Annotated in this window: 181 protein-coding genes, 5 tRNA genes and 3 pseudogenes (2 of these 189 cut by a window edge); 115 read left to right on the forward strand and 74 right to left on the reverse strand. The window is 43.5% G+C overall.

The features are described 5' to 3' along the window. The 5 genes from AV939_RS04715 to leuA form a co-directional block, all read right to left on the reverse strand. Positions 1-364 carry the 5' portion of an HD-GYP domain-containing protein gene (locus tag AV939_RS04715; protein ID WP_061997227.1) on the reverse strand. The gene continues 860 nt to the left of window position 1, outside the view, so 364 of the gene's 1224 nt are visible here — the first part of the coding sequence; the start codon lies at positions 362-364; its stop codon lies off the left edge, out of view. Between the two features lie 151 nt (positions 365-515). After that, the gene (gene leuD, locus AV939_RS04720) at positions 516-1127 is read right to left on the reverse strand and encodes a 3-isopropylmalate dehydratase small subunit (protein WP_057793541.1); all 612 of its coding nucleotides are present in this window, start codon (positions 1125-1127) and stop codon (positions 516-518) included. Positions 1128-1130: 3 nt separating this feature from the next. Then, entirely contained in the window at positions 1131-2531 is a 1401-nt protein-coding gene (leuC, locus tag AV939_RS04725) for a 3-isopropylmalate dehydratase large subunit (protein WP_061997228.1), read from the reverse strand. 8 nt (positions 2532-2539) lie between these two features. Next, positions 2540-3637, reverse strand: a complete 1098-nt coding sequence (leuB, locus tag AV939_RS04730; RefSeq protein WP_057793537.1) for a 3-isopropylmalate dehydrogenase — start codon at positions 3635-3637, stop codon at positions 2540-2542. Next, positions 3638-5197, reverse strand: coding sequence for a 2-isopropylmalate synthase (gene leuA, locus AV939_RS04735; RefSeq protein WP_061997229.1), 1560 nt, complete (start codon positions 5195-5197; stop codon positions 3638-3640). A 503-nt stretch (positions 5198-5700) separates the two neighbouring features. Between leuA and AV939_RS04740 the strand changes: the two genes are divergently transcribed. Next, on the forward strand, positions 5701-6690 hold the full coding sequence (locus AV939_RS04740) for an alpha/beta fold hydrolase (protein WP_061997230.1): 990 nt from the start codon (positions 5701-5703) through the stop codon (positions 6688-6690). 84 nt (positions 6691-6774) lie between these two features. On the opposite strand, the gene AV939_RS04745 is transcribed toward AV939_RS04740, so the two are convergent. Then, positions 6775-7545, reverse strand: a complete 771-nt coding sequence (locus tag AV939_RS04745; RefSeq protein ID WP_061997231.1) for a hypothetical protein — start codon at positions 7543-7545, stop codon at positions 6775-6777. 675 nt (positions 7546-8220) lie between these two features. On the opposite strand from AV939_RS04745, the gene AV939_RS04750 reads away from it, so the two are divergent. Beyond that, positions 8221-11178 (forward strand): TonB-dependent receptor, encoded by a 2958-nt coding sequence (locus AV939_RS04750; RefSeq protein ID WP_061997232.1) that lies wholly within the window; start codon positions 8221-8223, stop codon positions 11176-11178. A 334-nt stretch (positions 11179-11512) separates the two neighbouring features. Here the strand turns inward: AV939_RS04750 and eno are convergent, their stop codons facing one another. The 3 genes from eno to mutS all read right to left on the reverse strand — a co-directional run bounded on the left by eno (position 11513) and on the right by mutS (position 17308). Further along, on the reverse strand, positions 11513-12805 hold the full coding sequence (eno, locus tag AV939_RS04755; RefSeq protein ID WP_057793528.1) for a phosphopyruvate hydratase: 1293 nt from the start codon (positions 12803-12805) through the stop codon (positions 11513-11515). Between the two features lie 59 nt (positions 12806-12864). Then, positions 12865-14496 (reverse strand): CTP synthase, encoded by a 1632-nt coding sequence (locus AV939_RS04760; protein ID WP_061997233.1) that lies wholly within the window; start codon positions 14494-14496, stop codon positions 12865-12867. Positions 14497-14674: 178 nt separating this feature from the next. Beyond that, positions 14675-17308: a DNA mismatch repair protein MutS gene (mutS, locus tag AV939_RS04765; protein ID WP_061997234.1), complete on the reverse strand. Its 2634-nt coding sequence runs from the start codon at positions 17306-17308 to the stop codon at positions 14675-14677. A 292-nt stretch (positions 17309-17600) separates the two neighbouring features. Here mutS and AV939_RS04770 point away from each other — a divergent pair, with 292 nt between their 5' ends. The 5 genes from AV939_RS04770 (at position 17601) to AV939_RS04790 (ending at position 22446) form a co-directional block, all read left to right on the forward strand. After that, positions 17601-18089: a CinA family protein gene (locus tag AV939_RS04770; RefSeq protein ID WP_061997235.1), complete on the forward strand. Its 489-nt coding sequence runs from the start codon at positions 17601-17603 to the stop codon at positions 18087-18089. A 254-nt stretch (positions 18090-18343) separates the two neighbouring features. Beyond that, entirely contained in the window at positions 18344-19384 is a 1041-nt protein-coding gene (gene recA, locus AV939_RS04775; RefSeq protein ID WP_057793520.1) for a recombinase RecA, read from the forward strand. A gap of 221 nt (positions 19385-19605) precedes the next feature. After that, a complete protein-coding gene (locus AV939_RS04780; protein WP_057793518.1) occupies positions 19606-20412 on the forward strand; it encodes an ABC transporter ATP-binding protein in 807 nt (268 codons plus the stop codon). After that, positions 20396-21592, forward strand: a complete 1197-nt coding sequence (locus AV939_RS04785; protein ID WP_061997236.1) for an ABC transporter permease — start codon at positions 20396-20398, stop codon at positions 21590-21592. The genes AV939_RS04780 and AV939_RS04785 overlap by 17 nt, the downstream gene beginning before the upstream one ends. Before the next feature lie 101 nt (positions 21593-21693). Continuing rightward, positions 21694-22446, forward strand: a complete 753-nt coding sequence (locus AV939_RS04790; protein ID WP_061997237.1) for a hypothetical protein — start codon at positions 21694-21696, stop codon at positions 22444-22446. A gap of 6 nt (positions 22447-22452) precedes the next feature. On the opposite strand, the gene AV939_RS04795 is transcribed toward AV939_RS04790, so the two are convergent. Together AV939_RS04795 and fliK are read right to left on the reverse strand one after the other, a co-directional pair. Continuing rightward, a complete protein-coding gene (locus AV939_RS04795) occupies positions 22453-22764 on the reverse strand; it encodes an EscU/YscU/HrcU family type III secretion system export apparatus switch protein (protein ID WP_013785237.1) in 312 nt (103 codons plus the stop codon). Continuing rightward, positions 22761-25283: a flagellar hook-length control protein FliK gene (gene fliK / locus AV939_RS04800; RefSeq protein ID WP_061997238.1), complete on the reverse strand. Its 2523-nt coding sequence runs from the start codon at positions 25281-25283 to the stop codon at positions 22761-22763. The genes AV939_RS04795 and fliK overlap by 4 nt, the downstream gene beginning before the upstream one ends. Before the next feature lie 184 nt (positions 25284-25467). Here fliK and ccmA point away from each other — a divergent pair, with 184 nt between their 5' ends. The 10 genes and pseudogenes from ccmA to AV939_RS04850 all read left to right on the forward strand — a co-directional run bounded on the left by ccmA (position 25468) and on the right by AV939_RS04850 (position 33660). Next, positions 25468-26121: a cytochrome c biogenesis heme-transporting ATPase CcmA gene (gene ccmA / locus AV939_RS04805; RefSeq protein WP_061997239.1), complete on the forward strand. Its 654-nt coding sequence runs from the start codon at positions 25468-25470 to the stop codon at positions 26119-26121. After that, a complete protein-coding gene (gene ccmB, locus AV939_RS04810) occupies positions 26118-26786 on the forward strand; it encodes a heme exporter protein CcmB (protein WP_082746031.1) in 669 nt (222 codons plus the stop codon). Before ccmA ends, ccmB begins: the two co-directional genes overlap by 4 nt. Continuing rightward, positions 26786-27535: a heme ABC transporter permease gene (locus AV939_RS04815; protein WP_061997240.1), complete on the forward strand. Its 750-nt coding sequence runs from the start codon at positions 26786-26788 to the stop codon at positions 27533-27535. Before ccmB ends, AV939_RS04815 begins: the two co-directional genes overlap by 1 nt. Next, positions 27535-27750: a heme exporter protein CcmD gene (ccmD, locus tag AV939_RS04820; RefSeq protein ID WP_061997241.1), complete on the forward strand. Its 216-nt coding sequence runs from the start codon at positions 27535-27537 to the stop codon at positions 27748-27750. The genes AV939_RS04815 and ccmD overlap by 1 nt, the downstream gene beginning before the upstream one ends. Before the next feature lie 35 nt (positions 27751-27785). Further along, positions 27786-28232: pseudogene (ccmE, locus tag AV939_RS04825) on the forward strand (cytochrome c maturation protein CcmE); the annotation flags it as partial. 122 nt (positions 28233-28354) lie between these two features. Further along, positions 28355-30400 (forward strand): heme lyase CcmF/NrfE family subunit, encoded by a 2046-nt coding sequence (locus tag AV939_RS04830; protein ID WP_061997243.1) that lies wholly within the window; start codon positions 28355-28357, stop codon positions 30398-30400. After that, the gene (locus AV939_RS04835; RefSeq protein ID WP_061997244.1) at positions 30397-31035 is read left to right on the forward strand and encodes a redoxin family protein; all 639 of its coding nucleotides are present in this window, start codon (positions 30397-30399) and stop codon (positions 31033-31035) included. Before AV939_RS04830 ends, AV939_RS04835 begins: the two co-directional genes overlap by 4 nt. Further along, positions 31032-31475 carry a cytochrome c-type biogenesis protein gene (locus AV939_RS04840; RefSeq protein WP_057793494.1) on the forward strand — a complete coding sequence of 148 codons (444 nt, stop codon included), beginning with the start codon at positions 31032-31034 and terminating at the stop codon, positions 31473-31475. Before AV939_RS04835 ends, AV939_RS04840 begins: the two co-directional genes overlap by 4 nt. Next, on the forward strand, positions 31472-32800 hold the full coding sequence (gene ccmI / locus AV939_RS04845) for a c-type cytochrome biogenesis protein CcmI (protein ID WP_061997245.1): 1329 nt from the start codon (positions 31472-31474) through the stop codon (positions 32798-32800). The genes AV939_RS04840 and ccmI overlap by 4 nt, the downstream gene beginning before the upstream one ends. Further along, positions 32800-33660 carry an MlaA family lipoprotein gene (locus AV939_RS04850; RefSeq protein WP_082605058.1) on the forward strand — a complete coding sequence of 287 codons (861 nt, stop codon included), beginning with the start codon at positions 32800-32802 and terminating at the stop codon, positions 33658-33660. Before ccmI ends, AV939_RS04850 begins: the two co-directional genes overlap by 1 nt. A gap of 162 nt (positions 33661-33822) precedes the next feature. On the opposite strand, the gene galE is transcribed toward AV939_RS04850, so the two are convergent. The 8 genes from galE to AV939_RS04890 form a co-directional block, all read right to left on the reverse strand. Further along, positions 33823-34845, reverse strand: a complete 1023-nt coding sequence (galE, locus tag AV939_RS04855; protein ID WP_057793487.1) for a UDP-glucose 4-epimerase GalE — start codon at positions 34843-34845, stop codon at positions 33823-33825. Next, positions 34842-35144 (reverse strand): DUF6170 family protein, encoded by a 303-nt coding sequence (locus AV939_RS04860; protein WP_057796321.1) that lies wholly within the window; start codon positions 35142-35144, stop codon positions 34842-34844. The genes galE and AV939_RS04860 overlap by 4 nt, the downstream gene beginning before the upstream one ends. Positions 35145-35288: 144 nt before the next feature. Next, entirely contained in the window at positions 35289-36809 is a 1521-nt protein-coding gene (locus AV939_RS04865) for a peptide MFS transporter (protein WP_057796319.1), read from the reverse strand. A gap of 354 nt (positions 36810-37163) precedes the next feature. After that, positions 37164-38288: a hypothetical protein gene (locus AV939_RS04870; RefSeq protein ID WP_057793485.1), complete on the reverse strand. Its 1125-nt coding sequence runs from the start codon at positions 38286-38288 to the stop codon at positions 37164-37166. 11 nt (positions 38289-38299) lie between these two features. Then, positions 38300-38974 (reverse strand): ABC transporter ATP-binding protein, encoded by a 675-nt coding sequence (locus AV939_RS04875; RefSeq protein WP_057793484.1) that lies wholly within the window; start codon positions 38972-38974, stop codon positions 38300-38302. After that, the gene (locus AV939_RS04880) at positions 38971-39750 is read right to left on the reverse strand and encodes an ABC transporter permease (RefSeq protein ID WP_057793482.1); all 780 of its coding nucleotides are present in this window, start codon (positions 39748-39750) and stop codon (positions 38971-38973) included. Before AV939_RS04880 ends, AV939_RS04875 begins: the two co-directional genes overlap by 4 nt. Before the next feature lie 2 nt (positions 39751-39752). Beyond that, a complete protein-coding gene (locus AV939_RS04885; RefSeq protein ID WP_057796317.1) occupies positions 39753-41573 on the reverse strand; it encodes a polysaccharide biosynthesis/export family protein in 1821 nt (606 codons plus the stop codon). 7 nt (positions 41574-41580) lie between these two features. Next, positions 41581-41985, reverse strand: a complete 405-nt coding sequence (locus AV939_RS04890; RefSeq protein ID WP_057793479.1) for a hypothetical protein — start codon at positions 41983-41985, stop codon at positions 41581-41583. Between the two features lie 421 nt (positions 41986-42406). Between AV939_RS04890 and wecA the strand changes: the two genes are divergently transcribed. The 4 genes from wecA (at position 42407) to galU (ending at position 46623) form a co-directional block, all read left to right on the forward strand. Continuing rightward, a complete protein-coding gene (gene wecA, locus AV939_RS04895) occupies positions 42407-43462 on the forward strand; it encodes a UDP-N-acetylglucosamine--undecaprenyl-phosphate N-acetylglucosaminephosphotransferase (RefSeq protein WP_057793477.1) in 1056 nt (351 codons plus the stop codon). Between the two features lie 128 nt (positions 43463-43590). Further along, complete coding sequence (locus AV939_RS04900; RefSeq protein WP_057793475.1) at positions 43591-44478, forward strand: glycosyltransferase; 888 nt, start codon at positions 43591-43593, stop codon at positions 44476-44478. After that, positions 44475-45344 (forward strand): glycosyltransferase family 2 protein, encoded by an 870-nt coding sequence (locus tag AV939_RS04905; protein WP_061997246.1) that lies wholly within the window; start codon positions 44475-44477, stop codon positions 45342-45344. The genes AV939_RS04900 and AV939_RS04905 overlap by 4 nt, the downstream gene beginning before the upstream one ends. A gap of 385 nt (positions 45345-45729) precedes the next feature. Beyond that, entirely contained in the window at positions 45730-46623 is an 894-nt protein-coding gene (gene galU, locus AV939_RS04910; RefSeq protein WP_013785214.1) for a UTP--glucose-1-phosphate uridylyltransferase GalU, read from the forward strand. A gap of 95 nt (positions 46624-46718) precedes the next feature. Here the strand turns inward: galU and AV939_RS04915 are convergent, their stop codons facing one another. From AV939_RS04915 to queF, 7 genes are all read right to left on the reverse strand, one after another. After that, a complete protein-coding gene (locus tag AV939_RS04915) occupies positions 46719-47036 on the reverse strand; it encodes a ComEA family DNA-binding protein (protein ID WP_057793468.1) in 318 nt (105 codons plus the stop codon). Between the two features lie 246 nt (positions 47037-47282). Continuing rightward, positions 47283-48290 carry an isocitrate dehydrogenase gene (locus AV939_RS04920; protein WP_013785212.1) on the reverse strand — a complete coding sequence of 336 codons (1008 nt, stop codon included), beginning with the start codon at positions 48288-48290 and terminating at the stop codon, positions 47283-47285. Between the two features lie 201 nt (positions 48291-48491). Further along, entirely contained in the window at positions 48492-50198 is a 1707-nt protein-coding gene (locus AV939_RS04925) for a histidine kinase (protein ID WP_138118094.1), read from the reverse strand. Then, positions 50155-50529, reverse strand: coding sequence for a DUF3192 domain-containing protein (locus tag AV939_RS04930; RefSeq protein ID WP_013785210.1), 375 nt, complete (start codon positions 50527-50529; stop codon positions 50155-50157). Before AV939_RS04930 ends, AV939_RS04925 begins: the two co-directional genes overlap by 44 nt. A gap of 166 nt (positions 50530-50695) precedes the next feature. Continuing rightward, positions 50696-52054: a nucleotide 5'-monophosphate nucleosidase PpnN gene (ppnN, locus tag AV939_RS04935; protein WP_057793464.1), complete on the reverse strand. Its 1359-nt coding sequence runs from the start codon at positions 52052-52054 to the stop codon at positions 50696-50698. Positions 52055-52056: 2 nt separating this feature from the next. After that, positions 52057-53610, reverse strand: coding sequence for a GGDEF domain-containing protein (locus AV939_RS04940; RefSeq protein ID WP_061997247.1), 1554 nt, complete (start codon positions 53608-53610; stop codon positions 52057-52059). 73 nt (positions 53611-53683) lie between these two features. Then, positions 53684-54535 (reverse strand): NADPH-dependent 7-cyano-7-deazaguanine reductase QueF, encoded by an 852-nt coding sequence (gene queF, locus AV939_RS04945; RefSeq protein WP_061997248.1) that lies wholly within the window; start codon positions 54533-54535, stop codon positions 53684-53686. Between the two features lie 99 nt (positions 54536-54634). Between queF and syd the strand changes: the two genes are divergently transcribed. Beyond that, positions 54635-55192, forward strand: coding sequence for a SecY-interacting protein (gene syd / locus AV939_RS04950; RefSeq protein WP_061997249.1), 558 nt, complete (start codon positions 54635-54637; stop codon positions 55190-55192). Positions 55193-55339: 147 nt separating this feature from the next. Here the strand turns inward: syd and AV939_RS04955 are convergent, their stop codons facing one another. Beyond that, positions 55340-55630: a hypothetical protein gene (locus AV939_RS04955; protein WP_156454626.1), complete on the reverse strand. Its 291-nt coding sequence runs from the start codon at positions 55628-55630 to the stop codon at positions 55340-55342. A 245-nt stretch (positions 55631-55875) separates the two neighbouring features. Here AV939_RS04955 and AV939_RS04960 point away from each other — a divergent pair, with 245 nt between their 5' ends. The 3 genes from AV939_RS04960 (at position 55876) to AV939_RS04970 (ending at position 57572) form a co-directional block, all read left to right on the forward strand. Then, on the forward strand, positions 55876-56241 hold the full coding sequence (locus AV939_RS04960) for a DUF3192 domain-containing protein (RefSeq protein ID WP_013785204.1): 366 nt from the start codon (positions 55876-55878) through the stop codon (positions 56239-56241). Positions 56242-56349: 108 nt separating this feature from the next. Beyond that, positions 56350-57075: a GNAT family N-acetyltransferase gene (locus AV939_RS04965; protein ID WP_231751163.1), complete on the forward strand. Its 726-nt coding sequence runs from the start codon at positions 56350-56352 to the stop codon at positions 57073-57075. Positions 57076-57143: 68 nt separating this feature from the next. Continuing rightward, complete coding sequence (locus AV939_RS04970) at positions 57144-57572, forward strand: GFA family protein (RefSeq protein ID WP_057793452.1); 429 nt, start codon at positions 57144-57146, stop codon at positions 57570-57572. 33 nt (positions 57573-57605) lie between these two features. Here the strand turns inward: AV939_RS04970 and AV939_RS04975 are convergent, their stop codons facing one another. Both AV939_RS04975 and AV939_RS04980 read right to left on the reverse strand, forming a co-directional pair. Further along, entirely contained in the window at positions 57606-58862 is a 1257-nt protein-coding gene (locus tag AV939_RS04975) for a Y-family DNA polymerase (RefSeq protein ID WP_057793450.1), read from the reverse strand. Beyond that, positions 58862-59275 (reverse strand): LexA family protein, encoded by a 414-nt coding sequence (locus tag AV939_RS04980; protein WP_057793447.1) that lies wholly within the window; start codon positions 59273-59275, stop codon positions 58862-58864. The genes AV939_RS04975 and AV939_RS04980 overlap by 1 nt, the downstream gene beginning before the upstream one ends. 289 nt (positions 59276-59564) lie before the next feature. Between AV939_RS04980 and AV939_RS20350 the strand changes: the two genes are divergently transcribed. The 3 genes from AV939_RS20350 to AV939_RS04990 all read left to right on the forward strand — a co-directional run bounded on the left by AV939_RS20350 (position 59565) and on the right by AV939_RS04990 (position 62205). Beyond that, positions 59565-60422, forward strand: coding sequence for a TolB family protein (locus AV939_RS20350; protein WP_231751164.1), 858 nt, complete (start codon positions 59565-59567; stop codon positions 60420-60422). A gap of 2 nt (positions 60423-60424) precedes the next feature. Continuing rightward, positions 60425-61633 (forward strand): alpha/beta hydrolase family protein, encoded by a 1209-nt coding sequence (locus tag AV939_RS20355; protein WP_231751165.1) that lies wholly within the window; start codon positions 60425-60427, stop codon positions 61631-61633. 404 nt (positions 61634-62037) lie between these two features. Beyond that, complete coding sequence (locus AV939_RS04990; protein WP_156454627.1) at positions 62038-62205, forward strand: hypothetical protein; 168 nt, start codon at positions 62038-62040, stop codon at positions 62203-62205. Positions 62206-62795: 590 nt separating this feature from the next. Here AV939_RS04990 and AV939_RS05000 read toward each other — a convergent pair. After that, positions 62796-63101: a DUF3301 domain-containing protein gene (locus AV939_RS05000; protein ID WP_013785197.1), complete on the reverse strand. Its 306-nt coding sequence runs from the start codon at positions 63099-63101 to the stop codon at positions 62796-62798. Between the two features lie 3 nt (positions 63102-63104). Then, the gene (locus AV939_RS05005; protein WP_057793440.1) at positions 63105-64151 is read right to left on the reverse strand and encodes a DUF3549 family protein; all 1047 of its coding nucleotides are present in this window, start codon (positions 64149-64151) and stop codon (positions 63105-63107) included. A 162-nt stretch (positions 64152-64313) separates the two neighbouring features. Between AV939_RS05005 and AV939_RS05010 the strand changes: the two genes are divergently transcribed. From AV939_RS05010 to AV939_RS05020, 3 genes are all read left to right on the forward strand, one after another. Further along, positions 64314-64637 (forward strand): YqcC family protein, encoded by a 324-nt coding sequence (locus tag AV939_RS05010; RefSeq protein WP_057793438.1) that lies wholly within the window; start codon positions 64314-64316, stop codon positions 64635-64637. Between the two features lie 3 nt (positions 64638-64640). Then, the gene (truC, locus tag AV939_RS05015) at positions 64641-65438 is read left to right on the forward strand and encodes a tRNA pseudouridine(65) synthase TruC (protein ID WP_057793436.1); all 798 of its coding nucleotides are present in this window, start codon (positions 64641-64643) and stop codon (positions 65436-65438) included. A gap of 69 nt (positions 65439-65507) precedes the next feature. Continuing rightward, a complete protein-coding gene (locus AV939_RS05020; protein WP_057793434.1) occupies positions 65508-65957 on the forward strand; it encodes a flavodoxin in 450 nt (149 codons plus the stop codon). An 84-nt stretch (positions 65958-66041) separates the two neighbouring features. Here AV939_RS05020 and dapD read toward each other — a convergent pair whose 3' ends face one another. The 3 genes from dapD to map form a co-directional block, all read right to left on the reverse strand. Next, complete coding sequence (gene dapD / locus AV939_RS05025) at positions 66042-66866, reverse strand: 2,3,4,5-tetrahydropyridine-2,6-dicarboxylate N-succinyltransferase (protein ID WP_013785192.1); 825 nt, start codon at positions 66864-66866, stop codon at positions 66042-66044. After that, positions 66863-69514 (reverse strand): [protein-PII] uridylyltransferase, encoded by a 2652-nt coding sequence (gene glnD / locus AV939_RS05030; RefSeq protein WP_057793432.1) that lies wholly within the window; start codon positions 69512-69514, stop codon positions 66863-66865. Before glnD ends, dapD begins: the two co-directional genes overlap by 4 nt. Positions 69515-70013: 499 nt before the next feature. After that, positions 70014-70808, reverse strand: a complete 795-nt coding sequence (map, locus tag AV939_RS05035) for a type I methionyl aminopeptidase (protein WP_057793431.1) — start codon at positions 70806-70808, stop codon at positions 70014-70016. 363 nt (positions 70809-71171) lie between these two features. Here map and rpsB point away from each other — a divergent pair, with 363 nt between their 5' ends. From rpsB to tilS, 17 genes are all read left to right on the forward strand, one after another. Beyond that, a complete protein-coding gene (rpsB, locus tag AV939_RS05040) occupies positions 71172-71903 on the forward strand; it encodes a 30S ribosomal protein S2 (RefSeq protein ID WP_013785189.1) in 732 nt (243 codons plus the stop codon). A gap of 123 nt (positions 71904-72026) precedes the next feature. Continuing rightward, entirely contained in the window at positions 72027-72899 is an 873-nt protein-coding gene (gene tsf, locus AV939_RS05045; RefSeq protein ID WP_013785188.1) for a translation elongation factor Ts, read from the forward strand. A 241-nt stretch (positions 72900-73140) separates the two neighbouring features. Continuing rightward, complete coding sequence (pyrH, locus tag AV939_RS05050) at positions 73141-73878, forward strand: UMP kinase (protein WP_013785187.1); 738 nt, start codon at positions 73141-73143, stop codon at positions 73876-73878. A 22-nt stretch (positions 73879-73900) separates the two neighbouring features. Further along, entirely contained in the window at positions 73901-74458 is a 558-nt protein-coding gene (gene frr, locus AV939_RS05055; RefSeq protein WP_013785186.1) for a ribosome recycling factor, read from the forward strand. A gap of 8 nt (positions 74459-74466) precedes the next feature. Beyond that, a complete protein-coding gene (uppS, locus tag AV939_RS05060; RefSeq protein ID WP_082604957.1) occupies positions 74467-75249 on the forward strand; it encodes a polyprenyl diphosphate synthase in 783 nt (260 codons plus the stop codon). Between the two features lie 54 nt (positions 75250-75303). After that, positions 75304-76167: a phosphatidate cytidylyltransferase gene (locus tag AV939_RS05065; RefSeq protein WP_057793430.1), complete on the forward strand. Its 864-nt coding sequence runs from the start codon at positions 75304-75306 to the stop codon at positions 76165-76167. Further along, entirely contained in the window at positions 76167-77354 is a 1188-nt protein-coding gene (ispC, locus tag AV939_RS05070; RefSeq protein WP_057793429.1) for a 1-deoxy-D-xylulose-5-phosphate reductoisomerase, read from the forward strand. The genes AV939_RS05065 and ispC overlap by 1 nt, the downstream gene beginning before the upstream one ends. Continuing rightward, positions 77348-78700 carry a sigma E protease regulator RseP gene (gene rseP / locus AV939_RS05075; protein WP_057793428.1) on the forward strand — a complete coding sequence of 451 codons (1353 nt, stop codon included), beginning with the start codon at positions 77348-77350 and terminating at the stop codon, positions 78698-78700. The genes ispC and rseP overlap by 7 nt, the downstream gene beginning before the upstream one ends. 58 nt (positions 78701-78758) lie before the next feature. After that, entirely contained in the window at positions 78759-81236 is a 2478-nt protein-coding gene (gene bamA / locus AV939_RS05080; protein WP_057793427.1) for an outer membrane protein assembly factor BamA, read from the forward strand. Between the two features lie 56 nt (positions 81237-81292). Next, a complete protein-coding gene (locus AV939_RS05085) occupies positions 81293-81808 on the forward strand; it encodes an OmpH family outer membrane protein (protein ID WP_013785180.1) in 516 nt (171 codons plus the stop codon). A gap of 174 nt (positions 81809-81982) precedes the next feature. Continuing rightward, positions 81983-82432: a 3-hydroxyacyl-ACP dehydratase FabZ gene (gene fabZ / locus AV939_RS05090; protein ID WP_013785179.1), complete on the forward strand. Its 450-nt coding sequence runs from the start codon at positions 81983-81985 to the stop codon at positions 82430-82432. Position 82433: 1 nt separating this feature from the next. Then, on the forward strand, positions 82434-83204 hold the full coding sequence (gene lpxA, locus AV939_RS05095; RefSeq protein WP_013785178.1) for an acyl-ACP--UDP-N-acetylglucosamine O-acyltransferase: 771 nt from the start codon (positions 82434-82436) through the stop codon (positions 83202-83204). Between the two features lie 15 nt (positions 83205-83219). After that, a complete protein-coding gene (lpxB, locus tag AV939_RS05100; protein ID WP_057793425.1) occupies positions 83220-84368 on the forward strand; it encodes a lipid-A-disaccharide synthase in 1149 nt (382 codons plus the stop codon). After that, the gene (rnhB, locus tag AV939_RS05105; RefSeq protein WP_057793423.1) at positions 84361-84936 is read left to right on the forward strand and encodes a ribonuclease HII; all 576 of its coding nucleotides are present in this window, start codon (positions 84361-84363) and stop codon (positions 84934-84936) included. Before lpxB ends, rnhB begins: the two co-directional genes overlap by 8 nt. 2 nt (positions 84937-84938) lie before the next feature. Continuing rightward, entirely contained in the window at positions 84939-88403 is a 3465-nt protein-coding gene (gene dnaE / locus AV939_RS05110; protein WP_082604956.1) for a DNA polymerase III subunit alpha, read from the forward strand. Positions 88404-88471: 68 nt separating this feature from the next. Then, positions 88472-89428 carry an acetyl-CoA carboxylase carboxyl transferase subunit alpha gene (accA, locus tag AV939_RS05115; protein ID WP_057793421.1) on the forward strand — a complete coding sequence of 319 codons (957 nt, stop codon included), beginning with the start codon at positions 88472-88474 and terminating at the stop codon, positions 89426-89428. Positions 89429-89488: 60 nt separating this feature from the next. Beyond that, positions 89489-90802, forward strand: a complete 1314-nt coding sequence (gene tilS / locus AV939_RS05120; protein WP_057793419.1) for a tRNA lysidine(34) synthetase TilS — start codon at positions 89489-89491, stop codon at positions 90800-90802. 291 nt (positions 90803-91093) lie between these two features. Here tilS and AV939_RS05125 read toward each other — a convergent pair whose 3' ends face one another. Next, complete coding sequence (locus tag AV939_RS05125) at positions 91094-91993, reverse strand: GGDEF domain-containing protein (protein ID WP_057793416.1); 900 nt, start codon at positions 91991-91993, stop codon at positions 91094-91096. 261 nt (positions 91994-92254) lie between these two features. Between AV939_RS05125 and AV939_RS05130 the strand changes: the two genes are divergently transcribed. Then, a complete protein-coding gene (locus tag AV939_RS05130) occupies positions 92255-94222 on the forward strand; it encodes a cation:proton antiporter domain-containing protein (RefSeq protein WP_138118088.1) in 1968 nt (655 codons plus the stop codon). Between the two features lie 94 nt (positions 94223-94316). On the opposite strand, the gene AV939_RS05135 is transcribed toward AV939_RS05130, so the two are convergent. Continuing rightward, a complete protein-coding gene (locus tag AV939_RS05135; protein WP_057793414.1) occupies positions 94317-94550 on the reverse strand; it encodes a hypothetical protein in 234 nt (77 codons plus the stop codon). Between the two features lie 390 nt (positions 94551-94940). Between AV939_RS05135 and tadA the strand changes: the two genes are divergently transcribed. After that, positions 94941-95483: a tRNA adenosine(34) deaminase TadA gene (gene tadA / locus AV939_RS05140; protein ID WP_057793412.1), complete on the forward strand. Its 543-nt coding sequence runs from the start codon at positions 94941-94943 to the stop codon at positions 95481-95483. A gap of 283 nt (positions 95484-95766) precedes the next feature. Here the strand turns inward: tadA and mltF are convergent, their stop codons facing one another. Beyond that, positions 95767-97134 (reverse strand): membrane-bound lytic murein transglycosylase MltF, encoded by a 1368-nt coding sequence (gene mltF, locus AV939_RS05145; RefSeq protein WP_057793410.1) that lies wholly within the window; start codon positions 97132-97134, stop codon positions 95767-95769. Between the two features lie 176 nt (positions 97135-97310). On the opposite strand from mltF, the gene purL reads away from it, so the two are divergent. Together purL and AV939_RS20250 are read left to right on the forward strand one after the other, a co-directional pair. Further along, positions 97311-101210, forward strand: coding sequence for a phosphoribosylformylglycinamidine synthase (purL, locus tag AV939_RS05150; protein ID WP_061093576.1), 3900 nt, complete (start codon positions 97311-97313; stop codon positions 101208-101210). A 235-nt stretch (positions 101211-101445) separates the two neighbouring features. Then, positions 101446-101586: a hypothetical protein gene (locus AV939_RS20250; protein ID WP_013785166.1), complete on the forward strand. Its 141-nt coding sequence runs from the start codon at positions 101446-101448 to the stop codon at positions 101584-101586. A 91-nt stretch (positions 101587-101677) separates the two neighbouring features. Here the strand turns inward: AV939_RS20250 and smrA are convergent, their stop codons facing one another. Further along, complete coding sequence (gene smrA, locus AV939_RS05155) at positions 101678-102268, reverse strand: DNA endonuclease SmrA (RefSeq protein ID WP_057793406.1); 591 nt, start codon at positions 102266-102268, stop codon at positions 101678-101680. 305 nt (positions 102269-102573) lie between these two features. Between smrA and AV939_RS05160 the strand changes: the two genes are divergently transcribed. After that, a complete protein-coding gene (locus tag AV939_RS05160; protein WP_057793404.1) occupies positions 102574-103650 on the forward strand; it encodes a transporter substrate-binding domain-containing protein in 1077 nt (358 codons plus the stop codon). 41 nt (positions 103651-103691) lie between these two features. Here the strand turns inward: AV939_RS05160 and AV939_RS05165 are convergent. Next, a tRNA-Arg gene (locus AV939_RS05165) sits at positions 103692-103766 on the reverse strand. 280 nt (positions 103767-104046) lie between these two features. Here AV939_RS05165 and AV939_RS05170 point away from each other — a divergent pair. Continuing rightward, positions 104047-119801, forward strand: a pseudogene (locus tag AV939_RS05170) (BapA/Bap/LapF family large adhesin); the annotation flags it as partial. A 53-nt stretch (positions 119802-119854) separates the two neighbouring features. Next, positions 119855-119974: pseudogene (locus AV939_RS20165) on the forward strand (IS110 family transposase); the annotation flags it as partial. Positions 119975-120019: 45 nt separating this feature from the next. Here the strand turns inward: AV939_RS20165 and AV939_RS05175 are convergent. Next, a complete protein-coding gene (locus tag AV939_RS05175) occupies positions 120020-120574 on the reverse strand; it encodes a dienelactone hydrolase family protein (protein ID WP_063457305.1) in 555 nt (184 codons plus the stop codon). Between the two features lie 169 nt (positions 120575-120743). Here AV939_RS05175 and AV939_RS05180 point away from each other — a divergent pair, with 169 nt between their 5' ends. Beyond that, positions 120744-121781, forward strand: a complete 1038-nt coding sequence (locus AV939_RS05180; protein ID WP_061997253.1) for an IS110 family transposase — start codon at positions 120744-120746, stop codon at positions 121779-121781. 1018 nt (positions 121782-122799) lie between these two features. Here AV939_RS05180 and AV939_RS05185 read toward each other — a convergent pair. The 3 genes from AV939_RS05185 to AV939_RS05195 all read right to left on the reverse strand — a co-directional run bounded on the left by AV939_RS05185 (position 122800) and on the right by AV939_RS05195 (position 125680). Then, on the reverse strand, positions 122800-124200 hold the full coding sequence (locus tag AV939_RS05185) for a DEAD/DEAH box helicase (RefSeq protein WP_057791739.1): 1401 nt from the start codon (positions 124198-124200) through the stop codon (positions 122800-122802). Positions 124201-124292: 92 nt separating this feature from the next. Continuing rightward, positions 124293-124949 (reverse strand): CoA transferase subunit B, encoded by a 657-nt coding sequence (locus AV939_RS05190; protein ID WP_057791741.1) that lies wholly within the window; start codon positions 124947-124949, stop codon positions 124293-124295. After that, the gene (locus tag AV939_RS05195; RefSeq protein WP_057791743.1) at positions 124949-125680 is read right to left on the reverse strand and encodes a CoA transferase subunit A; all 732 of its coding nucleotides are present in this window, start codon (positions 125678-125680) and stop codon (positions 124949-124951) included. Before AV939_RS05195 ends, AV939_RS05190 begins: the two co-directional genes overlap by 1 nt. A gap of 205 nt (positions 125681-125885) precedes the next feature. On the opposite strand from AV939_RS05195, the gene AV939_RS05200 reads away from it, so the two are divergent. Further along, positions 125886-126773: a LysR family transcriptional regulator gene (locus AV939_RS05200; protein WP_057791746.1), complete on the forward strand. Its 888-nt coding sequence runs from the start codon at positions 125886-125888 to the stop codon at positions 126771-126773. Between the two features lie 27 nt (positions 126774-126800). Here AV939_RS05200 and AV939_RS05205 read toward each other — a convergent pair whose 3' ends face one another. Further along, on the reverse strand, positions 126801-127556 hold the full coding sequence (locus AV939_RS05205) for a hypothetical protein (protein WP_057791748.1): 756 nt from the start codon (positions 127554-127556) through the stop codon (positions 126801-126803). A gap of 72 nt (positions 127557-127628) precedes the next feature. Further along, entirely contained in the window at positions 127629-128330 is a 702-nt protein-coding gene (locus AV939_RS05210) for a sensor histidine kinase (RefSeq protein WP_057791750.1), read from the reverse strand. A gap of 245 nt (positions 128331-128575) precedes the next feature. On the opposite strand from AV939_RS05210, the gene cysB reads away from it, so the two are divergent. Then, positions 128576-129550, forward strand: a complete 975-nt coding sequence (gene cysB, locus AV939_RS05215) for an HTH-type transcriptional regulator CysB (protein ID WP_013784052.1) — start codon at positions 128576-128578, stop codon at positions 129548-129550. Positions 129551-129731: 181 nt separating this feature from the next. Here cysB and AV939_RS05220 read toward each other — a convergent pair whose 3' ends face one another. The 3 genes from AV939_RS05220 to pabB form a co-directional block, all read right to left on the reverse strand. Beyond that, positions 129732-131105, reverse strand: a complete 1374-nt coding sequence (locus tag AV939_RS05220; protein WP_057791752.1) for an L-serine ammonia-lyase — start codon at positions 131103-131105, stop codon at positions 129732-129734. 172 nt (positions 131106-131277) lie between these two features. Continuing rightward, positions 131278-131850, reverse strand: coding sequence for a CoA pyrophosphatase (locus tag AV939_RS05225; RefSeq protein WP_057791754.1), 573 nt, complete (start codon positions 131848-131850; stop codon positions 131278-131280). After that, a complete protein-coding gene (pabB, locus tag AV939_RS05230) occupies positions 131837-133342 on the reverse strand; it encodes an aminodeoxychorismate synthase component I (RefSeq protein WP_057791756.1) in 1506 nt (501 codons plus the stop codon). Before pabB ends, AV939_RS05225 begins: the two co-directional genes overlap by 14 nt. 263 nt (positions 133343-133605) lie before the next feature. On the opposite strand from pabB, the gene AV939_RS05235 reads away from it, so the two are divergent. After that, positions 133606-135135: a fumarate hydratase gene (locus tag AV939_RS05235; RefSeq protein ID WP_057791758.1), complete on the forward strand. Its 1530-nt coding sequence runs from the start codon at positions 133606-133608 to the stop codon at positions 135133-135135. Between the two features lie 83 nt (positions 135136-135218). Further along, positions 135219-136610 (forward strand): DNA recombination protein RmuC, encoded by a 1392-nt coding sequence (gene rmuC / locus AV939_RS05240; RefSeq protein WP_057791760.1) that lies wholly within the window; start codon positions 135219-135221, stop codon positions 136608-136610. A 116-nt stretch (positions 136611-136726) separates the two neighbouring features. On the opposite strand, the gene AV939_RS20465 is transcribed toward rmuC, so the two are convergent. Next, positions 136727-141613, reverse strand: a complete 4887-nt coding sequence (locus tag AV939_RS20465; protein ID WP_057791762.1) for a S8 family serine peptidase — start codon at positions 141611-141613, stop codon at positions 136727-136729. 514 nt (positions 141614-142127) lie between these two features. On the opposite strand from AV939_RS20465, the gene AV939_RS05250 reads away from it, so the two are divergent. From AV939_RS05250 to rmf, 28 genes are all read left to right on the forward strand, one after another. Then, entirely contained in the window at positions 142128-143315 is a 1188-nt protein-coding gene (locus AV939_RS05250; RefSeq protein WP_061093577.1) for a thiamine pyrophosphate-dependent dehydrogenase E1 component subunit alpha, read from the forward strand. Next, positions 143315-144292 carry an alpha-ketoacid dehydrogenase subunit beta gene (locus AV939_RS05255; RefSeq protein ID WP_057791764.1) on the forward strand — a complete coding sequence of 326 codons (978 nt, stop codon included), beginning with the start codon at positions 143315-143317 and terminating at the stop codon, positions 144290-144292. Before AV939_RS05250 ends, AV939_RS05255 begins: the two co-directional genes overlap by 1 nt. 15 nt (positions 144293-144307) lie before the next feature. Continuing rightward, positions 144308-145651 carry a 2-oxo acid dehydrogenase subunit E2 gene (locus tag AV939_RS05260; protein WP_057791766.1) on the forward strand — a complete coding sequence of 448 codons (1344 nt, stop codon included), beginning with the start codon at positions 144308-144310 and terminating at the stop codon, positions 145649-145651. 268 nt (positions 145652-145919) lie between these two features. Further along, complete coding sequence (locus AV939_RS05265) at positions 145920-146795, forward strand: 23S rRNA (adenine(2030)-N(6))-methyltransferase RlmJ (protein WP_231751169.1); 876 nt, start codon at positions 145920-145922, stop codon at positions 146793-146795. A gap of 85 nt (positions 146796-146880) precedes the next feature. Next, positions 146881-148788 carry a protein kinase domain-containing protein gene (locus tag AV939_RS05270; RefSeq protein ID WP_057791768.1) on the forward strand — a complete coding sequence of 636 codons (1908 nt, stop codon included), beginning with the start codon at positions 146881-146883 and terminating at the stop codon, positions 148786-148788. Beyond that, a complete protein-coding gene (gene tesB / locus AV939_RS05275; RefSeq protein WP_057791770.1) occupies positions 148781-149644 on the forward strand; it encodes an acyl-CoA thioesterase II in 864 nt (287 codons plus the stop codon). The genes AV939_RS05270 and tesB overlap by 8 nt, the downstream gene beginning before the upstream one ends. A 53-nt stretch (positions 149645-149697) precedes the next feature. After that, complete coding sequence (locus AV939_RS05280; protein ID WP_057791772.1) at positions 149698-150216, forward strand: gamma carbonic anhydrase family protein; 519 nt, start codon at positions 149698-149700, stop codon at positions 150214-150216. A 628-nt stretch (positions 150217-150844) separates the two neighbouring features. After that, positions 150845-151966, forward strand: coding sequence for a pyridoxal-phosphate-dependent aminotransferase family protein (locus tag AV939_RS05285; protein ID WP_197427694.1), 1122 nt, complete (start codon positions 150845-150847; stop codon positions 151964-151966). Between the two features lie 222 nt (positions 151967-152188). Next, positions 152189-152941 (forward strand): SIMPL domain-containing protein, encoded by a 753-nt coding sequence (locus tag AV939_RS05290; RefSeq protein WP_156454628.1) that lies wholly within the window; start codon positions 152189-152191, stop codon positions 152939-152941. Positions 152942-152953: 12 nt separating this feature from the next. Then, positions 152954-153415, forward strand: coding sequence for a GAF domain-containing protein (locus AV939_RS05295; RefSeq protein WP_057791774.1), 462 nt, complete (start codon positions 152954-152956; stop codon positions 153413-153415). Beyond that, positions 153412-153702, forward strand: a complete 291-nt coding sequence (locus AV939_RS05300) for a hypothetical protein (RefSeq protein ID WP_013784069.1) — start codon at positions 153412-153414, stop codon at positions 153700-153702. The genes AV939_RS05295 and AV939_RS05300 overlap by 4 nt, the downstream gene beginning before the upstream one ends. Before the next feature lie 17 nt (positions 153703-153719). Continuing rightward, entirely contained in the window at positions 153720-154391 is a 672-nt protein-coding gene (gene proQ / locus AV939_RS05305; protein WP_057796152.1) for an RNA chaperone ProQ, read from the forward strand. A 2-nt stretch (positions 154392-154393) separates the two neighbouring features. After that, a complete protein-coding gene (gene prc / locus AV939_RS05310) occupies positions 154394-156433 on the forward strand; it encodes a carboxy terminal-processing peptidase (protein ID WP_057791776.1) in 2040 nt (679 codons plus the stop codon). Between the two features lie 86 nt (positions 156434-156519). After that, a complete protein-coding gene (locus AV939_RS05315; RefSeq protein ID WP_057791778.1) occupies positions 156520-157854 on the forward strand; it encodes a sodium-dependent transporter in 1335 nt (444 codons plus the stop codon). A gap of 23 nt (positions 157855-157877) precedes the next feature. Then, a complete protein-coding gene (gene nhaC / locus AV939_RS05320; protein ID WP_082604918.1) occupies positions 157878-159359 on the forward strand; it encodes a Na+/H+ antiporter NhaC in 1482 nt (493 codons plus the stop codon). Positions 159360-159392: 33 nt separating this feature from the next. Beyond that, the gene (gene pepN / locus AV939_RS05325; protein WP_061997255.1) at positions 159393-162053 is read left to right on the forward strand and encodes an aminopeptidase N; all 2661 of its coding nucleotides are present in this window, start codon (positions 159393-159395) and stop codon (positions 162051-162053) included. Next, entirely contained in the window at positions 162031-162273 is a 243-nt protein-coding gene (locus AV939_RS05330) for a DUF2835 family protein (protein WP_061997258.1), read from the forward strand. The genes pepN and AV939_RS05330 overlap by 23 nt, the downstream gene beginning before the upstream one ends. Before the next feature lie 256 nt (positions 162274-162529). Further along, complete coding sequence (locus tag AV939_RS05335; RefSeq protein ID WP_057791786.1) at positions 162530-164593, forward strand: DUF1302 domain-containing protein; 2064 nt, start codon at positions 162530-162532, stop codon at positions 164591-164593. A 12-nt stretch (positions 164594-164605) separates the two neighbouring features. Next, positions 164606-165973, forward strand: a complete 1368-nt coding sequence (locus AV939_RS05340; protein ID WP_057791789.1) for a DUF1329 domain-containing protein — start codon at positions 164606-164608, stop codon at positions 165971-165973. A gap of 78 nt (positions 165974-166051) precedes the next feature. Beyond that, positions 166052-167098, forward strand: coding sequence for a WD40/YVTN/BNR-like repeat-containing protein (locus AV939_RS05345; protein WP_057791791.1), 1047 nt, complete (start codon positions 166052-166054; stop codon positions 167096-167098). Positions 167099-167113: 15 nt separating this feature from the next. Next, positions 167114-169432 carry an efflux RND transporter permease subunit gene (locus AV939_RS05350; RefSeq protein WP_057791793.1) on the forward strand — a complete coding sequence of 773 codons (2319 nt, stop codon included), beginning with the start codon at positions 167114-167116 and terminating at the stop codon, positions 169430-169432. Positions 169433-169604: 172 nt separating this feature from the next. Then, positions 169605-174443: an NAD-glutamate dehydrogenase gene (locus AV939_RS05355; protein ID WP_057791795.1), complete on the forward strand. Its 4839-nt coding sequence runs from the start codon at positions 169605-169607 to the stop codon at positions 174441-174443. Between the two features lie 78 nt (positions 174444-174521). Next, the gene (gene pyrD / locus AV939_RS05360) at positions 174522-175529 is read left to right on the forward strand and encodes a quinone-dependent dihydroorotate dehydrogenase (protein WP_057796154.1); all 1008 of its coding nucleotides are present in this window, start codon (positions 174522-174524) and stop codon (positions 175527-175529) included. A 75-nt stretch (positions 175530-175604) separates the two neighbouring features. Continuing rightward, positions 175605-177746 carry a bifunctional 23S rRNA (guanine(2069)-N(7))-methyltransferase RlmK/23S rRNA (guanine(2445)-N(2))-methyltransferase RlmL gene (rlmKL, locus tag AV939_RS05365; protein WP_061997260.1) on the forward strand — a complete coding sequence of 714 codons (2142 nt, stop codon included), beginning with the start codon at positions 175605-175607 and terminating at the stop codon, positions 177744-177746. Beyond that, positions 177743-177976: a glutaredoxin family protein gene (locus tag AV939_RS05370; protein WP_013784083.1), complete on the forward strand. Its 234-nt coding sequence runs from the start codon at positions 177743-177745 to the stop codon at positions 177974-177976. The genes rlmKL and AV939_RS05370 overlap by 4 nt, the downstream gene beginning before the upstream one ends. Next, positions 177973-179913, forward strand: a complete 1941-nt coding sequence (uup, locus tag AV939_RS05375; protein ID WP_061997262.1) for an ATP-binding cassette ATPase Uup — start codon at positions 177973-177975, stop codon at positions 179911-179913. The genes AV939_RS05370 and uup overlap by 4 nt, the downstream gene beginning before the upstream one ends. 12 nt (positions 179914-179925) lie before the next feature. Further along, a complete protein-coding gene (locus AV939_RS05380; protein ID WP_061997264.1) occupies positions 179926-181692 on the forward strand; it encodes a DUF3466 family protein in 1767 nt (588 codons plus the stop codon). A gap of 301 nt (positions 181693-181993) precedes the next feature. Continuing rightward, complete coding sequence (gene rmf, locus AV939_RS05385; RefSeq protein WP_013784086.1) at positions 181994-182170, forward strand: ribosome modulation factor; 177 nt, start codon at positions 181994-181996, stop codon at positions 182168-182170. Positions 182171-182253: 83 nt separating this feature from the next. On the opposite strand, the gene fabA is transcribed toward rmf, so the two are convergent. Beyond that, positions 182254-182772, reverse strand: coding sequence for a bifunctional 3-hydroxydecanoyl-ACP dehydratase/trans-2-decenoyl-ACP isomerase (gene fabA / locus AV939_RS05390; RefSeq protein ID WP_057791803.1), 519 nt, complete (start codon positions 182770-182772; stop codon positions 182254-182256). A 131-nt stretch (positions 182773-182903) separates the two neighbouring features. Between fabA and AV939_RS05395 the strand changes: the two genes are divergently transcribed. Beyond that, positions 182904-183179 (forward strand): hypothetical protein, encoded by a 276-nt coding sequence (locus AV939_RS05395; RefSeq protein ID WP_013784088.1) that lies wholly within the window; start codon positions 182904-182906, stop codon positions 183177-183179. A 124-nt stretch (positions 183180-183303) separates the two neighbouring features. Here the strand turns inward: AV939_RS05395 and AV939_RS05400 are convergent, their stop codons facing one another. Beyond that, on the reverse strand, positions 183304-184617 hold the full coding sequence (locus AV939_RS05400) for a DASH family cryptochrome (RefSeq protein ID WP_061997266.1): 1314 nt from the start codon (positions 184615-184617) through the stop codon (positions 183304-183306). A gap of 111 nt (positions 184618-184728) precedes the next feature. Between AV939_RS05400 and AV939_RS05405 the strand changes: the two genes are divergently transcribed. From AV939_RS05405 to AV939_RS05430, 7 genes are all read left to right on the forward strand, one after another. Beyond that, positions 184729-186174: a cryptochrome/photolyase family protein gene (locus AV939_RS05405; RefSeq protein WP_061997268.1), complete on the forward strand. Its 1446-nt coding sequence runs from the start codon at positions 184729-184731 to the stop codon at positions 186172-186174. Positions 186175-186181: 7 nt separating this feature from the next. Then, on the forward strand, positions 186182-187720 hold the full coding sequence (locus AV939_RS05410; protein WP_061997270.1) for a cryptochrome/photolyase family protein: 1539 nt from the start codon (positions 186182-186184) through the stop codon (positions 187718-187720). Then, positions 187707-187844, forward strand: coding sequence for a DUF2256 domain-containing protein (locus AV939_RS19975; RefSeq protein ID WP_082604920.1), 138 nt, complete (start codon positions 187707-187709; stop codon positions 187842-187844). The genes AV939_RS05410 and AV939_RS19975 overlap by 14 nt, the downstream gene beginning before the upstream one ends. A 42-nt stretch (positions 187845-187886) precedes the next feature. Continuing rightward, positions 187887-189275, forward strand: coding sequence for a DUF2254 domain-containing protein (locus AV939_RS05415; protein WP_061997272.1), 1389 nt, complete (start codon positions 187887-187889; stop codon positions 189273-189275). A 96-nt stretch (positions 189276-189371) separates the two neighbouring features. After that, entirely contained in the window at positions 189372-189719 is a 348-nt protein-coding gene (locus tag AV939_RS05420) for a hypothetical protein (RefSeq protein ID WP_057791814.1), read from the forward strand. Positions 189720-191057: 1338 nt separating this feature from the next. Further along, a complete protein-coding gene (locus AV939_RS05425; protein WP_057791816.1) occupies positions 191058-192182 on the forward strand; it encodes a tyrosine-type recombinase/integrase in 1125 nt (374 codons plus the stop codon). 306 nt (positions 192183-192488) lie between these two features. After that, complete coding sequence (locus AV939_RS05430) at positions 192489-192845, forward strand: hypothetical protein (RefSeq protein WP_057791818.1); 357 nt, start codon at positions 192489-192491, stop codon at positions 192843-192845. Positions 192846-192911: 66 nt separating this feature from the next. On the opposite strand, the gene AV939_RS05435 is transcribed toward AV939_RS05430, so the two are convergent. After that, positions 192912-193268 (reverse strand): diacylglycerol kinase, encoded by a 357-nt coding sequence (locus tag AV939_RS05435; RefSeq protein ID WP_057791820.1) that lies wholly within the window; start codon positions 193266-193268, stop codon positions 192912-192914. A gap of 118 nt (positions 193269-193386) precedes the next feature. After that, positions 193387-193809, reverse strand: a complete 423-nt coding sequence (locus AV939_RS05440; RefSeq protein WP_057791822.1) for a universal stress protein — start codon at positions 193807-193809, stop codon at positions 193387-193389. A gap of 136 nt (positions 193810-193945) precedes the next feature. Between AV939_RS05440 and AV939_RS05445 the strand changes: the two genes are divergently transcribed. Then, complete coding sequence (locus AV939_RS05445; protein ID WP_057791824.1) at positions 193946-194434, forward strand: c-type cytochrome; 489 nt, start codon at positions 193946-193948, stop codon at positions 194432-194434. Here AV939_RS05445 and AV939_RS05450 read toward each other — a convergent pair. After that, the gene (locus AV939_RS05450; protein WP_057791826.1) at positions 194431-196062 is read right to left on the reverse strand and encodes an FMN-binding glutamate synthase family protein; all 1632 of its coding nucleotides are present in this window, start codon (positions 196060-196062) and stop codon (positions 194431-194433) included. The two genes, AV939_RS05445 and AV939_RS05450, sit on opposite strands and share 4 nt — an antisense overlap. Positions 196063-196382: 320 nt before the next feature. Between AV939_RS05450 and AV939_RS05455 the strand changes: the two genes are divergently transcribed. From AV939_RS05455 to bfr (AV939_RS05465), 3 genes are all read left to right on the forward strand, one after another. After that, a complete protein-coding gene (locus tag AV939_RS05455; RefSeq protein WP_057791829.1) occupies positions 196383-197957 on the forward strand; it encodes a cation:proton antiporter family protein in 1575 nt (524 codons plus the stop codon). A 136-nt stretch (positions 197958-198093) separates the two neighbouring features. Next, positions 198094-198570 carry a bacterioferritin gene (bfr, locus tag AV939_RS05460; protein WP_057791831.1) on the forward strand — a complete coding sequence of 159 codons (477 nt, stop codon included), beginning with the start codon at positions 198094-198096 and terminating at the stop codon, positions 198568-198570. Next, positions 198570-199037 carry a bacterioferritin gene (gene bfr, locus AV939_RS05465; protein WP_057791833.1) on the forward strand — a complete coding sequence of 156 codons (468 nt, stop codon included), beginning with the start codon at positions 198570-198572 and terminating at the stop codon, positions 199035-199037. The genes bfr (AV939_RS05460) and bfr (AV939_RS05465) overlap by 1 nt, the downstream gene beginning before the upstream one ends. 6 nt (positions 199038-199043) lie before the next feature. On the opposite strand, the gene AV939_RS05470 is transcribed toward bfr (AV939_RS05465), so the two are convergent. After that, the gene (locus tag AV939_RS05470) at positions 199044-199523 is read right to left on the reverse strand and encodes a hypothetical protein (RefSeq protein WP_057791836.1); all 480 of its coding nucleotides are present in this window, start codon (positions 199521-199523) and stop codon (positions 199044-199046) included. Positions 199524-199752: 229 nt separating this feature from the next. Here AV939_RS05470 and ccoN point away from each other — a divergent pair, with 229 nt between their 5' ends. From ccoN to AV939_RS05530, 12 genes are all read left to right on the forward strand, one after another. Next, entirely contained in the window at positions 199753-201186 is a 1434-nt protein-coding gene (gene ccoN / locus AV939_RS05475) for a cytochrome-c oxidase, cbb3-type subunit I (RefSeq protein WP_013784112.1), read from the forward strand. A gap of 15 nt (positions 201187-201201) precedes the next feature. Beyond that, the gene (gene ccoO, locus AV939_RS05480) at positions 201202-201807 is read left to right on the forward strand and encodes a cytochrome-c oxidase, cbb3-type subunit II (protein ID WP_013784113.1); all 606 of its coding nucleotides are present in this window, start codon (positions 201202-201204) and stop codon (positions 201805-201807) included. Between the two features lies 1 nt (position 201808). Next, entirely contained in the window at positions 201809-201970 is a 162-nt protein-coding gene (locus AV939_RS05485) for a cbb3-type cytochrome oxidase subunit 3 (protein ID WP_013784114.1), read from the forward strand. 16 nt (positions 201971-201986) lie between these two features. Continuing rightward, a complete protein-coding gene (ccoP, locus tag AV939_RS05490; protein WP_057791838.1) occupies positions 201987-202940 on the forward strand; it encodes a cytochrome-c oxidase, cbb3-type subunit III in 954 nt (317 codons plus the stop codon). 137 nt (positions 202941-203077) lie between these two features. Next, positions 203078-203557 (forward strand): FixH family protein, encoded by a 480-nt coding sequence (locus AV939_RS05495; protein ID WP_057791840.1) that lies wholly within the window; start codon positions 203078-203080, stop codon positions 203555-203557. Continuing rightward, positions 203557-205959 (forward strand): heavy metal translocating P-type ATPase, encoded by a 2403-nt coding sequence (locus AV939_RS05500; RefSeq protein WP_061997274.1) that lies wholly within the window; start codon positions 203557-203559, stop codon positions 205957-205959. The genes AV939_RS05495 and AV939_RS05500 overlap by 1 nt, the downstream gene beginning before the upstream one ends. A gap of 1 nt (position 205960) precedes the next feature. After that, positions 205961-206176, forward strand: a complete 216-nt coding sequence (gene ccoS, locus AV939_RS05505; RefSeq protein ID WP_013784118.1) for a cbb3-type cytochrome oxidase assembly protein CcoS — start codon at positions 205961-205963, stop codon at positions 206174-206176. Continuing rightward, a complete protein-coding gene (locus tag AV939_RS05510) occupies positions 206163-206822 on the forward strand; it encodes a sulfite exporter TauE/SafE family protein (protein WP_061997277.1) in 660 nt (219 codons plus the stop codon). The genes ccoS and AV939_RS05510 overlap by 14 nt, the downstream gene beginning before the upstream one ends. A gap of 49 nt (positions 206823-206871) precedes the next feature. Beyond that, entirely contained in the window at positions 206872-207612 is a 741-nt protein-coding gene (gene fnr / locus AV939_RS05515) for a fumarate/nitrate reduction transcriptional regulator Fnr (protein WP_057791847.1), read from the forward strand. A 97-nt stretch (positions 207613-207709) separates the two neighbouring features. Beyond that, entirely contained in the window at positions 207710-208633 is a 924-nt protein-coding gene (uspE, locus tag AV939_RS05520) for a universal stress protein UspE (protein WP_061997279.1), read from the forward strand. 190 nt (positions 208634-208823) lie between these two features. After that, entirely contained in the window at positions 208824-209765 is a 942-nt protein-coding gene (gene ttcA / locus AV939_RS05525; protein ID WP_061997281.1) for a tRNA 2-thiocytidine(32) synthetase TtcA, read from the forward strand. Beyond that, positions 209766-210767 (forward strand): patatin-like phospholipase family protein, encoded by a 1002-nt coding sequence (locus tag AV939_RS05530; protein ID WP_061997283.1) that lies wholly within the window; start codon positions 209766-209768, stop codon positions 210765-210767. On the opposite strand, the gene AV939_RS05535 is transcribed toward AV939_RS05530, so the two are convergent. The 8 genes from AV939_RS05535 to AV939_RS05570 all read right to left on the reverse strand — a co-directional run bounded on the left by AV939_RS05535 (position 210759) and on the right by AV939_RS05570 (position 216826). Continuing rightward, positions 210759-211394 (reverse strand): DUF2987 domain-containing protein, encoded by a 636-nt coding sequence (locus AV939_RS05535; protein WP_061997285.1) that lies wholly within the window; start codon positions 211392-211394, stop codon positions 210759-210761. The genes AV939_RS05530 and AV939_RS05535 overlap by 9 nt on opposite strands. Beyond that, the gene (locus AV939_RS05540; protein ID WP_057791857.1) at positions 211391-212182 is read right to left on the reverse strand and encodes a glucosaminidase domain-containing protein; all 792 of its coding nucleotides are present in this window, start codon (positions 212180-212182) and stop codon (positions 211391-211393) included. The genes AV939_RS05535 and AV939_RS05540 overlap by 4 nt, the downstream gene beginning before the upstream one ends. Continuing rightward, positions 212175-212936, reverse strand: a complete 762-nt coding sequence (locus AV939_RS05545; protein WP_231701282.1) for a stress protein — start codon at positions 212934-212936, stop codon at positions 212175-212177. The genes AV939_RS05540 and AV939_RS05545 overlap by 8 nt, the downstream gene beginning before the upstream one ends. A 138-nt stretch (positions 212937-213074) precedes the next feature. Continuing rightward, entirely contained in the window at positions 213075-213779 is a 705-nt protein-coding gene (locus AV939_RS05550) for a LysE family translocator (protein WP_061997287.1), read from the reverse strand. Between the two features lie 102 nt (positions 213780-213881). Further along, positions 213882-214598 (reverse strand): Sir2 family NAD+-dependent deacetylase, encoded by a 717-nt coding sequence (cobB, locus tag AV939_RS05555; protein WP_061997289.1) that lies wholly within the window; start codon positions 214596-214598, stop codon positions 213882-213884. 58 nt (positions 214599-214656) lie between these two features. Then, complete coding sequence (locus AV939_RS05560; RefSeq protein ID WP_061997291.1) at positions 214657-215481, reverse strand: sulfurtransferase; 825 nt, start codon at positions 215479-215481, stop codon at positions 214657-214659. Positions 215482-215558: 77 nt separating this feature from the next. Beyond that, a complete protein-coding gene (tpx, locus tag AV939_RS05565) occupies positions 215559-216053 on the reverse strand; it encodes a thiol peroxidase (protein WP_057791866.1) in 495 nt (164 codons plus the stop codon). 65 nt (positions 216054-216118) lie between these two features. Continuing rightward, the gene (locus AV939_RS05570; RefSeq protein ID WP_061997293.1) at positions 216119-216826 is read right to left on the reverse strand and encodes a tRNA-uridine aminocarboxypropyltransferase; all 708 of its coding nucleotides are present in this window, start codon (positions 216824-216826) and stop codon (positions 216119-216121) included. 310 nt (positions 216827-217136) lie between these two features. On the opposite strand from AV939_RS05570, the gene AV939_RS05575 reads away from it, so the two are divergent. The 3 genes from AV939_RS05575 (at position 217137) to AV939_RS05585 (ending at position 219961) form a co-directional block, all read left to right on the forward strand. Next, complete coding sequence (locus AV939_RS05575; RefSeq protein WP_057791870.1) at positions 217137-218267, forward strand: DUF2589 domain-containing protein; 1131 nt, start codon at positions 217137-217139, stop codon at positions 218265-218267. Between the two features lie 64 nt (positions 218268-218331). After that, complete coding sequence (locus AV939_RS05580) at positions 218332-219009, forward strand: hypothetical protein (RefSeq protein WP_061093578.1); 678 nt, start codon at positions 218332-218334, stop codon at positions 219007-219009. A gap of 1 nt (position 219010) precedes the next feature. Then, positions 219011-219961: a DUF2589 domain-containing protein gene (locus AV939_RS05585; protein WP_061997295.1), complete on the forward strand. Its 951-nt coding sequence runs from the start codon at positions 219011-219013 to the stop codon at positions 219959-219961. Positions 219962-220357: 396 nt separating this feature from the next. Here AV939_RS05585 and AV939_RS05595 read toward each other — a convergent pair. From AV939_RS05595 to AV939_RS05640, 11 genes are all read right to left on the reverse strand, one after another. Next, positions 220358-220444 (reverse strand) — tRNA-Leu (locus tag AV939_RS05595). Between the two features lie 61 nt (positions 220445-220505). Beyond that, a tRNA-Cys gene (locus AV939_RS05600) sits at positions 220506-220579 on the reverse strand. Positions 220580-220593: 14 nt separating this feature from the next. Continuing rightward, a tRNA-Gly gene (locus AV939_RS05605) sits at positions 220594-220669 on the reverse strand. Positions 220670-220820: 151 nt separating this feature from the next. Then, a complete protein-coding gene (pgsA, locus tag AV939_RS05610; RefSeq protein ID WP_057791898.1) occupies positions 220821-221399 on the reverse strand; it encodes a CDP-diacylglycerol--glycerol-3-phosphate 3-phosphatidyltransferase in 579 nt (192 codons plus the stop codon). 114 nt (positions 221400-221513) lie between these two features. Continuing rightward, entirely contained in the window at positions 221514-223331 is a 1818-nt protein-coding gene (gene uvrC, locus AV939_RS05615; RefSeq protein ID WP_061997297.1) for an excinuclease ABC subunit UvrC, read from the reverse strand. A gap of 6 nt (positions 223332-223337) precedes the next feature. Beyond that, the gene (gene uvrY / locus AV939_RS05620; RefSeq protein ID WP_061997299.1) at positions 223338-223982 is read right to left on the reverse strand and encodes a UvrY/SirA/GacA family response regulator transcription factor; all 645 of its coding nucleotides are present in this window, start codon (positions 223980-223982) and stop codon (positions 223338-223340) included. A gap of 205 nt (positions 223983-224187) precedes the next feature. After that, positions 224188-224913, reverse strand: coding sequence for a pirin family protein (locus AV939_RS05625; protein WP_057791902.1), 726 nt, complete (start codon positions 224911-224913; stop codon positions 224188-224190). A gap of 263 nt (positions 224914-225176) precedes the next feature. Then, positions 225177-226622 (reverse strand): aminotransferase class I/II-fold pyridoxal phosphate-dependent enzyme, encoded by a 1446-nt coding sequence (locus AV939_RS05630; RefSeq protein WP_061997302.1) that lies wholly within the window; start codon positions 226620-226622, stop codon positions 225177-225179. A gap of 61 nt (positions 226623-226683) precedes the next feature. Beyond that, positions 226684-228786, reverse strand: a complete 2103-nt coding sequence (gene ovoA / locus AV939_RS05635) for a 5-histidylcysteine sulfoxide synthase (protein WP_061997304.1) — start codon at positions 228784-228786, stop codon at positions 226684-226686. Positions 228787-229422: 636 nt separating this feature from the next. After that, a tRNA-Ser gene (locus AV939_RS20170) sits at positions 229423-229496 on the reverse strand. Between the two features lie 192 nt (positions 229497-229688). After that, positions 229689-230686, reverse strand: partial view of a DUF3360 family protein gene (locus tag AV939_RS05640; protein ID WP_061997306.1) — the 3' portion only. The gene runs 469 nt beyond the window's last position; 998 of the gene's 1467 nt are visible here — the last part of the coding sequence; its start codon lies off the right edge, out of view — the gene reads right to left on this strand; its stop codon occupies positions 229689-229691.

The raw sequence follows: 230686 nt of genomic DNA on the forward strand, positions 1-230686 counted from the left end.
GGTTAAGCGCTGATAAAAAGCCGTTTTGTATATTTACCGCATCAAAGTATAGCCCGTTGGCTTCTTTCATTGCGTTTCGTGTAAGGCTGTTTTGCGCGATCTGTTGGCCTTTTTCTAGTTTAGTAGACGCTTGAGTGCTTGCTTCTGGTGTGGAAAGTGGGACTGAATCGGTCGATGGTTCGTGATTAAGAGATTTCTCGAAGTCTACTTGAACAGTCTGTATCCCGCGAGATTTTAAGGTGTTGATAACCGTTTGGTGTTTTACAAGACCCTTTGAACGCATCCGTAAGCTGCCAGTTTGTTTAAGTACTTGGTTGATGTACATCCCTGGTTTGAGATCATCAATAGGTACTGCTTTCAGCATAAAGACTCCATTCAACTTTTTGAGCGATGTTAACTAGTTATTAAAGTTAGGCGAAGTAGGAGTACTTCGCCATTACTACGGGGCAAAATTGTGCCGAATTACACTAAAATTTAAACCTAGTGCTTAAAGCTTAGTATTTAATAGCCAGTATTTAAGCCCAAGCAGGTTGCTTTGCTTCATAAGCCGAAATTTTGTCGGTAAGCTCTAAGGTTTGACCAATAGCATCTAACCCTTTTAGCAAGTTAGTTTTATGATGATCGGCAATGTCGAAGCTAAAGCTAGTCTCAGCAAATGATACAGTTTGCTCTGGTAAGTTAACCGTAATTTCTAATGCAGGGTTAGCTTCAACTGCTGCAAATAACGCATCCATTTCGCTGCTGGCAAGCGCAACCGGTAATAATTGGTTATTAATGCAGTTACCATAAAAAATATCAGCATAACTGGTGGCAATAATGGTTTTAAAACCAAAATCGTTCAGCGACCATGGCGCATGTTCACGGCTAGAACCACAACCGAAGTTTTCTCGGGTAAGAAGAATACTTGCACCGGCAAACTCAGGTTTGTTCAATGAAAACTCTGGGTTAGGTACTTTTTCTTCTAAATCCAAATAACGCCAATCGTGGAACAAATGCTTTCCGTAGCCAGCGCGAGTTACACCGGTTAGAAACTGCTTAGGAATAATTTGGTCGGTATCGACGTTTGCTTGGTCTAGCGGTACAGCTGAACCTGTATGGGCGGTAAAACCTTGTGTTGAATCAGACATAGGTTACTCCTGAAAATCTCTAACATCGGCGAAACGGCCAGCAATAGCAGCTGCAGCAGCCATTGCAGGGCTTACCAAATGGGTACGTGCACCACGCCCCTGACGGCCTTCAAAATTTCGGTTACTGGTTGACGCACAGCGATCGCCAGCAACAAGTTTGTCGTCGTTCATACCCAAGCACATAGAGCAGCCAGGTAAACGCCATTCAAAGCCTGCATCAGTAAAGATTTTATCTAGCCCTTCTGCTTCAGCTTGTTTTTTCACATGACCTGAGCCTGGAACTACAATGGCGGTAACCGTATCGACTACTTTGCCGTTTTTGGCAATATGGGCAGCAGCACGTAAATCTTCAATACGACCATTGGTACAAGAACCAATAAATACGTGGTTTACGGCAACATCTGCAAGCTTATCGCCTGCTGATAATCCCATATAGCCCAAAGCTTTTTTGGCGCTTTCTTTTTCGATAGGATCAGAAAAGTCATCCGGACCCGGCACTGGAGTATCAACACCAATAACTTGGCCTGGGTTTGTGCCCCACGTTACTTGCGGTGCAATGTCGGCAGCCTCAAGTTCTACTACTGTGTCGAAGCTTGCGCCTTCTTCTGTGTAAAGGGTTTTCCAATAGGCTACTGCATCTTCCCAATTTTGGTCTTTTGGTGCGTATTCACGGCCTTTAAGGTATTCAAAAGTGGTGTCATCAGGGGCAATTAAGCCCGCTTTAGCGCCAGCTTCAATACTCATATTACACACAGTCATGCGTTCTTCCATGGTTAAACCAGAAATAGCTTCACCAGCGTATTCAATTACATGCCCAGTGGCCCCTGCGTGACCAATTCTGCCGATAATAGCTAGAATGATGTCTTTCGCAGTAATGCCCACAGGAAGCGCGCCATTAACCTTAATAAGCATGCTTTTCGCGCGGCTTTGCTTAAGGGTTTGCGTAGCTAATACGTGCTCTACTTGAGAGGTACCAATACCAAACGCTAGGGCACCGAATGCACCATGGGTGGCGGTGTGTGAATCACCACATACCACAGTCATGCCCGGTTGAATAAGACCTAGTTCAGGGCCCATAACATGCACGATACCTTGCTTTTGGTGACCCACAGGGAATAACTGAATACCGTGTTGTTCACAGTTGTTAGCAAGAGTATGAAGTTGAAGCGCATTTTGCGGTCCACATGCATCTATCGCCAACGAGCGAGTAGAGATACTGTGATCCATTGTACCTACAGTGCGCTCAGGGCAACGTACTTTACGGCCTTTTTCATTTAAGCCAGCAAAAGCCTGAGGTGAAGTCACTTCGTGAATAAGGTGGCGATCGATATAAATTAAGCTGTCTTCGCCTAATTGATCGATAATATGTGCTTGCCACACTTTGTCGTATAAGGTCTTGGCCATGGTGTTAATTACTCCTGCGCCATTAATTGTTTTACTATCTCATCACCGACTTGAGAGGTGGTAGATGCGTTTTCTCGCTTATCATCAGGAAGAAGTTCGCCTGTAAGAACTCCCGCTTCTAATGTGGCAATAACCGCTTTTTCGATGGCATCGGCAGCATCAGTTAGGTTCATGCTGAAACGTAGCATCATGGCGGCAGAAAGCACCTGTGCAATAGGGTTAGCAATGCCTAAGCCTGCAATGTCAGGGGCAGAGCCACCCGCTGGCTCGTACAAACCAAAACCGTCTTCGTTCATGCTAGCTGAAGCCAATAAGCCCATTGAGCCCGTCATCATGGCACATTCATCAGAAACGATATCGCCGAACAAGTTAGAACACAGCATTACATCAAACTGCGCTGGGTTCTTCATGATTTGCATGGTCGCGTTATCAATATAGATATGATCAAGCTCTACGTCTGGGTAGTCTTTTGCCACTTCTTCAGTCACTTCACGCCACAAGCGGCTGGTAAGTAATACATTAGCTTTATCTACAGAGGTCACTTTACCGCGGCGTTTTTGCGCAGCTTCAAAAGCGGCAACGGCAATGCGGCGAATTTCACGTTTGCTGTAGCGCATAGTGTCAAAAGCGAACTCTTCTTCGCCTTCACCTTCGCGTCCTTTGGGCTGGCCAAAGTAAATACCGCTGGTAAGTTCACGCACTACCAATACATCTACGCCAGATTTAGCAATATCTTCACGCAGTGGAGACAAGGCTTCTAACCCAGGATAAATACGGGCAGGGCGCAAGTTACTGAATAAATCAAAATGGCTACGCAATGTTAATAACGCGGCACGCTCTGGGCGCTGCTCTAGTGGTAAGGTGTCCCACTTAGGGCCGCCAATACTGCCAAATAAAATGGCATCGGCTTGCTCACAACCTAATAAGGTTTTTGAAGGAAGGGCTTCACCTTCAGTATCTATAGCGTAACCGCCGACAGGGTAAGCCGTGCGGTTAAATGCTACATTGAATTTTTTTTCTACCGCATCTAAGACCTTGTTGGCCTCTTGCATTACTTCTGGGCCTATACCGTCTCCGGCTAATACGGCAATTGAGAACTGGCTCATTTAAACTCCTGCAACGCGTTCTTGTTGATTTTTTTGCTGGTCAATTTGATCAGCTAAATAAGTGTTGTTTAATACAAAGATAAGGGCTTTAACACCTGCTTCAACAATATCGGTGGCAAGACCAATGCCGTGGAAACGACGCCCTTTATAAGTGGCGATTACACTCACTTGTGCTAGGGCATCGGCCCCTTCGCCTTTTGAATCTAATTTGAAGTCTACAACTTCAACATCTTCATGACCCAAGATAGCTCTAATCGCATTGTATGCGGCATCAACCGGACCATTACCAATACTAGATTGAATAATTTCTTCTTCGCCCACTTTTAATTTTACTGTAGCGCTTGGAATAATTTCGCGACCTGAACTGGCTTGCAAGTACATTAATTGATAATGCGCATGGTCATGCTTTTGCTTATCGAAGAACAACAAAGCTTCTAAGTCGTAATCGTAAACTTGGCCTTTTTTGTCGGCCAATTTTAAGAATGCGTCGTAAACCGCTTCCAAATCGTAATCTTCTACTTTGTAACCTAATTCGGTTAAGCGATGCTTAATTACGTGGCGACCTGAGCGAGACGTTAAGTTTAGGTTGTTTTTATTAATACCTACACTTTCAGGTGTCATGATCTCATAAGTATTTTGCGCTTTTAATACACCGTCTTGGTGAATACCCGATGAGTGACTAAATGCGTTCGCACCTACAATGGCTTTATTCGCTTGAACCGGCATATTACATAATTGGCTAACCAATTTAGAGGTGCGCGAAATTTCCTGTGAATTGATGTTTGTATTGATACCCAACATGGCTTGGCGGGTTTGCAAAATCATTGCAATTTCTTCTAGCGAAGCGTTACCGGCTCGTTCACCAATACCGTTAATAGTACATTCAACCTGACGAGCACCTTGCTCAACCGCGGCTAATGAGTTTGCAACGGCTAATCCTAAATCGTTGTGGCAGTGAACAGAAATCACCGCTTTATCAATATTTGGAACACGGTTAAACAATTGTTGAATAATACCGCCGAATTCCGTTGGCGTGGTGTAACCAACCGTATCAGGAATATTTACTGTGGTAGCACCTGCATTAATAGCAGCTTCTACCATGCGGCATAAGTAATCTATGTGGGTACGACCCGCATCTTCACATGAAAACTCTACGTCATCTGTGTATTTACGGGCATGTTTCACTGCCGCAACTGCCATATCTACTACTTCATCATGAGATTTTCGTAACTTGGCACCTACGTGAATTTCTGAAGTGGCGATAAAGGTGTGAATACGAAACTGCTCGGCTACACCAAGGGCTTGGCCGCAAGCATCAATATCTTTTTCCAACGCACGTGATAAACCGCATATAACCGAATTTTTAACTTCTTTTGCAATCATTTGTACCGAGCGAAAGTCGCCTGGTGATGAAACAGGGAAGCCTGCTTCAATGATATCAACACCTAAACGTTCGAGCGCTAGAGCGATCTGCAGCTTTTCTTTGGCACTTAAGCTTGCAGGTAAGGCCTGCTCACCGTCTCGCAATGTGGTATCAAAGATTTTCACTTGATTAGTCATAACGCTCTCTCGTTTATAAAAGTTAAAAAAAAACCCGTGCTAAGCACGGGTTTCTGTGTAATTAATCGCTGGTCGCAATCTACCCGTGCAGTCTTGCTGCCATAAGGAGTAGAGTTAGAAGAAAGCGATTGCGCATCATTTGCGTATTTTTCTTTGCCGACCAGTTGATAGCGACAATGTACCCATCCAGGCCTTTAAGGTCAACCTTTGATTCTAATAATGGGTATAAAATTTGGTTATAAATAATGGTTTTTTTAAAATAGGTTGTTTATCCTATTTTTTGGGATTATTTAATGTATATATTTCACCTGATTTAAATTTAGCGGGTGAGGAGCTGGTCGTTAGGATATATATACTAATTTCATGAAATTGATAAAGCGCCAATATTGTCTATTTAGTTGCCAAATTGCGATGGAATAGCGAATTTCGCTGCTTAACAAAGGCGTATTGTTTCAGCGATTTTGATAGGGTAAATCACCTAATATCTTCTTGAGAGCAAAATGATGAAACGCGCTATTTTTTCTTTAGGTTTTTCGTTTCTTATCTTCACGTTTTCAACCATTGTTTTTGCAAAACCCTTTTCGAAAAATCTAACAGACTTCGAGTATCCTTTTGATGTTCACACCATGGCATTTGAATCTCAAGGGCAAGGGTTAACCATGGCATACATGCATTTACCGGCAAAGGAAGGGCAACCCACAGTACTGTTGTTGCATGGTAAGAACTTTGCCAGTAGTTATTGGGAAACCACAGCCAATTGGCTGCATGAGCAAGGGTATGGAGTTGTCATCCCTGATCAAATTGGCTTTGGTAAATCAGATAAGCCAATTAATTATCAATATAGCTTTGCGACACTAGCGAACAACACCAAACAGTTGCTGACATCACTAAATCTAGAAGATGTGATAGTGACAGGTCATTCGATGGGGGGCATGGTGGCGTCACGATTTGCGCTAAATTATCCTGAAAGTGTGAGCAAGCTCGTACTTATCAACCCCATTGGATTGGAAAATTATTTGCAGTATGTGGACTATAAAGATGTCGAATTTTTTCAGCAAAATGAGTTGAAGAAAACGCCTGAAAACATTGTTAATTACCAAAAGACAAACTATTACGATGGTGATTGGAATGACACCTATGCCTTTCATGCAAGCCATTTAATGGGATGGATTGAAGGTGATGATTGGCCCCAACTAGCCAAAGTGAGTGCGTTAACTTACGACATGATATTTACCCAGCCCGTTATAGAGGAGTTCGATAGATTCCAAGTACCGGTGACCTTAATTTTAGGCACAAGGGATAGAACTGGGCCCGGACGCGGCTGGAAAAAAGAAGGGGTTACGCGGGAGCTAGGTCGTTACGATAGACTTGGCGCTGAAGTTAAAGCCCGCAACAATGCCATAACGGTGAAAGAGCTTGACGGTTTAGGGCACTTACCACACATTGAGGGCTTCTCTCGCTTTATCAAATTGTACGAAGAAGCGCTGGATTAACTGCTCTTACAGGGTATCAATTCAAGGTAACTGTAGTTAATCAATACCGCTATACATTTGCATCGGATGCGCTGTAACTGATTACTAGGCTTGGCCTTTCAGCGTGAAATTCTTCCAGTTTATGTGAGTGGACAGACGCATTTCTCGCAATGAAAGTGCTCGAGGTGCCCCCTTCGATTTATGACGCCACATATGCCCACTGCACGCAGATGCCATAATTGCAGTTGTAGGTTTCAAAAGCTGTCGCTTTAATACCGCATTTGCATCGGTAAAGCTGGACGTGCCGAGCTCTGTCGTGCCGAGCTCTGTCGTATCGAGCCCTGTCGTGCCGAACCCTGCTTTGTGCTGACTTGTTTCAGCTTCCCTATGTGCCATCTCGCCATCAAAAGAAAACCATCCGTGTTTATTGGTATGAAGCGTGTTTGTGGCGTGATTCACGCTATCTATTGAGTCGAGCTCTATATGCATACCTTCTAACGTAGTTATGCAAATAGGTATAACCAAACCGTAATCTGCGTATTGACCATACCACGGACGTTTTTTATCAATAGGTTGGCTGTGCCCTGGGCACTTACCAGGTTGCTTAATAAACCAACTTCCATTGTGGGGATCAATATCTAGCGGTGAGTTATTGTCAATGAGGTATCGTGCCACACTTCGAATATGGTGGGGCAGGCCGGCTAATCTTCGGCGCAATATAGACACATTTGAGGGGCCTTTATGCGCTATGAGCAAAAGCTCTCTTTCATATAACGCAGTACAAATTTCAGTGAACTGCGGTTGTGCACCGCCGAGCTCGCCCGAATTACTAAAAAAACCTGATTGTGTGGAAGACGTATGTCCGTCGGATGCCATAATACTGGTAAGACAATAAAAAGACGCAATAAACCTACGTTAGCAGGATTTATGCTGGGTATCCAGAAACCCAATGCGACCAACCTATAAATTGAAGCATCTACTTTGGCGGTAAGAGAGCTCAAAGAGCATCACCGAGTTAACAGTCTTAAACGTGTTAAAAGGCTTTAATGTAATAAAATTAAGCTAACTCAAAAATATATTTAACTAGCTGACTGAAATAATGGCCATTAACATTTTACATTACCAATCTTGTGGCATCGAATATATTTATATAAGCAATTAGTATTACCACTTTTGAATTAGCCTTCATCTAGCGAAACAATACTAAAGAATAATCATTTAATTTACCTCACATTTTTTACTTAAAAAACAACAAAAAAATGCAGTTAATTATAAGTAACTACTTGATAGTTATGTATTATTGTATGGCTTTTGGGATGGGGGTTTTTATTGGTTAGTTACGCTCTTGTTAATTGGCATTACAATTAGTGTTAATAATTCTGTGTTTTTAAGTGATCAAAGGTTGACCATTGTATGTTTTTCGTCTAGGTTTGTAATCATCTTGTAAATGAAGTGTATCTTTAATAGTGCAGGATGTAACCACACATAACTTAGCAACGCTGTTTTGAAAGCCTGAAGGCTCGGTTCAAAACGCTGCAAGAGGAAACACACATGGGACACAAATTATCTAAAATCACATTAGCGATGTTGTCTGCAACATCGTTGAGTTTTGCCACTTCTACCCTTGCTCAAGAAGCTCAACAAGAAGCCGAAAAAGACGTAGAAGTTATTCAGGTTTCTGGTATTCGCGCCTCGTTAGCCAGTGCTCTAAATGAAAAACGTTTTACAAACAATTTAGTAGAAGTCATTGAAGCTGAGGATATTGGTAAATTGCCTGACCAAAACTTAGCGGAAGTGTTAGAAAACATCACGGGTATTCAAATCACTCGTGAAGCAGGTGTTGGTACGGGTGTTCAAATCCGTGGTACAGATGCCAACCGAACAGAGATTAACGGCGTATCAACGGTAGGCTCAGGCGCAGGCCGAAGTGGTATCGATTTTGAAGATGTGTCAGCAGCAATCATTGCGGGCTTGGAAGTTACCAAGTCACCAGATGCGAAAACAATTGAAGGTTCTGTTGGTGGTACCATCAATCTTAAGACAATTCGTCCTCTACAATTGACTGAGCGATTGACGTCGATTCGTGTTCAAGGTGAAAACAGTAGTTTATCTACAGATAGCGGTTTCCAGCCTCGTCTTTCAGCGACTTATGGTGATAACTGGGAGAACGACCACGGTAAATTTGGTGTTGTAGTGAGTGGTAGTTATTCAGAACAAGATGTATCTGCATTTAGACCACGTGCTGACCGAGATAACCTAATTGCTTCTGACAGCGGCGTAGCAAGTGCCCAGTCATTCGACTTCCTTCCCATTCAGTTTTTCGTACAAGATTACGACAACTACGAATATGAAACGAAAAACTTCGTAGGTACCTTTGAATGGCAGCCTAACGACAACACTAAGTTTTTCTTCGACGCCATCATTAATGACCAAGAACGTTTGCAAGAAAGTTCACGTGTTCAGGCATCAGGCGTAAGTGCACTTAACGATATTTCAGTACCTGATGCATTTGAAACGATCAACTTCGGTTCATTAGGTGGTACTGATTTAGGTTCAATGCAGGCTGCGCTTCGCGGTGTTATTCCAGTGAATCTTGATAACGATGACGACGATCCTAACCTTCGTTTGTCGACCGATACAAACTCTCGTATTACAGAGAGCCAGATCTTTAGATTAGGTGGTGAATGGCAAGGCGAGAAATGGTTTGTAAGTGCTGAAGTTGCATCTTCATCTTCAGATACTACCACACCTAGCTTTAATACTACGCTTAACTTCATCAACCCTAATGCACCATTAGATGCTGGTGGCGGTAACGATAACAGTGTTCCGTTTGAATATGATTTATCTGGCGGCTCATTAGCGTTCGGTATTGCATCTGGTGCGGAATATGCGCCAACAGTAGAGCAGCTTTTAGACCCTTCAAACGTTGTTCTACGTGATGTAAACATTGGTAGAGATACCACTGAAAACTCAGAAGATGCGATTCGTTTTGACTTTTCATACTACGTAGACTCGATGATTACGTCAGTTGACTTTGGTTATCGCTATAACAAATCAACTAGCACCCGTGATGATGTTAGTACTAGCGTTGGTTTGAGAAGCATGGAAGACAGCCCTCGAGGCGATTTGTTCTCTGAATTGCTAGTCGCAGGACCTAACAACTTCAATGATGCGGATGGTCGCGAACTTTTCGTTCGAGACTTCTTAATCATTAATCCTGAATTAGTGGCTTCAGATCCAGATGGTGTTTTAGCTTCATTACAGCAAGCTATGGACGCACATGGCTCTACAGCTACATTAAACGCACCAACATCTAGCTCGTCTGGTTTCTTCGACATCGAAGAAGAAACACATGCTCTTTATGCGCAAGCGAACTTTGAATATGAAATGTTCCGCGGTAATTTCGGCGTACGTTATTTGCAAACAGACGTTACCTCTGTGGGTAACTCAATTACGGTAGACGGTGACGGAAACGAATTGGTATCGCAAGTAACTAATACCGGTGATTACGATTTCATTCTACCTCGCTTAAATATTGTTGCTGATGTGGCTGATGATGTTGTACTTCGCTTTGGTGCCGGTAAAGATATACGCCGTCCTAACTTTGATGACCTATCTACGTCAGTAACATTTAGCACAAGTCCTAACCCAAATGTGGCTATTGGTAACCCAGGGCTAGAGCCTGAAGAAGTAACATCTTTTGACTTAGCGGCTGAATGGTATTTTGCTGAAGCAAGTGTGTTAAGTGTTGGTATATTCCACAAAACACGTAAAGCACTGCACGTTGACCAAATCGTGAGCCCGTTTGAAGATCCGGTAACAGGTTATCGTGACTTAACCGATCCTTGTGAAGGTGGCGGTGTGTTTAACCCCATTGCTGATATCAACGTTTTTGGACCTGACCTAGGTACAGGTATTTGTGTCGGTACAGAGACTAAGATTAACGATGCTGGCGAAACTACGCAAAAAGGTATCGAAATTGCCGTTCAATATGACCTTTCAAGCTTTGAAAAAGAGCTAGGTTGGGCTTCAGGTTTCGGTGTACTTGCTAACTACACTATTCAAGAGTTTGACGGTGGTGATTCTGAAAATACAGCAACAAGTCGTGCGGCAAATGTATTCGCAGCCTCTACAGGTATTGATGATATTGAAGTGTCAGCAGTTCAAGGTCTACTGAACTTATCTGAAAATGCGTATAACTTCACCTTGTACTATGAGAAGTTTGGTTTATCGGCGCGTATGCGTTACACATGGCGTGAAGCGTATCGTTCGGATGACTTCGGTAGCACATCAAGCTTCCCTTGGGGCTTCCCAGTGGTTCAGGAAGATCGTGGTCAGCTTAATGCAAGTATTAACTACGACGTGAACGAAGACTTCAACATAGGTATTGAGGCGGTGAATATTACTGAATCAGAAGTTGAACAGTCTTGTATCAATGAAGGTGCGTTATTGTGCTTCCAAGGTCTTACCGACCGCCGAGTGACTTTAGGTGCTAACTACCGCTTCTAATTAGCGCGTAGCTTCACTAACAACACTAAATTAAAATACCCCAGCACGAGCTGGGGTATTTTTTTGTCTTAAATTAAGCTCGCTAGTCCTTAATCATTGTCATCTTTTTTGAATGGGGCGTTATTAAAAGGGCGTTATTGAGGGGGGCTAGGGAAGGGGGCTATTTAAGGGACGTGAGGGAAGGGCTTCAAACAGGCACAAAAAAGCTGCGTAAAGGTTATCCAAAATTATGGGTCTTTACGCAGCTTTTGATTAGATAAGTAACCAGTACACTTTTATATTAAGTGCACTCTTGTCTCAAGTGCGCTCTTGTCTTAAGTGCACTATGAATAGGCTACTGACCTTTAATTTCAGAGCGACCTTTATAAGTTGCCGCATCACCCAAGGCTTCTTCAATGCGAAGAAGTTGGTTGTACTTAGCAACACGGTCAGAACGACACAGTGAACCAGTTTTGATTTGGCCAGCCGCAGTACCTACTGCTAAATCAGCAATAGTAGCGTCTTCAGTTTCACCTGAACGGTGAGAGATAACAGCAGTGAAGCCTGCATCTTTTGCCATCTTAATTGCGTTCAATGTTTCAGTCAGTGAACCAATTTGGTTGAACTTGATAAGAATTGAGTTACCAATACCGTTATCAATACCACGCTTAAGAATTTTAGTGTTAGTTACAAACAAGTCGTCACCAACAAGTTGTACTTTTTCACCAATCTTATTGGTTAAGCTTGCCCAACCGTCCCAATCACTTTCGTCTAGGCCATCTTCAATAGACACAATAGGGTACTTGTCAGAAAGGTCGGCTAGGTAATCACCAAAGGCTTCAGAATCGAAGCTCTTGTCTTCACCAGACAATACGTATTGGCCATCTTTGTAGAATTCAGATGCCGCACAATCTAGTGCAAGCGTAATATCTTCATTCATTTTGTAGCCAGCGTTTTCGACTGCTTGAACGATAACCGCTAGCGCTTCAGCGTTAGAGCTAAGGTTTGGTGCGAAACCACCTTCGTCACCAACGGCCGTGTTTAGGCCCTTAGCAGAAAGTACTTTCTTCAGTGAATGGAAAATTTCAGCACCCATGCGTAGGGCTTCTTTGAAGCTCTTTGCGCCTACTGGCTGTACCATGAATTCTTGAATATCTACGTTGTTGTCTGCGTGCTCGCCACCGTTGATGATGTTCATCATAGGTACTGGCATTGAGTATTGACCAGGAGTGCCGTTAAGATCTGCAATGTGCTCGTAAAGGGCAACGCCTTTTTCTAAAGCCGCTGCTTTAGCAACCGCTAGCGATACCGCTAGAATAGCATTTGCACCATGAGTTTCTTTATTTTCTGTGCCGTCTAGGTCAATCATGATAGCGTCGATATCAGCTTGCGCTAGTGCATCTTTACCTAAAAGCGCAGGTGCGATGGCATCGTTAATAGCGGCTACGGCTTTCATTACGCCTTTACCTAAATAACGAGACTTGTCACCGTCACGAAGTTCTAGTGCTTCTCGGCTACCGGTTGAAGCGCCAGATGGTGCCGCAGCACGACCCATAACGCCTGATTCTAAATACACGTCGGCTTCTACGGTAGGATTACCGCGTGAGTCCAGAATTTCGCGACCAATAATGCGACTAATTTTCGCCATGTTTTTTCCTTAACAATTGTTTGGGAACACAACGGGAGAAAGTGTTCCCTTATTAGAAATTAATGATTCTCTTTTTGATACTGTCCAGCAGCAGCGACAAACCCTTTAAATAATGGGTGTCCATCACGTGGGGTTGACGTAAATTCAGGGTGGAATTGACCCGCAATAAACCAAGGATGGTCAGGTATTTCTATTACTTCTACAAGTCGTTTATCAGTGGACAAACCACTTACCTTCAACCCTGCTGCTTCAATTTGCTCTCGAAGGTTGTTATTTACTTCGTAACGGTGGCGGTGACGTTCGTAAATTTCAGCACTACCATACATTTCATGTACCTTAGTACCTTCAATTAAGTGGCACAGTTGGCTACCTAAACGCATAGTGCCGCCTAAGTCTGAGCTTTCGTTACGAACTTCTGTGGTACCTGCTTCATCAAGCCATTCGGTAATTAAGCCAACGACAGGGTAAGGCGTTTCAGGATCAAACTCTGAGCTATTGGCATCTTCCATACCTGCTACATTACGAGCGAACTCAATGAGTGCTACTTGCATACCTAAACAAATACCTAAATAAGGCACTTTGTTTTCACGAGCATAACGTGCGGCGGCTATTTTGCCTTCGATACCGCGCTCACCAAAACCACCAGGCACTAATATAGCATCTAGTTTTTCTAGAATTTGTGGGCCCTTGCTTTCAACATCTTGCGAGTCGATATGGTGAATATTTACGGTTAAGCGGTTCTTCAAGCCTGCATGTTTAAGAGCTTCATTAACTGACTTATAAGCATCCGGTAATTCTACGTACTTACCAATCATACCGATATTAACTTCAGCAGTTGGGTTAGATTCTGCGTAAAGTACCTGTTCCCATTCTGATAGGTCGGCTTCTTTACAGTCTAAACCAAAACGGTCTACCACAAGCTGATCCATACCTTGCGCTTTAAGTGCAGCTGGAATGCGGTAGATGCTGTCTACGTCTTTAAGGGAAATAACCGATTTATCATTTACGTTAGTGAACAATGCAATTTTAGAACGCTCAGTAGATGGTAATGCACCTACAGAGCGGCACACTAGAATGTCTGGCTGAATACCAATCGAACGAAGCTCTTTCACTGAGTGCTGAGTTGGCTTAGTTTTTACTTCACCAGAAGCTGGCATGTAAGGCACTAAGGTTAAGTGCATGTACATGGCTTTTTCGCGGCCAAGCTCGGTACCAAGCTGACGGATTGCTTCTAAGAAAGGCTGTGATTCAATATCACCTACCGTTCCACCAATCTCAACAATAGCCACATCGTGACCTTCGGCGCCTTCAACCACACGACGTTTAATTTCGTTGGTAATGTGTGGGATGACCTGAATAGTGGCGCCTAAGTAGTCGCCTCGACGTTCACGTTTTAGTACTTCTTCGTATACCCGTCCGGTAGTGAAGTTGTTACGCTTAGTCATACGGGTGCGGATAAAACGCTCGTAGTGACCAAGATCCAGATCGGTTTCTGCGCCATCATCGGTAACAAATACTTCGCCATGTTGAATAGGGCTCATGGTGCCTGGGTCGACATTAATATACGGGTCGAGTTTTAACATGGTGACGGTGAGCCCGCGAGCTTCAAGAATTGCGGCTAACGACGCAGCGGCAATACCTTTACCTAGCGATGAAACTACACCACCGGTGACGAAAATATAATTTGTCATGCGAAACCTAGAACGTTGAGTTGTATTGGGTAAATATGAGTGTAGTTTAGGAACTAAACTACCCATACTTTGGACGGGATAATAGTATACGCAAGTTAGTGTGAGCAGACAATCTGTTTGCCCACACAATCGCTTCTTTTACCTATTTGAGCGCTGCTTTTGAGGCTAGCGCTTCTTTTTAGAACTGACTTAAACGCTTTAGCGTGTAAATGAGGTCTAGCGCTTGGCGTGGGGAAAGCTCATCCGGTGATAAGTTTTCCAACGCTTCAACAACCGGATGCGGTTTATCTGGGAACAACAGTTGAGACTGAGATTGTGATGGTGAAGTTGAAGATACAGCTGCTTTTTTACTGGTTGCTTTAGCGTGTTGCTTACCAGTTTTATCCGCAGTTTTAGATGACTTATCAGTAGTATTCCCAACACCGGATTCAGTTTCAGAGATGAGATGCGCGTTTTCCAAAATAGCGAGCTTTTGCTGCGCCGCTTTAATGACAGGTTTAGGCACACCCGCAAGTTGGGCAACCTGTAAACCGAAGCTCTTACTGGCCGCGCCATTTTGTACACTGTGCATAAACCGGATGGTATCGTCGTGCTCAACTGCATCTAAGTGCACATTAACCACGCTCTTTTCAGTATCTGGTAACTCGGTGAGCTCAAAATAGTGGGTTGCAAATAGGGTGTAAGCATTCAGCTTTTGAGCAAGATAGCTGGCGCATGCCCATGCCAATGACAAACCATCGTAAGTACTGGTGCCGCGGCCAATCTCATCCATTAAAACTAACGAATGCTCTGTGGCGTTGTGCAGAATGTTGGCAGTTTCTGTCATCTCTACCATAAAGGTTGAGCGACCAGAGGCTAAATCGTCAGATGCACCAATACGGGTAAAGATCCTGTCGATTTTACCAATATGGGCGTTTTGTGCGGGCACATAGCTGCCAATATAGGCTAGCAGCGCAATTAAGGCAGTTTGGCGCATATATGTTGATTTACCGCCCATGTTAGGGCCAGTAATAATAAGCATACGCTGGCTATCGTTGAGCGTTAGTGGGTTGGCAATGAAAGGGTCTTTCATAACCTGTTCCACCACAGGATGGCGGCCTTCTTCGTAGGTCAGTGCATTTTCCATACTTAACGTGGGGCGATACCAATCAAGACTTAACGCGCGTTCGGCAAAACAGCATAGTACATCGAGTTTAGCCAGTGCTGCGGCGGTTTCAATTAGCGCATTCAAGCATGGTGCAACCTCATCGAAAAGCGCTTCATAAAGCTGTTTTTCAAGGGCAAGCGCACGACCTTGACTAGTAAGTACTTTATCTTCGTGCTCTTTTAGTTCAGGTGTAATAAAGCGTTCTGTATTTTTAAGGGTTTGCCTGCGAATATATTCGGCGGGTGCTTTGTCGCTATTAGCGCGGCTTATTTCGATAAAGAAACCATGAACCCGGTTGTAGCCTACTTTTAAGGTTGAAATTCCCGTGCGTTCACGTTCCCGTTGCTCCATGGCGTCGAGATAATCGGTAGCACCTTGAGACAGTTTTCGAAGCTCATCTAATTCACTATTAAAGCCTTCTGCAATAACGCCGCCATCGCGAATAACCACAGGCGGGTTATCGATAATCGCGTTATTTAATAAGGTTTGTAGCTCTGGGTAGGTACTGATGGCCAGTTTTAATTCATTAAGCTGTGCAACGTTATACGCCCCTAGCGCTTCTTGAAGGGCGGGCAGGGTATTCAGCGCGTTTTTGAGCCTTGCGAAATCCCTAGGCCTTGCTGAACGTAATGCCAACCGTGCCATTATGCGTTCAATATCACCAATGGTTTTTAAATGGCTGCGAATAGCTTCTGGCTCATTGTCGATTAGTGCTTCTATAGCATCTTGTCGGTTATGTAATTCGTGCTGGTCGGTGATAGGCGAATGAATATAGCGTTGTAATAACCGGCTACCCATAGCGGTAGTGGTCGTATCCATTACGCTAAACAGGGTATTTTCAATACCGCCGGCTAAATTGTGGGTAAGTTCTAAGTTTCTGCGGGTTGCAGCATCTAGCTGTACACGGCTGTCTTGTTGTTCTTTTTGAATGCGCCGAATATGAGGCAGCGCCGTACGCTGGGTATCTTTCACATATTGGAGTACACAACCCGCGGCGCCAATGCCTTTGGTTAAGTCTGACACGCCAAAGCCTGCAAGCTCTTTAGTTTGAAACTGAGCGGTTAATTGTTCGGTAGCGGTATCGATATCGAATTCCCACTCGGGACGCCGACGCAAACCTTTGCGCTGTTCTATCAGCGGTAAGCTTTCAAACCCTTCAGGGTAGAGCAGCTCAGCAGGGTTAATTCGTTGAAGTTCACCTAGCAATGCATCGTCGGTGTCGCACTCAACCACTACAAAACGGCCACTGGTCACATCTAATGTCGCCACGCCATAATGCATACTGTGGCCGCATACTGCGGCTAATACATTATCGCGGCGTTCTTCTAATAAGGCTTCATCGGTAACCGTACCCGGGGTAACGATGCGCTGAACCTGACGTTCAACGGGGCCTTTACTGGTAGCAGGGTCGCCTACTTGTTCGCAAATGGCTACCGATTCGCCCATTTTTACCAAGCGGGCTAAGTAACTTTCCACTGCATGGTAAGGTACACCAGCCATGGGGATAGGATCGCCGCCGGATTTACCCCGTGCGGTTAACGATATATCAAGCAGTTCTGCGGCTTTCTTGGCATCATCGAAAAACAACTCGTAAAAGTCGCCCATACGGTAAAACATCAAAATGTTAGGGTGCTGCGCCTTTATCGTTAAATACTGGCGCATCATAGGAGTGTGTGATTCCAAAAAATGCCTCGTGCTTTTTTATTGCTGATACTTGCGATAACTCAATTTGTTATATTAACAGAAGAATTATTAACAGAAGAGTGATTAAAAGAGCAGGGGTGCTAAAATAATCGCTTTTCACGTTTGCTGAGTATTATTGATATGGGTACGGAATTTTCAACCATTTCCTGTTTTCATTAATAGATTGATAGCTGACGCATGTTAGCACATCAGCACAGTTTAACGCCTTACGGCCAAAGCTGATAACAGTGCCGATAGCAATAAAAGGACATTCATGGTATCTGACAATACAACAGAGATGGTGACTGCGTTAGGTAATGCCCTTCGCCGCAAAAGCTGGACGGTCTCAAGCGCAGAATCTTGCACAGGGGGCGGAATTGCTTTCGCCTTTACCAGTATTGCTGGCAGTTCGGACTGGTTTAATCAAAGTTGGGTGACGTATTCAAACGACGCCAAAATGCGTGAGTTAGCCGTAAAACCAGAAACCTTAAATGCGTATGGTGCTGTGTCGTTGCAGACCGTTGAAGAGATGGCGGCGGGGGTTAAGCACAAAAGCGGCGCGAATGTCGTGGTAACCGTAAGCGGTATTGCAGGCCCCGGCGGGGGCAGCGAAGAAAAGCCCGTGGGTACGGTTTGGTTTGGATTTATTTGCGGTGAAAAGCAAGAAAACATCAAACAGGTTTTTGCTGGAGACCGCGAGGCTGTTCGCTTGCATGCGATAGAATTTGCTATTACTCACCTATTAGCGATGTTGGCTGACTGATTCGACGATCAGCCAAGTAGCATCCAATGAGAGCCCAATAAGCAAAATAAAATGAAAACTCAGGTTGAAACTGTATGCTTGTACAGTATAGAATGCACGCAACACTTGGTAAGGTGTCGGTAAGCAAATGTTGATGCAATGAATGTTAGCAGTGCTAGTGAAGGTTCTCTTAACAAAGTCTGCATCAATGAAGAAAGCTTCAACGAATACATTATCAATAAAGAATTTAACCGCTAATCCTAGAGGATATTGACGTGGACGATAACAGATCTAAAGCTTTAAGTGCCGCACTTGGGCAAATTGAAAAGCAGTTCGGCAAAGGCGCAATTATGCGTTTAGGCGACAACCAAGCGATGGACATTGAGGCTATCTCTACAGGTTCACTAACCATTGATATCGCTTTGGGCATAGGCGGCTTGCCATGCGGTCGTGTGGTAGAAATTTACGGACCAGAAGCATCGGGTAAAACGACACTTACCTTGCAGGTAATTGCAGAAGCGCAGAAAAATGGCAAAACCTGTGCCTTCGTAGATGCAGAGCACGCGCTAGACCCTATTTATGCATCAAAACTTGGTGTGAATATTGATGAGCTTCTAGTCTCTCAGCCTGATACGGGTGAACAAGCCCTTGAAATCTGTGACATGTTGGTTCGCTCTGGCGGTGTTGATGTAGTAATTGTTGATTCGGTTGCTGCCCTTACGCCAAAAGCAGAAATTGAAGGCGACATGGGTGACTCACACGTAGGTTTACAAGCACGATTAATGTCGCAAGCATTGCGTAAGCTTACAGGTAACATCAAGCGTTCAAATACCTTATGTATTTTCATTAACCAAATTCGTATGAAAATTGGTGTAATGTTCGGAAGCCCAGAAACAACAACAGGTGGTAACGCTCTTAAGTTCTACTCCTCAGTACGTTTAGATATCCGTCGTATTGGTGCGGTTAAAGAAGGCGATGAGGTGGTTGGTAATGAAACTCGCGTTAAAGTAGTGAAAAACAAAGTGGCACCGCCATTTAAGCAAGCTGAATTCATGATTCGCTATGGTGAAGGTATCAGTAAAGAAGCTGAACTTATCGACTTAGGTGTTAAGCAGAAATTGGTTGATAAAGCCGGTGCTTGGTACAGCTATAAAGGCGACCGAATTGGTCAGGGTAAAGCGAACGTAATGAAGTTCCTGAAAGAAAACCCAGCTATTGCCGATGAGATTGAAAAACAAATTCGCGCTGAGCTACTTTTACCTAAAACAGTGAAAGTAGAAGAAGCACCTGCTGCAGAAGATGATGCTCAGCAGTAACTCACAACGTACTATTTGTAATAGATAGTCGCGCTCTAGAGTTATCGAAAAGCCCACCAAATGGTGGGTTTTTTTGTGCTCGAAAAACATACTTCTTAACACTTTAATTCCATACTCTGCATTGAATTAAAATAAAAAAACAGTAAAGCTGTAATAAAAATAGAAAGGCAAAGACTAGTACGGTAAGCATTCGATTTAAATAATAAAAAAGGGAAGGGATAATGATTGAAATATCTAGTCTTGCTAAACGCTTTGAGGTGGATAACCCCAAAAAGCTAAGTGAGCAAGAGAAAAAGGATCCACGATTAAAAGGGCGCTACTTTCAATCAGTGAAAGATGTTTCGTTTTCATGTGGTCACGGAGAAGTTCTTGGTTTACTAGGGCCAAACGGCGCAGGAAAAACCACGACATTACGCATGCTTTCAACAGCACTTAAACCAGATAGCGGTACCGTGGTGATTGATGGCGAAGACGTGTTAGCCAACCCAATTATTGCGCGTAAAAAAATAGGGTTTCTGTCTAGCTCAACCGGCTTGTATGGCAGGCTGACTGGGCGGGAAAATATTGCTTATTTTGGCGAATTGCATGGTATTGATAAATCGACAATATCAGCACGTATTGAAGAAATGGCTGACTTACTTGATATGCAGAGCTTTTTGGACAGACGCGCAGAAAATTTTTCATCTGGCATGAAACAAAAAACAGCCATTGCCCGCGCTGTTATTCACGAACCTTCCTTAGTAGTGCTTGATGAGCCTACCACTGGTTTAGATATTATGGCTACGTCTACAGTCATGGACTTTATCCAACGACTTAAAGATAAAGGGACGCCGGTTATTTTTTCTACCCATCACTTAGATGAAGTTCAAATGCTTTGCGACCGAGTAACAGTGATTAATCAAGGCGAAACAGTATTCAACGATTCCCTTGCCGCCTTTAGTGCGCTATCGGGCGGACAAATGCATAAAAGTTTCTTACAAACATTAAAAATGGATATAGGGGAGGTGGGCAATGTGGTTAATCTTTAAAAAGGAATTCAAAGAGTTACTACGCGACCGCAAAACCATTATTTTTATGATTGTTTTGCCCTTGCTGCTTTTCCCATTGATTTTTGGGGTAGCGATGTTTTTCATGAATTCAGCCACTGAAAAAGCCGAAAACGTAGTATTGAAATATGCCATTGTGGGCGAGCAATATGCACCAGAGATGTCGAAGCAATTCGCTAATGAAACCAATAAATTTACGGTGGTGGATATACAAGATGAAGCCGACTACGCCAAGCTCATTAAAGATGAAACAGTCGATTTTGTTTTAGTCATCCCTGAAAGCTTCAACAGTGATGTGCTTGCTTCTGGACAGCATAAGCTTCAATTGTATTTGAATGATGCTGGGTTAAATAAAGTAATGGGGCGAGTCTCTGAAATTGTTGATATTCACACCAACGAATTTCAAAAGACAGCTTTTGCTAAATTAGGACTGGATGAAGCCCAGCAACAAGCGTTATTAGCGCCCATTGTGATTGAAAAAGAAAATATAGCGGATGATCGTGAAGTATGGGGAGAACGCTTAGGTGGACTATTACCTTATTTCATTTTCATTTTATGCCTACAAGGTGCTATGGCACCGGCATCAGACTTAGGTGCGGGTGAAAAAGAGAGAGGGACGTTAGAGACGTTGTTGATATCGCCTATGGACCGCTACAAGCTTGTACTAGGTAAATTTTTGACCATCGGTATAGCGGGGCTAATTACTGCCCTTATCACCGTTTCCTCCATGGCCATATGGGGCATTGTCTTATCGCAAGGAATGGCGATTGAGTTTGTGGCTGAGGTAATGGCGATGATCGGCATTATTGATTTTGTGCTTATCTTTTTAATGCTAATACCGGTAGTGGCGATATTTGCCGCGGTCTTATTATCACTTTCTATTTATGCTCGCTCATTCAAAGAAGCACAAAGCTACATGGGGGCGCTGATTATGGTGGTAATTTTCCCTGTGCTGATTGCTATGATGCCTGGGGTTAAATTAGAAGGTGGTTGGATTTGGGTGCCGCTTACCAATGTCGCGTTAGCGATGAAAGAGCTATTTAAAGGCACTATGGATTACTTTGCCCTGTTCGGCATATTTACATCTACAGTAGCCATCGCCGCAGCACTCATTGCATTTTGTGTGTATTGGTTTAATAAAGAGAAGGTACTATTTAGGTAACGTTTATAGTGTTTTAGCCTTATCTTGAACTTCATTAAGTTTTAAGTCAGTATGGATTTTAAACAATGATGTAATTGTATTGCTGATAGGATATCAAGCTAATGTCAATTAAAAGTAAAATAGATAAGGCGCTCTTAATTCTTAAACACCCGAGCGTATTGTTAGGAAAGCAAAATTATATTCTAATATTGAGTCATATGCGCAGTCGGTCTTCCTTATTGTCGCATGTACTTGGCAGTCATGATGAAGTGTGTGGGTATGGTGAACTTCACTATGACTATCCTAAAAAAAGTTCGCTTCTTAAAATGCACGTGGAATTGCTAAAAGACACTGGGCAATCAACTACGAAAGGCTTTTTTCTAGACAAATTGCTACATAACAGTTTTGTTGTTTCACATGATATTTTAAAAAGAAAGAATGTGTACATTTTAATTTTAGTTCGGGAACCAGAAGCAACAGTAAAAAGTATTGTTAAAATGGGAGAAGTTACTGGTGACGAAGGTTACCTAGATGTCGATGCTATGCTTAAATACTATACAAATCGACTCAATTACTTATACCAAATAGCTCAAAAATATGAAGGCGTTCTGATGATCGATTCTGATAATATTGTTGATTCTACATCTGAAACTTTAAATCGAATTAAAAATTGGTTGGGCCTGGACGACGAATTAACCAGCTCATATAAAAAATTTAAGAAGACCGGGAGTGCTGGTCATGGTGACCCTTCATTGAACATATCTGCTGGTGAAATAATAAAAACGCAAAATGACTTAGCGTTGGAATTCGAACCCACTTTATTGAACAATGCCAAGGAAATTTACTCGAAAGTGATTGGGTTAAAAGCCTCTTGAAAAGACTTATACCTCATAATTTATATGCTTAACCACACCTTCCCACCCCGGCGGTATTTTTCCTTGTAGAACATAGGAATATGCTAGTAGCTCTGCAATAACAAAATATAACGATTCAGGTATATCTTGCCCCAAATCTAAGGTACTAAGCACTTCGCTAAGATAAGGGTCTTCATGGATAAGAATGCCTGACTCTTCAGCCATGGCGATAATCGCTTCTGCAAGGTCGCCGTAGCCTTTAGCGACAACTTTTGGGGCTGTTTTTTTATCGCCACCATCATATTTGAGCCCAATTGCACGCTTCGCTTTCTCACTCATACTCTTGTCTCAAAAATTTGATGCGGACGTTTATTTAATGTTTCAGGTATATGGCCTCGCTGAAAACTCATTTTCTCAACATTCAGTCCTAAATCCGCTAATCTTCGCTCTAGAAAAGGCAAGGTATCAGCAACCCGAGTCAGTACGGTTTCATTGGAAGTATAAAGGTTAATAGTGATGGTATCGGTGTCTATCTTGGATTTAGCGAGTAGTTGGCCCGCATCACCAATATCTAGTTTCATGGTGACATTCCATAAACGTCGCTCCCCACCCTTGCCTTCTTTTTCGTGTTGTCGGTCAGGCTCTCTTTGCACTAAAAGTTCTGCGGGTGCGTAATGTTGAGTCACAGAAGGTAATGCATAGAAAAAACTATCTTGCCCTTGAACCCGAGTTTCGGCCTGCGCGACTTTGCTGTGTTGGTGGTTTGCCAATAAGGTTTTTAAATTAGCCAGTAAATTTGTGCGACTATCAAGATTGGCAACATCTTGCGCAACACGGCTAGAGAGGACAGTACCAGACGAATTCGTTATCGTTTTACTTATAATGCTATCCGGTGAATCAATTTGTGCTTTAAGAGAGGGTTGCTTTGATAGCGCTCTACCCGCCAATGATAACTGTAACAATGCCACCAAACCTTGCACAAAATTGGAAGCCGCAATTGGAGACGTTAAGGTTAGCGGCGTTACCGCGATAGCGGGGGCGTTGATTAACGCATGAATGCGCGAAGCTATAGATGCGTCGGCGTTATTTTGAGTCGCCTGGGTGTTATGTTGGGTATTTGGCGTTGAGGATTTTGTCTCTAAACCGTTTTTGTCTCCATCCTGTAAACTAGTTGCTTGAGTTGCTGCTTTATCACTTGATGGGGCTGTATTTGAAGGGAAACCAATGTTGTTGCCCTGTGTTGCATTTCCGCGAATGCCATTCCCCGACCCACCGAGCAAAGCGATTAGCTGAGAAATGCCTTTTCGCAAACTGGTATCAGCGTTACCTGTATTTATATCTCCGGCGCCTTTCTTAATGCCAGCAGTATCATCATTTGTAGAGGCGATACTCTCTTGGCTCGAATTAGATGAGGCAGGTGTGGTAGTTACATTAGTTGCATTAAATGGTTGGGGTGTTAATAGTGGTCTAGCACTGGGTAATGCGTTGCTGTTTATTCCCGTAATTTGCTTAGCTATTTGATTTAATACGGCAGTGGTTGTATCACTGCCTTCGACAGTCCCATTAAGTATAGCCGTTAACTGTGTTAGCGCTTGTTGGGTAGAACCTGTCTGGCTAAGCAAAGCGCGAGATAAAGTAATGATGGCTTTGTGAACATCAGTCCCTTGTATCAAAGCACTTTTGCGATCTACTGCGGTTGAGAATTCCGGCGATGATTTAATTGATGGAGAACTCGACGCTTGATTAGCATTATCTGCTTTTGCTCGTTGAACTAAATTGTCACCACCGTTTGCCGAAGTTTTTACCGTGGTATCAGTCACAATGGAATTATTTCCAGCCGTTTTTTCAACCCCTTGTCCAACCCCTTTTCCGACCATAGCTCCCAGAGGAATAGCTAAAGCGCTAAGTTTGGCGGCAAGTTGCTCTGAAGCCCTTGGAATGACAGTACTACCTTCAGGTGAAGGGAACTTCAATACTGCCTGACTGGCAGCGGAATACGATGTTAGTGTATTGCCCTTAAGACTAAGCATAGATACCTGCTGCAAGGTATTTTGTGTTTGAATATTCGGAAGTTGCTTAGCAATTGTATCTGGAACATTAGCGTTGCCTAGGTTGCCATGTCCGAAAGCGATACCTTGGAAGCGCAACGCATTGGTGATGACAGCCGAAACTTTGCTATCTGTTATCGATAAGGGGGCGGCTTGTAAAGTGGAAGCTGCTGATTGAGCACCCTGTGCCGCCAAGTTTGTTTGTTTCGATGACGTTATTGCAACTGCTAATTTGCCCGTATCACCAGGCACCTGATTAAGTGACAGTGAAACCAGCTTGCCATTGTTTTTGATATCGCCACTCAATTGCGCTGCGGCGTCAGGCTTTAGTTGTAAGTTTAACTGCTGACCATCTGCTAGCGATAGACTCAGTTGATTATTCGTTAATTGTGTAACAGTTGCCTGCACATTAACGCGCATGTTCTGTTGTGGGGTCGGCATAGGTGCCAACATTGTCGCTAACGAAAGTGAAAGGGTTTTAAGCTGCATCGCCGTAACTTGACTGGTACTCATTCCTGTTTCAGTGCTAATAAGGGCAGCTTGAGTTCCGCCGTTTTGACTGAAAGAGATCAACTGGGGGCGCTGTGGTGGCAGTAAATCTGCGCTTTTCAAAAGTGAAACTTGTGTTGCCGGTTGCCCTTGCGTTTGAATAGCAAGTATCTGTTCGGGCAACCGCGCCACGGTTACCTTCGCGGCGGTATCAAGCGCAGCAGCTTGGGATAAATTATTCAGCACAGATGCTGCCGACGATTTCGACCCTGAAGTATTCTGAGTAATATTTGAAAGCAGTGCGCTTAACTGTGATGTCATAACGAGCTTATCGGCAAGGTGAGCGATGAGTTTAATCGGTTATATGAAGTATAGGTAATAAGCGAGGCATATCACCGCGTTTGTGATTGAAGTAAATCATATTTAATCATAATTCGCGACTGCGAAAGAATCTTACTGTGGTAAACTACGCCGGTTTTGAACAGTCAATAGTAAAGGAGCTTGCGTGTCCGGTTTATGTGCATCTGGACTAACTTGCATAAAACGCGATCGTGTTTTGTTTGACGATTTTTCGTTAAATCTTAATGCAGGGGAATTAGTATATTTGCGTGGGCCTAACGGTGCAGGCAAAACCAGTCTTTTGCGTATCCTTACTGGCTTGAGTTCGCCCGAACACGGTGACGTGACTTTCGACGGCGTGAATATTAATAGCAATCCTTCATTATACTATCAAAACCTTATTTATTTAGGCCACAAAAGTGCTTTGAACGGCGCTTTGTCTGCCGTTGATAACTTACGCTTTTGGCTAGCTCAACACGGTATTCAAAATAAAGATCTGACCCAAGCATCTAATATCGATAACACTATTTACCGTGTTCTTGAAAACTTAGGGCTAGTTGGCCTTGAAGATGTGCCCGTCAGATTCTTATCTGCGGGACAGCAACGTCGCGTTGCACTGAGTCGGCTTTGGCTCAAGCCAGCAGTGGTGTGGGTATTAGATGAACCTTTCACCGCCCTTGATACCGCTGGTGTGGTATTACTTGAGCGCAAAATGAAACAACATGTGGCTGATGGGGGCATGATTATTACCACTTCCCACCAAGCACTGTCTTCTGAAGCGGGCACGCACCGCTGTGTTGATTTGGAGTACCGGTTTTGAACCCGTTGCTACTAGGTATATTCAAACGTGATATGCAGATTGCGTTTCAGCAAAAAGCTGAGCTGGTTCAACCCCTCATGTTTTTATTGATGGTGGTGACCCTATTTCCCTTGGGCGTAAGCCCTTCTCCTGAAACACTGCAACGTATTGGCCCAGGCGTTATCTGGATAGCGGCTATATTGTCATCGTTGTTAGGGATGGAACGCCTTTTTCGTGATGATTTTATTGATGGTTCATTAGAGCAATACACATTAAGTGGCATGTCACTGCCAGCCATTGCTACGGTTAAAGTACTGGCACATTGGCTAGTGAGTTTCGTGCCCTTGTTAATATTGTCACCGTTGCTCGCGATGTTTTTAAACCTAAGCATGGATATGTTTATAGCATTAATGCTTACGTTGTTAATTGGCACACCTTTACTGTCGTTAATAGGCGCCATTGCTGTAGGACTAACGGTTGGATTAGCGAGGGGCGGGCTACTTTTAGCACTACTTTTAATCCCTGTTTTTATTCCGTTACTGATTTTTGCCACGTCAGCTGTAGATTCTGCCGCACTGCAATTACCTTATCATCCCCAACTTGCTATTATTGGCGCCATGCTGTTATTGGCTGCTGCCGCTGCGCCGTTTGCCATAGCTTATTCTTTGAAAGTGAGTCAAAACTGATGTGGAAGTGGTTACATCCTTACGCTAAAACAGAAAACGCTTACCAATTGTGCGTAACCTTGCAACCTTGGTTGTGGGTTAGTGCATTGTTATGCTTGGCCGTAGGTACAGTGTGGGGGCTAGCATTTGCACCGCAAGATTATCAACAAGGTGATTCGTTTCGCATTATTTACATTCATGTGCCAAGCGCTATGTTGTCTATGGGCACTTATGTAGCGATGGCGATAGCAGCGTTGGTGGGTATGGTGTGGCAGTGGCGAACGGCCTACATGAGCATGATAGCCATGGCGCCAGTGGGTGCAGTCATGACCTTTGTTGCGTTATTTACCGGTGCCGCATGGGGTAAACCTATGTGGGGCGCTTGGTGGGTGTGGGATGCACGCCTTACTTCAGAACTTATTTTGTTATTTTTATATATCGGTGTTATTGCGCTATATGGCGCCTTTGAAGATAAACAACAAGCGGGTAAAGCCGCAGGCGTGATGGCGTTAGTCGGCGTGGTGAATATTCCTATTATTCATTATTCAGTAGAGTGGTGGAATACCTTGCATCAAGGTGCCACCATCAGCAAATTTGATCAGCCTTCCATTGCGCCTGAAATGTTGTGGCCATTATTAGTTAGCCTATTAGGCTTTGCGTTTTTTATTGGGGCTGTGACTACAATAAGGCTACGCAGCGAAATTGTACGCCGTGAAATGCATCGTCCTTGGGTGCAAAAGTTAGCGCAAGCAACAAGTGAGAATAGCTAATGCAGTTTGATTCTTTCTCAGCATTTTTAGAGATGGGAGGTTATGCCTTCTATGTATGGTTATCTTTTGGTGTAACCTTTGGTGTAATGATACTGCTAGTGGTATTAAGTTATCGCCAACATAAAGGGTTACTAAAATCGGTTTTAAAAGAACAACAGCGTCAGGTGCGAATTAAAGAAGCGAGAGAAAAATCACACGCTTCATCAGCACGTTAAGTTGTAGTCAGTAGTTTTTAAAGTGAGATAGTTGCATGAACCCTAGAAGAAAGCAGCGTTTGGCGGTAGTGGGTATTGTTGGGCTGTTAATTGCCAGCGCTATTGGCTTAATGCTTTATGCATTGAACGACAGTATCGATTTATTTTATACGCCAAGTGAAATCATTGAAGGTAAGCAAGGACAAATGCCTCATGTTGGTCAACGTCTACGTATAGGCGGCATGGTTGTGCCCGGCAGTGTGAGCCGCGACAGCAAAAGTTTAGCGGTTTCCTTCGACTTAATAGATACGGGGCCCATCGTTACTGTGACGTACACGGGAATACTGCCTGACTTGTTTCGTGAAGGCCAAGGCATTGTGGCTACTGGTGTGCTTACCTCGGCAACAGAAATTACCGCGCAAGAAGTGCTAGCTAAGCATGATGAAGAATACATGCCACCTGAGTTGGCAGAAAAAATGAAGGGTATTAAGCATGAGAAGCCTGCCAATATGCCTGTTACTGATGCTTCATCGTCCTACCAATATAAAGCGATTCCAACTTCAGGTTCCAAACTAGAGTCAGAAACAGCATCAGAGCCAAAGCTTAAACCAGGAGCCCAGTAGTTATGGTAGCTGAGATTGGAAATATCGCGTTAACTCTCGCCTTAGTGTTATCTATTTTGCTTGCTGTTTACCCGCTTTGGGGAGCTCATCGTGGGCACGACACGCTAATGGCTACCGCTAAGCCCTTGGCTATCGGGTTGTTTGTGTTCACCCTAATTGCTTATCTGTGCTTAACCTACGCCTTTGTTACCGACGATTTTAGTGTTGAGTATGTGGCGCAGCATTCCAATAGCCAACTTCCGCTTATTTATAAAATTACTGCAGTATGGGGCGGCCACGAAGGCTCGTTTTTGCTGTGGGTATTGATGCTGTCAATTTGGACGGTAGCCGTTGCCATATTTAGCCGTGGTATTCCGCTTACTATGGTCGCAAGAGTTTTGTCGGTTTTAGGTATGGTAGGCATTGGTTTTTATTTGTTTATGCTGCTTACTTCAAATCCTTTCAATAGCATGCTGCCGTTTTTCCCTGTCGATGGCCGTGACTTAAATCCGCTGCTGCAAGATTTCGGCATGATCATTCACCCTCCAATGTTATACATGGGGTATGTAGGCTTCTCAGTGGCTTTCGCTTTTGCTATTTCAGCATTAATTTCAGGGCAACTCGATTCTACATGGGCGCGTTGGTCTCGTCCGTGGGTGATAGCTGCGTGGGCGTTTCTTACCGTAGGCATTGCTCTTGGTAGCTGGTGGGCTTATTACGAACTTGGCTGGGGAGGTTGGTGGTTCTGGGATCCCGTAGAAAATGCATCCTTTATGCCTTGGTTAGTGGGCACCGCACTGATGCACTCTTTGGCGGTCACAGAAAAGCGAAAAGCCTTTAAGTCGTGGACAGTGTTGCTGGCCATTGCGGCGTTTTCGCTAAGTTTGTTAGGAACGTTTTTAGTTCGCTCAGGGGTGATAGTTTCCGTCCACTCCTTTGCAAGCGATCCAACCCGTGGGCTATTTATACTCGGTATTCTTATCGTGCTAAGTGGTTTTGGCTTATTACTTTACGCCATGCGTGCGTCTGCATTAAAAAGCCCTGGTCGATATCAAGCCTTTTCCCGTGAAGTGTTATTAATGGGAAATAACGTATTCTTGTGTGCCGCGACGTTAGTAGTGCTACTAGGTACTTTATTGCCACTGGTTCATAAAGAACTAGGCTTAGGCAGTATTTCAGTAGGCGCGCCATTTTTTAACCAGATGTTTACGCTGTTAATTGTTCCGTTTGTATTGTTTTTGGGCTTAGGCCCGCTAACACGCTGGAAACATCAAACCGCTGGAGCACTTAAAAATCAATTGCTGGTTGCCGCTGGTATTGCCATCAGTGCAGCGCTTTTGGTGAACTTCAGTTACGACACGCCTCAATACATGGGAATGCTAGGTATGATCCTCGTATTCTGGATTTTGGTTACCACAGTACAAGAAGTGCTTCAGCGGGTTAGCGCAAACCCAAGCAATGTTGGTACCTTTACAAAACTACGTAAGCTCACCCCAAGTCACTGGGGTATGGTATTAGGTCATATCGGCTTTGCCATCAGTATTATTGGTATCACTTTAGTGTCTAACTATGAGTTAGAAAGGGATGTGCGAATGGAAGTGGGAGAAACAGTCGAGCTTGGCGGTTATGCTTTCACATTTACCGATGTTAAGCCATTCCAAGGTCCAAACTACATCGCTGATGTAGGTGTGTTTGATGTGAACAAAGCGGATGAGTTTGTTGTACATTTAGAGCCAGAGAAGCGCATGTACACCGTTCAGCGTATGCCAATGACAGAAGCGGCTATCCACTCTACGGTGTCTCGAGATTTGTTTATTGCTATGGGCGAGCCCCTTGATGATGGAGCATGGGCAGTTCGTATTTACATTAAGCCGTTTGTAGTGTGGTTGTGGGCGGGCGCTGTTGTCATGGCGATTGGGGGGATCTTCTCCATTAGTGATAAACGCTACCGCATGGCCAAGGTGAAAAAAGTATCGAAGGCTATCAATCTGATAACAGGAAAAGAAAGTTACTCTGAAGCAGATAAGAAAAATGCAAGTGATGCCGGTAGTCAGGAGGTCACACAATGAAAAAGGCACCTTTAGTTGTCATTCCATTGGTTCTGTTCTCGATGCTGGTGATTTTTTTGTTCCAAGGATTGTTTTCAGACCCACGAGAGCTAGATTCACAAGTTAAAGGTAAGCCACTGCCAGAATTTGCCTTACCCGACTTAATGGAGCCAGATACAACCTATACACCAGAGTCACTGAAAGGTGAGGTGACTATTGTGAATGTATGGGGAGTATGGTGCGTAACATGCGCGGTAGAAATGCCGTATCTAACTCAGCTTAAAAATGAGTTGGGCGTAAAGTTTGTGGGCTTATATTTTGATCAAGATCTTGACCCTGACTTCGGTACAAAAACGCTCACTCGAGTTCAACAAGAAGTGACCAGTATGCTAAGGCGTTACGGTAATCCTTATGCATTTAATATTTTTGATGTGTATCGCGATACGTCTTTAGATTTAGGGGTTACCGGTGCCCCAGAGCACTTCGTACTCGATGCCAACGGTGTTATTCGCATGCATCATATTGGTGACATTAATGAGCGTGTTTGGCAAAACAAGGTGGGCCCGCTTTATCAGCAGTTAGTGGCAGAGGCGAACGGTGAAACTAATATTGTTGTTGATAGTGATACTGATGATACAGGGAGAGTGGGGGAATGAAGCGTTTATTGGCCTGTTTGACCCTAATTATCGCTTTTTCTGTTTTTAGCGCTGAAGATAATTTTGCTTTTGATACACCCGCGCAACGTGCTCAATTTTTAAGTTTGACCGCCGAATTACGCTGCCCTATGTGCCAGAATCAGAATATTGCCGACAGCGACGCCATGATTGCCCACGATATGCGCCGTAAGGTTTACGCATTATTAAAAGAAGGTAAGTCAGAGCAGGAAGTCATTGATTTCATGAAAGCCCGTTACGGCGACTTTGTGCACTACCAGCCACCAGTAACGATTGCTACTATGTGGTTATGGGCTGCACCTGTATTGTTTGTGATTTTCGCACTTTTATTTGTAGTGCGCCGGAAATCTTCGACAGCCCCGCAGGATATCAAAGCCAAACTGGCTAAGGCAGATGCATTGCTTGAGCAGGAAAAAGAATGAGTTGGACCGAGTTTTATATTGTTGTTTCAGGGTTAATTACCTTAGTACTAATGCTATTGGCATTCCCCTGGCTTCGTAGAAAAAATCACGCTAAAGCTGATAGCCTAAGCAACACGCAAATTGTAAAGCAGCGGTTGCAAGAGCTTGAAAGAGAAGTGAAAGAAGGCTTAATCACCGAGCACGATATGCGTGTGGCGGTGGATGAATTAAAAGTCGCGCTGGTTGATGAAAGTAGTTTTGAATCTACTCGTACTGGTACTGCAAGTATTCCTTTGTTAGTTGGTGGCCTAGTTGCCGTCGTTGCCGGTGTGGTGGTATATGCTTCGGTAAATCAATTTAGCCAAGTGCAGCGTGCATCTGATGCTATTGTTGCGTTACCGGAATTAAGCGCACAATTAGCCAGTGGCAATGGAAGTGAATTGGGGCCTCAAGATGTGGTTAATTTGGCACTGGCCATTCGCCAACGCCTACGAGAAGCACCTGAAGATGATACTGGCTGGTTAAATTTGGGCCGACTGATGCTAAGCCTAGGTCAAGAAGTACAAGCAATCGAAGCGATAGATAAAGCGGTTGCTTTAAAGCCTGGGAATACTTCCCACCAAATTTCGCTAGCGCAAGCCTTGATGACCACAGGGGATGTGAATAACCTCAACCGCGCACAAGGTGTGTTATCAAGGTTATTACAAAGTACACCTGAAAATGATAATTTAGCGCTAATGATGGCGGTGGTGTCTGCGCAGTTAGGCGATTTAGAAAACCTAACTCGTTATTATGGGCAAGTAAAGGATAAGCTGCCCGCAGGAAACGATATTGGTCAGCGACTCGCCATGCGAGAGCAAGAACTTCAAGCTCTAGAAGGCCAAGTGCTAAATGGGCAAGTGTTAGACGTGCAAAAGGACGGGCTAGTTAACAATTCGCTAGATGATTCATCTGCTACGCAAACGCCTGCGACTGAAAATACATCTAGTGCGAAAACAGGTTTTAATATTACGGTAAATGTATCGGAGCAAGCCCGTTCAGCCTTACCGCAATCCGGCTTTCTTATCGTGTTTGCGCAAGATGCAAACTCAGAAAACAGAATGCCTGCAGCCGTGGTTAAGATCCCGTTACAAGATTTTCCTGTCACTATTGCATTAGATACGGATAATGCAATGATGCCACAATACACGTTAGACTCACTGAGCAAAGTTACGCTTACTGCGCGTGTATCTGCCGATGGTGATGTGTCCGTATCACCCGGTGAGTGGGAAGGTAGTCAGGTTATCGAAGTGGCACCTCAAAATATGAAAAATATCAACGTAACGATAGAGAAGGAATTGTTGTGATTAAATTTTCAAAGTGGGGCTCGGTAACTGCGCTTGTGTTAGCGAGTTTGCTAGGCGGGTGTGCAACTCAGCAAGCTTCTCAACAAGTTGATCAAAATAATAATCAAGTACAAGATGCGGGCGACCCAAGGGATCCCCTAGAGCCAGTAAACCGTGTAATGTGGGACTTCAACTGGGAAGTGTTAGACGCATACATACTGCGCCCGATCACGGTAGGTTATGTCACGGTGATGCCTCATTTTGCACGTGTTGGCTTGTTCAACGCTGCTGAAAATCTGCAAGAGCCTGCAAACTTTATGAACAATATGTTTCAAGGCAAAGTGGACGACGGTATGGATAGCCTAGCCCGCTTTGTGCTTAATTCGACCGTGGGACTATTCGGCACTATTGATGTTGCTAACCATATAGGTATAACCAAAAAAGAAGAAGAATTTGGCGAAACCATGGGTAAATGGGGCGTAGGAACGGGACCATTCTTAATGTTACCTGCACTTGGTCCAAATGATCCTCGAAGCTTTTCCGGTAACGTTGTAGACGGTATGGTATACCCAATGGCAATTATTGATGGACAGTTTGCTATTGCACGGTATTTGGTATCCTTATTAGAGGGGCGTGCCTCACTGATTGACCAAGAGCAACAGCTAGAGCAGTCGGTAGATGATTATGCATTTGTAAAAAATGCTTATTTCGAAAACCTTGCGTTTAAAGTTACAGACGGTAAAAGTGGTGATAAGGCGATAGAAGAAGAACAGTTAGATGACTTCGCCGAGTTCGAAGCTATGCTTGAGTATGAAGAATTGGATGTTGAAGATGACTCTTCAACAGATGGCCCTGAAGAGGACGGCCCTCAAGGTCATTAACTCTTAGCTATTTAGCGCTTAGCTCTAGCTTGCAGCTAACTAAGCTAAATACCTAAGAAGCTCATAAAACAAAAGCCCCTGAACGAAAATTCGTTGAGGGGCTTTTTAGATTCAGCTCAGCGTATTGTTGTAAGCTGCCTCACTACGTACACAATTGGCTAGCTAACCTTTTGGGTAACCCTGAGGATTTTGTGATTGCCAATTCCATGTGTCTGCACACATAGCTTCTAAGCCTTTCTCAGCGTGCCAATTCAATTCGGTGGCTGCCTTAGTTGGGTCTGCGTAACATGCAGCTACATCGCCACCACGGCGCGGTGCTATAGCATAAGGAATCGTTTTACCAGATGCCTTTTCAAAAGCTTTTATCATATCTAGCACTGAGTAACCTTGGCCGGTTCCCAAGTTGTATTTATCAAGACCCATATTTAAAGCAATTCTATCAATCGCTTTTAAGTGTCCATTAGCCAAGTCTTCTACGTGAATGTAATCACGTACGCCTGTACCATCATGGGTGTCGTAATCGTCACCAAATACACTAAGCTTTGCTAATTTCCCGGTAGCGACTTGTGATATATATGGCATAAGGTTGTTTGGAATACCGTTAGGATCTTCACCAATGCTGCCTGATGCGTGGGCGCCTACTGGGTTAAAGTAACGAAGTAGCACAATGTTCCATTCGCTGTCTGATACAAACAAATCAGCCAACACATGCTCTACCATTAACTTAGACATGCCGTAAGGGTTGGTTGGGTGTCCAGTCGCCATATCTTCCCGTAAAGGAAGGGCAGCAGGATCGCCATATACTGTGGCAGAAGAGCTAAACACAATGTTCTTAACATTGTGCTTTTGCATTGATTTACACAGGGTAAGCGTGCCATAAACGTTATTTTCGTAGTAAGACAGGGGCTGCTGAACCGATTCTCCTACAGCTTTTAAACCCGCGAAGTGAATTACTGCGTAAATGCTGTGCTCACTGAAAATACCATCAAGCACGGCAGTGTCGCGAATATCACCTTGAACGAAAGTGACCGATTTTCCCGAGATAGCCTCAACGCGTCTCAGTGACTCTGCACTCGAATTCGCCAAGTTGTCGAGGACAACAACGCTGTAATTTTGTTCGAGTAGTTGAAGTACAGTATGACTTCCAATGTATCCTGCGCCACCGGTAACCAAGATGGTTTTCATGCATGCTCCTTGTCTGAATTAGGTGCCAAATATTTAGCACATATAGAATGTTGTATCGGTTTAACTAATAGCGGGTAGAGAAGAAATACGAGTCCCGCCCACAACAGTGATGTCCAGTTCGATGCGGTTTGTAATATAAGCACAAAAGCGGGTATGAAAACCAGTAGCTTGAGCACGTTCATGAGTGTTTTTTCTGGAACGGTCATCCGCGATGCTGCTCTGTCTAAACGCTTAACGCGTTCGGTAAGAGGGAGACCCTTCAATTGAGGAATATTTCGGGTGGAAAAATAAAATTTCATAGCGTACTCAAATAAAAACCGCCGACACATATTGTGTAACGGCGGTTATTGTAGGTGATTGCAAGAAAGGTTAAAACCGCAATTGGTCTAATGAGTCCTTTTCAGCAGAATTTACTCACCTTTTTAATATTCTCATTAATTAAGCTAGGCCTTCGATTCAACGCCTGCTTTTTCCCAAAAACGCGATTTTAGGCTGAGTAAGGCAATCACAATACCGATAGCAATACTGAATAATGCGATTTGAAGGTAAAGGTTAGGCATTTCAGCTACATTCTCAGGATCAAAATTACCTGATAATAGTCCGGCAATAATGTTACCAATAGAGTAGGTTAAAACGAAAACCCCCATCATTTGACCCGCAAAGCGTTTGGGTGACAATTTACTTACCGCACTTAACGCAACAGGGCTTAAGCACAGTTCACCTACAGTATGCAAAAAGTAGGTAGTTACTAACCACATAGGAGCTACTTTTAAACCTTGTGCAGCGTACTGAGAGGCCATAAACATAACCAAAAAGCCTGTCGCCATAATGACAAGGCCAATCGCACATTTCAGCGTGTATGATGGGTCAATCATGCGCTTGGCAAGATTAATCCAAAGGGCAGCAAAGAAAGGCGAAAGAATAATAATAAATAAGGAGTTTGAAAGCTGAAACCAGACAGTAGGGATGGTAGAAAGTCCAAACCACGATGTGAAGATTGAACCGGCAGATAAAGCTCTATCTGTATAGTTCTGTGCAAATAAGTTCAATGAAGAGCCAGCCTGCTCAAAGCCAGACCAAAAACACGCAGAAGCCAAGCAAACTAAAAATAATGCCCACATGCGTCTTTTTTCATTATCGCTAAGCGCACCTTTAAAGTAGATAAAGCCAAAGTATAAGAAAAATACCGCGGTGAAAAATACCGCTACTTGCTGAGCAAGTAACAGAGGGTCAATAACAATTGTTCCCATGTGAGCAAGAACGATAACTACTACAGCTAAGGCTACGGTCGCGATAACTGCTGTCCACGCGGTTTTCTTAGCACTGCCGGTGTAGGGATTAGTTGGTGCAGTTGAATCTGAAGCTAACGACGAGTTAGTAAAGTAGTATTGAATGAGACCAATCGCCATACCAATAGCTGCCGCACCGAAGGCATAATCCCAGCCCCAGTTTTCTTGCAAGTAACCTGTTACTAAATAAGCGATAAGAGAACCAATGTTTATACCCATATAATAAAGGGCATAACCACTGTCTCTTCGAGCATCTTCATCGCCATATTGTTGTCCAACCATGGCTGAAATATTGGGTTTTAATAGACCAGTACCGGTTGCTACAAGAATTAGACCTACAAAGAATAAGTTCTGTAGGTCGATAGCAAGTACTACATGCCCTAAAAAGATAATAATACCGCCGTACCACACGGCCTTTTTGCCACCAATGAGGCGGTCAGATAACCAACCACCTGGTAAACCTAAAAAGTAAACTGCACCGGTATAGAGGCCATAGATTGCCCCAGCTGTTGCTACCGTAAAACCAAGCCCTTGTGTTTGTAGGCTGGCTGTCATAAATAAAACAAGAAGGGCACGCATACCGTAATAACTCATGCGCTCCCACATTTCTGTGAAAAACAGCGTTCGAAGGCCCCCTGGATGGCCGAAAAAGCTGGTGTCGTTAGATTTTTTTATAGTCACGTTATCATTCCATATTAATTATGGTTGTTATAGTAGAGCGCTTAATACATACGCTCTTTTGATATAGGTCCAATATAGGATAAGCCGTTATACTAAAGCTCGAGTGAAGACACAAGATTTGGACGTTAAACTCCACTTTTAAGACTGTCAAAAGCAAGTTTTGTTTGAAAATTGAGCGTTGTCGTTTAGGTTGTACTTTAGGAGTGTTATAGAGAGGCAGTTCAAATAATGAAAGAGAAAACAGCGTATTTTCTCCTGTTTACTTGAAAATTTGTATCGCACTTATATTACTAATCTTACTATGAACAGTTCTAAGTGCGATACAAATAAGTTTCTAGGTATTGACCCTTACAACTCTCTAATTGTGGCCAGTACAATTCGTATGATGCCATAAAGCAATAGAAGTATTACGCCAAATAAGACTAAGCTGTAAACGACCGTTGGATACTTATTATCATCTGGTAAGGTAGGCGACTCAATAGTCACCAAGTGTTGTAACTTTTGATAAGTTTCTACACGGGCATTTTCAAGAGTAATAAGTGAAGAAGAAAATGCCTGAATAGCCAACTGCAATTGAACCTGTAGGTTGCTGTATTGCGCCATTAGTTCACCGACAGAAAGGTCAGTGTCAGCGTTGTTTGGATCTGAAGTACTAATCTGCTCTTTGCGTTTATTGATTTCACGTTGCAACGCACCGATTTCTCGCTTGATATTAATCACCTCAGGTGCAGCATCAGACATCATGGTTGAAATGGTACTCAACTCTGCTTTCTTTTGTGCCAAGGTGGCTTCTAATGAAAACGCGATTTGCTGAAAAGCTGCGCCTTCCGCGGTGGGGTCCAGCACATTATATTTAGACTGAAAGCCTAAAATTTCTGTCTTAGCTTGTTGAAGTTTCTGCTCTACAATTTCGTGCTCGCCTTTAGCAAACGTCAGCTTCGATTTGGCCAGATTGTTGTTGATATTGTTTATGAACTCTTCCGCTTTTACTACGATAGCTCGGTTTATGACTTGGGCGAATTCGGGGTTAAACGCACGTGTGCGAAGAGAAATAACAGAAGAAGCTGAATCTACACTCACTTCTACGTGGTCTAAATAAAACTGATAGAAGCTTTCTTGTTTATGAGAACTTGATAGACCACTAAAAAAGTCGGCCTCGTCAGACATATAATGTTCTCTTAGGTTAATAGTTTCATCTAAGTACTTAATCATATCTGCAGATTTGATATAGGCTTCTACTAATTGACTTTCGTTGCTAAATCCACTGGAACCCATGCCTGCCGACATAAGTAATGAAGAAGGGTCAAAACTACTGCCGCCATCACTAGATTTTACGATTAACTGACTTTGACTCTCGTATTGAGGGGCTGCCCATACAATGAGATAGAAAGCATATAGAAACCAAGGTAGCACAAGCAAAAGAGTTTTGTGCTGTTTCATCAGGTCATTCAGTTTTGTAAGCGTTTTTTCCACGTTTGATAAACCTATTTTAACGATTTTTTATTGGCTGCATCTTGCGTATACACGTCAATGCCTTCTTCGAGATCAGCGTAATAAGATAATTTTCCGTCATCAATAATAACGGTAGATGTACAGAACTCTCGAATTTGATCAAGTTCATGACTTACCATGATAACCCCCGCCGTTTCACTTTTTTCTTTAAGTGACGCTCTGGCTTTTTTTCTAAACAATGGGTCGCCTACAGATGTGGCTTCATCTATAAGATAGATGTCGAAATCGATATTCATACAACAAGCAAACACAAACTTAGCCCGCATGCCTGAAGAGTAAGTGCGCACGGGTAAGTCAAAGCGCTTATCTAATTCAGCAAATGCTTGAACTTTTTCTTCGTATTCAGGCAACGACTTCACATTATTTATTCGTCCGATGAAGCGCGTATTTTCACGCCCTGTCATTTGTGGATGCACGCCAGTTTGAAGTGCTACCGGCCAAGACATCGCTTTATTAGTAAGTACGCGCCCCTTATCTGGGTATTCGCTTTTCGCTAACATACGAAACAAGGTTGATTTACCCGCGCCGTTTTTACCCAAGATGGCCACATTATTTTCAGTCGGGAAATCAAAATTGAGATTCTTAAAAATATATTGAGGCCCCATTTTGCTTGGATAGCTTTTTGTCACGTTTTCTAGTTTGATCATCGTGACAATACCTTTTTCCACGTAATGTGATAAAGAGAAAGGCTTAAGAATAAGAATACAAGGGTGATTTCTACCACAAAGCTAAAAGATACCCCTTTATGTCCGTAAGACTCAAAACAAGCATATCGGGCAAGCTCATTAAAATGCACAAGAGGATTCCAAGTGAAATATGGCCAGAGATATTCAGGCATATCTTGAAGGCTGAAAAATACACACGAGATAAACATCAAGGGACGTGTAAGCATTGACTTAATTTTGTCTACTTCAGGAACAAAAGCTTGCGCAATACCAAACACTAAGCCAATTGAAACAGAAAACAACCAAAGTAGGATATAAAGGGTGATCAACATCAGTGGATCATGAATCTCAAAGCCATCACCCAAAAGATAGAGTGCCAAAGCGAGTAGAGCGATAACTACGGTTTTTATTGATAATTCAACAAAGCCCGCAGTCACAACAGCTGCAAGCGGTTGAACCTGCCTGAAGGCATATAATGGTTTATTTCGTCGAATGGATGTTGATACCGACTGAAGGTTGGTAGTCAGTGTTTGGAGGCCGACTAACCCAATCATCATGAAAATGAAAAGTGGTATAGAGTGAACATCGTCGCCGCTTATCAAACCTCTTATAAAAGAAAGTGCAGCAATGAAAATAAAAGGTTCTATAAAGGCCCAGCTAAGACCAAATTTATCATTGAACTTGCTTTGAAACTCACGCAGGAAGAGTGCGAAAATCACACTTCTCCAAGCGTAAACTTGTTCTTTGAACGTTACCATAATTAATCTGTGGCTACGTTCGCAGCAATAGCGATTTGATACACGATTTGAGTAATATCTTTCACTGCTTGAAGCACTTTAGTATCAATGGCTGGCAGCACGATAATCTGGTCACCAGGTAATAAATGAGCACCACTGCCGTTAGCAGTTAAAATACCGTTATCGATATTGGCAAAAGCAACGTTCCCATTTTTGCGTACTATCAAAATACGCTCATCTTCAGCGCGTTCGGTGAAACCACCTGCCCATGCAATATAGTCTTCGGTATCTGCATCAGGATTAAAAACGACTGATTGAGGAAGTAAAACCTCACCACCAATATGAATAAGATCCGTAATTTCTGGGATCACAATAGTGTCATTTGGCTCTAAAAGAATGTTCGCAGTGTCGCCATTTTCAGACACAACCACTCGGCCTTGTGGTTCAACTTGGCGGGCTCTCGCAATAAAGTCAGCCACAAGTTGAGCTTCCTGTGCACGTATTGCTCCCTCACCTGTAGAACTGATGGGGGCAGTGTACATACTGCGCTCCAAACGCTCCAAACCTTGCTCAATAATCTCTTTTTGTTTTATCGCAACACTTTCTCGCAGAAGATAGATATTTTGCGTATCAGATAAGGTTGTGTCCGCTTCAATATGATCCAGCACATCAAGTAAACGTGTGCCCTTGTCTACCATCAATTGTGATGCACCTGAGAATGCGCCAGCTACGTTAATTCGATAGATTTGTGCTTCGTTGTCGGCCACGTACTCAACAGTGTCACCAGCCTTAAGCGGCAGAGCTTCAAAGTCGGCTAAGCTTAAGTAGCGTGCAAATTGCTTATTATCCCTAACGCCAGCGACTGATGCGTGAGAAGCAAACTCGCCAGGACGCGCAAAGTAGTTTACTACTTCACCGGTGAGTTCTTCGTCTGAAAACTCAAAGGTAAAACTGTTTCGAGCACCGGTTTCAACCACAATAGTATTGCCAATAGGGCGTACTAAAATGGTATCGCCATCTTTAAAAGAAATTTTTGGCAGTTTACCGTTTCTGAAAAATGCATATAAATCAGCGGTAGCTATAACTTCATTATTGCGAATAACATCAATTTTTCGGAAGCTGCCACGTTGAAAATCGATACCGCCGGCCCGTTTTAAATAATACAACACGCTGTCGGATGCTAGGCCCGCATATTGCCCTGGTCGTAATATTGGGCCAGAAACGTAAACTGCCACAGGCGTTGAAGTGAGTAGGTTGACGTATACATTTACATCGTTGGTATAGACCTGACGAATTTTACTACTTACTGTTTGGTTTACTGTACCCGCTGGCGTGTTAGCAACCCGAATTGGGCCAATATTGGGTATAAATATGTTGCCTTGATTATCAACAGTGGAAACATCTGAATAATTGATTGCACCCCAAAGCCATATAGAAATTTTATCCCCAGGGGCAACCAGATAGTTATCGTTTAATCCTGTGGTTCTCTCAGATTCGAAACCACCAAGAAATAAGTTCGCAGCAAACGGAGGGTTGGCCATTGCTTGTTGTTGCGGGAAAACACTTTCAATAGTCGGCTCGCCTGGAAGAGAAAGGCCACTTCTTGGCTGAGTGCTAAATTGCCCCATTGTATTTTGCGTGCTACCTGCGCCTGGCAATGTACGTTGGCTTTGAACGCTGAGAGGAGACACGCCGGCTGCAGCATTAGAGGTTGATGACGAGCCTGTCTGTTGGGCTCGTTGTCTTAGCTGTTCTATTTGCTCTGCACTCTGAGCATTCACCGTTTGAGAAAATAAACCGATTGAAAGTACAGCTGCGGCGGTAAAAGAAATTAAATTTAACAACTTCAACTTATTCTCCTCGTGATTGAGCCGAGGCTACTAATGGGCTCAAAATAGACCAAGCTCCGTCGCGTTTACAGACGATAAGCTTGTCTTTTGTATATTCGTTTTCGGGCTGGGTGGCAGAAAGCGTAGCTTGAAATCGAATGCAGTCGTTACCGGTTGCCGAGGTATACAATTTAGTCGCTTGGTAATCAATGCCTTCAAGCATAATCTGAATATTCTGCCCCTGACTAAACGATGAATTTAAATTTGGAATGCTTATTGCTACATCTTCTTCGGCAGACAAAGAGTATGCTAGCGATGCGTGTACTAGTGGAATATCGGCGGTTGTCGATTTAGGTACATTACTGCACGCCGCGAGCAAGCTGGTAAGCGCAACAAGTAAGAAAGCCCTTTTTTGCGTATTTAACATTGACTGTCATATCCATATAGCAATTTGGCGCTAGGATACCATAAGAATAAAAAAAAACATGCTTTCGTCACGCGTTCGGCGTGAATTGCAATTTGATGGATGCTTATTTGTTCTAAAGACAGTGCGCTTTAGGTGTGATGTATGAAATTTGTTCAAAGTATTGGTGCTTATAAGCCAGTATTCATTCTGTTACAAAAGTTTTTACTACTAAGGGTGGTTACAACAAAGAATGTTTATTATGATAAGGGAGTTTTTCCTATCCTGTTCAAATAAAAGAATGAAGCCCTCGGTAGGCCGTTAAAGGACGTTGTTTTAATATGGATACCAATTTGGTTCACATGTCACACTTTGGAAGAACACCAATCGGTGAAGCACTGATTTCTGGTGGTATGGGCCGTGGTGGCACGAGGTTTTGTTTAATATGTTAGCGTACCTGCAGTTTGTTCCTCTTTTTACTGCGTTTTTTGTAGCCCTTATTTTGTTGGTGGTGATGACACCGCTAGCACATCAATTCGGCTTGGTTGATCAGCCTAGTGCGAGAAAACGTCACGCGGGTATTATTCCATTGACCGGCGGGGTGGCTATTTTTATGGCGGTATTGGTCGCAAGTGTTGCTACTGATGTCTGGATGAAAAATAATCCTTTATTCTTTACTGCCTCGGCCTTTGTTGTGCTTCTCGGTATGCTTGATGACCGTTTCGATTTAAGCGCTAAAGGGCGTTTGATGTGCCAGTTTGGAGTGGCTTCAATTATGGCGTGGAGTGCGCAAAATTATGTCACGTCTTTAGGTAATATATTTGGTAATGGCGATATTGCACTAAATATTAGTGGGTATTTCTTTACTGTTGTCTGCGTGGTGGGTGTTATCAATGCTTTTAATATGATTGATGGCATCGATGGCCTTGCAGGGGGCATGAGCTTAGTTATTCTACTTACGTTAGCAGGGTTTCTAACTTTTACTGGCAACGGTGCTGCCATTATGGAGCCTTTAATTATAGTGGCTGCCATTGTACCATTTTTGGCCTTTAACTTAAGTTGGAAGGGCTTTAAAGGAAATAAAATATTTATGGGTGATGCGGGCAGTATGTTTGTGGGCCTAACAATTGTATGGTTGCTTGTCGACCATACTCAAGGTGCTAGTGCTGCATTTAGACCAATCACCGCCGTGTGGTTAGTTGGATTGCCGTTAATGGATATGGCGGCAATAATGTATCGCCGTGCACGTAAGGGGCAATCTATGCTTCGCCCAGATCGCCAGCATTTGCACAATATTTTTATGCGAGCAGGCTTATCGAGCCGTCAATCTCTCATTGCGATTTTGTGTATGGGCGCCTGTTATTGCGTAATTGGGATCCTGGGCGAAATATATCTTGTGCCTGAATACATCATGTTTTGGGGTTTTATTTGTCTACTTGTCTTGTATAGTATCGTCATTCAAAATATTTGGAGCGTGCTTCGCTTTATCAAAAAGCTTTAGCGTAATATTCCTAATGCGTTGATAAATTGAATGCTAGAACTAAATTTCGAACGCCGGTGTAATAAGATTAGAAAGCGCTTTTCTTTTACTTTTCCAATGTATCAACGCTTTAAAATTGGTAATTCTGTTTGGACTCAAACCTTTCAATTCTTCACAACAACTATAAAAACAAATGTGTTGAAACCTTGGTGGCCATGGCTGTCTATGGGGGCGACAAGGTTGAGTGGGTAGAACAAGCGATTGACAGTATACTCAATCAGACATATCGAGATTTTGTTTTTGTCATTGTGATTGACGGAGAAATTACCGTTAAGATGATGAATAAACTTAAAGATAAAGCCTTTTCCGATCATAGGGTTGTACTAGCCCAAAATGCGACTAAACCTGGTTTGGCCAGCTGCATGAACAAAGCGGCCGAATGGGGACTATCGTTGAGCCCTGCTTACTTCGTAAGAATGGATGCGGATGATATCTCCATTCCAAACCGACTCGCACGCCAAATAAGTTATTTACGTAAGCATGCCTATATATCAGTATTGGGATCGGCGCTAACTGAAATAAACGAGCACGGTAACAAAGTGGGCGCAAGAGTCATGCCTTCGTCTCACAAGCAAATTGTGAGTATATTGCCACGACGTTGCTCACTGAATCATCCTACCGTAGTAATACGTTACACGGTGTTTGAACAGGGCTATAGATACGATAGTAACCTAATGAACACTCAAGACTATTTTCTTTGGGTAACCTTGGCTTCTAACGGTTTTGTGTTTAGAAACCTCAAAGATCGTTTATTGAATTTCAGACGAGTAAACAACTTTTATAAGCGCAGAGGCTTTAGTAAATCACTCAACGAATTTAGAGCAAGGTTTAATGCCATGTTTAAACTAAAAAAGCTAACGCCTTACAATGCCGCATATGCATGTGGTGTACTAACGCTACGATTAATGCCTGGGAAAGTTGTTAAATTAGCATATAAACTCGATCGTCATTTATTGGATAGGTTTGGTAAACATTGAACTGTGGAATTGTCGTTGTACTTTATCACCCTGATATCCAACATGTGCAATCACTTATCGATGGGTTCATGGCCTGTGAATGGCCCATTGTATTAGTTGACAATTCTTCTGAAAAAACCGTCTTATCGCTTTCTTCTCACTGCAAATATTTCCATTACTCTGATAATGTAGGGATTGCCGAGGCTCAAAATATAGGCCTCGATTACCTATTTAAAAATGGTATGTCCCATGCGGTAGTGCTAGACCAAGATAGCCTATTTACAGCGAATATGGGGTTAGACTTACTAGCACAGTACCATGCGCTTGAGCAGTCTCATAAGATAGCGGCACTTGGCCCTTCAATACACTGTCAATTTACCGATAAACTTACCGTAGGGCGCGTGCAAAAGGGACGTCCAATCTATAGCCGGGTTAGAGAAGTAAAACAAATTATTGCGTCAGGTATGATGCTCTCTTCTTCTGCATTTTCCGTGGTAGGACATAAAGAAACAGGCCTCTTTATAGACGGTGTCGATCATGAATGGTGCTGGCGAGCCAATAAGCTCGGTTTTTCTATATTCCAGTCTTTATCAGTATGTATGCCGCACCGTCAAGGCGATGATCGTGTAAAGGTACTAGGCTTAACCTTCAAGCAAGGCGCACCAATTCGACTTTACTACCAAATGAGGAACGTATTACTCTTAGCTAGAAGGGGGTATGTACCACTTTATTGGAAGTGCCGTCATCTTCCCGCAATACCGCTACGATATATTGTTAATCGGTTCTACTTTCCTGATGGTAAGAAACGTGGGCATTATTTACTGAAAGGGCTAATTGACGGCATCAGTGCGAAGAAAGGAAAGATTCAAGAGCGTAGTGTAAAGTAGGCTTTAAGTTGATTATGCAATGGTTTTAGTTGGGCTTTTAAAAGCATTGCTTAATAAATGTAAAGTTTCACCAAAGATGTGCAAGTGATGAATGTTGGTGCATGTTGATGAGTTAAAAAGGGGCGCTGATTAGGCAAATTCTTTTATTTCAAAAACATTATTTTTCAATGGTATTACGCTGTTCATCACCAGTTGCACCTAGTGTGAATTGAAATATGTGCTTCACGATGAAGCTTTTTATTTTTTATAATAGAAATCATTGTGAAGTGAACTTTACGTTTTATTATAGCGTAACCGTTTCGAGCCAAAATGAAGTTGTTAGTATGGAATGTGGATTGCATACTTCATTTTAGGTTGAGGATTATCAGTACAAGGACATTAAATTATGAGTCAAGTAAAAAAAGCCGTTATTCCAGTAGCGGGTCTAGGCACCCGAATGCTTCCTGCTACAAAAGCAATTCCGAAGGAAATGCTTCCAGTGGTAGACAAGCCACTTATTCAGTATGTTGTGAAAGAATGTGTAGCAGCAGGGATCAAAGAAATCATATTGGTAACTCACGCTAGTAAAAACAGTATTGAAAACCACTTCGATACGTCTTTTGAGCTTGAAGCCACATTGGAAAAGCGTGTTAAGCGTCAGATACTTGAAGAAGTACAGTCAATTTGTCCGAAAGATGTCACCATCATGCATATACGCCAAGGTGTGGCAAATGGTCTAGGTCACGCTGTATTGTGTGCCCGTCCTATCATTGGTGATGCGCCTTTTGCGGTAGTATTGCCAGATGTTATCATTGACGATGCAGCAAGTGATCCGAAAAAAGATAACCTTGCGGACATGGTTGCTAAGTTTAATACCACTCGTGTTAGCCAAGTTATGGTAGAGCAAGTTCCTCAAGAAGATGTGACCAAATTTGGTATTGCTGACCTTGATGGCGCAGCGATTGAGCCTGGTGAGTCTGCTAAAATACACAAAATGGTAGAAAAGCCTGCTCTTGATGAAGCGCCGTCTGATTTAGCGGTTGTAGGTCGCTATGTGCTATCTGAGAAGATTTGGGACTTACTTGAGTTTACGCCTCCTGGTGCCGGCGATGAAATTCAACTTACAGATGCTATCGATGCATTAATGAAGGTTGAACAGGTTGACGCTTACTACATGAAAGGCAAGAGCCATGACTGTGGTAGTAAACTTGGTTACATGAAAGCCAACGTAGAGTACGCACTTAGACACCCAGCGTTAGGCCAAGAATTTAAAGAGTATATTGCTAGCCTTAGCATCTAAAATTACAGTATCTAACATTACAGCTATTTAAAAGCGCGCTTACGGCGCGCTTTTTTGTGCGTGTCTTCCAAACTGAGTAACACCAAGTGAATTATTCAGTCTTTTACTACAACATAACCTTGTAGCTTAGATAGCATCTTCTCACCAATTCCTTTTACTTCGGTTATTTGTGCGACTTCTAAAAACGGCCCAACATCTTGTCGGTACGCGATAATCGCTTTTGCCTTAGAAATACCTACACCAGGTAATGTTTGAAGCTCTTCAATACTAGCAACATTAAGGTCAATTTTTTTAGCGATACCAACACTTACCATTGATGATGAAGCATCATTATCTAATGGGGCAGCCGATATAGCCGGTGTGTAAATATATAGCGCAGATAAAACCATAAGGCTTGTTAATTGTCTTTTCATCGTCATTCCTTGTTTGAGATGTACACCATTTGTACAGCGTTGATGTTACCTACAGAGCCAAATATGAAAAGACCAGTTTTGGGACAGTTTTATCAAAGTGCCAACACTAGGTTGAGGCGTGCCTTCTTTTCTCTTTTCTTTTTTTGGGGGGGGAGGGAGAGGAAGCAGGGGAAGAACGTATGCAGTAAGAGACAGATACAAAAAAGCGGGCTTTAAGCCCGCTTTATCAATAACGTCTATTTAACCTTAAAGGCGGTCAATCAACGCTTGAGTAAATTCATTTGTACCGGCTTCACCACCAAGGTCGCGAGTAGTGCGGTCGCCAGTTTCGATAACGTCTTTTAAGGCGCTACGAATTTTTTCTGCTTTATCACCCATGTTCAAGTATTCAAGCATCTGAGCTGCAGCAAGAATAACTGATGTTGGGTTAGCCAAGTTCTTACCAGCAATATCAGGAGCAGAGCCGTGTACAGCTTCGAAAATAGCACAGTCTTCACCAATGTTAGCGCCAGGAGCCATACCAAGGCCGCCAACAAGTCCAGCACATAAGTCAGAAAGGATATCACCGAATAAATTAGTGGTAACAATCACGTCGAACTGGTGTGGGTTCATTACTAACTGCATGCACGTGTTATCTACAATCATTTCTGTAGATTCAATATCTGGGTAACGTTCGCCCACTTCACGAGCCACTTTCAAAAACAAACCTGAAGTAGACTTCAAGATATTAGCTTTGTGTACTGCTGTAACCTTTTTACGGCCTTCACGACGCGCTAACTCGTAAGCGAAAGTAACGATTTTTTCAGCGCCATCACGAGTAATTTTACTCATCGCTTCAGCTTCGTTACCGTCTTCAGAAACTACTTGTCCAAGTCCTGAATACATACCTTGAGTATTTTCACGCACGGTAATGATATCGATATCTTCGTAACGCGCTTTAGTGCCTTTGAACGAGATCACAGGGCGTAAGTTTGCGTAAAGTTTAAATTGCTTACGTAAGCTAACGTTAATTGATGTGAAACCTTCGCCAACTGGAGTAGTTAGTGGGCCTTTAAGTGCAACTTTATTTTTAGCAATAAGGTCAAGTGTTGCTTGTGGCAGAAGTTCACCATGCTCTTCAAGGGCAACTAAGCCTGCATCTGCGTAGTCATAGGCAAAATCACAGCCAACTTTATCTAAAATTTTAGTGGTTGCATCAATAATGTCTGGGCCAATGCCGTCACCGCGAATGACTGTAATGTGTTGCTGAGTCATGTGGAAGGATCCTCTGATAATTCTATTGTCAAAATCGTTAGGTTTACTACATTTTAGCTTAGCGAGTGAAACGCGCCAAAGAAGACCGCCTCATCTTTTTATTATTATGAAAATTAGGGGTAGTTTTTTGAAGCGGCGCTAAGCGGCGTATTTTATACGATAGCGGGGCTAAGTTATAGCCATTCGTAAAGATTAATTTTACTAGTGCAAATTAAGTGGGCAAAACAGATATTCGCCAAGTCTATCCATCACGTTGCGGATATCTTCACTTTTCAAGTTAACGCTTCTTACTAAGGTGTCGAAGGTATTATCTGTGGCTGCATCTCGTGCATTTGACGGGAACAAATACTCTCTGGCAAGGCCAAAAGCGAGTTGTAAAATAGCGTGTTCCTTCTTCAAAGATGCGGCGACCTCTGCGTGTCGTCTGCCTGACTGGTGAATTACCGCTCGCCATGTGGCACTTTGGTGCCAATTTCCAGCAAGTTCACCTGAAATAGCGTGCCATGAAGAAACGCTTTTAACCTTGAAGGCTTTGTCTATCTGAAAGTAGTCTTTTTGACTAACCGGTAGTTTCGTCGCTACTTTTAATCCTGGCAGTGTGAATAAGGGGGCACACAAAAATGTAGTCACTAGCGCGGCAGATTGAGGAGTAAATTTGGTTTTTGTTATTGATGCTAACTGCGCCGCAATACCACACGCCAAAGTGGTAAATTGTTTGCTGATGGCAAGCAATGGATATTGATGTTGGGTTAAGCGCTCTATTAACGCATGTTGTACCAGCATATCGCCCACTCGTTCCAAACCATAGGTTAGTATTGCTTGTTTGAGGCTCGTTACGGTGAGCTTAAGGCGATTGTCTAAGCTAGCAGTGGAAAGCAAGAATTGCTGGAAGCTGGGTACCTTCTCAACCTTCTGACATAAACTAGGTACATCCACATCAGTTTTTTGTAATTCATCAATAATCGCTATTAGGGCTGAGGGAGGGCGCTGAATAGGAAAGGTGGCGGGGTAAAAAGGCTGCTCTCCTTTCACGCTTCGGGCATTCTCACATGCTTGATATTGACCTGTGAATTCTTCAAAACTCAGATACAGGTCTTTGGGCGCCAAAAGTGCAGTGCGTTTAACCCATAGTATTTTCTCGTCTTCATTCCTACTAGGTGAATGCACAAGCGCATGCTGTTTTTGTATATCAATCACAATAGCGGGGTGCGCTTTTACGTACACTTTAGCCCCAGGCGAAGGTATTGAAATGAGTGATGCAATAGGATGCAGGAAAGTTCGTTGCATTGTAGGTACACGCTGAGCGATAAACGCCAGAAGACTCGACCTTGAGTGGGCTCCAGTACAATAAGAGAAAACACTGGTTATCAAACTTATGCGCTGCAAAGATGTTAATTTTGCTTCGCCAACATGCTTTATTGATTGTGAACTGAAAAGCACTTTTTGCAACGCAATAATTTGTCGCCACATGGTGAGATGATGGTCGTTGATGAACGCAAGCAGTGCTTTTTTCTGACTGATTGCCTCATCTTTTGATTTCTTGACTAATTTAGAAGAAGCTAGATTAGAAGCGACTAAATAATACGTAGCCAAGTGGGCCGCAATAATATGCTGTAAAAAGTGGTCGTTATAGTTATTGAGTTTGCCAAACAGTGCTAGGTTCAACATATGCCGGGTGAGAGTATCAATGTCACTCGTACACTTTTGAAGTGCTAAAGGAATAGCGGGGTGGGTTTGAGCAAATGAAAGTGTAAGCTTAGCTCGCTGAAGACAGGTATTAACAGTGTCTTGAGGCGATGAAGTCAGTGCAGGTAGCGAAAGCAGAGCGTCCGAAAGCTCAGAAGCATCATTGAGCTCCATTTGGCTAGCTTTGCTGGTAACTTGAATACGCCCCGTCGCCCCACGCAATTAATTTCTCATTTTCAAACAATAATGGCGTGCATTCGTCTTGCGTGGTTAAACCATCTGCACGAACGTGCTGTGTACGGTAAAACATCACTTGAATAGCATTTTCATTTTGTCGTTTGGCTTCGGTAATATCAGGCGAACCAAGCAAGGCCAGCACTTCCTCTCGGGTGCTACCCAGCTTTAATTTGGTAATTTGCACGCGGTTATATTCTTCGCGATCTTTCCAGTCCATATTTTCAGGTTTATCGGGATAAACTGAAATCACTAGAAATACAAAAGCTGCATACAATGCTATGCCAGCAAAAATGAGTCGAATTACCTTGGAGTTCATAACCCTAACTTTTCGTTTTTCTGCGCTAATATAAACAATTTACAACGTGTATATAGGTTACAAACTGTAATTTCGCAGTTCCTTTGTTTGAATAACTACTTAAGTCTACAGTGTACCGTAAAAAGTTCGTCGACGGTAAGTGTTAAACGTAAGGAAATGCGTCTAGTTATTTCTCAATTGTGTAGCAAGGTGTGTATGCAGAGCCGGGAAGCTTCATTCTTTGTTGAGAAACAAAAGATTCTAATAGTGTATCAACCCGTTCCATTAACTTGGCATCCCCTGTTAGCTTAAATGGTCCATGCTGTTTAATGTGCTGAATACCTTCCGCTTTGACGTTGCCCGCCACAATACCTGAGAATGCTTGCCTTAACGCTATTGCTAGGGAGGCATTGTCCTGATTATGATGTAAAGCTAAACCTGACATGGTTTGATGGGTAGGAATGAAGGGGCGCTGAAAATCTTCTTCTATTTTGAGTGACCAATTGAAACTATAGGCGTCGCCCATTGCTTCTCGGTACTTTTTAACTCGCCCAAGCCCAGTGCGCATAACCCGAGCTACTTCTTCAGGATCGTCAACAATGATCTGGTATTTGCTCTGTGCTTCTTTCCCTATCGTCGCACCGATGAATTCATCAATGGCTTCAAAGTAAGTCTCAGAACCCGCTGGACCGGTAAGGATGACAGGGAAGGGTTGCTGGGCATTTCGTTCATTCATTAAAATGCCAAGCAAATAAAGCAACTCTTCGGCAGTACCCACACCGCCAGGAAAAATCACAATGCCGTGGGCTAGGCGAACAAAGGCCTCAAGGCGCTTTTCAATATCTGGCATGATGACGAGTTCATTAACAATCGCATTGGGTGGCTCTGCTGCAATAATGCTAGGCTCAGAAATACCAATGTAACGGCCTGCCTTATATCGTTGTTTAGCATGCCCAATGGTGGCTCCTTTCATAGGGCCCTTCATTGCACCTGGTCCACAGCCTGTGCAAATGTTCATTTCTCTAAGCCCTAACTGGTACCCCACTTCTTTTGTATATTTATACTCAGTTAGATTAATAGAATGCCCGCCCCAGCACACCACAGTATTAAGGCTATCGTTTCCTTCAAGTGCCTTAGCATGACGTAACATGTCAAACACCATGTCGGTAATGCTCACACTATCGACAGGCGCACTTTTGTGGGTAAAAGCATACTTATTACCCATAAAAAGCAGGTCGCGAAGCACTGCAAAAATATGCTCATGCACACCTGTAACCAAGGTGCCATCAACAAAAGCCACTTCGGGTGGATTTACCAATTCAATTTTGACGCCACGCTCTCTTCGAACCAACTTGATATCAAAATTTTCGTAAGGCGCAAATAGCACCTCATAATCATCTTCATCGACACCACTATTGAGTACTGCTAAACAACAGTTTCGAAACATGCCGTAAAGTGCGCTATTTGTTGTATCTTGCAATTGAGCCACTTCAATTTGCGACAACTGACTCATCCAACCAACAGGATTTAACTGCACTTTCTTCATACTTATTCGTCTCTGTCAGTGATAACGCGATTTCGACCGCTATTTTTGGCTTGGTATAGCAAGTTATCAGCCCGTTCAAAAACGGCGTCTGGTGTGTCCCCTTTTTTGAAAAATGAAGCGCCAAATGATGCCGTTATGGTGACTTTTTCTTGCTTAAACTTAAACGGTAAAGAGGCGAGTTTAGTTCTCATGGTTTCAAGCAAACTGGTGACTTTTTGCTTATCCATACCTGGCAGAAGCAAAACAAATTCTTCACCGCCCCAACGCGCCATAAAGGTGTTCTTTGTTAGCTGCTGCTTAAGATTCTTTCCTACCACTTGTAGTGTTTTATCACCGGCAGCATGACCGAACCGGTCGTTGATTGACTTAAAGTGATCTATGTCGATGACGGCCACCGCTAAGTCATCACCGTTATCTTGCCAAAACTGAACCGCCTTTGTTAACTTTTCATTGTAAGCTTGGCGATTGGGTAAGCGGGTAAGCGGGTCGGTTTGGCTGAGCATCATTTGTTCAGCTAGCTTCTTTTTATAGGTTAGCGTCTGTTTTTGAAGCTGCTCAATTCTGCTTTGCATTGAGCCAAGTAACCCCATTAAAGACTCTTGACCTTGAGAGTCTAGCTGCGCTTGTTCATTCAATGTGCTGGCAATATTTTGAACACAGAATTGCGTGTGCTCTTTAAGTGACTCCAAAGAGTCGCTATGTGATACCGCCTCTTCAATACTTTCGATATGTGATTGCAATTGAGCATTACCAACTTGTCGCTGCTCAAACTGAGTGCGGCTATTGTCCATGCTAAGCTGAACGTCGCCGCCCATTTTGCCTAAGGAGTTATGCAAGCTTTGAATAACTTTGCCGGTTAAGCTGGCTTCAGCCATGGCGTCTTGTACTATCATTCGAAGAATAACAACACAGCTTTTAAGCAGTTGGTCTTCTGACATGCCTTCCGTTAGTTTTTTCTGTATATCAACCAATTGACTATCATCAGGTTGGCGTTGGGCGTAGCTGGCAATAAGTTGGTTTAGTTCCTCTAAAATAGACTTATAAAGCGGGTTTACCGTATTGTCTTTATTGCTTTCTTTACTATTTTCCAGTGCAGGTGCTTCACCTTTACTATTTCCAACCGCAGGCTCACTTGCTGCGCTACTCGCCAATGCTGCATGATGCAACTCAATAGCTTGCTGGAACAGCTTGTAAATACTAAAAATATCCCCAACCGGCTGGTTCAGGGTTATCAATTGCTGTGTAGCTCGCTTTTTAAGAGCTTCGTCTTCAAACACTGCTTTTTGAAGGCGCTTAGTTGCACTCTCTAGCAATGCGACGGTTTCAATACTGTATTTTTTTAATGTCAGTTCTTGGTGTTGAAGCGCGCTATTAAGCTTATTGATGCTCACCGTGGCAAGAGTAAAGTTTGGCGTACCAGACAAATGCCCTCTCAATATTTGTAGTTCACTATCAATTTTGTCGGAAAAACCTTCATAAAAGGCGGACAAGCGAACGATAAATTGTGAAAGTAGCGTATTGTGTTGCTTGTAAGTTTGAAGCTGTTTGGCGTCCATAATCGTTGTTTACTCAACCTTAGGTGAAGTCATCCTGCACATTTAGTGATTTGTATTAAATCTGTGCGCTAAATTACTGGCGAGCTTGCCTTTTATTTGCATAGGGCGTTTCAAAATTTGAACGGAAAGGATTAATGTCCAGTCCTCCTCGCCTAGTGTAACGTGCGCATACTGTCAACTTCTCAGGTTGGCAGTGTTGCATGATGTCACAATAAATACGCTCTACACACTGTTCATGAAACTCATTGTGTTGTCTGAAGCTAATCAAATATTTTAATAAGCCTTCATGATCTAAGCCGTTCCCTTCATAACGAATTTGCACGCTTGCCCAGTCAGGCTGACTGGTAATAAGGCAATTCGATTTAAGCAAATGGGAAACCAAGGTTTCAGCTTTATTATCGCCCGTTACTTTTAATAGCGAAGTGTCAGGCTCGTAAGTTTCAACAGCGATATCAAGTTCATCAAGCAGTACACCTTCAAATTCTTTGAATGTGAGTGTATTGAATTGATTGGGAAGTGTTAAGTTAACCACCACGGGTTCACCCGCGCACTTTGATAGGTCTGATGCCAATGTGGCGCGCACATCTTCAGGGCTTTCAAAAGCGGTTTGATTGAAGCTGTTTAAATACAACTTGAATGATTTCGACTCTATGAGATTTGCAGAGGTGATAGGTACATAACATTCAAGCAAGGCTACGTTAGGCTTTCCCTTTTTGTTAAGCCAAGACAGCTCATACCCAGTCCATGTATCAATACCGGTAAAGGGCAGGGCATCAGCATTCAACGATAACGTATCTCGGCTTAAGCTACGGGGCACGCCCTGAAGTAGGTCGGGGTTGTAATGAAATTCATATTCAACCTGCTTCCCCAGTGAAAGATCTTTGGGGGCAGAAATAGAAATTCTATCGTTTACCTTCGAAGTCATATTTACCTATATATTTTAACCATTTTAGATGTGCCGTCTTACTTGAACTTGGCACCTTATACCTATAGTGTACCTCAAAAATATTGGTGTAACCCCATAATGGCCTTAACAATTAGTAACGAATTAACCCAACTTATCGGTGCATTCACTTCTCGCTACTCGGGCAGTGGTAGTCTGCTGACCATACCTTATGATAGTCAATGGCCCTCACCTTGCTACTTAAAGCAGGGAGATGAAGGCGAATTGGTAACGTGGGAGCCTAAGCGCCAAAGTGATAGTCAGCATTCAGCGCTAAGTTTTAAAAATGTCGAAGAGGCATTGGACATTACGCTGGACGCAGATTTTTGTCAGTTCTTTACTCAATTTTTCAGTAATAATTTACCGGTAGTAGCTGAGCATGGGTCTTGCGAGCTATTGCAAGTTTGGAATGAAGAAGACTTTGAGCGGCTTCAACAAAATTTAATTGGTCACCTGTTAATGAAAAAGAGGCTAAAACAAGAGCCCACACTCTTTTTTGCATTAACCGATGAAGATGATTTTGTTTTAAGTGTGTTAAATAGCACTGGAGAAGTGGTACTAGAACAAGTTGGAAGACCACCTAAAAAAGTTATTTCGCCAAGCCTACCGGAATTTATCGCCACGCTACGACCTGAATAAGTTCCTGTGTCATGCCGTTTAGAATAAACACGGCGTGTCGTTGCCAATATAGGTGGTGCTGAAGTAGGTGGCACTGAAGGCGAGCAGCGTCATATATCCATTAAGTGGTTTTGCTGTAATAAGAGATTATGCTCTATTAACAAGGGCTTACTTGATAGATGCCTCTAGCCGCTGCTGTAGCATCGTCATTTGCTGTTCAAGCACCGCAACCCGCTTTGAAAGCGAGACAATTGTTTCTACGTCCTTCCCGTTAATAGATGCGGGATCAGATGCACCATTGGCAGCATTGAAATGTTTAATAGCTTCAATAGCCTCTGTTACCGATGCTTTAAAAGGCGCTTTTGCTCTAAGTAGTGCAACAGAAGGCGACGTCCCTTTTTGCACCATTTGCTGACATACAATCATTAATTTCTGCAGATTATTATTTTGCAGTGACATTTCGTTGGCCAATAAATTACAAGACGTTCAGCTTATCCATTTCAGCTTGATTTCGCTAGGGTTTTTAACCAATAATTTGTGTCAAACTGACCATTAATTAATGTAATAAACCATGCTTTATGATTTTAATCATCACTGATTTAAAATAAATTCATTAAAAACAATGCCTTAAATAGTTGGTCTCATTCTTGATTACCCTATTGCATATAACAAGACTATAAACGATAAAAATTAGAGGAAATCACATGAAATCGATTATCTTACCACTCGCATTAGCATCATCATTTTTACTTACCGGTTGCGTGGTATCGGTAGGTGGGGGAAGTGATAGCCATTACGGTACTGATGTAGAAGACCGAGAATACAATAACCGCAAACATATCTCGAACCTTGAAACAGGAATGAGCTATGAAAGCGTATTAAGAAAAATGGGTGTGGCTGATTTCAACGAGCTTTATGAAAAGCAAGACGGTACCTATCGCGTTTTGTTTTATCGTACACAAAGAACCATGGGTGATGGTATAACAACGAAAGATGAATGTACCCCAATAGTATTTAAAGATAGTGGCCTAGTAGGTTGGGGTGATAGCGCTTACCACCTAATGAATTGATGGTAACATTAATTTAACATCTGGGTGTTTTTACCGTAAAGTGACCATTAATTGGTCACTTTTTGCTTTCTGTGACTATAAATTCGTAGATTAATGAGGGCAGCACCCATGACAAACGACACGCTAACCGACAGCAAAGTGATGAATACACAAGGGGGTGATAATCCCATAGCCAACGAACCCAATGCTAATGAAGCATTGCAGCCACTTGTGTCTTCCCTTGAGGCTATTAAAGCAATTTACCTTGGCGTGGATGATTTGAAGGTTGCTGCCTCTATATTATTTAATGCGTACGTAGATGACCCACTTTTTACCGACATATTTCAAGCTGAAAAAGAAGGTTATGAGAGCCGGTTGCGTTCTGCTATCAGAGAAGAGTTAAACGCTTTTTGGGTAGCAGAACAGCCTATTGTTGGGTTGTTCGATGGCGAGCGACTACTCGCGGTTGCTTGCCTTACCGCGCCAGACGCTGCATTTGGTTCTGGGCGTTACTGGCATTGGCGTTTGCGTATGCTACTTACCGCTGGCCTTTTTGGCACAAAGCAAATGCTAGAAAAAGAAGAAAAAGTTCGCGCACTAGTCCCTGCGGTTAACTTTCATATGTTAAGTTTTATTGCCGTTCACCCTGATTATCAGCACCATGGGCTAGGTCATACACTATTGGGTGCTATCGACAGTGTGGTGGAAGAAGATGCTAAAAGTGAAGGGGTGGCCGTGTTTGTTACTATCGCGAAACATAAGCCCTTTTTTAATGACGATAGCTATGATGTGGTGGGAGAGCTAAGTCTATCTCTCGTGAAAGGAGAGGTAATGTTTAGGCGAAAGCCAGCATAAATAGTCACAAAAAATTGAGTAAATTAGGTTAGAATTTCACGTCGTTTTATCAACAAGGAAGTACGCTGATGCTAAGCGCGCAAGGAACTTGCCTGTGTGGGGCTATTAACGTTGTTGCAGAGAACATTAATCCTAAATTCACTGTTTGCCATTGTGAGTCTTGCAGGCAGTGGGGCGGTTCGGCGCTGTTCGCATTACAATGCGGTACGCAGGTCAAATTCGAAGATACAACTTCTGCTGGTGATAACGTAAGCATTCATCAGTCGTCAGAATGGGCTTCTCGCGGTTTTTGTGGCAACTGTGGTTCCCATCTGTTTTATAGGCTCAATGAGACCGGCGAGTACAATATTCCTGTCGGTATATTTCAAGCACTAGATGGGTTAGAAATGGATATGCAGTACTTCAGCGATCAACGCCCACACTATTATTGCTTTTCTAATAAAACGAAAGAAATGACCAAAGCTGAAATCATGGCGTATTTTGCTCAAAAGTTTTAAGTTACTTGTAGGCAACGCAAGCTATCTGACATCTCAACATTTAATTCTTGGTATTTCTTCCCAGCGTGTAGTGGCTCTTTTCGTTAAAAAGTCCCTTTTCATGGCAAATTTTTGTTGAAAGCCCCTAGCGCCAAAATGCATCGTGTTTCTGCCGTACCTTGCATTGGTACTATCAAGTACAGCCATTAATGCTGCGTTATCCGTACTGGGCGAAAACAAATCGTCTTGGCGATTTGTCTCGTCGCGAATGTCCAACAGACCCACCCCCACTTTGTAATACCGCACTCCTGGAATAAACAGTTTATTGAGCGCTTCAGATGCTGCGTGAATAATATGCCGCGTATCATTGGTAGGCACAGCAAAGTTAGAAAGCGCCGATTGCTTTACATACCTGCCATCGTCATGAGGCGAATTTGCCGCAAAGAAGGTGGCGCTGTGAGCGAGGGAGTGTTGAGCGCGGAGCTTTTTAGTGGCTATTTCAGCGTGGGTTGCTAACGCTGCTCTTAATTCATCTTGTGTGGTCACTCTATTTCCAAAACTACGGGTGCTGTAAATTTCTTTTTTTGCAGGTCTTATTTCATCCCATGCCAGTCGTAATTCACCTTGAAGTTCTCTAACGGTGTTCTCCAGTACGATAGAGAAATACTTACGCATTTTAGCGGGGGATTGTTGTGACAGTGTATAGGCATTATTAATGCCCATGGCCATCAATCGTTTTTCCAAACGCCCACCAATACCCCATACATCTGCTACTGCCATTCGGGATAATAATGCCTGCTTTTCCTGTGGCGTATTAATAACCGCTGAACCTCGAAAACCGTCTAGCTTTTTTGCAGCGTGATTAGCGGCTTTAGCAAGGGTTGGAGTGGGACCAAATCCAACACCCACGGGAAGCTTTACCTCGCGCCAAATGGTTTTTCTTATCTCATAGCCAAGGGCCAGCCATTCGCTATCATTTAGGCGTGGCGAAAAGCGCATGAAAGCTTCATCAATACTGTATTCGTGCAATTCATCACAGAATTGCGCCATCACAGAAAACATTTTTGAAGACACGTCTGCGTACAACTCATAGTTAGACGAGCACACAACAACCCCAGCTTTTTTGGCTTCCTCTTTGACCTGAAAGTAGGGAACGAACTTTTTAAACCCTAACCTTTTGGCAATAGGGCAGGCCGCGACCACACAGCCATCATTATTGCTCAAAACCATAACGGGTTTGTTTCGCAGGTTAGGGTTGTAGATTTTCTCTACTGATGCATACATGGACGTGACATCTACCAGCGCAAACACTACTCACCTCCTAGTCGGTGGGAAAGCTTTTTGTGAAGCCTAATAGAGCGCGTTACCACCCCCTCTATTGAAAACTCATCGCCTTCTTTTAAAAAGTAGGGTTTGTACAATGAGGATGAAGAGCGCAGGCAGCCGTGGCGTTTGTCTACACGCTTACACACGAACTCGCCGTTTAAGGTCGCCACAATAATGCACATGTCTGAAATGTCTTCAGCCCTTGAGACAATCAGCAGGTCGCCATCGTGAATGCCATCGTCCATCATCGACTTGCCTTGTGCGTAGCCAATGAAAGTAGCAGCCGGTTTATCGATAAGGAGGGAGTCTAGACTTAGGCCTAGCTCTGTATATTCTGCTGCTGGCGATTCGAAGCCTACGATGCCCGCTTGTGCAGTGATAGGGATAAATTTAAGCATACACTTCTAAAAAAGATACTGGTTATTTATACAGTATTCTAGTGAAGTCTTTTTCCGTGATCAATCAAAGCAACAAAAATACTTTGCTTTAGTGCGCTTGAAAACGCCTTGGCAATCATCATTCGAAATGAGGATCTCTTTCAGCTGCATGTGAAGCAAGCAAGGGATAACCAATAAGCTGATTCTGTAGGGTGATTTTTAAGCTATATTTATAATGCAAATACACAAGGACCAAGAGTGTTGTAAGCGGTATTGGGCCACTTTTAAATACCAAATTTAAGGGAACTCCATGAAAAAGCTATTATACGGTGCAATAATTATTAGCGGCCTAATTTCGATAGTCGCTTGTACAAATCAGACATTACAGTCCAAAAGCGCAAAAGTACTCTCAACTGAACTCAAAGCAGTTTCACCTTCACTAATTTCACGGCAAGTTTTGCTTGGAAACCCAAGTCGCTATCAGGGCAGAATTAGCCCAGATGGTAATAAAATGAGTTTCAGAGCGCCGGTCGAAGGCGTAATGAATCTTTGGGTGGCCGAACTCGGGGATATCGCTAACGCCAAGCCGATGACCCAAGATACAGGGCGCGGAATTCCCACTCATTTTTGGTCATTAGACAGTCGACAGATTTTTTTCACTCAAGACAAAAATGGTGATGAAAACTGGCATCTCTATCGAATTGATATTGATAGTGGCGAGATAGCAGATTTAACGCCCTATGATGGGGTACAAGCCGCCCAGATGAAACAAAGCGAACATCATCCGGGTGTAGTCATAGTAGGAATGAACGATCGCGATCCTAAGTGGCATGATATCTACAGCGTAAATGTGGCAACAGGTGAGCGTACGTTACTTGAGCAGAATGATGGCTATGGGTATTACGAACTAGACAATGACTTGACGATACGCCTTGCGGTAAAGTCCGCTGCAGATGGCTCAAATCAAGTGTTTAGCAGATCGAATAACAAATGGAACCTGTGGTTTAGTATTCCATTTTCAGATGTACAAACCACCACTATTCTTGGCTTTGATAATGAAAATCGCGGCATATATATGCTCGATACCCGAGAGCGTAATACCGCAGCTCTTGTGTATCTCCCAATAGGGCAAGATACGGTTGAAGTAACGCCAGCGACGAAAAAGTAGATGTGTCTAATGTGTTATTTTCTCCTCGGGACCATCGACCTCTAGCGTATGCGTTAAATTACATTCGTCCTGTCTGGTACGCTATTGACGATACGTTTACCAAAAAGATCAGTCAATTAAACAGCCAACTTAGTGGTGGTTCCCAAGTGTTGGCACAAACATTAGATAACTCCCTCTGGACCGTATTTACCGATAACAGCAACCAGTCACCCGTCTACAAAGTATTTAACACCATAGAGGGCACATTAAACGATTTATTTATCACTCAACCAGAAATCGACACTCTTCCATTATCAACTATGCACGGCGTCGTTATCCCTTCTCGGGACAACTTAGACTTAGTGAGCTATTTGTCGTTGCCTTTGACTTCTGACCCAAATCAAGACGGTATAGCTGAACATGCTTCTCCAATGGTATTACTGGTCCATGGGGGTCCTTGGGCTCGGGATGAATTTGGTTTTGGTGCTATGCCCCAATGGTTAACCAATCGTGGCTATAGCGTTTTACAAGTTAACTTTCGCGGCTCGACAGGGTTCGGTAAAGACTTTTTAAATGCTGGGAATAAAGAATGGGCCGGCGCAATGCATGATGACTTAATCGATGCAAAAAATTGGGCGGTTTCCCGCGGTATAACAACAACAGATGAAGTGGCTATTATGGGAGGAAGTTATGGTGGCTATGCCACATTGACCGGCCTGACATTTACGCCTGACGCCTTTAAATGCGGAGTAGATATTGTTGGCCCGTCCAACTTAGAGACCTTACTTAATTCTATTCCCCCTTACTGGGAGAGTTTTCGCCAAATATTTTACCAGGCCATTGGCGATCCTAACACTGAAGAAGGTTTAGCCCTGTTAAAGTCACGTTCCCCCATCACTCATGTAGACAAAATCGTCAAACCCTTGCTTATAGGGCAAGGTGCAAACGACCCAAGGGTGAAACAAGCAGAATCTGACCAAATTGTAGATGCAATGAAAGAGCGCGATATTCCAGTCACTTATGTACTCTACCCTGATGAGGGACATGGTTTTAATAAGCCGGAAAATAACCTTTCATTTTTTGCCGTTACTGAAGCCTTTTTGGGCGCTTGTTTGGGAGGCAGGATAGAGCCCATAGGCGATGATTTCAGTAACTCAAGCATAGAAGTCATTCATGGTGCTGACTTCATACCCGGTTTAGCTGAGCATTTATCCACAATAAATAACGACTAAGCCTTTCCACAAAAGAGGAGTCTTCGCTCCTCTTTTCATGAGCGCTTAATTTTACGTGCAAACTAACTAAGCTCAATACTAAAGTGAGCCATGACTTTCTCATGTTGATGTAAATTTGTGCAATTCTTCTCTTGAACGAGATTCTCGTTTCGAATGACAGACGCCACAAAATTCGCAATTGGTCATAATGACGACAAGCTTTGTACGACATTTCCTACAAAAGTGTAGGAAATGTGGGTTTTTTTTCGTGGTTTATATCTAGACTAAAGTCTAATGCCATTGATTTTTATGGCTTTTTTATTTTTAGATCATATTAACTCCTTATTTTCTCCTTAATTTATTGTAATTCTGACTAGCGGGAATTCTTGGTAGGGATATTATTAATGGCGTCACAGGGAAACACGATGAGTCAGGATGATTTTAAGGACAACCTTGGACAACTTAAGGAAGAGAATCCCTTAACAGGAGTGAGGGGAGAGGGAAAAGCAGGAAGCATCACAGGGATGATTAGCGCACCGGACGTGCTCAAATGGAATTATCAAAGGGACCAGCAAGGAAAGCGTAAGCGATAAGGAATCGCAACAGGAAGTAGAAAGGATTTGGCGAAGGATCGTCATAAAAAGGAAAGATATAGGATATATCGTAAAGGAAAGCTTGGAAGGCTTAAGCAGGGATAGTTTGCGCAGGATGCGTAAAAGCAAGGCAGCTCAGGAACGAACGGACCGCTTATGGATTGAGCAAGTTGCACAGGATGTGTGATGTAGAAAGGATGAAAGGATAGGAACACCAGCTTTTGCTGGCAAGGAACAGCCTTAGGATGAGGCCCCCACGTGTAGGATAGGTGGGATGTTAAGGATAAATGGAAAGGGACTTACGCAAGGATGGGTAACTCGCACTGGAACACGCGAGAGAAGATGGAAAGGGGCGTATATGGATTTTAATCGGGAAGATTTTAGTCGCAAAGGAACGCAGAGAGGGAAACTCAAAATTCCAGGAAAAGGGGTAGCAGAGAGGCTACCCCTTTTTTTTTGCGTGATTTTTAGCATTACCACTAAAAACGTTAATTTTACTAGATGTTAACGTTACTAGACATCCACTGCTATACGGCACCGTTATCGTGTTTACGACTATTTTTATAGCGGGTGGCACAAGCCTGACAAACTTAATTTACCCTATGCGGTGGTAAAGTAGTTCTAATAATATGTTTACCTACCAATTCAACTTCTCCGCTGTATCTGTCTTCTCCATTGCCTGAAAACTCAAACACAAAAATGTTATGCCAATCGGGCTTGCTGTAGTTGAAGGTAATGCGGGTTTTGGCTCTGGCGATACTGAGCAGTTGCAGTTGATTGTTTTTACAATACTGGCGCAAGTAACTATCGGTAAATTCAGAAATACTTCGTATGCGCCAAAACTGAAAGGCGACAAAGCCCAAGCCTAACCATAACGTTAATTCAAGAAGCGTCATTCATTATCCCTTGGTTTGCGAGAACAAAGTACCAATTGCGCTGGCAAGTAAGTGACTGCGTTCTGGGGTTCTTAGTATGCCTAGCACTAATTCACGTAACTGGGGTACTTGAACAAGATCTGAGAAGAAGCCGCGGAATACTTCGCCATTGTAGTTTTCTTTGCTATCAACCTCGGCAACCGCTTCGAAAAATAGTAGCAATAATTTCTCGTCCATTTGTTGAAAATGGCGTGCGGCAATAACACTTAATATATCTAAGCGATTCAATTTCTTAGCTTCAAAGTGCGAAACTAATTGCGTATAGATAGTGTCGTTTTTGGTTTCACAAGATAAACCACGTAGCGCGGCCAAACTTATTTCATTGCCGTCTAACACCGAAAGCATGCATTGGTTAAGTGGCTCAGATACGGTGGCAACTTCGGCCATTTCCATAAAAGCCCGTTGAAACGGTTCAGCAAAAAGCGAAAAGTTACTGAGCACGCGGTCTTGCACTTCTTGCCCATTTTCCATGGTATCTAGCCGGGTAACTACATCCGCAATCCCTTGTAAGGGAATATTTTGCCAGTCAGCCACCTGAGGCGCTTTTACATAGGCAATAACGTGTTGTGCGCTGGCGCTAATAGGCTGGTTTAGCCTTGCACGAACCAGTGCATTAAATTGCGCAAGTAATGACTGCGCAGGCACAAAGGAATAGGGATTATCTGGCAATGTGTTGGCCGCTTCTGATTCGTCAGAAATTGATTGGCCTAGTGCATCAACGATAATTTGAAGGAAATGGTTTCGTGTAGCTGCAACAACCAACCCTTGCTCGTCCAGTGGCAATTTAATAAACCAAATATAGTGCTGGTTTGAGCTGTTCTTATTCCAAAAAACGATGCCGAACCACGCATGTTGCTGGCGAGGGAAGGGCGCAACGGTTGAGCCATTCTCAATATCCAAAAACGCCTGATTGTCCATTGCAGTGAGTCTTCGACCCATATCAAAAACAATATATTCTGTACCTGCATGCAATAAAAATTCGCTGATAGAGTTAATACTGTTTGCGTTCATTTCAGGCGTTCTCACTTCATAAAACTGATTTTAGGGCGCAAAGTTTAGCATATATTACCCGCCGACTGGCAAAGGCATTGTTCTTTTAAAGGCGCGAGCGGAATGCATGCTGCCTCTGGTATACTGCCGCTCTGATTTACATGGCAAGCCGTTAACCCTGTTATGACTATGAAGCTGATAGAAGAATTCGAGCATCATTTAAATGCGCTAGAAGCAGCGCTGCGCCAAACACAACGTTGGCCGAGCAAAGCACCTAGCGAAGCGCAATTAGCCAGTACTGCGCCTTTTGCTATTGATACCTTGTCTTTTTTCGAGTGGCTGGCCTATGTCTTTGTGCCTAAATGCCATCAGCTAATAGCAGTAGGCCAGTTACCAGGGAAGATGGCAATTTCGCCTGCAGCGCACATGTATGCACCAGACTGTCCCGAATCTATCCTAGTTCAGTTGCTTGCACTTGATAAACTGACCGAACGCAATAAGAAGTAAATTATGCCTGAAGAATTTCCATTTACCCAATGTGAAACCCCAAGTGAAAATGCTGGCAGTACGAGTGAGCAGTCATACCCACCACTCAATATTTTATATCAAGATGAGCATATCGTGGCCATCGATAAACCGCCTGGCTTATTAGTACACCGAAGTCCTATCGATAGGCATGAAACGCGTTTTGCGGTGCAGACCTTAAGGGATCAGCTTAACAAGCATGTATTCCCCGCTCACCGATTAGACAGACCTACATCTGGTGTACTCTTATTTAGCTTCGACAGTAAAACGGCAGCGCAGCTTGGCCAGCAGTTGATGAATAAGCAGGTACAAAAACAGTATCACGCTATTGTGCGTGGCTACGTAAAACACTCAGGGCTTATCGATTATGCGCTCAAATATCGCTACGATAAAATTGCCGATAAACATAAGCGCCCGCAACAGGCACCGCAACAAGCTACAACGGTATATGAAAGTTTAGCGAACTATGAGCTACCTTTCGCCGTAGGTAAATATGAAACCGCCCGCTATTCGTTGGTAAAGCTTTTGCCGTCCACAGGCCGTAAACATCAATTGCGGCGCCATATGGTGCATATTAGGCACCCAATATTAGGTGATACCACCCACGGGGACGGAAAACAGAACAAATTTTTGCAAACACACTTTAGTTTTCAAAATTTGGCCTTAAGTTGTACGCAGATGGGTTTTTATCACCCGATAACCGGAAAGTGGCTATCGGTGTCTGTTAGAATGCATTCGGAAATGCAACGAGTGTTAAATGCGTGGCAAGAATATCAGGTTTAAGGTTTGGGCCATGAAAGTGTGCTGCCTAACCGGGAAACCCATACGATTTGAAAAGATGATGAGGAAGTAATGGCAACATTAAAAATTTTTGCAGGTACCGTGTATGGTAATGCGCAACATGTAGCAGAGCAGGTTGAAGAAAATCTTGCAGAGCAAGGCGTAGATTGCGAGCTTGAGAGCGATCCTTCAGTAAGTGACTTTACCGATGCTGACGCTATCTTAATGATTACTTCTACGACTGGCCAAGGCGATGTTCCACCAAACTTGGAGTTTGTCTTCTCTGATTTGAAAGATGAGTTTCCATTGCTAAATGACAAACCTTTTGCTGTTGCTGCGCTAGGTGACAGTAGTTATGGGGAAAGCTTTTGTGGTGCAGGTCGTCAATTCAACGAGTTGTTGTTAGAGCTGCAAGGCAAAGCGGTAGCCGATATGCTAGAAGTGGATGCCCTTGAAACCCTTGAACCTGAAGCCATGGTTATTGAGTGGGTAAACAGTATTAAAGCGCAGTTAGGCGTGTAACGCGTTTCGAATCAAATCTCGAAAACAAAAAAGGGCGCTAAGCGCCCTTTTTTAATGCAAAACTTTTAATACGCAAATGCAGACTTATTCAACACCACGTAGTAGGGCATTAATACCTACTTTAGCACGGGTTTTAGCGTCTACTTTCTTCACGATAATGGCAGCGTATAGGCTGTATTTACCGTCTGGGCTTGGCATGTTACCAGAAACCACAACTGAACCCGCAGGTACGCGGCCATAGTGTACTTCGCCGGTTTCACGGTCATATATACGGGTGCTTTGGCTAATATAAACGCCCATTGAAATAACTGCGCCTTCTTCAACAATAACACCTTCAACAATTTCAGAGCGTGCGCCAATAAAGCAGTTATCTTCAATGATAGTAGGGTTCGCTTGAAGTGGCTCTAAAACACCACCAATGCCTACGCCGCCAGATAAGTGAACGTTCTTACCGATTTGTGCACAAGAACCAACCGTTGCCCATGTATCTACCATGGTGCCTTCATCAACAAATGCACCAATGTTTACGTACGAAGGCATAACAACCGCATTTTTACCAACGAAGGTACCTGTGCGGACTGCAGCAGGAGGCACAATACGCGCGCCATCATTAGCAAATTGTTCAGCAGTATAGTTGCTGTATTTCAAAGGCACTTTGTCGTAGTAACGGCTTTCAGCGCCTTCAATAACGTCGTTGTTGTGGAGGCGGAAGAAAAGCAAAACGGCTTTCTTTAACCACTGATGAACAACCCATTCGCCCGCGATTTTTTCAGCTACACGCGCTTTACCGCTATTAAGCAAAGCAATAGCATCGGCAACGGCTTGTTTCACTTCTGCTGGGGCAGAAGATGGGCTAATGTTGTCGCGGTTTTCGAAGGCGTCTTCAATAATGGCTTTCAATTCATTCATGGTATCGTGATATCTTCAAGTTGATCGAGTTTAAACAAAATGCGCTTTTTCAAGCTCACTTGTTGTTCTTGGGTTAATGCTTTGCCAGCATCATTACTGACAATAAATATATCTTCTGCGCGCTCGCCGATAGTCGCAATTTTTGCCAGCTTTAAGGTGACATTGGTATCAACAAAAGCATGGCCAATTTTAGCTAAAATGCCGGGCGCGTCTAGTGCTTCTAACTCAACGAGTGTCGCTTCATCGCTCACACCGAAAAAGCGTACTTTAGTAGGCACGTCTAGCTGTTTCATTTGTCGAGGTAGTTTACGCTTATTTTCGTGTGAACGGCCTGGTTTTTCAAGCTGGGTGCTAATCGCTTTTTCTAGCGATTGAATACGGGACTCGGATGTTAGCCTGGAACCATCATTTTCAAGCACCAACATACTGTCAAACACATAGCCATCGCGGGTTACGGTAACATGGGCGTCGTGAATAGAGCAATTACGACTGTCTAAAACGGAAGCTACTTGTGCAAACAAGGCTTTTCTATCTTTACCGAAAAGAAAAATTTCCGTGCCGCCTTTTGCACTGTTGTCATTGGCTTTAACGAGAAGCTGGTCGCTATCTGGTGTTAGCCAATCATCCTGAGCCTTAACTATTTCTTCGGTATGCCATGCAATTTGGGTGGGCTTGAATCGTACAAAATAGTCATCATCTAACCGCGCCCATAATCCATCAATGGATTCAGAGCTAATCCTGCGTTCATGCAGAATTTGTTGCGCTTGATATTTGTGAGTAGTCACTCGCTCACTTAATGTTACTTGGCACTGTAACCCGTTATCTAATGCTTTTTGCGTCATTAAATAAAGTTCTCTAAGCAGAGATGCTTTCCAATCATTCCACAAATTATCGTTGGTTGCCCGAATGTCTGCAAGGGTAAGGGTATAAAGTAAATTTAAGTGGTTGTGGCTTCTTACCGCGCCAGCAAATTCACTGATAACGTCTGGATCGTAAATGTCTCTGCGCTGCGCCACTACCGACATTAGCAGGTGGTTTTCCACTAGCCAGCTTATCATGGCCGCGTCGTTCGCCGGTACATCATGCTGTTCACAGAACTTAGCAACATCAATGGCGCCTAGCGTTGAGTGGTCGCCGTTACGACCTTTAGCGATATCGTGAAATATAGCAGCAATATACAATACTTCTGGCTTGTCTAGGTTGCGACAGATACGGCCACAGCGTGGAAAATCTTTGTTCTCTTTCGAGAAAAAATAATTCACGTGCTTCACTAAGCGGTGCGTATGTTCATCCACTGTGTAGGCGTGAAACAAATCAAATTGCATCATCCCTACAATGGCATCCCACTCAGGTAAGTAAGCTTGTAAAATGCCGTACTGATGCATAATGTCCCAACCAAAATTAAAAAAGTCGGGTTGTTTAAGCAAGACCATGAGCTTTTCACGGCAGGCGGGGCGCTCAACAAAGTAAGCATTCTCAAATGCACGATGTGCGTTTCTTATTTGGCGAATACAAGTGGTGCTTAAACCTTGAACTTCAGGGGTATTAGTGACCACATTTAAAAAGTCTAAAATGGCTTCTGGCGAAGAAAAAGCATTTTCATGGCGAGGCGAAATCATATTATCGAGTAATTCGAAATCTTCGTTAATAATCGCGGTACGCTGAACACTCTGATTAAGCATGTCATACTTGAACCGTTGCAAAAGCATTTGGTTCAATTCAGAAACTCGGGCAACGGTGCGGAAGAAGTCACGCATCATCTTTTCAACTGAACTTTTTCCTTCTTCTCCATACCCCAGCATGGCGGCAACATCAGGTTGGTAATCAAAAAGAAGGCGGTTTTCACTTCGCCCTGCAACCAAATGTAAGGCACAACGCATTTTCCACAAATGCATTCTACAGGTAATTAATTCGCTGTGTTCTTGCTCGGTAAAGTAGCCGTGCCCTACTAGGTTCCAGCCGTCATATTCTTTAAAGTGTTTTTTTGCCACCCAACCAATAGACTGGATATCCCTTAAACAGCCTGGGTTTTCTTTGATGTTAGGCTCTAGGTTGTACGCCGTACCGTTAAATTTAGCGTGACGTCGCTTTTGTTCATCGTACTTCGCCGAGAAAAACGCTTTACTCGACCAAGAATTTCGCCCGTTTACTTCATCCCACAGCTTTTCAAAAATAGATTCGCTGCCGCAAAGCAATCGACTTTCTACTAGGTTAGTAGCAATGGAAATATCATCTTTGGCAAGGCTAACGGTTTCTTTAATGGTACGCACCGACTGACCCACATCAAGCTTAATATCCCAAAGCAGCGTAATGAAGCGACTGACTTTTTCTTGGGTAGCGGGCTTAAGGTTTCGTTTGCTCACTATCAGTAAATCGATGTCAGAATAAGGTTGAAGGTGCCCCCGTCCATAGCCACCTACAGCACATAATGCTAATTCGCTTTCATTGTCTAAACCGTAGAGGTGCCACAAGTGACACAAAAGGGCGTCAACAAATTGAGCGCGGCCCGTGACAAGTTGGTTAACAGGAATACTATCGAATGACGCTTTTATCCATGCGTAGCTATCTTCCACACACGACTTGATGGCAACTAAGTCGTCAACCGACGTTATTTGATCAATATTTTTTATTAGGGATTGCAGCGTCAAATTACACCTTCTATGCGTACAGCTTTTTGAACACAATGAACCTTATCACGAAATGGAACGAAATCGCAGTGCCGATTAGTTGCATACTCAAGGTCATAATGTGAATAAATATACAAAAATGTTATAGGTATGCTGCCAGTGTAGGATGGAATAAGACGGCGCTATTCTCAAGACAGGCTATATGGTAGGTCGGAATAGGCAAAATGATAGTTCAAAACAGCCAATGCATTAGCTCAAAGTCACAGTACGGTGACTAGTATTTTGTTACTGTTTTAAAAACTCGCGAGGCACATTCGTAACCAGTAATAGTAGCCACAAATAATAAAAAGGAAATAGAAAGGAAAAAGAAAAGAAGGCGTAATAGAAGTAGAGAAACATATAGCAATCAAACAACGTTTACACTGCTATATGTTCAGGTATTCACGATACAAATAATAGGCAAAAAGTGCTTATCACGGTGCCTATCAAAACTAACTTATATTTATCAGTGTGCGAAAGTTTAGCTGTGCGAAATGACGCGTGGAAGGTCTTCTTCGTCACGCAAGGTTAGTACCTCTACACCGTCTTCGGTAACAAGCAAGGTATGCTCCCACTGTGCACTTAAACTTCTGTCTTTGGTTACCACTGTCCACTGATCAGGAAGAATTTTAGAATAACGCTTGCCGGCATTTACCATAGGTTCAATGGTAAAGCACATGCCTGCTTCAAGAACATCGCCGGTGCCAGGTTTGCCATAGTGCACTATTTGTGGCTCTTCGTGGAAGCTAGCACCTATACCATGGCCACAGTACTCGCGTACGATTGAATAGTTATGCGCTTCTGCGTGGGTTTGGCAGATGTGACCAATATCGCCTAACGTCATGCCTGGTTTAACTTGTTTTATTGCTTTGTATAAACATTCTTGCGTAACACGAGTTAAACGCTCAGCCAATATTGCAGGTTTACCGACAATGAACATCTTTGAAGTATCGCCATGATAGCCATCTTTAATCACGGTGACATCGATATTGATAACATCACCATCTTTCAATTTTTTATCAGACGGAATACCGTGGCAAATGCAATGGTTTACAGACGTACAAATTGATTTAGGGAATGGCGGGTGACCATAGTTTAATGGCGCAGGAATAGCTTGCTGCTCATTAACAATATAATCATGGCATATCGTATTTAACTCATCCGTGGTCACACCCTTTTTCACATAGGGGCCAATCATAGTGAGTACGTCGGCTGCTAGTTTTCCAGCAACGCGCATTTTTTCGATTTCTTCAGAGGTCTTAATAATAGCTGACACAGCGTCTCTCTATTCGTTTATTTAGGCCGTTACGCTACCGCTTGTAAAATAGGGCAGAGGTTAACGCGCAGAATATATCTATATATAGGTATATTTTAGCCATTAGGATTGAATGTGTATAGGGGCAGACTTAAAGAATGCAAGTAATGGCTAAACTGGCAGTAAAACTTGAGTGGATACGCTTAATATGGTATAAAGCGCGCGCCCTGACGGAATGCCCTCAAAAGCACTTGGTCAAAAGGGTAAATTAAATTTAATTAAAACACACATATACCAACACTGCGTATCGGGGTGTTCTACTTATTTGATAAGTGGGATCGATACAATGGGTATATGGAGGCCTAACCCCGAGAGGAAATTAAAATGGCAAATGTTTCTATGCGTGACATGCTGAAAGCCGGTGTGCATTTCGGTCACCAAACTCGTTACTGGAACCCTAAGATGAAACCTTACATCTTTGGCGCACGTAACAAAGTTCATATCATCAACCTTGAAAAAACAGTTCCACTTTTCAACAACGCTCTTAACTACCTATCAAGCGTAGCATCTAAGAAAGGGAAAATCCTTTTCGTAGGTACTAAGCGCGCTGCTGGCGATGCGGTAAAAGATGCAGCTGTTAAATGTGACCAGTTTTACGTTAACAAGCGTTGGTTAGGTGGTATGTTGACTAACTGGAAAACAGTTCGTCAATCAATCAAGCGTTTGAAAGAACTTGAGCAAAAAAGCCAAGACGGTACTTTCGAAAAGCTGACCAAAAAAGAAGCCCTAATGCTTCAGCGTGAAATGGAAAAGCTTGAAAACAGCCTTGGCGGTATCAAAGATATGGGCGGCTTGCCTGACGCTATCTTTGTAGTCGATGCAGACCACGAGCACATTGCTATCACAGAAGCACGCAACCTGGGTATTCCAGTTGTTGGTGTTGTGGATACTAACTCTAACCCAGATGGTGTTGATTACATCATTCCTGGTAACGATGATGCAATCCGCGCAGTTCAACTTTACTTGGATGCCGCTGCTAACGCTGTAATTTCTGGTCGCGAAAGCAACCTTGAAGCACAAGCAGAGCAAGACGACTTCGTAGAAGCAGCAGAGTAATTCTGTTCGCTTTACTGTCATATCAAAAGCATATGATAGTACAACAATACGAAACGTATTGAGAGGGGCGATAGCGCCCCTTTTACCTAACCGAATTTATATTTATTGCTGAGGAATTGAAAAATGGCAGTGACTGCAGCACTAGTTAAAGAACTGCGCGAGCGTACAGGCGCAGGTATGCTGGATTGTAAGAAAGCCCTGGTTGAAACGGATGGTGACATTGAGCTAGCCATTGAAAACATGCGTAAATCAGGCCAAGCGAAAGCAGCTAAAAAAGCAGGCCGTATCGCAGCTGAAGGTGTAATCCTTACTAAAGTTCAAGACGGTCGTGCGACTATGCTTGAAATCAACTGTGAAACAGATTTCGTAGCACGTGACGAAGGTTTCCTTAAGTTCGGTAACGAGTTGCTAGAAATAGCAGCAGCGAACAACATCAACGATATCGACACGTTGAATGCGTCTGAACTTAACGGTGCTAAAGTAAGCGATGTTCGTGACACATTAGTAGCGAAAATCGGTGAAAACATCTCTCCTCGTCGCGTTATTAACGTGGAAGGCGATACATTGGGTGCATACGTGCACGGCGGTCGTATCGGCGTAATCTCAATTCTTACTGGTGGCAGCGAAGAGTTGGCTAAAGACATTGCAATGCATGTTGCAGCGGCTAGCCCTCAGTTCGTTAAGCCTGAAAATGTTCCAGCTGAAGTTGTTGAGAAAGAGAAAGAAATCCAAATCGGTATTGCAATGCAGTCTGGTAAGCCAGCTGATATCGCAGAGAAGATGGTTGCAGGCCGCATGAAGAAGTTTACTGGTGAAGTAAGCTTGACTGGTCAGCCTTTCGTTAAAGATCCTTCAATCAGCGTTGCTGAGTTGCTTAAAAACAACTCTGCTGATGTTGTTAACTTCGTACGTTTCGAAGTTGGTGAAGGTATCGAGAAGAAAACTGAAGACTTCGCAGCAGAAGTTGCAGCACAAATGGAAGCGGCCAAGAAATAATTGGGCGTTTATCTTTTGCATTGTGCTAATGTCAGATAAACTACAAGGCACCTCTTCGGAGGTGCTTTTTTATAGCTAGTACCCGCGAGTTACAGTTTTGCTAAGATAGTTTAATTCGCAAAGCGGTAAAATCTTTAAACGTTTACGAAAGCACTTTGTCCTATTCTTTTTACCTGCAAAAGCAGTGTGCAAACAATAGAAAAGCATAAGACAAAATGGGTTTACGAGGACATATCGAATAATGAGTATCACACCGAAATCAGCATATCGACGCATTCTGTTAAAGCTAAGTGGCGAAGCCCTTATGGGCGAAGAAGGCTTTGGCATCGATCCTAAAGTACTTGACCGTATGGCCCAAGAAATCAAAGAACTTGTTGAACTAGGTGTTCAAGTAGGTTTGGTTATTGGTGGCGGTAACTTGTTCCGTGGCGAAGGGCTTGCCAAAGCGGGTATGAACCGCGTTGTAGGCGATCACATGGGTATGCTTGCTACCGTAATGAACGGATTAGCCATGCGTGATGCGCTACATCGTGCCTTTGTTAATGCGCGTATGATGTCTGCTATTCCATTAAATGGCGTGTGCGATGCTTACAATTGGGCAGAGGCGATTAGCTTATTAAAATCTGGCCGCGTGGTTATCTTTTCAGCGGGCACAGGTAATCCTTTCTTCACTACAGATTCAGCAGCATGTTTACGCGGAATCGAGATTGAAGCCGATGCCGTACTAAAAGCCACAAAAGTTGATGGCGTTTATAGCGATGATCCAGTTAAGAACCCAGACGCTACTTTATATGATCAACTTTCTTATCAAGAAGTACTTGAGAAAGAATTAAAAGTGATGGACCTGTCAGCGTTCACACTTGCTAGAGATCACAGCCTACCTATTCGTGTATTTAACATGAACGAAGCAGGTTGTTTGAAACGTGTTGTTATGGGTGAGCAAGTTGGCACCCTAATTTGTCACGCTGACAATAGTTAATTAAGAAAATAGGAAATATAACGTGATTGATGAAATTGAATTAGATGCGCAAGAGCGTATGGATAAAAGCATCAGTGCACTTAAAGGCCAGTTTAGCAAAATTCGCACAGGCCGTGCTCATCCAAGCTTATTAGATGGCATTATGGTACCTTACTACGGTACAGACACACCGCTTAAGCAAGTGGCTAACGTCATTGCGGAAGATAGCCGTACATTAGCACTGACTGTTTTTGATAAAAGTGCTATCCAAGCTGTTGAAAAAGCCATTATGCAGGCAGATTTAGGATTAAACCCTATGAGCGCTGGTGGTTCTATTCGTATTCCACTTCCTCCGCTTACCGAAGAGCGTCGTAAAGACCTTATTCGCGTAGTGCGCAATGAAGCAGAAAACGGTCGAGTTTCAATTCGAAACATCCGCCGAGATGCAAACAGCGACGTAAAAGAATTACTTAAAGAGAAAGAAATCAGCGAAGATGAAAGCCGCGCAGCGGAAGAAAATATTCAGTCTTTAACGAATGACTTCATTAAGAAAGTTGACGGCATGCTTGCTGTTAAAGAAAAAGAACTGATGGAAGTGTAACAAGTATTATGATTGGGAAGCGGTCAAACGCAGCCAAAACGACTGATACAGTAGGGCCAGCAACCGTTGCTGGCCCTAAACATGTTGCCATCATTATGGATGGCAATGGTCGTTGGGCGCAAAAGAAAGGGAAAATTCGTACCTTCGGGCACAAGGCAGGTGTTGAGTCTGTTCGAGCAGTGGTGCGCTTTGCTCGTCAAACTGGCATTGATTCTTTAACCTTGTTCGCTTTTTCAAGTGAAAACTGGAAGCGGCCTGAAGAAGAAGTCAGTGTATTGATGGAACTGTTCAATTTAGTATTAAACAGTGAAGCCAAACGACTCCATAAAAATGGCGTTCGCTTAAAAGTTATAGGCGATTTAAGTGCTTTTGATAGCAAGTTGGTTGGAAAAATCCGCAAAGCGGAAGAAATGACTTCTGGTAATAACGATCTTGTCCTCAATATCGCAGCCAATTACGGCGGCAGATGGGACATTGTTAATGCCGCTAGAGAAGTGGCTGAAAAAGTCAAGCAAGGTGAAATGTCGCTTCAAGACATCGATGAGGCAGTTTTTAATCAACATACCTCTACGGCAAGCCTTCCTGAACTCGATCTTCTTATACGCACAGGTGGTGAACACCGAATCAGCAACTTTTTATTATGGCAGTGTGCGTACGCCGAATTATATTTTACCGATGTGCTATGGCCAGACTTCAATGAAGATGTTTTTCAATTAGCCGTAGATGATTTTAATGTTCGCCAACGACGATTCGGTCTTACCGGTGAACAAATTGATACTGCCAGCAGCTAATTCTATGCAGGCAGGCATCAGGGCAGGCCTGAGCACAGGAGCCGAGAGCCAATTATGCTAAAACAAAGAATAATAACAGCGTTAATTCTCGCGCCTTTGGCGCTATTTTCCATACTGTTTCTGCCTATCTTCTGGTTTGAAATTGCGATTTCCGGTGTGGTTGCCATAGGGGCTTATGAATGGGCTAATATGTCCGGCATATGTGAGCGCCCTAAAAAAATACTCTTTATGGCAGCAGCATTCGCTATCTGCATCAGCTTATCTTTTATTGTCGATACCAGCGTTATTTGGTATCAAGGCCAGCTTCACGATTTATATCACGGTATTTTAGGTGTAGCGGTAGTGTGGTGGATAGTGTCTCTATTCATGGTGTTAGCCTATCCTAAATACACTAAGTTTTGGCGTGAAAGCCGCAGTGTACGTACCGTGTTCGGTTTACTGACCTTAATTCCAACTTGGGTGGCGGTGATTGCCCTTCGTACCAGCTTGCACGATGTCGACCCCTTTTATGGCGCATCACTTATCTTCTACGTGTTAGGTATTGTGTGGGCAGCAGATATAGGTGCTTTCTTCGTTGGCGTTAAATTTGGTCGCCACAAGCTGCGTCCTAATGTTTCTCCGGGTAAAAGCTTAGAAGGTCTTTTAGGTGGTATTGCTGCTTCATTTGCCATTATCGCTTTTGCTGCATTGCACTATCAAGTTGAGCCTTCTCGTATTTGGTTACACCTTATTATTGGTGGCGTTACCGTAGCGGTTTCTGCATTAGGTGATCTTAACGAAAGCATGCTAAAACGGTGCGCTGGCATTAAAGATAGTGGAAAAATCTTGCCTGGACACGGCGGGGTTTTAGACAGAATAGATAGCTTAACCGCTGCATTTCCAGTCTTTGCGTTCTGTTATGTAACGTGGATGGCGTGATGCAAACCGTTACTGTTTTAGGGGCAACTGGCTCTATTGGTTGTAATACCCTCGATGTTATTAATCGCCACCCTGAAAAATACCGCACTTTTGCCATCACCGGCAATGGCCAGCTTGAATTGCTCATGCAGCAAGCGCAAAAGTGTTCTCCTCGATTCGTAGTAGTGGCTGATGAAGCTAAGTACAAAGAGGCTTGCAGGCTGGCGGCAGAATACAACATTACCGCTGAAATACTTTGCGGCGCTAAAGCATTAGAAGACGTGTCTTGTGCAGCCGAAGTCGATACCGTGATGGCTGCCATAGTGGGGGCGGCAGGTTTGCTGCCTACATTAGCGGCGGTAAAAGCGGGCAAAAAGGTATTACTAGCAAATAAAGAAGCGCTAGTGATGTCCGGTGCGTTATTTATTGATGCTGCAACACAAAGCGATGCTGAAATTTTACCTATAGACAGTGAGCATAACGCTATCTTTCAATGCCTCCCTCAAGGTTACCAGTATGGAGAATTGGAAAAGGCGGGTATTAGTAAAATATTACTAACTGGCTCAGGGGGCCCTTTCAGAGAGCGTGATTTAAGTTCTTTCAACGCTATTACGATTGATGAAGCGAGTAGCCACCCTAACTGGTCTATGGGGCGTAAAATCACCATAGATTCAGCCACTATGATGAATAAGGGGCTTGAGTTTATTGAAGCCTGTTGGTTATTTGGTGCATCGCCAGACGATATTCAAGTAGTGGTTCATCCGCAAAGTTTTATTCATTCAATGGTGCAGTATATAGATGGTTCGGTCATCGCGCAGCTGGGTAATCCAGATATGCGTACGCCTATAGCGTACGGTCTTGCTTACCCATCTCGTATTGATGCTGGGGTGAAGCCATTGGACTTTTCTGACATGGCCAATTTCAGCTTTGAAACCCCTTGTTTTACACGCTATCCAAACTTAAAGTTAGCCATCGATGCATGCCGAGAAGGGCAAGCGGCTACCACCCGTCTGAATGCCGCTAATGAAATAGCGGTAGCCTCTTTCCTAGAGGGCAAAATAGGGTTTACGGATATAGCGGTCGTGAATGAAGAAACCTTAAACAAAATGGAACCGGTAACCGTTTCATCTATCCAACAAATCCTTGAACAGGATACTGCTGCCCGCGAGGTTGCAGGCCAAGTCATTAGAGGTAAGTTCACGTGTTAGGATTTTTATGGAGCTTAGGTGCATTCATTGTCGCGCTAGGTATTTTAGTGGCGGTACATGAGTGGGGCCACTTCTATATAGCGCGGCGTTGCGGTGTGCAAGTTGAGCGTTTTTCTATTGGTTTTGGCAAGCCGCTTTGGCGTAAAACCAGTAAAACTGGCACTGAGTATGTGATTGCTATGATCCCGCTTGGTGGTTATGTACGCATGCTTGATGGGCGAATTGACGATGTACCCCCAGAATTAGAACACAAAGCGTTTAACCATAAGCCGGTATTGCAGCGCATGGCCATTATTTTTGCTGGGCCTGGCGTGAATTTTATTTTTGCTGTGTTTGCATTGTGGTTGATGTTTTTAATTGGCCTACAAACCGTAAAACCCGTTATTGGTAATATTGAGCCTGAAAGTATCGCTGCTCAAGCAGGTATTGAGAAAGGCGATGAAGTCATTAAAGTAGGCTCCCGTAGTACTCCAGACTGGGAGGCGGTGAACCTTGAAGTGGTGTCTTATATTGGTCAAGAATCAGCGCTAGTTACTGTATTGACCCAAGATAAAACAGAAAAAGAAGTAACATTTACACTTGAGGGTTGGAACTTTGACCCTGATAGCGAGTCTCCTTTAAGCAGTCTAGGAATAACACCTTTTCGTCCTAATCCAACTTTGGAAGTGGGTTTTGTTGGAGAGGGCAGTGCAGCACAAGAGGCTGGTTTGCAGCCAGGTGATAAATTACTTGCTTTAAATGGTGATGAATTAACCACATGGCAGGCCTTAGTTGATGTGATTGTTGAAAGCCCCGGAGATTCGGTTGTATTGTCGATTGAAAGGGATGGACAACCCCAGCAACTGCGTGCAACGATAGCGCGCCGCGATACACCAGAAGGGCAAACTGGGTATTTAGGGGTTAGCCCAACGTTTGAAGCTTGGCCTGAAGGGTATGTGTTTACCCATCAATATGGCATAGTAGAGGCAGTTGGAAGAGCGCTAGATAAAACGTGGCGCTTAATGACACTCAGTGTTGAGATGATAGGCAAATTGGTTACCGGCGATGTGTCGGTGAAAAATTTAAGTGGTCCTATATCCATTGCTCAAGGAGCAGGTACCAGTGCCGGTTACGGCTTGGCTTACTTTTTGAGCTTTCTTGCCTTAATCAGTGTGAATTTAGGCATAATTAATTTACTACCCTTGCCCATGCTAGATGGTGGTCACCTGATGTTTTACATCGTGGAATGGCTTACCGGCAAGCCTGTGCCTGATGCGGTACAGGAGTGGGGTTACAGAATCGGTGGCGTGCTTCTGTTTATGATAATGGGTATCGCTATTATGAACGATATTGCTCGCATAGCCTGATGAAAGTCAGGAAACATAAAACAGCTAACATAAAACGCGGCCAGGAAAAGAAAAATAGATGAAGTTAAAACAGTTAGTAGCAGCCGGAGCCATTTTTTCCAGTGCTAGCTTTGCCAATGCTGCGGCGCAGAATAGTGAATTCGTTGTAGAAGACATTCGAGTAGAAGGTCTGCAGCGAGTTGCACTAGGTGCAGCCTTAACCTATTTGCCAGTTCAGGTTGGTGATGAGCTAAATACCTTCCGGGTAACTCAGCTTATCCGTTCTCTGTACTCATCAACGCATTTCGAAAATGTCGAAATTCTGCGTGACGGCAACACATTGGTAGTACGCGTAGCCGAACGCCCCACAATAAGTAACATTATTTTTGAGGGCAACGATGATATTAAAGATGAGCAACTCCAAGAAAGCTTAGACGGCAATGGCGTACGATTAGGTGAGCCTTTAGATAAGACCGTTCTAACGTCCATTGAAAATGGCTTGAAAGATTTCTTTTACAGTATTGGTAAATATAACGCTGACGTTACAGCGATTATTACACCGCTTCCTCGAAATCGTGTCGATTTGAAATTACTTTTCGAAGAAGGTGATGCGGCTAAAATTCAACAAATCAACATCGTTGGTAATGAGATTTTTACTGATGCTGAGTTGATGGATCAGTTTGAGCTGCAGTTTGATACACCATGGTGGGATTTCTTGTCAGAAACTCGCTATCAGCAACAAACGTTGCAAGGTGATATGGAATCACTACGTAACCACTATTTAGATCGTGGTTACCTCCGCTTCAATGTTGATTCTACACAAGTATCTATGACTCCTGAAAAGTCGGGCATTTACGTTGCAATGAACGTAAGTGAAGGCGAGCAATACACTATTTCAGAAGTGGAACTAGTGGGTGATGTGCTTGGACATGAAGAATATATTCAGCGTGTATTGCCACTTACGCCAGGTGAGCTTTATAACCAAGCTGAAGTGACTTACACAGAAGAGTTTATTAGTAAGTACCTTGGTCGATTTGGTTATGCTTATCCAACCGTGACCACAGTACCAAACATCAACGATGAAGATAAAACGGTTAAGCTGACACTGTCTGTAGACCCTGGCAAACGTATCTACGTTAAACGTATTAAGTTCAACGGTAACGTGGTTACTGCTGATAACGTGTTACGTCAGAACGTAAGCCAAATGGAAGGTACATGGTTATCAAATAACTTACTTGAGTCATCCAAGAACCAATTATCTCGTTTGACGTATATGGAAGAGGTTGAGTTTGAAACCATTCGAATTCCAGGCCAAGACGATCAAGTAGACGTTAACTTCAACGTTAAAGAGCAACCTTCTGGCTCATTTAACGCAGGTATCGGTTACGGTGACCAAACCAAGTTAAGCCTTCAAGCGGGTATCCAGCAAGATAACTTCCTGGGTACAGGTAAGCGTGTAGGCTTGAACTTAAGTACGGTTTCTTATCAACGTTCAGCACAAATCACGTATAACGACCCGTATTTTACTATTGATGGCATAAGCTTAGGTGGTTCATTAGGGTATAGTGAATTTGATGGCTCAGACTTTAACGTTATCCAGTACAACTCTAAGCAGTGGTCTGTAGGTGCAAATGTCGGTTATCCGATAAATGAATTTAACCGAATCAACTTCGGGCTAACGTACAGCAACGTAGAGCTTTATAACCGTGGTTATTATGAGCAAACGGAACAGTTTTATAATCAGTTCCTTGACGGAGATGATCCTGATGCGCCCATTAAATACCATAGCTATCTTGCCAGCGTAAGTTGGAGTCGTAGTACATTAAACCGTGGTTTATTCCCTACGGCTGGTTCGTCACAGCGTGCCTCATTTAGTATCACTACACCTAATTCAGATGTGAACTACTTCAAAACCTTGTTTGATGGGAAGTGGTATTTCCCACTGTCTAGAAATCAGCGTTGGTCAGTACTTGCAAGAATTAGAATGGGTTACGGTAACGGCTATGGCGATGTAGACGGTAACGAGCAAATATTGCCATTTACCGAAAACTTCACCGCAGGTGGTTCGGATTCACTTCGTGGATTTGAAAACAACACCGTAGGTCCGCGTGGTATCATTCGCTCGCCAAGTGGCTCTTTAACAGGCCCTGATGGCGAAGTGTACCCAACCGACCCTATTGATGATGTAATTACATTATCAAGCCGCAGCCTTGGTGGTAACGCTATGGCACTAGGTGGTCTTGAGTTAATTGTTCCCACACCTTTTGTGGAAGCAGATATGGATAACTCGGTACGAACCAGTCTATTTGTGGATGTGGGCAACGTGTGGGATACTGAGTTCGATTACGACCAATATAAAGACTTTAGTCAATCTAGTACTCAGTATGGTTCATTGATAGACTATTCTGATTGGTCACTGTATCGTAGTTCTGCTGGTATTTCGGTACAATGGATTTCACCAATGGGACCGATGGTATTTAGCTTCTCAAGAGCTATTCAAGAACGTGATGGTGATGATGCTAAATTCTTCACCTTTAATATCGGTCAAACATTCTAGAATATTAAACGGGGCCCTAGGCACCCAGATAAAAAGATGGATAAAAGGAGTTCCTTTTGAAACAGTTGGTTAAACATATTGTTGCAGGTGCAATGCTTGGTAGCGCACTAGTTAGTACTTCAGTAATGGCAGAGCAAAAAATTGCTGTTGTTGATGTTCAGGGCATTTTTCAAGCTATGCCTCAGGCTGCTGAAATCCAAAACGCCATTCAGGTGGAGTTTAAAGATCGCATCGAAGAAGTTAATCAACTTCAACGTGATGGTCAGTTCTTCGCAGAACGTCTTCAACGCGACGCAGCAACAATGAGCGCTCAAGAAAAGAAAGAGCTTGAGCAAAAAATGTTGGCTGTACGTGAAGAGTTAGCAGAAAAAGCACAACCGCTTAAGCAAAACATTCAGCGTCGTAGCAACGAAGAACAAAACAAATTATTCAGCCTTATCAAGCAAGCAATTGATTCAGTTGCCGCTAAACAAGGTTATGACATTGTACTTAACGCAACGGCAACGCCTTTCGTAAAAGAACAATACGACATGTCAGAGCAAGTATTAGAACAGGTTAGCAAAGTAAACTAAGGCAGTAATGCTTACAGTTTGTCGCTAATTTCATCAGACCAACGCCCGAAAGGGGTTGGTCTGATTTGTTTTTTGCGCCTAACAGCGTATGGTTGCCGCCGTTTTAGTAATTTACGGCGAGTTTGTGACCATGAAACAGTTTTTAGGTCATGCTTGCACTATAGGAGATAGTTTTTGACCACTTCACTCAATACCATAGAAATCCAGGAAATTCTGTCGTTACTTCCTCACAGATACCCGTTCCTGTTGGTTGATCGAGTAACAGACTACGTTCTGGGTGAATCAATTAAAGCATATAAAAATATCACTTTTAACGAGCCTTGCTTTACCGGGCACTTCCCAGGCCGCCCTATATTTCCAGGCGTGCTGATTCTAGAAGCCATGGCACAAGCCGCGGGCGTTCTTGGTTTTAAGACCATGGGCCAAAATGATAAATTGTATTTATATGCAGGAATTGACAACGCTCGATTTAAGCGTCCTGTTGTACCTGGAGACAAACTAGAGTTTGATGTTGCCTTGGTAAAAGAAAGACGGGGCATCTGGAAGTTTAAAGGCGTTGCAACTGTTGATGGCGAAAATGTATGTGTTGCAGAGTTTATGTGTGCAATGAGAGAGATGACCTAACGTGATCCATCCTACTGCGGTAATTTCAGATAAAGCATCTATTGGCGAAAACGTCACTATTGGTCCATTTTGCGTGATTGATGATGATGTGACGATTGGCGATGGCTGTGTATTGAAGTCCCATGTGGTCGTTCGCGGCACCACCCGCATTGGCAAGAATAATACTTTCTATCAATTTTCATCTATTGGTGAAGATTGCCAAGACAAAAAATATGCTGGTGAACCCACAAATTTAATTATTGGTGATGACAACGAGTTCCGTGAAGGCGTGACTGTGCATCGTGGCACCATTCAAGATAATAGCGAAACTATTATTGGTTCACGATGCTTGTTTATGGTTAATTCACACATTGCCCATGATTGTGTGTTAGGTAATGACATTATTTTAGCCAATAATGTGGCCGTTGCTGGGCATGTTCACATCGATGATTTCGTTATTGTGGGCGGTGCGGTTGGCATTCATCAATTTTGTAAAGTGGGTGCACATGCGTTCTTGGGCGCAGGCGGTATTATTCTTCGCGACACGCCTCCTTTTGTGATGGTGAGCGGCACTAAAAATATTCCTCAGGGCATTAACTCTGAAGGTTTGCGACGTCGCGGTTTTGATAAAGATGAAATTATGGCCATTAAACGGGCCTATAAAGTCATTTACCGTGAAGGCAATACGGTGGCTGAAGCCGTGGAGATACTTTCTTCGCAAGAAGCAAGTTCTAGCGGTGTTGCTCTCATGACTGAGTTCTTGAAGAACGCAGAGCGTGGCATCATTAGATAATATGAGCCTGCTATCATGAGTAAACCTTTACGTATCGCCATGGTGGCAGGCGAGCCATCAGGCGATGTACTCGCCGCTGGTATGGTTGGCGAATTAAAACGCTTATACCCTGATGCAATTATTGAGGGGATAGGCGGGCCTAATATGCAGGCTCAAGGTTTTCATAGCTTATTTGATATGGAAACCTTATCTGTAATGGGCTTAGTGGAAGTACTGTCCCATCTACCCGCTATTTTAAAAGTCAAAAAAGCGCTGCTCGCCCATTTCTCTAATAACCCGCCTGATATTTTTGTTGGCATAGATGCCCCTGATTTTAACCTTCGGGTAGAAAAAGAACTTAAAGCGAAGGGTATTAAAACCATTCATTACGTTAGCCCAACTATTTGGGCGTGGCGTGAAAAGCGGGTACATAAAATTGCCAAGGCGGCAGGGCGAGTGCTGGGCTTGTTTCCTTTCGAGCAGCAAGTTTATGATAAGTACGATGTACCTTATACCTTTGTTGGTCACACTATGGCAGATAGCATAGCGTTAACACCTGACCAACAAGCGTCTCGCAAAACGCTCAATCTACCTATCGATAAACCGGTTTTGGCGGTACTACCAGGTTCTCGCCGTGGTGAAGTCGATACGCTTCTGCCTATTTTTATTAAGACGATGGAAAAAATTGCCGCGCAAAGACCGGATGTTGAATTTGTGATCCCCGCTGCTAATACGCATCGTCTAGAACAAATTAATAGCATGTTGAAAGAGGCTAACAACGTAACTGAAAGGCTGCCTATTCACGTTACTGAGGGGACGTCTCGCGATGCCATGATTGCCAGTGATGTCATATTGCTCGCATCTGGCACGGCTACATTAGAAGCTATGCTGTGTAAACGCCCCATGGTAGTGGCGTATAAATTGTCGCCAATAACCTATAAAATTATGCAGCGTTTGTATAAAGCGCCTTTTTTCGCCTTACCTAATTTATTGGCTAATGAAGCGTTAGTACCAGAACTGCTTCAAGACGACGTCAACCCAGACACATTAAGCCAGCAAGCCCTAACTTATTTCGACAGTGACAACACTGACTTAATTTCCCGTTTCACCGACCTCCACCATACGCTAAAATGCAATGCTGATAAAACAGCAGCACAAGCTGTAGTGGAGGAATTGTTTGCATAAGTTAATAGCCGGCGTAGATGAAGTTGGAAGAGGCCCACTTGTTGGGGATGTGGTAACCGCCGCCGTTATACTCGACCCTGCCAACCCCATAGTAGGGTTAACCGACTCTAAAAAGCTCAGCGAAAAAAAACGTATTGCGTTAGCCGCTGAAATAAAAGCGAAAGCGCTTTATTGGCATATAGGGCGCGCCACACCAGAAGAAATCGACATCCTTAATATTCTCCATGCTACCATGTTAGCCATGAAGCGTGCTGTGGAAGGTTTAGCGGTAACGCCAGACTTTGTTCGGGTTGATGGTAATCGATTACCTGATTGGCCTTATGCTGCAGAAGCTGTGGTTAAGGGCGATAGCCTATACGCTGAAATTTCTGCCGCTTCCATCATTGCCAAAGTAGAACGTGACAACGATATGCTGGCATTGGATGAATTACATCCAGAATATGGTTTTGCTGGCCATAAAGGTTATCCTACAAAAGCGCATTTTGAAGCACTCGCCACCCATGGCGTGATTGATGGTTATCGCAAAAGCTTTAAACCAGTTAAGGCACTACTACAAGAGATTCAATAATTATGTCCTCGCCTTTTATTCATTTACGCGTACACAGCGATTATTCCATGATGGATGGGCTTAATAAGGTTAAGCCCATACTTGGCAAAGTATCCGAGTACAACATGCCTGCTGTGGCGATTACCGACCAAATGAATATGTGTGGTTTGGTAAAGTTTTATTCTGGCGCACATGGGCTTGGCATTAAACCTATTATTGGTACCGATTTCTGGGTGACCAATGAAGCCTTCGGCGATGAGCCGTTCCGTCTTACCTTGCTTGCGATGAATAACGAGGGCTATAAGAACATTACGGTTCTTATTTCTAAGGCCTACTTGCGAGGTCACGTTGCGCATAGAGCGGTTATCGATCAAGACTGGCTTATTGAACATGCAGAAGGCGTAATCATACTCTCTGGTGCTCAACTTGGGGATGTTGGTGTTGCACTTACTAAAAATAACACCAGCTTGTTGGCAGAATCATTGGCCTTCTATAAAACCCATTTCCCAGACCGTTTTTATCTTGAGCTTATTCGTACTGGTCGCCCTGGTGAAGAAGATTACTTACATCGCGCGGTAGAATGTGCCGAGCGAGAAGGCTTGCCTGTAGTGGCAACCAATGAAGTGTGCTTCATTAATAAAGAAGGTTTTGACGCGCATGAAATACGAGTATGTATTCATGATGGCTACACACTAGATGATACTCGTCGACCTAAGCGTTACAGCGACCAGCAATATCTTCGTACCAGCGAAGAAATGGTGGAGCTGTTCAGTGATATTCCTGAGGCCATAGAAAACACGGTTGAAATCGCTAAGCGATGCAACGTTACAGTACGATTAGATGAATACTTTTTGCCCCAGTTTCCTACTGGCGGCATGACCACTGAAGATTTTTTAGTAAAAGTGTCGGAAGAAGGGCTTGAGCGCCGTTTAGCGTTCCTGTTTCCTGATGAACAAGTACGGGCAGAAAAACGCCCCGAGTACGACGACAGGCTCCGTATCGAGTTAGAAGTAATCAACCAAATGGGTTTCCCTGGTTACTTCCTTATCGTAATGGAGTTCATTCAGTGGAGTAAGGACAACAATATTCCAGTAGGCCCAGGTCGTGGTTCTGGTGCGGGCTCTCTAGTGGCTTACGCATTAGATATTACCGACCTTGATCCCCTTGAATTCGACTTACTATTCGAACGATTCCTTAACCCAGAACGGGTATCAATGCCGGATTTCGATGTTGATTTCTGTATGGATAGACGTGATGAGGTTATCGACCACGTTGCCGAGCTGTATGGTCGTCAGGCGGTATCGCAGATTATTACCTTTGGTACCATGGCGGCAAAAGCCGTGGTGCGCGATGTGGGCCGAGTACTAGGTCACCCTTACGGTTTTGTCGATCGTATTTCAAAGCTTATCCCACCAGACCCTGGTATGACGCTTGAAAAGGCGTTTGCTGCCGAGCCTCGTTTGCCCGAAGTGTACGACCAAGACGAGGAGGTTAAAGATCTCATCGATATGGCGCGCATTTTAGAAGGCGTAACGCGAAATGCAGGTAAACACGCTGGTGGTGTAGTTATTGCGCCAACCACTATTACCGATTTTGCGCCGCTATACTGCGACGATGAAGGTAATAACCCTGTTACTCAGTTCGATAAAAACGATGTTGAAACCGCAGGGCTAGTTAAGTTCGACTTCCTTGGATTACGTACGCTAACCATTATCCAGTGGGCCATTGATATGGTGAAGGAAGGGAAGGGTATCGACATTGATATTACCTCTATTCCTTTGGCGGATGCAAAAAGCTTTCGTACCCTGCTAAATGCGGAAACTACCGCGGTGTTCCAGTTGGAATCCCGAGGTATGAAAGAGCTAATAAAACGTCTTAAGCCAGATAGTTTTGAAGATATTATCGCATTGGTAGCCCTATTTAGACCGGGTCCTTTGCAGTCGGGCATGGTAGATAACTTTATCGACCGTAAGCATGGCCGTGAAGCTATTTCTTATCCCGATGCTGAATACCAACACGAATGTTTGCAAGAAATTTTGGAGCCTACCTACGGCATTATCTTGTATCAAGAACAGGTAATGCAGATTGCGCAGGAAATGGCGGGCTATTCCCTAGGTGGCGCCGATTTGTTACGTCGTGCTATGGGTAAGAAAAAGCCAGAAGAAATGGCTAAGCAACGTGGCGCGTTCGCTGAAGGCTCGAAGAACAATAACATCGATCCAGATTTGGCGATGAAAATTTTCGACTTGGTAGAAAAATTCGCCGGCTACGGATTTAACAAATCTCACTCTGCTGCTTACGCCTTGGTGTCTTATCAAACTTTATGGTTGAAAGCCCATTATCCTGCTGAATTCATGGCCGCAGTAATGTCGGCCGATATGGATAATACCGATAAAATTGTTACCTTGGTTGATGAATGCAGTCGAATGGGTCTTGAGTTATTGCCCCCAGACTTAAACGCAGGTAAGCATAAGTTCACCGTCGATGAAAAAGGCAGAATTGTTTACGGCATTGGCGCCATTAAAGGGGTAGGTGAAGGCCCCATAGAAGCCATTATCGAAGCCAGAGAAAACCAAGGTGCGTTTAAAGATTTATTCGATTTTTGTGCAAAAATTGATATTAAGCGCGTTAATAAACGTGTACTGGAAAAACTAGTACTTGCCGGCGCGTTAGACAATTTAGGGCCTCACAGGGCTGCACTCATGGCATCTTTACCTGATGCTATCGCAGCCGCAGGGCAGCATGCCAAAGCGGAATCCTTTGGGCAGTCAGACATGTTCGGATTGCTAACGACTGAGCCTGATGAAGTAGAGCAAGCTTTTGCCGATGTGCCACTATGGCCAGAAAAAGTATGGTTAGAAGGTGAAAAAGATACCTTAGGTTTATACCTAACAGGGCACCCTATTAACCAGTACGTCGAAGAAATTAGGCATTACACTGATGGAAGGCTGGTTGACTTAAAACCCACAGGCAAAGAACAAATGGCCAATGCTGTTGGCTTAGTGCTTGGGGTTAGGGTAATGACCAATAAGCGAGGAAGACGTTGGGCTATTGTCACATTGGATGATAAAAGTGCGCGAATAGACGCTCGTTTTTTCCCAGATACCTTCGAACAGTATGAATCTATGCTAGAAACTGACAGAATATTGCTCATAAAGGGACAGGTCAGCTTTGATGATTTCTCTGGGGGCAATACAATCACCGCCCGTGATGTAATGGACATTGTTCAGGCACGGGAGAAAAACGCGAGAGCATTGGCGTTAAATGTTGAAACCCAGTTGCTTGAACCGAAAAAGATTAATCAAATGCAATCTATCTTGCAGGCCTTTAAAGGCGGAAGTTGCCCGGTGCATTTATTAGTAACCCATCCCGATGCAGAAGCACTGATTACGTGTGGTGCACGGTGGTTTGTTACACCAGAAGATCAACTTTTGCACGATCTCAAACAATGTTTGGGAGAAAAAGCCGTTTCAATCCTCTACCATTAATGGGTAGAGTTCGATAGATTGACTATCTCGCGTTGGCATTGACAAGCGCAGTACGAATAGGACATACAATGAGTATACAGTTTTTGGACTTTGAACAGCCGATAGCCGAATTAGAAGCAAAAATTGAAGAGCTTAGGTTGGTGAATCAAGGCGGTGAATTCGATGTTGGTATTGAAGAAGATATTAACAAGCTTCGCGGTAAAAGCGCTGAGCTAACGAAAAAGATTTTTTCTGACTTGGGCGCGTGGCAAGTATCGCAACTTGCTCGCCACCCTATGCGCCCATATACGCTAGACTACATTCCGCGTATTTTTACTGACTTTGACGAGTTGGCAGGTGATAGAGCTTTCGCTGATGACAAAGCCATTCTTGGTGGGCCAGCTATGTTAGATGGTCAACCTGTGATGGTGATTGGCCATCAAAAAGGGCGCGACACCAACGAAAAAATCAAGCGTAATTTTGGTATGCCTAAACCTGAAGGTTACCGCAAAGCACTACGGTTGATGAAAATGGCAGAGCGCTTTAATTTGCCAATTATTACTTTCATCGATACCCCAGGGGCTTACCCAGGTGTGGGCGCGGAAGAGCGCGGACAAAGTGAAGCCATTGCGAAAAACTTGTTTGAAATGGCTGAACTTACGGTGCCAATTATTTGTACCGTTATTGGTGAAGGTGGTTCAGGCGGCGCGCTTGCGATTGGTGTTGGCGATCGTGTGAACATGCTGCAATATTCAACTTACTCGGTTATTTCCCCTGAAGGTTGTGCGTCTATTTTGTGGAAAAGTGCAGAAAAAGCGCCATTAGCCGCAGAAGCAATGGGCGTAAGTGCAGGCCAGATTAAAGAGCTTGGGCTTATTAACAGTATTGTTGAAGAGCCACTAGGTGGCGCTCATCGTGATCATGCAAGCATGGCTGCGAACTTAAAAGCAGTACTTAAACAGCAACTAAGCCAACTTAAAACCTTAGACACGGCTGACTTGATGGAAGAACGTTATCAACGTCTTATGTCTTTCGGCTACTGCTAGGTAAACGCAGAAAGCTAGCAGAAAAAATAGTACAGTGAGTGTATCGAATGGGCATAGCAAGTGAGTGAGACTGTAAGTCACATCTGTGAGTCTATCACTACTGCACTTGCTAACACGTCATTTGAAGCGCCACCTCTTCTCGTTGTTGCTTACAGCGGAGGGGTGGACTCCTCCTTACTGCTGTATACCTTGCATGCCTTTCGCGAGCAAACCTCTACGGCTGTCCACGCCGTTCATGTACACCATGGATTGAGCGTTAATGCCGATACGTGGCTACGCCATTGCCAATCTGAATGCGATAAATTATCAATTCCGTTTAACCATTATCATGTTTCCGTTAAAAGTGGCGCTCGTAAGAGCCTTGAAGCTGAAGCCAGAGATGCCCGCTATAAGGTGCTACATGAGTTTTGCCATGCAAACAATGGCGTGCTTCTTTTAGGTCAACATGCTGAAGATCAGCTTGAAACCGTACTGTTACAGTTAAAGCGCGGTGCGGGGCCACAAGGGCTGTCAGGCATGGGAGCGCAACAATGGCGAAATGGGGTACTTACCCTTCGTCCCATGTTAGCACTTCAGAAAAACGATATTGTTGATGCCGCGAATCGCCTTGATTTGCAGTGGGTCAATGATGAGTCAAATGCCGATGATCGCTACGATCGTAATTTCCTTCGCAATCAGATTATTCCAGCGTTATCTGAGCGATGGCCTCAATTATCCAATACTGCACTAAGAAGTGCCCAGCTATGTGCCGAGCAAACAGCCTTAGTAACAGAGCAGGCTGAAATATATCTTAGTCAGTGCTTAGTGACAGATACTCAGCTAAAAGGCGCAGAGCTGCTTACCTTGTCTAAAAACTGGCAACGAGCCGTATTGCGCCAATGGTTTTCAAAACAATCAGCGTTGCTTCCCTCTCAAGCGCAACTAATGCAAATAGAAAATATGCTAATGGCGAAACAAGATGCTGCGCCTGAAGTGTCGTTTTCTTGGGGAAAAGTAGCAAGGTTTAATAGCGACCTTTATTGGTTACCAAAACCAAACACACAAATACCCCAATCCCTTGATGTAAGAGATACCGTCGACACTGAGTTATTTTGGTTGAGAGAGCCGCTAACACTCAGGGTGACAAATAAGCTGTCTGGCGCAGTAACCATTAAAATGGGCGTGAAGGGACTGCGTGTAAAGCCAAAAGGTGCACAGGTATCAAAGATACTTAAAGATTGGTTTAAACAGTGGAAGGTTCCTACGTGGGAAAGAGCCGAGGTGCCTATACTCTTTTTAGATGAAGAGGCGGTGGCGCTGGTAGTAAATCGAAAAGTCGTTATCTTGGAAACCATGCCACCGACGTTAGCTGTTGAAATAGTGGGTGTAGACTAAAGTCTATCTTTGTGAGTAATAAGGTGTCGGAGTAGGCAAATATTTGCCAGTGGGCAAAAGTAAGCTGTGACTTCATGGCAGCCGTGGCAAAACATGCTTATTTACTTAGGTATATTTATTATACCTAATATACGTAAAAAGCGTCGTCTCTACGCTACGATAACCACTGGGGTACTATTGTTATTTTTACTGAAGCACTGTCGCTAATTTCCGCCAACATTGCTAAAAACGCTCATAGTTAAAAACGCTACACAGGATACTTGATTCACTAAACTTGTGTGAACGGGTGGTTTAAGCGGCTAAGTAGCTATTTTTACCAGATTGCTTCACTTTGTATAACGCAGCATCGGCGCGGTCAAAAAGCTTACCGGTATCGTCACCCTCACGGTAAATAGCGCCACCTAAACTGCACGATACATTCATGCGTCTTAAGTAACTTGATTGGTTAATACTAAGCTGAATACGCGATGCGGCACATTCTAACTGAAATTGTGTTTGGCAATCTAAAAGGCAGCAGAACTCGTCGCCACCAAATCGAAATGCTTCATCTTCATCTCTTAGTACTTGTTGTAATTGAGACGCTACATGAACTAAAACGTTATCACCTTCTCGGTGTCCGTGGCTGTCATTAACCGATTTGAAATTATCTAAGTCTATGACAAGCAATGAAAAACCTTCCTCGTGACGCTGAGCCCATCCTAACTGACGTATTAGTGCCTGATCGAAGCCTGAGCGATTCCCCAAGCCAGTTAGCACGTCTTTAGTCGTCATCTGGTGTAGGCGTAAAAAAGATTGTGCTTGAGCGACTTGTTTAGCAAATAGTTCATGAAGTTGCTCTAGTGCATTTCGTTCAGAGAGAGAAAGCGGTACTGCAAAATAGTAATGCGCAGTGGCTTGTTTACCTTCCTGAGAGGTAACACCTGGCAATGGTATCGCCACAAGTGTTGACGATAGTTTGGCATTTCCGTATACCCAACGGGTGTCTAAATCCGATAAGCTTAAACCGGCCAATGAGAAAAAACCATTCAATTGGCGAAAGTAAATTTCACCAAGCTTTTCCAATTCCAGCGTAGACAAAATCTCGCTGATGAAGGAGGTTATTTCACTGGCAGATAACGCCTGACCCGTGCTAGCAGGAGGATAAAAATTGTCATGTTGTGTGCTATCGTAGATAGTAGTAGAGAAATCCACGGAAATGCCCCTTTAGCAATACGGAAAAATATACATAAGTGGAAAGTGTCAAAATTTGCCGCTTATGCTAATTTGTTAGTAGGTATTAGCAAGCTTAATGCCAATTTCTGCAATATTGCTTTGCGATATAGTCTACTAAAAATGTAGGGTCGCTAGGGCTGCTGTAATACTTTGATGTTCAGTCGTATTTTAATTTAGATGTGCGTAAGTTTAATCAGCGCGGAACATTAAAGCCTCAAATTAACGGTAGGGAGATGTGAAGTGAGTGCCGGTTTTTTGAACGTTATCGCGTTAATGTTTATTGCCGTTTGTAGCGTGGCTATTTTTAAGCGCATCCATTTACCGCCAATTTTAGCGTATTTATTTGCAGGTATATTAGCGGGCCCACAGCTCTTTGCGCTTTTCGCTCACCCTCAAGAAATGCATTTGCTGGCTGAAACTGGCATCGTTTTTTTGCTCTTCTCACTAGGGCTGGAATTTTCCCTACCAAAGCTAGTGGCCATGCGCTCATTAGTATTTGGCGTTGGGGTTGGTCAAATGCTGCTGACCACCGCTGTATTTACCAGCATTCCTTATTTATTCGGGTTACCTATCAGTGCTTCCATTATTATTGGTGGGGCGCTGGCTCTTAGCTCTACCGCTATAGTCATCAAACAAGCAACTGAAATGGGTATTCTCAATAACAGAAGAACTCAGCTGGCTGTTAGTATTCTGCTATTTCAAGACCTTGCCGTGGTTCCATTCCTTATTGCTATTCCCTTGCTTGCTCAAAGCGGCGAGGTGAGCATTGCGTTTGCCTTAGGTGAAGCCTTGTTAAAAGGTATATTTGTCATCGCGTTTTTAATGTCGGTAGGCAAGTGGGTGTTGCCTTGGGTCTTTAGAGAAATAGCCAAAACCCGCACCGATGAGCTCTTTGTTCTTACCACAATTTTAATCGCGCTATTGGCTGGCGGCCTAACCTATTACTTTGGGTTATCGATGGCGCTAGGGGCTTTCCTTGCGGGAATGATGCTAGGGGAGAGCCAATACAAATACCAACTTGAAGCCGATATTCGCCCCTTTCGCGATATTTTAATGGGATTGTTTTTCGTTACCGTTGGCATGCAGCTCGATATAAATGTGCTGTGGAGTAACTTCTTTACCATTGTTCTTGGCGTTGTTGGGCTGATGATTATCAAAATTCTTATGGTAAGAATGGCCGCTGCGTTTGTGAAAACTAATCCTCTGGATGCATGGTCGGCGGGTATTAAGTTATGTCAGATTGGCGAGTTTAGTTTCGTTATTGCTGCATTGGCGACCACTTATGGTGTGCTTACCACTGGGCAATCTTCTCTCATTGTGAGCATGGGGGTATTGAGCATGGCGCTAACGCCTTGGTTAATGAACAACAGTTTGGTATTTGCAAAGCGTATTGTGGCCAATAAGAGTGAAGACAATGCGCACAATACGTTAATAGTGGATAACGATTTAACCAACCATGTTGTGATTTGTGGCTTTGGCAGGGTGGGGCAATCGGTAGCTCGCATGCTGAAGATGGAAGGCATTGCATTTATAGCGATTGATATGGACCCGGTTCGTGTGCATGAAAGTAGGAACGCTGGTGAGCCAGTGCTGTTTGGCGATGCCAGTCAAAAAGACATTCTTAGTAGCGCCAATGTTGAAAAAGCAAAGCTTATCTTAGTCACCTTTGACCAACCTGATAAAGCAAAACAAGTTATTAGTGGCACCCATCAAATAGATAACACCGCAGATGTTATGGTGCGAACTAAGCGAGACTATCAGTTAGATGGTTTATATTCTGCGGGGGCAAATCAAGTCGTACCCGAGTTGCAAGAAGGTAGTTTGATGCTTATTTCTCAAGTACTGCATTACGCCGGTGTGCCCATGTCTCGAATCTTAAAGCGTGTTCGCGCGGAACGAAAAGGGCGATACGATCACTTGCATGGATTTTACCCAGGGGAAACCACAGAAATAAGCTATGGCACTGAGGATAAACTTGAATTTATTCATGCTGTAGTGCTGTCAGAGCATGCTGCATGTATGGGAAGTAAAATTAAAGATATCGACTTTGCCAGAATGCGGGTGAATGTGCGTGGATTAAGAAGAAATGGTACTGAAGTAAAAGACCCCGATCATGAAGCTGTGCTACAGCCCCATGATGTGCTCGTTATTGCCGGAAAACCTCGGCGCGTAGAACGCGCTGAGAGGAAATTACTGGAAGGCAGTTAGCCGCTCGTAAAATGCTTAAGACCGCTCTTGATGATTTACAGCAAGTGAAAGCATTCAGAAACAATCACTTAGAAAAAGTGTTTAACAAAAAAGCTTATGCAACTTTATCTTTTTCTAAGTCCGCAAACTGCTTTTTCAGATCGTATTTTTCATCGGTAACAATTTTTTCAAGTACAGAAACCCGTTCCTTGAGTGAAGCAATTTCAGATTGATAAGCTTCCGCTGCTTTATCTGACGCCTTATTTGATTTTTTAGTTTTTGATGAGCCTGTGATACTCACAATGGCCCAAGCGATAATCGCAACAATAAAAATAGCGGTCAGATTCATGGTACTTTCCCTTCAGTTTGTTTTAAATTGTTCTGCATTCAGTGTAGGTGAAAAATAATTTTCTTTCCTACAAACCAAGCTTACAAAGCGACTACGCTAAACATACTTTTTTCGTTACTATAGCGCTTATGAATACGCTTGTTGGGAAAAAAGTGTAAATAAATACGTAACTATGCATTAAAGCTTTTTGCCTACTTCATATAGAATAAGCGAATGGACATGCAGGTATTTACGTTAGCGCTCTGTAATTCGTAAGTATATCTATACCAAAGATAGCAAGATGACTGCCATTGTTGTAAATTCACTATGAATCAAAGGTTTATAGTAATTTATATTTATTGAATTATGCTGGTGAAAATCTAATTCACGAAAAATTAGTTAAATTAACGAATGAATGACGAAATTAACAATTCTAAACGCATGGTAAAGCATACAAAGTGGATGCAGCACGCCCTCAGCCTAGCGGATAAAGCAGAAGCAATGGGAGAGGTGCCGGTAGGTGCCTGTGTTGTACATAATGGTGAGTTGATTGGTGAAGGGTGGAATACGCCTATCACAGATAGCGATCCTTCCGCTCACGCGGAAATGAATGCAGTTAGAATGGCGGCAAAGCACTTACAAAACTACCGTACTACCGATGCCACGCTTTATGTCACGTTAGAGCCATGTTCGATGTGTGCAGGAATGTTGGTTCATGCCAGAATTAAGCGTGTGGTATTTGGTGCCAGCGATGCTAAGACAGGGGCAGCAGGGTCAGTGATGAACATTTTGCAGCATCCATCACTTAATCATCAGGTTGATGTGATACCCGGGGTGTTGGCCGACGACTGTGCTAATAAAATATCAGCATTTTTTAAACGTCGTCGGGCACAAATAAAGCTAGATAAAAAAGCCAAACAAGCGGCGCTTAAGCATTGCGGGTCAACTGAGTAAACAACTCACTGGTAACAAACAGCTTGCGGCGTTGTAGTACTTTTTGATGCGTTCTCTTTAACATCACTCTACGTCTATTATTATTTTTCAATTTTATTCCTTTCCTAAATAATTTGTTTCTTTTCATTTTACCCTCCTTGTTAATACAAATTGGGAAATTGAATAAGGCATATTTTCATTTCATAGTTTCTGCATTTATGCCTTAGCTAACCCACAGGCTAGTTACATTCAATGATACTGATCTTAGATGACATCATAATGACAAAATTCAATATGGCGCCAGCTAAATTCTTCCTTGTTCGTCTAGCCAAAGTAAACTGTCGTAATATCGACGAATATTATCAACATACTGAAGCGCTTCGTCGCCCCGAGCGTACCCATAACGCGTTGTTCTGTAGTACTTCTTTTGCCTTAGCTGTGGAAGCCGTTGTTTAACGTCTACCCATAAATCAGGGTTGCCCCCCTGACGCTCTGTAAGAATTCGGGCATCTTCTAAATGCCCTAGGCCGAGGTTATACGCCGCCATCGCCATCCAGGTTCTATCAGGATCCCCAATTCGTGCAGGAATCCTTCCTAATAAGCTGGCGAAGTAGCGAGAACCTCCGCGAATGCTTTGTTCTGCGTCGGTACGATCTTCTACATCCCAATCATTGGCCGTGTCCATGGTCAGCATCATTAAACCGCGAACGCCCGTGCGAGAAATTGCATCAGGATCCCAGTGACTTTCTTGGTAACTCATTGCGGCTAACAAGCGCCAATCCAAATCTCCAGCATATTGCTGAAACATACTTTTGTAGTCTTTTAATAGCGATTCGGCGGATTGATTAAATGCTCTACTATCAACGTAGTCAAATTGCCTAATGTGACCAAAATACTTTTCTTCTAAAACGGTAAACCAACCTGATTGATGTACGGTACCAAAGTATTCAATAATGGCGGCTTTAATTGAATCATCTAATTCAGGGTTTAGCGCCCATGCCATCGGCATTTCTTCTCGTACGGTCAATCCGACAGCCAAATTGGGGTGACGTCTTCGTTGCAGCGCAAGGCGATTGCTATCAGCAAGGGTATAGGCGATATCGCCGGTAGCGACTTTTTGCAGCAATTCCTCAGCATCAGAATCTTCCGTAGTGACTAACAGCGACTCACTCGTGTTGTTTAATACTGCAAGTAGCTGCGCCTGACTGCTCCCTGACACCGTTACGACAGGTTCTGCAAGGCTATTGAGTTCTCGAGGCCTTGTAGTGCCCGCGCGGTAAACCAAGTGTTGAGCAACAGTTTGATATGCAGGACCATATGTGAAGCGCATCAGTAAGGTATCGGTAACCGCGTCACCTGTGGCGACAATATCTAGGTTGCCTTCAGCAAGTTGCTCTAGCATCGCGTCGTAACTGTAGAAAGGATATAAGTCGAGCGTTACCCCGACATAATCTGAAAAGCCGGCAAGTAATTCATATTCAAAACCTTGCGGACCTTCGGCGCCATTATAATAAGTCGCCGCGCCATAAAGCGTGCCTACCTTTATTGAACCGCGCTCAATCAATGACAACAAAGCGTTCGGAACGGTGGGTGAACCACAACTTGTAGCGAAAAAGCATAATGCGATAAAAAAAGATGTTTTTAATCGCTTTTTGTATTGTTGTAACGGCATATACCTTTTCTTATTGTTGTAAATTGGGTCTTGGGAAAAAAAACTGCAACATAGCCTATGTTGAAGGTTACCAATAGAGTATAAATCCTCTATAATCCGCGCCGAAATATTCATCAATTACAGAGGCAACGCGTCCCATTGATGGTCGTTGTTTCTGAACAACCAGGTAAAGCAATATGTTGGTCCTTCGAGGCGCTCCCGCACTATCAGAGTTTCACCAAACTAAACTGATTGCAAAGCTGGGTCAATCCGGCATTAAGGTGAAAAACCTATATAGCGAATATATTCACCTTATCGATTCAGAAGGTGAACTCTCGCAGCAGCAATTAGAAATACTTAAAAAGCTGCTTACCTACGGGCCTGCCCGACAAACCCAAACGCCAACTGGCAATCTCTTCGTGGTAACACCCCGACCAGGTACCATCTCTCCTTGGTCTACCAAAGCAACTGATATCGCAAACAATTGTAGTCTGAACACGATTAATCGTATAGAGCGAGGCTGTGCTTTTTATATAGAAGCAGAACAACCGCTCAGCGATGCTGACTATAGTCTTGTTGCTGCCCACTTGCATGATCGCATGACTGAAACTGTTTTTCCTAATACCGCAGCGGCAGAAGTATTGTTTGCACATACCAAGGCGAAAACCTTTACATCAGTAGCGATACTCGAAGATGGCAAGCAAGCGCTTGTGGATGCCAATATTCAACTTGGTTTAGCACTGGCTGATGATGAAATAGAGTATTTATTCGAAAGCTTTACGCGTTTGGCGCGTAATCCTACCGACGTAGAGCTTTACATGTTTGCACAAGCGAACTCTGAACATTGCCGCCATAAGATTTTCAACGCCAGTTGGACAATCGACGGTCAAGAGCAAGAAAAATCCTTGTTCAAAATGATCAAGAACACATTTGAAGTGTTACCCGATCATGTTTATTCGGCCTATAAAGACAACGCTGCTGTTATGTCTGGATGGGAAGCAGGGCGTTTCTTCCCGAACCCACAAACGCATCAATATGAATACCATCATGAGAATATCGATATTCTGATGAAGGTAGAAACCCATAACCACCCAACCGCTATTTCACCTTTCCCAGGTGCGGCAACAGGCTCAGGTGGTGAAATTCGTGATGAAGGTGCTACCGGACGTGGTTCTAAGCCAAAAGCAGGTTTGGGTGGTTTTAGTGTGTCTAACTTACGTATTCCAGGATTAGAACAGCCGTGGGAAAAAGACTACGGTAAACCACAACGTATCGTGAGCGCGTTAGATATTATGCTAGATGGCCCACTAGGTGGCGCTGCATTTAACAATGAATTTGGTCGTCCGAATTTGCTTGGTTATTTCCGTACCTACGAGCAAGAAGTGAATAGCTTTAATGGCGTTGAAGTACGTGGTTACCACAAGCCTATTATGCTTGCTGGTGGCTTAGGTAATATTCGCCGTGAACATATTGAAAAAGGCGAAATTACTGTAGGTGCCAAACTTATCGTGCTTGGCGGCCCAGCCATGAATATCGGTCTTGGTGGGGGCGCAGCCTCTTCCATGGCATCGGGTCAGTCAAATGAAGATTTAGACTTTGCTTCGGTACAGCGTGAAAACCCAGAAATGGAGCGTCGTTGCCAAGAAGTTATTGATGCGTGCTGGCAGTTAGGTGATAACAATCCTATCCAGTTTATTCACGATGTGGGCGCGGGTGGTTTATCAAACGCGCTGCCTGAATTAGTTAACGATGGCGGACGTGGCGGTAAGTTTGAACTGCGTAATGTATTGTCTGACGAACCAGGTATGACACCACTAGAATTATGGTGTAACGAATCACAAGAACGTTACGTGATGTCAGTAGCACCAGAAAACATGCCGGTGTTTGAGGCGATTTGCGCCCGTGAACGCGCACCTTACGCTGTAGTAGGGGAAGCCACTGCTGAACAAGAATTGAATGTAAACGACAGCCAATTCGATAACCAGCCTATAGACATGCCCCTAGATGTGTTGCTTGGCAAACCGCCTAAAATGCATCGCGATGTGACAAGTAAACCATTAGAAACCACTAGCTTTAATGAAAGCGACATTACATTGGCCGATGCGGCAACACGTATATTGTCGCTACCTACTGTGGCGGAAAAAACTTTCCTTATTACTATTGGCGATCGCTCGGTAACAGGCTTGGTTAACCGAGACCAAATGGTTGGCCCTTGGCAAGTACCTGTAGCCGATGTGGCGGTTACCGCCACTGCTTTTGATACTTACCACGGTGAAGCCATGGCGATGGGTGAAAGAACCCCCGTTGCCTTGTTATCTCATGGTGCGTCAGCGCGTTTAGCCGTAGGTGAAGCGTTAACCAATATTGCCGCAGCGAACATTGGCGATTTAACCCGTATTAAGCTTTCAGCAAACTGGATGGCAGCGGCAGGTCACCCTGGTGAAGACGCTGGGTTGTATGAAGCGGTAAAGGCCGTGGGTGAAGAGCTTTGTCCTGAATTGGGATTAACCATTCCGGTAGGCAAAGACTCAATGTCGATGAAAACTGCATGGCAAGAGGAAGGCGAAGATAAAGCGGTAACATCACCGTTATCATTAGTGATTTCTGCTTTCGGTGCAGTAAAAGATATTCGTAAAACGGTCACACCAGAGCTTCGCACCGATAAGGGTGACAGCCAACTATTACTCATCGATTTAGGTGAAGGTAAGAACCGCCTTGGCGCGAGTTGTCTTTCACAAGTTTACGAGCAACTAGGTGATGCACCTGCAGATGTGGTTTGTGCGCAACGTTTGAAAGCCTTCTTCAATGCGGTACAAACGCTAATAGAGAAACAATTGGTAGTGGCTTACCACGACCGTTCTGATGGTGGACTATTCACCACGGTAGCTGAAATGGCCTTTGCCGGTAAAACCGGTGTAAGTGTTGCGCTAGACGGCATTTCAGGTTCAGAAGCGAGTTCAGACCTATCTGTGTTGTTTAACGAAGAGCTTGGTGGCGTACTTCAAGTGTTAGACAAAGACATAGAGAAGGTTAATGCGGTACTCGCGTCTTTCGATTTAACGGATGTTAGTCATTACATCGGTACGTTAAATACCTCTGATACTATCGAGTTTACCCGTGACAATGTGGCCGTGCTGAACGATAGTCGCGTAGCCATGCGAACTACGTGGGCACAAACCACCTTGGCGATGCAAAAGCTTCGCGATAACCCTGTATGTGCTGAACAAGAACATGCCGCTAAGCAAGATGCCGCCGATCCTGGCCTACATGCTGCGCTTACGTACGACGTAAATGAAGATATTGCTGCGCCATATATCGCGAAAGGTGTGCAGCCTAAAGTCGCCATTTTGCGTGAACAAGGCGTAAACTCGCACCTTGAAATGGCTGCTGCATTTAACCGCGCTGGTTTTAACGCTGTTGATGTACACATGAGCGATATCTTAGCCGGTAAAGTCACTCTTGATGACTTCGCCGGTTTAGCTGCTTGTGGTGGTTTTTCTTACGGTGATGTACTTGGAGCCGGTGAAGGGTGGGCGAAATCAATCTTGTTCAACGAGCTTGCACGGGATCAATTCGCTGCCTTCTTCGACCGTAACAGTACCTTTAGTCTAGGGGTTTGTAACGGCTGCCAAATGCTGTCTAACTTGAAGTCACTTATTCCTGGTACTGAACATTGGCCGCACTTTGTTGCTAACCAATCGGCACGTTTCGAAGCCCGTGTAGCCATGGTAGAAGTGACTAAATCTGCCTCTGTGTTGTTGCAAGACATGGCCGGTTCGCGCATGCCAATTGCTGTATCACACGGTGAAGGGCAAGCAGAGTTTGCAAGCGACAGCGCGCTTTCGTCTGTAGCATCGCAAGTGGCACTTCGTTATGTTGATAACTACGGCCAACCTACTATGCAATACCCAGCCAACCCGAATGGTTCGCCTGAAGGTATCACTGGGCTAACCTCTAGTGATGGACGAAGCACCATAATGATGCCGCACCCTGAGCGCGTGTTCAGAGCGGTGGCAAACTCATGGCGTCCAGACGATTGGCAAGAAGATGGTGCGTGGATGCGTATCTTTAGAAATGCCCGTCGTTTTGTAGGATAAAAACGCGCTTAAGCTTAGTAGAGGTAAGATGTTCTTATCTCTACTTTTTACTTAAATGAGCGTAAAGCGTGTCAATAGATTGGCAAAGTGTCAAAAAATTGTACTGAGGGCTTGTCTTCGATAAGTCACTGATCTATTGTAGTGCAATGCAGGGATTGCAGACAGGTTACAGGAGTTTGTTTTAAGGGTTGTACCAACAAAAAATATTGTTGGTGTTGATAACAAGAGACGACGAATGAATCGTTCATCAAAAGGGTTTGGCTTAACCGGAGTAGCCATAGCGGTTGTGCTGATGTTTGTTACTGCTGTTTTCAGCAGTTCAGCTAAATCTGCCGACGTTACTTCAACGCTAGTTGTGCAGTCTTCAGTTAAGTAGTCTGAAAGTGAAATTCTAACGCCAGTATCTGTCGTCAGATACTGGCGTTAATCACTCAGCTTTACCAATTCATTTTATAAATCTTGCGTTATTAGCCTTTCCTATTTTTCTCTCTGTTGATCAATTTCTGATCTGGGTGTTTCTTCAATAACACATATGTAGCTGCAAATCCGCCGTGCACAGGCTGCGCCGTGTGGTAAGCAATGACCTCTTCTAATTCAAGCAACCAGTGATTAACGAAACTTTTCTTATAAGCAGGAAAAGGTTTACTCTCTTCACCCTTGCCGTGCTTAATCAATAATGCCCTCACACCGCGTTTGTGTGAGTCGGTTATCGCTTTGTATAGTGCATCTCTACTTTGCTCAATCGTCATACCGCTTAGAGAAAGGGTTTCTTCTAATGGATATTTACCCATGCGTAATTTTTTAAACACACCATCTTGAATACCTGGTTGTTGGAATAAAATGAAATCGTCAGGCTTTACAGGTGTTACCCCATCTAGACTTAGCGGGCTTTTCAGCTTTTCCCTTTCACTGCGTTGACTTGCAGCTCGCCTCTTTTTTTCAGCTATCGCACTCTCTGTATCATGCAATAACGCTTTATTTGAAGGCTTAATGGGTTTTACATCTTGCATCTCAGCAAAGAACGAATGTAAATCATCATTTTTTTCAAAATCAGTCATAGTTTTCTCCCACACTCAGCGAAGCTTTTTTTTCATGCATGTATTCGCTACGCCAATACTACTTTTCAACGTTGACCTAAATAAGCACTGTTTTACTAAGAATCAATATGGGGCTGTTTGTTGAATATTCTACTCTCGTATACCATGGGTTTATCCTAAAAGTAGCATCATTTAAAAAGCCGAAGTCGAGATGGTTTTTTAATTATTGACGACTGAATCTTATACGTAGCTAATTTGACGATGGCTTACTATTAATGAAAGTGGCGTAAATACAGTTTAAATGTAAACAAATCACAGGGACAAGCATGAAAAAAATGCGTCGAATAATCACTATCTTAGTGTTTTGCTTAAGTGTCACCATGCCAAGTATTGCGCAAACCAATGATAATGAAATAAAACAGGTTATTGCTACGAAGGTCGCACCGCCGTTTGTCATCAAAAACGAAGATGGTTCTTTTGAAGGTATAAGTATTGCGCTTTGGGAGCGAATTGCAGAATTAACGGCTACCGATTATGCGTTGACCGAAGCGTCTTTGGTTGAGTTGGTGGCGGGAGTAGAAAACGGTCGTTTTGATGCGTCTGTTGCTGCGCTTACCGTCAATGCGCAACGAGAATCGGTCATTGATTTTACGCACCCTTTTTATACTACGGGATTAGCTATCGCCGTGCCTAGCGAAGGAAATCGGTGGATGTCAGCCGTTAAAGGTTTTTTCAGCTGGGAATTTTTAGTTGCACTATCAGCTTTGTGCGGGTTGCTACTGGCGGTAGGGGCTTTATTGTGGCTGTTTGAAAGAAAGCGCAACGCCGAGATGTTTGGCGGCTCAACGCAACAAGGTCTTGGCGCCAGCTTTTGGTGGGCGGCGGTGACAATGACCACAGTAGGGTATGGCGATAAGGCCCCTGTTACCTTTGGGGGGAGGGTAATCGGCTTCATTTGGATGTTCGCAGCCATCATTTTAATCAGTAGCTTTACCGCAGCCATTGCTACAAGCCTTACCGTAAGTCAGCTATCTTCAAGTGTTAAAGGGCTTGAGGACTTACCTAATGTGCGGGTCGGCACCTTGGCTAACTCTGCAAGTAGCGCATTTTTACAAAAAGAAAATATCGGATTTAAGCGGCTTGAAAGCGTTGAAGAAGGTTTGTCGCAATTGGCATCAGGTAAGCTAGATGCATTAGTTTACGATAAGCCCATTTTACAGTACTTAACTAAAAACAACTTTGGTGACAGTATTCTTATTTTACCCGAAGTCATTGAGCGTCAGGATTATGCTATTGCACTACCAGAAAACAGTGCACAAAGAGAAAAATTTAATACCGCGTTACTCAGAGTAATAGAGACGGACGAGTGGCAAGAGATATTGGATAATTATCTTGGGAAATAGCACCAAATAGGAATACATTCCGTGATTGCGGTTAAGCGTAGTGGCGTCCCCAGCTGGAATCGAACCAACATCTAAGCCTTAGGAGGGCCTTGTTTTATCCATTAAACTATGGGGACCTAACGTAGTGAGATCTTATTATACGTAGTTCCATCAAATACGAAACCTTTTGATTAATCAATGAGGTGCCGAAGGTTTCATGGTATAGGCTTTAAAATTTACCTGCTTGTTTGTCGTATAGAATCATTAGACGTTGTAAGCGGTGAGTATCGCAGCTTTCTAAATAAAAAAAGGCCCCGATACAGATGAAGTGACCCCATTAAGTTGGACTCATTTCTAAGCGGCAACCAAGGCCTGATTTCGATATTGTATCATTAGCAGAAGGTGAATATTCTGTTTGACACGACTGCACCGGCAATTGCGTTAGATGCACAAGGCACTGACAACGACACTACGCCTTCGCTTTCTGGTACAACCGATGCCGCACCTGGCAGTACGGTTACATTGACCATCACCGATAGTGCGGGCAACACGCAAACCGTGACTGCGATTGTTCAAGCTGATGGAACCTACAGCGCAGACGTACCGGCTGAATTAGCTGAAGGCGAATTTACGGTTAACGCCAGCGTGACAGATGAAGCAGGAAATACGGCCAGTGCCGAAGCACAGGGCGCTATCGACGTGACTGCACCAACCATCTCATTAAACGACCCTGGAATAAATGGCGATGCTACACCCGCACTTTCTGGTTTAACGGATGCGGTACCAGGAAGCACAATAACACTTAACGTTACCGATAGTGCAGGCGTTACTCAAACCTTTACCACCACCGTACTAGCCGATGGTACTTTTACCGTTGAAGTTCCAAATGCTGTGGCTGAGGGTACATACAGCGTAACTGCAGAGGTGACCGATGGTGCGGGTAACATAGCGCAAGCAACAACTAGCGGCGATTACGATTCTTCTAGCCCGTCGACGACCCTAAATCAACCTGCACCGACGAACGATACAACGCCAAACATGTCTGGTGAGACTGATGCACCTCCTGGTAGTGAAGTCGTCATTGTCGTTACAGATAGTGAGGGTAACGAACAAACGATAGTTACCACTGTAGGCGCAGACGGCACATTCAACGAAGATGTATCAGCGGAGCTTAGCGAAGGTGAGTACACGGTAGATGTTACTGTAACGACACCGGCAGGTAATAGCTCTACCACTACAGTAACCGGCGAAATTGACACCACGGCGCCATCCATTAGCCTCGAACCTATTGGCTCAACCAATGATGACACGCCAGTGATAATTGGCGACACCGACGCAGAACCAGGTGCAGTAGTAACACTAGAAATCGTGCATTCAGATGGCACTACGCAAACTATTACTGCAATTGTGCAAGAAGACGGTAGCTTTAGTGCTGAAGTGCCGCAAGCACTCGCAAACGGCGACTTCACGATAACCGCTACTGTATCTGATGTGGCGGGCAACACCACTTCGGTATCAATCGATGCAGTTATTAATACCCAAGGTCCGAACGTCGTTATTGAAACCGGCTCTCCTACCAACGGTAGTGAAGGCATAGGGGGTTCGTCAGACGCCCCTAATTCAGAGGTTGTGGTTGTTATCACCGATAGCGACGGCAACAGTCAGACAATAACGGGGACAACCGATGAGAATGGCAACTTCAATGTAGCATTCCCTCCTGGCTCTGAAGAGGGCGCATATGAGATTGAAGTGACGGTGACAGACGAAAATGGTAATAGCTCTACCGCCACGGCCACTACTGTACTTGATACCACCCCACCGGTTGTGAATATCGACCCGCAAACGGATACTAACGACACAACACCAACGATTTCAGGTAATACGGATTTGCCCGCAGGCAGCGAAGTCGTTATTACCGTTACCGATAGCCAGGGTAATACGCAGACTGTTACCGCCCTTGTTGATGAAAATGGTAATTTCAGCGCCGATGTCGAAGAAGCGCTAGCACAAGGCAACTATGAGGTTTCTGTCGAAGCAACTGATGCAGCGGGTAATACAACCACCGCTGTCGACAACAGTGGCAACATAGACACTACCGCACCAGTACTTTCTCTAGACCCGCAAAGTGACGTTAGCGACACCACGCCAACGATTTCAGGCTCTACCGATTTACCACCTGGTTCAACAGTAACCATTGTGGTGACCGACAGCGCTGGCAACACACAAACTATCGATGCCATCGTTGATGAAAACGGTGATTTTAGCGTCGACGTGCAAACGCCGCTTACTGAGGGTGAATATACCGTAGAGGCCAGTGCTACAGACGATGCAGGCAATACAACTACCGTTACTGAAAATGGCGGCAACATTGATACGCAAGCACCTACCATTTCACTAGAGCCACTTGGCACCGGTAATGACACGACACCTTCAATTAGCGGTTCAACGAACTTAGAAGTGGGCAGCACGGTTACACTTACCGTTACCGATAGTGCTGGAAACAGCCAAACCTTTACTGCCACAGTAGACGCGAACGGCGAATTTAGCGCAGACGTTCCTGCCGAACTCGCTGACGGCGACTACACTGTTGAAGCAACAGCTACCGATGCTGCGGGTAATAGTGCTTCGACTTCACAAACTGGCACCGTGGACAGCAATGCGCCAAGCTTAACCCTTGACCCACTGGGTGATGATAACGACACCACGCCCACTATTTCCGGCACTACCGATTTACCCGCTGGCAGCACTGTCACACTGTCTGTTACCGATGCGCTTGGCAATACGCAAACATTTACGGCAACGGTAGACGGTTCGGGCAACTTTAATGCCGATGTCCCCAATCCTTTAGCGGAAGGTGAATATAGCGTAACGGCGACGGCAACCGATGCGAACGGCAATACCGCTACAGCAACGGAAACTGGCGGTAATATCGATATTACATCGCCGCTGGTTAATTTAGATGCACAAGGCAGTACTAATGATACTACGCCAACCATCTCAGGTAACACAGACCAGGCACCAGGTAGCAGTGTATCAATCACTGTTACAGACAGTGCGGGAAATACACAAACCTTTGACACTGTTGTCGAAAATGACGGTACCTTCTCTGTTGACGTGCCGGCAGAGCTTGCCGACGGTGACTTTACCGTTACCGCCACAGTCACTGACGATGCGGGTAATCAAGACTCTGCGTCAACACAGGGCAATATTGATACCGCAGCACCAACACTATCGCTTGACCCTCAAGACATTGGCAACGATATCACGCCACTAATTAGTGGCACGACAGATTTACCACAAGGTAGCACGGTAACACTGATTGTCACCGATAGCTTAGGTAATCAGCAAACCATTGAAACCCTTGTTGATGAAAACGGAAACTTTAACGCTGAAGTACCTAGCGCATTGGCAGAAGGTAACTACACCGTTACAGCAACCGCTGTCGATGACAATGGTAATACCGCGAGCGTGACAGAGAACGGCGGCATTGTAGATACAACCGCACCATCGCTATCTTTAAACCCAGTGGGTTCTGGTAACGATTCCACACCAACTTTATCGGGCAGCACCGACCTGCCTGAAGGAAGTGTTATCTCGCTAACGGTCGTTGATAGCGCAGGTAACACGCAAACTATCAACACCTTGGTCGATGCTAACGGCAACTTCTCTGTCGACGTACCGCAAGAACTCGCTGATGGAGACTACACGGTTACTGCCTCGGCAGAAGACGGGGCAGGCAATGAAGTTACAGACAACGAAACTGGTAACATTAACACCAATGCACCCACGTTAGTGCTAGATGATCAAGGCGAAACGAATGACAGCACGCCCACTATTTCAGGCACCACAAGCTTACCTGAAGGAAGTACGGTAACCTTGACCGTAACGGATAGCGCAGGGAACACGCAAACGATTACCGCGACGGTAGGCACCGGCGGAATCTTCAGTGTGGATGTTAATACCCCGCTGACTGATGGAGCATACACAGTAACCGCCAGTGCGACCGACGGTGATGGCAATACTACAGCGGTGACCGATAATGGCGGCACCATTGATACTACCGCGCCTACGCTTACCCTTGAAAACCTTGGCAGCACGGGTGACACCACACCTACGCTTTCAGGCACCACTGACCTTCCTGAAGGAAACACGGTTACGCTTGTCGTAACAGATAGCGCTGGAAACACGCAAACTATCAATGCCTTGGTCGATGCAAATGGTAGCTTTAGCGTAGATGTGCCAAACGCACTAGCTGACGGCGACTTTACTGTGACTGCCACTGCAACCGACAGTGCAGGCAATACCGCGAATGCCAATACAACAGGTAATGTAGATAGCGAAGCGCCGCTGTTAACCCTTGATACACAAGGCGCTACCAGCGATGTTACCCCAACTATCACAGGTACTACCGACGTGGCACCTGGCACACTGGTTACCATTACTGTGGTAGATGCCAATGGTAACTCGCAAAGTTTCCAAGCAGCCGTGCAAGCAGACGGTACATTCAGTGCCGATGTGCCTAGCGCTCTGGCTGAAGGCGACTTTACCGTTACGGCAACAGTAAGCGATGCACAAGGCAACACCGCGACGGCAAACGAAACAAATGGAAGTATTGATACACAAGCGCCTATTGTTACCGTTAACCCGTTAGATTCAGGTAATGACACTACGCCGGTTATTTCAGGTAATACAGATTTACCTGAAGGCTCTGTCGTTGTGATCACCGTAACTGACAGCAATGGTGACACGCAAACCATTAACGCATTGGTTGATGCTGACGGCAACTTTGCAACAGAGGTATTGTCTCCACTGCCTGAAGGAGATTACAGCGTCGAAGTTACTGCAACAGATGATGCAGGTAATTCAACAACCGCATCTGAAGACGGTGGCAATATTGACACCACTGCTCCTGTACTTTCGCTAAACCCGCAAGGCACAGGCAACGATGAAACGCCTAACATATCGGGCAGCACTGATTTAGCAACGGGAAGCACGGTAACGTTAACCATCACTGATAGCGCAGGCAATACACAAACCTTTGACGCCATTGTGGACGCGAATGGTGACTTCAGCGCGGATGTTCCAAACGCTATACCAGACGGCAGCTACACGGTAACAGCAAGTGCCTCAGACGATGCGGGTAATACAACTACCACCTCTGATACCGGTACGCTAGATACCAGCGCGCCTGCGCTGACACTAGATGCTCAAGTTACGGTTAGCGATACTACACCAACCATATCGGGTACGACTGACCTACCCGCCGGTTCGACCGTTACGCTTTCAGTCACTGACAGTGCTGGCAATACGCAAACCTTTGCTGCACTAGTTGATGCGAGCGGTAACTTTAGTGCTGATGTCCCCGCGCCTCTTGCCGAGGGCGATTACTCAGTAACGGCTACCGCTACTGACAGCAACGGCAATAGTGCATCTGTCACTGATAATAACGGTATCGTCGATACCGTCGCCCCCGTTATTTCGCTAGATGCGCTGGGTTCAAATAACGATACTACGCCTACCATTTCAGGTACTACGGACCTAGCAGCAGGTGAGACTGTAACAGTTTCGATTACCGACAACGCTGGCAATATCCAAACTGTCACTGCAACGGTTGATGCAAACGGCAACTTTACTGTAGATGTGCCAGCTGCGCTGGTCGAAGGTGACTATACGGTTACCGCAACGGCCACCGACGATGCTGGCAACAGTGCGTCAGCCAATGCAACGGGCACCATCGACACCACAGCACCTACCCTAACCTTAGATCCTCAAGGATTAGGCAATGATACAACGCCAACCATTTCGGGTAGTACAGATCTAGCCGAAGGCAGTGTTGTATCTTTGGTTATCACAGATAGTGCAGGCAACATTCAAACGGTTACAGCAACGGTTGATGCTGCAGGGAACTTTACGGTTGACGTACCCGCGGCACTGGCTGAAGGCTCGTACAGTGTTGAAGCTACCGCCACTGATGAAGCAGGCAATAGTACTTCGGGACTCGATAATTCGGGGAATATCGACATCACGCCACCTGAGCTAAACCTTGACGAATTAACGCCAGAGAATAACGCTACGCCAACTATTTCTGGCACCACAAACCTTCCAGCTGGCGCCATTGTTACATTAACGGTGGTCGACAGTGCGGGTAATACGCAAACCTTTGCCGCTACGGTACAAACCGACGGCAGTTTTGCAGCCAATGTACCTTCACCATTAGCTGAAGGTGACTATACGGTCACCGCAACCGCTCAAGACGCTGCAGGCAACCAAGGTTCTGATTCTGAAACTGGCGGTAGCGTCGATTCAACCGCGCCAATGATTACCTTAGATCCATTTGGTACAGGAAACGATAACACACCAACTATTAGCGGTAGCACAGATTTGGATGCAGGCAGCACGGTGACGATTACAGTAACTGACAGTGTTGGCACTGTGCAGTCGTTTACTGCAACCGTAGATGGTAACGGCGACTTCAGTGCCGATGTGCCTAATCCTATGGTTGACGGAAACTTCGATGTTACTGCAACCGCGACTGATGCTGCAGGCAATACCGCTACAGATACAGTAAGTGGCGATATAAACTCAGCAGCGCCGACCTTATCGCTTGAACCATTAGAGTCAGATAACGACACCACGCCAACCATTTCAGGTAATACCGATTTAGCACCAGGTAGCACTGTAACGCTAACTGTGACTGACAGTGCTGGAAACACACAGACATTCAGTGCCATAGTGCAAGGCGATGGAAGCTTTACAGCTGATGTCCCTGCAAGCTTACCTGAAGGTGACTATTCTGTTACTGCGACCGCCACTGACGGCGCTGGCAACAGTGCATCAGTAACCGAAAATGACGGAAACATCGATACCATAGCCCCATCGATAACCATCGATACACAAGGGCTTGGCAATGATGCAACGCCATCTATCTCTGGAACCACAGACCTCAATGCTGGCGACACAGTTAGCATAAGCGTGACAGACAACGCTGGAAATACCCAAACATTCACAGCAACCGTTCAAAACGATGGCACTTACAGTGCTGATGTTCCTGCCGATTTAGCTGAGGGCAGTTTCAGTGTGACCGTCGCTGCGACTGACGATGCGGGTAATTCAGCAACCGCAATAGATAATAACGGCATCATAGATACAGCAGCCCCCACCATAACGTTAGACGCACAAGGTCTAACCAACGACGCTACACCGACTATATCGGGAACCACCGACTTGGCTGCGGGCAACACTGTAAGCATTAGCGTGACTGACAACCAGGGCAATACGCAAACCTTCACAGCCACCGTTCAAGCGAACGGCAGCTTTAGCGCTGATGTGCCGGTTGACCTTGCAGAAGGCGATTACACCGTAGAAGTGACGGCGACTGATGATGCAGGTAATCAAAACACAGCGGTTGATAACAACGGTACAGTTGACACCACTCCACCTGTTATCAACTTAGATCCAGTGGCCAGCGGTAATGACGTAACGCCAATATTGAGCGGTACTACTGACCTTCCAGAGGGAGCAACAATTACACTGGTTGTCACCGATGCAGGCGGTAATGTACAGAATCTTACCGCTTCGGTAAACGCGGATGGCACTTTCTCAGTTGAAGTACCCAGCGCGCTTGTTGATGGCGATTACGATGTAACAGCCAGTGCGAGTGATGCTGCAGGCAATAGCACGACCGTCGCTGATAGCGGCAATATTAATGCGACCGCACCGGACATTACGTTAGATGCCCTTGGTCGAACAAACGACGCTACACCTCTTATTTCAGGTACAACGAATGCGCCAGGTGGTTCCACCGTCACTTTAACAGTAACAGATAGTGCTGGAGCAGTTCAAACCTTTACTGCAGCAGTACAAGGTGATGGCACCTTTAGTGCAAGCGTGCCTGCTGATTTGGCAGAAGGTAACTACACCGTTGTCGCAGAGGTGACTGACGGTGCGGGTAATACGGGTTCTGACTCTGAAACTGGCGGTGTGGTAGATACCACATCCCCGGCTATTGATGTGGAAGATCCAGGTGTTGGCAATGATGCAACACCAACCATTAGCGGTACAACCGATCAACCTGTTGGAAGCACGGTTTCAATTACCGTCACCGATAACGCTGGCAATGTACAAACCTTATCAGCAACCGTACAAAGCGACGGCTCCTTTAGCGTAGAAGTACCTGCCACTATGGCAGAGGGTAACTACACAGTTCAAGCTACCGTCGTTGATGAAGCTGGCAATACAGCGTCCGACGCTGAAACCGGCGTAATCGATACGATTTCGCCTGTTATTACGCTGGACGAGCCAGGCGCAGTTAACGATTCAACACCAACCATTAGCGGTACTGTAGATTTGCCTCAAGGTTCTACAGTGCAAATAACCGTTGTTGATAGTGCGGGTAATACCCAAGTGTTCTCTGCACTGGTTGCCGCGGGCGGCGTATTCTCTGCCGACGTACCAGCGGCGATGGCTGAAGGAAACTTCACTGTTTCAGCAACCGCCACTGATACAGCAGGTAACAGTACAACCGATAACGAGACAGGTGTAGTCGATACACTAATACCTACACTTACTATAAATGTTGCCGATACCACTAACGACGCGACGCCACTCATTACCGGTACAACCGATGAACCTGCAGGCTCTGTGGTCACTATTTTGGTAACGGATAGCGCTGGTGCAACCCAGACCTTAAGTGCTGTTGTACTAGCCGATGGGTCTTTCTCTATCTCCCCGGGTACCGATTTAGCTGAAGGCGACTTCACGGTAAGCGCTACTATTAGCGATGAAGCAGGCAACACAGCGACAGCAGGTGATACAGGAAACATAGACACTACAGCACCATCACTAACCTTAACGCCACTAGAGGAAGGCAATGACACAACGCCTACCCTATCTGGTAGCACAAACCTAGCGCAGGGTAGTGAAGTTACTCTTGTAGTAACTGACAGCTCAGGAAATGTTCAAACCCTCACAGCTACGGTTGATGTAGATGGAAACTTTACAGTGGATGTGCCTGCGCCATTGGCAGAAGGTGCATACAGTGTTGAGGCAACAGCGAGTGATGAAGCGGGTAATAGCACCAGTACTGTAGACAATTCGGGCGTTATTGATACGACAGCCCCTAGCCTATCGTTAGACGCGTTAGACTCAGAGAGTGACACAACGCCGACGATATCAGGTAATACTGACCTGCCTGCAGGTGCTACGGTAACGATTACGGTTACGGACAACGCAGGTGTAAGCCAGACCTTCGATGCAACCGTTCAGGGAGACGGCAGTTTCTCGGCCGACGTGCCTAACCTAATGGCTGAAGGAGGCTATACCGTCACAGCGGTTGCCCAAGACCCAGCAGGTAATGAGACTACTGCCACTGAAACAAACGGTAGCGTAGACACTACCGCGCCGACTATCAACTTAGATGCACAAGGCACAGGTAACGATACCACGCCGACGATCACCGGTAGCACCGATTTAAGCCCAGGTAGTTCAGTGACCATAACCGTCACCGACAGCGCAGGAGCAGAACAGACATTTACGGCTATTGTCGATAGTAACGGAGACTTCAGCGCCGATGTGCCTAATGCAATGGCAGACGGTAACTTCAATGTTAGCGCTACCGCCACTGATGCCGCTGGAAACTCAGCATCTGATACTACCAGCGGAAATATTGACACCAGCGTACCAAACCTAACCTTGGATCAGCTTGGTACAGGAAATGACACAACACCGACCATTTCCGGTACTACAGATATTGCGCCAGGTAGCATCGTATCCATCAGCGTTACTGATAATGCTGGTAATACGCAAACCTTTGACGCCATTGTTCAAGCTAATGGCACCTTCTCTGTAGATGTGCCAGCGGCCTTATCTGAAGGTAATTATTCTGTCACTGCGACTGCCACTGATGCCTCGGGCAATACGGCGACTGCAAACGAAAATGGTGGAGTTATCGATACTACTGCGCCTGCTGCGCCTACTGTTGATGCAGGCAATGGTACCGAAATTACCGGTACAGCCGAAGCAGGCGCTGTCGTAAACGTAGACGTTGACGGTGATGGCATACCTGATTTCACGGTTATTGCTGATGGCGATGGTAACTGGTCAGTAACACCCAGTACACCGCTAGCAGATGGCGTGGTTGTCACGGCAACAGCAACCGATGAAGCTGGCAATACGAGTAGCCCAGCGTCAGATACAGTAGACGCTGTTGCGCCAATCGTTGCCTTTAACGACCTAACGACTAACGACACAACGCCTGCACTTACCGGTTCGGTAGACGATCCAACCGCCATCGTGGTCGTTACCATTAACGGTACAGACTATACCGCGACAAACAATGGTGATGGCAGCTGGACACTGGCTGACGATGCAGTAGCTGCGCTGGCTGAAGGTAGCTATACCGCTACGGTTACTGCCACTGATGCCGATGGTAACACCGGAACTAACTCTGGTACTGTGGTGATTGATACCACTGCACCAGCATCGCCTACCGTCGATGCTGGCAACGGCACAGACATTACCGGTACCGCTGAAGCAGGCGCAACCGTTAATGTGGACGTGGATGGCGACGGCACGCCAGACTTCACCGTCATCGCAGATGCCGATGGCGTAATTGTGACCGTAACGGCAACTGACGCAGCGGGCAACATTAGCAACCCAGCCTCAGACACCGTTGACGCGGCGGCGCCAGTCGTTGACTTCAACGACTTAACAACAAATGACACTACACCAGCGCTGACAGGTACGGTTGATGATGCGAACGCAGTTGTGGTATTGACTATCGACGGTAACGACTACCCCGCCACCATTAACGGTGATGGCACTTGGACACTGGCTGACGATGCAGTGGCTGCACTTGCAGATGGAAGCTATACCGCAACCGTTACTGCCACGGATACTGATGGCAATGTGGGTTCAAATTCAGGAACGGTAGTGATTGATACTACATCACCTGCGATCCCTACTGTAGATGCGGGTAACGGCACCGAAATTACTGGTACCGCCGAAGCAGGGGCAACCGTGAATGTGGACGTGGATGGCGACGGCACGCCTGATTTCACCGTCATTGCTGATGGCGACGGCAATTGGAGTATTACGCCTGATACACCACTTTCCGATGGCGTAATTGTGACCGTAACGGCAACTGACGCAGCGGGCAACATTAACAGGTACGGTTGATGATGCGAACGCAGTTGTGGTAGTGACTATCGACGGTAACGACTACACCGCCACTAATAACGGTAACGGCACGTGGACGCTGGCTGATGACGCAGTCGCCACGCTCGCCGAAGGCAGCTATACCGCAACCGTTACCGCAACCGATCCTGACGGTAACGTCAGCACCAACACCGGTACCGTAGTGGTTGATACCACAGCACCAACAGCGCCAACTGTTGATGCCGGTAACGGCACTGAGATCACAGGCACTGCAGAAGCGGGCGCAACGGTAAATGTAGATATAGACGGCGACGGCACGCCAGATTTCACCGTCATCGCGGATGGCGACGGCAATTGGAGCGTTACGCCTGATACACCATTGTCTGATGGTGTTGTAGTAACGGCCACGGCTACAGATGAAGCGGGCAATACCAGCGGATCTGCGTCTGATACCGTAGATGCTGTAGCGCCGGTAGTGGACAGGTACGGTTGATGATGCGAACGCAGTTGTGGTAGTGACTATCGACGGTAACGACTACACCGCCACTAATAACGGTAACGGCACGTGGACGCTGGCTAATGACGCAGTCGCCACGCTCGCCGAAGGCAGCTATACCGCAACCGTTACCGCAACCGATCCTGACGGTAACGTCAGCACCAACACAGGTACCGTAGTGATTGATACCACTGCGCCTACGGTTGCAATAAACGACTTGGCCACCAATGACACCACGCCTGAACTTACCGGTACAGTGAACGATCCGAATGCAATTGTGGTGGTGACGATTGACGGCAATGATTACACCGCTACCAACAATGGTGATGGTACATGGAAACTAGCCGATGATGTAGTCGCCACGCTCGCAGAGGGTAGTTACCCAACATCTGTGAGTGTCACAGACGCCGCGGGTAACACGGTGACCAACACAGGTACCGTAGTGGTTGATACCACTGCGCCTACGGTAGCCATAAACGATCTGACCACCAATGACACCACGCCTGAACTTACCGGTACGGTAAACGACACCAATGCGGTTGTGGTAGTAACCATTGACGGTAACGACTACACCGCTACCAACAATGGTAACGGCACATGGACACTAGCTGACAATATTGTCGCCTTGCTTGCTGAAGGTAATTACACGGCAACGGTTACCGCTACAGATGCCGTGGGTAATTCTGACTCAGCTACAGGTTCAATTGTTATCGATACCAGTATTGATGAAAACAATAATGGTCAAACGGTAACGTTCGACAGTATCTCAAACGACTCTGGGGTGGCTGGAGACTTTATAACCAGCGACAGCACGCTAATTTTCAATGGAACAGTTGACCTTGGTGACAATACTACTCTGACTGTCATTATTGATGGCACGTCCTATACCTTTGGCACTGACTCTGAACTCACCATTGATGGCAGCGGCAACTGGAGCCTGGATTTAACAGGTACAACGCTACCAGCGGGTACCTATTCGGTAGTGGCAACAGTCACCGACGACGCCGGTAATTCGGCAAGCACAGCGAGCCAAAATGTGGTTGTACAAGCCCTCGATGCCATTAATGATGGAAACGGAGTCGATATGGGCGAGCCTGTGGTCACGGTCAACCCACCAGAAACCACCAGCAACGTAGATGTTATCGGCTTAGTTGAAGCTACAGGCGGTGTTGATGCAAGTGCATCCTTTACCGTTTCCCCTAACCATGTAGGTGAAGTGTTAGTAGAGGTTGACCAAATAGCACTGGTTGCTGTTGCCGATGCCTACATTGTTGAGGTGTATGACGAGAGCGGTCAGCTTGTTTACCAAGGAGTAAGCGCAGATTCACAACTTGCCGATGTCGGTGGCCTAGACATTTTTGATGTTACCGGCGACGAGACCATTTCGTTCACGTTAGCAGGCCTTGATGCTGGCAACTACAGTGTGGTGGTTCGCAATGATGAGAACTTACTTGAAGATTTGTTAGACAATGACAACAGTAACGATATTGACCTTGATGAGCTTGGTACAGCTGGCGTGGTACTTGGGCCAGACAATCAGGCGGTAGTTCTTGATACTATCGAAGCAACGTTAAATACCGGCGTTTTAGGTATTCCACTTGGTACGGTTGGCACGCAAGTAAGAGGAGTACTAGAGACACTTCTGGATACGACTACAGTAATTGGCGCAGGCCAGCTTGTTAATTTACTTACCGCCCCTCTTGATGCAATTGGCTTAACTGGCTTCCTTGATGATATTTTAAGTGTTGTTGCCGATGCGTTGCTTAGCAATACCTTAACCCTTTTACAAGACACTGACATTACCACCACGTTAACGGAATACACTTATACGGGTGATTTAGTGGCACAAGGTAACCTAATTAATGGTGATTTAAGTGGCGTGGGCGCGGACACTATCTTAGACGGCGCGCAAGTGACGCTTGTTACCAATGCATCTGGTGATAGCGTTACTGTTCCTGCTACAGGTACAGTTACTATTCAAGGTAATTATGGTGTACTAGAAATTGCTGCAGACGGTACGTATACCTACACTGCCGACGGCGATCGCAGTGCAATCGGCCAAGATGAAGTGTTTAACTACACCCTATCAGACGGTGCAACCTCTGATATTGCGGCACTTACCATCACCATTTCTGGCAGCGACTTCCCTCCAGTAGTAGCACAGACAGATAATAATGACATGGAACTGGGCGCACAAACTGCCATTGTAAATGCACCAGTTACCGACAGCGACTTCCAGGTGATAGGCTTAGCAGAAGGCTCACCAGTGGCAGGTTCGCCAGAGGCTAGCACAACGCTTACCGTTGATGCTGGTTTCTTTGGCGAAGTGGTAGTCGAAGTCAGCCAAACAGCGCTGGTTGCCGTTGCCGATGCGTATCGTGTTGACATTATTGATGCAGATGGCAACGTGGTTGCTACAGCTATGACGCCGGACAATCCGTTAATAGGTGATGCGGTAGGTATAAACCTTATCGGACTAACCGGTGACGATACGCTGGTTGCAAAATTCTCAGGGCTACCTGCCGGTGATTACACCGTGGTTGTTCGCAATGATGAAAGTGCCCTTGAAACATTATTCGACCAAAATAGCGACGGCTCGATTACGCTAACAGAGTTAGGTGATGGCGGCGTAGTGCTTGGGGAAGAAAACCAAGAGGTAGTGTTAACTGCTGTTGAGGACGCACTAAACGGCACTAACGCGAGTATATTAAATGGGCTTGGTTTAGGTACGGTTTTACGCACCTTCATTCTAGAGCCAGCTTTAGGTGCAACAGAGACAATAGGTGCCGGTGACTTGGTCAGCACTATTACTAATGGTCTAAACGGTCTCGGGTTAAGTCTTCTTGCAGATAGCGTGTTAGATGCTGTCGCAGCGGCATTGCTAAGCAATACACTTACCTTGCTTCAGTCTACCGATATAACTTCAACACTCACTGAATACGCGTTTGAAGGTAGTACGACAACATCAGGTAATGTTATTGATGCCGCTAATACAGGCGATGTAGCCGATAGCATTGCCGAGGGCGGCGTAGTGACGCAAGTTACCCATACTAATGGTGAGTCAGTGACTGTATTGGGTACTGGGCTATCGGGCGTAACTATTGAAGGCGACTATGGTGACCTCACCATCTTTGAAGACGGCAGCTACACCTATGTAGCCAACGGCGTGCGCGACGGCTTGGGTAGTACAGATAGCTTTAGCTACACCATTTCAGATGGTACGAATACCTCTACCGCAAACTTAAACTTTAATCTATCAGGACAAGGGGTATCTGCGGACTCGGCTCGTGCTGAACTCATTTATGATTTTGCTAGTAGCACTGGTTATGCTGAAGCCGAGGCGCTTGAATACACTTGGCTGATTGGCGCTCTTGGTATTGTTATTCCTGCCACTGTAGATACCCAAAGCAACACGTTTACAGTGGCAACGGATACCACTATGGATCTTAACTTAACAGTGGATGGAGGCGATCTATTATCATTGGGCTCAGGACTGGACCTATTCATTGAGCGAAACAATAACGGCACATGGGAAGTTGTTGAAACCTTCTCCAGTGACCAGTTGATAGGCCTGCTTGGCCTCGACGGAAATGGTAGCTTTACTTCATTTGGTCTTACAGCAGGTGAATACCGAGTGACAATGGATGTGGATACAGGTTTAGCCAGTGCTCTTGGTGGCGTTAGTGTCGATTTAAGCTCAACAGTTTACTTCTTAGACCAATTTGTTGTTGAAGAAGTACAAACCGCTACGGGCAATCTGTTCGAAAACGATGTACTGTTTGGCCCAACATACGATGTAACTGTATCTACTGATGGAACAAACTTCCAAAACGCTACGGGGGGCATCTCGTTAGTGGGTGCTTACGGCACGCTGCAAATTGACGAAACGGGCGCGTACACTTATACCCCGGACAATACGCAAGCCGTATTTGGTGGAACCTTAACAGATACCTTTACTTACCGTATTGAGTATCCAGATGGTACTGTCGAACAGGCTGAGTTTAACGTGTTTGTGACGGCATCTGGTGAAGGTGTAGCAGTAGTAGAAACAAGTAACTCAGCTGAAACTATGGCAAATAGTTCATCGGGGTCGGTAAGTGCATCACAAGGTATAGAAACGGAAGCAACTGATGAACCCAAAGCGCCTAACGTTGTTGAATTTAGTGCGCAGTCTGAACAAACCGTCGAGTTAAACACTGATTCTCAAGTGGTGACATCTGAGAGCACATTGCCGGAAGACATAATTACCCTTCCAGAGGAAAACGATATTGTTACCATCGGGCTGGAAACCGAAGTAACGATTGATACCGTAGATCTTGAGCTTCCACCAGAAGATTTGATTTTACCGTCGATAGAGTCTATTCCTTCTGATTCTGAAAGCGATAGCACATCGGTAGCTGAGCCTGGGAAGCTGTCTGGTGATACTGCTAAAGAGAATGACGGTAGTATTGGCATTGCTACTCCAACGGAGTCAGATGTGCTAAAAACGGCAATCGATAAATTCCCAACAACGGATATTTAATGTAAAAGAGGCTTGGACTCAGGCCTTTTAATTTCAGCTTAATACATGCTAAGTTTAAAGCCACTTATAAGAGGTTAGTGGCCGCAGGGAAACCGAAGAAAGTCGCCATCATTGCCTGTGTGAGGAAGATGGTTGTCATATTAATCTCAATGGTTAGAGATGGAGTCACGTGAGAAGAAAAAACGGTTTAACGAGGGAGTTGAAACCATAGTCGTTTGTTAGATGGCACATTTCTCATAAGTCTGAATCTCAGATTTAAACCCCTCTTGGTTATAATTATTAGAGTACTTATTCATAAAGCCGTGTAAGTGAGGGACTTGTTTGATTTTAACATTACATTTGTTGCTTAAACTAGAAATAAGCTCCCCAACTGAAAAATGTTCCTCTTTGATTGGAAATCGCAGTTCGATAGGAAATAAAGGAGTGATATCTTTGTTATTTCTTATCTGTGAGCCGTAGTAGCAGATTGCGCTTTTTACATTATGACAAATCGTTGCATCGTTTGAGATATTCCAGATTGCTGATGCACCAACACTAAATCCAATAAGTTGAATAGGCGCAGAGGTGTTTACTAGTAAGTTTTTGAGTGCGCAAGTGTAATTTTTGAGACCGATATTTTCCGAGAAATAACGATAGGCCGTTTCCTCATCTAAAAAATCCATATTTTTGCCATTGTACGGATCTAAGATCAAATGCTCCTGACAAATTAATGAAGCCAATTCGGTTAAAGGTTCGGTTTTACCGAATATATCAGTGATAATTAGGGTTTTCATTGAGCTTTCCGTGCCATCTAACTTTTCAATAACGGGCGCAGGCACGTGGGGCATAATGGCGAAGCCGCCCCGCGTGTATGCGTCCCAGCGAGATAATTGGACTCCACAACCTAATAGGTTGGTCTAACATTTACGTTGTCACACACAAAGGTTAGGTAGGAGTCCATGTATGTATAATATGCTCACTGGTGTAGATTTAGCAAAAAAAGAGATTCAAGTTTGCGTTGCTAAATCGAATAAAATAATTCGCAATATGGCGATGACGCCCACCGCTTTTTCTAATTGGCTAGCCACTCAAAAGCCAATGACAGTTGTTTTCGAAGCGTGTGCAACGTCAAATTATTGGTATCAATGTGCGCGTGAATACGGGCATGATGCCCGTTTAATATCAGCTAAGCTTGTATCGAATATTCGTCAAAACCAAAAGACTGATAAGAATGATGCCGAGGCGGTTTTACAGGCATCACAACTTAGTAACGTGAATTTTATTAGCGGGAAGTCTAAGGAGCAGCAAGAGCTTCAATCGCTTGTTCGTATGCATCAACTATCAGTAAAGCATAAAGTTGCTTACGGGAATCAACTTTGTTCGTTACTTTTAGAGTTCAACATTAAGTTATCACCAACAGATACGGGGTTGAACAGTGCAATACAGTCGATATTAGAAGATGCAGAAAATGGATTTAGCGCGATATTCAGAGATGCATTACACACGGCATGGCATCAATACCTTAAGAGTATAGAACTCGTGAAGCACTACGAACAGAGTGTAGCTAGAGCCAGCAGAGCATCAGAAGCTTGCAAAAATCTCATGAAGATAGAAGGTGTTGGCCCGACAAATGCGGTTAACCTGTACATAGCGCTAGGTTGCTGTGAGTTGGGTGTTTTCAAAAAAGCGCGAGACGCTGCTGCGTGTATTGGTTTAACGCCAATACAACATTCTTCAGGTGGTAAAGTGCGCTTGGGTTCTATAGGTAAAAATATCCGGAATTCGTCATTGCGCGCTAACTTGGTTGCAGGTGCGATGTCAGCAGTAAACCAGGCAGTTAAACGTGATTCACGAACCAAGAAAGATGAATGGATTAAAGGGGTAGTAGAGCGGCGAGGTAAACGGTGCGCTGCTGTGGCACTGGCCAACAAAACAGTAAGAACGGCATTTTCGTTGCTACGCAACGGAACTGAATATAAAGCAGAGTTATTAGCTGCTTAGTTTTAAGTTAACAACTAAATGCGCCATACGAGATAAAAATCAGCTTGGTAAGCCAGTGCTGCGCTCAGGGCATAAAAGCCCGCCAGCGAGATGTGGCATCAAGTTCGCGTAAATATCATAGAGCCGGGATAGCTTCCCATTATGAGCTCGTACATAAGCACGCATTACATCTTGAATGGTAAAAATAGTTGTTGACTATGGGGAGTCCACATAAGCGGAGCGAATGTGTTTATTGGTTTGTTAGGTGCCGCTCTATCTATAGGGAGATCTGAAGTGTTCGATGTACAGTCCATTGCTTGATATTTCCTTTAAAACAGTTTGCGAAGCGGTAGGTACGCCAATATAAGAATAATAATCGTACCCAAAGTGCACGAATGCTTCTTTTGATTCCAATTTACACCAATAATTTGCACGGAGTACAGAGCGAAAAATATCTTCGATATTCTCGATATCGATCACTTGCCCATTGCTAATCGAGGATTGATTTGATGAATCTTCTAATTCACTAACTTGAAGAGATTCAATTTTATTCTCTTTAAGGAGCGATTTTAAGCTATAAATGTAGGCGCTTTAGGTAGTTACATAATCTTCAATACTAACTAATTGCCCAACATCGGAATATTCCGTCCATTCGTTAGCCAGGTATTCTCCATGCTCATTTCTACTTTCTGGATTGTACTTACTGAGTCTAAATTCCCTCATAGGCACCTAACAATTTACTAGACCCCAAAGCGGTCTGTCTAAACACACCAAACTGGTGTTTTTAATTCTATCCATATCGTCAGATTACTCTCTAACTTCTCTAAATAAAACAATAAATCAGAATGGTGTTTTTTGCTCATGAATTAAAAATACCAAAATGGTGCTTTAGGGGCGAGTGGTGTACTTTGCTCAAATGCTGCAACGTCTAATATAAGTTGATGGGCTTATCTGAATACAGAAAGCAAAAAAGGAGCCCTAAGGCTCCTTTTTAATAATATGAATCTTTAACCGAAGAATTATCCGATTCAAACTATACCTAGCTATTTTTATCGCTATTATCTAAATCTGTATCCACGCCGTCATCTAGGTTAACGCCGGTTTCAAATTCGGTATCGTCTTCAGGCTCAAGTTCTACTTTTCTTGGCTTACGTTTCACTGGCGCCATACCAATTTCAGTACCTGCCATGGTGTCCACACGGCGTACTTTTTTCGCAACAGCAGCTTCTGCACCATCTTGCTTACTGGCTTTGTTTTTCTGCGTATCTTGTTTAGGCGTAGGAGCTTTGATCCCTTTAAATTTAGCGGGTAGTGCCTCGTGAGCCTCACACTCCAGTTCATACTGTAAATGTGCCTTAAGCGCTATGAAGCTCTTCCAATCGCGAGGGCCAACAAATGAAGCGGCTTCGCCTTTTTGCCCAGCACGGCCAGTTCTACCAATACGGTGAATGTATTCATCGGCATTTTTCGGTAAATCAAAATTAATAACCAAACCAACTTTAGATAAATCTAAACCTCTTGATGCCACATCGGTAGTCACCAATACAGAATGTTGCCCGCGAGCGAACTCACTCATAATTGCAGCACGTTGATTTTGTGGTAAATCACCTCGTAAGGCGATGGCCTCAAGCTTGTCTTTGTTTAACATGGTGGTTAAACGGTCGGTATCTTCACGGGTTGCGGTAAATACAATTGCTTGATTATAAGTACGATTAGAAATTTCGTGATGAAGCAGGGCGTCTTTATGCTCGATATTATCGGCAAAGAAACATTGTTGCTGAATATCGCCATGATGTGCCGTTGAATCACCTACCGAAACTCGAACAGCAGCTTTAGTTAAACGCGCAGTCATGTAATTAAGTTCAATGCTATCTAATGTGGCAGAAAACAGCATTGTTTGGCGTTTACGGTGGTTTGCAAACTCATTAATCATGTTTAGCTGTTCTGAAAAGCCTAAATCTAGCATGCGGTCAGCTTCATCAAAAATAAGCAGTTCTAGGCCATTTAAAAATACACTTTTGTCTTTTAAATGGTCGGCCACTCGACCAGCAGTGCCCACAATAATATGTGGGTTTCGGCGAAGTGCTTTTACTTGGTCGTTATAGTTTTCACCACCTACAACAAGCGTACAGGCTAAGTTTAGGCCGGTACACATGGTTTTGGCTTCTATGAAAACTTGCTTCGCTAATTCGCGAGTAGGTGCAAGAATAAGAGCGCGGGGGTCTTGTCGACTTAATGCCTTTTGCGACATTAAACGATTAATGGCCGGAATTAAAAATGCGAGTGTCTTGCCCGATCCCGTTTTTGAAGAGGCGATAATATCTTTACCCTGAATAGCAGAAAGCATGCTTTTTTCCTGAATTTCAGTTAACTCGGTAAAGTTTCTACTTTCGAGTTTGGTAATGATTTTGTGATGAACGGGTAAGTCAGTAACTAGCAAGATTCGGCCTCATGAATAATAACGTCACGTATTATCCCTTAAAGGCCGATATTATGAAAGCTTGCTATGCGTTTACCTTGGCGAAAATGCAGTTAAACCTGCATTTCAGTCACATTTTGTGCTACAACCAGTTTGCCGCCCGTTTTTGCTTGTATATCTTCAACCGTTACACCTGGAGCGCGTTCTTTAAGTAAGAAGGCGCCATCAACTACTTCTAATACAGCAAGGTCGGTAATAATTCGGGTTATGCAATTTACACCGGTTAGCGGCAGGGTGCAGTCACTGAGTAGTTTTGGGTTGCCATGTTTATCGGTGTGGGTCATGGTTACAATAATGTTTTTAGCGCCTGCCACTAAGTCCATAGCGCCCCCCATACCTTTTACAAGTTTTCCGGGGATCATCCAGGACGCAATATTACCGTTTACGTCTACTTCAAATGCACCTAGCACGGTAAAATCAACGTGACCGCCACGGATCATGGCAAAGCTTTCCGCAGAGTTAAAAATTGAAGCTCCGGTAATGGCGGTAACGGTTTCTTTACCCGCGTTAATCATATCTGCATCTAGCTCATCTTCCTGAGGGTAGGGGCCCATCCCCAATAACCCATTTTCAGATTGAAGCATTACACTAATGCCATCAGGAACAAAACTGGCGGCTAACGTAGGAATACCTATTCCTAAATTGACATAATCACCATCTTTGAACTCTTGAGCCACACGCATTGCTATTTGATCTCGAGATAATGCCATTATTGTGACTCCTTTGCTGTGGTGCTATTTACCGTTTTCGCGACAACCTTACGTTCTATGCGCTTTTCAAATTCCCCTTTTATGACTCTATTTACATAAATGCCGGGCGTATGAATTTCGCTAGGGTTTAGCTCACCTGGTTCAACAATCTCTTCTGCTTCTACCACTGTAATAGCGCCAGCAGTGGCAGCCATAGGATTAAAGTTTTGAGCAGTGTGACGATAAACACAGTTTCCGTATCGGTCGGCTTTCCACGCTTTCACTATGGCAAAGTCGCCCGTAATGGCTTCTTCTAAGATATAAGGGCGGTCATTAAACGTTTTCACTTCCTTACCTTCGCCTACAGGCGTGCCATAGCCAGTAGCAGTATAAAAAGCGGGAATCCCTGCACCACCAGCACGCATCTTTTCGGCTAGCGTGCCTTGCGGCGTAAGTTCAACTTCAAGCTCTCCATTTAATAATTGCTTTTCAAACAGGGCGTTTTCACCTACGTAAGAAGACACCATTTTCTTAATTTGTTTGTCTTCCAGCAAGATGCCTAGTCCAAAACCATCTACACCACAGTTATTAGAAACCACAGTAAGGTCTTTAGTGCCCATGATTTTAACTTGAGCAATGAGTCCTTCTGGAATGCCACATAGTCCAAAACCACCAGCAATAACTGTCATACCATCGGTCAGCCCTTCCATGGCTTCTTGATAGGTAGTCACGACTTTGTCGAATCCCGACATGGTACTTCCCCTTAAATTAAGCATTGATAAAATGTGTTAAGTAAAAGTATCAACAATGTTATCAGTTATGTAAAATTGAATTAATCACTCAATTAATAAGTTTTATTTATTAATTGAGTTGTCGTTGATGGTTATTAGTTTTTCGGATTATGGGCAAGTCAATGTGTTGGCTACATTTCAAACATAGGGTGTGGGTCTTAGTTAAATGAATATTTCATACAGAAATTTGCAAGCTTTTATTCACGTAGCGCAATCAAGCACGTTTGCTGAGGCGGCTATTAAGCTTCACCTTACCCAGCCGGCACTTTCATCTGCAATAAAGAAAATGGAAGAACAGCTTGGCGGGAAATTGTTTAGTCGTAGCACCAGGCATGTGGCGTTAACCAAAGAAGGTGAAGCCTTATTGCCCAATGCCATTAGAATAATGCGGGACTGGGACGACACTTTTGGTGATATTCAGAACCTTTTCGCCATGGCAAAAGGGCGGCTAACCATTGCGGCTATGCCTTCCTTTGCAGAATCACATTTACCGCATTTACTTAAACGGTATCACCAACTTGCGCCTAATATTAATCTGCGAATTTTAGATGTGGTGATGGAGAACGTGATTTATGAAGTATCAGAGGGCAGAGCCGAGATGGGCTTCACCTTCGAACCGCAGCAAAATGAGGGGCTTATATTTACACCTCTTTTCGAGGATTGTTTTGTAGTGGTGGTAAACCCGCAGCATGAATTAGCAAAAGCGAAAACGGTTAGCTGGGAAGCATGTATCGAGCACCCTATGGTAATGATGAATAGAGGCTCTGCAGTAAGAATGTGGACTCAACAGAAAATAAGTACTGTGGGTGATGCGGTGATTGTTGCCGAAACGGGCCAGTTAGGTACCCTTGGTCAGCTGATTAAGCAGGGGTTAGGCATTGCTATTATGCCATCGTTGTGTATTTCATCAATGGAAAGCATTGGCCTAACCGTGCTTAATATGAAAGACGATCCCTTAGTGAAAAGGGTAGGTATGGTGAAAAACGCCAAGCGCGATATGTCAGTGGCTGGGCAAGCACTTTGGACTGACGTGTTACACCACTACCAAAGGTAGCGTATCAATCACTTGTGAACTAGCGCGTTACCATTTCTTCTTAGGCGCGAACAACTCGTCTAATTCATCACGCTCTTCTTCTTGTTTCTTCGCTCTATCTTGAGCGTTAACACTCTTAAGGTTGTTCTGAATTTCAGATAGCCATTCGTGCAGCGTGGCTAAGCGAGATTGTGTGTATTCATCTTGCTGATTTTGATTTTCTAATGCGGTTTTTGCTTTTTCGTAATACTGACGAGCTGAACCTAACATATTCGATTGCTGTGCAGCTCTGCCACGTTTAATTAGCGTTTCAACATTAACCTTAATTTGTAAGCGTTCTAATTGCTTGTCTTCATCATAAAACACTTTGCTTTCTACTTTGCCCTTACTGTGTTCTGAACGAAGTAGAATACGAAGCTTCTTAACAGCTTGAATATATTGAATAATAAGTTTGTCATTATCGGGTAATACGAATTCGTTTGCGTTGACAGCATCAGGGTTTTTGGTAGCAGATTTTTGCTCTGCATTGGCAAGCTTTTGTTTGGTTTCTGGCGTACCACCAAGTTCATTGACGGTTTTAAGCGCAGCTAACACTCGGTTGTCCATGATTTGTAACATGCGGCTCGAAATAGGCATGTTTGAACAAGCTAGAATAACATTCTCTGTTTCATCAATAACAGCACGTTGTTTAGCCAGATCTGCCCGACGTTCCGAGTCAGCCTTAGCGCGATGTTGCTGCATAGCATTTATAAAGATTGCTGCTATCAGTAATACAACAATCAGAATTATTATTATCATGTACATGCGCGTATTTCCGTTTATTACTTAATTCGAATTATATGTTGGCTTTCAATGCCAAACTATTATGCGTTAATGTTACGGTATTTTTACCCTAAATACACTTCCGCCAAGACTACCGCCATTACTTAAAGAAATCTCTCCTTGCAGTTGGCCTTGCGTGTGAGCCGATGCAATAAGTCTAGCAAAGAAAAGCCCTAACCCGGTCCTACCTTGACTAAGCTGAAAATCGGCTAAGTCTTCGTGACTTTTTTCAAGCATAGACGTTGGATAGCCGATACCATCATCTTCCACACAAATATGTAAGCAATCATCTTCAACCTGAGCTGAAATACAAATTTGAGAGGTTCCATACCGAAGGGCATTCACCAGCACGTCATTAATTAATAGGTATATAAGCTCTCTATCTAAATACCAACTTAAATCTAGGTCAACATTCGCATTAACCACAATTTCTTTTTGTTCAATGTAAATATTATTTGAGCCAACGACATCGTTTATTAAGTCACTGACGAAACACTCATCTACTGTTATCGGCAGACTTTCTAATTCTGCACGATAAAGTGATAAAATTTGTACTAGATTGGTATTGAGCCGCGATGCTTCATAATGCACATTAGCTACTTGCTCTCGTGCTTTACTGTTTTCAGGGGCTAAATCATTAGACAGATTTTCAATTGACTGGATAAGAAGAAACAGCGAATTTTTCATATCATGCACAGCAGCAGCTAGCACCGACGAAAAGTCGATAGGAGAGGTAAGTTGCTTTTTTTCACTCATATGAATAAAACCCGTTATTTTCCTTAAAATTGAAGGCGTTGGACCAATTAAAACATCTGTAAGGATAAAGGAAAACAATTATTCAGTAGGTAACCCATTTTCAGTATTACTTATTTAGCGCAAAATTACCTACTATTTTCTGGGTTAATCTGTCACTTTTGTAATAGCTTATCGTAATTATTAGTAGTTTTGGTTATAACGATAAGGTTATAGTACACAACTGGTTACAAGGAGCGATGTTTTACATGAAATTACAACAGCTACGTTACATAGTAGAAGTACTTAACAATAATCTGAATGTTTCTGCCACGGCAGAAAGTTTATATACCTCTCAGCCGGGCATTAGTAAGCAGGTGAGAATGCTAGAGGATGAGTTGGGTGTACAGATTTTTGGGCGTAGTGGTAAACATCTAACCCATGTTACTGATGCCGGAAACGATGTCATTAATATATCCCGCGAAATCCTGGCGAAAGTAGAAAGTATCAAAGCGGTGGCTCGAGAACATACGCTACCAGACCAAGGTAAGCTGAATATTGCGACTACGCACACACAAGCACGTTATGCACTGCCTGATGTAATTCAAGGTTTTATGAGCAAGTACCCGAAGGTGTCTTTACACATGCACCAAGGTACGCCATCGCAAATTAGTGATTTAGCCGCTAAGGGTGAAGCCGATTTTGCTATCGCTACGGAAGCTTTACATTTATACAACGATTTAGTGATGCTGCCTTGTTATCACTGGAATCGTAGTGTGATTGTGAATAAAGATCACCCTTTGTCGAAGAAAGGCTCTATCGATATCAGTGATATTGCCAAATATCCCCTCGTAACCTATGTATTTGGTTTCACTGGTCGCTCAGAATTAGACCAAGCGTTTGAACGAGCAGGCCTTACACCTAAAATTGTGTTCACTGCCACAGACGCCGACGTTATTAAAACTTATGTGCGATTAGGTGTTGGTATTGGCGTTATTGCTTCCATGGCGGTTAGCGATGAACTCGACTCAGATTTGGTGAAAATTGATGCAAGTCACTTATTCGATTACAGCACGACCAAAATTGGCTTTAGAAAAGGCTCTTTCCTACGAAGCTACATGTACGACTTTATCGAGCGCTTTGCTCCGCATTTAACAAAAGATAAAGTCGAAAAAGCCATGATGCTGAAAAACAATGACGAAGTAGAAAAGATGTTCAAAGGGGTAACCTTGCCGGTTAAATAGGCGAGTATAGCTTAACAGGCTAATGTAGCATTGAAGAGACAATTGGCTCAATTGGCTTGGCGGTTTGCGTATGAAAATACATGACAGCATAAAAAAGGCGATTTGCGGTGTTTTACATATAAACCCCAATCGCCTTTTTTGTATCTACTGGTGTGTCACATAAAGTGATGTCAGTTAACGGTTAGCATTCGATTATATTAACTGCTAGGCCGCCTCTGGCTGTTTCTTTGTACTTGGTCTTCATGTCGTTACCGGTATCGCGCATAGTTTTAATGACCTTATCTAACGACACCTTGTGCTCGCCGCTACCGCGCAGTGCTAGCCGTGAAGCGTTTATCGCCTTAATTGCACCCATAGCATTACGTTCAATACAAGGAACCTGTACTAAGCCGCCTACGGGGTCACAAGTTAACCCTAGGTTATGTTCCATACCAATTTCAGCGGCATTCTCTACTGCCGGTACAGTACCGCCCATAATCTCTGCCAGCGCGCCCGCAGCCATAGAGCATGCCACACCTACTTCACCCTGACAGCCCACTTCAGCACCAGAGATAGATGCATTCTCTTTGTACAAGATACCAATGGCTCCTGCGGTAAGTAAGAAGCGACTTGCCACTTCTTCATCCACTGGGCGAATAAATTTATCTACATAATGTAAAACCGCAGGAATAATACCGGCCGCGCCATTAGTAGGGGCAGTTACCACGCGGCCTCCTGCTGCATTTTCTTCATTTACCGCTAAGGCAAACAAGTTCACCCAGTCCATGGTTTGCATGGGGTCGGTGGTATGTTCGGTTTGAAGACGTCTATAAAGTGCAGGCGCACGGCGCACTACTTTAAGACCACCTGGCAATATGCCTTCACTGTCAATACCACGTTGCACACAGGCCTTCATTACTAACCATATTTCAAACAGCTTTTGTTTTACGGCATGAGCAGGTTGGAAAGTGGTTTCGTTTTTAAGCATAAGAGCGCTAATACTCAACCCATTATTTTTGCATTGTTCTAACAGCGCAGCGCCAGACTTAAAAGGAAAAGGTACAGTAGCTTGAACGGCACCTGCGTGAGCCTTAGTGGCATCAAAATCCTCTTCTTTTACGATAAAGCCGCCACCAATGCTGTAGTACGTTTGCTCGCACAGCAAAGTGTCGTTTTCGTATACGTAAAAGGTAAGCGCATTAGCATGTTTGGGAAGTGTTTTACGTCGGTGAAAGACAATCGCATTTTTGTTTGGAAACAAAATAGGCTTTTCGCCATTTAGGTACAGTAATTCTTGGTTTCTTACATCTTCTAGCAGTGGCTCTATTTTATTTACGTCAATGCTTTCAGGCATTTCACCAGATAATCCAAGGATCACGGCTTTACCTGTTCCATGACCTATACCGGTTTGACCTAAAGAACCAAACAATTCCACTTTAACTGAGGTGATTTTTGAAAACAGCGCTGTGTCTGTTGCTAGTGTTTTAGCGAATTCAGCACCCGCCCGCATGGGTCCAACGGTGTGTGAGCTTGAAGGGCCAATACCCACGCTAAACATATCAAAAACACTAATCATAAAATCTACACCAGTCTGAATTACTAATAAATAGATCATGCATGTAGACGGGCTTAACTACAATACAGAAAAGCTAATCAATTGATTAGAATTGCTAATGTGGTGTAAAGAAATATTTAATGGCACACACGTAAGGGCACGTTAGGGCAGGTGTGTTTAAGCGCTGGTAAGCTTAAGGATGAATATGGTGAGACAGGTTACGCAATATGGCAGCCGTAGCACCCCAAATCATATGTTCATTCCACGGAATAAAGTAGATAGGCGATGAACGCTTACCTTTGCGCGCGGTATGAATAAGGTGATTTTTGCGGTCCAGCACATGGGCTAAAGGAACCTCGAAAGCACTTTCTACTTCGTTAGGGTCGATAACAGGCGTAAAACTTGGTTCAACAAAACCCACAACCGGCGCTATTTGATAACCGCTTACTGTCCTGTAATTCGGCAACACCCCAATAATTTCTACGTTTTCAGAAGGCATGCCTATTTCTTCACGGGCTTCACGAAGCGCAGCGTCAAAAACGCTGTTGTCTACCTCATCTACTGCGCCACCGGGAAAACTAATTTGGCCTGGATGATGACGCAAATGATGCGCACGCTCTGTGAGTAAAACTGTCAGCTCACTACCATAGTCCATTAGCGGAATTAATACCGCAGCTGGTCTGCCTCGAGATTTAAGCGGGTAATCCGGCTCTCTGTGCGTTTGACGCAAATGATGAAATTGGCGGAGAAAATCAGCTCTGTTCACGGCCTACTCCAAAATGGGAGGTTAGCACTGGCAGAATTTTAGACACTTTATCCAAGGTTTCTTTGTACTCGTCATTAGCCACTGAATCTAAAACAATACCACCACCAGCCCAGCAATGCAGCTCGTTATTCTCCCCAAGCAGTGTTCGAATACAAATACTTGAGTCCATATCTTCACGAAAGCCCATATAAAATATGCTGCCGCAATAGATATTGCGTCTATGCACTTCAAGTTCGTCGATTATCTCCATCGCCCGAATTTTAGGTGCACCTGTAATAGAACCGCCAGGGAATGAGGAGGAAAGTAAATCTAATGGGGTCGCGTCGTCGTTAAGTTCGCCTACAACAGTGCTCACCAAGTGATGCACTGCTTCATAGCTCTCTAGCGCAAATAACTCAGGCACTTTCACTGAATGAGGCTTACAGTGCTTTGAAAGATCATTTCGCAGTAAATCAACAATCATAAGGTTTTCGGCTCGATCTTTTGAAGCAGTCAGCAAAGACTGAGCGCTTCGTGCATCTTCTGCTTCATCACTAAACCGTGGGCGAGTGCCTTTAATCGGTTTAGTTTCCACCACGCCCTGTTTCACGCTAATAAAGCGTTCAGGGGATATACTTAAAATAGTACTGTTTTTTAATTGAATGAATGCGGAAAAGGGCGCTTGGTTACTTTCACGCAGGGCGAGATAAGCTTGCCAACAATTGCCTGTATATGACGCTGAGAACCGCTGTGCCATGTTAACTTGATAACAATCGCCTGCCTTTAAATAGTCGTGAATTCGCTCAATACAGCCAATATAGGCTTCTTTAGTGAGGTTAGACTTCCATTCACTAGTTAAAGAAAACGACGTGTTGGCATCATCTTCACTTTGCTCTTTCTCATCATCGATAGAGACTAAACAGGCCTGGTTTGTATCATCAGCGCCCTCTGTAAGATCTGCATCAGAACTAGGCTGTGTGACAAAGTCAGGTGGGGTAGTTTCACCTTTTGCCGAACAAAAATATAGGGTGCCTGTTACCGTATCCTCAATTAACGAAGACAGGTATAGCCCTACGGAAAAATCGGGTGTGGTATAAGTTTGCGCAGCTTTCGCTGGAAGCTTTTCATAATACCGCCCAGCATCGTAGCCTGCAAAACCTGCTACGCCAACAATAAATGGCAGCTGACTGGCTAACGATTGACTAAGTTCATCTAACTCAAGGTTGGCCACAGAACCATGAAGGTAGTGCGTTACGGCTTCAAAAGGTAGAAGGTCGGTTGCAAATGGCTCATCACCAGCTAACTGCACTAAAGCCGCTTCGCCATGTTTGGCCGTTACGGTAGCGCTCGGTTCCCATACCATCACATTGTAACGACCATTGCTTTTTGTCGAGCCACAAGTATCAAGCAAAATGGCACCTGCGTTGTGGGCAACCTGCTCAAAAATGTCTATAAGACAAAGGGAAGGTGAGGTGCTGACTGGCGTAATGATAACTTGCGATGTTGCGGGCATTAAAAACTAACTCTATACATCAGGTTAAAAAGAATGTTGTTGGCATTGAAGCTGCGTTAAATGGCTACTGAACGGTTAATTTAACAGTATTCGCACGGTATCAAACAGCTAACGTTAGTAAAGCGCGTTAAATTTGACAGCACAAGTTTGTTTTATCGCAAAGCCTCACCCATATTTTACATGGTACGGTGCCAATAGATGCGCTAGTATACGCTTTTTTAGCAGGCTAAGACCACGAAAGCAAAATAAAAAAAGAGGATGTCATGACCGTTATCCGCCAACAGGACTTCATTGATAGCATTGAAGATTCCCTACAGTTTATCTCTTACTATCACCCGCTCGACTACGTTAAAGCCGTAGAAGCAGCGTATAACCGAGAAGAAAGCCAAGCAGCCAAAGATGCGATGGCACAAATCCTTATTAACTCTAGAATGTCAGCTGAAGGCAAACGTCCTTTGTGTCAAGACACCGGTATTGTGACCTGCTTTGTAAAAGTAGGCATGGGTGTTACATGGGATAAAACCGATATGACTGTGCAACAGATGGTTGATGAAGGTACTCGCCGCGCTTATCTAAATCCAGACAACCCATTACGCGCATCTATCGTTGCCGACCCCGCAGGCGCACGAACCAACACCAAAGACAACACACCGTCAGTTGTGCACATTGATATGGTGCCAGGTGAAAAAGTTGAAGTAATGATTGCGGCGAAAGGTGGCGGCTCGGAAAACAAATCTAAGATGGTAATGTTAAACCCCAGTGATGATATTGCTGATTGGGTAGTTAAAACGTTGCCAACCATGGGGGCTGGCTGGTGTCCACCTGGGATGTTAGGTATAGGCATTGGCGGTACCGCAGAAAAAGCAGCTGTACTTGCGAAAGAAAGCCTAATGGATCCGGTTGATATCCAAGAGCTTATTGCTCGCGGACCAGAAACCACAGATGAAAAGCTACGAGTTGAAATTTTCGAGCGCGTGAATCAATTGGGTATTGGTGCACAAGGTCTAGGTGGATTAACTACAGTAGTAGACGTTAAAATTATGTCTTTGCCTACCCATGCGGCATCTAAACCTGTGGCGATGATCCCTAACTGTGCAGCAACCCGACATGCACATTTTCATTTAGATGGCTCAGGTCCAGCCGAACTTACGCCACCTAAATTAGAAGATTGGCCAGAGGTAACGTGGGAAGTTAGTGAAAACACCCGTCGCGTTAACCTTAATGATGTTACTAAAGAAGACATTCAAGACTGGAAAGTGGGTGAAACGGTACTCCTTTCTGGAAAAATGTTGACTGGTCGTGATGCAGCGCACAAGCGTATTCAAACAATGCTTGATAACGGTGAAGGTTTACCAGAAGGCGTAGACTTAACCAACCGCTTTATTTACTACGTAGGCCCTGTTGATGCGGTTGGCGACGAAGTAGTAGGCCCAGCCGGTCCAACTACTGCCACTCGTATGGATAAATTCACTGACATGATGTTAGAGAAAACTGGCCTAATCGGTATGATTGGTAAAGCAGAGCGTGGCCCTGCGACGGTCAAATCTATTGCAAAGCATCAGTCAGTTTATTTAATGGCCGTAGGTGGTGCTGCGTACTTGGTTTCTAAAGCTATCAAGAAGTCACGGGTAGTGGCGTTTGAAGATTTAGGTATGGAAGCCATTTACGAATTTGACGTAGAAGATATGCCAGTTACGGTAGCAGTAGACAGCACGGGCGCAAATGCGCACGAAACTGGGCCTGCTATTTGGAAAGCAAAAATTGAAGATTTAGATAAAGCGTTATCTAAGTAATCATACATTTGTGATTAAAACAGGTGCCATTGGCACCTGTTTTTGTTTATAGTGCTGTATAAATTAACAGTGCGTGTGTTTTTATGTATTCCTTACCTGATTTTCCCCCCCAATATTTAAATGCTGGCTTCTTATTACTGGCGTTATTTTTTCTTGTTTTGCTAATAGTAACCCGAAGAACATTGAATCAGGCTCGCGATCAAGTGGCTGAAAAAAGTGATGCGTTACTTGTTCTGCACCAAGCCTCCAGCGAAACCCAAGAACGTATGGGCATGCTAGTTGAAAAATCACGTCAGTATGAGCAGCTATTAGCTGAGAAACACCAACTTAGTGAAACCTCGAGCGTACTGCAAAAAGAGTACAGTAAGTTGCAAGCGCAATATGAAGCGCAAAAAGCAAGGCTGGATGCGCTTATGCAGAATCATGAAGAAAAGCTTGCGTTAATGCATTCGTCAGAACAACGCTTACAAACCCAGTTTGAAAATTTAGCGAACAAAATTTTTGATGAGAAAAGCGCGACCTATCAGAGCCAAAGTAAGCATAATATTGAAGCGGTATTGGCGCCGTTTAAATCTCAATTAGATGGGTTCAAACAACAAATTTCAGAGCAACATATTCGTGAAGGGCAAGAACGCGCGTCGTTGAAAACAGAAATTTTAAGTTTAAAGGCGTTAAATCAGCGTATAACTGAAGAAGCCTCAGCGTTAACCAACGCCCTTAAAGGCGATAATAAAAAACAAGGCAATTGGGGCGAGGTAATTTTAGAGCGCATTCTTAAAGAATCAGGTCTTCGCGAAGGCCATGAATTTGAAACCCAAGTGTCGGCACAGTCTGAACAGGGTAGGCGACTGCAGCCAGATGTAGTGGTGCATTTACCCAATGACAAAGACGTGATTATCGATTCAAAAGTAAGCTTAGCGGCGTATGAACAATATTTTAACTGCGACGATGACAACAGCCGCAAACAGTATCTAAGTGCACACGTGGCATCCATCAAGGGCCATATTAAAGGGCTAGGCGCCAAAGAGTATCAATCCCTTAAAGGCTTGCGCACATTAGATTATGTTTTACTGTTCATTCCTATTGAGCCTGCGTTCTTGCTAGCCATTGAAGAAGAACCTGATCTTGTCTCCCTCGCGCTTAATCATAATATTATGCTAGTAAGCCCCACGAATTTGCTTGTGGCACTGCGTACCATCAACAATATTTGGCAATACGAGTACCAGAACCAAAACGCGCAGCTCATCGCAGAGCAAGCAGGAAAGCTTTACGACAAATTTGTAGGCTTTGTATCTGATATAGAAAAGATTGGTAAAGCGCTAGATACCGCCCACGGAAGTTACGATGCTGCAATGAATAAGCTTTCAAGTGGGCGTGGGAATTTAGTGCGGCAAGTTGAGAAGTTCAGAGAAATGGGTGTGCAGCCTAACAAGCGATTAGACGACACATTAACGAGATTGTCAGATGAAGAATAATGAAAGCGCGTCGTTGAGGTAGCGTTAACGTTAGCTGGGATTATTGAAACTTCAGATATAAAAAAGGCCGCTTAACAGCGGCCTTTTACGTTTAAGTAATATCTAAGCGATATCGCTTACTTCATTTTACGTCTACGTAGATATACAACTGGAACAAGTAGCAATGCTAACCAACCCATTGAACCACCGCTCTTATCAGTAACGCTTACGGTTACTGTTTCTGTTGTTGTATTTAAGCCATCAAATGCAACCACTTCAAACTGAACAGCAATAGTGCTATTCGTATTAGGCGCTGTAGTCGTTAGACTTGAGCCTGCGATGTCATTGATAGTGAATGTAACGTCATCACCTTCTGGGTCTGTTGCTGTAGCAGAAACAGTGATTGACTCACCTTCTTCAACAGTAAACGGAGCAGTGATGTTGATAACAGGTGGTAAGTTATCTTTTATCGTAACATTAGCTGTTGCCATTGAAGTGTTACCGTTACTATCAGTAGCAGTAAGCTCAAGCACAATTAGCGTATCTTCAGTTACTTCTGGAGCAACTAGGATAGCTTCTTCTATGCCAGCACCTGCAATGATAGCTGCTGGTCCTTCAACTTGCTTCCAAGTAATGTCCACAGCGTCGCCATTTGGCTCTTCTACTAGACCAGGTAAGTTCAACTCCATCAATTCAACAACTTCCAGTGTTGCCACTGTCATGCCGTCGATAGTAACAACAGGAGGACCTTCAACTTGTAAACCTTCGTAAGTTTCAGATACTGCAGACGCTGCACCAGGGATGTTAGTCACTTCTGACATCGCCATCATTTGAATAGCACCACCAGCATCATCAGCATTGACCATAACGGTGTAAGCTAATTGAGTAGGGCTGCTATCAACGTCGTCAAGATACATACAGATTTGCGTACCAGATACAATTTCTGTATCAAAGTTTGCATCAAAGAAGTCTTGGCTGTAAGGCGTATAGTAAGGTGCTTGACCTGTAGCGCCATCAATATCTTCGTAACCAATGGTCACAGGCAAAGTACTACCAAGTTGGTGTGTCACATTATCGTATGAGAATACGATGTTTGGCTGACCTTCAGCTGGCTCATTGAAGAAAACAATTTGGTAATCTGCAATATCAGCGAAATCTCCGCTAAGACCCCAGAATCTCATGTTATCCCATTCAATGATTGTGTAAGCAGCGCCAGCAGATGCGACAGACACACCTACGCCGTTAGCAACGTCAAATTCCTGGTCACGCCACAACGGAGCAATAACACCACTTGGATCTGCAACATCTGGAAGTCCTTGGTTCACCCAAGGTGATGTACCCAAACTATTACCGACTGTAACAAAACCATCATCAGTTACCGTTACTGCATCGTACATGGCACCAAGGAAGTAAGCAGGAAGTGAATACGTCCCATCTACGGTGTCGCCATCTAACGTATCATCTATACCAATACCAAAACCAGCTAGGTCGATGTATCCACCGCCTTGACCAAAGTCAGGGTTAGCACAGAATGCGTCAGTAGCATTAGTGGTAATTGCATAAGATGGAGTAGCACCAATTAGCGATTCTTGGGTAATAGACCAAGAAAGCGTATTTTCAGTGGCAACACCATCGTGAGACAGTGAACCTTCAACTAACGTAACGTTATCAGGAAGCGTTAGTGAAATTTCATAGTCGCGGTCTTCCGTTGTAAAGTTTGGAAGTACGTTTACATAGAAAGTCGCTTCCTCTCCCGGTAGAACACGCTCTTCAGACTCAGCAGTTACATAAACATCATCTTCAGCACGAACAATATCTACAGGAATAATGCCAAGGTTATCAACGTTATCAGCATCAGTACCCATTGAAACAGCACCAATGTAGATATCACCTTCAACCGCGTCTGACAAATCCCAAGTAAAACGTACGTCGAATTCAGTTAACTGAGGAATAGCTGAAGGAGCATCAATAGTTAGCCCTTCACCGGGCTGGTTATCAACCATGGCATGCGCTAATACAAAGCTATCTTCAAAACCTTCTTCATCAGACGATGCAGCCCAGTTTTGTACAATTACCCAGTAGCTTCCTGCTGCTGGCATTTCAACGCTTACATACTCTTCAGTTGCAGCAGTTGCGGCAATAGCAACCTCTTCATCTTCTTGAGGTATACCGTCTGCATTTGAGTCAAACAAAATGCGTAAATCTAGATCTGGCGACGTAGTATCCATGGTTGCTGCTACTAACCGAAGTGTACCTTCAGGTACTTCGATTTGCGTAATGTGCAAGCCATCTTCTAAATCATCTAGGTAGTCATTGTTGTCTGAATCTTGCGCAACCATACCTTCAACTTTCGTTGCTTTGGTTAGGCCGTAAGACGTAACCTGAAGATCAGTAATCTCAACTGCCATTACATCTTCAAGCAAGTACGAGTCTTGATTACGATGTGCTTCAAAGTCAATTTCATCAGGTAAGTTACCGTTAGAAGCGACAATTGAAACAGGAAGGTGTAAGTCTGGAGATGAACCAGAAACTAAGTTGATTTGACCAAACGACCAAACGTCACTTTCTGCACGGAATGCGTCAATCTCAATCGTTAACTCTTGAGATTGTCCAGCAGTTAAGTCGAAGGTAGCAGGTGTAACAGTAATGTCTAAACCATCTGAAATGGCAACACCGTCTACAGACCAAGAGCCGTCTTTAGTTGCTGTTACGGTACGAGTCCATGTGCAAGAACCTACACAGTTGTCGTCGGTAACAGAAGGTAGGTTAAGTGTACGAGGCTCACCACCTAGTGCTGGATCAGCAGAAGCATAATTTGCGTCTGTTTCATCCATAACTAAGCCAGATTGAACTGCTAGGTCTACTTCAATACGACCTGCGCCCATATCAAACCAATCTGCTGCGGTTTCACCATCTTCTTTAAGAACATCGGTGGTAGCCGTCATCATAAGAGCAGAACGGACTTGATCTGGTGTCCATGATGGTTTTTCATGACGTACAAGTGCAGCAGCACCTGCAACATGAGGGCCAGACATAGACGTACCTTGAAGGTAGGCATAATCAGCTGGTGCAGAACCTGTAGAATCTTGACCGTACTGTTCATCAGAGTAAGCAGCATAAATGCTAACGCCCGGCGCAGTTACCGACGGTGTTAGTGTGCTAATTGATGTATTAGGACCACGTGAAGAGAACTCAGCCATAATATCAGCCGCGTCGTCGTCCACTGTTAAAATGCCTTCCGATGCTGTGATAGTCGCAGTATGGCCTTCACCTTCTGCCAACCATGAACGCAGCATATCACCGTTTGTAGCATCAACGTGGATACCCGGAATAATATACGCATCGTTATTCACTGATGTTGCGCCGTCAGCAAGGTTTGCTAGAACGAAACCAGCAGCGCCGCCACTTGCAACGTTAGATGCTTTAGCTACACGAGCAATTGCACCACGGTCACAAACAACAATCTCACCTGCGAAAGTATTTTCAGGGAATGGCTCTAAACACTGTGCAGGGTCGCCATCAGGATCGTTTGCATTGGTGTAATCACCGGCATAAACGATTGAACCCGATATCGCGCCAGAGTTACTCTTACCAGCGATAGCACCTAACTCAGTTGCACCACCAGTGAAAGAGATTGATTTATCATACTCTACACTTCGACCGTGTGTAGAAGCAGCAACAACGGTAATCCACGGTGCGTGTTTCTCAGTTGTTTCTGGATCAGGGCCGCTATTACCCGCAGATTGAGCAATAAAAATGCCCGCGTTGCGTGCATTCAACCATGCTGCGTTAAGCGAACCACTCCAAGGGTAGCCACCACCTGAAATTGAGAAGTTAATAACATCAACAATACCTGATTCAACCGCGTCGTCTACCGCTGCAGCCATAGCCGCACCAGTACAACCTGCATAGGTATCACCAGTGTTACCAGGTTGACACACTTGATAAGAAATAATGTTTGAGTGAGGGGCTACACCTGAAATTTGACCAAAGGTGAAACCAGTTGCAACACCGTCACTTGCATTTACGTCAAATTCAGCGGTAACTTCACCAACATCAACAAGAACGTTACCAGCTGCAGTACTTGCAGTATGTGAACCGTGACCGTTGTAATCTTCACCAAAACGTATAGTACCGTCTTGTGGGAAGATAGTGTCGTCTGTGTATACGTCAGAGATAGACGGATAACTATAAATACCAATTAGTTTGTCATTACAACGAACTTCAGCTTCAACTGCACATTCACCTAAGTAAACATCGGCGCCAAGTGGGTTAGTATGATCGTAACCATCACCACCTACATCAGCAAAAGAAGGGTGGTCACTGTTGATACCAGTATCAAGTACTGCAACTACAACGCCTTCACCTTGACGACCTACGCCGCTTTCATTAGCTGTGCCGTCCCAAACTGCAGGAGCGCCAATTAAACTTGGTCCCGTGTCAGTATCAAGTTGATATACTTCATCACGTTCAACATTTTTAACGCCTGGCAAACGCGCTATAGCTTCTGCCTCAGCTGGCGATGCTTTTATCGCAATTGCGTTTAGTGCGTATTTATATTCTGCTATTGTTTCTAACGAACCTACAGCAGACTCTGCTTTAGCAATAACTTCTGCTTGTTTCTTCTCAAGGTAAGAGGCATAGGCTTTTACTTCTGGAAGAGAAGCGTCTAAGCGTTTGCTAGCAGACGAATTAGATCGTGTTACTGAAACTTGTTTTTTAAGTTGGGGGTTAGTGGCTTCTAAGCCTTCAACACCGCCATCGTAGCTCGCTACTGCGTCGTCAGAAAGATGTACAAAGTAAATGTAGTCTTTATTTTCGAGTCCTTTCTCAGCGGTGTAGAGTACTTTAGGTGTGGATACTGTTTTAGTGTTCTTGTACTTATTTATCGATGTCGCTTTAACTGCTTTGAGTTGATCAGCAGTTACAGAAAACGATTCTGTTGCAGATGATAGTTCTGCAGCAGAATGCATGGACATCGACATCAGTGCAGCAGATACAGCTAATGTCACTTTATTATTCACAGGTAACCTCCGTCGGCCTGTTTTTGGGATTTTCCCTGGATGGATGAAATTTCTTATTTTTATTGGCTTTGTTGATCCAATTTTTATTGTCATAACAATGACAATAATATTTCTAGCATAATTTTTTTCACTTTGTAATGAATATTAAACATTAATATGAATTACACATGTTGTTACATTTAGTCATACTTTTTCATTTGATCTTAGCTAAAAAAAGGGGGAGGAATTTGGCTACACAACAGTCAATTCGGTAGTTAAACACTTACCTCTATCTAAGAATCTCGCATACTCATTTACAAAACAAATTCGTATTTTTATCCTTCTATTAGCATCAATTTAACATTGCTGGTCAATATTAGGATATTAGTTCTATCAAAATAGGATATTAAGAATTTTTATCATATTTAGTTGATAAACCGCTGCACAAATAGCACAACGCCACCAACATACTTCTATTAGCATAATGACCATAGCAATCTCGCTTTCGAATCCTTCAAATTGCAGGGAGTTTATTGTGGAAGATAGAAATCATCTCGGAAAAATTAAAACAACAAACAGGGTTGAAGTTATCGGCAATGGGTTAATTGATATTCCCATGCTGCAATTGCTCAAACCAGATGGAAGTGAGCATGAAACTGCGCAACTTCCAGAGATTGACCAAACACTGGCGTTAAAAATTCACGACACCATGGAATACATCAGAATTCTCGATGAAAGAATGGTGGCAGCGCAGCGCCAAGGAAGAATTAGTTTTTATTTAGCAAGTACGGGTGAAGAAGCCGCAGCCGTTGCTAGCGCAGCTGCTTTATCGCCCAATGACATGATCATGAGCCAATATCGAGAGCAGGGTGCGCTGGCTTTCAGAGGCTATACAACTGATCAGTTTATGAATCAAATGTTCAGCAACAAAGCCGACCCTAATAAAGGGAGGCAGATGCCAATCCATTATGGTGATAAAGCCCTTAACTTTATGACTATTTCTTCCCCACTAGGTACGCAAATACCACAAGCATCAGGTTATGCCTATGGGCAAAAAATGGCAGGCAACGATGCCATTACTATTTGTTATTTTGGTGAAGGAGCTGCTTCAGAAGGCGATTTTCATGCTGGAGTGAATATGGCTGCTGTTCTCAATTGCCCGGTTATCTTTTTCTGCCGGAACAATGGCTATGCCATTTCAACGCCGTCGGAAGAACAATTTGCTGGAGATGGTATTGCATCACGTGGAATTGGCTACGGCGTGAAAACGATTCGGGTAGACGGTAACGACCCGCTAGCGGTGTTTGCTGCAACGCAGGAAGCACGCCGTATAGCGTTAGCAGAAATGTGTCCGGTACTGATAGAAGCGATGACCTACCGACTTGCGGCTCATTCTACGTCTGACGATCCTACGGGCTATCGTTCTAGAGATGAAGAAGATAAGTGGCGCGCAAAAGATCCAATCGCAAGAATGGCGAATTGGCTTACCCATAAGGGCTGGTTTGATGAAAAACAGAACAAAGCCAAAGTTGATAAAGCGCGTCAAGATGTACTCGCGGCGTTAAAAGTCAGTGAAACGGTTCCTATTTGCGGCATAGAGGAAATAGTTGAAGATGTGTACGACAGTGTACCCTGGCATCTACAAGATCAGCTGACTTCGTTAAAAGCACATATTAAACAATATCCTAAAAAATATCCTAAAACGTCTGGGAGTGTTCGCTAATGGCTAAAATGAACTTACTACAGGCAATTAATAATGCGTTAATTACCGCCATGACAGCGGAAGAAAAGGTCATGGTGTTTGGTGAAGACGTGGGCCATTTTGGTGGTGTATTTAGAGCGACCAGTCATCTACAAGAGAAATTTGGTAAAGGCAGATGTTTTAATACGCCGCTTACCGAGCAGGGCATCATTGGCTTTGCGAATGGGCTTGCATCACAAGGATCTTTCCCTGTTGCTGAAATTCAGTTTGGTGATTACATCTTTCCTGCGTTTGACCAAATCGTAAACGAAACGGCTAAGTGGCGTTATCGCTCAGGCGGACAATTTGATGTAGGCGGTCTTACCATTCGTACGCCCTATGGTGGTGGTATATCGGGTGGTCATTACCACAGCCAATCACCGGAGGCGTTTTTCGCCCACTGCGCAGGTTTGAAAGTGGTTATTCCACGAGACCCATACCAAGCGAAAGGACTGCTTTTAGCCTCTATTCGCGATAAAAACCCAGTACTTTTTCTTGAGCCAAAACGTTTATATCGCGCGTCTATTGCCGATGTACCTGAAGAAGATTATGAACTGCCACTTGGTAAAGCCGATTTAGTACAAGAAGGCTCTGATATCACCCTACTAGGGTGGGGTGCACAAATTGAGATATTGCAAAAAGCCGCTGAAATGGCGTTAGACGATGGCGTGTCTTGCGAAATTATAGACCTGCGCTCCATTTTACCTTGGGACGCCGAAGCCGTTATCAACTCGGTAATGAAAACCGGCCGATTGCTTATTAACCATGAAGCGCCACTTACCGGCGGCTTCGCCAGTGAAATTGCCGCGACTATACAAGAAAAATGCTTTTTGTATTTAGAAGCGCCTATTTCGCGTGTTTGTGGTTTAGATACACCTTATCCACTCGCTCATGAAACCGAATATATGCCTGATGAAACTAAAACGTACGAAGCTATTAAGCGCTCGTTACATTATTAAAAGGGAGCCAATAATATGAATATTGATTTTATTTTACCTGATATTGGCGAAGGTATTGTTGAGTGCGAAATCGTCAAATGGAACGTTAAAGAAGGTGATGTCATTGCTGAAGACCAAAGTGTAGTTGAAGTAATGACTGATAAGGCAGTGGTAGAAATTCCTGCTAAGCATTCAGGCACAGTACATAAGCTTTATTATAAGCAAGGCGATATTGCACAAGTGCATAGCCCATTATTTGCCCTTCATACAGATGAAAGTGCTAGCGAAGGTAATCAAAATAGCACCGATGACACAACGACTGATGCTGCAACTGATCAAGTAAGTAATGCAGAAAGAGTTAACGAAACTACTAGCCACAGTGCTTCACCGGTTAACGACAATACCAGTGAGCAGGGTAACCTAGCCATTAGTGATAAATGGCAAGACGGGGATTTTGAGCCTCCTATTGCTATACCGGGCAAAGTTTTGGCAAGCCCTGCAGTACGCCGTATTGCCAGAGAGCACGAGATTGATTTACTTGCTGTTGCTGGCAGTGGCAAAAAAGGCCGTATTTTAAAACATGATGTCAGCAACGTTTGTGCGAATACCGTTAGTGCGAGTAACGTTAGCACAAATAATGACGAACTCTCAGCTACGCCTAATCACGCGGGTGAATCAAGTTATACCGAAAAAGTGCGAGGCATTCGTGCGGCTATGGCAAAGCAAATGGTAGCGTCAGTAAATACCATTCCTCATTTTACGGTGAGCGATGAAATTAGAATGGATAAGCTAATTGCCTTGCGACAATCACTGAAGCCTATGTTTGAAGCAAAAGACGTAAAGCTTAGCTTTATGCCCTTTTTTGTAAAAGCATTGTCGTTGGCGTTAAAAGCGTTTCCTATCATTAACAGTCAATTAAACGAAGACGGTACTGAGCTTACTTATTTTAATCATCATAATATCGGCTTTGCCGTTGACGCTAAAATTGGCCTCTTGGTGCCTAATATTAAGGGCGTAGAAAATCTGTCTTTGTTCGACATAGCTCAGCAAATGCATACCACTATCGAGCAAGCTCGTGAAGGAAAATTGGGCGGTGACGCACTTAAAGGTGGCACTATCAGCATTTCAAATATTGGCGCTATTGGTGGTATTACGGCTACACCGGTTATCAACAAGCCTGAAACGGCTATTGTCGCGCTAGGTAAAACTCAAAAGCTTCCCCGTTTTGCCGCTGACGGTAGTGTTGAAGCGCAAAATATCATGATGGTGAATTGGTCTGGTGATCATCGTATTATTGATGGCGCTACTATGGTTCGCTTCAATAATTTGTGGTCTAGTTATATTGAAGAGCCAGAAACCATGCTAATGCATTTGAAATAGCGATAGGATTCTAATGTGGGCCGCAGGCCCACAGCCTAGTAATAGGCAAGTACGTTAATACAATTACGTTAAAATAAGTTCGTTAATTTAAGTAATCTAATACAAGTGCTTTAATAAGAACTGTGCGAACTACAGTGATTTAATCACGGGGCACTTTTAATAGTTCTTATTCACAGAGAGCTTATTTACACAGAACGGGCTGTCGGGCTTGTGTGGACGTTAGCCCAAGCGTTATTATTGACAGCTAAACTACATTTTCCTGCGCAGTATGCGCGTCAACTTATGGTATATCGTGCTTAGCTATCAACATGCATTTCATGCCGGCAACCATGCCGACGTTATTAAACACCTTTGTTGGATGGGCGTAATAAGCCATCTCAAGAAAAAAAATAAGCCTTTCACCCTTTATGATACGCATAGTGGGGCTGGGCTTTATCAACTTGATGATGCCTTAGCATCCAAAAATAAAGAGTATGAGTCTGGGGTAGACAAAGTAGCTAACATTTCTGCAAATTCACCTTTGCTGCAATCCTATTTGTCGCTATGTAACGGGTTTTTAAGTGATAGATGTTATCCAGGTTCACCGGCTATTAGTGCCAAGCTAAAACGTGATATCGATGTGCTGCATCTTATGGAGTTGCATCCTGCTGAACATGAAAAACTCGATGATGCCATGTGGCAGATTGGCGATAGCCAAAGCCATGTTCATCACAGAGATGGATATGAAGGATTAATTGCACTTACGCCACCTTCACCTAATCGTGGCGCGGTATTAATAGATCCGCCCTACGAAAAGGCTTCTGAATATCAAGATGTAGTCAGTGCTGTGAAGAAAGTATTAGCGCGTTGGCAGCAAGCACAAATAGTAGTGTGGTATCCGTTACTATCAGAGCGAGCGGGGGCTAAAAGTGGGGCCAGTCAGAAAATGTGCGAGTTGTTATCGGCACTAGGTAAGCCCTGTTTCACTATCGAGCTTACCGTTGAAGAAAATACCGCCGATGCTGGCATGTACGGTTCTGGCTTATGTGTCATCAATCCACCTTGGCAGCTTGATGTCAGTATGAGTGAAGCCCTTGATGAGATTACCCCGCTATTAGGAAGCGATGCTGCGTATACGTTGACATGGCTAACTACTGAAGAGTAATCCCTTTAGCGGACTCTTTTTAACGAAGAGCTAAAAACGATTTAAAGCACTCAAGCGTAAACAATCACAGAGGTAGGCAATTGGCATGTCTCAGATAAAAGGGTTAACGCATTTTTATATACCCGATGAGCAGTCTATTTATTTGCTCTCACATGCTGATGCCAAAAAACTTAAAGATTGGGTAGCACTGTGCATCGACCAATTGGCTAGTTTAGGCTACCGCAATATCTCGTTATTGGGAAAAGGGGCGTTTGGGTTTGCATTTGCAGGTACAGCGCCTAATCAAAATTTAAGCTCGAACTCAAGTTCAGATTCACGTGCTAATAGAAACCCAAACACACAAGAGCACGTCTTTAAGTTTTCTCGAATAAATCTTCCTCAGCATGTACAAGAACGGCTTGAGGAAGAAGCTTTCATGCTATCTCAAGTTTCCCATCCTTATGTGCCTGCATTGGTTGAATATCAGCAAATAGGTAAACAATCTATTTTGGTGATGGGCCGCGCCCCGGGCGATGATTTAGAAAAAGTCAGTTTAGCACGGGGGCCACTCCCGCCAAGGATCATCGTCAAAATAGCGGTACAGCTTGGCGAGTTGTTACAAGTATTTCGAGAGCACACTCAAAAAGGCAACGCCAAACCTATCGTTCATGGCGACATTAAACCTTCTAACTTGGTATGGGATGAACCTAAAGAGCGCATCGGGCTTATCGATTGGGGTTCATCCGTGTTTGCACAAGTAGACGAAAATGGTCAGTACACTAGTAACAATGTGATGGACTTGATGTCTAGCGAGCTTCATCAAACCAACGCCCGATTAGGTGATGTCTATTTCATTGGGGAAGAGCAGCTAAACGGTGCGCTATCATCCCCACGTTTCGATGAGCAAGGTATGGCAAGCACGCTATATGCTTTAGCGTCGGGGCAATCATGTCGGTATGGCCATCACGTTATTCGCCCTTCATCTCTTGGACTGCCAAAAATGTTAGCGAGCATTTTAGAATATATGCTTAGTGACGACCCCCAAAAAAGGCAACAAGGAGGAGACTACTTCTTCAATAACTTGCACGTGCTAAAACATATGGTGTTTTCAGAAGATGCAGTACCGCAGTATATACCCAGTATTCCTACTTGGATCACGCACTCGCAAGATGACATCGAAACCGTTGTTTATAGTTCTCGTAAATCTTATTTGCGCCAGCAATCTGCATTTGAAGATGCTTCATTACGTTATATCGATGATGCCCAGTTCGATCGGTACTACAAAAACTTTTTGCAAGGAATGGGCGATACCGAGAAAGCGTTTGTGTCGGCAATTAGTCGGCTAGGCCGTTATCCTGTTGTCGGCGGCATGGCAATTCGCTGGGAGCCTAACGGCGTTTATGTAGACTCCAGTTTAAATTTACACGATGCGGCATTAAAAACCGCCTTCGAACTTGCGGTTAACAATGTAATCAACCTTGCTCGCGCCATCCATAAACCAGGGGTATTTAAGTGTTGCATGTTTAACGCTAAAAACACGCTTCACATTGAGCGAGAAACCGAAAACGATGCTTTTTTACCAACACCGGAATGTGTAATACCGTTTGATTTATCCCGTGCCTCAGTGGCACAAGATGAATCCAGAACTCATTCTTACTTTGAAGATGGTGACGACCCAGACGAGCTTTTGAAGTTACCTGAGCCCATTATTGCTATTATCAAAGAGCTTAATACTATTCACCATACGGGCTGTATTATTTTTGAAGCTTTAAGTACTCATTTAAAGATTCATAGTTATTACACATTGCTCAATCATCACGAGAAAGAAAGATTTTCTGAATTATTAGCCAAGTTAGTGGAACATGTGCCGTCAATAAAAGGGCTAGGCATTTCAGGCTTTATGAAGTTACCCTATAAAGACACGCGATTTTTTGAGCACAGGGCGTATTTACCAGAAAAATACTACCCAAGAAACCCGAACGCTGAGCAACAAGAGAAAGAAAAGCATGCCTGAGGTTAAATTATCTTCGTTATTTGAGTTAGAGACTGTTGAAGCGGGTTTATATCGCGGACAAAGTTGGGATTTGGGCTTTCGTGCATTATTTGGCGGTCAAGTACTAGGGCAAGCGTTAGCTGCCGCTTATGAAACAGTAGATAAAGACCGTATAGCCCATTCATTTCATACTTACTTTTTGCTTCCTGGCGATGCAAAGAAACCTGTGGTCTACGATGTAGAAGTGGTACGAGATGGCCGTAGCTTTTCTGCCCGAAGAGTAAAAGCAATCCAAGATGGTCGAAACATCTTTTACATGACGGCGTCATTCCAAGTACCTGAAAAAGGTATGCATCATCAGCAAGCAGATATGCCTGACGTGCCGCCGCCAGAAGAAGTGCAGTCTGATATCGAGTTTTATGAAAAAAACTTCGACAAAATTGCCCGTCCTATGCGAGAAGCATTAAGTTATCATCGCCCGGTGGATATTCGTACTATAGGTGCGGCGAACTCCTATCAGTCTAATCGCCAACCCGCTAAGCGCTATATTTGGATGAAAGCAAGAAACGAGCTTGCACCTGAGATCACACTGCAACAAGCAGCGTTAGCGTATGCTTCTGATTACCATTTCTTAAGTACGTCATTACAGCCACACGGCATTTCAGTTACCGACAAATCGCTACGTATTGCGACTATTGACCATGCTATGTGGTTTCACCGCCCCGTTAATATGAATGAGTGGTTATTGTATGTAATGGAAAGTCCATTTAGTGGCGGAGCAAGAGGTTTGGTGAGAGGTCAGATCTTCACTCAACAAGGTGAGTTAGTAGCCTCTGCAACCCAAGAAGGCTTGATGCGACAAGTCGATGTCGACTAAATGACATTTTGTTGTGAGAGCACAGTTTTTTAAATTATGTACAAGGAACGCTTATGCAATATTCACTTGAAATGTTAACGCCTGAGTGTGATAGCACCAGTTATATTGCCCCCGGCGCACATGTTATTGGCAATGTGATATTAAAACCCCACAGCAGTGTATGGTTCAATGTGGTTATTCGCGCAGATATGGACGCGATTACGGTAGGAGAGCTTACTAACGTACAAGACGGGAGTGTGCTCCATACCGACTCCGGAATTCCTCTTACTTTAGGTAAAGGTGTAACCGTGGGCCATAAAGTTATGTTGCATGGCTGCACGGTAGGTGACTACTCTCTCATTGGCATTAATGCTGTAGTGTTAAATGGCGCGAAAATTGGGAAGTACTGCATTATTGGCGCAAATGCATTAATTACCGAAAATATGGAGATTCCAGACTACAGCTTAGTGGTGGGCTCGCCAGGAAAAGTGGTAAAGCAGCTTGATAGTAGTGTAGAGGAAAAGCTTCAAGCATCTGCTGCGCATTATGCGCACAATGCAACACATTATAATAAGCATCTTTCTGAGGTTTAATCAGTGTACACAAGCCTAATAATAATGTGCTCTATGGGATAATGGCTAACCGTTATTATCCCGTTTTTCACTACTATCATTCATTATGCTCAAGACCATTCATCGTACCCTAGAATAACCTTTTCCCTCTTTGCGCCTACTGTTCCTCTTTATCTTCCCCACTATTTCAGCGCTATTGTGCACCGAAAATGCTGCGCTTTTCATAAAAAATGCCCAGAACATAGGTTCTGGGCATAGGGGAATGGCTCATTGCTGAGCCGTGCGCTAACTATTGCAAGGGAGAAGTGCATGCAAATTCTTTCAAACGGATAATAACTATAGTTCATATTTGTTTATTTTATAAACTAAACATTGTGAAATTTATTTTACAGACCCTCTAATCCAATTAAAATGAGAATAACCTTCGGATAATCATAGGCTTCATACTGGTCGGAGTTTCTGATCTATTCGATTTTTCTTTACCCTCATGATACCCACGGGTTATCCACATCTTACGCAAGCTCGACAAGATTATGGCGCAAGACGTTTCCATTCATATAAGTTATGTTCATAACAAGCTGTTGTACCCAGCCGTTAAGATTGTAAGAATGCAGATACGCTATTATTACTATTATTGCTAAGGACTGATATGCAAACGCACTCTACTTTTCTTCCGCCTGAGCGCACTTTAATGGGGCCTGGTCCTTCAGACGTGAACCCTCGTATTCTCAATGCGATTGCCAGACCGACTGTTGGTCATTTAGATCCGCTATTTATCGAGCTTATGGATGCGACCAAACAGCTTCTTCAATACGCATTTAAAACTGAAAATGCATTAACAATGCCTATTTCTGCGCCAGGTTCTGCGGGGATGGAAGCTTGTTTTGTTAACCTTGTTGAGCCCGGCGATAAAGTGTTGGTATGCATTAACGGCGTGTTCGGCAACCGTATGGTGGAAAATGTTGAACGCTGCGGTGGTCAAGCCATCGTACTTAAAAACGATTGGGGCAAGCAAACCGATTTAAACGCGGTAGAAGATGCACTTAAAAAAGATGCAGATATTAAAGTGCTTGCATTCGTACATGCAGAGACGTCAACCGGCGTGGAAAATGATGCAAAACATTTATGTGAACTTGCAAAACAGTACGACTGTTTATCGATAGTAGACGCCGTTACCTCTTTAGGCGGTATTGAGCTAGACGTAGATGGGTGGGGCATTGATGCCATTTATTCTGGCTCCCAAAAATGTTTAAGCTGCGTACCGGGTATTTCACCGGTATCCTTTAGTGACCGCGCAGTGCATGTTATTCAAAACCGCAAAACTAAAGTACAAAGCTGGTTTTTAGACATGAACTTAATTGTTGGCTATTGGGGGAAAGGGGCTAAGCGTGCTTATCACCATACTGCACCAGTAAACAGTATGTATGCATTTTATGAAGCCTTACTTATTTTAAAAGAAGAAGGCTTAGAAAACGCATGGCAACGTCATCAAGCCGGTCATAACGAGCTGGTGGCTGGACTAGAAGGCTTAGGTCTCTCGCTTGCCGTAGATGCCGAATATCGTCTCCCTCAACTTAATGTAGTCAATATTCCAGATGGTGTTAATGACGCTGAAGTTCGTTCAAGGTTACTTAACGATTTCAATTTAGAAATTGGTGCGGGTTTAGGTGAATTTGCAGGTAAAGTGTGGCGCATTGGATTAATGGGGTATGCCTGTAAGCCTCGTAATATCGACCATTGCCTCACATCCTTACAAAAAGTATTGAAATAATAGACTGAAAATTGGTGCACAAGCATTCATAAAGTATAAAGTGGGCCATCGTGCCCACTTTTTATTTTTGCCCTCTAAAACAAAAAAATAATGCTTTTTATTAAAACTCACGTATCAGTTAACTCGCCTGTTTTATGAATGATTTAGTTGCGGTTCATAATACGTTCACTTACCGTTACTTATGATTTGCCTGAATTAATGATAATGAACACGGAGTTTTGAATGAATTCAATCAGTAAACTAGCGGCGCCTTTAAAACGTATTAACGCACGCAAGAAGGCACGCAAGCGCTTATCACCGATGGTATTATTAACGGGTATAGTTGCCACAATGCTAAGTACGGCATCAATGGCGCAACAGCAACAACAGCTTATTCATGTACAAGGCACAGGCGCAATGTCAGTTACGCCTAATGCGTATTCAGTGACCTTTGTTATTGAAGAACAAGGCGAAACCGTTGGGAAGCTTAATACTGCCCTTGCGTCGGATTTACGATCTGTTGTTAGCTTTTTGCTAGAGCAGGGCATTGAACGTAACGACATTCAATCTATGCAGGTTCGTTTAACACCACGATACGTGAACAGTCCTAACGGCCGAGTGCAAGAAGGGTTTACCTTAAGTCGCGAAATATCAGTGACTGATTCCAATATTGAAAACTATGATAAAGTGTTGGACGGTGTACTAGGACGGGGTGTCGATCGTATTCAACAATTTTCGTTTGTTAGTACAACGCAAACCAACGCATACCAAACAGCTTTAGTCGCAGCGGTGAAAGATGCCAAGGCGCGAGCAGCACTTTTAGCGAAGGAATTAGGCGTTGAAGTGGGTGAAGTAGTTGCAATCTCTGAATCTGGTGGCAATATGCCCGTTCCAGTTATGCGCGCAGATGCGTTTGCTAAAGAAATGTCTGTTTCTTTACCAGGGCAAGAAACCGTTGAAGCGCGCATAAACGTTAGTTTTACTATTATTCAATAGCAGGGTAACCGTTTGAAAGAAGAACAATACGCCCAGTTAATAAGCCAGGCGAAAAGCCTGGTTGCTGGTGAGCACGATGTCATTGCCAACATGGCGAACATCAGTGCACTACTTTTTAACCATCTCGATAAGGTAAATTGGGCTGGTTTTTATTTTTATAAAGAAGCGCAATTAGTGTTAGGTCCTTTCCAAGGACAACCCGCTTGCATCCGTATTCCTATGGGGAAGGGGGTGTGTGGTACTGCCGCTGAAACCCGCACAGTTCAGCGCATTGCAGATGTTCATGCCTTCTCTGGCCACATTGCCTGCGACGCCGCTTCAAACTCCGAAATTGTCATTCCTCTTGTGGTAAATGGCGAACTAATCGGTGTTTTAGATATCGATAGCCCAGAATTTTCTCGTTTCGACGAGCAAGATGAGCTTGGGTTGTGTAAAATAGCCGATATACTTATTGAATCTCAGCAATCGTTATGAAATACAACGTTGACATCCATGTAGTACTATCTACTTATGAAGATATGGAAGACAATCATGATGACCCTGATGAAGCGTCAGAACGATTAAATTTCGTACTTCACGCAATTTATGATAGGGCCGATGAAGATATTGAAACTCATCGGCTTGAACAATTATTGCAACACGGTTGGGAGTCTTGGCAACAAGATAAACATTTATTAGAAATTGACGATGACGAATTACTCGATTGGGTTGACCACGCGCTGGCAACTTGGGATGATGAGAGTAATGAAGAAATCTCTTGAATAATTTAGAAAGTTTAATGGAATCACCAGAAAAGTTTACTAGCAGTAAGGAAGTTATCGCTTTCCTTTCCGAGACCTTCCCTAAATGCTTTAGTATTGAAGGCGAAGCCCTACCACTTAAGATTGGCATCTTTCAAGATCTAGCCCAGCGTTTAGAAAGCGAAGAACGAGTGAGTAAAACATTACTTCGCTCTACACTTCGCCACTATACAAACAGCTGGCGTTACCTCTACAGCATCAAAGAAGGCGCTAACCGTGTCGACTTAGATGGTGTTGAAGGGGAAACTATTGAGAAAGAGCATGCCGATCATGCACAGAAGCAGCTAGAAGAAAGCAAAGCGAAAGCCGCCGAAAAGCGTAAAGCTAAGCAAGCTCAGCAGCCTCAAAAGAAAGAAAAACGTCAATTTGCACGTCCGAAATCTTCTGGTTCGGCGCCTGCAGGCAGCAACAAAGAAGGCCAGCAGGGAACTAAACCGAAAATTCAGAGACCAAGTAAAACACCACCGGCTAAATTGACTGATGCCGATATGCAACAAGGTACGAACGTAACGGTTAAATTAGGTAAAACACCTATGCCAGCCGTTATCACCGAAATTGCCAAAGACGGTATTCATGTTCAGTTAGACTCAGGTATGGTGGTAAAAGTAAATGCAGATGCTTTACGTTTGGCACGCTCCAAGAGGTCGTAAATATGAAAGATATCCTTCGAATTTCCATTGCTAGTGCATTTCTTACCGTTGGGGTAGGCGCTGGTGCAGTCACCACAACCCCAGATGTTGAAGAGCTTCCCGTTCTTCAACAAGAGACACAGCATAGTGTTGCAGCAAAACGCGTCAGTGCGTTATTTACCCGCGCTCACTATAAAGAAATTTCGTTGGATGACGTGTTATCAGCACGTATCTATCAGCGCTTCATTGAATCTTTAGATCACAACAAACAAGTTCTTTTATTGTCTGATGTGGTGGGTTTCGAAAAATATCGAAACGCTTTCGATGATGCGTTGAGCAAGGGCAACCTTTCTGTCGCGTATGACATGTATAATGTAAGTGCGCAGCGTCGTATCGAACGCTACGAGTTTGCGTTAGCTATGCTAGAGAAAGGGCCTTTTGATTTTGAAAAAGCCGATGACAAATTTTATTACGATCGCGAAGAAGCCGAGTGGCCTACTAGCAAAGATGAGTTAGATGAGATTTGGCGTCAACGTGTTAAGTACGACGCATTAAATCTTATTCTTGCTGATAAAACGTGGGAAGAAGCAAAAGAGCTTCTTGAGAAACGCTACACACGTTCTATCAAGCGAACTAAACAAACCAAAAGCGAAGATGTATTTCAAATTGCTATGAATGCATTTGCGCGTACCATCGAAGCTCACACGAGTTATCTTTCACCACGCAACGCTGACCGATTCCAAATGGAAATGAATTTGGAATTTGAAGGTATTGGTGCGGTACTTCAAAGCGAAGAAGATTACACCGTAATTAAAAGCGTAGTGCCGGGCGGTCCTGCCGATGAATCTGGGGCGTTAAAGCCAGAAGATAGAATTGTTGGTGTGGCGCAAGAAGATGAAGAGTTTGTTGATGTAGTCGGCTGGCGTTTAGATGAAGTCGTAGAGCTTATCAAAGGGCCAAAGGGCAGCGCGGTACGCTTGCAAGTTCAAAAGGGCGCGACAGATGCGAAAACCATGTCTGTGGTTAGCCTTACTCGCGACAAAATTAAGCTTGAAGACCGAGCTGCACAATCTGAGGTTTACACGCCTGAAACTGGGCCTCACGCAAATGAGCCTTTAGGTGTTATTACTATTCCTAGTTTCTACAACAACCTACACGCCGATGTCGAAAAGGAAATAAACAGCCTTAAAGCACAGAACGTTAAAGGTATTATTGTAGATTTACGTGGCAATGGTGGTGGTTCTTTAACAGAAGCGACATTACTTACCGGTCTTTTCATTGAAAAAGGTCCAGTGGTGCAAATTCGTTACGGTCAAACTAAAGTTAGCGTTAATCGCGATACCGACGGAAAAGTATCTTACGATGGCCCGTTAACGGTTTTAGTAGACCGCTACAGTGCGTCGGCGTCAGAGATTTTCGCCGCTGCAATGCAAGATTATAACCGCGCGCTGATTATTGGTGAACAAACCTTCGGTAAAGGTACCGTTCAACAACACCGTGGTTTAGGTAAGATTTATGATTTGTACGACAACCCATTAGGTAGCGTGCAATTCACCATCGCTAAGTTCTATCGTATTGATGGTGGAAGTACGCAGCATAAAGGGGTAGTGCCTGATATTCTTTATCCTTCAGCAATTGAACCTGCTGACTGGGGTGAGAGCCAACAGGATAACGCATTACCTTGGGACAGCATTAACCGCGCAAATTACACTACATTTGCTGACGGCCAAGCTGCACTTGACGTATTAACGGCGAAACATAATAAACGTATTATGCAAGACCCTGAGTTTTCTTATATTCACGACGATATTGTCGAGTACAAAGAAAACAAAGATAAAAACTTTATTTCATTGGTAAAATCTGAACGTGAGTCAGATAAAAAAGAAGCTGAAGATAAAGCTCTCGAGAGAGCCAATGAACGTTTACAGCGTATGGGTAAAGAATTAGTTAAAACACTTGATGACCTACCTGAAGATATGGAAGAGTTAGATCCGTTCTTAGATGAAGCTGCCAACATTACTTTTGATATGATAGAAACCGGCAGATACGCAATAACACACTAAAGGTTGATGACAGGGGGCTGGTCAGTGGCCAGCCCTTTTTTTGTGTCTGATAAACCTAACAACAATAATAAATAAAGGGAAATCACATGGCTATCAGAGGCGAGTTTTCTTCTCGAATCGGGTTCGTGCTCGCAGCAGCGGGCTCAGCAGTTGGACTCGGTAATATTTGGGGGTTCCCCACCAAAGTAGCAACGAATGGAGGTGCTGCTTTTGTGCTTGTTTATTTACTTCTCGCGTTTGTTCTTGCATACCCCGTTCTCATGGCCGAGCTCATCATTGGACGAAGCTCTCGTTCTAACATGGTAGATGCGCTAGGCAATATTTCTGGTAACTTCATCGGTCGTGCAACCGGTATTTGGGGTTGCATAACAGTCTCACTTATCTTGGCGTTTTATGCCATCGTAGGCGGTTGGATGCTTGTCTATTTCGCAGATTCTGCTGTCAATATGGTGGGGTTACAGTCTGCAAGTGATTGGTTGTTAACATCTTCAGTTACGCGTAACGTTATTTTTTGCTTTATATTCATGGCGTTAACCGCTTTTATTGTTGTGGGTGGTGTGAAGTCGGGAATTGAGAAATGGTCAGTTAGGTTAATGCCTACATTGGTACTTCTTATCCTAGCTCTTATCGTCTATGTAAGTTTGCAACCTGGCGCCTCTGATGGTTGGAGCGCGTATTTGGTACCAGACTTTACCCGTATTCTTGACCCCGATTTGTTAATAGATGCCATGGGCCAAGCCTTTTTCTCCATGTCATTAGGTGTGGGTACCATGCTAGTTTACGGTTCATACCTAAGCAAAAAAGAAAATTTGCCCACCATTGGTGCTTCCGTTGCATTAGTGGATATCGGTGTTGCCGTTATTGCCGGCATGCTGATTATTCCGGCCATGTACGTTGCGCTGCACAATGGTGTAGAAATCTTTACGCCTGAGGGAGCCTTAATTCAAGGTGACTCGCTTATTTTCAAAGTGTTGCCAGCCTTGTTTGATACAATTGGCGGGGTAGGTGTGTTTGTTGCATTTACTTTCTTTGCGTTAATGGCGATAGCCGCTGTTACCTCTTCAATATCAATGCTTGAAGTGCCTGTGGCATATATGGTGGAAAGCAGGGGCTTGGTACGTAAAAAGGCGGTAGTGTTAATGGCAGCCATTATCTTTGTACTTAGCTGCATCATCATTCTTAATTTTAATGCACTGTTTGGGTTCGTTATTGCCCTTACCACTGAGTACAGTCAACCACTACTTGGCTTAGCGTTATGTATATTTGCCGGATGGGTGTGGCGCAGAGATGCCATTTTAGCTGAGCTTAAAGAAGGCGATGCAAACGCGGAGCAGGGTTTGTTTTGGAAGATTTGGCCTTGGTATGTACGCTTTGTTTGCCCGGTTATTATTGCGCTAATGTTTTACCGCTCAGTTTTTTGATTTAAGGCTTAAGAATAATAAAAATGACAACGACTAAAGAATTTAAAGAACCTTCATTATTTGACGCGCTTATTCCCATTGTAGCCCTTGTAGTTATGATGGGTAGTGCGGTTTATTTATTTGCTGATAATTCATCGTATGGGCCTAACCAAATTGCCTTATTACTGGCGATGGGTCTTGCCGCCATCATTGGCATGAAAAACGGGTACAGCTGGAAAACCATTGAAAAAGGCATTGTTGATGGAATCTCAATGTCGCTCGGTGCGTGCTTAATTCTATTGGCAGTAGGTTCGCTTATTGGCACTTGGATGTTAGCCGGTACAGTTCCTACGCTTATTTATTTTGGTCTAGAGCTATTAAACCCTTCATTCTTTTACGCTGCCGCGTGCTTAATTTGCGCCGTTGTTGCTATGAGTATCGGAAGTTCTTGGACTACCGCCGCTACAGTGGGTGTTGCATTGATGGGCGTGGCTGCAGGTATGGATATGTCTGCTGCGATTACCGCCGGTGCCGTTGTATCAGGTGCTTATTTCGGCGATAAAATTTCTCCGCTTTCTGAAACCACAAACTTAGCGCCCGCCGTGGCAGGTACCGATTTATTTGAACATATTCGCTACATGCTTTGGACTACCGTTCCTAGCTTTATTCTAGCGCTTATTTTGTTTGTAATATTGGGCTTTAGCGAAAGCGGTGATGCTAAAGCAGATCGCATCGAACAAATGCAGTTATTGTTAAATGAGTCTTTCGATCTAAGCTGGTATTTATTAGTCCCCCTTGTTGTATTGCTAACCCTTGCGGTTAAGAAAGTGCCAGCGTTTCCTGCTGTGTCTATTGGCGCATTATTAGGTGCAATATGGGCAGTGTTATTTCAAAGTGATGTAGTTGCTAGCATGGCAAGCCCTGACGACAGTGCCAGTATTGGTGCATTAAAAGTAGTTTGGACGGCCTTGTTTGACGGCGTGAGTTTCTCCACCCCTGATGAAAACTTGAATAGCTTGCTTTCACGTGGCGGTATGTCGTCTATGCTCAATACGATATGGTTAATTATTTGCGCTATGTCGTTTGGTGCGGTACTTGAAAGAGTAGGGCTATTAAAACGAGCAGTATCCGCTATTTTATTAGGTGCTAAGTCGGCCGGTGATATGGTAAGCAGAACTATTCTTACGTGTTTTGCGACCAACTTGGTAACGGCCGATCAGTATATCTCTATTGTGATGCCAGGGCGCATGTACAAAGAAGAGTATGAAAAGCGTGGTTTGCACCAACTAAATCTATCTAGAAGCCTTGAAGATGGCGGAACGTTAACATCGCCACTCATTCCTTGGAACACGTGTGGTGCCTACATGCACAGTGTGCTGTTGGTAAACCCATTCGACTATGTTTTCTATGCGTTCTTTAACGTAATAAACCCAATTCTTGCTATTATCTACGCTTACTTAGGAATTAAAATTCTTCGCCTAACACCTCCAGATTATGCAAAGCAACCTGGCGAAGCAAACCAATAATAGTTGCGTAGACTTTCTGTTTTAGGAGACTCTATGTCAGTTACAGCTAAACGCCGGGCGGATTATCTTCCGCCCGCTTTTTCTATCCCGTTAGTCGACCTGACTATTTCCTTACATCCCACAAAAACTGTGGTAAAGAGTAAACTTAGCGTTAAGCGCACGCTTACTAAAGAGCTTACTAAAGATACGGTTAAAGACACAGAAAAAAATGACGGAAACAAAAGCCAGCCCCTCATCTTAGATGGGAATAAGCTGTCACTTGTTTCTGTTCATATTAACGGTACACCTTTTAGTGATTACACCTTAGATGATGAAACGTTAACGCTAAATGTAGATACCGATGATTTTGAATTAGAAATTGAAAACCACATCGACCCAGAAAACAACAAAGCACTAGAAGGCTTGTACCTTTCGGGCGGTGCTTACTGTACGCAATGTGAAGCAGAAGGCTTTAGGCGCATTACCTTTTTCCCAGACAGACCCGATGTATTGTCAGTCTATACGGTGAAAGTCATAGGGGATAAATCGTTCCCCATGCTGTTATCAAATGGTAACCCGGTAGAACGTGGTGAAAACCCTGATGGTACGCACTTTGTTACGTGGCACGATCCTCACCCTAAACCCTGTTATTTATTTGCATTAGTGGCAGGCGACTTCGATTTATTAACCGACACCTATATCACCACCAGTGGTAAAGAAGTAGCGCTAGAGTTATATGTCGACAAAGGTAAGAAATCTCAGGGTACTTTTGCCTTAGCGTCGTTGAAGCGGGCCATGAAATGGGATGAAGACGTGTTCGGTTTGGAATACGACCTCGACATATACATGATTGTGGCGGTCGACTTCTTTAATATGGGCGCGATGGAAAACAAAGGCCTGAATGTATTTAACAGCAAATTTGTTCTGGCCGACCAAGACTCTGCGACTGATGATGATTTCTTTAATGTAGAAGCTGTTATCGCGCACGAATACTTCCACAACTGGACTGGTAACCGCGTAACGTGCAGAGACTGGTTCCAGCTCAGTCTAAAAGAAGGGCTAACAGTGTTTCGCGATCAGCAATTTAGTGCTGACATGACATCACCGCTAAGTAACCGTATTAAGCATGTACGTGTGATGCGCGAGCACCAGTTTGCAGAAGATGCCAGTGCAATGAGCCATCCTATTCGCCCTGAAGAAGTTATTGAGATGAATAACTTTTATACGGTGACGGTATACGATAAAGGCGCTGAAGTTATTCGCATGTTCCATACGCTATTAGGGCCGGAAGGTTTTAGGAAAGGAATGGATGAATACTTCCGTCGTCATGATGGCCAAGCAGTCACGTGCGATGATTTTGTTTCTGCCATGCAGTCAGCTACGGAGTTAGATCTTACGCAGTTTTCTCGATGGTATAGTCAATCTGGTACACCGCAAGTATCCCTTGCTCACAATGTTACCAGCAATGAAGCGGGTTATGTACATACCTTCACCGTAACGCAAAATACGCCTAGTACAGCAGATCAAAGCGAAAAGCTTCCTCTGTATATTCCAGTAGGTTTTGAAGTTATCGATGAAGATGGTAATCGATACCGTGATGATAGTGGCATCATTCAGAACGACTTACTCATCGTCGATGCACCTGAAATCACGATTACTATCACCTGTGATGCGAAGAAACTAACCCCAGTACTACTTGGTAACTTTTCTGCACCAGTAAAAGTACATAATGAGCTCGACACCGCTTCATTACTTACTATATTTGCCCACTCGCAAGATGCGTTTAATCGTTGGGATGCCATGCAGACTTTATATAACCGCTGCATCAGTTACTTATATGAAAACCCAACTGCAACGATAGACAGTGGGATATGGACGGGAATTCATGCTGCAATAGACAGCGAAATTGATAATATTGAGCTTTTGAGTGAATGCTTAGTGATACCTTCATTTGAAACCTTGTGTCAGTCTCGAAGCAATATTAGTGTGCAACCACTCATCGATGCACGAAAAGCGTTTTGTCGTCAGTTTTCTACCCAGTTGGAAGCAGTACTTCTAAATGCGTTTAACGGTATAGCCACTCAGGCCTATAGCTACCAGCAAGATGCAGTTAATGCTCGCCGCTGCAAAAATGTATTGTTGTCTCATTTGGCACGCTTACCTCAGCATAAAGACTTGGTGATATCGCAGTTCGATAAGGCCGACAACATGACCGACACTCTAGGTGCCCTTAAAGCAGCGCAATCACTACCGGCGGATGCCTTTGAAAGCTTAATGGCTAAGTTTGAAGAAAAATGGCGTCACGATCCGTTAGTGCTAGATAAATGGTTTGCCTTGCACGCAACTCAACCTCGTGAAGATATACTGGCTACTATCACTATGTTGAGCGAGCATCCTCAATTTAGTATGGGTAATCCTAATCGTGTTCGTTCACTTATTGGCAGTTTCGCTTTCTATAACAGCGAACGTTTCCATAACTTAGGTGGAGAAGGGTATAAGTTTGTTACCGATTACCTTATCAAGCTAGATGCCCTTAATCCTCAAGTTGCAGCACGAATTGTGACTCCACTGATCCAATGGCAAGGGTTTGCAGAACCCCATCAGGCATTGATGAAAGCACAGCTAGGTCGATTGTTAAATCATAAGGGCTTAAGCAAAGATGTGTTTGAGAAAGTGAGCAAAAGTTTGGCGTATGACAACCATTCAAGCCACTGATACCGTTTATTACTTTTCTGTTAATGTGCCTTACATTCAATGTGAGGCACTGTACTCTGGCGCTGTGCCTACCGTCGTTATGGTGGCGGAAAATGGCACCAGCGTACAAGTCCCCTCTACTAGAATAAAACAGTTCATTACCTCCCAAGGTGTTGTGGGGCGTTTTCGCATGATTGTAGACGCCAACAACAAAATTAAAGCCTTCGAACGCTTACGCTAAAGCCCTAAACCTTTACCTTTGGCTGCTTTTTGTGCATATATTTTTACGATTCCGCCAATTACTTACACCTTTCGGATAAGTTGCTTTTATAGTCCCCACAAAGCAATAACTATTTGATACGATTAATGTTGTAAATTTTGTTAACTGGTACGATTACTTCTTGCGAAAGTGGCAAAATGATGTAATCATTTTGTTAATCGTTATGGTTGATCACGATGTCACGCAGCCTTGTGCGTCGACTAGGGAGTATAAAAATATGATAAATAGGCCTCGCGCTTTTAAGATGTCACCTGTTGCTGTAGGTGTGCTAACCCTGTTGGGTGCTGCCGCACTTCCTGCTAATGCCGCTAATTGGCAAGTAGGTGATGTTAGCATTTCTCTTGATTCTACATTCACAGTGGCTACCAGTATCCGTACTGAGTCTAGAGATTACGATCTTATCGGAAATAGTAATCATGCACAGTTTGATTGGTCAGGCTATCACGCTGCATTCAATCCACTCTATCCTAGTAGCGACGTTTGGGCGTTAGCTGACGGCGGTTATTCAACCAATGGCGACTTAGGAAATTTATCTCATGATCCAGGTGATGCATTTGCAACACAAATTTCAGGAAACCATGAGCTAGATATTAATTTTGGCGATTTCGGTTTCTTCGCACGTGGTTTCTGGTTTTACGACTTTGAACAAATGGATGGTGACCGTCCTAATTCAAATGCTATCACCGGTGTTCAATACGATCACTGTCAAGATCCAGAAGCAGAAGATTTATTATGTACCGATGTGCGTCTTTATGATGCCTTCTTCTATGGCGATTGGTGGATTGGCGATAAGCCGTTAACCCTTCGTGTAGGTCGTCAAGTTATCAGTTGGGGTGAAAGTACTTTCATCCAACACGGTATCAATACCACAAACCCAGTAGACGTTACCCGTGCTCGTGCACCAGGTGCGGAACTTAAAGAAGTATTTATTCCAGTGGGTATGGTTTATGCCTCATTAGGACTAAGCGATACATTAAGTGTGTCGGGTTACTATCAATATGAATGGGAACGCAGTTGGTTACCTGTTTCTGGAAGTTACTTTGCTGGTAACGACTTTGCGGGCGAGGGCGGTCAGCGTCAAAACGTCCAGTTAGGTTTCAGTGGTAACCCTGATATCGATTTAGACCATTTGTTAACTGCACTTAACGGCTACGGCGATTTGTTGCGTGCTGGCGGAAATTCTGCAGATATTGCATCTGCGTACTTAGCGTACCCAACTAAAGTGGCTATTCGTGGCTATTCTGATGAAGCGCATAGAGATGCAGACGACCAAGGGCAATACGGTTTGCGTGTTACTTGGTTCGCTGAAGCGCTGAATGAATCTGAAATCAGTTTCTACCACATTAACTACCATAGCCAACGTCCACTTATCTCAGGTGTAACGTCTGACTTTACTTCAGAAGGTATTGCATCAGATTTGGCTTTCATTGCGACTAATGAAGTGACCCGCGATAACATTACTGAACTGGGTGCATTCACCAAATCTGAGTTTTATTATCCAGAAGATATTAAATTGTATGGCGTAAGCTTCAACACTAACGTTGGCACAACCGCTTTAGCCGGTGAATTTGCTTACCGTGTTGATGAACCTCTGCAAATCGACGATGTTGAACTACTCTATATGGGTATGCCTCAACAACTTGCTAATGCGGGTCTTCGCCCAGATTTAGACGGTATTTCTCAGCTAGGAAACATAGGTAGAGATGTTGGGCCAGGTGAAACCGCTGAAGGCTTCTTGTTCTCAGACACGTGGCAAATGCAGTTAACTGCTTCTCACGTTTACGGTCCTAAGTTTGGTGCTGATAACTTCGTACTGTTGGGTGAACTGGGTTATGTCAATATTGTTGATATGCCAGATCCCAATGTAATTCGCTTAAATGCGCCAGGTACAGCACGTACACCGTCGCTAGAACCTACGGCAAGCGGCAATAACCGTGAGGGTCTGCACATTGGCCTTTCCGATGGTCCAGAAACTAACCCATTCGCTACTGATGATGCATGGGGTTACCGACTACTGGCCGTTGCTGATTGGAACGATATTATGGCGGGCGTTAACCTTCGAGCTCGTGCTACGTTCTCTCACGATGTAGAGGGTACAACACCAGATCCTCTCTATGTTTTCACCGAAGATGTTAAATCTGCGGCACTGGCATTAACGTTCGACTACTTAAGCAAGTGGTCAGCAACAGCCTCTTATAGTGCATTCTGGGGCGGCGTTGGTACCACTAACGCATTGTCAGACAGAGATTTTATTTCGTTTAACATCAAGTATTCAATCTAAAGAGTGATGTATATGATTAGAAAAATAGGAATTATTGCAACAGCGCTTTCAATGGCTCTAACTGGTGCAAGTGTTCACGCTAAGGTTTCTGAAGAAGATGCCAAAAAACTAGGCGGTGAATTAACCCCAATGGGTGCTATACAAGCTGCGAATGCTGATGGAAGTATTCCAGCATGGACAGGTGGTATTACATCAGCACCTGAAGGTTATTCAGTAGGCGATCACCATCCAAACCCTTTTCCAGAAGATAAGGTGTTATTTGAGATAACGGCGTCGAACTATAAAGAATATGCTGATTTCCTTTCTGAAGGTCAGAAAAAGTTGTTCGAAGCGTACCCTGATACTTACCGCATGCCGGTATATCAAACCCGTCGTTCAGCATCTAACCCGCAAGCCATCTATGATGCGACTAAGGTTAATGCGACTAACGCAGAATTACTGGATGATGGAAACGGCATAAAAGGCGCTGTATTAGGTGTTCCTTTCCCAATGCCTCAAACAGGTATGGAAGCGATTTGGAACCACATCTTACGTTATCGCGGTGCTGCCGTAGAACGTAATGGTGGACAAGCTGCGGTGACAACATCTGGTGACTACAACGTTATCGGTTTTGATGAGCAATTAATGATTAAGTATGCTGAAGAGGGTGCTACACCTGAAAAGCTAACAGAAGAAAATATCTTGTTCATGTTCAAGCAAAAAGTGACTAAGCCAGCCCGTTTGGCAGGTACTGCTTTGCTAGTACACGAAACCGTAGACCAAGTTAAAGAGCCACGTAAAGCCTGGACCTATAACACGGGTCAGCGCCGTGTACGTTTAGCCCCTAACATTGCTTACGACACGCCAGGAACTGCGGCAGATGGTCTGCGTACTACCGATGACTTCGATATGTTTAACGGTTCTCCTAACCGTTACAACTGGAAACTTGTTGGTAAACAAGAGATGTTTGTAGCTTATAACAACTATGCACTGCATTCAGATAACGTAAGTTACGATGAGATTCTTCATGCTAATCACGTTAACCCTGATTTAACCCGTTGGGAAAAGCACCGTGTTTGGGTGGTTGAAGCCACGTTGAAAGAAGGCTTCCGTCACATTTATCAAAAACGCGTATTCTTCATCGATGAAGACAGCTGGCAAATTCAAGTTGCTGATATGTATGATAATCGTGGCGAGTTGTACCGTGTTGGTGTAGCTTATGGAGTGAACTACTATGAAGTACCTACACAGTGGTCAACCCTAGATGCCTATTACGACTTAAACTCTCGCCGTTACTTGGCCATCGGTCTTGATAACGAAGAAGCCATGTACGACTTCTCGATTCGTCCAAGAGACGTAGAGTTTACGCCTCAGGCGTTACGACGAGAAGGTAAACGCTAAGCGTTTTGTGTTAAGACGGTTGGCAGTGCCAACCGTTTTTGTTTTCAGACAATTAAATTTTAGGGAGAATGGTTAATCATGAAAAAAACCATTGCAGCGTGCATAACTGCAGCACTCGCAGCAAATTACTCCGTAACTGCTTCAGCAGAAGATGCCTATATTGCACCCTTAGTTGAACAGTCAGTTTTGCTAGATATTGACGCTGATAAATTTGTCGTTGTTGTCGGAGAACGCGGTCATATTCTTATTTCAGAAGATGGAACGGCTTTTAATCAAGTTGCCGTGCCCACCCAAGCGACACTCACTGCAACGACTGTAGTGGGCGATAATATTTGGGCGGTAGGCCATGATGCCACCATCATTCACTCTTCAGACAAGGGCCAAAGCTGGGAAATCCAGAATGTTCAGCCCGAGCTTCAACGTCCATTTTTAGATGTACTTTTCTTTGATGAAAGTCACGGCATTGCTGCTGGCGCGTATGGCCTTTTCTACCGTACCACTGATGGCGGGAAAAGTTGGGAAACTGAGCGTCATGCTAGTTTACTAGACCCATACGATCGTGAATATTTGGAAAGCGTCAGAGAAGAAGACGAAGCGTTTTATCAGCAAGAATTAGAATCTATTTTACCTCATTTAAATCGTGTAACACGCGATGGCGAAAAGCTATACCTTGCTGGAGAAGCGGGTTTATTAGCTAGCAGCGACGATATGGGGAAAAACTGGGAACGTTTTGAAGTTGATTACACTGGCTCATTTTTCGATATTAGAGCGCTTGATGAATCAACGCTACTGGCTGTAGGTCTTCGCGGAAATATTTTTGTTTTGCGTGACCAAGGTGAATGGGAATACGTAAATTCTTGTTCAACCAGTACGTTAAATTCAATTTTACTGTCCGATAACGACACGGTGGTTGCCATGGGTAACAACGGTATGATGGTGTCAGCCACTCGTCCGCTTCCCGTCAGTAATCACGATCCATACGCAAACCCTGCAAACTGCGAGCCTGCAAAAGGTATTACAGTTACACAGGTTGAAGATAAAGCTGCCATGTTAAATGCCGTTAGCTTTAATGGCCACACCATAGCTGTTACCGCGAATGGTATAAAAACGCTAAATACAAAGTAGGGTGGTTTCGCTTTTATGACCCATTTCATTGAACATCTTGTTTTTTCTAACCGTAAATTGGTGGTAGCCCTTTTTGCTATCGCAACGGTGTTTTTAGGCTTTCAAGCATCGCAAATGCGACTTGATGCCGGTTTTGAAAAAAATATTCCGCTTAATCATGAGTACATGAAAACCTATATTGAACATCGCCAAGATTTCGGTGGTGCGAACAATATCTTAGTTTCTGTTTGTGATAAGAACGACAATATATTCAATCAGAACTTTTTCGATACGTTAAAGAACGTACACGACCAACTATTTTTTATAAATGGTGTGAACCGTTCTCTTGTTATTTCACTGTTTTCTCCTTCTACCCGCTTTACTGAAATTGTAGAGGGTGGATTTGCTGGCGGGCCGGTTATTCCAGCAGACTTCAATTCAGCAAACCCAGCCGCGTTAGACTTAGTGGCTGCGAATATTGAAAAAGCCAATATTGTTGGTCGTCAGGTAGCCAGCGACTATAGCTGTGCCATGGTGACAGCGCAGTTACTGGATATCGACCCACAAACGGGTGAACCGTTAAATACACTTGCGTTAGCAGCTGAGCTTGAAGAGCAACTTCGCGGCGAGTATGAAAACGAAAATATTTCTATTCATATTATCGGCTTTGCCAAGATGATTGGTGATGTGGCCGATGGTGCGAAAGACGTATTGTTGTTTTTCGCTATTGCTATCGCAATAACAGCCATCATGGTGTATTTCTTCTCTCGCAGTATCATGCTGACTATATTGCCGTTACTGTGCTCTGTCATTGCCGTTATTTGGCAGTTAGGTCTACTGACTTCGTTAGGCTTTGGAATGGATCCTATGTCCATCCTAGTGCCGTTCTTAGTTTTCGCTATTGGTGTAAGTCATGGCGTGCAAATGATTAACGCGGTAGAAAAACGTGCGGTAACAGGAATAGGTGCAAAACGTGCGTCTATGGCAGCGTTTAGAAGCTTGTTGGTACCAGGAGGCATAGCCTTACTTTCTGATACGGTCGGTTTCATGACCTTATTGGTTATCGATATAGGTATTATTCGTGAGCTAGCGATTACAGCAAGTATGGGTGTTGCGGTTATTATCTTAACCAACCTAATGCTGTTGCCGGTACTCATGAGCTTCTTAAAGCTTGATAAGAAGTACGTTGATAAGTTTGCAGGCAAAGAAAATAGTAACTCCCGCTTTTGGGCCATTATTTCTGCGTGTTCACGTAAAAAGCCAGCAGCCGTTATTTTAATTGTTACCGCCATCTTATTCGGTTTTGGGCACTATCAAGCACAAAACATGAAGATAGGTGATTTGCATGCAGGCGCACCGGCGCTTCATGAGTCTTCACGTTATAACCAAGATACCTTCTTGATTACCGACAAGTATGAAGTCACAGTAGATTACATTTCTATTTTGGTGGAAACCACGCCTGAAGCCTGTACGTCTCACAGCGTTATGAAAGCAATGGATGATTTCCAGTGGAAAATGGAGAACGTTCCAGGTGTGCAATCTGCTGTATCATTAGCATCAGTAGCTAAGATAGTGAACGCGGGTTATAACGAAGGTAATGTTAAATGGCAGGTTCTACCTCGTAATCAACAAACCTTAGTACAAGCTATTTCTCGTGTGCCTACTTCATCTGGCCTATTAAATGGTGATTGTTCTGTCATGCCGATTATTCTGTTTATGGAAGATCACAAGGCAGAAACCATTTCTCGAGTGGTAGATGCAGTAAAAGACTTCCGTACTGAATATGAGACTGATGATATGTCGTTTAGTCTAGCGTCAGGTCCAGTAGGGGTTATGGCAGCGACAAACGAAGCGGTAGAGGCAGCACAAGATCCAATGATGGTTTACGTCTTTGGCGCTGTTATCGCCCTATGCTTAATAAGCTTCCGCTCTATACGTGCAACCTTAGTGGTAGTCATTCCGCTGTATGTTGTATCTGTTTTAGCACAAGCCCTAATGACGTATCTGCAAATTGGTCTTACGGTATCAACCTTGCCGGTTATTGCGCTAGGGGTGGGGATTGGTGTTGACTATGGTATTTATATTTTATCGACGAAGAGCCTTATGCTTAAACAAGGTGCGACAGTACAAGAAGCTTACTTGGCTGCGCTAAAAGAGCGTGGTAGTGCGGTATTGTTTACCGGTATTACCTTGGCAATAGGTGTGAGTACCTGGGTATTCTCTTCACTTAAGTTCCAAATGGATATGGGTATTTTGTTGACCTTTATGTTCGTGGTGAATATGTTAGGTGCAATTATCGTACTTCCAGCACTTGCTAGATTCTTGTGGTGGAATCGAAACGACCCCGGTGCATAATATTTTTGCATAGCTAATCATAAAAAAGGGCCGTAAGGCCTTTTTTTATAGGCGTTTTTTGCATAGTTATCTATGCTGTTAATATAAGGTTAAAAAGGGGCTTTTAATACCTCTTAGTTTTAGCGAAAATAGCCACGCAACTTAGCACTTACGACATTTATAAGGTTAACTAATGACAGTCACCTCACAGCGACACTCAGTACTGCTAGATAATGTATTTGCACTCATTGAAAAAAAGGTGGATGCCCAGCAGAAGTCACTCGTGCAGCAATTCGGACGCCTGTTGTATAAAAATATCTCAAGTGATGACTTAGAAGATCGTAACGACAGCGATTTATATGGCGCCACTTTAAGCTTATGGAATGGGCTTGCTAAATTTGATAATTCAGCACCCTACATTCGAGTTTTCAACCCAGAAATAGCAAAACATGGTTGGCACTCAAGCCATACCATTGTTGAAATAATTGTTAGAGACATGCCGTTTCTTGTAGATTCGGTTCGTATGTCACTCAATCGATTAAACATTACTGCGCACTTATTTTTGCATAGCCCAATTGGAATAAAGCGAAATAATAAAAACCAAGTGGCGGAATTTGCAGAGCCTGGCAAGACAGTTGAAAATGCCAGAAAAGAAACAGTGATTTTTATCGAGGTTGACCATCAAAGTGCGAAAAAAGACATTGATGAATTAACTAAAGAATTACACTCAGTCGTAGACGAGGTATCGTTGGCGGTTAAAGACTGGCAAGAAATGACCACTAAGTTAGAAACGGTGGTTAAAGACAGTGCGAAACTAAACTGGCCCGTGTCTGCTGACGAAAAGAAACAAACTAAAGCATACTTACAATGGTTAAGCGATCACAACTTTACCATGATGGGTTATCGTTATTACGACGTGAAGGCCATAGAAGGCGATCATCGCTGGATACCGTCTAACGATACTAGTTTAGGTTTGTTAAAGAACTCTATTAACGACAGAGAGCGCCTCTTGTCGAAATTACCGGCCAGTGCAAGAGCAGAGGCGCTAAGTCAAAGTCCGTTGATTTTGACCAAAACTAACTCTCGTGCTCGTGTTCATCGTCCTGCTTATATGGATTATGTTGGCGTAAAAGCGTTTAACAAAGACGGGCAAGTTATCGGTGAGCACCGCTTCCTTGGCCTTTATTCTGCGTCTTTTTATAATCAAAGTGTGACGCAGCTTCCTATGTTGAGGGAAAAAATCCAGCGTATTTGCGATTTATCTGGCTATGAACCAGGTACCCATGCCTTTAAAGCCTTCGTTAATATTGTAGAAACCTATCCTCGTGATGAGTTACTACAAACACCAGCGGAAGAGTTAGCGCAAATCGTGATGGGCATATTTCAAATGCAAGAGCGGGGTATTTCACGCTTATTTATTCGCAAAGATGTATTTGGGCGCTTCTTCTCGTGTATGGTATTTGTACCTCGTGAGCGTTATAACACACAATTACGAGTAGACACCCAAGAGCTACTAAAAGCTTCGTTAGGTGCTAAAGAAGAAGTTGAGTTTACTACGTTCTTTTCTGAATCTGTGTATGCACGCACGCATTACATTGCCAGGGTCAACGACAACAACGCGGAATTTGATGTGAAGGAAATAGAACGCAATATTATTGAGCTGACCAAAACATGGAGCGATCGATTAGCTTCATCTATTTCAGCGGCACACGGTGAAGCCCAAGGTAAAGCCCTTGAGCGTAAATATGGCAATGCGTTTTCACGTAGCTATATGGAACAGAACTTACCCGGTGATGCCCTAGTTGATATTGGCAAAATTGAACAGTTAGATGATGATCATACTCTGGACATGTTATTTTATCGTCCGCAAGAAGAGCAGTCTGACAGCCAAGTAGTGAAGCTTAAGTTGTTCCATCGTGCTGAGCCGATCCATCTTTCTGACGTATTGCCTATGCTTGAAAACTTCGGTTTGCGCGTAATCGATGAAAGCCCGTACAAAATTACCTGCCCAGATGGTTTTAGAAACTGGGTGATGGACTTCACCATGTTACATAAAAGTGGCCAACACTTTGACATGGAGCGAGCTCAAACCCTATTCCAGGATGCCTTTGCGAAAGTATGGAATAACGACTTAGAAGACGATGCATTTAACCGCTTAATTTTGGGTGCTAATTTAACCGGTCGTAAAGTCACCATTTTACGTGCGTACGCAAAATACATGCGTCAAACCGGCAGCTCATTCAGTCGTGATTATATTGCGAATACTTTGGCGAATTACCCTGATATTGCCCGCTTGCTCGTGGAGTTTTTCGACCAGCGCATTAATCCGAAAAAGAAACGTAACGCGAAGAAAGAAGAAGCGTTACTTGAGAATATTAAGACTCAGTTAGACAGCGTTAGCAATTTAGATGATGACAGAATTATTCGTCGTTATTTAGATATGATGTCGGCTACCCTTCGTACCAACTTCTATCAGCCCGATGAGGCAGGCAATGAAAAATCTTATGTGTCTTTTAAGATGCTGCCTGAAATGATCCCTGATATGCCGTTACCTCTGCCTAAATTCGAAATTTTTGTGTATAGCCCACGTTTAGAGGGTGTGCATTTACGTGGCGGAAAGGTTGCCCGTGGCGGACTTCGTTGGTCAGATCGACAAGAAGATTTCCGAACTGAAATTTTAGGCTTAGTAAAAGCACAACAAGTAAAAAATACGGTGATTGTGCCAGTTGGCGCCAAAGGTGGATTTGTTTGTAAAAAACTGCCCGTTGGCGAGGGCAGAGAAGCCATTCAGGCTGAAGGACAAGCGTGCTATCGCACCTTTATCACCAGTTTGCTTGATATCACAGACAACATTGTAAACGGTGAAGTAGTGCCACCTAAAGATGTGGTGCGATTAGATGAAGATGACCCGTATTTGGTTGTGGCGGCCGATAAAGGCACAGCTACTTTCTCTGATATTGCTAACGGTATTGCTGATGAATTTGGCTTTTGGTTAGGAGATGCTTTTGCCTCAGGCGGCAGTGTAGGTTACGACCATAAGAAAATGGGTATTACTGCCCGTGGTGGATGGGAGTCTGTTAAACGTCACTTCCGTGAAATCGGTATCGATTGCCAAACTACAGAATTTACTGCAGTGGGTGTGGGTGATATGGCGGGTGACGTGTTTGGTAACGGCATGCTTTTATCTAAGCACACCAAGTTAATATCGGCATTTAACCATTTACATATTTTCTTCGATCCCGATCCAGATGCAGCTGCTAGTTACAAAGAGCGCGCTAGATTGTTTGAAAACCCACGATTAACTTGGGAAGATTACGATTCAAAATTGATTTCAAAAGGTGGCGGTATCTTCAGCCGTTCTGCGAAGTCGATTAAGCTCACACCAGAAATGAAAAAGTGGTTAGGCACACGTCAAATGTCGATGACGCCAAACGAACTTATCCATAATATTTTAAAAATGCCTGTGGACTTGCTTTGGAATGGTGGAATTGGAACTTACGTTAAGAGCTCAAAAGAGTCTCATGCAGATGTGGGCGACAGAGCCAATGACGACTTACGTTTAAATGGTAAAGACGTACAAGCTAAAATTGTAGGCGAGGGCGGTAACCTAGGCTTAACTCAGCTAGGGCGAATTGAATATGCAGCTTCCGGCGGCCGTGTAAACACTGACTTTATCGATAATGTAGGTGGTGTTGATTGTTCCGATAACGAAGTGAATATCAAAATCTTGCTTAACAGCGTGGTAAACGACGGCGAGCTTACGGTTAAACAGCGTAATAACTTACTGCACGAGATGACCGACGACGTATCCCGTATTGTGATTAAAGATTGTTATCGTCAAACTCAATCTATTTCGATTACAGAGATGTCAGGCGTAAGCTTATTGAAAGAACAGCTTCGCTTTATTCACGGGTTAGAGCGTGAAGGGCAACTTAATAGAGAGCTTGAGTTCATACCTAGCGATGATGAAATTTCCGATAGAGTGGCGTCAGACCGTGGTCTTACTCGACCTGAACTTAGTGTTTTGATTGCCTATGGAAAAATGGTGTTAAAAGATGCACTGAATATTCCAGAAATCACTGATAACCCTTACCACGGTAAATTGCTGCTTCAAGCTTTCCCTAAGGTGTTACGTGAAAAGTTCAGTACACATATGCAGCAGCATCCACTTAGAAGTGAAATTATTGCCACTAAATTAACTAATAATATGGTTAATGATATGGGCCTTAATTTTATGTTCCGTATTCAAGAAGAAACCGGCGCGAGCGTTGATGACATTGCCAATGCCTACGCGATTGTGCACGGTATTTTTGATATGGAAACGCTATGGAGTCGTATTGAAGACTTAGATAACGTTATTTCCGCTAAGCTACAGCTTAAGATGCTAGATGAAGCTCGCCGCATTATGCGCCGCGCCGCACGCTGGTATATTAGGCATGGTAATAAAGCCTTGTCGATTGAAGAGGCTATTGCGAGCTACCGTGAAACTTTCAATAACTTGTCTAAAAATCTACAGAACTATTTAGTAGAAGCTGAGTACTCACAGCTAGAAGAGAAAACAAGCACCTATGTGTCGCAAGATGTACCGAAGGATATTGCGTATCAAGTGGCGAGTTTCTCAAATATGTTTTCGAGTTTCGATCTAGCACACATTGTTGCAGCTGAAAAACATACCGTTGATGTTGTGGCTCGGTTGTACTTCCAGCTTGGCTCTAAACTTGAGTTGCATTGGTTCTTAGATCAAATTAACAATCAAGCCGTCAGCAACCATTGGCAAGCACTTGCCCGTGCTTCTTACCGGGAAGAATTGGATTGGCAGCAGCGTTCCATAGCCGCTAATCTTCTTCAAATAAACCCAGAGGCTAGCGATGCAGACAAAATTTTGGAAGATTGGATGCAGAGCAACCAAGTGTTGTTGAAACGCTGGTATCATATGATGTCAGAGTTTAAGACCAGCTCAACCCACGAATTTGCGAAATTTTCTGTCGCATTACGTGAATTGATGCTTTTAAGCGTGAAGTCTAGCCATTAGAATACACGCTATCAAAAAATGACGAAGCCCTGTAAAACAGGGCTTTTTTATACCAAATACAAGCGAAAACAAACACCTATGCAATCATTAGTGCAAAAACTGTTGCTTCAATGCGAACCCGAGAAAAGCCATGATTTCACTATCAACTGGTTAAATAAAACGCAACACACGCCGTTGAAGTGGGCTTACAGCACCACAACAATCAAAAAGCCAGTCACGATTGCAGGTATAACCTTTGATAATCCTGTGGGTTTGGCAGCAGGCTTAGACAAGAACGGTGATTGTATAGATGCATTTGCCGAAATGGGTTTTGGTTTCGTAGAAATCGGTACGGTTACGCCTCGCCCACAAGTGGGTAACCCTAAGCCTCGGTTATTTCGAATTCCTGAAAAACAGGCCATCATTAACCGAATGGGCTTTAACAACAAAGGCGTTGACCACTTAGTTTCTCAAGTGAAAAAAGCCCAGTTTAAAGGGCCTATTGGCATCAACATTGGTAAAAATAAAGATACTGATGATGCTAAGGCACTTGATGATTATCTTATTTGTTTGAATAAGGTTTATCCGTACGCCAGTTATGTCACTATTAACATATCTTCACCCAATACCCCTGGTCTTAGGAACCTTCAATATGGTGAAGCGCTAGATACGTTATTGGTAGGCCTTAAAGCAGCGCAAGAAACCCTTACACAAACCCACGGCAAGTACGTACCACTATTTATAAAAATTGCACCAGATTTATCAGATGGTGAGATACAAAGTATTGCGCAATCGTTACTCGCCAGCAAAATGGATGGCGTTATTGCCACCAATACCACGCTTTCGCGAGACGCTGTTCAAGGGTTAAAGCATGCTGATGAAATGGGTGGTTTGAGCGGTTCTGTCTTAACCGACATGAGCCTGAACGTAACGAAAAAGCTATCTAGTGCCCTTGATAGAGCTATTCCTATCATAGGTGTGGGCGGTATCGATTCTCCTGAAACCGCAAAAGCACGTTTAGATGCAGGAGCATCACTAGTTCAGGTATACTCTGCATTCATCTATCAGGGTCCCGACCTCGTTAAACGCATTGTAAAAGCGCTATAATTAGCCAAAGCGACACATTACAGTTTTATACACTCAAGCGTGTGCCAATAAACACACGCTCTATCAGGTAATTGAATGAATACTATTCTGGCAACAACCAGCCGCGGTCTTGACGAACTCCTTAAGCAAGAAATACTCAATTTGTGCCCAGATGCAGAAATTAAACAGTCTCCGGGCATGTTGCAGTTTGAAGGAAGCAAAGAAGACGCTTATAAACTTTGTCTTTGGTCCCGTTTAGCCAACCGCGTTATTTGGATCTTAGGCACAGGAAAGGCAGGCAATGCTGAAGAGTTGTATAAGACAGCCATGGATATTGATTGGCAGATGCATATGGAATCTCGCCATACGTTGTCTGTGCAATTTATCGGTACTAACTACGAAATTAAGAACACCCAATACGGTGCGGTAAGAATTAAAGATGCGATTGTTGATCAATTCGTAGAAGAAGGCCTAGCTCGCCCGTCGGTTGAGCGCAAAATGCCGGATTTCCCCGTGTACGCCAGACTTCAACGAGATAACGTGATTATTGGTCTTGATATGGCCGGTGCAAGTTTGCATCAACGTTCATATCGTCAAGAAACGGGTGATGCACCACTTAAAGAACATATTGCCTGCGCCATGTTAATGCGCAGTGGCTGGACTGAAAACATGGACAAGCCTTTGGCTGACATGATGTGCGGTTCGGGTACTATTGCAATAGAAGCGGCTTTCATGGCACGTAATATTGCCCCAGGCATAAAGCGTGAATATTGGGGCTTTAGTAAATGGCTAAGCCACGATGCCGCTTACTGGGATTCATTAGTCAATGATGCCATTGCGAATCAAATAGAAAGTAAAAGCGAAATTTTTGCTGCCGATTACAACCGCAGAATGATAGCCATAGCCAAAGACAACGCAGATTATGCGGGCGTATTTAACGATATTAAATTCAGCAACCAAGACGCGACTAAGTCGTCACCGCCAGTTGCGACGCCAGGTTATATGGTGTCTAACCCACCTTACGGCGAACGTTTGGGCGAGCTCACCGCACTTATTCCGCTTTTCAGCGAATGGGGCAAGCGCTTTAAAGAAGCATGGAAAGGTTGGCACGTTTCATTGCTTAGCAGTAACCGTGACTTATTGCGTGTGTTAAAGCTACGCGCAACCAAAGACTACGGCATGAACAACGGTAAACTAGAGTGCCGTTTAGTGAACTATGTGCTAAGCGAAGAGAACACAGTTCAGTTTACTGAAGATGCGTCGAACCACGAATTTGCCAATCGCTTAAAGAAAAATCTTAAGAAAATGAAGGGTTGGATCAACAAAGTTGATACTAATTGTTATCGTATTTACGATGCCGATTTGCCCGATTACAACGTGGCAATTGATAGGTACGGCGACTGGCTGGTAGTACAAGAATACGCTCCACCTAAAACCGTATCGGAAGACAAAGCCCGTAAACGCTTGCAAGAAGTACTACTTTATTTACCTACCGTTACCGGCGTATCGCCTAAGCAAATTGTGCTTAAAGTGCGAAGTCAGCAAAAGGGTACTAAGCAGTACGAAAAAATTAACCAGTCTGGCACCATGATGGAAGTGTACGAAAACGGTGCGCGCTTATTGGTGAACTTGACTGACTATTTAGATACTGGTTTGTTCTTAGATCATAGAAATACTCGTCAAAAAGTTATGCAGCTTGCCAAAGGTAAAGATGTGCTTAACTTATTTGCTTATACCGGTAGTGTGTCTGTGTTTGCAGCTAAAGGTGGCGCGAAATCGGTGACTACCGTTGATATGTCTAACACCTACCTTGATTGGGCGAAAAAGAATGTAGCGCTTAACAAACTAAATGGCCCACATGCTTTTGTTCAAGCGGACTGCACATCGTGGTTAAGCGATCATAAAGGTAAATACGATTTAATTTTTATCGATCCACCTTCATTTTCAAATTCTAAGCGTATGCAAAGCACATGGGATGTACAACGCGACCACGTTACTATGCTAACGAATGCCAAAAACTGCTTAAACGATGGCGGTACGTTAATTTTCTCTAACAATAAACGCGGGTTTAAGTTAGATGAAGAGGCGTTACAAGCCTTAGGTTTCAGTATTGAAAATATAACCCAAGAAACCATACCCGAAGACTTTTCTCGCCGCGGAAACATTCATAAATGCTGGATCTTGTCATTATCGAGAGATGCTTTTTCAAAAGAAGCATTATCAAGCGAAGCGTTATGAAAATAGTGTTTTACACGGGGCCGCAATGTAGTTTATGCGATTTAGCCGACATTGAGTTGGCTAATACGCAGCAGTTTTCTTCGTTAAACGTTGAAAAAGTAAATATTCGTAATAGCACCGATTTGTATCATTTATACGGTGCTCGCATTCCTGTTTTGAAACGGGAAGATAATGGCGCCGAAATTGGCTGGCCATTTGATACCAACGCATTGGAGACATTCTTACAGTGAGCATTTTGCAGTTAAAGAACATCACTGTTATCTACGGTAACCCCCCTTTATTAGATGGGGTTGAACTGATTGTTCAACCCAAAGAGCGTGTGTGTTTAGTAGGCCGAAATGGCAGTGGTAAATCTACTTTAATGAAGGTGATTTCAGGTGATGTGATTGCCGATGATGGACAGCGCATTATCGAAAGCGACACCATTATTGCTCGACTAGAGCAAGATCCGCCGCAAACCACAGACGTGACGCTTTTCGATTACGTTGCTGAAGGGTTAGCAGATGTAGGCGACACCATTAAAGCCTATCATCATCAGACCAAGCTAGTGGCTGAAGACCCTAGTGAAGCTAACTTAAATCGCCTTCAAACCTTGCAGGAAACGCTAGAAGCCCGTGATGCATGGCAATTTGAGCAGCAAATAGAACAAACTCTTACCATGCTCAAACTAGAGCCTGATATTTCATTGTCTACCTTATCAGGTGGTTGGCGCCGTAAGGCGGCACTTGCACGGGCGTTGGTTCGTTCACCCGATTTATTGTTATTAGACGAACCCACCAACCACTTAGATATTGAAATGATTCGTTGGTTGGAAAGTAGTTTATCTAACTATAACGGTGCCATTGTGTTTGTGAGCCACGATAGGGCGTTTATTCGTAATATGGCAACCCGTATTGTGGATTTAGACCGTGGCGGATTAACCAGTTACCCAGGTAACTACGAAACCTACTTAGAGAAAAAGCAGCAAGACCTTGAAGTTGAAGCTGCCCATAACGCCGAATTCGATAAGAAACTGGCGCAAGAAGAAGTATGGATCCGCCAAGGTATAAAAGCCCGTCGTACCCGTAATGAAGGCCGTGTACGTGCATTGAAGAAGCTTCGTGACGAGCGTAAAGCAAGGCGCGCAGTGCAAGGTAATGCGGTGGTAAACCAGCATCAAGGTGCACGCTCGGGCAAAATGGTGTTTGAAGTCACCGATTTAGATTACGCCATTGGTGGTAATCAAATTGTGAAGGGATTAAACCTTAATGTATTACGTGGCGATAAACTTGCTTTAGTCGGCCCTAATGGTAGCGGGAAAAGTACCCTGATTAAGTTGTTATTAGGTGAACTTACCCCAGATAAAGGTAACTGTAAGCAAGGCACTAATCTTGAAGTGGCTTATTTTGACCAACATCGCCATGGCTTAGATTTGGAACAAACAGTGATTGATGCTGTAGGTGACGGAAAACGTGACCTTATGGTTAACGGGCATCCAAGACACGTTATCAGCTATTTACAAGATTATTTGTTTTCACCTGAACGGGTGAATGCGCCGGTGAAGTCATTGTCTGGTGGTGAGAAGAACCGGCTAATGTTGGCCAAGCTAATGCTTAAGCCCAGCAACTTGCTTGTACTCGATGAGCCAACAAACGATCTTGATGTTGAAACGCTAGAGATGCTAGAAACCCTGTTAAATGAGTATGCTGGCACGGTTTTACTTGTAAGTCATGATAGAGAATTCGTTGATAACGTGGCCAATAGTTGCGTTGTCTTTGAAGGCGAGGGCTTTTTACGGGAGTTCATTGGTGGCTTTACAGATGTAGAGAGCTGGTACAAAGATCAGAATGCTAAACGTCAACAAGTGATTAAAGACGAAAAAGCCAAAGTAAAGAATGAAACTAATTTAAGTTCGAATAGTCCTAGTGCTAAGTCTTCTCCCCGTAAGACGAAAAAGTTATCATATAAAGATCAACGAGAACTTGAATCGCTGCCTGCAGATATTGAGCAGTATGAAAATGAATTAGCTGAAATGCAGTTGTTAGTTAACGACCCTGAATTCTTTACAAAAGGGAACGATGAAACTGCAAAAACCTTAGCTCTGTTAGCAGAGAAAGAACAAGCCTTATCCCAGAAGTATGCGCGCTGGGATGAATTAGAAAGTATGCTGGAAGATAATCAGCAGTAAATAGGATTTTAGATGAAACGAACTCAGCTTGCCGTCGCCGTTCTGTTGGCAACAGGTAGTGTTTCGGCAGTGGCCGAAACCTACACCGTGAAACCAATTCCTTTGCAGGATGTTGGTCAAAATACCTTCGCTCGTTCAATTGATAATACCGGCAAAATGTTATCAATGGTGCAGCTAGAATTTAACCCACCTGTTGATTTGGATCAGCTAGTAGATGACACCAGTTTCTTCACCACCTATTCTGGGACTCTTGAAGATGAAGATGATGCGCTACAAGGTGTATTTACTGATGCTGATTACACCTTAGTTGTCAACTTCCTTCTTTCAAACCAAGGTAGTTCTATAGGTCAAAAGCTCGCGAGCTTCAGAACCTATTCCACTGATACTACCGATATAGATTTGGTGCCTGGTTTAGATGAAGTTACTGATCAATTTGATGATTACACCCAGTCTGTAGAAGCTGGCGGCAGAGACAGCGTAAGTGGTAACTTTATTGTAGGTGATTCGCCAGGTGTTGTTGTTCTGGACGAATACGAGAACGAAGATGGCGACACCATCAATTACACTTACTCTGAGTTACCACAGCAAGCGTTTGTGCAAACCACAAGCGGAACTAAAATTATTCCAGCGGTTGATGATACCCTAGGTGGCTTCTCTTCAGCTCGCGCTGTGAATCAAAATCTACAGGTTGCTGGTTTCAGTACTGTTAGCTTTTTAGATACGGTTGAGGAAGCCATAGAAACCTGTGAAGACGATGAAACCCGTGGAGATATTCCAGAAGGACGATGTTATTACAGCATTTACGGTGGAGATTTCAACGTACCGCGTATTTCTAGTTACTTTGTGACGAACTCTACCAACTATTTACCTGCATTCGTACTTTCATCAGAAGTCAATGCCACTATTTGGCAGTTAGATGTTAACGGTGATGTAATAAGCACTGATACATTCCCATTGCTTTTCACACCTGAAGAAGACGACACCTCACATTATTTTTCTTATGCTTATGACATTAATGAGCAAGGTATTGCTGTAGGTGAAGCGTTAACGGGTGATGCAGTTACAATTACACGTCCTAACTCTTCGGGTTTGAATGAGAGCGAGCGTGTTGCTACCGTTTATAGAGACGGTGAAACACAGGAGCTACTTCCAAGAGAAGAAAACTTAATTAGCCAAGCAATGGCGATTAACGATAACAACTGGGTTACTGGTGCAGTGTTACGTGAATCGAGTGATATTGCGCGTTCTCGTTTATTTGCTTACAACTTAGATACCACTGAGCAGTTATACCCAGACGGTTTCTTTGCGACCGCTGGTGTTCAAGCAAATGCCATCAATAATAATAATATTATTGTTGGTAAATCAGACTTCGATGCGACATCTGATACTGTTCGTGAAACTCATGCTTTCATGTTCAATATTGAAACTGAAGAGTTTCTAGATTTGAACGACTTAACGCCGTGCGACAGTGAATACACCTTGCTGGAAGCTATCGACATTAACGACAACGATGAAATTATTGCTAATGCTCGTGTTCGTTCCACCAGTAAGTACGTTACTGGTGCTGATGTGATTAGCTCAGAAGGTGAAACGATAGAAGTAGATGCTATTATTGCTGTTAAATTATCACCTACTGGTGGCGCTATCGACGATTGTAGTATTGATGACGACGGTGAGGAAGTTAATGATAACTTTGAGCGTAGCGGAGCTTCTACGAGCTTATTTGGCCTATTTACGCTAAGTTTATTAGCCATATTCCGTCGCAAGTTGAAGAAATAATCAATTCGTTTTTTTATAGTTATATTTCAAAGGCCGCGAGTTTCTAGCGGCCTTTTTTATTGCTAAAGGATTTAAAAACTGAAATATATATGCCTAAAAAGTGTAATATAAAATTCATCGATATTTCATAACATTACTAAATGTCAATGCACTCTTTACAATAATTATGTTGAACCATTTGGCACATTGCACTATCACAGTAGTGTGCACAATGACTTTTCCGCCACTATCAATTTAAAAAGATGTATTGGGCCCGAGAGAGAATTTGTAGCACATCCTACAAAGTTAAAGAGGCTAATCAATGAAAAGACAAAAAAGAGATAAACTGACACGCGCCCATTCAAAAGGGTATCAAGCTGGTATTAGCGGTCGTTCAAAGGATATTTGTCCTTTTCAACAGAATGACGCTCGGTCTGAATGGTTAGGAGGCTGGCGCGAGGCGGTAGAAGACAGGCATGTAGGTCTTAGTGTCAAATAACGTCTTCTCTCTTACAAAGTGATTAAGCAATGAAAAAGCCCCATTTATGGGGCTTTTATCGTTTTTGAAGTGTGTCGGTTTTCTTAGAAGTTAGACGTGTCTTGGAACAAACCTACTTTAAGATCTTTCGCGACATAAATTTCTCTGCCATCTACTTCAACAGAACCATCTGCCATTCCCATGAAAAGCTTACGTTTGATAACACGCTTCATGGTAATTTTATAAGTAACCTTTTTGGCGGTAGGCAAAATTTGCCCTGTGAATTTAACTTCACCCACACCAAGAGCTCGGCCTTTACCTGGCCCATCACACCAGCCTAAGAAAAACCCGACCAATTGCCACATGGCATCTAAGCCCAAGCAACCAGGCATTACAGGGTCGCCTGGGAAGTGACAATCGAAAAACCAAAGGTCAGGCGTAATGTCTAACTCAGCAATTATTTCACCTTTTCCATGTTCACCGCCATCTTCAGTTATAGAAACGACACGATCCATCATCAACATGTTAGGGGCGGGTAGTTGGCTGTTACCAGGACCGAACATTTCACCGCGGCTACATGCTAATAAATCTTCTTTGTTAAAACTATTTTTTCTGTCTGACATTCCCAACTCGTTGTTTTTTAAATTCGCGGTGCTAATTTAGCGAACACTTGTACGCTAAACAACTCCGAACAGTCATTTTTCTAAATAAAAACGCGTGTTAAACTCGAACTACTAACGAGCTAGTGATTACTATGACAGAAAATACGAAAAACAGCACAATAAAAGAGAAGGCAAAAGCGAATGCTGATAAGCAACGCCGCTTTCGAGAACGTCAACGAGATGCAGGGAAAAAGCTTGTAAGAGGCTATGTTTCTCCAGAAGCTAAGCTTTGCTACGATGAAATTCGAGAGAAAACAGGGTGGAGTGATAGTGAAGCCGTTTCTAACTCAGTACGTTTGATGTATGCGGCTTACAAATGCGGCCAAATTAAATTGCTTAATGAGTGGTTACGTAAAAACAATCGATAACCCATTTTTACTACCCTTAGCAGGGTTACACGTAACCGAGGCGGCAGAATTTAATGCTCGCAGGCTACGCATAACTTGAAAAGGAGCTGACTAATTGTGCATGTTATTGTGACAAGTAATGGCGTCAGCCTAGCCACTTTGCACAGAACTCACCATTGGGGTCGTAAATTTCGGTTTGCTTCTGCAAATTAAATTGCCGATTCTCACGAGGGTCTGTACCTACACCTGCCAAATAAAGCCAATTTCCCCAATTGCTAGCCACATCATAATCCAGCAATTGGCTTTCGAACCAAGCCGCGCCGTAGCGCCAATCTTGCCTGAGTTCATTCACAAAGCAACTTGCCACCAACTGTCGACCTCGATTAGACATATAACCCGTAACAGCCAGCTGGCGCATACACGCATCCACAATGGGATATCCCGTTTGCCCATTACACCAACTGACAAAGACTTGAGGGTCGTGGCTGGTATTTGGCATTTTTGATTTTATGCCATCGAATTGAAACCATTTAGGCCCAAACTTTTGTTGAAGCCAATAAAAATACTCACGCCAAAGCAACTCAAAATAAATCCAATAGGTTGAGTCATTCTTAACTACGTTTTGTTCGTACTTCTTCACTTCTTGAATGACATATCGTGCCGACAGCGCACCCGTGGCTAACCAAGGTGATAGTTTAGTGCTGTCACGCCAACTATCTAACGCATTTCGTGTTTCTTTATAACTAGCTGCCACTTTCCATTCGAACAAATAACTGTTTAAGTGAGAGTGTGCGGCCTCTTCGCCTCCAACGAATGTCCCTTCTGCTTGATTACGGGAAGGGCAACGGTTGAGCGTATATCGGCTTTTTGTGTCGATATCTGGCGTGAAAGGGCTAGGCAATGCGGTTAAGGTCGCTACAGGGTCGCAAGGCTTTATTGCAGATTCTATTTTACGCTTAAAAGGGGTGAAGACATCTGGCATGACTTCAAGATTAAAAGGAAGGTCATCTTGATTAAACAGTGAGCTAGATTCGCCCAATACTATTTCTATATTGGGGAAAAAACGAGAAACAGCTTCGACTTCTCTGCGCTCGTTATAGCCGCCATGCGCGGTAACACCAAAGTGCGTATAGGCATTAGATGAAAGCAAAGACACAAGTAGTTCAGGTGTTTGGCCCTTTAAGGTCAAAATAGAGTGACCCAAAGCGCTCGCTTTTTCGTTTAATGCTTCTATTGTATCTATAAGAAAATTAAAACGATGTTCACCAACGGGTTGTATACCGTAGGAGTTCGGTACAAACCAGCTGTCATCAATAATATACAGCAGCGTTAATTCGTCTACCTGCTGACAAAGCGATGATAGCGCCACTTGGTCGTGAAAACGCAGATCGTGGCGAAACCAAAACAGGCCTCTAGTAGGTGTTGTTGAATCACGTATCACATGATTATCCAGTAACATAGGGTTCCCTCCCTTATACCTTTTTTTGGGGTAAACGGATCCTGCTTTCTGCGATTATCGTATCATACGTATGCGCAAGTGTTTATATATCGTTCAATAAAAGGGCTAACCGTGACAGTGCCAGTGTCGATAATGTGGTTCAGACAGGACCTTAGAGTAAAAGATAACCCCGCGTTAAATGCAGCCTGTGATGAGGGAAAAATAATCCCGATTTACATTTACGATGACAATGCACCTGATGGTAGAGCATTGGGAGGCGCAAGCAATTGGTGGTTACATCATTCGTTGAATTCATTGAACGACAGATTAAACGGTCATTTAAAAGTATTCAAAGGCGATCCTAAAGCGCTTATCCCCGCATTAATGGAAGCCTATGAAGCGAAAGGCATCTATTGGAATCGGTGTTATGAGCCTTGGCAAATTAATCGAGATAAAGCCATTAAAAAGCAGCTCTTAGATTATGAATTTGAGGCGCATAGTAGTAATGGTAGTTTGCTGTGGGAACCGATGAAGGTGCTAAAAAAAGACGGCACTCCATACCGAGTTTTCACCCCGTATTATCGAAAAGGTTGTTTAAACGTTGAGCCTCCACGCTACCCTCAGGCGCCGCCAGCTCGCATTACATACGCCGATGTGGATGATAGTAAGAACAGTAAAACTTACCGCCCTTGCGGTATAGATGCACTGAACTTACTTCCATCACTTGATTGGGACAGTGAATTTAAGAATCACTGGAAACCGGGTGAAGACGGTGCGGCTGACAATTTACAGAATTTCATTGAGCACTCTGCGCGTAAATATAAAGATGCGCGAGATATTCCATCAATGAATGGAACGTCTCATCTGTCACCTCATCTGCACTTTGGCGAGGTATCGCCTAATCAAGCGTGGTATGCCATTAAAGATAGATTTGAAACCACTGAAGATAAAAGCATAGACACGTACTTAAGTGAATTAGGCTGGCGCGAGTTCAGTTACTATTTGCTGTACCATTTTCCAACCATACCGAATAAAAACTTCAACGATAAGTTTGATAAATTCAATTGGCGACGTGATGCCAAATCTCTTAAAGCCTGGCAAAAAGGGCAAACCGGTATTCCTATTGTGGATGCGGGCATGCGCGAGTTATGGCAAACGGGGTATATGCACAATCGCGTTCGTATGATTGTAGGCTCGTTCTTAGTCAAAAACCTGCTTATAAGCTGGCACGAAGGCGAGCGCTGGTTTTGGGATTGCCTTGTAGACGCTGATTTAGCCAGCAATACCGCAGGTTGGCAATGGGTAGCAGGCACCGGCGCTGACGCTGCACCGTATTTCAGAATTTTTAACCCATTACTACAAGGCGAGAAATTCGATAAACAAGGCAAATACGTAAGAAAGTACTGCCCTGAACTTGCCGACCTTCCCGATAAGTACATACACAAACCTTGGGATGCACCACCGGTTATTGCTAAAGATGCTGGTGTCCATTTAGGTGATAATTATCCTAAACCCATTGTAGATTTAAAAGCATCGAGGCAGCGTGCCCTTGACGCATTTCAAGCTTTGAAAGAGTAGGGTACCCATGGCTTCTTTAATACTTATTTTAGGTGACCAGCTTACTCACAATTTGCCTGTACTAGAAAACGCGACAAAAACGAAAGACACCGTACTGATGGCCGAAGTGCGGGAAGAAGCTACCTACGTTAAGCATCATAAAAAGAAAATTGTTTTTCTTTTTAGTGCAATGCGGCATTTCGCAAAAGCATTAAAGGAAGACAATTTCAACGTTAGTTATATTGAATATAACGATGAAACAAATCAAGGTAGTTTGCTAGAACAGGTTAAACACGCGCTAGCACACGGTGAGTACGACAGAGTGAAAGTGACATCGCCGGGTGAATACCGCTTGCTAAAAAGCATGCAGCAATGGGAGCAAACCTTAGGTGTACCGGTCTGTATTATCAATGACTCTCGTTTTCTAGCTAGCCCTCAAGAATTTAGTGATTGGGCGAATGACAGAAAGCAATTGCGTATGGAGTTTTTCTATCGAGAGATGCGAAGAAAGCATGGCATCTTAATGGAAGATAAAAACCCTATTGGTGGGAAATGGAATTACGACTCTCAAAATCGTGAGCCCATGCCAGCAGGTACAAATGTGCCGACCCACACACAATTCAAAATAGATGCGATTACCCAAGACGTTATTGATTTAGTTGAAAACGAGTTCGGTGATCATTTTGGTGACATTAGTCCGTTTCATTTTGCCGTTACCCGTGACGATGCGCTTACGGTACTAAACGATTTTATTGAAGAACGCTTACCCCATTTTGGTCAATACCAAGATGCCATGGTTGAAGGTAAGCCGTGGTTGTATCATTCTCATATCGCCTTTTATTTAAACTGTGGTTTGTTAAGTCCTAAAGAAGCCATTAGTGCTGCGGAATCGGCTTATTACGCAGGCACGGCACCACTTAACTCGGTTGAAGGTTTTATACGCCAAATACTGGGGTGGCGAGAATTTGTGAGGGGGTTTTATTGGCACTTTATGCCTGGCCTTAAGAGCGATAATTATTTCAACAATGATCGTTCACTGCCTGATTTCTTTTGGGATGGGCAAACCAATATGAACTGCATGCGTCAATGCATAAAGGAAACTCAGGCAAATGCGTATGCTCACCACATTCAGCGATTAATGGTACTAGGCAACTTTTGTCTTTTAACCGGATTATCACCCGATGAGGTTCAGCAGTGGTACTTGTTGGTTTATGCCGATGCATATGAGTGGGTAGAACTGCCAAATGTAGCAGGCATGATTTTATACAGTGATGGCGGCCAGCTCGCGAGTAAGCCTTATGTCGCAAGTGGAAGTTACATTAATAAAATGTCGAACTACTGCAAAAACTGCGGATATCAAGTAAGTAAAAAGACTGGCCCGAAGGCATGCCCGTTTAATTACTTATACTGGCATTTCATTGATAAGCACAAAGAAAAATTAAGCGGCAACCCAAGAATGGCTATGATGTATAAAACCTATGGTCGAATGAAAGATGAAAACATCGATGCGATGAAAGACAGTGCGACCCTCTTTTTAACCAAATTATCCAAAAATGAAGAAGTCTGATCTACCAAGTAAAATGTGCCCTGTGTGCAACAGGCCTTTTACTTGGCGTAAGAAATGGGAGAAAAATTGGGATAATGTAGTTTACTGTTCTAAACGTTGTGCCGGTAACAAACGTATGAAATAGAAACTTCTGACTATAATTATAAAAAATAAAGGACACGAGTTCATGGATGCGCCTATTACGGTAGATAGATTGCGGTTTTTGCTATTTAGTTTGAAAGAGAAGCTATGGGTAAAGCCTTTATCATTATGCTTGTTGTCTATTGCTGCTGTTTTCACTTCGAAACTGGCAGACGGTACGGCACTTGCGCAGCACCTTCCTACAGTTGAACAAGCCTCGGTTGAAACTTTGTTGTCCATTATGGCATCAAGCATGTTGGTCATAGCGACATTTTCAGCAGGCACTATGGTCAGTGCTTATGCGTCTGCAAGTAGGTCATCCACGCCACGTTCGGTAAGTTTAATCATCTCAGACGATGCCTCACAAAATGCACTGTCTACTTTTGTCGGTGCGTTTATTTTTAGCGTAGTCGCCATTACAGCTTCAAGTAACAACTTCTTCGAAGACGCTGGAATATTTCTTCTTTTTTGTCTTACCTGTTTAGTCTTTGCCATCGTCATTCTTACGTTTATCCGCTGGGTAGACAGTGTAGCCAGGCTAGGCCGTGTGGGTTCAACAGTACAAAAAGTTGAAGCTGCCGCGATGCGAGCCATTAATCATCGGTTGTCCACGCCACGACTCGGCGGTAAGCAGCAGCCAAAAAGCGTGAAAGAGCAGGGCGGCGATACCTCAAAATACCAAACCCTAACAACCGATAGCATTGGCTATGTTCAAATGGTTGATATGGCAAAAGTACAAGCCTGGGCTGAAGAGCAAGGTACTCAAGTACACATCGCCATGTTACCTGGGCAATTTTGTACACCCGATAGGCCGCTGTGCTATATAGAAAGCGTTAAGCAGAAACATTCCGTGGATAACAGCAAAAATAAAAGCAGTGACAAAGTTGACGGACAAAATGATGGAAATGATGAGGGCAAAAGTAATGAGAAAAGCGATAAAGCCGCACTGCTTTCGGCATTTCAAATTGGAAGCGAACGGTCTTTTGAAGCCGACCCAAGATATGGCTTAGTGGTATTATCAGAAATAGCATCCCGTGCACTTTCGCCTTCGGTTAATGACCCGGGTACGGCCATTAGTATTCTTGGTAGTTATGCTCGGCTGTTTATTCAATGGGCGCAAAAAGAAGTTGAAAATGAAGCCGACGATATCAAATACCACAACGTAACCGTACCTAATATTAGCACTGAAGATATGTTTGATGACGCTTTTACTGGAGTTGCTCGAGATGGCGCATCTATGATTGAGGTTTCCATAAGAATGCAGAAAACCTTAGATGCCATTGCTAAAACTAGTAACGGTAAAGTCTCCACCGCAGCAACTGAACACGCCAAAACAGCCTATGAGCGCAGTATTAATGCATTAACCTATGAGGGCGATAAAGAAGCGTTAAATGCCATAGTGAACAAACTAAATCAAAAAAACTCTAATCCATAGAAATACTAATTTAAGCATTTAGTAATGTAATATTTAATTTCGAATAATATACTTTTAAATATGTGCACTGTATGAATCGGATTGAGGTGGTGTTTAATGAGCACAGAAGACGAAGGTAACAACCAACATATAGAAAACGTTATAGCATTTCCGACATGTTTAACAGCTGTAAGAAAAGTTATTACTACTTATATTACTAGCAAGCTAGTTGGCTGCCCGCAAAATTTAATAGATACCGCAATAGAAAATAGTATTAGCCACTATAAGCAGTTCGTACATAATGCGAATATTATCGAAAGTGTTGAAGTGTCTTTATCAGAAGATGACGTTATTTCACTGAATAAGAGCCTGACAAAAATTCAAAAAGAAAACCGCAAACAGCTGTTAAGAATGTTAGAGCGTATGATTGTGTTAGAAATAGAAAATGCCGCATTAAAGAATTAATACCATGAAGATCTTTCGTAAAACAACTTCCTTTACATATACTTTATAAGTACCTTTAATTTATAAAATCCTTCCTTCGTTTTGTTATCTATTGAAAATCAAATTTATCATTCTAGAAGTGCTTAACGAAATATCCATAACATACTAGCTTGCACACAGTGCGCGTATGCGAAAAGTTCGGCATACACCTCGCAAATCATCTCAGATTTTAATCTCACGCACGTCATAAAAACACATCTCATAACCACGCAATAACTGCATACGAAAATGTGTGTAAGCCATCACGCACGACAAACCGACCGAGAAGGCTGGCATCAACCACCCTAAACCCTCATATACTTAATTGCGCATAATGTATATTATGTTAAATAGAGTATTGATATAGCTAGGTAGGCAGGCGTGTTTGTAAGTCGATGTGTTCGCAACTCTGTATGTCGCGATAGCCGGCTTTGGGGCTGTTCCCTTCCCAAGGATTAGATATATTGAAGCGCTTTGTTTAAATTAATTAGGCATGCAATGAATACCATAATCTTAAAGGCAACAATTCGAAGCTTTACATGGTTGAAAGGCTCTATGTTAAATACATGAGTTGGCTATTATCACTATCAATTAAGATACTTTACGATTACGTTTAATCTATAAATTTACTGATAAGCTTTTGATTAAGGTTCTAAGTAAGGCTTGTTAGTTAATTATACAGGAAGATCGTATGAGTCTTTCCGTTGGTATGCTTTGTAACCTTAAATTGATTTGGTGAACAGATGTTGTGAGCAATATGAGATTCAAGCCTTTGCAGCTGACAACTTAATTAGCTAATTCTTTACTGATTATTCTTTATAAAAAATAGACGCCTAACCTATTTTTATAATTAAATTCTTACTTAGTAATAAGTGTGCAGTTAAATCTTCAATATAGTTTTATAAGAGAAATCTTTATCTTTAAAAACTAGCGATATAAACCATTTGAGATTTTAGGTAGGACTTTAGTTAATGCTGCTATTTTAATAAACACTAAATCCAGTGCTTAAAATATTCATTATTTAGACTAAGTTTAGGCAAAAGGAATTGGAAAATCAGCTAATCTAAATGCGCTTCTACGTGAAATCTGAGCGCATAATAGAGGTATATACCGTTAAATTTTACGTAGCGCACGTTCAATAAATAACCGATTAGATCGATAAAAGGTCACTAATACTGTTAAAGCTGTATATAAAAACAGTATACATGTGTAGAATTGGGCTGATACAAGGCTATCTAAGTAAATTCACGCATGATAACTGTAATTATCATGCGTGAATTTAACTGCCTTAATTAATCATAATAACAATGAGTTAGTTAGATGTCGTCTATATTCAGTCCTGGTTCAAATACCCAACTATCAATCGTCGATCGTGACAGTGCTAGTAGCGAACGAGCTGAATATGTTGATGCGTATTTTCGTGACATTTTCACGAAGCTACCGCGTAATACACAACGCGCTTATATTAGTGATTTTAACGACTTCGCTATCTTTTGCCAGTCTGAAGGTATTGATAGCTTTAGTAATGATTTCTCTCATAATGAACATGCAATCAAACGCTATGTGGAAGAACTCTGTAAGTCTCCCCTCGCCTACAGAACTATTAAGCGGCGCCTGTCAGCGCTTAGTAAATTTTTGGGTATTGCAAAGCTTCCAAATCCTATCATCCAATCTGTTTATCTTCGAGATTTCGTTCGACTCTCGCTTATTGAAAATCGTAAATTTCAACTCAGTCATAACCAAGCCGTTCCCCTTACTATCGATTTACTGGATGAGATAAACAATAAGATTATTCCAGACACCTTGTTAGAGATGCGTGACTTAACCATCATGAACTTAATGTTTGATGCTCTCTTACGAGCTGATGAGTTAGTGCGTGTTTGTGCTGAACATATCAGTAGACGCAACAATGCATTATTGGTGGTTACGTCAAAGTCTGACCAAAGCGGTAAGGGTTCTCATAGATTTATTTCTACTAGCACTATTAACATGGTGGATGAGTACATTGCTGAGGCTAATTTTGATGTGAAGTTGCAAAGTGAACGACTTACCGATGATCCTCGTCGTATAAACAAAGGTATATTGTTCCGCCGTGTTTCTAACCGTGGCCATGCACTTTTACCTTTTGACGAGCAGCCTAATACGCATCATCATTCAGCGGCTCATTCACCGGTATATGATCCTGCTTTGCAATCAATCTTAGATTATTCGAGTGTCTATCGGATATGGAAACGAATTGCTGCTCGTGCAGGAATAAAAGAAAACATTACACCTCATAGTGGCCGAGTTGGTGGCGCGGTTTCACTTGCTGAGAATGGTGCCACATTGCCAGAGCTTCAATTGGCTGGGGGCTGGCAATCGCCTGAAATGCCAGGTCACTATACACAACAAGCTAACGTTAAACGTGGTGGAATGGCCAAGTTATCAGAAAAATTCAAACGTTAATTTATGTTTTCGCCTAATACTTGTTACTTGATATAAGATTTATCTCATTATTCTGGTTAACAGTAGAATTTGTTAGTGACGAGCGAAACATTTATAAGTAACTGATATAATTAAATTTATTGCACCTCTTGAGTTACGCGTAACTTTTCAGTGCTCATTTCCTCCTTTTTCCTTTTCTTTTGCCCTTATTTTACCCACCTCTCCTCCCTATTTTTGCTTTCTTTTATCTTGTTTGTTTTCAACAATTGAACCCATTTATCGAATGGTTTCGTACCAACTAATATAGGTACTAAAAAAGGAAATGTTATGTCTAATGGTATTAACGCCTCACACGGTAAAACAATTGCTGAACTCGTCATCCCATCTAAAACCTGGTCTCTACACCCAGAGAAAAAACCTGCATTCACTACAGTTGACGAAGCCATTGATTATTTTGCTGACAACAATGAGCCTCTTTATATTAAGGTGCCATTTGTAGGTGAAGATGATGATGTATTGGTTCATGTCAATTCTAGCGGAGAAGATGTGGTGTTTACTATTTCCGATTTGAATCACGGCGGTGAAAGTCGTGTTGATGCATCTCACCTTAAGAATTTGAGCAGCTCTGTGGTGGAGTTAATCGAGCAATGTTACGACGGTAAGAAAAGTCCCGAGACCATGTAATAGGGTAATAGGTTAGCCATCTTTTGTAATTTAACGTATGGCTTTGGAAGTCTTCGTTTAGTATTATTACAGTAAGATGATTCCCCATGTTACTAACGCCAATATCAAGCTGATAAATACTGCGGCCGACCCTATGTCTTTGGCCTTCCCTATCAGTTCGTGCATATCAGTACTTACATGATCAGATAATTTTTCTACAGCGGTGTTAAGTAATTCGGTAATAAGCACTATAAACAGCGAAAAGAGTAACAGTACTCTTTCGCTGTTTGTTACATCTAGTATGAACACAATGGGAATTAAAAGCGCCATTGCTACAATTTCTTGTCTAACTGCAGCTTCACTCGAAAATGCCGCTTTTATTCCTCGACAGGAGTAGATAGTTGCAAAATACAAACGAGTGAAACCTGAGCGCTTTGGTGGCATAACATCACAGTGTTTTAAGTCATTATTCTTAAACACTAACTTATTTAAATGACAGATATGTTACGTGTGTTTCAGCGCTAGTATTAAGCTCTCTCGCTATATACTCGCTATACATTTGCTATATTTTTACCGCCAACACATCTCTTTTCACACCATGTAGTACAGCATTGGCCGTAGAGCCAAGCAAAAGGCGAAGCCCGCTTTGTCCATGTGTGCCTATCACAATAAGATCAGCGTTAAGCTTTTCTGCTAAGTGATGTATTTCATCAGCAGGTGAACCAATTTCAACATTTAAATTGCTCGTTGGAATATCGTTGATTGCCGCAATGTCTTTCAGTTTTGTCATTGCTTGATCTTGCACGTCTTGTGAATAATCACGCTCCAAAAACAACCCGTAGGGTTCAACGTTTGTTTGTGGAAATGCCACATAGAGTAAATGAACGTTCTTTGGATCTGGGGCTACCCGCAATGCTCTCGACAAAATTTGGGTATAGTCTGAAAACACATCAACAGGTACTAAAACAGTGGTGTAATCGTTCATCAGTTCATTCCATTATTGGGAGTGGATAATCACAATATAGTTAACTTCTGTTCACAATTCTTTGATTGAAATCAATTCACGGTTCTAGATTTGCACCATAATAAAAATTCAAAGTAATAAAGTTGGAGTCGTGAACATGGCAAAGCTTACTTCTGTATTACCGTTTGTTGCGCTGTTATTGACAGGATGTGATTTAGGACCTGAGTCGCCTCGTGGATTTAGCTTACCTGAGGGGAACGCTGATGCTGGAAAAGTGGCATTTCAAAAATACCAGTGCACTGATTGTCATCAAATAGAAGGTATAACCATGCCAGATGACCATGCCTATCTTGTTCCAAAACCTATACCTTTAGGAGGAAGCAGCGGTAGGATCACCACGTACGGTGAATTGGTCACCAGCGTAATAAACCCCTCACACAAACTAACACGCAGGCAGCCCGTTAGCATGACTTCCGTAGATGGAGAGTCTCGCATGCGCAACATGAACAATGTACTTACGGTTCAAGAACTCATTGATTTAGTTGCTTATTTACAACCTAAATATAAAGTAGTTCCCTATAGAACGTCTGAGTATCGGTTGTACCAATTACGCATGCCAGAACAAGATAGTCAGGGCGAAAATTAAGACACTGATTTCGTTTCTTCTTCGATTTCAGCCAACAAGCTGCATGGCATAAAGCTATCAGAATTAGCTTCTTTAACGTGCAGCTTAAATCGCTCAGGAATATCATCACCCAACAGTGTTCCGGTTTTCACTAGCGGAAAGATTTCGTCGTACCGAGCGATACTTGCTTGATTGACACGTCTAAATATATGTGTGCGATTTAATTCCGTTGTACTCACATGCCCTGTTGAAGACAGCATATCCATTAATGCATGCAGTGTCTTTTTGTGAAAGCGATACACTCGCTCTGATTTATCTGTTACGTCTAGCCCTTTAGTAAGTTTTGGATCTTGCGTTGCCACGCCGGTTGGGCATTTATTAGTGTTACATGAAAGCGACTGCACACAGCCAAGCGCCAACATCATACCTCTTGCGCTATTACAAATATCCGCGCCTAAACTTAAGTTTTTAACCAATTGAAATGCAGAAATTATTTTTCCCGATGCAATGATTTTAATTTCTTTTCTTAAGTCGAAGCCAATTAAACAGTCATCTACAAAAGCCAAGGCTTCTCTAAGCGGAAACCCAATTGAATTTGTATACTCTAATGGCGCAGCGCCTGTACCGCCCTCTCCTCCATCAACGGTGATAAAATCGGGTGTAATACCGGTTTCTACCATTGCTTTACACATGGCGATAAATTCACTTTTTCGGCCTAAAGCTAGTTTAATGCCAATGGGCTTACCACCACTTAGATCGCGAAGCTTTTGTATATAATCGATCATCTCTAACGGCGTAGAGAAGGCGCTATGGCGTGGCGGAGAGTCTACCTGAGTACCTGGTTCTACCCCTCTAATCTTAGCGATTTCCGGTGTGTTTTTATAAGCGGGTAATATACCGCCGTGGCCTGGTTTTGCGCCTTGGCTTAATTTTATTTCAATCATTTTAACTTGCGGCAAACAGGCTTTTTCTTTAAACAGATCGGCATCAAACTTTCCGTCTTTAGTTCGGCATCCAAAATAACCAGTACCAATTTGCCAAACAATGTCGCCACCGTTTTCTTCATGGTAAGGTGTTAAACCTCCTTCTCCGGTATTGTGGAAAAAATTACCTTTTTTAGCGCCTTTGTTGAGCGCCAATATGGCATTTTTAGACAGGCTGCCGAAGCTCATCGCACTAATATTAAGAATGCTTGCATGATATGGTTGCTTACAGTCTTTGCCACCAATCGTTACTCTTGGATCGTGGTTCATTTCATCAATATCACGGGCCGATAATGAGTGCCCTATCCATTCATAACCATCGTCGTAAGTATTTAATTGGGTGCCAAAAGGAATAGTTTCTCTGCTGTCTTTCGCTCGTTGGTACACAATAGAGCGAAACATACGGGAAATAGGCGTACCGCCAGTATCTGATTCTAAAACATACTGCTGTATAAAAGGCCGCAGTGATTCAACGGTCCAGCGAGTTCTGCCAATTAACGGGAAGTTTTTTAGGATCGCATGTTTATTCTGGACTGTATCGAAGATTGCTAAGACGAGTAACAACACGGTTAATAATAGAAACCACCACGCGGGATGCCAGTAAAAGCCTACCAGTAAGTTAAAAATAAATAATGCCGTTAAGGTTCCTAAGATTTGATTTCGCATAGCTACTCCATGTGTGATTATCAGTTTTTACTGTTCCAACACAATTTTGGGTTTTATTAGGCGGTACATTTACTTATTACTATATCTTTAATTAATAAAACCTACAGCGATATAAACGCAACATAATGGTATCTACCTTTTACCATTCGCTCATGTTCCATTACATGCTAATCTAAAGACTTCTATATACATCAGCGTGTTGAGCACTTTTAATGATCGCCGCTAACTTATGTAAAAATGTAAGGTAGGAATGTCATGGCTAAAACGGACTACAAACATTCCTATTTGTACTAACTAATCGAAATGGTGAAAGGTAATTCATGGAGTATGCATTTCTTCTGTTCGCATTTGTTTGCGGTTTAACGGTTAAACTTATTGGGATCCCCCCGTTAGTAGGTTACTTGGTCGCGGGCTTCTTACTAAATTTCTCAGGCTACACACTCACTGGTGATCTTACCAAGATAGCCAACTTGGGCATTACCATTATGTTGTTCACTATCGGTTTAAAATTGAACGTTCGCGACTTAAGTAAACGTGAAGTGTGGGCCGGTAGTATTTCGCACACCCTTATTTGGGTGGGAATTGTTACTTGTGGTGTGTATGGCATAGCTGCCGTTGCCAGCCAATATATAGAAGGATTAACGTGGCAAAGCGCTACGCTGATTGCCTTTGCGTTAAGCTTCAGCAGTACGGTTTGTGTTATTAAGGTGCTAGAAGAAAGCGGTGAAAGTAAAACCCGTCATGGTCGCCTTGCCATTGGCATTTTGGTTATGCAAGACGTGTTTGCTGTTATATTTTTAGTGGCTGCCACAGGCAAACTGCCCTCGGTATGGGCACTTGGGCTACTGGCTCTTATTCCCGCTATGCCGCTTATTAACCGTGTTATCAATAAGTCAGGTCACGGAGAGTTACTACCCCTTACTGGATTTATTCTTGCGTTAGGTGGTTATCACTTATTCGAGCTAGTGAATATCAAAGGTGACTTGGGCGCACTGATATTTGGCATTATGTTAGCGCAACATGAAAAAGCCAGCGAACTTGCTAAGTCGTTACTCAGTTTTAAAGACTTATTCTTGATTGGCTTTTTCCTTACCATCGGGCTAACCGCACTTCCTGATTTCAATATGATTATTATTGCGTTGGTGTTCTGTTTATTTATCCCTATAAAGGCAGCATTATTCTTTGGCTTATTTACGTCGCTACGATTACGAGGCAGAACGTCTTATTTAAGCAGCCTTGTACTGTCTAATTTCAGTGAATTTGGTCTTATTGTCGGCGCGCTTGCCGTATCGCTGGGTTTACTGGCTGAAAGCTGGTTGGTAGTCATTGCGCTTTCACTGTCTGTCTCGTTCGTTATTACCAGTGTGTTGTACCGCACCTCGCATTCTCAGTATCACAAATATAAAGACACCATTAAACGTTACGAAAAGAACCGTCGTCTTAAAGAAGACATTTACCCTACTTTGCACAAAGCAGAATTTTTAGTGCTGGGAATGGGACGTGTTGGGCAAGGTGCGTTTAATGCGCTGTCTAAACTTGCTGATGTAAGCGTATGGGGTATGGACGCCGACAGAGTGAAAGTAAAACAACTTGCCAGTGAAGGATTAAATGTTATTTGCGGCGACGGTGAAGATGTTGATTTATGGGACAACCTTGAAATTAAAAACGTTCATTTAATTCTGTTAGCCCTACCTTCTATACAAGATGCAATCAATATTACTCGCCAATTAAGAAACGCGGGTTACACCGGTAAAGTAGCGGCAATCGCCCGGTATGAAGATGAAGTGAATTATTTATTAGAACAAGGCGTAGATAAAGTATTTAACTTTTTCACCGAAGCGGGTTTAGGTTTTGCCGAAGAAAGTTTAGCCTATGCAAATACGCAACAAGAGTAGCTGGCTATTCTTAATGCAAACAAAGGATGAAGTGATAACCATTTCCATTTGTATGCCATTGTTTTTAAAGTAATTTTTTGACATTTTTGCGTTTCCGTTCTACACTAGCTTCATATTCTTAATTAAGGTTCTTACTATGCAAGGTGACAAACAAGTCGTCGCAAAGCTGAATGATGTACTCACTAGTGAGTTAACGTCTATAAATCAGTACTTTCTGCATGCACGTATGTTCAAAAATTGGGGCTTACAAGAGCTCAATGAAAAGAACTACAAAAAATCGATTAAAGACATGAAGCAAGCAGATGAGTTGATTGAGCGCATTCTATTTTTAGAAGGGTTACCTAACCTTCAAGCGTTGGGCAAGCTTTACATTGGCGAAGATACTGAGGAAATGCTGAGCTGCGATGCCAGATTCCAAAAAGAACAGCTGCCACTGTTACGTGAAGCTATCGCACTATGCGAAGAAAAGCAGGATTACGTTACACGGGATATCCTCGAATCAATTTTAGAGTATGAAGAAGATCATTTAGATTGGATTGAAACTCAAGAATATCAAATTGGCGCTATGGGTATTGAAAACTACCTTCAGGCGCAAGTAATGGGAGATGACTAATGAAAGGTAATCAAACCATCATTAAAGGTCTAAACGAGCTACTTTCTTACGAATTAGCAGCGATGGATCAATACTTCATTCATTCACAAATGTATTTGGATTGGGGTCTTACTAAGCTTTATGAGCGTATCGACCACGAATTTGACGATGAGCGTGGCCACGCCACTAAACTTATCGAGCGTATGCTGTTTTTAGAAGGCGTACCTGACATGGTCACACGAACTGGTTTTAAAGTAGGTTCAGATGTACCTGAAATGCTTGAAAGCGACCTTCGTGTTGAATATGAGGTAGATGCAAAACTTAAAGAAGTCATCGCGTTATGTGAGTCTGAAAAAGACTATGTAACACGTGATATCTTAGTAGTACTACTTGACGATACCGAGCGCGACCATGCGCATTGGTTAGAACAACAACTTGGCCTAGTTAAACGCCTTGGTTTGTCTAACTATTTGCAATCTCAGATGTAATTCATACTACATTCTCGTTTCGAAGTTCAGGTAGCTTGGTGCTGCCTGCCCTTCTATATTTAACCGCAATTGCCACCTCATTGCCGATTCGTTACAGCTTCCTAACATAAACCAGCCTGACCACTCTCCATTGTTTTTATTTTCAAGTAATACGGGCACTTTTCCCATGTACATGTTTACGCCTTCAATCCAGGCACTTTCTATTTTTGTTCCGACAGGCAAATCTAGAACTAAGGTAATAGAGGTTTCAGGTTCTACTTTCTGTGAAAATTCCGCATAGGCGTGTCTGCCGTGTATTAAAAATTCACAGTGCTCGTTGACAAATGTACAGCTCTCTCCTATTTCATTTAAGGAGCTTGAAGAAGGCGTAGCGGACATTTGGTATTGATGCACTGCAAATACACATACTGCAACGACAAAAATGCAAAGGGGGGCAAGCCACTCTTGTGAATAAAATGATCTCTTTTTGTTACTGTTTTTTAGCATTTCTTAAATTTTGTATATTTCTTCATTGATGGAGATCAAGCTCAGGTAGTTTATGGTATCTTTTTGTAATTAAAAACCTTATCATCCGCGTACCAACTGGCTTGGAGACTATAATTATTACTCTTTCCGAGCTCGGTGTGAAGCGTTATTCCGTTGCTTTCGCATGTCTAGACCGTACTTGAACGGCTGTTGGAGACCATAGTTCATTTGAAGTGGAAGATTCATTAAAATGAGTGAAATAAGCCAAGCACAACCTGACTACAATTATAAAGTAGTTAGGCAATTTACCATTATGACCATAGTCTGGGGTATCATTGGTATGGGCCTAGGGGTATTTATTGCCGCGCAATTATTTGCACCTATGCTTAACTTTGACACACCATGGCTAACATTCTCGCGTCTGCGTCCTTTGCATACCAATGCCGTTATTTTTGCCTTCGGCGGCTGTGCTTTGTTCGCGACGTCATACTACATCGTTCAGCGTACCTCACAGGTTAGACTGTTCAGTGACAAACTTGCTGCATTTACGTTTTGGGGCTGGCAAGCCGTTATCGTATTAGCGGTAGTTTCTCTACCTTTAGGTTTAACCAGCTCGAAAGAATACGCTGAACTAGAATGGCCAATCGACATACTGATTACGCTGGTCTGGCTCGCTTATATCATTAACTTCTTCGGAACCCTAGTTATCCGAAAAGTGTCGCATATTTATGTTGCGAACTGGTTCTTAGGGGCGTTCATGCTTACCGTTGCTGTATTGCACATTGGTAATAGCATGGCCATTCCGGTGTCTTTCACTAAGTCTTACTCATTGTATGCAGGCGCAGTAGACGCCATGATGCAGTGGTGGTATGGCCATAACGCAGTAGGTTTCTTCCTAACTGCTGGCTTCTTAGGCATGATGTATTACTTCGTTCCTAAGCAAGCAGGTCGCCCAGTTTACTCGTACAGATTATCTATTGTTCACTTTTGGGCATTGATTTCATTGTACATTTGGGCTGGTCCTCACCACTTACATTATACTGCCCTACCCGATTGGACACAGTCGCTAGGTATGGTGATGTCTATCATTCTATTTGTTCCTTCTTGGGGCGGAATGATAAACGGTATAATGACGCTATCTGGTGCATGGCATAAATTGCGTACTGACCCTGTATTACGTTTCTTAATTGTTTCATTGTCTTTCTATGGTATGTCTACCTTTGAAGGCCCAATGATGGCAATTAAAACAGTTAACGCATTGTCTCACTACACAGATTGGACTATCGGCCACGTACACTCAGGTGCACTAGGTTGGGTAGCCATGGTATCAATTGGTTCTATTTACCACTTAATACCTATTCTGTTTGGTCAGCCAGCGATGTACAGCACACGTCTTGTTAATGTTCACTTTTGGTTAGCAACAATTGGTGTAGTGCTTTATATCGTAGCAATGTGGATGTCAGGTGTTCTTCAAGGGCTAATGTGGCGTGCAGTAAATGCTGACGGTACATTAACGTATAGCTTTGTAGAATCGCTTGAAGCGTCTAAACCTTTCTATGTGGTTCGTTTCATTGGTGGTTGTTTCGTGGTTACTGGCATGCTTATCATGGCTTATAACACATGGAAAACCGTTCGTGCCCCTAAAGGTAGTATCGCTGCTGATGTTACAACTCAGCCAGCGTAATAAGGAGACGACATAATGAAAAACCCACATGAGTTAATTGAAAAAAATGTCGGCCTGTTAACCGTGCTAATCCTTGTTGCGATTAGCTTCGGTGCCATGGTTCAAATTACGCCGCTGATGTTTCAGCAGCAGACAATGGAACCGGTAACAGGCTTACGCCCTTATACAGCATTAGAATTAGAAGGCCGTGATATCTATATCCGTGAAGGATGTGTTGGTTGTCATAGTCAGATGATTCGTCCGTTCCGTGCCGAAACAGAACGTTACGGCCACTACAGTGTTGCTGGTGAGTCAGTATGGGAACACCCTTTCCTTTGGGGTTCTAAGCGTACTGGTCCTGACCTAGCACGTGTTGGTGGGCGTTACAGTGATGAATGGCATCGTGTTCACCTGCTTAATCCGCGTAACGTGGTACCTGAGTCGAACATGCCTGGTTTCCCATGGCTTGCAGAAAACAAACTTGACGGTAAGTTAACCGCCAAGAAGATGGAAGTTTTCCAAGGCTTTGGCGTACCGTATACCGACGAAGATGTCGCGGGAGCACAAGCGGCAGTACAGGGTAAATCTGAAATGGAAGCCCTTATTGCATATTTACAATCTCTTGGCACACATTTGAAATAATATGGATCAAGGAATAGTAGGTAGCATTTTTACTGTCATCGTCTTTGTTAGTTTCATTGGCATAGTTTGGTGGGCTTTTAGTAGCCGCAACAAGCAAAAGTTTGATGAAGCGGCGAATTTGCCTTTCGCAGACGAAGACAAAGAAAAATCAAAAGAAGATTAGCAGGAGTCTCGAACTTATGAGTATGTTTTGGACAATTTGGATTTCAGTGATAACCCTAGGGTTAATCATTGGTTGCTATTTCCTTCTGCGCTGGTGTTTGTCCAATCAAACAGGCGTGCCAGAGGGAGAATCAATGGGGCATGAATTTGACGGCATCGAGGAGTTGAATAACAACCTTCCTCGCTGGTGGACAATCATGTTCTACATGACAATCATTTGGGGTTTTATCTATCTTGCCCTTTATCCTGGATTGGGTTCGTACGAAGGCTTATTTGGCTGGAAGAGCTCAAACCAAGGCATATTGACGCTTGAAGAATCGGCGCAAGCGCGTGTTGATGCAAAAGAGCAAGGCAAGTTTGTAGAATACGATCGAGAATTGGATTATGCGGCTGAAAAGTTCGACCCAATTTTTGAAGCGTATGCACAAATTCCTGTTGAGGAGCTAGCAAAAGACCCTGAAGCGAACAAAGTGGGACAGCGTTTGTTTATGCAAAACTGCTCTCAGTGTCATGGTTCTGATGCTCGTGGCCAAAACGGCGGTTTCCCCAACCTCACTGATAACGATTGGTTATACGGTGGTTCGGGTGCAAAAATTGTTGAAACCTTAACATTAGGCCGTAAAGCCGCTATGCCTGCATGGATAGATGTCATGGGTGAGAAAGGCATCGAAGAAGTTGTTGAGTACGCATTAAGCCTAAGCGGGCGTGATGTTGACCAGCAACTTGCTGATGCAGGTAAAGTTCGCTTTGCTGCATGTGCTGCTTGTCATGGTATGGACGGTAAAGGTAACCAAGCACTTGGTGCGCCTAACCTGACTGACAACATTTGGTTATATGGCGGAAGCCATCGTGCGGTTACTGAAACGTTAACCTACGGCCGAAATGGTGTTATGCCTTCATTCAAGAAAACTTTGGGTGATGACAAAATCCACGTTGTTGCATCGTACGTTTATAGTCTTTCTAACGACTAAATTCGTATAACCAACAATAATGCTAAAAAGCCTCGTTATCACGGGGCTTTTTTTATGAGAAAATAACCTTATTCAACTGGATGCCATATCTTTCCTATCGCGCCGGTTTTCCTGTAGTAAACGAGTTGAAATAATTAATGAATACACCTTGGTATAAACAATTCTGGCCCTGGTTCCTTATTGCCGTTCCCTTAATTACATTAGTAATGGGTGGCGTGTTATTGAAACTGGCTATTTCAACTGAAGATAGCTTAGTGGTAGACGATTACTACAAAGAAGGTAAAGCCATCAATGCACGGCTAGATAAAGAAGCCATCGCAAAACGCAAAAATATTACAACAGACTTAACCATTACCGATGGCAGTATCTCTGTAAAGTTTCATTCTGGTATTCCAGCAGAAGGAAACGCTCTTAAACTGAATTTTTACCATGTAACCATGGAAGAACGTGATGCGAGTGTATTATTAAGTCGTGATGCGAATGGTATTTACCGCGGCTTTGTTGAAAAAGACCTAACGGGTAAATGGCAGGTCTCGCTTTCTCCTGTTGATGATAGTTGGAAAGTACAAAATACGCTTCAACTTCCCTACTCTGGCGCCATCAAGTTTAACCCGTAATGAGCGAGAATCTTTGTTTCCATTGCGCGTTACCTAACGATGCAACACACAAATACGAAGCAGTAATATTAGGTGAAACTAGGCAGCTATGCTGCCCTGGTTGCCAAGCCGTTGCGCAAGCCATCGTTGATAATGGCTTGGAAGACTACTATCAGTTTCGTACTGAGCCGGCGCAAAAATCTGACGACGGTATTTTAGAAAGCCTATCTGCGCTCAACGTTTATGACGACCCAGCTCTTCAAGAAGAGTTTGTTTTCGATGAAGGCCAACACAAACAAATACAGCTAACCCTTGAAGGCATTACTTGTGCCGCGTGTGGTTGGTTGATTGAAAAACAACTGTCTAAAGTTGCAGGCATTGCCCAAGTAGCCGTAAATGTTCAAGAGCGCCGCGCATTAATAACCTGGGAACCCAGTGTTATTAAACTTAGCCAAATACTCACCACATTAAAACGCATAGGGTATGTTGGTTCACCGTTTCACCCCGATGAACATGAAGCTAGCTATAAACGTGAGCAAAAGTCGTTTATTAAAAAGTTAGGTTTAGCCGGCATTATGACCATGCAGGTGATGATGTTAATGGCCGGGCTTTACTTCGATTGGTTTGGTGCCATTGAACAAGAAACCCGTCAATACTTCTATTGGGTAGCACTTACCCTTACCACACCCGTTGTCGTCTATTCAGGTAGCGCGTTCTATTTAGGTGCTTTAAAGGCCATAAGCGCAAGAACCGTAAATATGGACGTGCCTGTAACCCTTGCTGTATTTGGTACCTACTTTGCGGGTTTACGTTCGACCTTGCTAGAGCAAGGTGAAGTGTATTTTGAATCTATCTGCATGTTTATCTTTTTACTGCTTTTAAGCCGGTTTTTGGAACATAGAAGCAGGCACCGAGCGGCGCAAATTTCGGCTAACATGATGCAGTATATTCCTGTCTCTGCATCAAAAATTGAAAGTGACGGCAGCATTGCTCAGTGTTTGGCGAAGCTTTTAGTGCCTAATGATGTGGTACTAGTAAAACCCGGTGAGACCATTCCTGTGGATGGTATTGTGCTAGATGGCACTGCCGCGGTTGATGAATCTATGTTAACTGGAGAATTTAACCCGGTTAGCAAATCGGCCAGCCATTTAGTATATGGCGGTACGGTAAATCAAGATGGCACATTAACGGTTAAAGTGACTCAAAGCTTAAAGCATGCTTTGGTCAATCAAATAGTACGCTTGCAAGCTAGCGCGATGGCAAGCAAGCCAAAAGCGGCTCAAATTGCCGATAACTTTTCTCGTTATTTTGTGTTCTCGGTGCTGCTTATATCTGCACTTACCTATGGTTATTGGACTTTTGCTGGTAGTGTAGACGCTTTTTGGATCACCATCTCTGTACTAGTGGCAACCTGCCCCTGTGCGCTAGGCTTAGCCACACCTTCAGCGTTAACTTGCGCTATGGCTAAGCTGAATCGTCAGGGCATTTTATTAAAGCGTGCTGACGCGTTAGAGCAGCTTACCGATATTGATACCATCGCTCTTGATAAAACCGGCACACTGACAGAAGGTAAGTTCTCACTACAACAGCGCTGGTTTGCTAAAGGCGTAGATCCGGTGCAGGTAATGGCGCTTACCGCTTTGTTAGAGTCTCGTTCTGAACACCCTATTGCTCGTGCCTTTGATAACGAAGCTGTTGAGTCACACAATAAAACCCCAACTAATAATATTAACGGATTTATCGTTACACCTGGTGGCGGCATTAGTGGTGAGATAAACAATGTAGTTTTTACTATGGGCTCAGCCGTATTTTGTAACTTATCAACTACCTCAAAAGTAGATATACCGGCAAACGTGTTTTTGTGTGCTGATGGTGTATTAATGGCCGCGTTCTGCGTAAATGATAGTTTGCGTCAAGATGCCTTAGCCACGCTCACCGCATTGGATGAACATCAACTCGTGGTACTAAGTGGCGATACTCAGACAAACGTTGATACACTTACTGCAGGCTTACCGATTAACATAGCAAAAGGTGGCTTGTCGCCAGAGCAAAAGTATTCTCAAGTGCATACTTTGCAAAAGCAAGGTCGCAAAGTCATGATGATGGGCGACGGTATAAATGATGCCCCTGTTCTTGCTAGCGCTGATGTGGCAGTTGCCGTAGGAAATGCCACCGATGTAGCGAAAACAGCTGCCGATGTTATTTTGCTAGGAGACAGCCTGCTGTCGGTACCCACCTTATTTTCAGTGGCCCAACAAGCAAAGCGTAAAATTCAGCAAAACATCGCATGGTCGGTAGGTTACAATATTATTATTCTCCCCTTTGCGGTATCGGGGTTACTCTCTCCCTGGATGGCCGTGGTTGGCATGTCGCTCAGTAGTATTATTGTGGTCACCAATTCAACTAGGTTATTAAGTAAATAATATGAGCATCATTTACGTATTAATTCCCATCGCTATCATCATTGTTGCGTTGGCGCTGGTTATCTTTTTCTGGGCAGTGAAAACTAACCAGTTTGAAGATCTCGACCGACAGGGCTATAGCATTTTGTTTGATGATGATTTGTCAGGTGATGAAAAGAAACTAGCCGAGCAACGTAAGCAGTTGCAACAACGCAAAGAAACTGATGACAGAGATTAATATATTCTCTGCCTTTTTCATTGGTATTGCGGGCGGTGTGCATTGCGTAGGCATGTGCGGCGGCATTGTTGCTGCACTTCGTACAGTAACACCAAGTAATGAAGCCGCTTTGCCTTACACTCTTGCTTATAATTTTGGTCGTATAATCAGCTACACCCTAGCCGGCGCTATTACAGGCGCTGTTGGCCAAATGGCCACCGAATTTGTACCTATTGCTAAACCTGTTTTGTCTTTGATTAGTGGCATTATGCTGCTGCTTTTAGCCTGTTACTTGGGTAAGTGGTGGCAGGGCTTAAATTACATTGAAGCAATGGGACGCGGATTATTTAAAGCCATTCAGCCCCTATCTAAACGCTTTCTTCCGTTCAAAAGTCCAGCCTATGCGCTGCCTTACGGTTTTATATGGGGCTGGCTTCCCTGCGGATTAGTTTATTCAACACTGACATGGTCGTTAGCTTCAGGTTCGGCCGTTGATGGCGCAGCTATTATGCTATTTTTTGGATTAGGTACCCTGCCCACCTTGCTAGCAGCAAGCGCAGGTAGTCAGTACCTTATAGCCGGTTTTAGGCACCCCGTGGTAAGGCAATGCTTTTCAGGAATATTGGCTATTTACGCGCTCTTTTTAATTTATGCAGCAATTTCATAAACAAAAGAGTAAGATTATAGTAAGTCGACACTATTTATAGTTTTAACCTATGAGCAAAGGAAGCCAATTCTCAATTCATTGTCAAAATTGCAGTTTCAGCCATTTGTGTTTGCCCGTTGCGCTAAACAAGACTGAAATTGAATCTTTAGATGATATTATTGAGCGAAAGAAACCTCTCCACAAGAGCGACTTACTGGTAAAGTCAGGAGATACATTTAACTCTCTTTACGCAGTCCGCACAGGCTCTTTTAAGTCTTTCGTCACCAATTCAGATGGTGAAGAGCAGATTACAGGTTTTCACTTTCCTGGCGATATTATCGGCTTTGACGCCTTACGGGAAAACAAGCATCAAAGTTATGCTCAGGCATTAGAAACTGCGATGGTGTGCGAATTGCCCTACGAAACGTTAGATGAGATGTCAGTTCAATTCCCCAAGTTAAGACATCAAATAATGAGTTTTATGAGTGCAGAAATTAAACAAGATCATGATCTCATGATGTTGCTTAACAAGCGCTCAGCAGAAGAACGTTTATTGTATTTCCTCTCACAGCTTTCTCAACGTTTCGAAGAGCGTGGATTTTCAAACAAAGAATTTCACCTTACGATGACGCGAAATGAAATTGGAAACTACCTTGGTTTAACTATTGAAACCATTAGCCGCCTACTAAGCCGTTTTCAAAAAGAAAATATTATTCAGGTGGACGGTAAACTCATTACTATTTTAGATTTTGATGAGATGTCGCAACGTTTAACGTCTGTGGTTGCACCTAATATTGCCTGTAATAGCTAATCTTTAAAGCTTTTGATCTAAAACAAGTTACGTAATAGCAAATAGGTATTACACTTAAATTGTAGCAACCAAAATTCTAAAAATGTTTGGAGGGGTTATGATTAAGTATGAACGTATTTTAGCGGTCATTGAAGCCGATAGTGATACTCAACCTGCGCTTAGCCGTGCATACGAACTTGCCAAAAAGACAGGGGCTTCTGTCACCGCTATGCTGGTGGTTTACGATTTATCTTATGATATGACTACCATGCTCAGCCCTGATGATCGCGAAGCAATGCGCGATGCGGTTACCAAAGAACATGCGGGTTGGTTACGTAAAACCCTTAGTGATTTAGGGTTTGAAAAAACCGATATTGTTGTTGAATGGAACAACCGCGCCTTTGAAGCTGTGGTGCATTACGTAATAGATAACAATATAGACTTGGTTGTTAAAGCAACCAAACGCCATGACGATTTAGCTTCTGTTATTTTCACTCCAACAGACTGGCACCTACTTAGAAAATGCCCCTCCCCCGTATTATTAGTTAAAGATCATGAATGGCCTGACAATGGTGAAATTATTGCCGCGGTAAATGTAGGTAGTGAAGATGACGAACATGCGCTACTTAACGACAAAATCACCGTTATTGCTAACGATTATGCCGCGTTACTCAGTGGCAACGTAAATCTGGTAAATAGCTACCCTGCTACACCGCTTAATATCGCTATTGAAGTTCCTGAGTTCGACCCTGATTCGTACAACAACGCCGTAAAGCACCATCACGAACTTGAGATGAACAAACACAGCGAAAAGTATGCTATTGATAGCGAGCGCTGTTACGTGAAAGAAGGTCTGCCTGAAAAAGTCATTCCAAGAATAGCCAAAGATATAGATGCAGAACTCGTGATAATAGGTACGGTTGGCCGAGTAGGTATTTCTGCAGCCCTTATAGGTAACACTGCTGAACATGTTATAGATGAACTGGTGTGTGATGTACTGGCAATAAAACCAGACGGTTTTATTTCGCCCCTTTCACGCTAGTTCTAACACGTTCGAACACAGCCTGTTGGCGCGGTTTGCTAGCGCAGCTTTATAGCCTTAACCACTATCGGGTTATAGCCGCATTTGTTAGCAGCGAGTGCCAACAAGATACAAAAAATCTTAACCTCGCACATTCAATTTTATTTCATTACTGTATAATAGCTTTTTTCGCAGTAACCAAGCTATTGATATGACCAGTGCAGGCACAAACCGTGCGGACGCTCCGTTAACCGCGTCTCAAAACAAACAAAAATACAGCTTTAACAAGCTACAAAAACGACTTCGTCGAAATGTAGGCAAAGCGATTGCTGATTTCGGCATGATTGAAAACAACGATAAAGTAATGGTGTGCTTGTCTGGCGGCAAAGACAGTTACGCTATGCTTGATATTCTCATGTTTTTAAAGCGCATTGCGCCAATTAATTTTGACATTATTGCGGTTAACCTTGATCAAAAGCAGCCAGGATTTCCAGAGCACGTCCTTCCTGAATACCTTGAAAGTGTAGGCGTAGAGTACAAAATTGTAGAAGAAGACACCTACTCTATTGTTATGGATAAAGTGCCTGAAGGTAAAACCACGTGCTCACTTTGTTCTCGATTACGTCGCGGTATTTTATACAGCACGGCCAAAAAGTTAGGTGCAACTAAAATTGCCCTTGGCCATCACCGTGACGACATGCTAGAAACGTTCTTTTTAAACATGTTCCATGGCGGTAAGCTTAAATCAATGCCACCAAAGCTGGTTAGCGATAATGGTGAGCACATTGTGATCAGGCCCCTTGCTTATTGCACTGAAAAAGACATTCAGCGTTATTCTGATGCCGTAGAATTTCCTATTATTCCTTGCAACTTGTGCGGGTCTCAAGAGAATTTGCAGCGTCAGAACGTAAAGGCCATGCTACAAGATTGGGATCGCCGTTTCCCTGGGCGTATTGAGTCAATGTTCAGTGCGCTTCAAAATGTAGCGCCGTCACATTTGGTCGACAAGAGATTGCACGACTTTAAAGGCATCTCTACACTGAACGGTCCAGTGGAAGATGGTGATATTGGTTTCGATCCGCCCAGCTTCGAGTCACCCAGTGATCCTACTGACGACACGGTTCAAGTTATCAATTTGATGGAATCAAACTAAATGAAAATTGGTCTAGCATTAGGTGCGGGTGCCGCAAGAGGTTGGACCCACATTGGTATTATTCAAGCATTAGAAAAGCTGGGTATTAAAATTGACGTGGTGGCAGGTTGCTCTATTGGTGCCTATGTTGGTGCTGCCTATGCCAGTGGCAAATTAGAAGGCCTTAAAGAGTGGTCTTGTTCTTTGTCAGATTGGCAGGTGCTTGCTCTGATGGGCGTTGGTTTACGTAGAGGCGGCATTGCCAGCGGGCAAAAAGTGTTTGATAAACTTGCCAGCGAATTTTGTGTTCCAACCTACGAAGCAATGGAAAAGCCGTTTGCTTCAGTGGCTACCGATTTGTACACAGGTCGTGAGGTAGTGTTTAGTTCCGGCGAGATTGGCAATACCATTCAAGCTTCGTGTGCTATTCCTGCACTATTTGCCCCTGTAGCCCATGGCGATCGTTGGTTAGTAGATGGTGCGGTAGTTAATCCGGTGCCTGTTAACCTTTGTCGCCAGCTTGGTGCCGATTTTGTTATTGCCGTGAACCTCAATGCTGATTTCAGGCCCCTTAGGCTTGAGAAATTACGACTAGATCACGAAGAGAATCAAAGAAAAACTGAAGACTTCTTCACTAAAAGCCAAAACGTGCTTAAGCAGTGGTTCTCACCTGATAGTAAAGAAAAAGAAGAGAGTGAAACCGATAGTAAACATAGCGAGCAAAACGAAGGTATTGCTAGCGACGCTATTGAAGCCATAGAAGAAACGATTTCGCCGCCGCCAAATAAAGTCCCTAGAGGCAACCCTCCAGGAATTTTAAGTGTGATGAGTAGTTCGCTTGAGATACTACAAGCGAGGGTGACACGTTCACGTTTGGCGGGCGATCCGCCAGATATTCTTATCGAACCCCAACTAACCGACGTGGGTATTATGGAATTTCACCGTGCACAAGAGCTATGTGAAAAGGGTGAACAAACTATCACCCGCATTGCTGAGCAAATTAAGTATCAGCTATTAGCTTGATGCCATCGCGGTAACACGAAGTGGGGCTCTCGGTAAGGTGAGCCCTTTATTTTCGTTAATTTCACTTTGTTCTAAGTGGAGTATGCCGTTATTAATGTGCAGGCCTTCTGGGGTAATATAATCCAGATTTTTATCATCAAATTGCAACATCAACCCTTTCACCGTTGGCATTAAGAACGATAAAAAGCTGCCCATTTCATTAAAAAAAGCCTCATATTGGCCATAAATAAAATTCAGCTCTTCTTTTGTATAACTGGCGGTTAGATAGCTGCTTTTTGTTTCTAGTTGCACCGACATATCACACACATTAGCCGCTTCTGATAAATCTATTCGCACGTATGCATTTGCTAATTTTAATGCTTTTTCGGTAGGTACAGTAAATCGATACTCATCGCTAACTACTAATGGAATAGTTTGTTTGTCCGTCACTATTTCCGCATTGTTGATTTCACATAAGCGCCCTTCACCAACACGCAAAAATCCAAAAGCGAACTGCAATGCTTGAGTATCTTCGTTATCCAGTTTTTTCACATGACTATAAAAACGGCTGTATTCTACGTTCACCATTTCGGCAGCAACACTTGTGGTGAGTAAGGCGCCAATCAGCGCGCTAGCTATACGTTTCATTCAGTTAAGAACTCCTGGTTAAACCGGATCATGGTTTGTAATTCGTCTACATAGGCCGCGCCACGCTCAGAGTAGTTCATTAACCCCTCTGCCAGGGCTACGCCAGTAATGGGGATTTGATTTGCCCTCAATCGCTCTCTAATTTCTCGTAAATCGGTGTAGGCATCGTGCCTATTAAGATTGCGCATATAAGTGTAGGTAGCACGAGAAAGGCTAGAAAACTTGGCAACCTCGTGCGTTGCGCCGGCATTTCGTTTACCTGGTACAAAGCCACAGCCTTTCACAAAGCACCAAATGCCAAAGAAGTTATAGCCTTTTCTGGCAAAACGACTGGTGCCCCATGCTGATTCATTCGCGGCTTGGACCAGCACTAGTTCAGCAGGCAAAATATCAATTTTATGTAGCAATGCAAGCAAGCGAGATGTTAGTGGTTGTTCCGCCTTTACCCGGTATTCTGTTTGTAGCCATTCGAGGCGGCTAATATCATCATCGGTTAGCGGCTCTTCGTTTAAAGCCTTACGATACAAGGTTTGTATGTAGTGTCTAAGGGTAAGTAAATACGCATTTTGTTTTTCAACTTCAGGGCGTAAATAATCAAAAAAGGCCGTTTTCTTTTCTTTAACGTCGGTATAAGCAGAAAAATCGGGAACAGGCTTAGTCGCTTCAGGTGTTTCAGGAATGTCTAAAATATCGGGTTCGCGCTTGGTTAGTATCAGCGCGTTAATGACTATGACTGCTAGTACAGCAATAGTAATTAAAACAATTTTTAGGGTTTCCCGTTTATGCATCGAAACTCGACTCATTCGTTTTATTTTGAACAGTGTGGCTTGGTGTGTGTTCGCCCTCTTCACCAATCATCTCTTCATACAACAAACCTAGCATGCTGAAATACAGGGGTAGAACCCATACAAGAGACAAGCCTAACGTTAACGGAACCGTGATAAATAATATAATGAAGACAGCAAAAACACCGGTTAATGGTGCCCAGTATGCATTAAATACACGGCACGATAAGATAATAGCGCGTAGCGGCGTTAACGATTTATCGGCAACTAGCATCAGTGAAAATGAGGTCGCCATCCATAAATAAACACCTGGGGCGAATAACAATACCAAGCCAATTTGTACCACTATGCCATTCACAAGCTGTGTAAGCGCTAATGCGAATATTAAAGACACGTAGCTGAAAATAGAAAATACCGTGGTCTTTTGACCTCTGGCATGGCTTACCCCCATCATGTACAACCCGCCAATAAGCGGCGCAACAATGAAAATAGCGACAATTTCAATTAACGATTGGTGTTCAAAAACAAAGGTGCCATCGTCATTAAAAATGATGAACTTCTGAGCAACAAACCCAAGTGCGACAAACGTAAGAAATAAAACCAATGATGCTTGGAATAGGCTTGAAAAATTTGCTTTCACCAAACCATTAGCGCGGGAAAACAACGATTTAATATCGAAATCGTACTGCTTTGAAAGTGTTCTTTCTAGCTTGCTTGATGGCTGGTTATCTTTAAAAGGCATTTTATTATCTGCCACACGTTCCTCTACTGCTGCTATCGAATTTAACCGCCGCATTATACATAAATATGGCGGTTAACCCCAATAACCACGCATTAGTTGATTAAATGTAATGCCTAGTGATTAGTTTTGAAAAATCGAGCTCTTAGGAAAATACTAGCCCAAAACTAATTTTGCGGCCAAACCAACCAATAAAACACCCATCGCGCGGTCGAGCCAATACCCTTTTTTACCAATAAGTTGAGCAATTTTACTGGTACTCAGTAAGTAGGATAAAAAACAAAACCAAAGCCCTGTTGCGATAGCTAAATAAATGCCATAGCCAAGTTTGATTGAAAAAGGCGTGTCGATATCAATAATAGCGGTGAAAAGTGATAAGAAGAACAAGGTCGCCTTAGGGTTTAAACCATTCGTCAAAAAGCCAATCCAAAGTGCTTTTTGAGCAGAAATTTGTGGGCTAGCTTTTATGTTATTAGCTGCCTTGGTGTTAGCGAGCCTGTTTTTATCAGAATTATCTACTTTATTATCTACATTGTTACTTACCTCAGCCTCACCTTCTACTGGTGGTTGGCTAGGCCCGCTTTTTAGTGCGCCATATGCAAGATATAAAAGATAACCTGCAGCAAGATAACTAAAGGTTTTAAACAGCCATGGCGTGGTGGCAATAACCACACTTAACCCCACTAATGAATACCCAACGTGCAGCAAAATTGCGAGACCAATTCCAATGCTGGTATAAATAGCAATCCGGCGACCGTAAGCGAGACTGTTTCGAACCACTACGGCAAAGTCAGGGCCTGGGCTAGCCACGGCAACAAGGTGTACTAGGGCAATGGTCAAAAATTCATTAAGGTAAGGCATGGGCTCTTTCTATTACTCTGTATTTTTAAGCGCTCAGTTTACGTGAGCTTATAAGCTAGTGAATAGTCTTTAGCGGTTTTTATTATTAAATCATCGGTTTATTTACAGATCATATTCTTTAATAAACCGAGCGACAAACTCTGGGACTATTTTAGTGGCACTACCGCTAATAGATTCATCGAATAACCAGTTGTTCGCACTGGGCTCTAGGTTCAATTCGATACACTTAGCACCAGAATCCTTCGCATTAATCACAAATCCAGCTGCAGGGTAGACATTACCTGAGGTTCCAATGGCTATAAAGATATCGGCATTAGCAATATCTTGGGAAATCTCATCCATAAACAAGGGCATTTCACCAAACCACACAATGTCTGGTCGCAAGGTTGTAGTATTACAGCAAGCACAAACAGACAGGCCATCAAATGCCGTATTGCATTCAAAAGTATTATTTGTAGTTACACAACGGCTAGACAGTAATTTTCCATGCATATGAAGAATACGTTCACTACCCGCACGTTCATGCAAATCGTCCACGTTTTGTGTAACCAACGTAAGTTGGCCTTTTAATGCGCGTTCAAGTGTTGCTAGCGCTTTATGGGCTGCATTAGGCATAACCAAAGTGTTGGTGAGTTGCAGCCTTCGTTCATTGTAAAATCGATATACAAGTTCAGGGTTTCGTGCAAAAGCTTCGGGCGTTGCCACGTCTTCAACACTGTGCTCTTCCCATAATCCGTTGTTATCCCGAAATGTCTTTAATCCAGATTCAGCTGAAATTCCTGCACCAGTTAATATTACAACGCGAGGGGGTGTATTCATAAGCTCAATTCCTTTGAAATATAGACACTTAACACGACTACCTTAACTTATACGAAGGTTAATCTTTCACCACTGGATAGGTTGCATTTGCCCCCCATTCAGACCAAGAACCGTCATAAATAGCAACATCACTTGCACCACACATGAGTGCAGCAACGCCAATAATACACGCTGTAACCCCTGAGCCACAGGTACAGATAATTGGCTTCGACAAATCAATGTCGGCGTTGGCAAAAACGCCTTTTAATTCTTCAACGCTTAAGAAAAAGCCATTATCTAACAGCGCTGTGAATGGAAGATTGTAAGCGCCGGGCATGTGCCCAGAACGAACCCCAGGGCGAGGCTCTGCCACTTTTCCATAAAACCGAGCTTCACTTCTGGCGTCTACCAGTTGAGCATCGGTATTAATCGCTTGAATAACCGCTGAGCTATTGACGAACCATTTGCTCTGCGCATTACTTTCATACTTAAAATGTGAGGGAATTCGTTGTTCTGATACCGGTAAACTTTTATCTTCCCAGGCTACTTGGCCACCATTTAACAATTTTACGTTCTCATGCCCCATGGCTTTAAGCATCCACCAAACACGAGGAGCGCTGTACATGCCTCGGGTATCGTAAACCACGACAGACGAACGTTCAGTCAAACCTTGTCGCCCTAAGTACAAAGCAAAGTCAGATTCAGTTGGCATACTGTGGGGGAAACCAGTGGTGTGATCACTGCCCTCGCCGTCTAAATCTACATCCACAGAGTTTGGCAACACCATAGCATCACGAGAATCAGGCGTTTTGGTAACTGGGTCATCCATAACCGCACGCACTAAAATGATGGGTTCATCTTGCAGTTGCGTGGCAAGTTGTTGAACATTAACTAACATCGACATATCACCCTCTCCATTGAAATGCCCACGTAACGCAGTGGGCATTACTGGTTTGAGCTATTTACGCTTTACACGCTTAATTACAAAGCAGCCATTGCTGAATCGTAGTTTGGTTCTTCAGTGGTTTCAGCCACTTGCTCGGTATAAAGTACCTTACCGTCGGTATCAATCACAACTACTGTTCGTGATAGCAGACCAGTTAGCGGCATTGAAGTGAACGCAACACCATAGTCATCACCAAAGCTTGTACGGAAAGTAGAACCGGTAATAACGTTTTCAATACCTTCAGCACCACAGAAGCGGCCAGCTGCAAATGGTAAGTCGGCAGATACACAAATAACTTGTGTATTGTCTAGACCAGCGGCTTGTTCATTGAATTTACGCACTGACGTTGCACATGTACCTGTATCCACAGAAGGGAAGATGTTAAGAATAACGCGTTTACCCTTAAGATCAGCGAGGGTTACTTCACCTAAATCCGCTTTAACTAACGTGAAGTCAGGGGCTTGCTGCCCAACTTCTGGAAGCGAACCTACAGTTGAAACTGAATTACCTTGAAACGTAACTGTTGCCATGTTTTTCTCCTTGGGTTTTGATTGCTTAACCTTATAGTTAAGCGCGAATGCACGCAAGACAAGGGTTACTTAACTTGCGCCTTTGCAAATTCAATTTTGTGACTTAAATGGGGCTTCCCTTTTAAGTATTGATGTCGAAAAATACTGAAGTATTTAGCTAGCGCCGTAGCCGCTTCAACCTCACCTGCCAAATCTAACACGTTTATTCCCACCTCTGCAGTGCAATGCTGGAATTCTCGTGTAGATTCACGCAACAAGTAATTGGACGATATTTCAGGGGATACACCCAGTACCGGAAACTTATCAAGGTACGGGCTTTTACCAAACATCTTTCGTGCTTCACGCCACGTACCGTCTAAAAAAATAAACAACGGAATTTTGTTTGTTTTAGGTTCTGGCTTGGGTATGCAGCGCGCTGGCTCAGCATACTCGTGGGGAAATATAATAATGGGTTGGTATTTAGGATTGTTGAGCAACGCCAGTAAATCCGCTTCAGGCTCTGTTCTGTGCCATACAAACGCGTAATTTTCTGCTACTACATCCGCAATTAACCTTCCTGTGTTGGTAGGCTTGTAGTACTCGCCCTTATACATGATGAAGAGTACCGCACAGGATGCTTGTGGTTCAGGCTTATCGGCACAAATACAAGCATTTACCGGCAACAAACAAATATCGCAACGGATAACTTTACTACCACGGGCATTGAATGCTCGCTTGGCGCGTTTAAGCTCAGACGTTCTAAGCGCTAAAATAGAATTAATATGTGGAAGCACGCAGTAAACTCAATCAGATTAGGACGATATGGTAGCACAGAGCGTGACTTAGCGTTGCCTCTTATAACGCGAAAACCCTTTAACTCATATTGCCATTTCATCATTTTCTACGTTCCGAAACAAAATTCCTAAAGTTTTAGAATAATTAACTTCCCCGAAAACAATTCATAAAACAGCGCGTTATGTAAACGGAAGGTTAACGGAAGGTTGGCGAATTTCATTGAATCTATGGTTATTGTGAATTTGTAATATTTTAACGAATGCTGTGTACAAGTTTTCCATAACCTTAATAAAATTTTGGAGAATTGAAATGGCTATAGATGTAACCCCTAATACCGTCGCAACCAATGCACTTCAAGCACTGGATTTTAGTTCACTTATAGGCGGGCCGATGGACGCAATAATCAAAGCTCAAGCTCTGGCAGCGAAAACCACCTATGAATTTATAAATGAAGTCTGTTTGACTATTGACCCCGATACAAACGAAAAGAAGCCGGTGAACGTCGTATTTACCTATAATAATAACGGCCAAGAAGCCACATTAACGGTTCCTTTACTTGTTATTTTAACCATCCCTAGTATTGAAGTTTCAGAGTTTACGATTGATTTCATCGCAAACATATCTGCTGGTTCGTCATCTACTGAAGAAACTAGCTCAGACACTGAACTGGGAGTTGATGCATCAGCAGAAGCATCACTGGGTATAGGCCCTTTCAGTATTAAGGTTAAGGCAGAAGCTAATTATTCATCAAAACAGCATTCTAAAGCTGCACAAGAGTCAAAGTACTCGGTTGAGTATACGATGAATGTAAATGTTAAAGGTGGCCAATCAGGCATGCCTACAGGCCTTCAAACAGTGCTTAATATCTTACAAGGTAGTGCAACAACAGTTGGAGTCGATGAGCAGGTATTAATTACCCCTGCCAATCTGAATATTGACAGAACGTCAAATGGGACTATCCAAGTCACCATGACCGACACACAAGGGCGAAATGTTAAATCAGGTAAAGTTACCATTACTCCCGTCGGTGAAAACCCTTTCGAGTCAATTACCTTAATTAAGGGGAATGATCAGGAAGAATTACAAGCTGAAGTAAATAACTTGGTAAGTGGTAAAAGACTAAATGTTACCAAGGACTTGATTAAAGCATTTAGGCGCAGAGATACAGGTCCTGAGACAAATGATGCAGATGCAGTCACAGGTTATACAAACAGGAAAGGCGTAGTTCAATTCCTTGTTACATTGTCAGAAAACGCGGTTGATTCTCAGGGAAAACTGAAAATAGAAGCGATGGTACCTATCGCAAATTCTGACAAGACTGAGCAAGAGATCATTGATTACACATACACTGTGGTCACAAACACTGACCCTGTCGTTGAGGTAGAGGATGCCCTACCTCAAGGAACAAAAACGAGCTCAAAAGGCAAAGCTAAAGGATAAATATGCAGTGAAACATTGATACGTTAATTAAGTTTAAATTCCTACTTACTAGGGGGGAGCAATTATGTCGGACCTTTTGGAATCTGTTCTATCTTCGATATTGATAGATATGATCAACGCTCAAAACCAAGCTAATATTCGTTCGGCAGACATTGCCGAAAGTTATGTTGGATTGAATCGTAAGCATGAACTACTTCAGTACTTTGATGTACCCACAGCGAATATAAAATCCTTTGATTTCGAGCTTAAATTTGGGCTTGAACAAACAGATTCACTAATCGGTGATGGTATGAGCAAAGAATTGAGTGAATTGATTCATTCTGAGATACAGACGTTTATTCAATCGTCATTGCAACATCACCAACTTCCAATTGAAGATGCTGATGCATTAAAAGCATTCATTTCATCAATTTGGAAGCGTGATGAGACAATCCCCCCTGCTTCTTTAAAATTTCAAAATAACAAAAAGTTAATTGACGATATTCGACAGTTTATTAAATCGCTACAGCAATTAGTTCATGATTTTAGCGAGTCGAAACCACTATTAGAAGTAAACGAATCTAATTCAGGTCTAAAGGCGTTACTTACTATCAGCGACCTTAATTCATATAACGATGACATACTCTGCTCAATCAATGTGAAAGCAGAAGTAGCCGGCATGAAAGCTGGATATGCAGATAAGGTAGGTGCTGAGGGTGGTGACGAAAATTCAAAACGAAAAATATTCTTAGCAGGTACCTAATATGGACAATTATACCGAAGAGACTGTTATGTCGAATCTTTTCACTTTTGAGAAATTAGTCGAGTTTCCATTAACTTCGATTATTGAGTCGAGTGCTAACGGAAACAATACAACGCTAAATTTCTTGAATGAGTACTGCTTCGCAAACAGGAATGGAAAACGCGAAGCTGTTAAATTTGTCTTTTACTATGATTATGTAAAAGGTGGAGCTGCTCAAACAATGCGGGTTGAAATACCTATCATATCCTTGATCACCATACCCTATTACACCATCAACTCAGCCCAATTCGAAATGGGCATTAACATACTAAGTTGGGTCGATGTATCGAGTAAAACATGGGAGCAAGCGGATGAAAGTAAAAATGATAAAAAGTTGTTAGCTATGTTAGGGCCGTATGAATCTTCATCGTCTAAAGTAGACGCTCGGTCTGTTGAATCAACGCAGTACAGTAAAGTTAATACCAACATGAAGGTGAAAATGGATGTCGTTTCGTCAGATTTACCATCAGGAATTTTACAACTACTGAATGTATCTAGCCAAGGGGTCGAAGGACATATTGCTTATGACTTAAAAATCAAGTCGAACACTTCTAGGCTATTAATGGATAAGGAGGCGGTTCCACTATCGTTAACATTAGTGAAAAACAATGATGAGTTTAATGACAGCGCATCTGAAAGTGATGATATTGGTTTAGTGCCATTAACGGTAACCTTAGTTCCAAATGAAAAAGTAGAGTTAGAAAAGGCTTTCGACAAGAAAATCACCGTTGACAGCGGAGACATCGTGGGAAGTAGCTCTATAGAAAAAGTGCAAGTTCTCACTAACACGAGTGGAGAAATAAAAGTTACGTTTCATCCTACCCTCAAAGAAGTAACAAACGGATTTATAAACGTATCAAGCCCATTAACGTCTAATATTAAAATTTACTTTAGGATATTAAATCATGATTAATACTCAAAATACAGCACCCGGCATACCATGTCCCACAGAATCCTGTGGCCACAATATAAAGGTTTCACTACAAGATCTGCTTTTTCAGAAGATAGTAAAATGCCCTCACTGTTTAGTAGAACTAACAATGAATAGAGAAGCATCTAAAGAAACGATATCCGCCATGGCAGAGCTACATAATGCGTTGGAAAGTGCCGAAGCGGCCAAAACGTTTGCAGGCAATCCTGTACGCCACCCTTAAACTAAATAAATCTGTTTCGGTTTTTCTGAAAATACTATTTTAGACACAGAATAGCGCATTAATATCAGTGCAAAATAATTTATCGAGGTTTTGTAATACAGATAACTGCACGGAAGAAAAAGCTGAAATTGTTTTGAAATTGAACTTTAAATAAATGGTGCCCGGGGCCGGACTTGAACCGGCACGTCATTACTGACGAGGGATTTTAAATCCCTTGTGTCTACCAATTTCACCACCCGGGCATCGGGGTAACCTTTCGGTTGGGGTGTCAGGCGTAGAAACCTGTTTTGCATTAAAGCATTATGGAGGCGGAACCCGGAGTCGAACCGAGATCCACGGATTTGCAATCCGCTGCATAGCCATTCTGCCATTCCGCCGTAATACTAGACTTTGGAGCGGGAAACGAGATTCGAACTCGCGACCCCGACCTTGGCAAGGTCGTGCTCTACCAACTGAGCTATTCCCGCATTTAAAGTCTTACATTTCGTTTCGTTGTTGCCGTCTCGAAATGTGCGGTGAATTCTACCTGTAACGCTGAAAGTGTCAATACGAAAAACAAGGAAATATGCATTTTTGTGATCGTTTGCTACATTTTTATTCACATTGCTCAATAGACGATCAAATCTTATCTTTTAAACCCGCACTTAGGTGTGGCCACGCAGCACGTGAGTAGATAATCATTGACCAAATTGACAGCACTGCAGCGATATAAAGTAAAATATGTCCTAAGGTTACCCAATAAAGTGGAATGCCCATAAACGACTCAAGCCCAGACAATAAACCAATAATGGCTAACATTTGTGCAGTTGTTTTTGCTTTGCCAATAAATGACACTTTTACCGCTTCCCTTACGCCATTTTGTCCCATCCACTCTCTAAGCGCTGAAACGTAGATTTCTCGCACTAATAGTGCAATGGCTGGAATGGTTATCCATAAACTGCCATAACTGTGGGTAATCATTAATAGTGCCGCCCCAACAATGAGCTTATCGGCAACAGGATCGAGGAAAGCACCAAAAGGCGTAGATTGTTCAAGTTTTCTGGCTAGGTAACCATCGAACCAATCGGTGATAGCCGCAAGCCAGAAAATAAATGCGCCAGCTTCGTGGGCCCAACGCCAATCAAGAAAATAAACACCAACAAACACAGGAATAAGGATTACTCTGAATAGAGTAATTAAATTTGGAACCGTCCACATAAATACATCTCAAAATTTTCGCCTATCATAGGCAGGTTTAGCGCGGCTTTTCTTAAGCCTTCAATTTTTAACAGATTACCGCAATTTACGTATTAATGCGCGTATTGGATGAGATTAAAGATGAAGATGGTCATATATGGTGTCAGCTAACTCTTTGCTAATACCTGGTACGCTGGCAATTTCGTCCTTACTGGCCTTTTTAAGCCCTTGCAGCCCGCCCATGTATTTCAACAATGTTTGCCGACGTTTAGCCCCTACCCCAGGTATGGTTTCTAAACTTGAAGTGGTTTTAACCTTTTGGCGGCGGTTTCTATGCCCTGTAATAGCAAAGCGGTGAGATTCATCTCTAATATGCTGAATAAGATGCAATGCGGGTGAGTGGCTATCCATAGGCACTGTGTCGTGGCTATCGGCCAATATAATAGTTTCTAACCCTGGCTTACGGGTGGTGCCTTTCGCCACCCCTAATAACATAGGCTTTTTATCATGAGGCCAATCTTCGAAAAACGTTTCGGCCTGAGACAACTGGCCTTTGCCGCCATCAATAAGCAGCAAATCTGGGATCTTTTGTACTTCTTTAACCGATTTATAACGACGCTTAAGGGCTTGTGCCATGGCAGCGTAGTCGTCGCCAGGCGTAATACCTTCAATATTATAACGACGGTAATCGCTTTTAAGTGGCCCTTCACGATTAAACACCACGCAGGATGCCACCGTTTGTTCGCCGGAGGTATGGCTTATATCGAAACACTCCATACGCTGCAATGGTACATCTAATTCAAGCGCCGTTTCTAAATCAAGATAACGGGCAAACACTGATTTTTGTTCGCCGTACTGGGCTTCTAATGCAGTTTCTGCGTTGGCCTGCGCCAACTCTAGGTAGCGACGTTTCTCTTCACGTGCTCCTTTGAAGAAATTCACACGGTAGCCAGCTTCACCGCTAAGTAAATCGGCAATGGCTTCTTCATCAGACAACGCACTGGCAAATACCATTTGTTTAGGTATAAGTTTGTTGCCCGCTAAATAAAACTGCAATAAGAAGGATTCGAAAATTTCTTGCTCATCAGCCGTATTCGGTACTTTAGGGAAAAACGCTTTGCTGCCCAAAAGCTGGCTGTCACGGATAAACATCACCTGTATACACGCCATATTGCCTTTTACTGCAAAACCAAACACATCCATTTCGTCTTGCGTACCGGCTACCCATTGGCGCTCTTGTACTTTGCGAAGTGTATTAATTTGGTCGCGATAACGGGCTGCCGCTTCAAAGTTTAATGCTTCACTGGCCTTTTCCATTTTATCCACCAAGGTACCAATAACTTGTTGATTTTTACCTTTAAGGAATAGCCTGGCGAGGTCTATCTGCTCGTTATATTCTTCGTCGCTAACGTAACCTTCAACACAAGGCGCACTGCAGCGTTGCATTTGGTATTGCAAACAGGGGCGACTTCTTGCGCGATAGTAACTGTCTTCACACTGACGTACTGGAAAAATACGCTGCATAGAACGCAAACTTTCCCGAACTGCACCCGCACTAGGATAAGGACCGAAGTATTCCCCCTTTTTCTTTTGGGGACCACGGTGAAACGACAGGCGTGGGTGTTGGTGATCAGATAGGAATATAAAGGGATAGGATTTATCGTCACGCATGACCACGTTATAACGCGGCTTGTACTTCTTAATGAAGTTGTTTTCTAGCAAAAACGCTTCTGTCTCGCTGTTTACAACAGTGACATCCATATTGGCAATTTGCATTACCAATGAGCGTGTTTTCGCATTATCGACATTCATTCGAAAATAGCTGGAAACACGTTTTTTAAGGTTCTTTGCTTTACCTACATAAATCACTTCTTCCTGGGCGTTATACATTCTGTATACGCCAGGCTGAGAAGTTAAATTCTTGAGAAACGCTGCGGAATCAAATGCAGACATACAAGCCTAAAGCAAATTCGAATCGATGAGTTTGTGGCGCAGCGCTAAGTGGGTTAATTCCACATCAGTGGTTACGCCTAACTTTTCAAACATACGATAACGGTATGTATTGACGGTTTTTGCGTTAATGCTTAGTTCAGTAGCAATATCAGGTACACGTTTGCCCTTGGTCAGGCGAAGCGCAATACTTAACTCTCTATCTGATAAATCATTGAACGGGTTGTCTGAATTTGGGGAAAGCTTATCGATGGCAATGCTGTTCGCAACTTCACTGTCGATATACTTTTGCCCAGCAACCACTTTATGAATGGCTCGAATAACTTCTTCAGGCTCAGCGTCTTTAGTTAAAAAACCAAATGCGCCTGCATTCATCACCTGCATAGGAATTGGGCTTTCTTTATGCATAGATAAACATATCACGCGGGTGTTCTCTGACATCCGCACAATGCGCTTGGTAGCTTCTAGCCCGCCAATGCCGGGCATATTCACGTCCATGAGTACCACATCTGGGGCGTTTTTTCGACACAGCTGTACGGCATCTTCGCCATTTTTAGCTTCAGCTATAATTGAAAAATCTACGACATCTTCCAGAATTCGGCGGATCCCTCTTCTGACCAAATCATGGTCATCTGCTAGGATTATTTTTATCACATGTATCTCACTGACTACGGTTTGCTTTCAAACAGAAAAGATCCGTAACCGTGGTTAACTCCACCAGTTACTTACCAATCATGCGTTTGTATCATACCACGACTACCGACTAGGTAAACTTTTCAGTGTAAATTTGTAATAAGGAGATGTATAAAAACAATCGTTAACGGGTCAAATTGATCAATAAAGATACAGCTCGTACATATTAGCGAATAGCAGGTAAATCAAACCACAGTGCAAGCACATCATCATTGGCTAAAACCACTACTTTCTGTTGAGCTCCTAACCCAATAGCATCGCCTTTCGTTAAGGTTGTCATTTTATCCGACTTTATATCGTTAACCGTTATTTCCCCTTTTACAATGTGCAAATAGCCTGCCCCCAAGGTTGCTGTAGATTCAACGGTTAAGTCAAAACTTTCCCCTTGGCTAAGAGCCAGTTTACTAATACGCGCTTCCTGATTGATTTTTAACGAGCCGTCTTGCCCAGACTCACTAACAAGCAGCTCTAATCCATTTTTATCACTGACCGACTTTTGTAAATACGCAGGCTGAACACCGGTAACGTTGGGCTCAATCCAAATTTGAATAAAATTAACTTCTTCACATTCAGATGCATTCATCTCAGAATGCCGAATGCCCTTTCCTGCACTCATCACTTGAATATCACCAGCAGGGATAACATAGTCGTTCCCTGTGCTGTCTTTATGTTTAAGCGCACCGCTAACCACAAAAGAGATGATTTCCATGTCACGATGTCCATGGGTTTCAAAGCCTTTACCCGCCTGTACGATATCGTCGTTAAATACCCTTAATGCAGAGAAACCCATATGATTGGCATCATAATACTGACCGAATGAAAAGCTATGTTTGCTATTTAGCCAACCAAGATTGACGTTACCCCTTTCACTACCTTTGCGAATGTATTGCATATTTAAATCCTTATATCGAGTTTTACATCCAAGCACCATTAGGGCGCTTGTATTCGATAATTAACTTTCAATACACAATATTGTAGTACCTAACCTGCGGGATAAAATTAGCTAAATTAGCACCGTTCATTCGTTTTTAGAGAATGAATAGATTGGGGGAAAGCCTACGCTCACATAAATTTGGCTTAGGTGAGGGGTCGTACTTAACACGGTATTAATAACCCTTTGCGTAAAACTACGACTACGTTAAAAGCGATAACTTATTAAGAAAACAATCTAAGTAACGCTGTTTTTATTGTACTGGGATGGCATGCCAAATTAAGGCGCAAATAACCTGGAGCGTTAAAGCTTGCTCCATCTACACCAATAACACCTCGCTTACAGACTTCAATGAAGGTGTCATTAACAAAGCGTTTGTTCAAATTCAGCCATAAGAAATAACCGGCTTCTCCCAGCGTATAGGGTGTTGTCGGGCTAAGTACATTTATTAACGCTTGCGCGTACTGTCGATTAAACGCAATAGCCTTTAGCACACACGCCAACCAATCATCAGCTTTTTCGTAAGCCGCAATGAGTGCAACTTTTGCTACGGGTGACGCTTCAAGATGGCAGCTGTCTATTTCTCGGGCAAACTTATCCCGCAATTCATCATTTGCGATAATGGCGTACGACGCAGCGGGTATGGCCGATAAATTAAATGCTTTACCAGCACTGTTTATTCGAATAATTGTGTCTTGCGCAAATTGGCTATCTATCGCAAACGGTTTAATGGCACACGTATTATTCCCATGATGCGCAGTATTCTTGGTGTTGCTCCTAGTATTAGCAGCAGAATTATTAGCCGTTGTTTCGGTATCAACGAAGCCGAACTCACTGTGCACTTCATCTAGAATTAGCGTGATATTGTGAGTTTCACAAAAGCGAGCAATTTCATGCTGAAGCGGTTCACTAAGCACTGTGCCGGTGGGGTTATTTGGGTGACAAAGCACAAAGGCAGTACTACCTGCATCTAGCAGCGCAGTTATATTTCTGTCTAAATCGGTTTCTTTAATACTAATGTCATCAACACTAACATCAACCAGCTTTAGCCCTTGCGCTGCAATTCGTTCTCGAAGGGGGCCATACGTAGGCGATAGCACCATAACTTTATCGCCTTTGGTCGTGCTCACCTTTAAAGCGGTATCGACTGCAGCCATGACACTTGCCGTACTCACTACCGAATTGGCAGCAATGTCTGTACCTTGCTTAGCGTAACGCGCTGCCACTACTTCACAAATATCAACTGACTGATAGCCATAATGCGAAGATACAAATGCCGATATAGCATGAGCGATGTGTTTTGATGGCGCTGTGTCCATATCAGCTATCCACATGCTTACTGCGTTTTCTGGAGCATGAGGGAAGCGAGATGAAAGAGACGAAAACTTTAGACGGTTGCTCGCTTGAGCATCGCCATAGTCGACGCTTAAATTGACGTTGCCATTGGCGTTGTCATTGGCGTTGTCATTGGCGTTGTCATTGGCGTCATGTTTATCTTCAGTGTCGCCGTGACAGAAAGGCGTGTTCCACAGCGTTGAAAATGCACTAATTTCCTCAGAAAACAGGTTGTCGATATCGTCAACCTGTTGTTTCAACGCTGCGTTTGCTTTTAAGCTGCTGCCTTCTATTTGTTCGGCGTCAGCCACAGCGCCTTCCTTGAGTGCTTTCATTAATTACCTTAATTAGCTGTTGGCATAGAACACAAAGCTCAAACGCTGTACACGCAAAATACTATCGCTTTTTAAACACGTTAAATTCAGACAGTGTATGCTGAAATTTACGCTTTGTTTCACGAATAACAAAAGGTATTTCAGTGGGCGTCCCTACTCGCTCAAAGCTTTCTTTAAGGGTTGCTTCCAGCGCTTCGGTAGATGTTAGGGTTTCACCGTTTTCATCTTTGTAACCCCCTAACCATTCACTACGCTCTGTGTATTCTTCTAACCACGTAAATGGTGAAGCTATTATCAGCAAGCCGCCTGCATTCAGCCTTGCAGTAACATCGTTCAACACCTTCTTAGGGCTATACACTCTATCAAGCAAGTTACCCATAAAGATTAAATCGTAGCCAGTAAATTGAGGTTTTAAATTACACGCGTCGCCTTGGGCAAAGTGTACTTTATCTGCACTCTCTGCTAAGCCCATGTTGCTTAACTTACGCGCTTTAAATGACGTAAGTTCGCCCTCTTCGATTAGGTTATAGCGAATTTCACCACGTTCTTGCATGGCAACGGCGGTTTTAATAAACCGAGCAGAAAAATCGATACCATCAACGTGATCAAAATAGGTAGCCAATTCAAACGACGACCGCCCTACCGCACAACCTAAGTCTAGCGCTTTGCCGCCTTTGCTTTCTTCAGGCATGTGTCTTAAACAAAAATGCGCACTCGCTTTTGCGAAGTTTTCTACATTGAAGTAAGTGTCACCGTAGTGGAATTCACTGTATTGTGATACCTGTGTATCGCTTTCGTAATCCAAATCATTTACCTGTATGGGTAGCGCAGCTTCTACATAGCGAAAGCCTGCGTGTTGAAAGAAGTGACGGCGAAACGCATAACGGCTTTGTGCCATTGCCTCGTTCCCCGTAGATATCCAGCTTCCGCCTTTAATAAGGTTGTGTTTGTTGTCGAAGGTAGGCGTGGTGAAATCGTCGTACAGTGGGTGCACTTTAAACCCATCAAAGGGGTAAATTGGCGTTTCAGTCCACTGCCATACGTTACCCACTACATCGTAAAAATCACCGCTTTGGTTAACATCAACCGGTTCACTAGAAGCATACTTGCTTAACGCAATGTTGTAGCCTTCTGAATAGGTATTTTCAGTAACGCCTGCAAACTCACGTAAACGTAGCCATTCATCTTCAGTTGGAAGACGAATTAACGAACCCGTTTGCTCACTTTTATAATTACAGAAGGCTTTCGCTTCGTGATAATTCACATCTACAGGCCAGCTAAGTGGTAATGGAAAAACTTCTAGCATACTGCGGTACAAATAACCGTTATCAGTCTTTACCCAAAAAGTCGGGTGAACTGCTTTTGTGTACTCGCGCCACTTGTTGCCTTCTTCCTCCCAATATTCTGGGTTTTCATACCCGCCCGCTTCAACAAACGCTAAGAACTCACCATTGCTAACAACAAATTGACTCGCTTTAAATTCCGTAACGCTCGCTTGATGGTGACCATATTCGTTGTCCCACCCATACAGGGCGTCGTTCCATTGCTTGTTACATGTTACTTCGCCATTTGGCACATCAATTAATGTATTGGTAGGTGCAGTAGATGAAACCTTACATCTAGGCCAATTTTCGCTGTCGGGCTTCACCTGGCTAATGGGGAGTTGACGGATAAGCACCGAGGATGTCTCTAAATGAATGCGTTCATGTTCAATACCCATCACTAGTGGCCACATTGGGCTCTCCCAATTAACAGGCATACTAAAATTGAGGGTTTCAATTACCGATAGCACGAGATCGCGCACTTGGCGGCGGTATTGACGCACTTCATCCACAGACGGCCATGCGTAGTTTTCGTCGTTGAGATCATCCCAGCTCATTTCGTCTACACCAATGGCAAACAACGACTCGAATCTCGGGTTGATACGCTCAGTAATGGTTTTGGCCAGAATAAGCTTATTGATAAAAAAAGTAGCGGTATGGCCAAAATAAAAGATTAGTGGATGGCGAAGCTTTTCAGCACGCTGAAAATAGGCTTCATCGCTTGCTAGGCAAGTAAATAGGTTTTCGTAAGTATCAAACGAATCTGTAAAATACGCTTTAATTTCCTCACGCTTTTGCTCAACACTACCCTGACTCAAATTGAGCGTACTCATAGCCTGCATATCAATCCTCTATATTTATTCTTTTTCGTCAGTGGGTGTAACGGGTTGTCGCTGCGTTTCACTTGCACTTTCGTTTTAAGCATTAGCACTGTAATGAGTAATAACCTATATATCACTTACTATACACCTTAATTGCAATTGGACATTAGAGTGAAGCCCTGACCACACATCTGCAATCTAATCTATACCTGCAAGATTCAACAAGTGTACCTATATACAACGGCCATAATATACAAAGCTAATGGTTAATCGTTTTTATCAGAATTATATGACCAGCATGCGACTGACTCGTGAGCTTTTCTTAATTTCTCACTTTGTTTTATTAATGTTGGTCAGCCGAACACATTAGCCATAATGAATGTAGTAATTTTATAAGAGCTTATTACAAACTATAGACAGAGGAAGATCAGAAAAACTTTCAAGGAGTTGCAGTACTTTTTTACCGCCATGGTTGTTTGTTAGTGCTTATACTAACGCAGTGGTGCTACCTAGTTGCTAGAACGCCCCCTATCCTTAATTTTAGTTTTAGAATCATGAATTTTATTTAATTAAACATTCACGAAAGTATACGCAGTTCAACACTGCTTGATCTGATATAGATACACTTTATTTTAGGCATAAAAAAACCCGCAGCATTGTGCGATTCGAACCCCCGGAAGGTTTGACCCTTCGCCTGATTTCAAGTCAGGTGCATTAAACCGAGCTCTGCCACCTCTCCAAGTGCTGCGTATCTTAATGATTTAATTTTTTCTGTAAAGTACTAATTTCAATAAAATCAATCAAGTGACTATTTGATAAACAAAATGAAGAACAATGCGAAAAAATGCTTACTTTTTTGGCTAAAAAGCGTGAGACACAATTTGTGGCACACACTTTCGCACCTAAAAGTAATTGAAAATCGCCTACAGTCGAAACGTCTCCATAATTGCAGGTACGCCAGGGAACATGCCAATTAAGGCCATTACGGTACATAGCACAATAAAAGTAATGCCGGGTATTAACCACCTACCCGCCTTACCCAGTTCACCAGCACGCTCTTTACAACCAACTAACCCCAAGTTATCAAGAAGCATGGTGAACGACCAACCAAACACAGGGTTAACCAGTACTGATGAAATAACCACTAATGCTGCAGATTGTGTTGTTTTACCTTCTCGTGTCATTTGCATACCCGCTTCCATCAGCGGTAAAAATACACCTACTATCAGCGCAACACATAATACAGGCGGCCAAATAGCAAGATCCATTGGATAACCCCAAATGGCAGCTATAACACACAGCAAACCAGTGACTATTGCACCACCTGGTATAGGCCTACGCGCAATTGAGGCTGGAATAATGTAAGTTCCCCACGACGAAGCAATATTGCCCCCGCCAAGTAAACTGCCCACTGCTTGGCGGCTTGACGCTGCAATCATAGTATCGTCGATGTTCATGTGCGCTTTTTCACTGTTCTTCGGGTAACTTAACTTCTGGAAGACCTGATGCCCAAGAAAATCAGGAGACCACATAGACACCGCCAATACCGCAAAAGGCAATACCGCAATAAAATGAGACCAATCAGGTAACCCTAGTTGCCAACCTGTATTTTCACCCCACCAATAGGCAGGGTTTAAATTTGGCATACCAGGCGAGGTCGTAAATTCAAATGGTGCGCCTAGCGCAAAAGCAATCACTGCTGCCATGACTGCACCTAAAGGAATAGCCAACCAACGCTTTTGAATATGCTCCAACCATGCGTACATCAAAATAGTGGCTACAATTACCACAAAGGCTAAATAAGCCATGTCGAAACTCTCTGCCCATGCAAACAGTTTTTTCACTTGCCCGGTAATACCGATAAAGCCTAAATACAGTAAGAGACCGCCACAAACCCCATTACTGGTTAACTTGGCGAGTA

Origin of the sequence: Alteromonas sp. Mac1 (assembly GCF_001562125.1) — a bacterium.
In the GTDB taxonomy this organism is placed as follows: Bacteria; Pseudomonadota; Gammaproteobacteria; order Enterobacterales; family Alteromonadaceae; genus Alteromonas; species Alteromonas stellipolaris.

Coding starts and splice junctions, on each gene's coding strand:
- AV939_RS05485 (WP_013784114.1), top strand. CDS start 201,809: ATGGATCAAGGAATAGTAGGTAGCATTTTTACTGTCATCGTCTTTGTT.
- rmf (WP_013784086.1), top strand. CDS start 181,994: ATGAAAAGACAAAAAAGAGATAAACTGACACGCGCCCATTCAAAAGGG.
- proQ (WP_057796152.1), top strand. CDS start 153,720: ATGGAATCACCAGAAAAGTTTACTAGCAGTAAGGAAGTTATCGCTTTC.
- AV939_RS05160 (WP_057793404.1), top strand. CDS start 102,574: ATGAAAAAAATGCGTCGAATAATCACTATCTTAGTGTTTTGCTTAAGT.
- AV939_RS05550 (WP_061997287.1), bottom strand. CDS start 213,779: ATGCCTTACCTTAATGAATTTTTGACCATTGCCCTAGTACACCTTGTT.
- AV939_RS04875 (WP_057793484.1), bottom strand. CDS start 38,974: ATGATCAAACTAGAAAACGTGACAAAAAGCTATCCAAGCAAAATGGGG.
- rmuC (WP_057791760.1), top strand. CDS start 135,219: ATGTATTCCTTACCTGATTTTCCCCCCCAATATTTAAATGCTGGCTTC.
- rlmKL (WP_061997260.1), top strand. CDS start 175,605: ATGAATACTATTCTGGCAACAACCAGCCGCGGTCTTGACGAACTCCTT.
- AV939_RS05010 (WP_057793438.1), top strand. CDS start 64,314: ATGACTATGAAGCTGATAGAAGAATTCGAGCATCATTTAAATGCGCTA.
- accA (WP_057793421.1), top strand. CDS start 88,472: ATGAGTATACAGTTTTTGGACTTTGAACAGCCGATAGCCGAATTAGAA.
- ccoS (WP_013784118.1), top strand. CDS start 205,961: ATGAGCATCATTTACGTATTAATTCCCATCGCTATCATCATTGTTGCG.
- prc (WP_057791776.1), top strand. CDS start 154,394: ATGAAAGATATCCTTCGAATTTCCATTGCTAGTGCATTTCTTACCGTT.
- nhaC (WP_082604918.1), top strand. CDS start 157,878: ATGACAACGACTAAAGAATTTAAAGAACCTTCATTATTTGACGCGCTT.
- bamA (WP_057793427.1), top strand. CDS start 78,759: ATGAAGTTAAAACAGTTAGTAGCAGCCGGAGCCATTTTTTCCAGTGCT.
- AV939_RS05180 (WP_061997253.1), top strand. CDS start 120,744: ATGTATAATATGCTCACTGGTGTAGATTTAGCAAAAAAAGAGATTCAA.
- AV939_RS05235 (WP_057791758.1), top strand. CDS start 133,606: ATGACCGTTATCCGCCAACAGGACTTCATTGATAGCATTGAAGATTCC.
- uspE (WP_061997279.1), top strand. CDS start 207,710: ATGATTAAGTATGAACGTATTTTAGCGGTCATTGAAGCCGATAGTGAT.
- AV939_RS04750 (WP_061997232.1), top strand. CDS start 8,221: ATGGGACACAAATTATCTAAAATCACATTAGCGATGTTGTCTGCAACA.
- AV939_RS20250 (WP_013785166.1), top strand. CDS start 101,446: ATGAATCGTTCATCAAAAGGGTTTGGCTTAACCGGAGTAGCCATAGCG.
- AV939_RS05135 (WP_057793414.1), bottom strand. CDS start 94,550: ATGAATCTGACCGCTATTTTTATTGTTGCGATTATCGCTTGGGCCATT.
- AV939_RS04960 (WP_013785204.1), top strand. CDS start 55,876: ATGAAATCGATTATCTTACCACTCGCATTAGCATCATCATTTTTACTT.
- AV939_RS05270 (WP_057791768.1), top strand. CDS start 146,881: ATGTCTCAGATAAAAGGGTTAACGCATTTTTATATACCCGATGAGCAG.
- AV939_RS05420 (WP_057791814.1), top strand. CDS start 189,372: ATGAGCACAGAAGACGAAGGTAACAACCAACATATAGAAAACGTTATA.
- ppnN (WP_057793464.1), bottom strand. CDS start 52,054: ATGAAGAAAGTGCAGTTAAATCCTGTTGGTTGGATGAGTCAGTTGTCG.
- pyrD (WP_057796154.1), top strand. CDS start 174,522: ATGCAATCATTAGTGCAAAAACTGTTGCTTCAATGCGAACCCGAGAAA.
- eno (WP_057793528.1), bottom strand. CDS start 12,805: ATGGCGAAAATTAGTCGCATTATTGGTCGCGAAATTCTGGACTCACGC.
- AV939_RS04955 (WP_156454626.1), bottom strand. CDS start 55,630: ATGTCACTGCAAAATAATAATCTGCAGAAATTAATGATTGTATGTCAG.
- purL (WP_061093576.1), top strand. CDS start 97,311: ATGTTGGTCCTTCGAGGCGCTCCCGCACTATCAGAGTTTCACCAAACT.
- AV939_RS05280 (WP_057791772.1), top strand. CDS start 149,698: ATGCAATATTCACTTGAAATGTTAACGCCTGAGTGTGATAGCACCAGT.
- smrA (WP_057793406.1), bottom strand. CDS start 102,268: ATGACTGATTTTGAAAAAAATGATGATTTACATTCGTTCTTTGCTGAG.
- AV939_RS05195 (WP_057791743.1), bottom strand. CDS start 125,680: ATGTCGGGATTCGACAAAGTCGTGACTACCTATCAAGAAGCCATGGAA.
- AV939_RS04785 (WP_061997236.1), top strand. CDS start 20,396: ATGTGGTTAATCTTTAAAAAGGAATTCAAAGAGTTACTACGCGACCGC.
- cobB (WP_061997289.1), bottom strand. CDS start 214,598: ATGAATACACCCCCTCGCGTTGTAATATTAACTGGTGCAGGAATTTCA.
- AV939_RS05020 (WP_057793434.1), top strand. CDS start 65,508: ATGGCAACATTAAAAATTTTTGCAGGTACCGTGTATGGTAATGCGCAA.
- AV939_RS05430 (WP_057791818.1), top strand. CDS start 192,489: ATGTCTAATGGTATTAACGCCTCACACGGTAAAACAATTGCTGAACTC.
- galU (WP_013785214.1), top strand. CDS start 45,730: ATGAGTCAAGTAAAAAAAGCCGTTATTCCAGTAGCGGGTCTAGGCACC.
- cysB (WP_013784052.1), top strand. CDS start 128,576: ATGAAATTACAACAGCTACGTTACATAGTAGAAGTACTTAACAATAAT.
- AV939_RS05065 (WP_057793430.1), top strand. CDS start 75,304: ATGCTAAAACAAAGAATAATAACAGCGTTAATTCTCGCGCCTTTGGCG.
- AV939_RS05315 (WP_057791778.1), top strand. CDS start 156,520: ATGGCTATCAGAGGCGAGTTTTCTTCTCGAATCGGGTTCGTGCTCGCA.
- AV939_RS05585 (WP_061997295.1), top strand. CDS start 219,011: ATGGACAATTATACCGAAGAGACTGTTATGTCGAATCTTTTCACTTTT.
- AV939_RS04965 (WP_231751163.1), top strand. CDS start 56,350: ATGACAAACGACACGCTAACCGACAGCAAAGTGATGAATACACAAGGG.
- lpxB (WP_057793425.1), top strand. CDS start 83,220: ATGAGTAAACCTTTACGTATCGCCATGGTGGCAGGCGAGCCATCAGGC.
- AV939_RS04860 (WP_057796321.1), bottom strand. CDS start 35,144: ATGAAATTTTATTTTTCCACCCGAAATATTCCTCAATTGAAGGGTCTC.
- pyrH (WP_013785187.1), top strand. CDS start 73,141: ATGAGTATCACACCGAAATCAGCATATCGACGCATTCTGTTAAAGCTA.
- AV939_RS05425 (WP_057791816.1), top strand. CDS start 191,058: ATGTCGTCTATATTCAGTCCTGGTTCAAATACCCAACTATCAATCGTC.
- AV939_RS05355 (WP_057791795.1), top strand. CDS start 169,605: ATGACAGTCACCTCACAGCGACACTCAGTACTGCTAGATAATGTATTT.
- AV939_RS04790 (WP_061997237.1), top strand. CDS start 21,694: ATGTCAATTAAAAGTAAAATAGATAAGGCGCTCTTAATTCTTAAACAC.
- AV939_RS05560 (WP_061997291.1), bottom strand. CDS start 215,481: ATGTCGATGTTAGTTAATGTTCAACAACTTGCCACGCAACTGCAAGAT.
- AV939_RS04970 (WP_057793452.1), top strand. CDS start 57,144: ATGCTAAGCGCGCAAGGAACTTGCCTGTGTGGGGCTATTAACGTTGTT.
- queF (WP_061997248.1), bottom strand. CDS start 54,535: ATGACTTCGAAGGTAAACGATAGAATTTCTATTTCTGCCCCCAAAGAT.
- pgsA (WP_057791898.1), bottom strand. CDS start 221,399: ATGTGGACGGTTCCAAATTTAATTACTCTATTCAGAGTAATCCTTATT.
- AV939_RS05510 (WP_061997277.1), top strand. CDS start 206,163: ATGACAGAGATTAATATATTCTCTGCCTTTTTCATTGGTATTGCGGGC.
- AV939_RS05260 (WP_057791766.1), top strand. CDS start 144,308: ATGAATATTGATTTTATTTTACCTGATATTGGCGAAGGTATTGTTGAG.
- AV939_RS05530 (WP_061997283.1), top strand. CDS start 209,766: ATGAAAATTGGTCTAGCATTAGGTGCGGGTGCCGCAAGAGGTTGGACC.
- AV939_RS05415 (WP_061997272.1), top strand. CDS start 187,887: ATGGATGCGCCTATTACGGTAGATAGATTGCGGTTTTTGCTATTTAGT.
- AV939_RS05005 (WP_057793440.1), bottom strand. CDS start 64,151: ATGAACGCAAACAGTATTAACTCTATCAGCGAATTTTTATTGCATGCA.
- AV939_RS05435 (WP_057791820.1), bottom strand. CDS start 193,268: ATGCCACCAAAGCGCTCAGGTTTCACTCGTTTGTATTTTGCAACTATC.
- AV939_RS04880 (WP_057793482.1), bottom strand. CDS start 39,750: ATGGTAACGTTCAAAGAACAAGTTTACGCTTGGAGAAGTGTGATTTTC.
- AV939_RS05410 (WP_061997270.1), top strand. CDS start 186,182: ATGGCTTCTTTAATACTTATTTTAGGTGACCAGCTTACTCACAATTTG.
- AV939_RS04835 (WP_061997244.1), top strand. CDS start 30,397: ATGAAAAAGGCACCTTTAGTTGTCATTCCATTGGTTCTGTTCTCGATG.
- AV939_RS05380 (WP_061997264.1), top strand. CDS start 179,926: ATGAAACGAACTCAGCTTGCCGTCGCCGTTCTGTTGGCAACAGGTAGT.
- ccoO (WP_013784113.1), top strand. CDS start 201,202: ATGAAAAACCCACATGAGTTAATTGAAAAAAATGTCGGCCTGTTAACC.
- AV939_RS05370 (WP_013784083.1), top strand. CDS start 177,743: ATGAAAATAGTGTTTTACACGGGGCCGCAATGTAGTTTATGCGATTTA.
- AV939_RS05205 (WP_057791748.1), bottom strand. CDS start 127,556: ATGTACATGATAATAATAATTCTGATTGTTGTATTACTGATAGCAGCA.
- AV939_RS05400 (WP_061997266.1), bottom strand. CDS start 184,617: ATGTTACTGGATAATCATGTGATACGTGATTCAACAACACCTACTAGA.
- AV939_RS05350 (WP_057791793.1), top strand. CDS start 167,114: ATGACCCATTTCATTGAACATCTTGTTTTTTCTAACCGTAAATTGGTG.
- AV939_RS20350 (WP_231751164.1), top strand. CDS start 59,565: ATGAAAAAGCTATTATACGGTGCAATAATTATTAGCGGCCTAATTTCG.
- AV939_RS05395 (WP_013784088.1), top strand. CDS start 182,904: ATGACAGAAAATACGAAAAACAGCACAATAAAAGAGAAGGCAAAAGCG.
- AV939_RS04795 (WP_013785237.1), bottom strand. CDS start 22,764: ATGAGTGAGAAAGCGAAGCGTGCAATTGGGCTCAAATATGATGGTGGC.
- fnr (WP_057791847.1), top strand. CDS start 206,872: ATGAGCAAAGGAAGCCAATTCTCAATTCATTGTCAAAATTGCAGTTTC.
- tadA (WP_057793412.1), top strand. CDS start 94,941: ATGAATGACGAAATTAACAATTCTAAACGCATGGTAAAGCATACAAAG.
- ccoN (WP_013784112.1), top strand. CDS start 199,753: ATGAGTGAAATAAGCCAAGCACAACCTGACTACAATTATAAAGTAGTT.
- AV939_RS05335 (WP_057791786.1), top strand. CDS start 162,530: ATGATAAATAGGCCTCGCGCTTTTAAGATGTCACCTGTTGCTGTAGGT.
- fliK (WP_061997238.1), bottom strand. CDS start 25,283: ATGACATCACAGTTAAGCGCACTGCTTTCAAATATTACTCAGAATACT.
- AV939_RS05575 (WP_057791870.1), top strand. CDS start 217,137: ATGGCTATAGATGTAACCCCTAATACCGTCGCAACCAATGCACTTCAA.
- AV939_RS05255 (WP_057791764.1), top strand. CDS start 143,315: ATGGCTAAAATGAACTTACTACAGGCAATTAATAATGCGTTAATTACC.
- AV939_RS05495 (WP_057791840.1), top strand. CDS start 203,078: ATGAATACACCTTGGTATAAACAATTCTGGCCCTGGTTCCTTATTGCC.
- uvrC (WP_061997297.1), bottom strand. CDS start 223,331: ATGTCTGCATTTGATTCCGCAGCGTTTCTCAAGAATTTAACTTCTCAG.
- tesB (WP_057791770.1), top strand. CDS start 148,781: ATGCCTGAGGTTAAATTATCTTCGTTATTTGAGTTAGAGACTGTTGAA.
- dapD (WP_013785192.1), bottom strand. CDS start 66,866: ATGAATGAATTGAAAGCCATTATTGAAGACGCCTTCGAAAACCGCGAC.
- AV939_RS05200 (WP_057791746.1), top strand. CDS start 125,886: ATGAATATTTCATACAGAAATTTGCAAGCTTTTATTCACGTAGCGCAA.
- AV939_RS04840 (WP_057793494.1), top strand. CDS start 31,032: ATGAAGCGTTTATTGGCCTGTTTGACCCTAATTATCGCTTTTTCTGTT.
- AV939_RS04740 (WP_061997230.1), top strand. CDS start 5,701: ATGAAACGCGCTATTTTTTCTTTAGGTTTTTCGTTTCTTATCTTCACG.
- ccmI (WP_061997245.1), top strand. CDS start 31,472: ATGAGTTGGACCGAGTTTTATATTGTTGTTTCAGGGTTAATTACCTTA.
- leuA (WP_061997229.1), bottom strand. CDS start 5,197: ATGACTAATCAAGTGAAAATCTTTGATACCACATTGCGAGACGGTGAG.
- AV939_RS05210 (WP_057791750.1), bottom strand. CDS start 128,330: ATGAGTGAAAAAAAGCAACTTACCTCTCCTATCGACTTTTCGTCGGTG.
- AV939_RS05265 (WP_231751169.1), top strand. CDS start 145,920: ATGCGCGTCAACTTATGGTATATCGTGCTTAGCTATCAACATGCATTT.
- mutS (WP_061997234.1), bottom strand. CDS start 17,308: ATGATGCGCCAGTATTTAACGATAAAGGCGCAGCACCCTAACATTTTG.
- AV939_RS05630 (WP_061997302.1), bottom strand. CDS start 226,622: ATGAAAGCACTCAAGGAAGGCGCTGTGGCTGACGCCGAACAAATAGAA.
- AV939_RS19975 (WP_082604920.1), top strand. CDS start 187,707: ATGAAGAAGTCTGATCTACCAAGTAAAATGTGCCCTGTGTGCAACAGG.
- truC (WP_057793436.1), top strand. CDS start 64,641: ATGCCTGAAGAATTTCCATTTACCCAATGTGAAACCCCAAGTGAAAAT.
- ispC (WP_057793429.1), top strand. CDS start 76,167: ATGCAAACCGTTACTGTTTTAGGGGCAACTGGCTCTATTGGTTGTAAT.
- AV939_RS05450 (WP_057791826.1), bottom strand. CDS start 196,062: ATGCGAAATCAAATCTTAGGAACCTTAACGGCATTATTTATTTTTAAC.
- AV939_RS05175 (WP_063457305.1), bottom strand. CDS start 120,574: ATGAAAACCCTAATTATCACTGATATATTCGGTAAAACCGAACCTTTA.
- tpx (WP_057791866.1), bottom strand. CDS start 216,053: ATGGCAACAGTTACGTTTCAAGGTAATTCAGTTTCAACTGTAGGTTCG.
- AV939_RS04760 (WP_061997233.1), bottom strand. CDS start 14,496: ATGACAAATTATATTTTCGTCACCGGTGGTGTAGTTTCATCGCTAGGT.
- dnaE (WP_082604956.1), top strand. CDS start 84,939: ATGTCCTCGCCTTTTATTCATTTACGCGTACACAGCGATTATTCCATG.
- AV939_RS04745 (WP_061997231.1), bottom strand. CDS start 7,545: ATGGCATCCGACGGACATACGTCTTCCACACAATCAGGTTTTTTTAGT.
- ttcA (WP_061997281.1), top strand. CDS start 208,824: ATGACCAGTGCAGGCACAAACCGTGCGGACGCTCCGTTAACCGCGTCT.
- AV939_RS04780 (WP_057793518.1), top strand. CDS start 19,606: ATGATTGAAATATCTAGTCTTGCTAAACGCTTTGAGGTGGATAACCCC.
- AV939_RS05220 (WP_057791752.1), bottom strand. CDS start 131,105: ATGATTAGTGTTTTTGATATGTTTAGCGTGGGTATTGGCCCTTCAAGC.
- AV939_RS04815 (WP_061997240.1), top strand. CDS start 26,786: ATGTGGAAGTGGTTACATCCTTACGCTAAAACAGAAAACGCTTACCAA.
- AV939_RS04890 (WP_057793479.1), bottom strand. CDS start 41,985: ATGTTAAATACGCAAAAAAGGGCTTTCTTACTTGTTGCGCTTACCAGC.
- AV939_RS05300 (WP_013784069.1), top strand. CDS start 153,412: ATGAAATACAACGTTGACATCCATGTAGTACTATCTACTTATGAAGAT.
- pepN (WP_061997255.1), top strand. CDS start 159,393: ATGTCAGTTACAGCTAAACGCCGGGCGGATTATCTTCCGCCCGCTTTT.
- syd (WP_061997249.1), top strand. CDS start 54,635: ATGGCCTTAACAATTAGTAACGAATTAACCCAACTTATCGGTGCATTC.
- wecA (WP_057793477.1), top strand. CDS start 42,407: ATGTTAGCGTACCTGCAGTTTGTTCCTCTTTTTACTGCGTTTTTTGTA.
- AV939_RS05625 (WP_057791902.1), bottom strand. CDS start 224,913: ATGCAATACATTCGCAAAGGTAGTGAAAGGGGTAACGTCAATCTTGGT.
- AV939_RS05580 (WP_061093578.1), top strand. CDS start 218,332: ATGTCGGACCTTTTGGAATCTGTTCTATCTTCGATATTGATAGATATG.
- ovoA (WP_061997304.1), bottom strand. CDS start 228,786: ATGCAGGCTATGAGTACGCTCAATTTGAGTCAGGGTAGTGTTGAGCAA.
- AV939_RS05455 (WP_057791829.1), top strand. CDS start 196,383: ATGGAGTATGCATTTCTTCTGTTCGCATTTGTTTGCGGTTTAACGGTT.
- bfr (WP_057791833.1), top strand. CDS start 198,570: ATGAAAGGTAATCAAACCATCATTAAAGGTCTAAACGAGCTACTTTCT.
- leuC (WP_061997228.1), bottom strand. CDS start 2,531: ATGGCCAAGACCTTATACGACAAAGTGTGGCAAGCACATATTATCGAT.
- AV939_RS05500 (WP_061997274.1), top strand. CDS start 203,557: ATGAGCGAGAATCTTTGTTTCCATTGCGCGTTACCTAACGATGCAACA.
- AV939_RS04915 (WP_057793468.1), bottom strand. CDS start 47,036: ATGAAAAGACAATTAACAAGCCTTATGGTTTTATCTGCGCTATATATT.
- AV939_RS04930 (WP_013785210.1), bottom strand. CDS start 50,529: ATGAACTCCAAGGTAATTCGACTCATTTTTGCTGGCATAGCATTGTAT.
- AV939_RS05330 (WP_061997258.1), top strand. CDS start 162,031: ATGACAACCATTCAAGCCACTGATACCGTTTATTACTTTTCTGTTAAT.
- AV939_RS05290 (WP_156454628.1), top strand. CDS start 152,189: ATGAATTCAATCAGTAAACTAGCGGCGCCTTTAAAACGTATTAACGCA.
- AV939_RS05470 (WP_057791836.1), bottom strand. CDS start 199,523: ATGCTAAAAAACAGTAACAAAAAGAGATCATTTTATTCACAAGAGTGG.
- AV939_RS04830 (WP_061997243.1), top strand. CDS start 28,355: ATGGTAGCTGAGATTGGAAATATCGCGTTAACTCTCGCCTTAGTGTTA.
- AV939_RS05535 (WP_061997285.1), bottom strand. CDS start 211,394: ATGAAACGTATAGCTAGCGCGCTGATTGGCGCCTTACTCACCACAAGT.
- AV939_RS05340 (WP_057791789.1), top strand. CDS start 164,606: ATGATTAGAAAAATAGGAATTATTGCAACAGCGCTTTCAATGGCTCTA.
- pabB (WP_057791756.1), bottom strand. CDS start 133,342: ATGCCCGCAACATCGCAAGTTATCATTACGCCAGTCAGCACCTCACCT.
- AV939_RS04920 (WP_013785212.1), bottom strand. CDS start 48,290: ATGACTCAGCAACACATTACAGTCATTCGCGGTGACGGCATTGGCCCA.
- AV939_RS05285 (WP_197427694.1), top strand. CDS start 150,845: ATGCAAACGCACTCTACTTTTCTTCCGCCTGAGCGCACTTTAATGGGG.
- leuD (WP_057793541.1), bottom strand. CDS start 1,127: ATGTCTGATTCAACACAAGGTTTTACCGCCCATACAGGTTCAGCTGTA.
- ccmD (WP_061997241.1), top strand. CDS start 27,535: ATGCAGTTTGATTCTTTCTCAGCATTTTTAGAGATGGGAGGTTATGCC.
- ccoP (WP_057791838.1), top strand. CDS start 201,987: ATGAGTATGTTTTGGACAATTTGGATTTCAGTGATAACCCTAGGGTTA.
- galE (WP_057793487.1), bottom strand. CDS start 34,845: ATGAAAACCATCTTGGTTACCGGTGGCGCAGGATACATTGGAAGTCAT.
- rpsB (WP_013785189.1), top strand. CDS start 71,172: ATGGCAAATGTTTCTATGCGTGACATGCTGAAAGCCGGTGTGCATTTC.
- AV939_RS05190 (WP_057791741.1), bottom strand. CDS start 124,949: ATGGCATTATCTCGAGATCAAATAGCAATGCGTGTGGCTCAAGAGTTC.
- AV939_RS05540 (WP_057791857.1), bottom strand. CDS start 212,182: ATGCATAAACGGGAAACCCTAAAAATTGTTTTAATTACTATTGCTGTA.
- AV939_RS05000 (WP_013785197.1), bottom strand. CDS start 63,101: ATGACGCTTCTTGAATTAACGTTATGGTTAGGCTTGGGCTTTGTCGCC.
- AV939_RS04980 (WP_057793447.1), bottom strand. CDS start 59,275: ATGCTTAAATTTATCCCTATCACTGCACAAGCGGGCATCGTAGGCTTC.
- leuB (WP_057793537.1), bottom strand. CDS start 3,637: ATGAGCCAGTTCTCAATTGCCGTATTAGCCGGAGACGGTATAGGCCCA.
- uppS (WP_082604957.1), top strand. CDS start 74,467: ATGATTGGGAAGCGGTCAAACGCAGCCAAAACGACTGATACAGTAGGG.
- fabA (WP_057791803.1), bottom strand. CDS start 182,772: ATGTCAGACAGAAAAAATAGTTTTAACAAAGAAGATTTATTAGCATGT.
- AV939_RS05445 (WP_057791824.1), top strand. CDS start 193,946: ATGGCAAAGCTTACTTCTGTATTACCGTTTGTTGCGCTGTTATTGACA.
- bfr (WP_057791831.1), top strand. CDS start 198,094: ATGCAAGGTGACAAACAAGTCGTCGCAAAGCTGAATGATGTACTCACT.
- tsf (WP_013785188.1), top strand. CDS start 72,027: ATGGCAGTGACTGCAGCACTAGTTAAAGAACTGCGCGAGCGTACAGGC.
- AV939_RS04770 (WP_061997235.1), top strand. CDS start 17,601: ATGGTATCTGACAATACAACAGAGATGGTGACTGCGTTAGGTAATGCC.
- AV939_RS05345 (WP_057791791.1), top strand. CDS start 166,052: ATGAAAAAAACCATTGCAGCGTGCATAACTGCAGCACTCGCAGCAAAT.
- AV939_RS04990 (WP_156454627.1), top strand. CDS start 62,038: ATGAGTCAGGATGATTTTAAGGACAACCTTGGACAACTTAAGGAAGAG.
- AV939_RS04940 (WP_061997247.1), bottom strand. CDS start 53,610: ATGGACGCCAAACAGCTTCAAACTTACAAGCAACACAATACGCTACTT.
- mltF (WP_057793410.1), bottom strand. CDS start 97,134: ATGCCGTTACAACAATACAAAAAGCGATTAAAAACATCTTTTTTTATC.
- AV939_RS05440 (WP_057791822.1), bottom strand. CDS start 193,809: ATGAACGATTACACCACTGTTTTAGTACCTGTTGATGTGTTTTCAGAC.